At 72.7% G+C, this 200,149-nt stretch carries 174 protein-coding genes and 5 tRNA genes; 71 read left to right on the forward strand and 108 right to left on the reverse strand.

The window, feature by feature from the left end; all coding sequences use genetic code 11:
• Nucleotides 1–81: 81 nt before the first annotated feature.
• The 6 genes from L1785_RS00540 to L1785_RS00565 all read right to left on the reverse strand — a co-directional run bounded on the left by L1785_RS00540 (nucleotide 82) and on the right by L1785_RS00565 (nucleotide 6,791).
• Nucleotides 82–780: a ThuA domain-containing protein gene (locus tag L1785_RS00540; protein ID WP_268914675.1), complete on the reverse strand. Its 699-nt coding sequence runs from the start codon at nucleotides 778–780 to the stop codon at nucleotides 82–84.
• Between the two features lie 71 nt (nucleotides 781–851).
• Nucleotides 852–1,907, reverse strand: coding sequence for an L-glyceraldehyde 3-phosphate reductase (gene mgrA, locus L1785_RS00545; RefSeq protein WP_236087165.1), 1,056 nt, complete (start codon nucleotides 1,905–1,907; stop codon nucleotides 852–854).
• 60 nt (nucleotides 1,908–1,967) lie between these two features.
• Nucleotides 1,968–3,494, reverse strand: a complete 1,527-nt coding sequence (locus L1785_RS00550) for a UxaA family hydrolase (protein WP_236087166.1) — start codon at nucleotides 3,492–3,494, stop codon at nucleotides 1,968–1,970.
• A gap of 1 nt (nucleotide 3,495) precedes the next feature.
• Nucleotides 3,496–4,827, reverse strand: coding sequence for an ABC transporter substrate-binding protein (locus L1785_RS00555; RefSeq protein WP_236087167.1), 1,332 nt, complete (start codon nucleotides 4,825–4,827; stop codon nucleotides 3,496–3,498).
• A 79-nt stretch (nucleotides 4,828–4,906) separates the two neighbouring features.
• Nucleotides 4,907–5,854: a carbohydrate ABC transporter permease gene (locus L1785_RS00560; protein ID WP_236087168.1), complete on the reverse strand. Its 948-nt coding sequence runs from the start codon at nucleotides 5,852–5,854 to the stop codon at nucleotides 4,907–4,909.
• On the reverse strand, nucleotides 5,847–6,791 hold the full coding sequence (locus L1785_RS00565; RefSeq protein WP_236087169.1) for a carbohydrate ABC transporter permease: 945 nt from the start codon (nucleotides 6,789–6,791) through the stop codon (nucleotides 5,847–5,849). Before L1785_RS00565 ends, L1785_RS00560 begins: the two co-directional genes overlap by 8 nt.
• 159 nt (nucleotides 6,792–6,950) lie before the next feature.
• Between L1785_RS00565 and L1785_RS00570 the strand changes: the two genes are divergently transcribed.
• From L1785_RS00570 to L1785_RS00580, 3 genes are read left to right on the forward strand one after another with little or no spacing between them, the layout of a single operon-like run.
• On the forward strand, nucleotides 6,951–9,104 hold the full coding sequence (locus L1785_RS00570; protein ID WP_308113217.1) for a DUF6807 family protein: 2,154 nt from the start codon (nucleotides 6,951–6,953) through the stop codon (nucleotides 9,102–9,104).
• Nucleotides 9,101–10,240 carry a Gfo/Idh/MocA family protein gene (locus L1785_RS00575; RefSeq protein WP_236087170.1) on the forward strand — a complete coding sequence of 380 codons (1,140 nt, stop codon included), beginning with the start codon at nucleotides 9,101–9,103 and terminating at the stop codon, nucleotides 10,238–10,240. The genes L1785_RS00570 and L1785_RS00575 overlap by 4 nt, the downstream gene beginning before the upstream one ends.
• A gap of 48 nt (nucleotides 10,241–10,288) precedes the next feature.
• The gene (locus L1785_RS00580; protein WP_236087171.1) at nucleotides 10,289–11,326 is read left to right on the forward strand and encodes an AEC family transporter; all 1,038 of its coding nucleotides are present in this window, start codon (nucleotides 10,289–10,291) and stop codon (nucleotides 11,324–11,326) included.
• Nucleotide 11,327: 1 nt separating this feature from the next.
• Here the strand turns inward: L1785_RS00580 and L1785_RS00585 are convergent, their stop codons facing one another.
• From L1785_RS00585 to L1785_RS00605, 5 genes are all read right to left on the reverse strand, one after another.
• Complete coding sequence (locus L1785_RS00585; RefSeq protein WP_236087172.1) at nucleotides 11,328–12,683, reverse strand: Gfo/Idh/MocA family protein; 1,356 nt, start codon at nucleotides 12,681–12,683, stop codon at nucleotides 11,328–11,330.
• A 116-nt stretch (nucleotides 12,684–12,799) separates the two neighbouring features.
• Nucleotides 12,800–13,837 carry a 3-oxoacyl-[acyl-carrier-protein] synthase III C-terminal domain-containing protein gene (locus L1785_RS00590; RefSeq protein WP_236087173.1) on the reverse strand — a complete coding sequence of 346 codons (1,038 nt, stop codon included), beginning with the start codon at nucleotides 13,835–13,837 and terminating at the stop codon, nucleotides 12,800–12,802.
• A 9-nt stretch (nucleotides 13,838–13,846) separates the two neighbouring features.
• Nucleotides 13,847–14,458, reverse strand: coding sequence for a SprT-like domain-containing protein (locus L1785_RS00595; RefSeq protein ID WP_236087174.1), 612 nt, complete (start codon nucleotides 14,456–14,458; stop codon nucleotides 13,847–13,849).
• A 191-nt stretch (nucleotides 14,459–14,649) separates the two neighbouring features.
• Nucleotides 14,650–15,096, reverse strand: a complete 447-nt coding sequence (locus L1785_RS00600) for an SRPBCC family protein (RefSeq protein ID WP_236087175.1) — start codon at nucleotides 15,094–15,096, stop codon at nucleotides 14,650–14,652.
• Between the two features lie 104 nt (nucleotides 15,097–15,200).
• Nucleotides 15,201–17,465: an LLM class flavin-dependent oxidoreductase gene (locus tag L1785_RS00605; RefSeq protein WP_236087176.1), complete on the reverse strand. Its 2,265-nt coding sequence runs from the start codon at nucleotides 17,463–17,465 to the stop codon at nucleotides 15,201–15,203.
• A 99-nt stretch (nucleotides 17,466–17,564) separates the two neighbouring features.
• On the opposite strand from L1785_RS00605, the gene L1785_RS00610 reads away from it, so the two are divergent.
• Entirely contained in the window at nucleotides 17,565–18,056 is a 492-nt protein-coding gene (locus L1785_RS00610) for a MarR family winged helix-turn-helix transcriptional regulator (RefSeq protein WP_236087177.1), read from the forward strand.
• A gap of 7 nt (nucleotides 18,057–18,063) precedes the next feature.
• Here the strand turns inward: L1785_RS00610 and L1785_RS00615 are convergent, their stop codons facing one another.
• Nucleotides 18,064–18,819, reverse strand: a complete 756-nt coding sequence (locus L1785_RS00615; protein ID WP_236087178.1) for a FadR/GntR family transcriptional regulator — start codon at nucleotides 18,817–18,819, stop codon at nucleotides 18,064–18,066.
• A gap of 87 nt (nucleotides 18,820–18,906) precedes the next feature.
• Between L1785_RS00615 and L1785_RS00620 the strand changes: the two genes are divergently transcribed.
• The 9 genes from L1785_RS00620 to L1785_RS00660 all read left to right on the forward strand — a co-directional run bounded on the left by L1785_RS00620 (nucleotide 18,907) and on the right by L1785_RS00660 (nucleotide 28,588).
• Complete coding sequence (locus tag L1785_RS00620) at nucleotides 18,907–19,662, forward strand: (Fe-S)-binding protein (protein WP_236087179.1); 756 nt, start codon at nucleotides 18,907–18,909, stop codon at nucleotides 19,660–19,662.
• Complete coding sequence (locus tag L1785_RS00625) at nucleotides 19,659–21,215, forward strand: LutB/LldF family L-lactate oxidation iron-sulfur protein (RefSeq protein ID WP_236087180.1); 1,557 nt, start codon at nucleotides 19,659–19,661, stop codon at nucleotides 21,213–21,215. The genes L1785_RS00620 and L1785_RS00625 overlap by 4 nt, the downstream gene beginning before the upstream one ends.
• On the forward strand, nucleotides 21,212–22,000 hold the full coding sequence (locus L1785_RS00630; protein WP_236087181.1) for a LutC/YkgG family protein: 789 nt from the start codon (nucleotides 21,212–21,214) through the stop codon (nucleotides 21,998–22,000). The genes L1785_RS00625 and L1785_RS00630 overlap by 4 nt, the downstream gene beginning before the upstream one ends.
• A 38-nt stretch (nucleotides 22,001–22,038) precedes the next feature.
• A complete protein-coding gene (locus L1785_RS00635; protein ID WP_236087182.1) occupies nucleotides 22,039–22,698 on the forward strand; it encodes a uridine kinase family protein in 660 nt (219 codons plus the stop codon).
• Nucleotides 22,699–22,793: 95 nt separating this feature from the next.
• The gene (locus L1785_RS00640; protein WP_236087183.1) at nucleotides 22,794–23,975 is read left to right on the forward strand and encodes a glycosyltransferase; all 1,182 of its coding nucleotides are present in this window, start codon (nucleotides 22,794–22,796) and stop codon (nucleotides 23,973–23,975) included.
• A gap of 51 nt (nucleotides 23,976–24,026) precedes the next feature.
• Complete coding sequence (locus tag L1785_RS00645) at nucleotides 24,027–25,196, forward strand: LacI family DNA-binding transcriptional regulator (RefSeq protein ID WP_236087184.1); 1,170 nt, start codon at nucleotides 24,027–24,029, stop codon at nucleotides 25,194–25,196.
• A 103-nt stretch (nucleotides 25,197–25,299) separates the two neighbouring features.
• The gene (locus tag L1785_RS00650) at nucleotides 25,300–26,463 is read left to right on the forward strand and encodes a Gfo/Idh/MocA family protein (protein WP_236087185.1); all 1,164 of its coding nucleotides are present in this window, start codon (nucleotides 25,300–25,302) and stop codon (nucleotides 26,461–26,463) included.
• Complete coding sequence (locus L1785_RS00655) at nucleotides 26,460–27,698, forward strand: dihydrodipicolinate synthase family protein (RefSeq protein ID WP_372461765.1); 1,239 nt, start codon at nucleotides 26,460–26,462, stop codon at nucleotides 27,696–27,698. The genes L1785_RS00650 and L1785_RS00655 overlap by 4 nt, the downstream gene beginning before the upstream one ends.
• Nucleotides 27,695–28,588: a sugar phosphate isomerase/epimerase family protein gene (locus L1785_RS00660; protein ID WP_236087186.1), complete on the forward strand. Its 894-nt coding sequence runs from the start codon at nucleotides 27,695–27,697 to the stop codon at nucleotides 28,586–28,588. The genes L1785_RS00655 and L1785_RS00660 overlap by 4 nt, the downstream gene beginning before the upstream one ends.
• A 137-nt stretch (nucleotides 28,589–28,725) precedes the next feature.
• On the opposite strand, the gene L1785_RS22665 is transcribed toward L1785_RS00660, so the two are convergent.
• The 7 genes from L1785_RS22665 to L1785_RS00710 form a co-directional block, all read right to left on the reverse strand.
• Nucleotides 28,726–31,179, reverse strand: a complete 2,454-nt coding sequence (locus tag L1785_RS22665) for an RICIN domain-containing protein (protein WP_268914666.1) — start codon at nucleotides 31,177–31,179, stop codon at nucleotides 28,726–28,728.
• An 87-nt stretch (nucleotides 31,180–31,266) separates the two neighbouring features.
• Complete coding sequence (locus tag L1785_RS00685) at nucleotides 31,267–31,950, reverse strand: YesL family protein (protein ID WP_236087187.1); 684 nt, start codon at nucleotides 31,948–31,950, stop codon at nucleotides 31,267–31,269.
• Nucleotides 31,947–32,786, reverse strand: a complete 840-nt coding sequence (locus L1785_RS00690; RefSeq protein ID WP_236087188.1) for a carbohydrate ABC transporter permease — start codon at nucleotides 32,784–32,786, stop codon at nucleotides 31,947–31,949. Before L1785_RS00690 ends, L1785_RS00685 begins: the two co-directional genes overlap by 4 nt.
• Nucleotides 32,786–33,751, reverse strand: a complete 966-nt coding sequence (locus L1785_RS00695; protein WP_236087189.1) for a carbohydrate ABC transporter permease — start codon at nucleotides 33,749–33,751, stop codon at nucleotides 32,786–32,788. Before L1785_RS00695 ends, L1785_RS00690 begins: the two co-directional genes overlap by 1 nt.
• Before the next feature lie 223 nt (nucleotides 33,752–33,974).
• Nucleotides 33,975–35,288, reverse strand: a complete 1,314-nt coding sequence (locus tag L1785_RS00700) for an ABC transporter substrate-binding protein (RefSeq protein ID WP_236087190.1) — start codon at nucleotides 35,286–35,288, stop codon at nucleotides 33,975–33,977.
• Between the two features lie 33 nt (nucleotides 35,289–35,321).
• Entirely contained in the window at nucleotides 35,322–37,283 is a 1,962-nt protein-coding gene (locus L1785_RS00705; RefSeq protein ID WP_236087191.1) for a DUF2264 domain-containing protein, read from the reverse strand.
• Nucleotides 37,280–38,290: a hydroxyacid dehydrogenase gene (locus L1785_RS00710; RefSeq protein ID WP_236087192.1), complete on the reverse strand. Its 1,011-nt coding sequence runs from the start codon at nucleotides 38,288–38,290 to the stop codon at nucleotides 37,280–37,282. Before L1785_RS00710 ends, L1785_RS00705 begins: the two co-directional genes overlap by 4 nt.
• 172 nt (nucleotides 38,291–38,462) lie before the next feature.
• On the opposite strand from L1785_RS00710, the gene L1785_RS00715 reads away from it, so the two are divergent.
• Together L1785_RS00715 and L1785_RS00720 are read left to right on the forward strand one after the other, a co-directional pair.
• Nucleotides 38,463–40,331 carry a heparinase II/III family protein gene (locus L1785_RS00715; RefSeq protein WP_236087193.1) on the forward strand — a complete coding sequence of 623 codons (1,869 nt, stop codon included), beginning with the start codon at nucleotides 38,463–38,465 and terminating at the stop codon, nucleotides 40,329–40,331.
• Nucleotides 40,328–41,512 carry a substrate-binding domain-containing protein gene (locus tag L1785_RS00720; protein WP_236087195.1) on the forward strand — a complete coding sequence of 395 codons (1,185 nt, stop codon included), beginning with the start codon at nucleotides 40,328–40,330 and terminating at the stop codon, nucleotides 41,510–41,512. Before L1785_RS00715 ends, L1785_RS00720 begins: the two co-directional genes overlap by 4 nt.
• 16 nt (nucleotides 41,513–41,528) lie before the next feature.
• Here L1785_RS00720 and L1785_RS00725 read toward each other — a convergent pair whose 3' ends face one another.
• From L1785_RS00725 to L1785_RS00770, 10 genes are all read right to left on the reverse strand, one after another.
• Nucleotides 41,529–41,777, reverse strand: coding sequence for an SCO4226 family nickel-binding protein (locus tag L1785_RS00725; RefSeq protein ID WP_236087196.1), 249 nt, complete (start codon nucleotides 41,775–41,777; stop codon nucleotides 41,529–41,531).
• A gap of 16 nt (nucleotides 41,778–41,793) precedes the next feature.
• Entirely contained in the window at nucleotides 41,794–42,081 is a 288-nt protein-coding gene (locus L1785_RS00730; RefSeq protein ID WP_236087197.1) for a cupin domain-containing protein, read from the reverse strand.
• Between the two features lie 218 nt (nucleotides 42,082–42,299).
• The gene (locus tag L1785_RS00735; protein WP_236087198.1) at nucleotides 42,300–43,838 is read right to left on the reverse strand and encodes a rhamnulokinase; all 1,539 of its coding nucleotides are present in this window, start codon (nucleotides 43,836–43,838) and stop codon (nucleotides 42,300–42,302) included.
• On the reverse strand, nucleotides 43,835–45,949 hold the full coding sequence (locus L1785_RS00740) for a bifunctional aldolase/short-chain dehydrogenase (RefSeq protein ID WP_236087199.1): 2,115 nt from the start codon (nucleotides 45,947–45,949) through the stop codon (nucleotides 43,835–43,837). The genes L1785_RS00735 and L1785_RS00740 overlap by 4 nt, the downstream gene beginning before the upstream one ends.
• On the reverse strand, nucleotides 45,946–47,124 hold the full coding sequence (gene rhaI / locus L1785_RS00745; protein WP_236087200.1) for an L-rhamnose isomerase: 1,179 nt from the start codon (nucleotides 47,122–47,124) through the stop codon (nucleotides 45,946–45,948). The genes L1785_RS00740 and rhaI overlap by 4 nt, the downstream gene beginning before the upstream one ends.
• 152 nt (nucleotides 47,125–47,276) lie before the next feature.
• Entirely contained in the window at nucleotides 47,277–48,287 is a 1,011-nt protein-coding gene (gene rhaS / locus L1785_RS00750; RefSeq protein WP_236087201.1) for a rhamnose ABC transporter substrate-binding protein, read from the reverse strand.
• Nucleotides 48,288–48,309: 22 nt separating this feature from the next.
• Entirely contained in the window at nucleotides 48,310–49,341 is a 1,032-nt protein-coding gene (locus L1785_RS00755) for an ABC transporter permease (RefSeq protein WP_236087202.1), read from the reverse strand.
• The gene (locus L1785_RS00760; RefSeq protein WP_236087203.1) at nucleotides 49,338–50,348 is read right to left on the reverse strand and encodes an ABC transporter permease; all 1,011 of its coding nucleotides are present in this window, start codon (nucleotides 50,346–50,348) and stop codon (nucleotides 49,338–49,340) included. The genes L1785_RS00755 and L1785_RS00760 overlap by 4 nt, the downstream gene beginning before the upstream one ends.
• Nucleotides 50,345–51,859 carry a sugar ABC transporter ATP-binding protein gene (locus L1785_RS00765; protein ID WP_236087204.1) on the reverse strand — a complete coding sequence of 505 codons (1,515 nt, stop codon included), beginning with the start codon at nucleotides 51,857–51,859 and terminating at the stop codon, nucleotides 50,345–50,347. Before L1785_RS00765 ends, L1785_RS00760 begins: the two co-directional genes overlap by 4 nt.
• Nucleotides 51,860–51,967: 108 nt before the next feature.
• Nucleotides 51,968–52,339, reverse strand: a complete 372-nt coding sequence (locus L1785_RS00770) for an L-rhamnose mutarotase (protein ID WP_236087205.1) — start codon at nucleotides 52,337–52,339, stop codon at nucleotides 51,968–51,970.
• A gap of 97 nt (nucleotides 52,340–52,436) precedes the next feature.
• Between L1785_RS00770 and L1785_RS00775 the strand changes: the two genes are divergently transcribed.
• Nucleotides 52,437–53,459: a LacI family DNA-binding transcriptional regulator gene (locus L1785_RS00775; protein WP_236087206.1), complete on the forward strand. Its 1,023-nt coding sequence runs from the start codon at nucleotides 52,437–52,439 to the stop codon at nucleotides 53,457–53,459.
• Nucleotides 53,460–53,514: 55 nt separating this feature from the next.
• Nucleotides 53,515–55,584 (forward strand): beta-galactosidase, encoded by a 2,070-nt coding sequence (locus tag L1785_RS00780; RefSeq protein WP_236087207.1) that lies wholly within the window; start codon nucleotides 53,515–53,517, stop codon nucleotides 55,582–55,584.
• Between the two features lie 73 nt (nucleotides 55,585–55,657).
• Here the strand turns inward: L1785_RS00780 and L1785_RS00785 are convergent, their stop codons facing one another.
• The 10 genes from L1785_RS00785 to L1785_RS00830 form a co-directional block, all read right to left on the reverse strand.
• Nucleotides 55,658–56,617: a DUF6807 domain-containing protein gene (locus tag L1785_RS00785; RefSeq protein ID WP_236087208.1), complete on the reverse strand. Its 960-nt coding sequence runs from the start codon at nucleotides 56,615–56,617 to the stop codon at nucleotides 55,658–55,660.
• Nucleotides 56,614–57,726 (reverse strand): Gfo/Idh/MocA family protein, encoded by a 1,113-nt coding sequence (locus tag L1785_RS00790; RefSeq protein ID WP_236087210.1) that lies wholly within the window; start codon nucleotides 57,724–57,726, stop codon nucleotides 56,614–56,616. The genes L1785_RS00785 and L1785_RS00790 overlap by 4 nt, the downstream gene beginning before the upstream one ends.
• A 149-nt stretch (nucleotides 57,727–57,875) precedes the next feature.
• Nucleotides 57,876–60,260, reverse strand: coding sequence for a rhamnogalacturonan lyase (locus L1785_RS00795; protein ID WP_236087212.1), 2,385 nt, complete (start codon nucleotides 60,258–60,260; stop codon nucleotides 57,876–57,878).
• A 43-nt stretch (nucleotides 60,261–60,303) separates the two neighbouring features.
• Nucleotides 60,304–61,029 carry a hypothetical protein gene (locus L1785_RS00800; protein ID WP_236087343.1) on the reverse strand — a complete coding sequence of 242 codons (726 nt, stop codon included), beginning with the start codon at nucleotides 61,027–61,029 and terminating at the stop codon, nucleotides 60,304–60,306.
• Between the two features lie 2 nt (nucleotides 61,030–61,031).
• On the reverse strand, nucleotides 61,032–61,949 hold the full coding sequence (locus L1785_RS00805; protein ID WP_236087213.1) for a carbohydrate ABC transporter permease: 918 nt from the start codon (nucleotides 61,947–61,949) through the stop codon (nucleotides 61,032–61,034).
• Nucleotides 61,946–62,902, reverse strand: coding sequence for a carbohydrate ABC transporter permease (locus tag L1785_RS00810; RefSeq protein ID WP_236087215.1), 957 nt, complete (start codon nucleotides 62,900–62,902; stop codon nucleotides 61,946–61,948). The genes L1785_RS00805 and L1785_RS00810 overlap by 4 nt, the downstream gene beginning before the upstream one ends.
• A gap of 66 nt (nucleotides 62,903–62,968) precedes the next feature.
• Nucleotides 62,969–64,291: an ABC transporter substrate-binding protein gene (locus L1785_RS00815; protein WP_236087216.1), complete on the reverse strand. Its 1,323-nt coding sequence runs from the start codon at nucleotides 64,289–64,291 to the stop codon at nucleotides 62,969–62,971.
• A gap of 243 nt (nucleotides 64,292–64,534) precedes the next feature.
• Nucleotides 64,535–66,889, reverse strand: a complete 2,355-nt coding sequence (locus L1785_RS00820; protein WP_236087217.1) for a rhamnogalacturonan lyase — start codon at nucleotides 66,887–66,889, stop codon at nucleotides 64,535–64,537.
• A gap of 215 nt (nucleotides 66,890–67,104) precedes the next feature.
• Nucleotides 67,105–68,544, reverse strand: a complete 1,440-nt coding sequence (locus L1785_RS00825) for a mannitol dehydrogenase family protein (protein ID WP_236087218.1) — start codon at nucleotides 68,542–68,544, stop codon at nucleotides 67,105–67,107.
• The gene (locus L1785_RS00830) at nucleotides 68,544–69,539 is read right to left on the reverse strand and encodes a LacI family DNA-binding transcriptional regulator (protein WP_236087219.1); all 996 of its coding nucleotides are present in this window, start codon (nucleotides 69,537–69,539) and stop codon (nucleotides 68,544–68,546) included. Before L1785_RS00830 ends, L1785_RS00825 begins: the two co-directional genes overlap by 1 nt.
• A 180-nt stretch (nucleotides 69,540–69,719) precedes the next feature.
• Between L1785_RS00830 and uxaC the strand changes: the two genes are divergently transcribed.
• From uxaC to L1785_RS00855, 5 genes are all read left to right on the forward strand, one after another.
• Nucleotides 69,720–71,156 (forward strand): glucuronate isomerase, encoded by a 1,437-nt coding sequence (uxaC, locus tag L1785_RS00835; RefSeq protein WP_236087220.1) that lies wholly within the window; start codon nucleotides 69,720–69,722, stop codon nucleotides 71,154–71,156.
• Nucleotides 71,157–71,167: 11 nt separating this feature from the next.
• On the forward strand, nucleotides 71,168–72,409 hold the full coding sequence (gene manD / locus L1785_RS00840) for a D-mannonate dehydratase ManD (RefSeq protein ID WP_236087221.1): 1,242 nt from the start codon (nucleotides 71,168–71,170) through the stop codon (nucleotides 72,407–72,409).
• Nucleotides 72,410–72,423: 14 nt separating this feature from the next.
• Nucleotides 72,424–74,436, forward strand: coding sequence for an alpha-glucuronidase (locus tag L1785_RS00845; protein WP_236087222.1), 2,013 nt, complete (start codon nucleotides 72,424–72,426; stop codon nucleotides 74,434–74,436).
• A gap of 99 nt (nucleotides 74,437–74,535) precedes the next feature.
• A complete protein-coding gene (locus tag L1785_RS00850) occupies nucleotides 74,536–74,721 on the forward strand; it encodes a CopG family transcriptional regulator (RefSeq protein ID WP_236087223.1) in 186 nt (61 codons plus the stop codon).
• Nucleotides 74,722–74,728: 7 nt separating this feature from the next.
• A complete protein-coding gene (locus tag L1785_RS00855; RefSeq protein ID WP_236087224.1) occupies nucleotides 74,729–75,136 on the forward strand; it encodes a type II toxin-antitoxin system death-on-curing family toxin in 408 nt (135 codons plus the stop codon).
• Between the two features lie 7 nt (nucleotides 75,137–75,143).
• On the opposite strand, the gene L1785_RS00860 is transcribed toward L1785_RS00855, so the two are convergent.
• The 6 genes from L1785_RS00860 to L1785_RS00885 all read right to left on the reverse strand — a co-directional run bounded on the left by L1785_RS00860 (nucleotide 75,144) and on the right by L1785_RS00885 (nucleotide 83,186).
• Complete coding sequence (locus tag L1785_RS00860; protein WP_236087225.1) at nucleotides 75,144–77,153, reverse strand: beta-galactosidase; 2,010 nt, start codon at nucleotides 77,151–77,153, stop codon at nucleotides 75,144–75,146.
• Nucleotides 77,154–77,181: 28 nt separating this feature from the next.
• Nucleotides 77,182–77,898: a DUF624 domain-containing protein gene (locus L1785_RS00865; RefSeq protein WP_236087226.1), complete on the reverse strand. Its 717-nt coding sequence runs from the start codon at nucleotides 77,896–77,898 to the stop codon at nucleotides 77,182–77,184.
• The gene (locus tag L1785_RS00870; protein WP_236087227.1) at nucleotides 77,895–79,433 is read right to left on the reverse strand and encodes a GH39 family glycosyl hydrolase; all 1,539 of its coding nucleotides are present in this window, start codon (nucleotides 79,431–79,433) and stop codon (nucleotides 77,895–77,897) included. Before L1785_RS00870 ends, L1785_RS00865 begins: the two co-directional genes overlap by 4 nt.
• 111 nt (nucleotides 79,434–79,544) lie before the next feature.
• Nucleotides 79,545–81,212 (reverse strand): ABC transporter substrate-binding protein, encoded by a 1,668-nt coding sequence (locus L1785_RS00875; protein WP_236087228.1) that lies wholly within the window; start codon nucleotides 81,210–81,212, stop codon nucleotides 79,545–79,547.
• Between the two features lie 70 nt (nucleotides 81,213–81,282).
• Nucleotides 81,283–82,212, reverse strand: coding sequence for a carbohydrate ABC transporter permease (locus L1785_RS00880; RefSeq protein ID WP_372461766.1), 930 nt, complete (start codon nucleotides 82,210–82,212; stop codon nucleotides 81,283–81,285).
• A complete protein-coding gene (locus L1785_RS00885) occupies nucleotides 82,206–83,186 on the reverse strand; it encodes an ABC transporter permease (RefSeq protein ID WP_236087229.1) in 981 nt (326 codons plus the stop codon). The genes L1785_RS00880 and L1785_RS00885 overlap by 7 nt, the downstream gene beginning before the upstream one ends.
• 271 nt (nucleotides 83,187–83,457) lie before the next feature.
• On the opposite strand from L1785_RS00885, the gene L1785_RS00890 reads away from it, so the two are divergent.
• A complete protein-coding gene (locus tag L1785_RS00890; protein WP_372461767.1) occupies nucleotides 83,458–84,534 on the forward strand; it encodes a LacI family DNA-binding transcriptional regulator in 1,077 nt (358 codons plus the stop codon).
• Nucleotides 84,535–84,539: 5 nt separating this feature from the next.
• Here L1785_RS00890 and L1785_RS00895 read toward each other — a convergent pair whose 3' ends face one another.
• From L1785_RS00895 to L1785_RS00930, 7 genes are all read right to left on the reverse strand, one after another.
• Nucleotides 84,540–85,544 carry an NAD-dependent epimerase/dehydratase family protein gene (locus tag L1785_RS00895; RefSeq protein ID WP_236087332.1) on the reverse strand — a complete coding sequence of 335 codons (1,005 nt, stop codon included), beginning with the start codon at nucleotides 85,542–85,544 and terminating at the stop codon, nucleotides 84,540–84,542.
• Nucleotides 85,545–85,548: 4 nt separating this feature from the next.
• Nucleotides 85,549–85,902, reverse strand: coding sequence for a hypothetical protein (locus tag L1785_RS00900; RefSeq protein ID WP_236087345.1), 354 nt, complete (start codon nucleotides 85,900–85,902; stop codon nucleotides 85,549–85,551).
• 193 nt (nucleotides 85,903–86,095) lie between these two features.
• Nucleotides 86,096–87,454 (reverse strand): LLM class flavin-dependent oxidoreductase, encoded by a 1,359-nt coding sequence (locus L1785_RS00910; RefSeq protein WP_236087231.1) that lies wholly within the window; start codon nucleotides 87,452–87,454, stop codon nucleotides 86,096–86,098.
• A complete protein-coding gene (locus tag L1785_RS00915; protein ID WP_236087232.1) occupies nucleotides 87,451–88,215 on the reverse strand; it encodes an ABC transporter ATP-binding protein in 765 nt (254 codons plus the stop codon). Before L1785_RS00915 ends, L1785_RS00910 begins: the two co-directional genes overlap by 4 nt.
• Nucleotides 88,191–89,057, reverse strand: a complete 867-nt coding sequence (locus L1785_RS00920) for an ABC transporter permease (RefSeq protein ID WP_372461768.1) — start codon at nucleotides 89,055–89,057, stop codon at nucleotides 88,191–88,193. The genes L1785_RS00915 and L1785_RS00920 overlap by 25 nt, the downstream gene beginning before the upstream one ends.
• Nucleotides 89,054–90,085: an ABC transporter substrate-binding protein gene (locus tag L1785_RS00925; RefSeq protein WP_236087233.1), complete on the reverse strand. Its 1,032-nt coding sequence runs from the start codon at nucleotides 90,083–90,085 to the stop codon at nucleotides 89,054–89,056. Before L1785_RS00925 ends, L1785_RS00920 begins: the two co-directional genes overlap by 4 nt.
• Nucleotides 90,086–90,534: 449 nt before the next feature.
• Nucleotides 90,535–93,093 (reverse strand): ATP-dependent Clp protease ATP-binding subunit, encoded by a 2,559-nt coding sequence (locus tag L1785_RS00930; RefSeq protein ID WP_236087234.1) that lies wholly within the window; start codon nucleotides 93,091–93,093, stop codon nucleotides 90,535–90,537.
• A 292-nt stretch (nucleotides 93,094–93,385) separates the two neighbouring features.
• On the opposite strand from L1785_RS00930, the gene L1785_RS00935 reads away from it, so the two are divergent.
• Genes L1785_RS00935 through L1785_RS00950 form a run of 4 tightly spaced genes read left to right on the forward strand, consistent with a single transcriptional unit; the run spans nucleotide 93,386 to nucleotide 96,339 of the window.
• On the forward strand, nucleotides 93,386–93,985 hold the full coding sequence (locus L1785_RS00935) for a hypothetical protein (protein WP_236087235.1): 600 nt from the start codon (nucleotides 93,386–93,388) through the stop codon (nucleotides 93,983–93,985).
• A 43-nt stretch (nucleotides 93,986–94,028) separates the two neighbouring features.
• Nucleotides 94,029–94,916, forward strand: a complete 888-nt coding sequence (locus L1785_RS00940) for a universal stress protein (protein WP_236087236.1) — start codon at nucleotides 94,029–94,031, stop codon at nucleotides 94,914–94,916.
• Between the two features lie 54 nt (nucleotides 94,917–94,970).
• Nucleotides 94,971–95,729, forward strand: coding sequence for a hypothetical protein (locus L1785_RS00945; protein ID WP_236087237.1), 759 nt, complete (start codon nucleotides 94,971–94,973; stop codon nucleotides 95,727–95,729).
• A gap of 28 nt (nucleotides 95,730–95,757) precedes the next feature.
• Nucleotides 95,758–96,339 carry an alpha/beta hydrolase family protein gene (locus L1785_RS00950; RefSeq protein ID WP_236087238.1) on the forward strand — a complete coding sequence of 194 codons (582 nt, stop codon included), beginning with the start codon at nucleotides 95,758–95,760 and terminating at the stop codon, nucleotides 96,337–96,339.
• A gap of 13 nt (nucleotides 96,340–96,352) precedes the next feature.
• On the opposite strand, the gene def is transcribed toward L1785_RS00950, so the two are convergent.
• Nucleotides 96,353–97,033, reverse strand: coding sequence for a peptide deformylase (gene def, locus L1785_RS00955; RefSeq protein WP_236087239.1), 681 nt, complete (start codon nucleotides 97,031–97,033; stop codon nucleotides 96,353–96,355).
• Nucleotides 97,034–97,235: 202 nt separating this feature from the next.
• On the opposite strand from def, the gene L1785_RS00960 reads away from it, so the two are divergent.
• The 4 genes from L1785_RS00960 to L1785_RS00975 all read left to right on the forward strand — a co-directional run bounded on the left by L1785_RS00960 (nucleotide 97,236) and on the right by L1785_RS00975 (nucleotide 102,010).
• Complete coding sequence (locus L1785_RS00960; protein WP_236087240.1) at nucleotides 97,236–97,385, forward strand: hypothetical protein; 150 nt, start codon at nucleotides 97,236–97,238, stop codon at nucleotides 97,383–97,385.
• On the forward strand, nucleotides 97,382–97,912 hold the full coding sequence (locus L1785_RS00965; RefSeq protein ID WP_236087241.1) for a ribosomal maturation YjgA family protein: 531 nt from the start codon (nucleotides 97,382–97,384) through the stop codon (nucleotides 97,910–97,912). The genes L1785_RS00960 and L1785_RS00965 overlap by 4 nt, the downstream gene beginning before the upstream one ends.
• 194 nt (nucleotides 97,913–98,106) lie before the next feature.
• Nucleotides 98,107–99,501 (forward strand): 3' terminal RNA ribose 2'-O-methyltransferase Hen1, encoded by a 1,395-nt coding sequence (locus tag L1785_RS00970; RefSeq protein ID WP_236087242.1) that lies wholly within the window; start codon nucleotides 98,107–98,109, stop codon nucleotides 99,499–99,501.
• Entirely contained in the window at nucleotides 99,494–102,010 is a 2,517-nt protein-coding gene (locus L1785_RS00975; protein ID WP_308113220.1) for a polynucleotide kinase-phosphatase, read from the forward strand. The genes L1785_RS00970 and L1785_RS00975 overlap by 8 nt, the downstream gene beginning before the upstream one ends.
• A 108-nt stretch (nucleotides 102,011–102,118) precedes the next feature.
• Here the strand turns inward: L1785_RS00975 and L1785_RS00980 are convergent, their stop codons facing one another.
• The 5 genes from L1785_RS00980 to L1785_RS01000 all read right to left on the reverse strand — a co-directional run bounded on the left by L1785_RS00980 (nucleotide 102,119) and on the right by L1785_RS01000 (nucleotide 106,766).
• Nucleotides 102,119–102,505 carry a VOC family protein gene (locus L1785_RS00980; RefSeq protein ID WP_236087243.1) on the reverse strand — a complete coding sequence of 129 codons (387 nt, stop codon included), beginning with the start codon at nucleotides 102,503–102,505 and terminating at the stop codon, nucleotides 102,119–102,121.
• Between the two features lie 143 nt (nucleotides 102,506–102,648).
• Nucleotides 102,649–102,721: transfer RNA gene (locus L1785_RS00985), tRNA-Thr, on the reverse strand.
• Between the two features lie 124 nt (nucleotides 102,722–102,845).
• On the reverse strand, nucleotides 102,846–104,387 hold the full coding sequence (locus L1785_RS00990) for an alpha/beta hydrolase (protein WP_236087244.1): 1,542 nt from the start codon (nucleotides 104,385–104,387) through the stop codon (nucleotides 102,846–102,848).
• 62 nt (nucleotides 104,388–104,449) lie between these two features.
• Nucleotides 104,450–105,028, reverse strand: a complete 579-nt coding sequence (locus L1785_RS00995; RefSeq protein WP_236087245.1) for a hypothetical protein — start codon at nucleotides 105,026–105,028, stop codon at nucleotides 104,450–104,452.
• Between the two features lie 82 nt (nucleotides 105,029–105,110).
• The gene (locus tag L1785_RS01000; protein WP_236087246.1) at nucleotides 105,111–106,766 is read right to left on the reverse strand and encodes an enoyl-CoA hydratase-related protein; all 1,656 of its coding nucleotides are present in this window, start codon (nucleotides 106,764–106,766) and stop codon (nucleotides 105,111–105,113) included.
• A gap of 212 nt (nucleotides 106,767–106,978) precedes the next feature.
• Here L1785_RS01000 and tmk point away from each other — a divergent pair, with 212 nt between their 5' ends.
• The 3 genes from tmk to L1785_RS01015 all read left to right on the forward strand — a co-directional run bounded on the left by tmk (nucleotide 106,979) and on the right by L1785_RS01015 (nucleotide 109,339).
• Nucleotides 106,979–107,695, forward strand: coding sequence for a dTMP kinase (gene tmk, locus L1785_RS01005; protein ID WP_236087247.1), 717 nt, complete (start codon nucleotides 106,979–106,981; stop codon nucleotides 107,693–107,695).
• Nucleotides 107,695–108,831: a DNA polymerase III subunit delta' gene (locus L1785_RS01010; protein ID WP_236087248.1), complete on the forward strand. Its 1,137-nt coding sequence runs from the start codon at nucleotides 107,695–107,697 to the stop codon at nucleotides 108,829–108,831. Before tmk ends, L1785_RS01010 begins: the two co-directional genes overlap by 1 nt.
• Before the next feature lie 85 nt (nucleotides 108,832–108,916).
• On the forward strand, nucleotides 108,917–109,339 hold the full coding sequence (locus L1785_RS01015; protein WP_236087249.1) for a pyridoxamine 5'-phosphate oxidase family protein: 423 nt from the start codon (nucleotides 108,917–108,919) through the stop codon (nucleotides 109,337–109,339).
• 79 nt (nucleotides 109,340–109,418) lie between these two features.
• Here L1785_RS01015 and L1785_RS01020 read toward each other — a convergent pair whose 3' ends face one another.
• Nucleotides 109,419–110,474: a Gfo/Idh/MocA family protein gene (locus tag L1785_RS01020; RefSeq protein WP_236087250.1), complete on the reverse strand. Its 1,056-nt coding sequence runs from the start codon at nucleotides 110,472–110,474 to the stop codon at nucleotides 109,419–109,421.
• A 176-nt stretch (nucleotides 110,475–110,650) separates the two neighbouring features.
• Between L1785_RS01020 and topA the strand changes: the two genes are divergently transcribed.
• Together topA and L1785_RS01030 are read left to right on the forward strand one after the other, a co-directional pair.
• Nucleotides 110,651–113,386, forward strand: a complete 2,736-nt coding sequence (gene topA, locus L1785_RS01025; RefSeq protein ID WP_236087251.1) for a type I DNA topoisomerase — start codon at nucleotides 110,651–110,653, stop codon at nucleotides 113,384–113,386.
• The gene (locus L1785_RS01030; protein ID WP_236087252.1) at nucleotides 113,383–114,408 is read left to right on the forward strand and encodes a Gfo/Idh/MocA family protein; all 1,026 of its coding nucleotides are present in this window, start codon (nucleotides 113,383–113,385) and stop codon (nucleotides 114,406–114,408) included. The genes topA and L1785_RS01030 overlap by 4 nt, the downstream gene beginning before the upstream one ends.
• A 6-nt stretch (nucleotides 114,409–114,414) precedes the next feature.
• Here L1785_RS01030 and L1785_RS01035 read toward each other — a convergent pair whose 3' ends face one another.
• Nucleotides 114,415–115,254 carry a phosphatase PAP2 family protein gene (locus L1785_RS01035; protein ID WP_236087253.1) on the reverse strand — a complete coding sequence of 280 codons (840 nt, stop codon included), beginning with the start codon at nucleotides 115,252–115,254 and terminating at the stop codon, nucleotides 114,415–114,417.
• Between the two features lie 205 nt (nucleotides 115,255–115,459).
• On the opposite strand from L1785_RS01035, the gene L1785_RS01040 reads away from it, so the two are divergent.
• Together L1785_RS01040 and L1785_RS01045 are read left to right on the forward strand one after the other, a co-directional pair.
• Nucleotides 115,460–116,206 carry a response regulator transcription factor gene (locus tag L1785_RS01040; protein WP_236087254.1) on the forward strand — a complete coding sequence of 249 codons (747 nt, stop codon included), beginning with the start codon at nucleotides 115,460–115,462 and terminating at the stop codon, nucleotides 116,204–116,206.
• A complete protein-coding gene (locus L1785_RS01045) occupies nucleotides 116,203–117,786 on the forward strand; it encodes a sensor histidine kinase (protein ID WP_236087255.1) in 1,584 nt (527 codons plus the stop codon). The genes L1785_RS01040 and L1785_RS01045 overlap by 4 nt, the downstream gene beginning before the upstream one ends.
• Nucleotides 117,787–117,841: 55 nt before the next feature.
• On the opposite strand, the gene L1785_RS01050 is transcribed toward L1785_RS01045, so the two are convergent.
• From L1785_RS01050 to L1785_RS01075, 6 genes are all read right to left on the reverse strand, one after another.
• Complete coding sequence (locus L1785_RS01050; protein WP_236087256.1) at nucleotides 117,842–119,299, reverse strand: S1 family peptidase; 1,458 nt, start codon at nucleotides 119,297–119,299, stop codon at nucleotides 117,842–117,844.
• 132 nt (nucleotides 119,300–119,431) lie between these two features.
• Entirely contained in the window at nucleotides 119,432–120,385 is a 954-nt protein-coding gene (locus L1785_RS01055) for a LysR family transcriptional regulator (RefSeq protein ID WP_236087257.1), read from the reverse strand.
• A gap of 112 nt (nucleotides 120,386–120,497) precedes the next feature.
• Complete coding sequence (locus L1785_RS01060) at nucleotides 120,498–122,033, reverse strand: DUF7059 domain-containing protein (protein ID WP_236087335.1); 1,536 nt, start codon at nucleotides 122,031–122,033, stop codon at nucleotides 120,498–120,500.
• Nucleotides 122,034–122,110: 77 nt separating this feature from the next.
• Nucleotides 122,111–123,370, reverse strand: coding sequence for a hypothetical protein (locus tag L1785_RS01065; protein ID WP_236087258.1), 1,260 nt, complete (start codon nucleotides 123,368–123,370; stop codon nucleotides 122,111–122,113).
• Between the two features lie 99 nt (nucleotides 123,371–123,469).
• A complete protein-coding gene (locus tag L1785_RS01070) occupies nucleotides 123,470–123,772 on the reverse strand; it encodes a CD225/dispanin family protein (RefSeq protein WP_236087259.1) in 303 nt (100 codons plus the stop codon).
• Nucleotides 123,773–123,838: 66 nt separating this feature from the next.
• On the reverse strand, nucleotides 123,839–125,269 hold the full coding sequence (locus L1785_RS01075) for a M20/M25/M40 family metallo-hydrolase (protein ID WP_236087260.1): 1,431 nt from the start codon (nucleotides 125,267–125,269) through the stop codon (nucleotides 123,839–123,841).
• Nucleotides 125,270–125,409: 140 nt separating this feature from the next.
• On the opposite strand from L1785_RS01075, the gene L1785_RS01080 reads away from it, so the two are divergent.
• Entirely contained in the window at nucleotides 125,410–126,003 is a 594-nt protein-coding gene (locus L1785_RS01080) for a DinB family protein (protein ID WP_236087261.1), read from the forward strand.
• Nucleotides 126,004–126,015: 12 nt separating this feature from the next.
• Here the strand turns inward: L1785_RS01080 and L1785_RS01085 are convergent, their stop codons facing one another.
• The 4 genes from L1785_RS01085 to L1785_RS01100 form a co-directional block, all read right to left on the reverse strand.
• The gene (locus L1785_RS01085) at nucleotides 126,016–126,435 is read right to left on the reverse strand and encodes a hypothetical protein (protein ID WP_236087262.1); all 420 of its coding nucleotides are present in this window, start codon (nucleotides 126,433–126,435) and stop codon (nucleotides 126,016–126,018) included.
• A gap of 135 nt (nucleotides 126,436–126,570) precedes the next feature.
• Nucleotides 126,571–128,862, reverse strand: a complete 2,292-nt coding sequence (locus L1785_RS01090) for a sodium-translocating pyrophosphatase (protein WP_236087263.1) — start codon at nucleotides 128,860–128,862, stop codon at nucleotides 126,571–126,573.
• Nucleotides 128,863–128,959: 97 nt separating this feature from the next.
• Nucleotides 128,960–129,688: an HAD family hydrolase gene (locus L1785_RS01095; protein ID WP_236087264.1), complete on the reverse strand. Its 729-nt coding sequence runs from the start codon at nucleotides 129,686–129,688 to the stop codon at nucleotides 128,960–128,962.
• A gap of 23 nt (nucleotides 129,689–129,711) precedes the next feature.
• Entirely contained in the window at nucleotides 129,712–131,169 is a 1,458-nt protein-coding gene (locus tag L1785_RS01100) for a helix-turn-helix domain-containing protein (RefSeq protein WP_236087265.1), read from the reverse strand.
• A gap of 334 nt (nucleotides 131,170–131,503) precedes the next feature.
• On the opposite strand from L1785_RS01100, the gene L1785_RS01105 reads away from it, so the two are divergent.
• From L1785_RS01105 to L1785_RS01120, 4 genes are all read left to right on the forward strand, one after another.
• Entirely contained in the window at nucleotides 131,504–131,668 is a 165-nt protein-coding gene (locus tag L1785_RS01105) for a hypothetical protein (RefSeq protein ID WP_236087266.1), read from the forward strand.
• A 26-nt stretch (nucleotides 131,669–131,694) separates the two neighbouring features.
• The gene (locus L1785_RS01110) at nucleotides 131,695–132,030 is read left to right on the forward strand and encodes a recombinase family protein (RefSeq protein WP_236087267.1); all 336 of its coding nucleotides are present in this window, start codon (nucleotides 131,695–131,697) and stop codon (nucleotides 132,028–132,030) included.
• A gap of 230 nt (nucleotides 132,031–132,260) precedes the next feature.
• On the forward strand, nucleotides 132,261–132,857 hold the full coding sequence (locus L1785_RS01115; RefSeq protein ID WP_236087268.1) for a sigma-70 family RNA polymerase sigma factor: 597 nt from the start codon (nucleotides 132,261–132,263) through the stop codon (nucleotides 132,855–132,857).
• Nucleotides 132,854–134,332 (forward strand): hypothetical protein, encoded by a 1,479-nt coding sequence (locus tag L1785_RS01120; protein WP_236087269.1) that lies wholly within the window; start codon nucleotides 132,854–132,856, stop codon nucleotides 134,330–134,332. Before L1785_RS01115 ends, L1785_RS01120 begins: the two co-directional genes overlap by 4 nt.
• Nucleotides 134,333–134,487: 155 nt before the next feature.
• Here L1785_RS01120 and L1785_RS01125 read toward each other — a convergent pair whose 3' ends face one another.
• The 12 genes from L1785_RS01125 to L1785_RS01180 all read right to left on the reverse strand — a co-directional run bounded on the left by L1785_RS01125 (nucleotide 134,488) and on the right by L1785_RS01180 (nucleotide 149,991).
• Nucleotides 134,488–135,858 (reverse strand): M18 family aminopeptidase, encoded by a 1,371-nt coding sequence (locus L1785_RS01125; protein ID WP_372461769.1) that lies wholly within the window; start codon nucleotides 135,856–135,858, stop codon nucleotides 134,488–134,490.
• Between the two features lie 46 nt (nucleotides 135,859–135,904).
• Nucleotides 135,905–136,765, reverse strand: coding sequence for a hypothetical protein (locus tag L1785_RS01130; RefSeq protein WP_236087270.1), 861 nt, complete (start codon nucleotides 136,763–136,765; stop codon nucleotides 135,905–135,907).
• Nucleotides 136,762–137,316, reverse strand: coding sequence for an RNA polymerase sigma factor (locus L1785_RS01135; protein WP_236087271.1), 555 nt, complete (start codon nucleotides 137,314–137,316; stop codon nucleotides 136,762–136,764). The genes L1785_RS01130 and L1785_RS01135 overlap by 4 nt, the downstream gene beginning before the upstream one ends.
• A 123-nt stretch (nucleotides 137,317–137,439) precedes the next feature.
• A complete protein-coding gene (locus L1785_RS01140; RefSeq protein WP_236087272.1) occupies nucleotides 137,440–138,957 on the reverse strand; it encodes a hypothetical protein in 1,518 nt (505 codons plus the stop codon).
• The gene (locus tag L1785_RS01145; RefSeq protein ID WP_236087273.1) at nucleotides 138,954–139,502 is read right to left on the reverse strand and encodes a SigE family RNA polymerase sigma factor; all 549 of its coding nucleotides are present in this window, start codon (nucleotides 139,500–139,502) and stop codon (nucleotides 138,954–138,956) included. Before L1785_RS01145 ends, L1785_RS01140 begins: the two co-directional genes overlap by 4 nt.
• A 341-nt stretch (nucleotides 139,503–139,843) precedes the next feature.
• Nucleotides 139,844–140,944 carry a uroporphyrinogen-III synthase gene (locus L1785_RS01150; protein WP_236087337.1) on the reverse strand — a complete coding sequence of 367 codons (1,101 nt, stop codon included), beginning with the start codon at nucleotides 140,942–140,944 and terminating at the stop codon, nucleotides 139,844–139,846.
• A 49-nt stretch (nucleotides 140,945–140,993) separates the two neighbouring features.
• Complete coding sequence (cobA, locus tag L1785_RS01155; protein ID WP_308113224.1) at nucleotides 140,994–141,749, reverse strand: uroporphyrinogen-III C-methyltransferase; 756 nt, start codon at nucleotides 141,747–141,749, stop codon at nucleotides 140,994–140,996.
• Complete coding sequence (nirD, locus tag L1785_RS01160; protein WP_236087274.1) at nucleotides 141,746–142,144, reverse strand: nitrite reductase small subunit NirD; 399 nt, start codon at nucleotides 142,142–142,144, stop codon at nucleotides 141,746–141,748. The genes cobA and nirD overlap by 4 nt, the downstream gene beginning before the upstream one ends.
• Nucleotides 142,141–144,765 (reverse strand): nitrite reductase large subunit NirB, encoded by a 2,625-nt coding sequence (gene nirB, locus L1785_RS01165; protein WP_236087275.1) that lies wholly within the window; start codon nucleotides 144,763–144,765, stop codon nucleotides 142,141–142,143. Before nirB ends, nirD begins: the two co-directional genes overlap by 4 nt.
• 10 nt (nucleotides 144,766–144,775) lie before the next feature.
• The gene (locus L1785_RS01170; RefSeq protein WP_236087276.1) at nucleotides 144,776–146,473 is read right to left on the reverse strand and encodes an FAD-dependent oxidoreductase; all 1,698 of its coding nucleotides are present in this window, start codon (nucleotides 146,471–146,473) and stop codon (nucleotides 144,776–144,778) included.
• Nucleotides 146,470–148,611, reverse strand: a complete 2,142-nt coding sequence (locus L1785_RS01175) for a molybdopterin oxidoreductase family protein (protein WP_236087277.1) — start codon at nucleotides 148,609–148,611, stop codon at nucleotides 146,470–146,472. Before L1785_RS01175 ends, L1785_RS01170 begins: the two co-directional genes overlap by 4 nt.
• Nucleotides 148,612–148,614: 3 nt before the next feature.
• Complete coding sequence (locus L1785_RS01180) at nucleotides 148,615–149,991, reverse strand: MFS transporter (RefSeq protein WP_236087278.1); 1,377 nt, start codon at nucleotides 149,989–149,991, stop codon at nucleotides 148,615–148,617.
• A gap of 497 nt (nucleotides 149,992–150,488) precedes the next feature.
• On the opposite strand from L1785_RS01180, the gene L1785_RS01185 reads away from it, so the two are divergent.
• The 6 genes from L1785_RS01185 (at nucleotide 150,489) to L1785_RS01210 (ending at nucleotide 156,398) form a co-directional block, all read left to right on the forward strand.
• Nucleotides 150,489–151,766, forward strand: coding sequence for a molybdopterin molybdotransferase MoeA (locus tag L1785_RS01185; protein ID WP_236087279.1), 1,278 nt, complete (start codon nucleotides 150,489–150,491; stop codon nucleotides 151,764–151,766).
• The gene (gene mobA, locus L1785_RS01190; RefSeq protein ID WP_236087280.1) at nucleotides 151,759–152,421 is read left to right on the forward strand and encodes a molybdenum cofactor guanylyltransferase; all 663 of its coding nucleotides are present in this window, start codon (nucleotides 151,759–151,761) and stop codon (nucleotides 152,419–152,421) included. Before L1785_RS01185 ends, mobA begins: the two co-directional genes overlap by 8 nt.
• Nucleotides 152,418–152,687 carry a DUF6457 domain-containing protein gene (locus L1785_RS01195; protein WP_236087281.1) on the forward strand — a complete coding sequence of 90 codons (270 nt, stop codon included), beginning with the start codon at nucleotides 152,418–152,420 and terminating at the stop codon, nucleotides 152,685–152,687. Before mobA ends, L1785_RS01195 begins: the two co-directional genes overlap by 4 nt.
• A 46-nt stretch (nucleotides 152,688–152,733) precedes the next feature.
• Nucleotides 152,734–155,196, forward strand: coding sequence for a DEAD/DEAH box helicase (gene sftH, locus L1785_RS01200; protein ID WP_236087282.1), 2,463 nt, complete (start codon nucleotides 152,734–152,736; stop codon nucleotides 155,194–155,196).
• Nucleotides 155,197–155,274: 78 nt separating this feature from the next.
• A complete protein-coding gene (locus L1785_RS01205; RefSeq protein ID WP_236087283.1) occupies nucleotides 155,275–156,153 on the forward strand; it encodes an alpha/beta hydrolase family protein in 879 nt (292 codons plus the stop codon).
• Between the two features lie 53 nt (nucleotides 156,154–156,206).
• A complete protein-coding gene (locus tag L1785_RS01210) occupies nucleotides 156,207–156,398 on the forward strand; it encodes a hypothetical protein (protein ID WP_236087284.1) in 192 nt (63 codons plus the stop codon).
• A gap of 45 nt (nucleotides 156,399–156,443) precedes the next feature.
• On the opposite strand, the gene L1785_RS01215 is transcribed toward L1785_RS01210, so the two are convergent.
• The 6 genes from L1785_RS01215 to L1785_RS01240 all read right to left on the reverse strand — a co-directional run bounded on the left by L1785_RS01215 (nucleotide 156,444) and on the right by L1785_RS01240 (nucleotide 160,768).
• Nucleotides 156,444–156,854 (reverse strand): Rv3654c family TadE-like protein, encoded by a 411-nt coding sequence (locus L1785_RS01215; protein ID WP_236087285.1) that lies wholly within the window; start codon nucleotides 156,852–156,854, stop codon nucleotides 156,444–156,446.
• Nucleotides 156,851–157,159: a TadE family type IV pilus minor pilin gene (locus L1785_RS01220; RefSeq protein ID WP_236087286.1), complete on the reverse strand. Its 309-nt coding sequence runs from the start codon at nucleotides 157,157–157,159 to the stop codon at nucleotides 156,851–156,853. Before L1785_RS01220 ends, L1785_RS01215 begins: the two co-directional genes overlap by 4 nt.
• Before the next feature lie 29 nt (nucleotides 157,160–157,188).
• Entirely contained in the window at nucleotides 157,189–157,530 is a 342-nt protein-coding gene (locus L1785_RS01225) for a DUF4244 domain-containing protein (protein ID WP_236087287.1), read from the reverse strand.
• Nucleotides 157,531–157,674: 144 nt separating this feature from the next.
• On the reverse strand, nucleotides 157,675–158,808 hold the full coding sequence (locus L1785_RS01230) for a type II secretion system F family protein (RefSeq protein WP_236087288.1): 1,134 nt from the start codon (nucleotides 158,806–158,808) through the stop codon (nucleotides 157,675–157,677).
• On the reverse strand, nucleotides 158,802–159,929 hold the full coding sequence (locus L1785_RS01235) for a TadA family conjugal transfer-associated ATPase (RefSeq protein WP_236087338.1): 1,128 nt from the start codon (nucleotides 159,927–159,929) through the stop codon (nucleotides 158,802–158,804). Before L1785_RS01235 ends, L1785_RS01230 begins: the two co-directional genes overlap by 7 nt.
• Before the next feature lie 68 nt (nucleotides 159,930–159,997).
• Nucleotides 159,998–160,768: a P-loop NTPase gene (locus L1785_RS01240; RefSeq protein WP_236087289.1), complete on the reverse strand. Its 771-nt coding sequence runs from the start codon at nucleotides 160,766–160,768 to the stop codon at nucleotides 159,998–160,000.
• A gap of 236 nt (nucleotides 160,769–161,004) precedes the next feature.
• Here L1785_RS01240 and L1785_RS01245 point away from each other — a divergent pair, with 236 nt between their 5' ends.
• The 4 genes from L1785_RS01245 (at nucleotide 161,005) to L1785_RS01260 (ending at nucleotide 164,736) form a co-directional block, all read left to right on the forward strand.
• Nucleotides 161,005–161,835, forward strand: coding sequence for an HAD family hydrolase (locus L1785_RS01245; protein ID WP_236087290.1), 831 nt, complete (start codon nucleotides 161,005–161,007; stop codon nucleotides 161,833–161,835).
• Nucleotides 161,836–161,997: 162 nt separating this feature from the next.
• On the forward strand, nucleotides 161,998–163,257 hold the full coding sequence (locus L1785_RS01250) for an ATP-binding protein (protein WP_236087291.1): 1,260 nt from the start codon (nucleotides 161,998–162,000) through the stop codon (nucleotides 163,255–163,257).
• Nucleotides 163,258–163,382: 125 nt separating this feature from the next.
• Nucleotides 163,383–163,976, forward strand: coding sequence for a GNAT family N-acetyltransferase (locus L1785_RS01255; protein ID WP_236087292.1), 594 nt, complete (start codon nucleotides 163,383–163,385; stop codon nucleotides 163,974–163,976).
• Nucleotides 163,977–164,019: 43 nt separating this feature from the next.
• Complete coding sequence (locus L1785_RS01260; RefSeq protein WP_236087293.1) at nucleotides 164,020–164,736, forward strand: hypothetical protein; 717 nt, start codon at nucleotides 164,020–164,022, stop codon at nucleotides 164,734–164,736.
• A 368-nt stretch (nucleotides 164,737–165,104) separates the two neighbouring features.
• On the opposite strand, the gene L1785_RS01265 is transcribed toward L1785_RS01260, so the two are convergent.
• Complete coding sequence (locus L1785_RS01265; RefSeq protein WP_236087339.1) at nucleotides 165,105–166,199, reverse strand: NADH:flavin oxidoreductase/NADH oxidase; 1,095 nt, start codon at nucleotides 166,197–166,199, stop codon at nucleotides 165,105–165,107.
• A 209-nt stretch (nucleotides 166,200–166,408) separates the two neighbouring features.
• Between L1785_RS01265 and acs the strand changes: the two genes are divergently transcribed.
• The 4 genes from acs to L1785_RS01285 all read left to right on the forward strand — a co-directional run bounded on the left by acs (nucleotide 166,409) and on the right by L1785_RS01285 (nucleotide 173,034).
• The gene (acs, locus tag L1785_RS01270; RefSeq protein ID WP_236087294.1) at nucleotides 166,409–168,436 is read left to right on the forward strand and encodes an acetate--CoA ligase; all 2,028 of its coding nucleotides are present in this window, start codon (nucleotides 166,409–166,411) and stop codon (nucleotides 168,434–168,436) included.
• Nucleotides 168,437–168,508: 72 nt separating this feature from the next.
• Nucleotides 168,509–169,474 (forward strand): mycothiol synthase, encoded by a 966-nt coding sequence (gene mshD / locus L1785_RS01275; RefSeq protein WP_236087295.1) that lies wholly within the window; start codon nucleotides 168,509–168,511, stop codon nucleotides 169,472–169,474.
• 207 nt (nucleotides 169,475–169,681) lie between these two features.
• On the forward strand, nucleotides 169,682–171,991 hold the full coding sequence (locus L1785_RS01280; protein ID WP_372461771.1) for an RNA degradosome polyphosphate kinase: 2,310 nt from the start codon (nucleotides 169,682–169,684) through the stop codon (nucleotides 171,989–171,991).
• A 14-nt stretch (nucleotides 171,992–172,005) separates the two neighbouring features.
• On the forward strand, nucleotides 172,006–173,034 hold the full coding sequence (locus L1785_RS01285) for an NUDIX hydrolase (protein WP_236087297.1): 1,029 nt from the start codon (nucleotides 172,006–172,008) through the stop codon (nucleotides 173,032–173,034).
• A gap of 4 nt (nucleotides 173,035–173,038) precedes the next feature.
• Here the strand turns inward: L1785_RS01285 and L1785_RS01290 are convergent, their stop codons facing one another.
• The 4 genes from L1785_RS01290 to L1785_RS01305 form a co-directional block, all read right to left on the reverse strand.
• The gene (locus L1785_RS01290; protein ID WP_236087298.1) at nucleotides 173,039–174,043 is read right to left on the reverse strand and encodes an inorganic phosphate transporter; all 1,005 of its coding nucleotides are present in this window, start codon (nucleotides 174,041–174,043) and stop codon (nucleotides 173,039–173,041) included.
• A gap of 6 nt (nucleotides 174,044–174,049) precedes the next feature.
• Entirely contained in the window at nucleotides 174,050–174,670 is a 621-nt protein-coding gene (locus tag L1785_RS01295) for a DUF47 domain-containing protein (protein ID WP_236087299.1), read from the reverse strand.
• 307 nt (nucleotides 174,671–174,977) lie between these two features.
• A complete protein-coding gene (locus L1785_RS01300; RefSeq protein ID WP_268914672.1) occupies nucleotides 174,978–176,606 on the reverse strand; it encodes an MDR family MFS transporter in 1,629 nt (542 codons plus the stop codon).
• Nucleotides 176,603–177,121, reverse strand: a complete 519-nt coding sequence (locus L1785_RS01305; RefSeq protein ID WP_236087300.1) for a MarR family winged helix-turn-helix transcriptional regulator — start codon at nucleotides 177,119–177,121, stop codon at nucleotides 176,603–176,605. Before L1785_RS01305 ends, L1785_RS01300 begins: the two co-directional genes overlap by 4 nt.
• A 216-nt stretch (nucleotides 177,122–177,337) precedes the next feature.
• On the opposite strand from L1785_RS01305, the gene L1785_RS01310 reads away from it, so the two are divergent.
• Complete coding sequence (locus L1785_RS01310; RefSeq protein ID WP_236087342.1) at nucleotides 177,338–177,937, forward strand: hypothetical protein; 600 nt, start codon at nucleotides 177,338–177,340, stop codon at nucleotides 177,935–177,937.
• Nucleotides 177,938–178,039: 102 nt separating this feature from the next.
• On the opposite strand, the gene L1785_RS01315 is transcribed toward L1785_RS01310, so the two are convergent.
• On the reverse strand, nucleotides 178,040–179,254 hold the full coding sequence (locus tag L1785_RS01315; protein WP_236087301.1) for an ROK family transcriptional regulator: 1,215 nt from the start codon (nucleotides 179,252–179,254) through the stop codon (nucleotides 178,040–178,042).
• Nucleotides 179,251–180,258, reverse strand: a complete 1,008-nt coding sequence (locus L1785_RS01320) for an aldo/keto reductase (RefSeq protein WP_236087302.1) — start codon at nucleotides 180,256–180,258, stop codon at nucleotides 179,251–179,253. Before L1785_RS01320 ends, L1785_RS01315 begins: the two co-directional genes overlap by 4 nt.
• 112 nt (nucleotides 180,259–180,370) lie before the next feature.
• Between L1785_RS01320 and L1785_RS01325 the strand changes: the two genes are divergently transcribed.
• Complete coding sequence (locus tag L1785_RS01325; protein WP_236087303.1) at nucleotides 180,371–180,916, forward strand: MarR family winged helix-turn-helix transcriptional regulator; 546 nt, start codon at nucleotides 180,371–180,373, stop codon at nucleotides 180,914–180,916.
• A gap of 22 nt (nucleotides 180,917–180,938) precedes the next feature.
• On the opposite strand, the gene msrB is transcribed toward L1785_RS01325, so the two are convergent.
• Entirely contained in the window at nucleotides 180,939–181,337 is a 399-nt protein-coding gene (gene msrB, locus L1785_RS01330; protein WP_236087304.1) for a peptide-methionine (R)-S-oxide reductase MsrB, read from the reverse strand.
• A gap of 67 nt (nucleotides 181,338–181,404) precedes the next feature.
• Nucleotides 181,405–182,865, reverse strand: coding sequence for a DEAD/DEAH box helicase (locus L1785_RS01335; RefSeq protein ID WP_236087305.1), 1,461 nt, complete (start codon nucleotides 182,863–182,865; stop codon nucleotides 181,405–181,407).
• A 156-nt stretch (nucleotides 182,866–183,021) separates the two neighbouring features.
• Here L1785_RS01335 and L1785_RS01340 point away from each other — a divergent pair, with 156 nt between their 5' ends.
• Nucleotides 183,022–183,777 carry a M50 family metallopeptidase gene (locus L1785_RS01340; protein ID WP_372461770.1) on the forward strand — a complete coding sequence of 252 codons (756 nt, stop codon included), beginning with the start codon at nucleotides 183,022–183,024 and terminating at the stop codon, nucleotides 183,775–183,777.
• A gap of 63 nt (nucleotides 183,778–183,840) precedes the next feature.
• Here the strand turns inward: L1785_RS01340 and L1785_RS01345 are convergent, their stop codons facing one another.
• Complete coding sequence (locus L1785_RS01345; protein WP_236087307.1) at nucleotides 183,841–184,128, reverse strand: iron-sulfur cluster biosynthesis family protein; 288 nt, start codon at nucleotides 184,126–184,128, stop codon at nucleotides 183,841–183,843.
• Nucleotides 184,129–184,464: 336 nt separating this feature from the next.
• Between L1785_RS01345 and L1785_RS01350 the strand changes: the two genes are divergently transcribed.
• Nucleotides 184,465–184,537 (forward strand) — tRNA-Lys (locus L1785_RS01350).
• A 411-nt stretch (nucleotides 184,538–184,948) separates the two neighbouring features.
• On the opposite strand, the gene L1785_RS01355 is transcribed toward L1785_RS01350, so the two are convergent.
• Nucleotides 184,949–185,524 (reverse strand): maleylpyruvate isomerase N-terminal domain-containing protein, encoded by a 576-nt coding sequence (locus L1785_RS01355; protein WP_236087308.1) that lies wholly within the window; start codon nucleotides 185,522–185,524, stop codon nucleotides 184,949–184,951.
• Between the two features lie 577 nt (nucleotides 185,525–186,101).
• Nucleotides 186,102–186,569 carry an SgcJ/EcaC family oxidoreductase gene (locus L1785_RS01360; RefSeq protein WP_236087309.1) on the reverse strand — a complete coding sequence of 156 codons (468 nt, stop codon included), beginning with the start codon at nucleotides 186,567–186,569 and terminating at the stop codon, nucleotides 186,102–186,104.
• 117 nt (nucleotides 186,570–186,686) lie between these two features.
• On the opposite strand from L1785_RS01360, the gene L1785_RS01365 reads away from it, so the two are divergent.
• The gene (locus tag L1785_RS01365) at nucleotides 186,687–187,157 is read left to right on the forward strand and encodes a MarR family winged helix-turn-helix transcriptional regulator (RefSeq protein WP_236087310.1); all 471 of its coding nucleotides are present in this window, start codon (nucleotides 186,687–186,689) and stop codon (nucleotides 187,155–187,157) included.
• Here the strand turns inward: L1785_RS01365 and L1785_RS01370 are convergent.
• The gene (locus tag L1785_RS01370) at nucleotides 187,139–187,621 is read right to left on the reverse strand and encodes a hypothetical protein (protein ID WP_236087311.1); all 483 of its coding nucleotides are present in this window, start codon (nucleotides 187,619–187,621) and stop codon (nucleotides 187,139–187,141) included. The two genes, L1785_RS01365 and L1785_RS01370, sit on opposite strands and share 19 nt — an antisense overlap.
• Before the next feature lie 63 nt (nucleotides 187,622–187,684).
• Here L1785_RS01370 and L1785_RS01375 point away from each other — a divergent pair, with 63 nt between their 5' ends.
• A complete protein-coding gene (locus tag L1785_RS01375; RefSeq protein ID WP_236087312.1) occupies nucleotides 187,685–188,470 on the forward strand; it encodes a glycerophosphodiester phosphodiesterase in 786 nt (261 codons plus the stop codon).
• Nucleotides 188,471–188,638: 168 nt separating this feature from the next.
• The gene (locus L1785_RS01380) at nucleotides 188,639–189,583 is read left to right on the forward strand and encodes a glycerophosphodiester phosphodiesterase (RefSeq protein ID WP_236087313.1); all 945 of its coding nucleotides are present in this window, start codon (nucleotides 188,639–188,641) and stop codon (nucleotides 189,581–189,583) included.
• A gap of 22 nt (nucleotides 189,584–189,605) precedes the next feature.
• On the opposite strand, the gene L1785_RS01385 is transcribed toward L1785_RS01380, so the two are convergent.
• Nucleotides 189,606–191,060 carry a protealysin inhibitor emfourin gene (locus L1785_RS01385; protein ID WP_236087314.1) on the reverse strand — a complete coding sequence of 485 codons (1,455 nt, stop codon included), beginning with the start codon at nucleotides 191,058–191,060 and terminating at the stop codon, nucleotides 189,606–189,608.
• A 79-nt stretch (nucleotides 191,061–191,139) separates the two neighbouring features.
• Nucleotides 191,140–191,790 carry an antibiotic biosynthesis monooxygenase gene (locus L1785_RS01390; RefSeq protein ID WP_236087315.1) on the reverse strand — a complete coding sequence of 217 codons (651 nt, stop codon included), beginning with the start codon at nucleotides 191,788–191,790 and terminating at the stop codon, nucleotides 191,140–191,142.
• Between the two features lie 519 nt (nucleotides 191,791–192,309).
• Between L1785_RS01390 and L1785_RS01395 the strand changes: the two genes are divergently transcribed.
• Nucleotides 192,310–193,674 carry a M15 family metallopeptidase gene (locus tag L1785_RS01395; protein WP_236087316.1) on the forward strand — a complete coding sequence of 455 codons (1,365 nt, stop codon included), beginning with the start codon at nucleotides 192,310–192,312 and terminating at the stop codon, nucleotides 193,672–193,674.
• Nucleotides 193,675–193,694: 20 nt separating this feature from the next.
• Here the strand turns inward: L1785_RS01395 and L1785_RS01400 are convergent, their stop codons facing one another.
• On the reverse strand, nucleotides 193,695–194,057 hold the full coding sequence (locus L1785_RS01400; RefSeq protein ID WP_236087317.1) for a metallopeptidase family protein: 363 nt from the start codon (nucleotides 194,055–194,057) through the stop codon (nucleotides 193,695–193,697).
• 117 nt (nucleotides 194,058–194,174) lie between these two features.
• Here L1785_RS01400 and L1785_RS01405 point away from each other — a divergent pair.
• The 5 genes from L1785_RS01405 (at nucleotide 194,175) to L1785_RS01425 (ending at nucleotide 195,723) form a co-directional block, all read left to right on the forward strand.
• Nucleotides 194,175–194,247 (forward strand) — tRNA-Glu (locus L1785_RS01405).
• Nucleotides 194,248–194,372: 125 nt separating this feature from the next.
• A tRNA-Asp gene (locus L1785_RS01410) sits at nucleotides 194,373–194,446 on the forward strand.
• A 52-nt stretch (nucleotides 194,447–194,498) separates the two neighbouring features.
• A tRNA-Phe gene (locus L1785_RS01415) sits at nucleotides 194,499–194,571 on the forward strand.
• A 322-nt stretch (nucleotides 194,572–194,893) separates the two neighbouring features.
• Complete coding sequence (locus L1785_RS01420) at nucleotides 194,894–195,307, forward strand: phage holin family protein (RefSeq protein WP_236087319.1); 414 nt, start codon at nucleotides 194,894–194,896, stop codon at nucleotides 195,305–195,307.
• On the forward strand, nucleotides 195,304–195,723 hold the full coding sequence (locus tag L1785_RS01425) for a DUF3618 domain-containing protein (RefSeq protein ID WP_236087320.1): 420 nt from the start codon (nucleotides 195,304–195,306) through the stop codon (nucleotides 195,721–195,723). The genes L1785_RS01420 and L1785_RS01425 overlap by 4 nt, the downstream gene beginning before the upstream one ends.
• A 54-nt stretch (nucleotides 195,724–195,777) precedes the next feature.
• On the opposite strand, the gene L1785_RS01430 is transcribed toward L1785_RS01425, so the two are convergent.
• The gene (locus L1785_RS01430) at nucleotides 195,778–195,987 is read right to left on the reverse strand and encodes a BldC family transcriptional regulator (RefSeq protein ID WP_236087321.1); all 210 of its coding nucleotides are present in this window, start codon (nucleotides 195,985–195,987) and stop codon (nucleotides 195,778–195,780) included.
• 602 nt (nucleotides 195,988–196,589) lie between these two features.
• On the opposite strand from L1785_RS01430, the gene L1785_RS01435 reads away from it, so the two are divergent.
• Nucleotides 196,590–196,802 carry a DUF3073 domain-containing protein gene (locus tag L1785_RS01435; RefSeq protein ID WP_236087322.1) on the forward strand — a complete coding sequence of 71 codons (213 nt, stop codon included), beginning with the start codon at nucleotides 196,590–196,592 and terminating at the stop codon, nucleotides 196,800–196,802.
• 144 nt (nucleotides 196,803–196,946) lie between these two features.
• Here the strand turns inward: L1785_RS01435 and purM are convergent, their stop codons facing one another.
• From purM to L1785_RS01450, 3 genes are all read right to left on the reverse strand, one after another.
• On the reverse strand, nucleotides 196,947–198,056 hold the full coding sequence (purM, locus tag L1785_RS01440; RefSeq protein ID WP_236087323.1) for a phosphoribosylformylglycinamidine cyclo-ligase: 1,110 nt from the start codon (nucleotides 198,054–198,056) through the stop codon (nucleotides 196,947–196,949).
• A 40-nt stretch (nucleotides 198,057–198,096) separates the two neighbouring features.
• On the reverse strand, nucleotides 198,097–199,644 hold the full coding sequence (gene purF, locus L1785_RS01445; RefSeq protein ID WP_236087324.1) for an amidophosphoribosyltransferase: 1,548 nt from the start codon (nucleotides 199,642–199,644) through the stop codon (nucleotides 198,097–198,099).
• A gap of 63 nt (nucleotides 199,645–199,707) precedes the next feature.
• Complete coding sequence (locus L1785_RS01450; RefSeq protein WP_236087325.1) at nucleotides 199,708–200,010, reverse strand: histidine kinase; 303 nt, start codon at nucleotides 200,008–200,010, stop codon at nucleotides 199,708–199,710.
• Nucleotides 200,011–200,149 lie beyond the last annotated feature (139 nt).

Here is a 200,149-nt window from a genome sequence, read left to right on the forward strand (position 1 = left end):
TGTGGTCTTGGGGGCCGCGGGCCCCCCCCACCCCGGGCCCCCACCCCGGGGGTGGGGGGCCCCGGGTGGGGGGGTCGACCGTCAGGCGAGCAGCCAGGCCGCGGCCCGGCGCAGGAGCTCCCGGTGGGTCGGGGACTCGAACGATCGCACCCCGTGCCCCAGCGCGCTGTAGACGGTCCGCCCGCCGTGGGCCTCCTGGACCCACAGCACCGGGTGCGCGGCTCCGCCGTCGTCCGCGACCGTGCCCAGGACCTGCGCCGACCCCGCGACGTTCAGGAAGCAGTACCGCTCGTCGAAGGCCTCGACGACCGCCAGGCCGTCCGTGATCGCGTGCCCGGGAGCGAGGCGGAACGTCGCGTCGCCGATCGGCGGGTGCATCGACGTACCCGGGACCCAGCGCCCGCCGAGCACGTCCTCCCAGGCCGGCGCGTCGGCGAACGTGTTCGCCGCCTGGTGCAGCGCGAGCACGGCGCCGCCCGCTCGCGCCCACGCGGCAAGGCGCTCGTGGAAGGCTCGCCACTCGTCGTCGGAGCCGTCGAAACCTGGGTCCGGGCGCCCGGTGCCGGAGTTGACGACGAGGAGGTCCGCGGCGTCGAGGTCGTCGAGCGCGTCGCGCCACGTGGACCGCACCTGGACGACGGCGTCCGGGTCGCCTCCGGCGCCCGGCTCGCCCAGGATCCGGGCCAGCAGGTGTGAGGTCGCGGCGTGGTCGTGCCAGGGATCCTCGTACCGGCCGCGGCCGGCGAGGACGAGGATGCGCTTCGTCGTCACGCGCCACATCCTGCCACCCGGCCCTGCCCCCGTGAGCGCGGGCACAGCCCGCACTCGACGAGGGTGAGGCTCGGCCGGGCTCAGGAGACGGGCTGCGCCAGCGGCTCGATCGCCGCGATCTCGTCCGCGCTGAGCGGCGCGGCCCCCAGGGCTGCGACGTTGTCCTCGAGCTGCTTGACCGACGACGCCCCGATGAGGGCCGAGGTGACGCGCTCGTCGCGGAGCACCCAGGCGAGCGCGAGCTGCGCGAGCGTCTGACCGCGGCCCGACGCGATCTCGTTCAGCGCCCGCGCCCGGTCGAGATAGTCCTCCGTGAGGTTGCCCGACGAGAGGAACGGCGAGTCGGGGCGCGCCGCGCGAGAGCCGACGGGCGCCTCGCCCGAGAGGTAGCGGCCGGTGAGGAGGCCCTGCTGCAGCGGCGAGAAGACGATCGTGCCGACGCCGAGGTCGCCGACGACGTCGAGCAGGGACTCGGACTGCCGGCCGTCGTAGGCGTCGACGTGCTCCGGGTTCTCCACGTGCCGGTTGAACATCGAGTACGACGGCTGGTGGATCAGCAGCGGCACGCCGAGGTCGGCGAGGATGCGCGCCGCGTCACGGGTGCGGGCCGGGGAGTAGTTCGACACGCCGACGTACAGGGCCTTGCCCGCGCGGACGGCCTGCGCGAGCGCACCCATCGTCTCCTCGAGGGGCGTCGAGGGGTCCGGGCGGTGGTGGTAGAAGATGTCGACGTAGTCCAGGCCCATGCGGGTGAGCGACTGGTCCAGGCTCGACAGCAGGTACTTGCGCGAGCCGTGGTCGCCGTACGGGCCGGGCCACATGTCGTAGCCGGCCTTGGTGGAGATGATCAGCTCGTCGCGGTACGGGGCGAGGTCGGCGGCCAGGTGACGGCCGAAGTTCGCCTCCGCGGACCCGTACGACGGGCCGTAGTTGTTCGCGAGGTCGAAGTGCGTCACGCCGAGGTCGAACGCGCGGCGCAGGATCGCGCGCTGCGTGTCGAACGGGTTGGTGTCGCCGAAGTTGTGCCACAGGCCGAGCGACAGCGCCGGCAGGTCCAGGCCGGAGCGACCCGTGCGGCGGTAGGTCATGGAGTCGTACCGGGCGTCGTCGGCCAGGTAGCGCGGTGCGAGAGGCATGGGCCTATCTTGCCCCGCGGCACCCGGACGCCGGTCGCGCGCCCGGATGCCGACCGTGGACTACGTCACCGTCCCCAGCTGCCACGGGACGAACTCCTCGCCGCCGATGTCGAGGTCCTCGCTCGCGGTGAGCTCGCCCGACGCCACCGCGAGGATCCTGTCGAAGATCTCGCGGCCCACCTCCTCAAGGGTCGCCTTCCCTGTGACGATGCGGCCGCAGTCGATGTCGATGTCGTCGCCCATGCGCTCGAACAGCTCGGTGTTCGTGCCGAGCTTGATCGACGGCGTGGGCTTGCACCCGAACACCGACCCGCGTCCCGTGGTGAAGCAGACGACGTTCGCCCCGCCGGCGACGATGCCTGTCACGGACACCGGGTCGTAGCCGGGCGTGTCCATGAACACGAACCCGCGCCGGGTGATCGGCTCGGCGTACTCGTAGACGGCGGCGAGGTCGGCCTGGCCACCCTTGGCGACGGCACCGAGCGACTTCTCCAGGATGGTCGTGAGTCCGCCGGCCTTGTTACCGGGCGACGGGTTGTTGTCGAGCGACCCGCCTCCCGCGGCGGCATACCGCTTCCACCACTCGAGGCGGTCGAGCAGCCGCTCGCCCACCTCCGGGGTGACGGCCCGGCGGGTCAGGAGGTGCTCGGCGCCGAAGACCTCGGGCGTCTCCGCCAGGACGGACGTACCGCCGTAGGAGACGAGGCGGTCCGACGCCCAGCCGAGCGCCGGGTTGGCCGTGATGCCGGAGTACCCGTCGGAGCCGCCGCAGTTGAGCCCGAGGACCAGCTCGGCGACGTCGCAGTCCTCGCGCTGCCAGCGCTCCTCGATCTCGGGCAGCATCTCGCGCACCGCCTCGACCCCGGCTCGCACCGTGGCCCGGATGCCGCCCGTGTCCTGGATCGTCAGCGTCTTCACCACGGTGTCGGGGCCGACGTCGGCGCCGCCCAGGATCGTGTCGAGCTGGATCATCTCGCAGCCCAGCCCGAGCACCAGCAGCCCCGCCACGTTGGGGTGGGCGGCGTACCCCCGCAGGGTCCGCAGCAGCACCTGCCCGCCCTCGCTCGAAGGGACGAGCCCGCACCCGGACTGGTGGGTGAGCGCGACGACGCCGTCGACGTCGTCGTACTGGTCCATGGCGAAGCCGCGGAACTGGTCCGCGATCATCTTGGCCGTGGACGCCGAGCAGTTCACCGACGTCAGGATCGCCACATAGTTGCGCGTGCCGACCTTGCCGCCGGCCCGGCGGTAGCCTCGGAACGTGGGGCGCGGCCCGGGCGGTGGCGTGAGCGGGTGGTGCACGGTGGCGAGCTCGGCCTCCCGCCGCCCCTCCTCGAACCCGAGGTTGTGCGCGTGGACGTGATCGCCGGGCGCGATGTCCCGGGTCGCCACGCCGATCACCTGGCCGTACTTCAGCACGTTCTCCCTCGCGGCCACGGGTAGGAGGGCCACCTTGTGGCCGCGCGGGACGTCGTCGCGCACGACGACGACCCCCGCCCCGGGAGAAGAGACCTCCTCTCCCGGGGCGAGGTCGCGCGTTGCGACGGCGACGTGGTCGCCGTCACGGAGCACGAGGACGTCGCTCATGTCAGCCGATCGCCGCTTCCACCTCGGTCAGGAACTGCTCGGCTGCCTGGTCGGGCGTCAGGCGCTGGAACAGGACCTCGGTGTTGAGGCGCTCCGTGATCTCTGCCACGTCGCCGGAGCCGTTCGGCGGCACCGGGGGCGAGTCCACGACGTCGCCCGCGATCTCGGCCATGAAGTCCGCGACCAGCGTGTTGGGCGCGTCGAGGTCGCCGAGGATGCCCTCCCGGATCTCGGTGTTCGCGGGCAGGCCGCGGTCGGTGAGCATGATCTTGGCCGCCTCGGGGCTGTTCAGGAGGTAGTCGACGAACTTCGCCGACGCCTGCGGGTACTCGGACGTCGCCGACACCGAGTAGAACATGGCCGGCTTCAGGTACATGCCGGTGCGCTCGCCGTCCGACTCGCCCGGGAGCCGCAGGAGCTGGAGCTCACGGCCGGACGCCTTCGTCAGCGCCCCGAGCTGGTTGCTCCACCAGATGCCCATGGCGCCGGTGTTGGTGCCGAGGAGCGAGCCCTCGGGTCCGGCGTCCTGGACCTCCATGGTGCGGGCGGCGTCGGGCTCGCCGCCGCCGGCCTGCAGGTCCAGCGACACCTGGAAGAAGTCGGCCACGGTCTCGGCCGAGACCCCGAGCTCGCCGTCCTCCGTGTAGAGGGACTCACCGCGCTGGCGCGCGATGACGTTGAGGCCGGCCTCGTTGAAGCCGTAGTCCTGCGTGCCGTACACCCCCTCGGGCGCCTTGGCCGAGATCTCGTTCGCGATCTCGACGTAGTCGTCCCAGGTCCAGGTCTCGTCGTCGGGGAGCTCCACGCCCGCCTCGGAGAAGATCTGCGGGTCCACGACGACGGCGTACGCGTTGACGCCGGTCGGGATGCCGAACTGGCCGTCGGCCGTCTGGCCGGCCGCCAGGATCGACTCGTCGATCGTGGACGTGTCGATGTCGAGGCCGGACAGGTCCGCGAGCACGCCGCGCGAGGCGTAGTCGGAGATGTAGCGCTCTTCCTGCGTGATCACGTCGGGCGCGTCGGCCGCCGCGACCGACGTCGCGAGCTTGTCCCAGTAGCCGCCCCAGTCGGTGAAGTCGGGCACCACTGTGATGTCGGGGTTCTCGGCCTCGAACGCGTCGATGATCGCCTGAGTCGCCGTGTGGCGGCTGTCGGAGCCCCACCACGAGAAGCGGATCTCGCAGGGGCACTCCTCGGTCGGGGGCGCCGATGACTCTTCAGTGCCCGGGCCCAGTCCGGAGTCGCCGCCGGCACAGGCTGCCAGGGCGAGGGCCGCGACGGTCACGCCTGCCGCGGCGGCGGCGCGACGTGCGCGGGTGCTTGTCGTTCGCATGATGCTCCTTCAGGTGCGTGACGAAACGTCGTCGTCTGGTCGTGCGGATGAGGTGCTTGTCGTGCGTCGTTGGTGCCGGTTACTTGATCCCCGTCGTCGCGATGCCCTTCACCAGGTACTTCTGTCCGAACAGGAAGACGAGGAAGACCGGGATCAGGGACACGATCGACATGGCGAACAGCGACCCCCACGACGTCTCGCCCGTGCTGTCGCGGAACGCGGCGAGCGCGACCGGGACGGTGTACATGTCGGGACGCGTGAGGAAGATGAGCTGGCTGAAGAAGTCGTTCCACGTCCAGATGAACGTGAAGATCGCGGTGGTTGCGAGCGCCGGCAGCGCCAGCGGCAGCATGATCCGCAGGTAGATGGCGACGTGGCCGCAGCCGTCGAGCCGTGCCGCCTCGTCCAGCTCCTTGGGGATGCCCCGGAAGAACTGGACCATCAGGAAGATGAAGAACGCGTCGGTGGCGAGGAACTTCGGCACGATCAGCGGCAGGAACGTGTTGATCCACTGCAGCTCGGAGAACAGCACGTACTGCGGCACGATCACCACGTGGATCGGCAGCATGATCGACATGAGCATGATGGCGAACCACAGGTTCCGGCCGCGGAACTCCAGCCGGGCGAACGCGTAGGCCGCCATGGAGCACGCCACGAGGTTGCCGATCACGGAGCCGAGGACCACGAGCGCCGAGTTCAGCAGGTACGTGCTGAACGGGTTCACCAGCGCGTTCCAGCCGTCGGTGTAGTTGCTCAGGTCGATCTCGGTCGGGATCAGGCCCGGCTCGCGGAAGATCAGCTCGGACGGCTTGAGCGAGCTCGCCAGCATCCACAGGAGCGGGTAGAGCATGATCAGCCCGAACGCGATGAGCAGGATGTGCCGGAACAGGCCCGTGACGGCGGCCCGGCGTCGGGCCCGGCGCTGTCGCGCCGAGGGTTCGGGGAGGCCCCCCGCGGCCTGGGCGAGCCTCGCGCGGAGGCGGGTGCCGTCGTCGGGCAGCCTGGTGGCTGTGGTGAGCTCAGTCATCGTAGAAGACCCAGTACTTGGAGGCGAGGAAGTTGACGGCGGTCATGCCGCCGATGATGAGGAGCAGGAACCAGGCCATCGCCGACGCGTAACCCATGTCGAGCGAACCGAAGCCCTTGAGGTAGAGGTAGAGGGTGTAGAACATCGTCGAGTCGGCCGGGCCACCGGTGCCGCCGCTGACGACGTACGCCTGCGTGAACGACTGGAAGCTGCCGATGATCTGCAGCACCAGGTTGAAGAAGACGATGGGCGAGAGCAGCGGGATCGTGATCGTGACGAACTTCCGCACCCTGCCCGCACCGTCGATCGAGGCGGCCTCGTAGTACATCTGCGGGATCTGGCGCAGGCCGGCGAGGAAGATCACCATGGGCGAGCCGAACGTCCAGACGTTCAGGACCACCAGGGTGCCGAGCGCGTAGTCGGGGTGCGAGACCCAGCCCTGGCCCTCGATCCCGAAGACGGCCAGGAACTGGTTGAGCAGCCCGTCCGCGCCGAAGACCTGGCGCCAGAGGATCGCGACCGCGACGCTTCCGCCGAGCAGCGACGGCAGGTAGTACACGGACCTGTAGAACGGGAGGGCGCGGAGGCCCTTGTCGAGCACCAGCGCCAGGGCCAGCGACAGTGCCAGCTGGATCGGTACCGACACCAGGACGTAGGTGAACGTGACCTGCAGCGCGTTGAGGAACCGCGGGTCCGCGAACATCCGGGTGTAGTTCTCGGGGCCGATCCACTCGGGCGGCGTCAGCAGGTCGTAGTCGGTGAACGACAGGTACAGCGACGCCACCATGGGGCCGGCGGTGATCAGGATCAGGCCGGCGAACCACGGGGCGAGGAACAGTGCCGCTGCGCGGCCGTCTCCCCGGCTCACGGCGCGTGATCGCCGCCGCTCGCGGCGGGCGGGGACGCCTGCCCGCCTGGGGATGTCGGTGGTGCTCATGTACCGCCCTCTCGGATCGTCGTCGATCCCCGGCTCCCTGTCTTCCACGGTCCCGTCCGCGCGCTGCGCTTCCTTGGGCCGTACCTGACCGAGAAACCGGTTCCTGCGCAGGAACGTATCACACGAGGAACCGGTTTCCTATGGTGTACCGTCGGCAATGTGAAGCCCGGTGCACGGCGCCCAGTCGCCACGATCGCCGACGTTGCGACGGCGGCCGGGGTGTCGCGCGCAACCGTCTCGCGAGTTATGAACGGCCGCAGCACGGTCGACCCCGAGATCTCGGCCCGCGTGCGGGAAGCGGCAGCCGGCCTCAGTTATCGCCCCAGCAACGTGGCGCGCAACCTGGCGCTCGGCCGCACCACCACGGTCGCCGTCGTGGTGCCCGACCTCGGCAACCCCGTGTTCCAGCAGATCCTGCGCGGGGTCGCCTCGGCCGCGGCGGAGGACGGCTACCGCGTGCTGGTCGCCGAGACCGCCGAGGACGAGAGCCAGGAGGCGGCGATCGCGCTCGAGGCGCGGCTGCGCTGCGACGCGCTCGTCCTCGTCTCGCCCCGCATGCCCGACGCCGAGCTCGCCAGGCTCGTGGGCGAGGCCGAGCCGCTCGTCCTCGTCAACCGCGAGATCGGGGCGGTGGCCGAGGGCGCCCCCGTCGCACCCTGCCTCGTGGTCGACTACGCGGACGCGACCTTGCAGGTGGTGTCCCACCTGGTGGGTCTGGGCCATCGCCGGGTCGCGTACCTCGCCGGCCCACGGGCGAGCGCGTCGGACGGGCAGCGCCGCGCCGGGCTCGCCCGGGCGCAGGAGCTGCACCCGGACCTGCGGCTCGAGGTGCTGCCCGCCGGACCCGACATCGCGGCCGGGCACGCGGTCACCCCCGCGGTGCTGGCGGGCCGGTTCACCGCGGCCGTCGCGTACAACGACCTGGTCGCGTTCGGCCTGCTCGCCGGGCTCAACGAGGCGGGCGTGGCCGTCCCGGGCGACATCTCGGTGGCGGGCTTCGACGACATCGACCTGGCCCGCTACGCCACGCCCGCACTGACGACCGCGGCGGTGCCGCAGACGGACCTGGGGCGGCACGCGTGGCGCGAGCTGCACGCCGTGATCACCGAGGGGGCGGAGCCCGCGGTCACCGCCCGCTTCGCCGCGCGCCTCCAGGTCCGGGCGAGCACGGGCCCCCTGCCACGCCGGCCCGAACGCGTGCACCTCGCCGACGACGGCCGCGACGCCGACACGGCGCCCGCGCCCGCGCCTACGCCCACCACCGTGGGCTCGAGAACTTCCGGCACCGGTGCCGGGAGCACCACCGACATCCAGCCCACAGCGACGGGAGGGCCCGTGGACGACAGCGTTGCCGCCACGGCACGAACAGCTCAGGACAGGACAGACCAGGACCAGACCGAGGGGTCGAGAGCCGGCGGCGCCGGTGCGCCCGTCTGGGCGGCCGACGGCGACGCGATGGTGCTGCGCGCCGGACCCGAGGGCGCGCCGCTGGCCCGCCGGGAGCCGGGCGACCGGGTCCCGCGCATCCACTCGCCGCGCCCGTACCTGCACCCCGTGCACACCCTCGCCGGGGTGGCCCTGACCGACGCCGGCCCGGTGGACCACCGCCACCACTACGGCGTGAGCATCGCCCTGCCGGACGTGAACGGCACGAGCCACTGGGGCGGCCGCACGTTCCTGCGCGACGTCGGACCCACCCTGCTCGAGAACCACGGCACCCAGGTCGCGACCGCGCTGCGCGTCGCGCCCGACGACACGGCGACCCTCGTCGAGGACGTCCTGTGGAGCGACGAGCAGGGCACCCCGCAGCTCACCGAGGAGCGCCGCCTCCGGGGCAAGCTCCTGCCGGACGTGCTGCCCGATCTTGCGCCCGACGCCCTGTGGGTCCTGAGCTGGGACAGCACGCTCCACGCCTCCCACGGTGCGCTCGAGATCCGCTCCCCCGCCACCAACGGGCGCCCGGGCGCCGGGTACGGCGGCCTCTTCTGGCGCCTCCCGGCCGCTGACCGGACCCGCGTGCTGAGTGCGGCGGGCGAGGGCGAGTCGGCCGCCCACGGCAGCTCGTCGCCCTGGGTGGCGTTCACGCAGCAGCACGCGGCGGGCCCCGCCACGCTGGTCCTGGCGCAGCCGGGTGTGGTGCTGCCATGGTTCCTGCGATCGGCGGAGTATCCCGGCGCCTGCCCCGCGCTCGCCTGGGACGCGCCGCTCTTCGTCCCGGACGGCGGCAGCGTCCAGATCCGGCTCGTCGCCGCGCTGGTCGACGCCGAGCTGACGCTCGACCAGGCCGCCACCGTGGCCGAGGCCCTGCGATGAGCGGGACCACGCCCGCCCGGGTCGCCGTGGTCGGCATCCACGGACACGGCGCGTCCCACGTGCGGGCCGTCGACGAGCTCGAGGAGCAGGGCACGGCCCGGCTGAGCGCCGTCGTCGACCCGCGGGAACCCGGGCCTGACGGGCCCGACGCGCCCTGGTTCCCCACGCTCGGCGACCTGCTGACCGCGCAGGACGAGGACGCGCGGCCCGACGTCGTCGTGCTCGCCACGCCGATCCACACGCACCTGCCGCTCGCGCGGGCCGCGATGGAGGCCGGCGTCGACGTGCTCCTCGAGAAGCCCACCGCGACGTCGCTCGCCGAGCACGCCGAGCTGATCGCCGTCGCCGAGCGGACGGGCCGGCGCTGCCAGGTGGGGTTCCAGACGTTCGGTTCGCACGCCCTGCCCGCCGCCGCCGATCTCGTCGCACGCGGCGAGATCGGCGAGGTGCTCGGCGTGGGCGCCGTCGGCACGTGGGTGCGGACGGCCGGGTACTGGGCGCGCGCGCCCTGGGCCGGACACCGTCGCCTCGACGGTCGCGCCGTCGTGGACGGCGTGGTGACCAACCCGCTGGCTCACGCCGTCGCGACCGCGCTGCGCATCGGCGGCGCCCGCACCACCGACGACGTCGCCTACGTGGACGTGGACCTCTGGCGCGCCAACCCCATCGAGGCCGACGACACGTCGGCCGTGCGCGTGGTCGGCACGGACGGGACCCGGTACGGGTTCGGGCTCACGCTCTGCGCCTCGGACCGGACGCCCGCGCGCGTGCTCGTGCTCGGCACCGAGGGCGAGCTGGAGCTCGAGTACGAGCACGACGTGCTCCGGCTCCGCACGCCCCGCGTCGTGGCCGAGAAGGCCTACATCCGCACATCCCTGCTCGAGGACCTGCTCGCAGCCCGTCTCGACCCCGAGCGGGAGATCCTGTGCGACGTGCGCGAGACCGGCGCCTTCATGCGCGTCCTCGACGCGGTGCGGACCGCGACCGACCCCTCACCCATCGGGGCGGACCACGTCGAGTGGCTCGGCGAGGGCGACGACCGGCACCCCGTGGTGCGCGACGTGGCCCAGTGGTGCGAACGCGTCGCGCGCGAGCAGCGGACGTTCTCCGAGCTGGGCGCTCCCTGGACGACCTGAGCGCGGACGCCACGGCCGGTGCCGGCACGGCCGTGGCAGGGTGAGCCCGTGACCGCCGTGCTCCTCGCCCTGGGCTCGATGGGGGCCGTCGTCGGTCTCGGCTGGCTCACGCAGGCACGCCGGCTGCTGCCGTCGCAGGCGCGGGAGGTCCTCGCCGCCGTGTCGTTCACGATCGCGGCGCCGTGCCTGCTGTTCGTCACCCTGGCCAGGACGGACCTGGCCACGGTGGTCTCGCGCCCGGCGCTGGTGACCTGGGGTACGACGGCGGCGCTCGCCCTGGTCCTCGCCGCCACCGCCCGCTGGGCTCTCCGGCTGCCGCCGGGTGCGGCGGTCATGACCACCCTCGCCGGGTCGTACGTGAACGCCGGGAACCTCGGCATCCCGCTCGCGGTGTACCTGTTCGGCGACGCCCTCGCGGTGGTCCCGTCGCTGCTGATCCAGCTCCTCGTGCTGGCGCCGCTCGCGTTCGCGGTGCTGGACCGCACGACGGTGGACCGGGCGGCGGTGCCCGGTCGGCGCCGCGGCGGGGCCGCCCTCGCTGCCCTGCGCAACCCCGTCACGCTCGGCACGCTCGCGGGCGTGGTCGCGTCGCTCGCCGGATCCGCGCTCGGTCACCGCATCGCCGAGCCCGTGCTCGCACCGTTCGAGCTGCTCGGCGCGGCCGCGCCGCCGCTCGCGCTGCTGACGTTCGGCATGACGCTCGCACTGCCACGGCCGGGTGACGCGGGCGGCGACCATGCCGGCGCCGGCCGCACCGGCGCGGGTCGCACCGGCGCCGACCACACCGAGGAGGGCGGCGCCGCTGTCGTGCCGCCCGGGCGCGAACGGTGGGCCGTCCTCCTGGCGGTGCTGGCGCGCAACGTGGTGCACCCGCTGGCCGCCTGGGCCGTGGGGCGAGCGGTCGGTCTCGAGGCCTCCGCTCTCGCCGTCGTGGTCACGATGGCCGCCCTGCCGACCGCGCAGAACGTCGTCGTCTACGCGACGCGGTACCGCTGCTTCGAGGGTCCGGTCAGCCGCGCCTGCCTGGCCACGACGGCGGCGTGCGTCCCGGTGCTGCTGGTGATCGGCGCGCTGCTGCCCGCGTGACTCAGGAGAAGGGAACTCCAATGCCCAGGTCGTCGAGCGCGACCGGCTCGCCCGTGGCCAGCGACCGGTTGCCCGCGTAGCCCACCGACGAGGCGCGGACGCCGTCGAGGTAGCCGGCGGCGCGGCCCAGCGGGTCGTCGGCGGGCGTGCCGGTGAACACGTCGCGCAGGAGGAAGGCGTCGCCCCCGCCGTGCCCGCCGATGCCCTTGCCGATGGGCCACTCGCGGGCCCGCTCCCAGTGCCGCTGCACCACGAGCCGCTCGCCGAACGGCCGCGGGTCGCCCGCCCAGGCGTCCGGCGTCGCGCTCGGGTCGATGACGGCGGTGCCCTGCTCGCCGAACGCGACCGACCCGCGCTCCACGACCTCCAGCTCGGCGCGCCCCCGGGTGCCCGTGACGACCACGCGGTAGCCCTCGAACGGCGAGTGCGCCACGAGCGAGTAGGTGAGCACGGCGCCCTTCTCGTACTCGACGACCAGCGCCAGGGTGTCCTCGAGCTCGATGTCCGGGTCGAAGACCGAGCGGTTGCGCCGGTAGCCGTCCACCGCCTGGGCCTCCGGTCCGTAGAGCGCGTTCAGGTACGGGTTCTGGGCGAGGTCGAGCGCCCAGGGATCGATGCCCGCCGCCCGCAGCTCCCGCTCGGTGTCGTTGGGCTCGTACGTGGCGTGCGCGGCGTCGTCGCCGTAGAACCGTCGGCCGCCGGCGGCGAACACGCGGCGCGGCACGAGGCCGGTCCACCAGTTCACCAGGTCGAAGTGGTGGCTCGACTTGTGCACGAGCAGGCCGCCGCTCACGTCCTTCTCGCGGTGCCAGCGGCGGAAGTAGTCGGCGCCGTGCACCGTGTCGAGCGCCCAGTCGAAGTGGACGGCCAGCACGTCGCCGATCTCGCCCCTGCTGATGACCTCGCGCAGGGCAGCGTTCCGCGGTGAGTAGCGGTAGTTGAACGTCATCGCGACGTCCCGGCCGGTCTCCCGCACCGCGTCGACGATCTGGCGCGCCTGCTCCGCGGTCGCCGCGAGCGGCTTCTCCACCACGACGTCGGCGCCGGCGCGCAGGGCGCGGGACACCAGGTCGGCGTGGGTGCGGTCGGGGGACGTGACGATCACGCGGTCGACCCGCTCGTTCTCGATCGCCTTCTCGAGGTCCTCCGGCGCGTACAGCGGGCGGGTGCCGCCGACGGCGGTCGAGACCCGCGCCTCGTGGACCGCCGCCCGCACCGGGTTGGGCTCGACCCACGCGACGATCTCGCCGTCCTCCACGTGTGCGCTGATCAGAGCGTTCACGTACATGCCCGCGCGGTGGCCGGTGCCGAGAATTGCGTAGCGCCGTCGTTCCCTGGGGGTCGCGGGGTCGGTCATGTGCGCGGGTCTCCTTCGTCGTCGTCGACTCGGCTGCTGCGAGGCGGCCGCACCAACGACACTACACACGGGGAGCGCCGCCCGGGAAGCGCTTCCCGCAGGGCGGGAAAACGCTTTCAGCGCTCGGGGGTGAGCACCACCTGGCCGGCCCAGGCGAAGCCGCCGCCGAAGCCGAAGAGCAGCGCCGGGGCGTCCGCCGGGATCTTGCCCGCGTGCCACCACTTCGACAGGCCCAGCGGGATGCTCGCTGCCGAGGTGTTGCCCGACTCCGTGATGTCCGTGACCACGATCCGGTCGTCCATGCCGAGCGCCTTCGCCAGCGGCTCGATGATCCGCAGGTTCGCCTGGTGCGCGACCAGCACCTCGATGTCGTCCATGCCCAGGCCCGAGCGCTCCACGACGGAGCGGGCGCGGCCCGCGGCCCGCGTGATCGCCCACTTGAAGACCGACCGGCCGTCCTGCTGGAACTTCAGGAGCGGCTCCTCGATCCGCACCGCGGGCGTGAGCTCGGGCTCTGTGCCCCACACGGCCTGGCTCACGCGCGGCGTGTCGCTCGCCTGGAGCACGACGGCGCCCGCGCCGTCCGCCGTGAGGATGCACGTGGAGCGGTCGGTCCAGTCGGTGAAGTCGGTGAGCCGCTCCGCACCCACGACCACGGCCGTCCCGGCCGCTCCCGTCCGGATCGCCTGGTCGGCAAGACCCAGGGCGTGCGCGAAGCCCGAGCACGCGACGTTGAGGTCCATCGCGGCAGGTCCGACGACGTCGCGCAGGTCGAGCGGGACCTCCTCCTCCGGCGTGGACCCGCCGGGCTGGAAGCCGGTCCGCAGCGCGTACGCGACCCGTCCGGCCGTGTTCGGGGACCGGTCCCCGTTCGTCGCCGTCGCCACGATCACGAGGTCGACGTCCGACGCCGGTACCGCCGCGTCGTCGAGCGCGTGCTGCGCGGCGGCGGTCGCCAGGTCGGCGACCGTCACGTCGTCGGCCGCGACGTGACGGGTCACGATGCCGGTCCGCGAGCGGATCCACTCGTCGTTCGTCTCGACCAGCTGCGCGATGTCGTCGTTGGTGAGGATCTTCTCCGGCTGGTGGTGTCCCAGGCCGACGATGCGGGACCCGGCGACGCCGGCGGGGAGGGCGAGAAGGGGCGAGGCCATGGCTCCAAACTACGCGACCCCGGGCGCCCCGGCCGCCGTCGGGACGGCCTCTGGTTCCAGGTCCAGCAGGCCCAGGTCGAGGGTCTCCACGACGAGCGTGGGCGCCGCCGCGCGCCGGGCGACGGCGGTGATCTCCCGCAGCTCCGTGTCGTACCGAGCACCCATCGGGACCACCCGCCCGTGGTACGTCCAGGCGATCAGGTGCGTCACGGAGAACCGGCGCGAGCAGCGGCTGCAGGACATCGGGCGGGCCGGGCGCCGGAACCGCGTCGACGTGTGCCCGGCCGGGCACGTCCCCGCCCAGGGGCCGTCGATCGCCGGAGCCTGCGGGTCCACGCAGCGCCGGCCCGAGGAGCCGATCCGCACCGCCGTGGCGCGCCACGTCGCGTCGTGTCCGTGCCGCGGGCCTGCGAGGGCGTGCGCGATCTCGTGCAGGATCGTCTCGCGCACCTCGGCCTGGCCGTACAGCCGGGTCAGCGGGGCGGAGAGACTGATCCGGGAGCGGGCGTGGTCGCACAGGCCCGCGCGGCGCAGTGCGTCGTCGAACGCGAACGACCAGTGTTCCAGCCCGTACCTGTCCATCAGCTGCCGCGCCGTGCGCGATGCCAGCGCAAGATCCATGGGTGCCCCCTCCCGAGTGCGGCCGGCCGGTCGGCCGTCCTGACACCGCCGAACCTACCGACCGTGGCCGACATCCGGAGGAGTTCATCCACAGGGGGTTCGGTCGCACGGCGAAGGCCCGGGACCGTCTGGTCCCGGGCCTTCGCACCCGGGCGGCGTCCTGCACCGCCCGCGGTGCCGCCGGACTTGGCTCACACCTCGCCGCGCCAGGCACCGGTCTCGGTACCGCGCGCCTCGATGAACTCCTTGAACCGCTCCAGGTCGCCGTGGACTCGGCGATCGTCGAGCTGCATCAGGCTGCCCGCCTTCTCGGCGAAGCCCTCCGGCGTCCACTCCATCTGCATCGTGACGCGCGTGTCCGCGTCGGTGATCGGCTGGAAGGAGACGACGCCGACCTGGTCAGGCCCGGACGTGCTCCGCCACGCGACGCGCTCGTCGGGCTGCTGCTCGAAGATCTCCGTGTCGAACTCCCGCTCGACCCCACCGATGCGCGTCTTCCAGTGGACGTGCGTCGGGTCCATCTGATGGACCTCCTCGACACCCTCCATGAAGCGGGGGAACTCCTCGAACTGGGTCCACTGGTTGTAGGCCGTGTGCAGGGGCACGTGCACATCCACCGACTCTGTGACGGTTGCCATGACTCACTCCTTTCTCCTGTTCTTCCACCGTGGCCCGACCCGGACCCGCTCGCGCGTCGGCGGCCGGGCCACGGCGGGGCTCAGGGAGCGGACCTGGCGGGGGCTCAGTCAGCGGGCGGGATCGGGAAGTTCGCCGCGAAGACGTTGCCCGGGTCGTACTCCCGCTTGAGCCGGCGGAGGCGGGCGAGCGTCTCGCCGGGGAACGCGTCGCGCACCCGCTCCGGCCGGGAGTCGGTGTCGAAGGAGAGGTACAGCCCGTCCGTCAGCCGGCCCGGCCCGGCGTCCCAGGCGGCGTTCAGTCGGTCCTGCGACGAGGACAGCGCCGAGATCGCGAAGTTGGCGCTCCGGTGCGCGTACGCCGTGGCGTTCGCCGGAACGTCGTTCGCCGCACCACCGGTGGCCCGGATCTGCGTGAAGTACGACTCGCCGGACAGCGCGAGGTCGGCCACCTCCCGGCTGACCGCGGCGTCGAGGTGCTGCACCAGGCCGGAGCGCCCTGCCGGGTCACCGCCGCCCGCGTGGCGCGCGTCGACGCGTTGCACGACGCCCGAGTACGGCATGACGTAGGCCTGGTGGCCGAGGAGCGGCCCGGCGTCGGCCAAGGGCTCGAGCGCCGCCACCGCGGCCTCCGTGTCGGAGCCCGCGAAGACCGTCATGAGCTGGGCGACAGGCCCCTGCCCGCGCCGCGGCCCGCCGAGGATGAGGAACGACGTGAGCTCGCGCGGCGCCGCCTCCACGGCGTCGCCCCACTTCTCCAGCAGGCCGGTCGTGTCGGACGCGTCGAGCGCCATCTGCGAGTAGACGACGTCCCCGACGTCGCCGGCCTCGAGCTCGAGCGACGTCACGACGGCGAGGTTGCCGCCGGCGCCCCGGAGGCCCCAGAACAGCTCCGGGTTCTCGGTCGCGGACGCGCGCAGGAACCGCCCGTCCGCGGTGACGACGTCGGCCGCCACGACGTGGTCGATCGTGAGGCCCTGGAGCCTGCCGAGCAGGCCGATGCCGGCAGTGGTGGCGAGCCCGCCGACACCGACTCCGCCGTAGTCCCCCGAGGTGATCGCCCAGCCGTACGGTACGAGCGTCTCGGCGACGTGACCCCAGGTCGCGCCGGCGCCGAGCCGCACGCGCCGGGTCGCGACATCGAGCACGTCGATGCCGGAGAACGCGCCCAGGTCGAGCACGATGCCGCCGTCGTTGGTCGAGCGACCTGAGATCCCGTGGCCGGCCGACCGCACGGCCAGCGGCACGTCCTGCCGTTGCGCGTAGGCGAGCGCCTCCGCGACCTCCTCGGGCGACCTCGGGCGCAGGACGAGGCCCGGGGAGCCGGAGCGCAGGTAGTTGTGGCGGACGGCGTCATACCCGCGGTCGCCGGGCTCGACGGCACGCTCCGCGAGCGCCGCCGGCAGCGCGTCGTAGTCGATCCCGGTCCGCCGCAGGCTGATCGACCGGGCACCACGCCGCGCCGAGGCCGGAGCGGTCCCGGCCGTGCCCCGCTCGCGCGCGACGAGCTCGCGCACTGCGGGCGCGACCTCCTCGCCCAGGAGGCGGATCTGGTCGGGGTCGTCGCTGGCAATGATGAAGGTGCCGATGCCGTCCCCGATCGCGAGGGCGGCGAGCTCGTCGACCCACTGCTCGGGCGGGCCCTGCAGGAACCCGCCGCGCGACGGCTGGATCGCGCCGTTGAGGTTGAGCAGGCGCCGTACCTCGCTGGGGTCGCGGCCCGCCTCGAGTGCCGCCTCGTCGATGGTCGCGTTGCCCCGGGCGAGGTCACCATCCTTGAGGTACCCGTACGACGGCAGCCAGCCGTCGGCCTTCGCGCCGATCAGCCGCAGCATCCGCGGCTTGTACGCGCCGAGCCACACGGGGATGTCGTGCGCGGGCTCGGGGCCGCGCTTCGCGCCGGAGACGCGGTGGTGATTGCCTGGGACGCGCAGGACGGAGCGCTCGTTCGCGGCCCAGATGCCGCGCAGGATCTCCAGGCCCTCCGCGAGGGCGTCGACGGCCTCGCCGGGCGTCAGGCGGGTACCGCCCATCGACTCGATCGCGTCCCAGAACCCGCCGGCGCCCAGCCCCATGGCGAACCGGCCGCCGGAGAGCAGGTCGAGGCTCGCCGCCGAGCGGGCGAGCACGGCGGGCTGTCGCAGCGGCAGGTTGAGGACGTTGCCGGAGAGCGTCACGCGCGACGTCGACGCCGCGGCCCAGGTCAGGAGGGTCCACGTGTCGAGGAAGCCCGGCTGGTAGGGGTGGTCCTGGTAGGTGACCAGGTCGAGGCCGGCCTCCTCCGTCACCTGCGCCAGCTTGACCGGCACCTGCGGGTCCGCGTTCTGGGGGGTGATGAACGTGCCGAAGACCAGGTCGTGCCCGTAGTCCATGCGATGCCTGCGATTCTGTCGGAGCGAGATCGTATGTGTGACAGACGATATCAGTCACAACTCATCGGCAACGCATCGCATTCCGGCTACGATGGGGGCATGACCACGTCCACCTCCGCAGCGGCCCCCACCTCCCTCGGCCTGAGCTGGGCCCTCGTCGCGCTGCTGCGCGAGTGGACCGCGCGCCTCGACGCGGCGACGGCAGACATGCCCCAGGGCGCCCGCGGCTACCAGGTGCTCTCGGTCGCGGTGCACGACACGCCCCCCACGCAGGCAGCACTGGCAGCGCGCCTCGGGATCGACCGCACGGTCATGACCTACCTCATCGACAAGTTCGTCGAGTGCGATCTCGTCGAGCGGCAGCAGGACCCGGCGGACCGTCGCGCACGCCGCATCGTCGCGACGGAGCACGGGCGCGAGGTCCTCGCGGAGCTCGACGCGCGCGTCGCCGTCGCCGAGCAGGAGCTCCTCATGGGCCTCGACCCTGCCGACCGGGACCAGCTCCGGACCCTGCTGGAGCGCGCGGCGAGCGGCGTCGCACACGACGCGGACCGGTGCGCCACGGCCGCCCAGGGCCTGGCGGCCCGCTGACTCCCGCTCAGGCGGTCGCGGCCTCGTCCGACGGCGTCTGTGCAAGCCCGGCCTCCGAGTAGAAGCCCTCGATGTGCGCCCGGACGAGGCGCTCCGCCACGGGTGCGTCACCGCGGGACACGGCGTCGAGCACCCCGCGGTGCTCGACGCAGAGGCGGGCGCGGGTGCTCACCCAGTCCGGCAGCCTCTCGGCACCCGCAGCGACGTAGGAGCCCACGGCCGCGCGCAGCCCCAGCATGATCGCCTCCACGAGCTGGTTGCCCGCGAGCCGGGTGAGTGTCACGTGGAAGTCCTGGTCCAGCCGGATGAACTCCCTGGAGTCGAGATCGGGGTCCGACATCCGCGCGAGCAGCGACTCCGCCTCCGTGAGCAGCGCACGGGCGCCGTCGTCGGCGCCGCCTTCCCCCCCGGCGCGGCCGGCCCGCGCCGCCGCCCGCCCCACGGCCCAGGCCTCGAGGACGGTACGTGTCTGCACGACGTCGGAGACCGGGAGCGTGCCGGACGCGAGGTGCAGGCGGACGGCCGCGCCGAGCCCGGCGGCGGGCCGGTCGATCACGGTGGCACCGGCGCTGGGCCCGGACCCGACGGCGGTCTTGACGATGCCCATCGCCTCGAGGATGCGGATGGCCTCGCGCACGGACGGGCGCGAGACGCCCAGCTGCTCGGCGAGGGCGCGCTCGGCGGGCAGCCGCTCGCCGAGGGCCCACTTGCCGGCGGCGAGGTCGGCCTCGATCTGGGCAAGGACGCGCTCGTGAGTACGCACAGGCGGAGTCTACCTGTGGTCGAACCACATGGGCTATGGTGTGCGCGTGTGGTCCGTCCACTGTCGGACGGACGAGAGAGGAGTCGCATGCGGATCGCCCTCGCCGCCACCTGCATCGCGGACGCGCTGTTCCCCCAGGCCCCGCGCGCCACCGTCACCCTGCTGGAGCGCCTCGGCCACGAGGTGGTCTTCCCCGCGGGTCAGGCGTGCTGCGGCCAGATGCACGTCAACACCGGCTACGTCCGCGAGGCGGTGCCGGTGATCCGCAACCACGTGGAGACGTTCGCCCCGGTCCTCGACGGCGAGTGGGACGTCGTCGTCGTCCCGTCGGGAAGCTGCACCGGGTCGATCCGGCACCAGCAGGCCATGGTCCTGGACCGGGCCGGCCTGGGTGCGCAGGCGCGCACGGCCGCCGGCGTCGCCGCGCGCACCTACGAGCTCTCGGAGCTGCTGGTCGACGTGCTCGGCGTCGAGGACGTCGGCGCCTGGTTCCCGCACCGCGTCACCTACCACCCGACCTGCCACTCGCTGCGCATGCTCCGCGTCGGCGACCGGCCGCTGCGCCTGCTGCTCGCCGTCGGAGGCATCGACCTGGTCGAGCTCGGCGCCGCCGAGAGCTGCTGCGGGTTCGGCGGCACGTTCGCGCTGAAGAACGCGCCGACGTCGGCCGCGATGCTGGAGGACAAGGTCACGAACGTCCGCGACACCGGCGCGGAGGTGCTCGTCGCGGGTGACTACTCGTGCCTGATGCACATCGGCGGCGGCCTCTCGCGGGCTTCTACCGGCGTCCGGACGATGCACCTCGCGGAGATCCTCGCCTCGACGCGGGAGGAGGTCCGATGAGCCGCACGTTCCTGGGCATCCCCGTCCACCGCGGCCCGGGCTCCGCCGTCGGGCGGCCCGACGAGCCGTTCGGGCCCGTGCCGCACCCGGTCGAGCCGCTGCGCTGGGGTCCGTCATTCCCCGAAGCCGCCCGCGAGGCCCTGAAGAACACCCGGCTGCGCGGCAACCTTGCGCACGCGACGTCCACGATCCGGGCCAAGCGGGCCCGCGTGGTGGACGAGGTCCCCGACTGGGAGGCGCTGCGGGACGCCGGGTCGGCCGTCAAGACCCGCGTCCTCGCCGAGCTCCCGGAACTCCTGCAGGAGCTGGAACGCAACGTGACCGCCCGCGGCGGCGTCGTGCACTGGGCGCGCGACGGCGCGGAGGCGAACCGGATCGTCGCGGACATCGCGAAGGCGAAGGGCGCGGACGAGGTCGTCAAGGTCAAGTCCATGGCGACGCAGGAGATCGGGCTCAACGAGGCCCTCGCCGAGGAGGGCATCGGGGCGGTCGAGACGGACCTGGCGGAGCTGATCGTGCAGCTCGCCGACGACATGCCGTCCCACATCCTCGTGCCCGCGATCCACCGCAACCGGTCGGAGATCCGCGACATCTTCCTGGCCCGCATGGGCGACGCGCCGCCGGACCTGTCGGACGTGCCGCGCGAGCTCGCCATGGCCGCACGCGCCCACCTGCGGCGAAAGTTCCTCTCGGCGAAGGTGGCCGTCAGCGGGGCGAACTTCGCCGTGGCCTCGACCGGGACCCTCGCCGTGGTCGAGTCGGAGGGCAACGGGCGGATGTGCCTGACGCTCCCCGACACCCTCGTGACCGTCATGGGCATCGAGAAGCTCGTGCCCTCGTTCGAGGACCTGGAGGTGTTCCTGCAGCTCCTCCCGCGATCCTCCACGGGCGAGCGGATGAACCCCTACACGTCCCTGTGGACAGGCGTGACGCCCGGCGACGGGCCGCAGGAGTTCCACCTGATCCTCCTCGACAACGGCCGCACGTCCGTGCTCGCCGACGAGGTGGGTCGGGCCGCGCTGCACTGCATCCGCTGCTCGGCGTGCCTCAATGTCTGCCCCGTGTACGAGCGGGTGGGCGGGCACGCGTACGGGTCCGTGTACCCCGGCCCGATCGGGGCGATCCTGACGCCCCAGCTCACGGCCTCGTCGGGCGGGGTCTCGGGGCACGGCGACCCCAACGCGTCGCTCCCCTACGCGTCCACGCTGTGCGGCGCCTGCTATGACGTCTGCCCGGTCAAGATCGACATCCCGTCGATCCTCGTGGACCTTCGCGCCCGTGAGGTCGACGCGGACCGGTCCCACCCCACCGTGTGGGGCGCGGCCATGAAGTCCGCGTCGTGGGCGATGTCCGACGCCGGCCGGTTCCGTCTCGCGGGCAGCTCCGCCCGGGCGGGGCGCATGCTCGCCCGGGACGAGGTGATCCACCACCTGCCGTTCCCTGGCTCGCTGTGGACGGGCTCGCGGGACCTGCCGGCCCCGCCGAAGCAGACGTTCCACGCGTGGTGGGACGAGCGGGAGCGCGCCGCCGCCCACCCGGAGGAGGACCGATGACCGACGCCCGCACGGAGATCCTGGCGCGGATCCGGGCTGCGCTGGGCGGCGGCGACCAGCGCGTGATCGGCAGTTCGTCGGATGATCGGCAGCCCGGGCTGCCGATCACGCCACAACCTGCCGATCACGTTCGGGAGTACCGGACCGCCGGGGAGCACGCGCCCGGTTCGGCCGAGGTGCTCGAGCTGCTCGTGGACCGGCTCGTCGACTACAGGGCGCACGTGGTCCAGATCCCGGCCGACGGCGTCGCAGCAGCGGTGGCTGCCGCGCTCATCCCGACGGCCACGGGTACCCCCGAGACCGTCCCCGGCGCCGTGAACGGCGCCGTCGAGCCACCTGGGGACGGTCTCGCGCGAGCCCCGCGGGCCGTCGTCGTGCCGCCCGGGCTCGACCCGGCGTGGACCGCCGCGCTGGCCGACGCCGGGGTCGAGGTCCGCACGGACACGCGCGAGGCACCGTTGTCGAACGCCGAGCTGGACTCGGCGGCCGCCGTCGTCACGGCGGCGCGCGTGGCGATCGCGGAGACCGGGACGATCGTGCTCGACGGCGCGCCGGACCAGGGCCGGCGCGCGATCTCGCTGGTGCCGGACGTGCACGTGTGCGTCGTGCGCGCGGACCAGGTGGTGCAGACGGTGCCGGAGGCGGTCCGGCTGCTCGCCCCGGAAGCCGACCGGCCCCAGACGTGGATCTCCGGCCCGAGCGCGACGAGCGACATCGAGCTCGACCGGGTCGAGGGCGTGCACGGGCCACGCACCTTGCACGTGGTGGTAGTGCAAGGTCCGTGACGCACGGCGCGCCGCTCGCTGCGGGACAATGGTGTCCCGTGACCACCCCCTCCGCCGACGAGCCCGCCCTCTTCGACGTCCCGCCGGGCTCCCGGCGCCCGCTCGCCCGGATCGTCCTGCTGACCGGGCCCAGCGGCTCGGGCAAGACGTCGCTGACCCGACGCATCGGTGCGCCCGTGGTGCAGCTCGACGACTTCTACTTCGACCTGGACCACCCTGACCTGCCGCAGCGCTACGGCAGCGTCGACTGGGACAGCCCGGAGACCTGGGACTCCGCCGCGGCGATGGACGCGCTGCGCACCCTGGCACGGACCGGGCGGGCGGAGGTGCCGGTGTACGACATCCCGACGTCCCGGCGGACGGGCACCACGGTGGTGGAGACTCAGGACAGTCCGCTCGTCATCGCGGAAGGCATCTTCGCGGCGGAGCTCGTGCAGGCATGCCGCAGCGAGGGCATCCTCGCCGACGCGATCTGCCTGGTGCAGCGGCGTCCCGTGACGTTCTGGTTCCGGTTCCTGCGCGACGTTGCGGAGTCCCGCAAGCCTCTGGGTACGCTGCTCCGACGTGGTATCGGCCTATACCGTGCCGAACCGAGTCTCCTCGCACACTGGGTTTCCTTGGGCTGCCGCACAATCACTCCGGCCCAGGCGGAGAGAGATCTCGCGATCATCCTCGGAAAAATCTCCGCCAAGTCGTAATCTGCACGTAACCGTCATGCCATGTAATGCACATGAGCAGGCTTCACCCTGTGGGACTGGAGGTGGTGTCAGTGATCCAGCGCAACGGATTGCGTGTGCTTTCCCTGTACGAGGGGTTCTTCAGCGGCGGCGCCCGCGCGCTGCACTCCACGGTCGTCGCCGGCCTGCACCAGGCCGGCCGCCAGCAGCACTCCGTCCTCAGCATCCACCACGAGATGCGGCGTGAGGCCACGCTGCAGCGCATGGTCGACGATCCCCGCTATCGCGCGCTGCGCGCCGCCGGCGTGCGCGTCACGTCGCTCGGGCGCAGCACCGAGGCGGGGCACGACCCCCGCACATTCACCGAGACCGAGCTCGCCGCCGCGTCGCGGCATGCCCTGAGCGCGCACGTCGTCCTGTCGCTCAAGGAGCAGCCGCTCCGGCTCGTCAACACCGACGCCTTCCCGGCCCGGCCCGTGATCGCGTGCCTGCACCGCTCCGACCCGGAGCACCAGGGCCAGGCGCTCGGCGACCTGCTGCGGGCGGCCGACGCCGGCCGCCTCGCCTCGATCGTGTGCTGCGCCGAGTCGACGCGCGACGCCTACCGGGCCGCGGGCGTGCCCGGGCACCTGCTGCGCGTCGTACCGAACGGCATCAACCTGGCCCGGTTCCGCCCTGCGTCCGGTGCCCGCCGGCTCGCGCTGCGCGGCGCCATGGACCTCCCGTCGAACGGCACGGTGGTCACCTACGCCGCCCGCTACGACGCGATGAAGAACCCCGCGCTGCTCGTGCGGGCCGCCCGGCAGTTCCTCGCGCACGAGCCGGCCGGCCACGTCCTGATGTGCGGAGCGGGGATGTCGTCGGCCAACCCGGACCTCGTCGCCGACGTCGCCACGGCGTTCGCCGACCGGCCCGACCTGGTCGCTCGCCTGCACCTCATGGGTGTCCGGCACGACATGGAGCTCGTGTACGCGATCTCCGACGTCGTCGCGCTCACGTCCGCGTTCGGCGAGGCCGCCCCGCTGTGCCTCATCGAGGGCGCCATGTGCGGCGCCGTCCCCGTGACCACGCCCGTGGGCGACAGCGCCTCGATCGTGGAGCGGATCGGCTTCGTCACCGGGTACGACCCGTCCGAGATCGCCGCGACGTGGATCGAGGCCGCCGCGCGACGCGCGGAGCTGGAGGGCGCCCGCACGGCCGCCAGGCCCCGGTTCAGCCACGTCCGCATGATCGCCGGCTACGCGAGCGTGATCGAGCGTGCCTACCGGGACACAGGCATGCGGATGGTCCGGGTCTGATCGCCTGACCGTCCGCGCACGATCGGGCCCGGGTGGCGGCAGGATAGGGCCATGTCCAGCGACGGCCCCATCACCCTGAGCCAGGTCGCGCGGGAGGCAGGCGTCTCACTCGCCACCGCCTCCCGCGCGATCAACGGCAGCGCCACCCGCACCGTCCGCGCCGACCTGCGCGAGCGGGTCCTCGAGGCCGCGCGCCGGCTCGACTACTCGCCGGACCCGAGCGCGCAGGCCATGGCGCGCGGCCGCACGGCGGCGCTCGGCCTCGTCGTGCACGACATCAGCGACCCCTACTTCTCCGCGATCGCCGCGGGCGTGGCGGCCGCGGCGGAGCGCGAGGGCCTCATCGTCACCCTCGCCTCGACGGGCCTGCGGCCGGCGCGCGAGCTCGCCTTCGTCGAGCTCGTGCGCCGCCAGCGCGCCCGGGCGGTCATCCTCGCCGGCGGCCGGCTGCTGCCCGACGACGGCGACCCCGCGCACCCGTCCCCTGCGCACCCCCGTTCGGCAGTTCGTCACGAGGGCGGCACGCAGGAGTACCGATCTCGTGACGACGTGCCGAACGGGGGTACGCACGGGGTTGCCGAGGCCGGAGCGCTCGTGCAGGCCCTGGAGACGTTCCGGCGGTCGGGCGGCGGAGTCGCGGTCGTGGGGCAGGCGGTCGGCGAGCTGCCGGTCGTCGAGATCGCCAACGCGCAGGGCGCGGCCGACCTGGCGCGGGCCCTGCACGGCCTGGGCTACCGGCGGTTCGGCGTGCTGGCAGGCCCGCTCGTGCACCGCACCGCCGTCGACCGGGCGGAAGGGTTCGTGGGGGCGCTGCACGAGCTCGGCTGTGAGGTGGTGCCGGAGGACGTGGTGGCCTGCGCGTTCACGCGCGACGGCGGCTACACGGCGATGGCCGGGCTGCTCGCGCGGACGGAGCCGGCGCTGCCCGAGCTGGTGTTCGCCGTGAACGACGTCATGGCCGTCGGCGCGATGGCGGCCGTGCGCGACGCGGGCCGCCGCGTACCCGACGACGTCGCCGTCGCCGGGTTCGACGACATCCACACCCTGCGTGACGTCACGCCCGCCCTGACGACGGTGCACGTGCCGCTCGAGCGCATCGGCGAGCTCGCGACGCGGCTGGCCCTGGGACTGGACGCCGGGGAGGACGCGGACACCGGCCGGGTGACGGTGCAGGGCGAGGTCGTCCTGCGGGAGTCGACGCCGCCGCTCCCGCCGCGGTAGCACCGGCCGGACGGCGGGACACCGCACACCGTTGACCGCTCCGACCCTCTCGACGTACGCTTGGGAAAGCGCATTCCCGCGCCTCACGACAAGGGAGTCCCGCATGACCGCACGAACCCTGCGCATCGCCATGAACGGCGTCACCGGGCGCATGGGCTACCGCCAGCACCTCGTTCGCTCGATCCTGCCGATCCGCGAGCAGGGCGGTGTCGAGCTGCCTGACGGCACCCGGGTACAGGTCGAGCCGGTCCTCGTGGGCCGTAACGAGGACAAGATCCGGGAGCTCGCGAAGAAGCACGACGTCGAGCACTGGACCACCGACCTCGACGCCGCCATCGCCGACGACAGCGTCGACGTCGTCTTCGACGCCTCGATGACCTCCCTGCGGGCCGAGACGCTGACCAAGGCGATGCGGGCCGGCAAGCACATCTACACGGAGAAGCCCACCGCGGAGACGCTGCAGGAGGCGATCGACCTCGCCCGGCTGCGCGAGGAGACCGGCGTGACGGCCGGCGTCGTGCACGACAAGCTCTACCTGCCGGGTCTCGTGAAGCTGCGCCGCCTCGTCGACGAGGGTTTCTTCGGCCGCATCCTGTCGCTGCGCGGCGAGTTCGGCTACTGGGTGTTCGAGGGCGACACGCAGGCCGCACAGCGCCCCTCGTGGAACTACCGCAAGGAAGACGGCGGCGGCATGACCACGGACATGTTCTGCCACTGGAACTACGTGCTCGAGGGCATCCTCGGCCAGGTCCGCACGGTGACCGCCACGACCGTCACGCACATCCCGACGCGCTGGGACGAGGCGGGCAAGCAGTACGAGGCCACCGCCGACGACGCCGCCTACGGCATCTTCGACATCACCACCCCGGGCGGCGACCCGGTGGTCGCGCAGATCAACTCGTCGTGGGCCGTGCGCGTCTACCGCGACGAGCTCGTGGAGTTCCAGGTGGACGGCACCCACGGTTCTGCGGTGGCCGGCCTGCGCAAGTGCGTGGCGCAGCAGCGCGCTCACACCCCCAAGCCGGTGTGGAACCCGGACCTGCCCGTCACCGAGCCGTTCCGCGAGCAGTGGCTCGAGGTCCCGGCCAACGCCGACCTCGACAACGGCTTCAAGCTGCAGTGGGAGGAGTTCCTGCGCGACGTCGTCGCCGGACGCCCGCACCGCTTCGACCTCCTCTCCGCCGCCCGCGGCGTGCAGCTCGCCGAGCTGGGCCTGCAGTCGTCGGCCGAGGGCCGCCGCCTCGCCGTCCCGGAGATCACGCTGTGAGCGCGGGCCCGCTGCTCGAGGCGAGCGGGGTGTCCGTGACGCTGCCTGCCTTCTCGGCGGAGACGTCGGACATCGAGGTGCGCGCCCTGCGCTCACCCGGCCCGTGGACGACGCCGGAGCGCCCCCTGGTCTCGCGCGTCGCCTTCGCCGCGGCCCACGTCGTGCCGCAGGTCGGCGCCGAGAACGTGCCGGGCGCGCCCGCCGCCGTGGACTGGGACGCGACGCTGGCGTACCGGCACCGCATCTGGTCGTACGGGCTGGGCGTCGCCGACGCGATGGACACCGCGCAGCGCGGCATGGGCCTGGACTGGGCGGCGACTCAGGAGCTGGTGCGCCGGTCCGCGGCGGAGGCGCGCTCCGTCGGGGCGCGCGTCGCGTGCGGGGCGGGCACGGACCAGCTCGACCCCGCGGCCGTCGCGGGCTGGACGCCGGGCGACCCGGCCGCGCTTGCCGCGGTGACCGACGCCTACCGCGAGCAGGTGCGCGTGGTGCAGGACGCGGGTGCTCAGGTCATCGTCATGGCGTCGCGCGCGCTGGCTCGTGTTGCGCGCGGGCCGGAGGACTACGCCCGCGTCTACGACGCGGTGCTGGCCGAGGCCGACCAGCCGGTGATCCTGCACTGGCTCGGGACCATGTTCGACCCTGCCCTGGAGGGGTACTGGGGGTCGGCGTCGGTCGCCGAGGCCACCGAGGTGTTCCTCGACGTCATCAAGGCGCACCAGGCGCGCGTTGACGGCGTGAAGGTGTCGCTGCTCGACGCGTCGCACGAGGTGGGGCTGCGGCGGTCGCTCGCCGCGCTGCCCGGGCCTGCCGTCCGCCTCTACACGGGCGACGACTTCAACTACCCCGAGCTCATCACGGGCGACGACGAGGGTCACTCCGACGCGCTGCTCGGCATCTTCGCCGCGATCTACCCGGCGGCGTCCACGGCCCTGCAGGCGTTCGACGCCGGCGACGACGGGCGGGGGCACGCGATCCTCGCGTCGACCGAGGCGCTGGGTCGGCACATCTTCGAGGCGCCGACGTACTACTACAAGACCGGCATCGCATTCCTGTCGTGGCTCAACGGCTTCCAGCCGGGGTTCCAGCTCGTCGGCGGGCTGCATGCCGGGCGTTCGGTGCGCCACCTCGCCGAGCTGTTCCGGCTCGCCGACGAGTGCGGCCTGCTGCTCGACCCGGAGCTCGCCGCGTCCCGGATCACCGCGTTCCTCCAGGTGAACGGGGTGGTCCGATGAGCGCCGCGAGCCGCGCGTCGCTGAACACCGCGACCGTCAAGCACGCCACGCTCGAGGAGGCCACGCAGGCCGCGGCCGAGGCGGGCTTCGGCGCGGTCGGGCCGTGGCGCGACCGCGTGCAGGAGGTCGGCGCCGCCAAGGCGGCGCGGATCATCGAGGAGGCCGGGCTGCGCGCGTCGTCGCTGTGCCGCGGCGGCTTCCTCACCGCGATCTCCCCTGAGGGGATCGAGGCCGCGCTCGACGACAACCGGCGCGCGATCGAGGAGGCAGCGACCATCGGGGCCCCCGAGCTCATCTTCGTGGTGGGCGGGCTGCCGGCGGCGTCCGCGCCGGGAGCGGGCCCGCGGGCCGACGCCTCCGCCGCGGACCGCGACCTCGTCGCCACGCGGGCACGCGTCGCCGACCGGATCGCCGACCTGGTGCCGTTCGCGCGGGACCACGGCGTGCGGATCGTGCTCGAGGCGCTGCACCCGATCTTCGCCGCGGACCGGGCGGTCGTCTCCACGCTCGGCCAGGCGCTCGACCTGGCCTCGCCGTTCGCCGCGGCCGAGGTGGGGGTCGTGGTGGACACCTACCACGTGTGGTGGGACCCGGAGCTGCGCCCTGCCATCGAGCGGGCGGGCACCGAGGGACGGATCGCGTCGTACCAGGTGTGCGACTGGGTCCTGCCCCTGGCGGCCGAGCCGCTCAACTCACGCGGGCACGTCGGGGACGGCTACATCGACTTCGCGACGATCACCCGCTGGGTGGCCGACGCCGGATACGCCGGGTACGTGGAGACCGAGATCTTCAACGAGGAGATCTGGGCGCCACCGGCGGCCGAGACGGCGGCAACCGTGCTGGACCGGTACCGGACGCACGTGGAGCCGTTCCTCTCGACGCCGAAGTAGAACCTGCCGGAGTGGAACCGGCCGAAGTCTCTCCGCGAGGCTGGATGGGCCTGGCGGGAGGCCGCGAGGAACGAGCGGCCGGATGGTCGCCTCGCGGAAAGACTTCGGCCGGTTCTACTCCGGCACAGACTGAAGCGTCACGGCTGGGCGTAGACCTCCAGCTCGCCCGCCGTCACGTACCCGTTGGCGTACGGAGTGAGCACCACCCGGACGGCGTCCGTGGTGGTCGCGGCGATCGGCACCTCGACCACCGGGTTACCGGAGGACGCGGCCGTCACGGTGACCTCACCGCTCGCCGCCACCCACGTCCCGGACGAGCTCCGGGTCTCGACCCGCACCGTCTGCGCCCAGCTCGTGTTGGCCCCGTCGCGCCAGAAGTGCAGCTTCACGCTCGTCACGGCCCGCGACGCCGGCAGCGTCACGGTGAGCGTCTCGCTGGTGTTCTTCGTCCCCGGCCTCCAGTTCGACCACGCCTTCTCGGCCACCACCCCGTTGCGCAGCGCCGCCGCCGAGTACCCGCTCTCGGTGTAGGTCGCGGTGACGGCCGCCCCGGAGAGGGTCGCCACGTTCGTCGTCGCCCCGAGGTCCACGAGCGTCCACCGCTGGTTGTTGCCGGAGGTGGGCTTGTAGTCGTCGACGGCGGCGCCGTCCGCCGTGCTCGCGCTCACCACGTCCACGAGCGTCGACGTGGCCGCGTTGACCAGCGTGTACGTCCCGTCGCCGGTGGTCGAAGGGATCCACCGCGCGGCCGCGTCGGCGGAACCCGACACCGTCTCCAGCACGAGCGCCCCGCTCCGGATCGCCAGCCGCTTCCCCGAGCCGACGTTCGTCACCGTGTACTGCGACCGGTTCGACCCGGCGGACCCCGGCGTGCCGGAGACCCGGTCGACGGACCACCGCTGCGTGGTGGCCGCGGTGTCGACGGTCCGCAGGACGGCGGAGGACCCGGAGGCCGCCGGGGCCAGCGCCCGCGACGAGCCCACCCCGACGAGCCGGTACTCGTGGGTGTCCTGCAGCGCAGACGCCGCAGCCGCCACCCCGGACACCCCGTCCACCACGAACGTCGTCACCGAGCGGGCCGGCACGGACTGGTCCACCGTGGTGCCGGAGAACGACACCGGCGCCGACTCCACGAGCCGCCCCGCGGACGACGTGCGCACCGCGGTCACGGACGCACCGGACACCGCGCCGAACCGCGACAGGTCGAGCCGCACGGTCTGTGCCGACGAGGACGAGTTCACGTACACGACCTTGAGCTGCGTCCCCGCCGCGTTCACCGCCGCCGTCGTCGACGTGTTGTCGGTCCCGATCAGCCGGTCACCGGGCCGGATGTAGTGCGTGAAGTTCCGGATGGTGTCGAACTTCGAGTTGGTCTTGATCGGGCAGGTCGCGAGCGTCGCGTTCGACGGGCAGGAGAACGGGACGTGGATCGACCCCCAGTTCGAGGTCGCGACGTCGACGTCCTCGATGGGCTGCCAGAGCACCCACGCCGTCGGCTCGAGCTCGCGCAGGTCGCTCGTGATCCGCTCGGCGATGCCGATGCCCGGGTCCATGGTGGTGTAGTCGAGCCCGCTGCCCCAGGTGCCCTCGACCTCGCTCATCCACAGCGGCTTGGCCTCGCCCTTGGCGAGGTCGCGCACCGAGGTGCGCTGGCCGGTGCCGTAGGTGTGGACGTTCATCTGCGCGACGGCGGCCTGGGTCGCCTCGGGGTACGACGTCCAGTTGGTCGTGAACAGAGCCGGGTTCGTCTCGTCCATCGCGGAGATGACGGCGTCCGTCGTCGTCCCGGACTTCGCGAGCTCGGCTGCCAGGGCCGAGATGACCTGCGACTGCAGTGCCGGACCGGCGTGCGCGCCCTCCTGCCGCCCGCCGGTCGGGTTGCCGTCCGAGCCGATCGTCGTCGACCAGTAGCCGGTGTTGGGCTCGTTGAGCGGGTCGATCGTGTCGAACGTGATCCCGTGCGTGTCCTCCAGGCGCTCGGTGACGCGCACGAGGTAGGTGGCGAAGTCGTCGAGGGTGTCGGTGCGGATCTGGTCGGTCGTGCCGCTGGTGCCGCCGGACACGTACCCGGACACGGTCTGGAAGTACGGCGGCGAGTTGGAGAACGCCTCCCAGTGGGTGACGTACGGCTTGATCTCGTCGATCCACCACCGCTGCCGCGGGTCCGCGTCCCAGTTCCAGTGGCTGGCGTTCGCCGGGTCCCACCAGTTCTTGTCGGTGCGGGTGGTGCCGGCGGGTGCCTGCCACCAGCCCGGCACCGCCGCGCCGTTGCGCATGTAGGACGGCACGTCGGGGGCGTTGCCGCCGCCGATGTTGTACCGGGCGATGTTGAGATTCAGCCCGTCGGGCCCGTAGAGCATGGCGGCCAGCTGCTCGCGGATCGCGTCGGGGTAGCCGCCCGTCGCGTTCGCCGACCAGACGAGGCTGGAGCCCCAGCCCTCCCAGACGCCGCCCGCGTAGGTCGGGTCAGGCCGGACGACGATCTCTCCCGCGGCGGTCGCCGTCGGCGCCAGGCTCAGGGCCCCGGCCGGCAGCGCCACCGCGCAGGCCACGGCAGCCGCCGTGGCGGTCCGCCTCACGTTCGTTCTCATGGTGTACTCCTGTGTCGCGTCGTTGCGGAGGAAGTACCGGGTGGGTGGTGCGCACGCGGCCGCCCCCGGCGGCGGCCACGTGAGTCATCAGTGGACGACCGGCCCCAGCGCGAACCGCGCGTTTGCCCAGACCACGTACAGCAGCGGTGCAGCGACGAAGCCTAGGCCCACCGCCGGACGCGTTCCGACGACGCCCGCCAGGAGCCCGAGCACGACGAGCGATCCCACGCTCAGGTACCACCGCCGCACACCCAGGAAGAGGGCGGCCCGCAGGAGGTCGCGCAGTCGTGCCCCGGGCAGCTCGGGAACCGCCGCCAGGGCCAGGACCGCGGTGACCAGGGCTCCGGCCATGAGGGTGACGAGCACGGGGATGGCGACGGCTCCGGCGGTCCTGCCCCAGAAGAACGCCACGTCGACGCCCGTCACGACGACGACGCCGGTCGCGAGCGCACCGATCGCGAGCGAGCGGCGCACGTGCAGCCGCCACGCCTGCACGAAGGTGCGCACCACCGTCGTCGACCCGTCGCGGTACGCGGCGAAGACCGCGAAGGCCGCGGTCAGGGCCGGTGCCACCAGCGGCGCGGTCAGGGCGAGCACCGGCCAGGTCACCGCCAGGTCCGTCGCCACCACCAGGAGCACCGCCGGCAGGCACCCGACCACGAGGAGCAGGTTCGTCATCAGGCCCGTGTAGACCGTGCCGAACACCAGCTCGTACATCTCCTGGCTGATCAGGCTTCGGCGCGTCGGGGCAGCGCCGGCCGCGACGCTCACCCCTTCACGCCCGTCGTCGCGATGCCCTCGACGAAGTACCGCTGGCCGAGCAGGAAGATGATCGCGATGGGCAGGACCGACAGGACCGAGCCCGTCATGATGAGCGCGTACTCGGCGTTGTACTGGCCGATGAAGGACTTCAGGCCGATCTGGATGGTCCAGAGCTCGCGGTCGCGCAGGTAGATGAGCGGCCCGAGGTAGTCGTTCCAGGTGTTGACGAACGTGATGAGCGTCAGCGAGGCGATGGCCGGGACCGACAGCGGCACCATGATGCGCCACCAGATGCCGTACTCCGAGAGGCCGTCGATGCGGGCGGCCTCGCACAGGGAGTCGGGGATCGACTCGTAGTACTGCTTCATCAGGAACACGCCGAAGGCGCCGAACGCCTGGAGCAGGATGATGGCCCAGAAGGTGTTGTTCAGGCCCCAGCCGGAGATCATCTGGAACTGCGGGATGAAGTACGACTGCCACGGCACGGCGATGGTGCCGATGTAGACCAGGAACAGCACGTCGCGGCCCGGGAAGCGCATCTTGGCGAAGCCGTAGGCGGCAAAGCTGCCCGTGAGCACCTGCAGGAACGTGACGGTCACGGCGAGGAACGCGGTGTTCTTGAGCCAGGTCGCCATGTCGGACCTTGCCCAGATGTCGAGGTAGTTCGCCCACCGGACGGGGTCCGGGACCCACTGCACGGGGGCGGTGAAGACCTGGTTGTTCGTCTTGAGCGACGAGATGACCATCCAGGCGAACGGCAGCAGGATGAGGGCGGCGGCCGTGCACAGGACGACGTAGAGGACGACGCGGGCGGCGACCGCCGGGGCGTTGGAACGGGCGGCCATCACGCCTCCTTGCGCTTGTTGTAGAGGAACTGCACGACGGTGACGAGGATGCAGATGAAGAACAGGACGACGGCGGCGGCCGAGGCGTAGCCGAACTGGAACTGCACGAAGCCCTTGTTGTAGATGAACTGGCTCAGCACGAGGGTCGCCTGACCGGGCCCGCCGTCGGTCATGACGAGGATCAGGTCGAACACCTTGAAGCTCGCGATCGTGATCATCACGGTGACGAAGAACATCGTGGGCCGCAGGCAGGGCAGGGTGATGTTCCAGAGCCGCTGCCAGGCGCTGGCGCCGTCGACGCGGGCGGCCTCGTGCAGCTCGGCCGGGACCGTCTGGAGGCCCGCGAGGAACAGCAGCATGTAGTAGCCCATGTCGCGCCACGTGCCGACGATGATGACCGCGGGCATGGCCCAGTCCTTGTCGACCGTCCAGCCGGGCAGCTCGCCGTCGGTGAAGAGGCCGAGGAACTGGTTGATCGGCCCGAACTCCGGGCTGAAGAGCATGTTCCACACGACCGCGATCGCGACGATCGACGTGATGTAGGGGAAGAACGCGACGGTGCGGAAGAAGGCGGCACCACGGATCTTGCGGTTGAGCAGCAGCGCGAGGCTGAGCGACACCACGATGGTCAGCGGGATGTGCGCCGCCGCGTAGTAGAACGTGTTCAGCAGGGCCGTGTGGAAGCTCTTGTCGCTCGCCAGCTTGACGTAGTTCTCGAGGCCGGTGAACGTCGCGGTCCCGAAGATGTTCGAGTTCGTCAGCGAGATGTAGAACAGCGTCAGCACGGGGACGAGGGTGATGACGGCGAAGCCGAGGAAGTTCGGCAGGATGAACGTCCAGCCGATCAGGGCGTTGCGGACCTTCAGCCGGTCTCCCGGGCGGCGGTGCCACGGCTGGGTGGACCGGGGGGCCGCGCCAGGACGACCGAGCGGCCCTGCGGGGTGGTCGACGACGGTGGTCGTCATGGGTGTCTCCTCGTCAGTTCCTTGCGCCGAGGTAGTCGCTCCGTCCGACGGCGTGACTACCTCGGCTGGACTTCCCCGCCGAGGTGGTCGCTCCGTCGGCCGGCGCGACCACCACGGCGGAACCGGGGGTCCGCCGCCCGCGGTCTCCCCCCCCGGCCGCCCCCCCCCCCGCGCGGCGCCCCCGCCGCCCCCCGCCCCCCCCCCCCCCCCCCGCAACGGTGGGTCAGCCGACCTCGTTCGCGACCCGCTCCTCGGCCTCCGCGATCCCGTCGGCCACCGGGACGGAGCCCGACATGATCGCGGTGTGCGTCTCGCCGAGGATGGTCTGGATCGCGGCGGTCTTCTCGCCCACCGGGTTCTCCGGGAGCGTCTCGTGCGTGGTGTACGCGAACTTCGACAGGTCGTCCGTGGGCACGCCCTCGAGGCGGAAGATCGTCTCCGTGACGGTGTCGTCGATCAGGGCCGGCGTGATGCCGATGGCGGCGAGCGCGGCGGCGCCCTCCGGGCCTGCGGCGAACGCGAGGAAGTCCTTGGCCGCGGCGACCTTGGCCTCGTCGATTGCGCTGTTGATGCCCATGGTCGTGGGGTCACCGAACGTGACCGGCGTGTTGTCGACGCCCGCCGTGGAGGACTCGAGCTGCGGGATCGGGGCGATGCCCCACTCGAACGCGTTCGCCTCGCCCGACGCCTGCTGCTTCACGAGCGTTGCGATGTACCACGAGCCCATCGGCAGCATGGCCGACTGCTGCGTCCCGAACTGCGCCTGGTAGGTGAGCTTGTTCGTGGTGACGGTGGCGTACGTGGGCTGGGCCCCGCCGTCCTGCAGGGCGATCGCCTGCTCGTAGAACGGCTCGAGGTAGCTGTAGTCGCCGCTGTCCAGCGAGGCGCCGTCGGACTGCGCCAGGGCGAAGCCCTGGACCACGGACTGCCAGCCGTGCTGGTAGGTCCCCGTCGCAGTGGAGCCGGCCGCCTTGAACGCCGCGCTCAGGGCGACGGCCGCCTTGTCGTAGTCCTCCCACGTCCAGGAGCCGTCCGGCTCGGCCACCCCGGCCTGCGCGAACAGGTCCTTGTTGTAGTAGAGCACCCAGGAGTCCTGGCGATAGGGCACGGCGTAGGTCGCGCCGTCGATCGCCATCGCCTCCAGGCCGCCCGTGGCCGGGTCGAGCTCGGCAGCGACGTCGGAGATGTCGAGCAGCGTGCCGCCGGCCTGGAACGTGATGTAGTTCTTGAGGTTCTTGACGATGAAGACGTCAGGCGCCGTGCCGGCGGCCAGGTCGGCCGTCAGCGCGGTGTCGTAGTCGTTGCCCGCGGGGTACTCCTTGAGCTCGACCGTCACGTCCGGGTTCGCCGCGTGGTACGCGTCGGCGAGGGTCTGGAACTCGGGCACTGCCGCGAGGTCCCAGCCGGCCATGCTGATCGTGACCGGACCTGCCGGCTCCTCGGTGGCGGCGTCGCCGGCGGCTCCGCCGCTGCAGGCCGTCAGGGCCAGGGTGACCGCGGCGGCAGTGCCGACCGCTGTCATGATCTTGCGATTCATTCCTTGCTCTCCTTCGAGTGGATGGGTTGGGCTTCAGTGCCCCGGATCGGGCAGCTTCGCCCGGGTCAAGGTGCCGTCGGGCCAGGTGACGACGGCGACGCCGTCGTCCAGCTCCGCGCCCGGCGGGGTGGGATCTGCGGACGGGCCCCACAGGCCGACCGCCACGGCCGCCCACTCCCCTGCGGGGACGGGCTCGGCCGCCGCGAACGGCACGACCGTGCGCGGGCCGAACGGCGTCGCGTGGGTGTGCTCGCGCGCCCCGGCGGTCAGGCCGCCGAGCAGCGGAACGACCCGCGAACCCAGGCCGCCGGCGCGCACGTCACCCGGCCCGGCGTGGTCGGCGTCGGTCCCGCTCACCGCCCATCCCGTGATCTCCAGCGCGCGGGCGGCGGTGGCGTCGTCGCCGGTCACGAGGCCGGCGACCCGGACGAAGCGGACCTCCCAGGCCCCGCGGACGACCGAGACGGTGGTCACCGAACCCGCCACGCGCGCGGTGCCCGGGCGGCCCGACCCGTGGTCCGGCGCGGCCAGGTCGGCGTCGAGCCAGTGCGCCTCGGCGACCGAGCCGAGCACGGCTGCGGACTCCACCGCGGCGAGGTCCAGCGTCCGGAAGCCCGAGCGGTGCGTCGCGCGGCCCTGCGCGTCGCGCAGCACCACCGACTGGTCGCCGGGGTCGGTCCAGGCGGGTGCGTCCAGCAGCGGCGAGGTCGCCGTCGAGTAGCCGAGCCGCGCGTAGAGCGGCGAGTCCCCCGTCAGGTCGCCCTCGAACGCGTGGTCGGTCCCGTGGTTCACCACGCGGACGATGCCGTCGGCCTGCGTGCCGCTGATCGCCCAGCCGGGCGCCCCGGCCACGGCGCGCACGTCGCCGGCGTCGACGGGGAGGGGTTCGGCGGCCGCGGTCCACACCGGGTGCTGCGCGGGGAGCGCGAGCCCGAGCAGCCCCTTGCTCGCCCAGTAGGGCGATCCCGTGCCGCTGTACCGCTGGACGAGCGGGCGCCACTCGTGGTGCCAGCCCAGGTTGAGCAGGCCGTCGGGGTCCGGCACGCCGTGGTCGACGAAGTGCCCCACCACGCGCGTGGCGGCCTGCCGCAGCAGGCCGGGTGACGCGCTCGGCACCTGGGCGAGCACGCCCGCCCAGAACGGCGCGGCGGCGGCGAAACGGTAGGTGAGGGATCGGCCCTGGAACAGCGGGGCGCCGTCGGACCCGACCAGCAGGACGGCGTCCTGCAGGAACCGGTCCAGGTGCGCCACGTCGCGCGCGTGGCGCGTGCCCGCGCCGAGCGGGGCGTGCGCCTCGGCGGCGCCCTGCATGCGCGCCCAGAGGATCGGGTACAGGTGCAGCGCCCAGCCGGCGTAGTGGTCGTAGGCGCGCTCGTCGCCGTCGGAGAACCACCCGCCGGGGCGCACGAAGCCGTCGTGCACGGCGAGGTCCCGCTCGATGTCCTTGGCCGACCACGGACCGCCCACGGACCGCAGGAACGTCTCCACGACGATCCGGAACCACACCCAGTTGTTGTGCGGGTAGTCCCGGTCGCCCACGACGCTGCTCAGGTACTCGATCGTGCGCTCCTGGACCCCGGCGTCGAGCCGGTCCCAGATCCACGGGCGGGTCAGGTCGAGGATCAGCGCGATCGAGGCGGCCTCCACCTTGGCCTGCCCGTGCTCCTCGGGCCGCACCCAGCGCTCGGGGTGGGCAGGGTCCGTGCCGGCGGCCAGGCCCGCGGCGTACCGCTCGGCCAGGTTGAGCGGGTCGGTGCCGCCCTCGCCGGCGAGCCGGAACCCGGCCGTCAGCAGCGTCCGTGCGTAGCCCTCGAGCCCGTCGACGGCGGTCCCGTACCCGCCCGGCTTGCCGGGCAGGGTGATCAGGCTGCCCGACGGCGACGCGTGGCCGAGCGCGGCGGTGAGCAGCCCGTCCGCGAACGCGGCGAGCTGTGCGCGGTCCATGCCTGTGCGGCCGTACCGGGTCTGGTGCTCCTGGACCCCGCCCGAGCTCATGCGCTGAACTCCAGGGTCTCGCGGGTCACCGGCGCGAGCGCCGGCTCGCCCGTGACGTAACGCTCGAGCTCGTCGAGGGCGGAGGCGGTCATCCGCCGGGTCTCCGACCCGAGCGATCCCGCGACGTGCGGCGTGAGCATGACGTTCGGCAGGTCGTAGAGCACGGAGTCACGGGGCAGGGGCTCGGGGTCGGTCACGTCGAGCATGGCGAACAGCCGGCCGGTGGCGCACTCGCGTTCGAGCGCAGCGGTGTCCACGATCACCCCGCGCGCGGTGTTGATCAGCGTCGCGCCGTCGGGCATGAGGGCGAGCTCGCGCGCGCCGATCATGTGCCGGGTCGACGGGAGGGCGGGGGCGTGCAGGGACGTCACGTGGCTCGCTGCCAGGACCTCGTCGAGGGTGGTGAGGCGCGCGCCCGCGGCCTTGATCTCGTCGCGGTCGCCGAACGGGTCCGCGACCAGGACCTCCGCGGCCTCCAGCGCGGCGAGCCGCTCGACGACGCGGCGGCCAGTGCGCGAGAACCCCACGATCCCGACGGTGCGTCCGCGGTTGGACAGCTCGCCGTGCTCCTGGGCGTAGGACCAGTCCTCGCGCCGCTCGCGGGCCACCTGGGCCAGGAACGGCGCCTTCTTGCCGGCGAGGACGATCGCGGCGAACGTGAACTCGGCGACAGGCAGGGCGTTGTCCTCGACGGCGTTGGTGACGAGCACGCCGCGGTCCCAGAGCTCGTCCGACACGAGACCGCGGACCGATCCGGCGCAGTGCAGCGCGGCCCGCAGCCGGGGCGCGGCGGCCAGGACGGCTCCGGTGATCCGGGGGGCGCCCCACGAGGTCAGGAGCACCTCGGCCTCGGCGAGCCGCGCCCGGGCGGCGTCCGTGTCGAAGCCGGACACGTGCAGCGGCTCACCCACCACGGCGATCGCCCGCAGGCGCTCGAGCTCTTCCGGCCCGAACTGCGTGCGAAACGTCTCCTCGCCCATGACGAGCAGGACCTCCGGTCGCTGCACATCCGCTCCTCTCCGTCGAGTGGCACCGATCACCTACGATCGGACATTTACGATCATCTGCGATCGGCCCTGGTGGAGTAAACCTCAATGAGTTCGCCAAGCGCAACCCCATTCGTACGTTACAGTTCAGCATCGGTCGCGATATGATCAGTTCCAATCAGAGGAGGACTGCATGACCGACGCAGCAGCGACGCTGCCCGTCCCCGACGTGACCGACCGCGCCCTGTGGGACGCACCCCGCGTCGCGTCCGCCCTCGCGCCGGTGCTCGCCCGCGCCGAGCAGGAGCTCGGCACGCCGTGGCCGCAGCCCCTCGCGAGCCAGTTCGCACGGTTCTTCCGCGACGGCGACCGCGCCGAGTACGAGGGGCACGTCGCCGCGCGCCACGAGCGCCTCACCCGCGCCACCCTCGCGGCGCTCCGCACGCAGGAGACCCGCTGGGTCGACGAGGTGGTCGACGGCGTGATCCTCCTGTGCGAGCAGTCCACCTGGTGCTGGGCCGCCCACGACGACACGTTCGCCCGCCACGGCTCCGTCACGCCCACCGTGACCGACCCGTACCTCGACCTCGGCGCCGGGGAGGTCGCCGCCCAGCTCGCCTGGGTCGACCACCTGCTCGGCCCCCTGCTCGACGCCCGCACCCCCGGCGTCCGCGAGCGCGTCCGCATCGAGACGGCCACCCGCGTGCTGCACCCGTTCACGGACCGCCGCGACTGGTGGTGGCTCGGCGTGGACCACCCGATCATGAACTGGAGCCCGTGGATCCAGGGCAACGTCCTCGCCGCGGCGCTCGTGCTCGAGCCGGACCGCGAGCGCCGCGACAGGGTCGTGGGGCTCGTCGCCGAGGGCCTCGACGCCTACTGGGCGTCGCTGCCCGCCGACGGCGGCGTCGACGAGGGTTACCACTACTGGTGGCAGGGCGCCGCCCGCGCCCTCGAGGCGCAGGACCTTCTGCGGTGGGCCACGGGCGCCGGACCGGGACCGGCCTCGCTCGCCGCGATCCGCGCCACCGTCGCGTTCCCGCACGGCATGCACCTCGGGGGCGACTGGTACGTCAACGTCGCCGACGGCCCCGCCCGCGCCGTCGCCGCCTGGCCGTGGAACGTGCTGCACGGGTGGGCCCTCCGCCTCGGCGACACCGCCGCGGCCCAGCACGCGGCCGCGTACCGCGACCGGCCGGAGATCCTCTTCGACGAGCGGTCCAGCCTTCCCCGGGCGGTGCTCCTGCTGGCCGACGCCGGATGGGCCGCCGCCCCGACCGCCTCACCTCCGTTCGTGGAGACGTTCGTGCTGCCGCACACCGAGGTCGCCCTCGCCCGGCAGCGCGCCGGGTCGCCCGACGGCATGGCCGTCGTCCTCAAGGGCGGGCACAACGACGAGAACCACAACCACGTGGACGTGGGTCAGGTGACGGTCACCCTGGACGGGGTGCCCGTCGTCGTCGACGCCGGGAAGCCGACCTACCGCGCGGGCACGTTCGGGCCCGACCGGTACGAGCAGTGGCCGATGCGCGGCGACTGGCACAACGTCCCCCGCGTGCGCGGCGTGGAGCAGCCGCCGGGCCGTGAGCACGCGGCGCGGGGGTTCGGGGCCGCGACGGACGGTCCCCGGTGGACTGCGCACGTCGACCTGGCCGGCGCCTATCCCGTGCCCGGGCTCGAGCGCTGGTGGCGCGAGGTCACGCTGGACCGGTCGGCGGGCGAGGGCTCGGGCGCGGTCACCGTGACCGACACCTGGTCCTTCGGCGCTACGGTGCACCCGGGCGGTCCGGCGTCGGGCACCGTGTGGCACTGGCTGCTCGCCGGCGACGTCGCCCTCGGCGACGGACGCGCGACCGCGCGCCACGGCGGGCGCCCGCTCCTGCTGGAGTGGGACGCTTCGCGCGTGGAGGCGCGGCTCGACGTCCAGGAGCTCGACGACCCGGCCCTGCGCGACGTGTGGGGCCCCCGCCTCACCCGGCTCGGGCTCGCCCTGCGCGACGAGCGGCCGACCGGGACGTTCTGCGTGACCATGAGCCCTACCGAGACCGAGGAGACCCCGTGACCGCCGAGTCGACCCTGCTGCCGAGCGAGCGCCGGGCACGGCTCGTCGCCGAGCTGCGCGCGAACGGGTCGGCCCGCGTGACCGACCTCGCCCGCACGCTCGGCGTCACGCCCGTGACCGTCCGGCGCGACCTGCTGCAGCTCGCCCAGGAGGGCGTCCTGGAGAAGGTGCACGGCGGGGCGCGGCTGCCCGCCACGGACGAGGCCGACACCGGCCCGGCGCGCGCCGGCACGCCCGCGGCGGGGCTGGGAGCGGGGCCCGGGGCGGCCGACGCAGGCCCGGGCGGCGTCGGGCGGGGTCTGCGCACCATCGGCATGGTCGTGCCCTCGCTGGACTACTACTGGCCCGAGGTGATCCGCGGGGCACGCACGACCGCCCCCGGCGCCGGGGTGCGGATCATCCTGCGCGGCTCCTCGTACGAGGCGGGCGAGGTGCGGCGGCAGGTCGCCGCGCTCGTCGGAGGCGCCGGGTCCGGCGTCGACGGGGTGCTCGTCGCTCCGCCGACCGAGGGCGACGAGGGCACCGAGCTCGCCCTGTGGCTGTCGACGCTCGAGGTGCCCGTGGTGCTCATGGAGCGGCGCGCGACCGTCGGCCCGTACCAGGAGCACCTCGAGTCGGTCGTGACGGACCACGCGCTCGGCGCGGGCCTCGCCGTGCGGCACCTCGCCGCCGAGGGGCACCGGCGCATCGGGCTCGTGACGACGCGCTACTCCCCCACCAGCCGGGGCGTGCGGCAGGGCTGGCAGGAGACGGTCGAGACGCTGGGACTGGACCGCGACGTGCCGGACCTCGCGACCGTCAACCACTCCGAGGCCGCGTGGGCGAAGGACGTGGGGCGGATCCTCGACGCCTGCCGGCCAGGGCCGGGCGGCCCCGGGACGAGCGGCGCGACCGCCCTGCTGGTGCACTCCGACCCGGAGGCGATCTCGCTGGCGCAGCGCGCGCAGGAACGCGGCCTGCGGATCCCCCAGGACCTGGCGATCGTCGCGTACGACGACGAGGTCGCCGCCCTGGCCGACCCTCCGATCACGGCGATCCGGCCGCCGAAGTCGACGATCGGCGCCACGGCGGTGGAGCTGCTGGCCCGGCGGATCGAGCAGGGCCGCGACCGCCCGGTGCACCGGGTCCTGCTCAGCCCGCGCCTGATCGTCCGGGCCTCGAGCGTGACACCCCGGCACTAGGCGAGCCGCTCTCCGGCTAGACCTCCACCGGGACCGGGTAGACCTCGGTCGCCGGGTGGCCGGTGCGCTCGTGGATGCGCTTGACCGCCTCGGCGCTGGGCGCCTCCGAGACACACCAGACCATCCCGGACTCCGGGTCACCCCACGCTTTCTGGAAGTCGACCCCCTCGTCGTCCTGGATGTCGAGGTCCGCCTGGTGTGCGGCTTTCAAGCCCTCTGAGGTGATTCCGTGCATCCCGTGGTGAACGTCCATGAACTTGGGCATGGCGAGAACCTCCTGATCAGTGCTGGGCGGTGGCGTACGTGGGAGACGCCCCGAAGTCGACGACGACGCACGGCTCGTCACCGACGGTCCAGGCATCGTGGCCAGGATCGATGTGCACGACGTCGTTGGGTGCGGCCTCGGCCTCTGACCCGTCGTTCATGACGATGTGCATCCGCCCCGAGAGCACGTAGAGGAAGTGGGGGGACTGGCAGCTGTCCCCGCCCACGATGGGACGGACGTGCTCCGACCACCGCCAGCCAGGTTCGAATGTCCCCTTGAGCACCGAGCTGTCGGCGATTCTCACGACCTGCGCCCCGCCCTTGGCCGCGAACGGCCGGACGTCATCAGGCGCGTCGAAACTCTTTGACTCCAGCCCAGCCATCGCGGGCCCCCTCGATCGTCGTTGACCGCTTGATGCCTTCCACGGTACGCCGGTGGTCGTCACCGGCATCCGGAAGATTTCGCGTCCGCGGGAGGGAGGGGAGACCCCTGGTCCGCCGGCCCCGGGCATCGTGCTGAGCCCTAGACCCGGATCCGGACCTGGCCCTTCGGGGCGTAGCGGCGCAGCTCCGTGCTCGCCACGACGACGCGGCGCAGGTCGGCAAGGTCCGTGCCGTCCCCGAGCACCCCGGCGGCCCTGGCCTGGACCAGCACGTTGCCGAGCGCCGTCGCCTCGACGGGTCCGGCGATCACGGGCAACCCGGTCGCCTCCGCGGTGAGCCGGCACAACAGGTCGTTCTGCGCCCCGCCGCCCACGACGTGCACCGCCTCGACCTCGACCCCCGCGAGCGCCGAGGCCTGCGCGATCACGCGCGCGTACGCCGCCGCGAGCGAGTCGAGCACCACCCGCGCGAGCGCGGCCCGGGACCCCGGCGCGGAGCCCCCGGCGCGCACGACGGCGTCGGCCACCCGCCGCGGCATGTCGCCGGGCGCGAGCAGCTCCTGGCCGTCGACGTCGATCAGCACACCCGACCGTGGCTCGGCCCGCGCGGCGTCGAGCAGGGCCGCGAGGTCGACGGACTCACCGTTGGCCTCCCAGTGCCGGACGCACTCGTCGAGCACCCACAGGCCCATGACGTTGCGCAGGTACCGCACCGTCCCGTCGAGCCCGAGCTCGTTGGTGAAGTTCGCCTCGCGCGACGCCTCGATGAGCACCGGCCGGGGCAGCTCGAGCCCGACGAGCGACCACGTCCCCGACGAGATGTACGCGGCGGCCCCCGGCGTCGCGGCCCCGAGCGGCGCCGCCGCCACCGCGGACGCCGTGTCGTGCGACGCGACGGCGTACACGGTCACCGCCCCCAGGCCGGTCGCCTCCTGAACAGCAGCGGCCAGCGGTCCGACGACGGCGCCCGGCTCCACGAGGTCGGCCAGCCTCGCGCGCAGCTCGCCGAGCTCCGGGTACTCCCCCGCGAGCCGTGCGAGCAGGACGTGGGACCAGTCGCGGGTGCGGGCGTCGAGCAGCCCGGTCGTGGAGGCGTTGGTGACCTCCGTGACCGCCCGGCCCGTCAGCCAGTACGACACGAGGTCGGGCACCAGCAGCAGCCGGTCCGCGGCGGCCCAGGCGGCGTCCGCCCGGCCGGCCACGAGCTGGAACTCCGTGGTGAACGGCAGCGTCTGCAGCCCGTTGACGGCGTAGTGCTCCTCCGCCGGGATGCGCTCGTACACGGCCTCTGGCACTCCGGCGAACCGCTCGTCGCGGTAGCACCACGGCGCGGCGAGCAGGCGCCCGTCGCCGTCGAGCAGCCCGTGGTCCACCGCCCAGGAGTCCACCCCGATACCGCGGATCTCCACGCCGAGGCGCTCGGCCTGCCGCGCTGCGCCGCGCAGCGCGGCCGCGATCCCGCGCCACAGCGCGAGCACGTCCCACCGCAGCTCCCAGCCCGACGCGCCGCCCGGGACGGCCACCGGTCCGTTCCCGAACCGGCCGCACTCGACGAGCTCCACGCGGCCGGGTCCGGGGTCGGCCGGACCGTCAGGACCGGGGCGGACCACGCCGAGCATGACGCGACCGCTGGTGGCGCCGAGGTCGATCGCCACGAACCCGGGCGGTGGCACGTTCATCGCAGGAACGCCGCGGCGACGCCCGCGTCCACGGGCACGTGCAGTCCGGTGGTGTGCGAGAAGTCCGACGAGCACAGCGCGAAGACCGCGGCAGCCACGTTCTCCGGCAGGACCTCCCGCTTGAGGAGGGTGCGCTGGGCGTAGAACTCGCCGAGCTTCTCCTCCGGCACGCCGTACACGGCGGCCCGGTTGGCGCCCCAGCCGGACGCGAAGATGCCGGACCCGCGCACCACGCCGTCGGGATTCACACCGTTCACACGGATCCCGTACTGCCCCAGCTCGGCGGCCAGCAGGCGCACCTGGTGCGCCTGGTCGGCCTTGGTGGCGGAGTAGGCGATGTTGTTCGGCCCGGCGAAGACAGAGTTCTTCGAGGAGATGTAGACGATGTCGCCGCCCATCTCCTGGGCGACGAGGATGCGGGCAGCCTCGCGCGACACGAGGAAGGAGCCCTTCGCCATGACGTCGTGCTGCAGGTCCCAGTCGGCCTCGGTGGTCTCGAACAGAGTCTTCGACAGGGACAGGCCGGCGTTGTTGACGACGAGGTCCACGCCGCCGAACGCGAGGACGGCCTCGCGCAGGGCGGCCTGCACGGCGGCCTCGCTCGACACGTCCGCGGCGACGCCGACCGCCACGTCCGCGCTGCCGATCTCGGCGGCGGCGGCCTGCGCCCTGGCGAGGTCGAGGTCGGCGACGACGACGCACGCGCCCTCGGCCGCGAGCCGCGTCGCGATCGCCTTGCCGATGCCGGAGGCGGCGCCGGTCACGAACGCGACCCGCGTGGCGAGCGGCTTCGGCTTCGGCAGGCGCTGCAGCTTCGCCTCCTCGAGCGCCCAGTACTCGATGCGGAACTTCTCCGCCTCGGGGATCGGGGCGTAGGTGGAGATCGTCTCGGCGCCGCGCATCACGTTGATCGCGTTGACGTAGAACTCCCCGGCCACGCGCGCGGTCTGCTTGTCCCTGCCGAACGAGAACATCCCCACGCCCGGCACCAGGACGATCGCCGGGTCGGCGCCGCGCATCGCGGGCGGCTCCTCGCCACGCCCGCGCGCGGCCGCGGCCCCGCGCTCGTAGTACGCGGCGTAGTCGGCGCGGTAGGCCTCGTGGGCCTCGCGGAGCGCGACGACGGTCTCCTCGACCGACGCCGAGGCGGGCACGTCGACGACGAGCGGCTTCACCTTGGTGCGCAGGAAGTGGTCAGGGCAGGAGGTGCCGAGCTCGGCGAGGGCACGGAGCCGCTCGCGGGCGACGAGGTCGAGCACCACCTCGGAGTCGGTGAAGTGCCCGACCTGGGGCGCGTCCACGGAGGCGAGCCCCCGGACGACCGGCGCGAGCGCCGCGGCGCGCGCCCGGCGCTCGGCCTCGGGGAGTGCCTCGTAACCCCGGCGCACGTCACCGAACGGGTGGGCCCCCAGGGAGCGGGCCCGGGCCGCGATGAACTCCTCGGCCTTGCGGATGATCGCCAGCGACCGCTGCTCCACCTCGTCGGACGTGCCGCCCCACGCGGTGATGCCGTGCCCGCCCAGGATGCACCCGATCGCCTGCGGATTCGCCGCCTTGACGGCCGCGATGTCGAGGCCGAGCTGGAAGCCGGGCCGGCGCCACGGCACCCAGACGACCTCGTCGCCGAAGATCTCGGCGGTCAGCGCCTCGCCGTCTGCGGCGGTCGCGAGCGCGATGCCGGCGTCGGGGTGCAGGTGGTCCACGTGCGCAGCGTCCACGAGGCCGTGCATGGCCGTGTCGATGGACGGCGCCGCGCCGCCCCGCCCGTGCAGGCAGTAGTCGAACGCGGCGACCATCTCGTCCTCGCGTTCCTCCCCCGGGTACACGTCCACGAGGGAGCGCAGCCGGTCGAGCCGCAGCACGGCGAGGTTCTGCTCGGTCAGGGTGCCGAGGTCGCCGCCCGACCCCTTGACCCAGAGCAGCTCCACGTCGCGGCCGGTCACGGGATCCACGGCGACGCCCTCGGCCGAGGTGTTGCCGCCCGCGTAATTGGTCACCCGGGGGTCGGAACCCAGCCGGTTCGACCGGCCCACCAGGGCCGCGACGACGTCGTCGGCCGTGCCGCCGGTGCCCCGCGCGCGCTGCGGCGTGGTGCTCGTGCTTGTGCTCATGCTCCCCACCCTGCCTGTGCGCCGCCCACCCGCTCGGCGGCGATCTTGTCCGCATAGCCCGAGGCGGCGTAGGCCGCCATCGGGTCGGCCGCGAGGCCCATCTCCTCGCGCAGCGTCGCGAGCAGCGGCCGCACGTCGGTGTCATAGGCGTCCATCAGGACGCCGTGCGCGCCGAGCACGTCGCCGGCCTGCTGCGCCGCCAGGAGCGCATCGGCGTCGACGAGCAGCGCCTTCGTGGTGGCCTCCTGCACGTTCATCACCGACCGGATCTGGCCGGGGATCTTCGGCTCGATGTTGTGGCACTGGTCGAGCATGAAGCTGACGCCCGACGCCGGGTCGAGCGCCCCCGCCTGCACGATCTCGTGCATGATCCGGAAGAGCTGGAAGGGGTCGGCGGCACCGACCATGAGGTCGTCGTCGGCGTAGAAGCGCGAGTTGAAGTCGAACGCACCGAGCCGGCCCTGGCGCAGGAGCTGCGCCACGATGAACTCGATGTTGGTGCCGGGCGCGTGGTGGCCCGTGTCGAGCACCACGGAGGCGCGGTCGCCGAGCGCGAGGCAGTGCAGCAGCGACGTGCCCCAGTCCGGCACGTCGGTGATGTAGAACGCCGGCTCGAAGAACTTGTACTCGAGCACCATGTGCTGGTCCTCGTCGAGCGCCCCGTAGACCTCGGCGAGCGACTCCGCGAGACGGTCCTGCCGCCCGCGGATCGAGTCCTGGCCCGGGTAGTTGAGGCCGTCGGCGAGCCAGACCTTGAGGTGGCTCGACCCGGTGGCGCGCATGACGTCGATGCACTGCTTGTGGTGGTCGATCGCCTTGCGGCGGACCCTCTTGTCCGGGTGGGTCAGCGAGCCGAGCATGAAGTCGTCGTCCTGGAAGACGTTCGAGTTGATCATGCCGATGCTCACGCCCAGGCCGGCCGCGTGCCGGGCCAGGTCGGAGAAGTCGTCGACGAGGTCCCACGGGATGTGCAGGCTCACCCGCGGGGCGACGCCCGTGTACAGGTTCACCTGGGCCGCGTCGGCGATCTTCTCGTACGGGTCCCGCGGCACGCCCTGCTGGGCGAAGACCTTGAAGCGGGTGCCGGAGTTCCCGAACGCCCACGACGGCAGCTCGATCGTCTGCCGGCGCAGTGCAGCCTTGGCCGCCTCGACCGTCTTCGTTGATGCCGTCATGGGAGTCCTTTCTCTCGGCGCGTCGAGCGCGCCAGCACGCGCACCGGTGAGCGTGGGTTCTGGTTCAGGTTCTGGTGATGAAACGATTCAAGACGAGCGTAGGACGCGGCTCCTGGCCAGTCAAGCAGCCGCGTCCCCGCTCGGACGGGACGTCAGAAGTCGAAGTCGCCGATGTTGCTCGCGTCGAACACGAACGGGTCGCCGAGCAGCACCACGCCGTCCTCGCCGACGGTGAACTCGCCGAGCCGGCCCGCCTCGAACGTCTCGCCGGGCGCACCTGTGATGGTGCCGTCGACGAGCGCGCTCGCCGCGTAGGCGGCGAGATAGCCCAGGTCACCCGGGTTCCACAGCGCGAACGCCGTGACGGTTCCGTCCTCGACGTACTCCCGCATCTGGTTGGGCGTACCGAGGCCCGTCACCGCGACCTTGCCCTTGAACTCCGACGTCGAGACGTAGCGGGCGGCCGCGGCGACACCCACCGTCGTGGGCGAGACGATGCCCTTCAGGTCCGGGTGCGCCTGCAGCAGCGCGGCCGTCTTGTCGAACGAGGCCTGGTCGTCGTCGTCGCCGTACGCGATCTCGACGAGCTCGATGTCGGGGTAGTCGGACGCGAGCTGGGCCTCCATGAGCTCGATCCACGCGTTCTGGTTGGTGGCGTTGGCCGACGCCGACAGGATCGCGATCTCGCCCGACCCTCCGATCTGCTCCGAGATCAGCTCGAGCTGCTTCGAGGCGATGCCCTCCGCGGTCGCCTGGTTGACGAAGATGTCCCGGAACTCCGGGTCGGTGTCGGAGTCGAACGTGACCACCTTGGTCCCCGCGGCGCGGGCCTCGTCCAGCGCGTCGCCGATCGCCCGCGGGTCGTTGGCCGACACGACGAGGGCGGCGACCCCCTGCTGCGCCGACGTGTTGATGAACGGCACCTGCGAGTCGGGGGTGCTCGTCTCCGGGCCGACCTCCTCGAGGGCCAGCCCCAGCTCACCGGCGGCCTCCTCGGCACCGCTCGTCGAGGTCTCGAAATACGGGTTGCCGAGGTTCTTCGGCAACATGGTGACGGTGACGCCGTCGCCACCGCCCGCATCGTCCGCGGCCCCTCCGCAGGCGGTGAGGGCCAGGGCGGCACCAGCGGCGACGAGCACCGCAACACTCCGTGAGAACTTCATCGTCCTTCTCTCCTCTAGCTGGTTACTGGACCGACGGCGAAGCCGCCGGGAGACTCGTCGACGGCGGGCGGGCCGGGCGCCTCGCCCGGATCGCTGCGACCACCCGTGGTGACACCACGGACAGCACCAGGAGCACGCCGATCACGATGTTGATGAGATTGACCGTGACGCCCTCCAGGCGCAGCGCGCTGGAGAGGACACCGATCATGAGCACCCCGGCGACGACGCCGTGCACCGCGCCCCGGCCGCCGAAGATGGAGACGCCGCCCAGCAGGACGGCCGCGATGACCTGCAGCTCCAGGCCCGTCGCGTTGTCGCCCCGGGCGCTGCCGTAACGGAGCGTGTAGTAGACGCCGGCGAGCGCCGACACGAAGCCCGACAGGACGAACAGCACCAGGAGCGTGCGCCGGGTGGCGACCCCGGAGAACCGGGCCGCCTCCTTGGACCGGCCCATGTCGAACACGTTCCGGCCGAAGGCCGTCCCGTGCAGCAGTACGGCGAACACCGCGACGGCGGCGACGAGCAGCACCGTCACCGACGGGAACGGCGTGCCGCCCAGCGTCGCCCGCGCCGCCTGCGTCCAGTTCCGCGGGAAGTCGGTCACCGCGGCGGTCCCGAGCAGGCCGACGGCCAGGCCGCGGAACAACGCCAGCGTGCCGATCGTGACCGCGAGGGACGGCAGCCCGAGATACGCCACGAGCACCCCGTTCACCACCCCGCACAGCGCGCCCGCCACGGCAGCGCCCGCCACGGCAGCGGGCAGCGGCACGCCCGCCTGGTGCAGGAGGCCGAACAGCACGCTGGACAGCCCGACGACCGAGGCCACCGAGAGGTCGATCTCGCCCGTCACCACGATCGCCGTCATGGGGAGCGCCACGAGCAGCACCGGCGTGATGTCCAGGATGAGGTAGGTGATCGTCAGCGGGCCGTCGAAGCCGCGCACGCTCGCGGTGGCGACGGACCACACCACGACGAGAAGGGCAATCGTCGCCGCCTCGCGGGTGAGCAGCGCTCGCCGCCACAGCGGGCTGCCGTGGGCAGGGACCGTGGTCATCGGGCCACCTCCTGGGGGTTACGGACGTCCCGCGCCCGCGCGAGCGCGCGGGCGCGCCGGTCGGCCAGGACGCGGTCGAGCACGATGGCCGTGATGATCAGGACGCCCACGACGGCGCGCTGCCAGAAATCGGGGACGCCGACCACGGGCAAGGCCCGGTTGATCGTGACGAGCAGCACGGCGCCGGTGGCCGCGCCGAGCACGGTCCCGCTCCCGCCGAAGATGGCGACGCCACCCACGACGACGGCTCCCACGACGGTCAGCTCGAGGCCGGTCCCGGCGCCGGAGCTGACCGTGCCGTACCGCGCGGCGAACATGACGCCCGCCAGCCCCGCGAGCGCCCCGCAGGCCACGAAGGCGGTGAGGATCCGACGCCGGACGGGGAGCCCGTACAGCACTGCCGCGTCGGGGTCGGAGCCGATCGCGTAGAGCTGCCGCCCGGCCCGCGAGGTGTGCAGGTAGTGGGCCGCGACCGCGAGCACGAGGACCGCGACGATCGCGAGCACCGGGACGCCCAGGACCTGCCGCACCCCGAGGTCGAGGAAGGCGTGGGGCATGTCGGAGGCGTCGATCCGGTCGCTGCCCGCCCAGGTGAGGACCAGGCCGCGGTAGGCGTACAGGGTGCCGAGCGTGACGACGAGGGCCGGCACCCGGGCGAACGCGACGACGACGCCGTTGACCAGGCCGAGCACCGCCCCCGCGGCGACGGCCGCCGCGACGACGAGCACGACCGGCAGGTCGGGGGCCGCCGCGAACAGCGTGCCCGTGAGGTACGCGCACAGGCCCAGCACCGAGCCCACAGACAGGTCGACGTTCCGGGTGACGACGACGATCGCCTGGCCAACGGCGAGCACGGCCACCAGCGACGGCGTGAGCAGCAGGTCGCGCCACCCTCCGGCGCTCAGGAGGAAGCCCGGCTGCAGCACCGTCGTCCCGGCGACGACCAGGACGAGGACGAGCGCGACCGCCGCCTCGCGCGAGCGCAGCGCGGCGCCGACGGCCCTCACGACGCGGCCCCGACCGTCGCGGCGCGCATCACGCGCTCGGGCGTGGCGTCCGCACGGTCCAGCTCGGCGGTGATGCGCCCCTCGCGCACCACGAGGACGCGGTCGGCCATGCCAAGAACCTCCGGCAGCTCGGACGAGATCATGAGAACGGCGAGGCCTTCGGCGGCCAGCCCGGAGAGCAGCCGGTGCACCTCGGCCTTCGTCGCGACGTCGATGCCGCGCGTCGGCTCGTCGACGATCAGCAGGCGCGGTCCCGTGGCGAGCCACTTGGCGAGCACCACCTTCTGCTGGTTGCCGCCGCTCATCGTCGCGGCGAGCATGTCGAGGGCCGCGGTGCGGACCTCGAGGCGCCCGGTCCACTCGGCCGCCCGGGCGTTCTCCCGGGCGGTGGACAGCAGGCCGAGCCGGCTGATCCGGCGTCGGACCACCGCCGTCATGTTCTGCGCGACGGTGGACTGCGGGACCAGGCCCTGGAGGCGCCGGTCCTCCGGCACGAGCGCCATCCCGGCGTCGACGGCCGCGGCGGGGTCACCGGGGCGCAGGGGCCGGCCGAGCACGCGGACGGTGCCGGCGTCGTAACGGTCGACGCCGAAGACCGCGCGGGCGATCTCGCTGCGCCCCGCCCCGACCAGTCCCGCGAGGCCGACGATCTCGCCGGCCCGGACGTCGAACGAGACGCCGTGGAAGGTTCCGGCCCGTTCCAGGCCGCGCACCTCGAGCACGACGTCGCCCGGGGTCGACGGGACCTTGGGGAAGAGGTCGGTCACCTCGCGGCCGACCATGCGGGTCACCACCTCGTCCACGCTCGTCGCGGCGACCGGGTCGGTGGACACGTGGGCGCCGTCGCGCATGACGGTGATCGTGTCGCACAGGCCGAAGACCTCGTCGAAGCGATGGGAGATGAACACCACGCCACGTCCCTCGTCGCGCAGGCCGCGTGCGACGGCGAACAGGCGCTCGACCTCGACGCCGCTGAGGGCGGCGGTGGGCTCGTCCATGATGAGCAGGCCGGCGTCGAGCGAGATCGCCTTCGCGATCTCCACGAGCTGCTGGTCGGCGATGGACAGGCCGGCCGCCGGGCGGTCGGGGTCGATGTCGACGCCGAGCCTGCCGAAGAGCTCGTGGGCGTGGGCGCGCATGGCGCGGCGGTCGATCCGGCGCAGCCGGTCGAGCGGTTCGGAGCCCAGGAAGAGGTTCTCCATGACCGGCAGGTCGCCGAAGAGCGTGGGCTCCTGGTAGATCACGGCGACGCCGGCCGCCTTGGCCTCGGCGGTCGTCCGGAAGTCGGCCGGGACGCCCCCGAGCTCGAACGTGCCGCCGTCCCGGCGGTGCACGCCCGCGACGACCTTGACGAGCGTGGACTTGCCCGCGCCGTTCTCGCCGACGAGGGCGTGGATCGACCCTGGTTCGACCACGATGGTGCCGGAGCGGAGTGCGACAACCGGCCCGAAGGCCTTGCGCACGCCTTCCAGGCGCAGGACTGGTGTGGACATGGTGCTCCGTGTCGTCATTGGCACAGCGTTGAAACGATAAAACGCGAGGGTAGACCTGCGCGCCGAACGCGTCAATGCCCTGTCACCTATGTCCCACTACCCGCAGCGTTCCGCCGTTCTTGCGGGCTACCGGCGCGTCGGCAGACCCGCCGCCTCGAGCTGGCCCTCTAGGAAGAAGACCTCGTCAAGGATGACAAAACCCTCGTCTGGATTGCCCTCGTCCGCGAAGAATCCGCTCATCGCTGCCTGCCAGCGCGCGTTCACCTCGGTGGCGGCCATGCCGGCCTGGGCCGCGTCGTAGTCGTCGGTCTCCAGGATCCCGACCAGCAGGCCGTCGCCCCGTAGGTACAGGTGGTAGTCGCGCCAGCCCGTGTCGCGGAGCGCCTCGAGCATCTCCGGCCACACGGCGGCGTGTGCTGCGCGATAATCGTTCAAACGGTCCGCGCGCACCTGGGACGTGAAGCAGACACGCCCCTGTCGGGGGGAGGTTCCGGTCATCGTCGACCCTCTCTCGTCGGCACAACACGGCGTCGCCGTGCTGAAACGGTTCATAATGTAACCGTGGCTGGGGTTACCCGGCACGAAGGGAGGACCCATGACCATCCCGACCGCCCGCCGTCGGGCATCGATCGCCGACGTGGCCCGTATCGCCGGCGTCTCCGTGGGCACCGTGTCGAACGTGCTCAACCGGCCCGAGCGGGTCCTGCCCGCCACGCGCGAACGCGTCGAGGTCGCCATCGAGCAGCTCGCCTTCGTCCGGAACGGCTCCGCACGCCAGCTCCGCGCGGGCACCATCACGACCGTCGGCGCCATCGTGCTCGACCTGTCGAACCCGTTCTTCACCGACGTCGTGCGGGGCATCGAGCACCGGCTCGAGCTGGACAGCTACACGGCGATGGTCGCCAGCTCCGACGACGACCCGGCACGCGAGCACCGGTACCTGCGGCTCTTCGAGGAGCACGGCGTGCTGGGAGTCATGGTGGTCCCGGCCACCGACGAGATCTCGCACCTGCTCACGCTCCGGGAGCGCGGCGTGGGCGTGGTCCTCCTGGACCGGCCGTCGCCCGTTCCGGACCTGTCGTCGGTCGCGGTGGACGACGTGCTCGGTGGCGAGCTCGCCGCTCGGCACCTCCTGGAGCAGGGGCACACCCGGATCACGTTCCTCAACGGCCCGCACTACATCCGCCAGTGCGCCGACCGGCACGCCGGCGTGGTGCGCGCCCTGGAGGCGGCCGGGCTCGACCCGGCCGAGGCGCTCGTCGAGGTGACCGTCCCGGAGCTCAACGCCGACGGCGGCGAGGCGGGGATCCGCACCCTCCTCGAACGGGGCGACCGGCCCAGCGCCGTGTTCTGCGTCAACGACCTCACCGCGCTCGGCGCCCTGCGGACGCTGCGCCGCGAGGGCATCTCGGTGCCCGACGACGTGGCGCTCGTCGGGTACGACGACGTCACGTTCGCCGCGGAGCTCGCCACCCCGCTCACGTCGGTGCGCCAGCCCACGCACCAGCTCGGCGAGCGCGCGGCCGACCTGCTGCTGCGGCCACCCGGCTCGCCTGCCGAGCAGGTCGTGTTCGAGCCGGAGCTCGTGGTGCGGGAGTCGTCGACGCGGGCGGCGTGAGCGCCCTTTGAACCGATTCAGCCCCAGGGGTCCGAATCGTGCGAGACTGACGCGCATGCGACGACGCACCACCGACGGCGGCTTCGACGCCGCGCAGGTCCGCCCCTGGAACGACGGCCTCGACGGCCTCGCCTACGGCGGCGACTACAACCCCGAGCAGTGGCCGCTGGACGTGCAGCTCGAGGACATCGAGCTCATGCGCGAGGCAGGCGTCAACCTGCTCAGCGTGGCGATCTTCTCCTGGGCCACCATCGAGCCTCGCGAGGGCGAGCTGGACTGGACCTGGCTCGACGCCACGCTCGACCGGCTCCACGAGGCGGGGATCCGCGTGGCCCTCGCCACCGCGACGGCCTCCCCGCCGCCGTGGCTCACCCGCAAGCACCCCGAGATCCTGCCGCGCCTCGCCGACGGGACGGTGCTGCACCAGGGCGGGCGGCAGTCCTACTCCGTGACGCACCCGGTGCACCGTGACTACGCACTGGCCATGGCCGGGCGCATCGCCGAGCAGTACCGCGACCATCCGGCGCTGGCGCTGTGGCACGTCGACAACGAGATCGGCTGCCACGTGCCGCGCGACTACTCCGACGCCGCCGCTGCGGCGTTCCGGGTCTGGCTCGCCGAGCGTTACGGCACCGTGGAGGCGCTCAACGAGGCGTGGGGCACGGCGTTCTGGTCGCAGCGCTACGGCTCGTTCGACGACGTGCTGCCGCCGCTGGTGGCACCCGCGCACGCCAACCCCACGCAGCAGCTCGACTTCGACAGGTTCTCGTCGGACTCCCTGCTGGACTACTACCGCGACCTGCGCGACACCCTCCGCGCCATCACGCCGCACGTGCCCACCACGACCAACCTCATGGCGTCCACCGGCACCAAGGGCATGGACTACTTCTCATGGGCTCCTGAGCTCGACGTGGTGGCCAACGACCACTACACCGCCTCGGCCGACCGCGAGCGTCACGTGGAGCTGGCGTTCTCCGCCGACCTCACGCGCGGCATCGCGGGCGGTGCGCCGTGGATCCTCATGGAGCACTCCACCGGGGCCGTGAACTGGCAGCCACGCAACCGGGCCAAGGCGCCCGGCGAGCTGCTGCGCAACTCCCTGGCGCACGTGGCGCGCGGCGCGGACGCGGTGATGTTCTTCCAGTGGCGGGCCTCGAAGGCGGGCGCCGAGAAGTACCACTCCGGGATGGTCCCGCACGCCGGCACGGGCACCGACCTCTGGCGTTCCGTCGTCGAGCTCGGGCAGGCCCTGCGCGCCCTGGGCGAGGTGCGGGGGTCTCGCGTCCGGTCGCGCGCCGCCCTGGTGATGGACTACCCCGCCTGGTGGGCCTCGGAGCTGGACTCCCACCCCACGGCGGACGTGCGCTACACGGACCAGCTGCTCGCCTGGTACCGGGAGCTGTGGCGGCTCGGCGTCACGGTGGACGTCGTGCCGCCGACCGGTGCGCTGGACGCGTACGACCTGGTGGTGGTGCCCACGCTGTACGTGGTCACGGACGAGGGGGCCGCCAACGTGGCGGCCGCGGCCGAGCGGGGCGCCACCGTGGTGGTGACCTACTTCTCGGGCATCGTCGACGAGTTCGACCACGTCCGCCTCGGCGGCTACCCCGGCGCGTTCCGCGACCTGCTGGGCGTGCGCACCGAGGAGTTCTTCCCGCTCCTCGAGGACGAGGCGGTGCGGGTCTCCGGGTCGCTCGGCGCCTTCACCGCCGACCTGTGGACGGAGAAGTCGTCGGTGGCACCCGGGGTGGAGGTCCTCGCGGCGTACGACGACGGACCCCTGCCCGCCCGGCCTGCGCTCACCCGGCGGGCCGTGCCCGGCGGCGGATCCGCCTGGTACGTGGCGACCCGGCTCGAGGCGGAGGGGGTCGCGGCCGTGGCCCGGGCGGCGGCGGCAGAGGCCGGCGTGCTGCCCGGCGCGCCGGCCACCGAGGTGGACGGGCTCGAGCTCGTGCGTCGCTGGTCCGACGACGGCACGCGCTCCTGGCTGTTCGCGATCAACCACACCGACGCCGAGGTAGGGCTGGCCGAGGCCGGTACGGAGCTGCTCACGGGCGCGGAGGTGGAGAAGCTGACGGTCCCGCCGGGCGGAGTCCGCGTGCTGCGCCAGGACCTGCCGAGATAGTCGCTCTGTCGGACGGAGCGACTATCTCGGCGAACCAAACGCGCCGAGATTGTCGCCCCGTCGGACGGCCTGACTACCTCGCAGACCGGGACCCGAGCGCCGCCGCCGCGAGCGCCGCCAGCTTCTCGCCGCGGGCCACGTCCGACTCGCCGTCCGCGACCACGACGGCGTACTCGAACGTCAGCGTCTCGCCCGGCCCGAACGGCACCTCCTCGCTGAACGCCGGCGCCGGGCACAGCACCGCGAACGGCACGGACCGCACGAACCACTGCGGTACGCCGCCGGGGTTCGCACCGCCGTCGACGATGAGCACCGTCGAGGTCCCGGACCCGGCGGCGTAACCGTCGTGCCGTCCGACGAACCCCATCCAGGCGAACCTCTCGCCGCGCGCCACCTCGGCGTCACCGGCGAACCCGGGCGCGATCACCGTCCCCTCGGTGAACGACCGCGGCCCGCGCCAGAACAGCCCGCCGTAGCCGGCGTTCTCCCGCCCGCTGGTGGTGGGGCTGCCGAGATCGAGCGGCCCGTCGGTCACGTTCGTCAGCTCGGACCGCCAGGTGAGCACCCAGGCGTCGTCATCCACCACCGTGACCGCCACCGTCCGCTCCTCCCTGACGACCACGTCGCCCGGCTTGTCGTCAACCGGGGGCGTCCGCCAGGCAAGCTGCTCGATGAAGCCGTTGAAACCGGGCATCCAGTTCACGAGCGTGGTGAACGCCTCGTGGTCCATCGACCCGTCGTTCCCCAGGTCCTGGTACCCGACGTCCCGCACGTAGGTCGGCCCGCCCCAGAAGTTCCACGGACCCACGTTCGGCAGCGACAGGGCGAGCCCCTTGTGCCAGATGTGGTCCCAGGGCCGGAAGTTCGTGACGAGGTCGCCGGCGAGGGTCCGCATCGGGTGCAGGTAGGGCCGCGGGCTCTCGTACTGCGCGTCCGTCGGCAGGTAGGCGTACGTGAAGAGCTCGCCCGACCCGTCCGGGGCGTCGATGAGCCGGAAGGTCAGGCGGGCTCCGTCGTCGGACACCTGGATCATGCGAAGACCTCCTTGACCGGGGCCCAGGCCGGGCCCGTGCCCCGCATGGACGTGTAGAACGGGTCGCCCGGACCGATCTCGCCGGCCTTCACGGGCGCGCCCGTGAAGGCCGAGCGGTAGATCGCGGCGGCGAGCTCGAGGGTGCCGCGCGCGTCGGCGACGGTGATGGGCGGGGCCTCGCCGGCGGCGAACGCCCGGTAGGTGGGCAGCAGCTGTGCGAGGTGCCCGGACGGCAGCGCCGCCGGGTCCGCGCTCCACAGAGCGGCCGCGTCCTCGTGCCCGGGGGCGGGCGTGAAGGTCCAGTCGTCGTCCGTGTAGCCGTAGAGGTGGGACACCTCGATCGTGGCGGCTTCGGTGTCGAAGCGCAGGTCGGAGGTCTCGCGCGGAGAGAGCAGGGAGTTGGTCACGGACGCCATCGCGCCGGACTCGAACCGGACCAGCGCCATGGAGACGTCCTCCGTGTCGACCTCGCGGGCGAGGCGGCCGGCCATCGCGGTCACCTCGGACCATGGGCCGAGCATGGCCAGCAGCAGGTCGAACTGGTGAATTCCGTGGCCCATCGTCGGGCCGCCGCCCTCCGTCTCCCAGCGCCCGCGCCACGGCACCTCGAAGTACGCCGGTGCCCGGAACCACAGCGTGTCGCACGTGGCGACGTACGCGCGGCCCAGCTCGCCGGAGTCGAGGAGGCGACGAAGCTGCCGCGCCCCGTGGCCGAACCGGTGCTGCACGATCTGCGTGAACCGTGCCCCGCCCGGCGCCTGCGCCTCGGCGGCTGCGATCGCGTCGATCTCAGCCAGCGACAGCACCGCCGGCTTCTCCACCACCACGTGCACGCCCGCGCGCAGCGCCGCCACGGCGGCCGGTGCATGGACCGACGGCGGAGTGCACACGTGGACCGCGTCCACCTCGCCGGCCTCCAGCAGCGCCTCCAGCGACGTGCCGTGGTGGGGGACGCCGTACTGGTCGGCGAAGGCCTGCGCCCGCCCCGCGTCGATGTCGACCACGTGCGTCACCTGCGCCTGCGGCGCGTCGTCGCGCCCCGCAAGCCCGGCGATCGCTTCCGCGTGCGCGCCGGCGATGCCACCGGCGCCCAGGATCGTCACCCTCATACCTGCTCCGTCCTCGTCGACGTCGTACCGTCCGGCCCGGGGGCCGGTCGAATCGTTTCTTCCCCTGACCTTACCCGCCGTGCCGAGGTGATGGAAAGCCCTTTCCCGCGCCTTCCCGCCCGCTGCCGACGCGCCAACCGTCAGTCCCGTCAGCCCCGGCAGCCCTCCGCCGCGCACCCGTTTCCGGAAAGGCCCCGGTCCGCGCACGGGTGCGGGTAGCGGCCCGCCGGGACCGGCACCTGACGGAAGTCGGTGTCGGATGCCAGGTAGAACCCGGGGTACGACGGCTGGTTGTACGTCGTCTGCTGCCGCGCCACCTCGACCCGGTACTGCGGGTCGTGGAGCAGGGTGAACATCTTGATGTCGGTCACCTCGGTGGACAGGTGGATGCGGATCGCCGAGCTGTCCGCGGTCCGGACGAGGACCTCCTCGCGCCAGTCGCCAAGGACGTCGGCGACGAGCGACGGGTTGCCCTTGGTGTAGTTGTTCGTCAGCGTCCCGCCGAGGGTCCGCAGGACCCCACGCGACCGGTCCACGATCCTCGGGGTCACGTCGATCGCCCCGTCGACGATCTGGGTCGTGCCGTCGGCGGCCCAGCGGACGGACTGGTTGGTGCCCATCGTCGCCGGCGACAGGAGCGCACCGGTGGCGCTGAGCGTCCCGGAACCCTCGGTCCCGTTCGGCATGGACGCCCACACCTCGATGCCGGGAACCGCCGGGTCCACGTCGCCGATCATGGCGCGGCCCGTGTCGCGGCCCGAGTACGACCCGAAGAGCACCTCGCCGGTCGCGGCATCGCGCATCGCCGAGCCGAAGGGCGCCCACACGCCGCCCTCGTGCGCCGTCCAGATCTCGAGCCCGGGACGCGCCGGGTCGATGTCCGTCACGTGCATGGCGTCGCCGTGGCCGAGCCGCGCAACGGTCCCGGGGGCGGCGCTCTGCGGCGGCATCTCGGCGAACGACGAGTACAGCAGCGACCCGTCATCGTCCAGCGTCGCGGAGCCGTAGACGATCTCCTGCTTCCCGTCGCCGTCCGCGTCGGCCGCCGACAGCGAGTGGTCGCCCTGCGTGGTCAGCGTCCCCCACTCGGGCGACGTGCCGTCGCGCCCGTGCGGGCCGTCGTCGAACGGGTTGGTCATGGGCACCCAGCCGCTGTCCGCGAACCACCGCCGGGACAGGTGCTCGCCGTCCCAGTCGTAGGCAGCCACGGTCGACCGCGTGTAGTAGCCACGCGCGAACACGGCCGACGGGCGCGACCCGTCCAGGTACGCCACGCCCGACAGGAACCGGTCCACGCGGTTGCCCGGCTCGATGCGGGCCATCGCGTAGTCGCCCCACATCAGGCCGTCGTCGGTGCGTCCGGGCTCGTACCGGACGGTCTCGAGCTCGGCACCCGTGGCCCCCTCGAACACCGTGAGGTACTCCGGCCCGTCGAGCACGAACCCGTTGAAGTTCCGCAGCTGGTTGCGCGTGGAGCGCGCCGGCGCGTAGACGTCGACGAAGTGGTCCACCGCCTCGGTGGCCGAGGCCGCCGACAGCGGGTACGTCCACCGTGGCTCGATGCCCCACGCCTCCTCGAGCGTGGCGGGCCACCGCCCGGCCATGACCTCCGGGTGGGTGGTCCAGCCCTGGAAGACGCCGGCGAGCCGCTGCGCGTACTGCGCGGCCGACAGCCGGTGGTCGTCGGTGTTCGAGTACCCCGCGGCAACGTCGTCGGGCAGCATCGTGACGAAGTCCTCGGACGCCACCGACCCGTCCTGGGCGAACCGCACCGTCTTCGTTCCTGGCGCCGTCTTGAGCATGATCTCGGCGCGACCGTCGCCGTCGAAGTCGTAGACGAGGAACTGCGTGTAGTGGGCGCCGGCCCGGATGTTGGGGCCGAGGTCGAACCGGTAGAGCAGCGTGCCGTCCGCCTCGTACGCGTCGAGGTAGACCGTGCCGGTGTACCCCACCTGCGACACGTCCTTCGAGTTGGACGGGTCCCACTTGACCACGTACTCGAGGGCGCCGTCGCCGTCGAGGTCTCCCACGCTCAGGTCGTTGGCGCTGTACGTGTACGCCTCGCCCACCGGCGTGACCCCGTCCGCCGGCTTCTGCAGCGGCAGCTCGGTGTACCCGGTGGCCCAGGGAGTCACGGAGGCCGCGCGTCCGACGGCGTGGTCGCGGCCCACGGGCTTCACGGTGTAGGTGTCGCTGCCGTCGCCGGCCGCGTCGAGGTAGTTGGTCGAGCCGGTGACCGTGGCGACCTTCTCGTCACCCCGGTACACGTGGAACGTGGTGCCGGTGACGCCGTCGGCGGTCGCGCCGCTGACCTCGGCGGCCAGGAGCCGCCAGCTCAGGAACACCCCCTCCGGCGTCGTCGCGGCCACGAGACCGCGGTCGAGCCGCTCGAGCTGGACGGTTGCGGCGCCGTCGCCGCTGCCCGACGACGTCGCGGCCGGTCCGGCCACGGCACTCGCCGACGTGAGCCCCAGGCAGGCGGCCGCCGCTGTCGCGACGAGCACCGGCCGGAGGCGGGGTTGCGGGGAAAACATCGTCGTACTCCCTTCGCGGGTACTTCCGCCGGGGCGCAGCGCGCTACCCGGCGGCTGGGCGCTCGCGCGGGCGGGCTTCGACGCCCACCACCGCGAGACAGATCAGGCCGCCCGCGATCACCGCGAGCGGCAGCAGCATCCAGACGAGGGTCGCTGCCAGTCCCAGGGCGACTCCAAGGAGCAGCGACCCGGTGAGGTCGTCCGTCGCCGTCCGGGCCGCCGCACGGGCCGCCGCACGGGCTGTCCGGGCCGCCCGGGAGAGGTGGGGGGGGGGGGGGGGCCCACCCCCCCCCCCCCCCCCCCGCCCCCCCCCCCCCCCCCCCCCCCCCCCCCCCCCCCCCCCCCCCCCCCCCTCCCCCGGTCGACCCTCGTAGGTCGTCTCACCCTCCGCGTCGCTCCACGACCCGGCCACCCGCAGCACGACGACGGCGGCGGCCACCACCGCGAGCCACGTCACCACACGGACCGAGCCGGCTCCCGGGAGTGCGCCGGTCTCCGTCAAGGCCGTGTTCACGACGCCGACCACCACGCCAACCGGGAGCAGCAGGCCCAGGACCCACAGCGCCCGCACCGCCGCCCACCAGTCGCCGGCGAAGCGGGCGACGCCCGTCCCGCCACCCGCCACGTGGCGGCGCAGGTGCGCCACGCCCGCCGCGACCGACGGGACCGCCGTGATCACGCCCAGGCTGCCGACGGCCACGAGCAGGCCGACGAGCAGCGTCTCGCCGAAGAGCTCGAAGCCGCGGCCGGGCCGCAGGGATCGCGCCACGCTCAGCCCTTCAGGCCCTGGGTCGCGACGCCGTCGATGATGTAGCGCTGGAAGATCACGAAGAAGATCAGCACGGGGAGCAGCGCGAGGACCGCCATGGCCATCTGGGCGCCGTAGTCCGAGACGGACGTCTGGTCCACGTACTGGCGCAGCGCGATCGGCAGGGTGTACAGCTCCGGCCGGCCCAGGTAGAGCAGCGGGCCGAGGAAGTCGTTCCACGTCCAGATGAACGTGAAGATCGAGCTCGTCACGAGGGCCGGCCGCATGAGCGGCAGGATGACCGACGTGAAGGTCCGCACGTGCCCGCAGCCGTCGATGCGCGCCGCCTCGTCGAGCTCGCGGGGGATGCCGCGGATGAACTGGACCATGAGGAACACGAAGAAGGCGTCGGCGGCGAGGAACTTGCCGGCCAGGAGCGGCACGTAGGTGTTCACCAGGCCGAGCTGGTTGAACAGGATGTACTGCGGGATGATCACGACGTGGAACGGCAGCAGGAGCGTGCCGATCATGATCGCGAACAGGGCCCCGCGCCCGGGGAACCGGACCCGGGCGAACGCGTAGGCGGACACGGACGCGGACAGCACCACGCCGAGCACCGACAGCACCGCGAGCAGCACCGAGTTCCAGAAGAACGACATGAACGGCACCCCGCCGATCCCGCTGAACGCCTTGACGAAGTTGTCGATCGTCCAGGCGTCGGGCAGCAGCGACGTGTTGCCGACGATGTCGTGCGACGGCTTGAACGCGGACATGAGCATCCAGGCGGCCGGGTAGAGGATCACCACGGACGCTGCGACCGCCGCGACGTGGAAGACCAGCTCCTTGACGCGCCGGCGGGTCGCGGCCGCGCTGCGGCGGCGGTCCGCCTCGCCGTCGGCCGGCGGACGGCTGGTGGCGACCGACTCGGTGACTGTGGTCATCGTTCGTCTCCCGTGTAGTGCACCCAGGTCCGCGACGTGCGGAACAGCACCGCCGTGATGATGCCGACCACGGCGACGAGCACCCAGGCCATGGCCGAGGCGTAGCCCATGCGGAAGTCCTGGAAACCGCGGATGTAGAGGTACAGCGTGTAGAACAGCGTCGAGCCCGCGGGCCCGCCGGAGCCGCCCGAGATGATGAAGGCCGAGCTGAACACCTGGAAGGCGTGGATGGTCTCCATCAGCAGGTTGAAGAACAGCACCGGCGACAGCATCGGCATCGTGATGTTCCAGAACCGGCGGACCGGACCGGCGCCGTCGACCTCGGCGGCCTCGTAGAGCTCGGCCGGGATCTGCTTGAGGCCGGCGAGGAAGATGACCGTCGGGGCGCCGAAGCCCCACACGGCCAGCAGGATCATCATCGGCATGGTCATGTCGGGGTTACCGACCCAGCCGCCGGCGGGGAAGCCGACGAGCTGCTGGATCTGGTCGACGATGCCGTCGTCGATGAACATCGCCTTCCACACGATCGCGATCGACACGCTCGCGCCGATGAGCGACGGCATGTAGAAGATCGACCGGTAGACGCCCTGGCCCCGGAAGCGCAGGTTCAGCAGCAGCGCGGCGCCGAGCGCAGCCGCGAGCTTGACCGGCGTGCCGAGGAAGACGTAGACCGCGGTGACCTGCGCGGACTGGAGGAACCGCGGGTCCTCGAAGAGGCGCTGGAAGTTCTCCAGGCCCACGAACTGCGGGTCGCGGAACAGGTTGTAGTCGGTGAACGCGAGGTACAGCGAGGCGAGCATGGGGAACGCGGTCAGGGCCGCGAACCCGATGAGCCAGGGCGAGACGAACGCGTAGCCGGCGCGGACGTCCCCGGCGCGATAGCGCTTGACGTCCCGGGTGGGGACGAACGAGGTGGGCGGGGCGCCGTCGGGCACCGCACGGGTGACAGTCATAGGGACCTCCGGGGCTGGCGGCCCCGCGCGAGCGCGGGGCCGCCGGATCACGTCAGGACGGCTGGGTCACGGCTGCGGGATGTTGTCCGTCGCGAAGGTGAACCACTGCTCCGCGAACTCGGCCTCGGTCACGTTCTCGTAGGCGAGCTCCTCGGCGAGGCGCTTGTACTCGGCCTCGATCGCGCCGAACCCCTCGACAGGCAGGGGAGCGGATTCGGTGACCAGGTCGGCCACGGACTCCTCGTACGCGATGACCTCCTCGTCGATGGAGCCGGCCTCGACGTTCATCGCGTCACGCTGGGCCGCCGTGGCGGGCACACCCTTCGAGGTGCCGAAGATCTCGCCCACCGCAGGCTCGTTGATGAGGAAGTCGATGAGCGCCGCGGCAGCCGCGGGCTCCTCGGTGCTCGCCGAGGCCGACAGCAGCATCGAGGGCTTCCAGAACTGCTTGGAGCCGTCGTCGCCCGCCGGGATCGGGAGCATCTCGATGTTCTCGGTGCCCGAGTCGGCGACGTAGCCCGCGAGGAAGTTGTCCCAGGTGATCTCGGAGGCCGACTCGTTCACGGTGAAGCCGCCGAGCGGGGCGATCTGGAGCGCCTTCTCCACCGGGAAGTACTGCTTGTCGGCCCGGGCGTCCGTGCCGCGCTCGAGCCAGGCGACCATGTCGTCCTCGGTGAACCCGAGCTGGCCGTCCTCCGTGAAGGGCGTCTTGCCCTGCTGGATCAGGTTCTGCAGGAAGAACCAGAAGGTGCCGGTGTAGTCGCCGGAGCCGTAGAGGACGGGGTCCTTGCCTGCGCCGGCGGTCGAGACCTCCTCGATGAAGTCGTCGTACTCGTCCCAGGTGTAACCCTCGGCGGGCGCCTCGACGCCGAGGCTGTCGAGCAGGTCGCCGTTGTAGAACAGGGCGAGCGTGTTCGTGCTGGTCGGCACGCCGTACTGCGCCCCCTCGATCGCGCCCGACGCGAGCAGCGACTCGTCCAGGCCCGACACGTCGAGGTTCACGCCCTCCTGGCCGGACAGGTCGAGGAGCTGGCCGTTGTTCGCGTACTGGCGCAGGTACGACAGGTCCATCTGGATGACGTCCGGCAGCGACTGCCCGGCGGCCTCGGTGTTGCGGGCCGTCCAGTAGTCGTCCCAGGCCTGGAACTTGGTCTGGACCGTGATGTTCGGGTACTTCTCCTCGAACAGGCCCACCGCCTCCTCGTACCGGGCGGCGCGATCGTCGTTCCCCCACCACGCCATCGTGAGCGTGATGTCCCGGTCGGTCGGCACGGGCTCGGGCTCGGACCCGCCGCCGCCCGTCGTCCCACCGCCCGAGCATGCGGCCAGGGTCAGCGCGGCCACCGCTGCCGCACCCGCTCCGCCGATCGTCCTGCGCGCGATCCTCATGTGAGCCTCCTTGCTCGACCGGCGTCCACCTCGACGCCTGCTGCGGTTCCTCGCGTCGCCGGCACGGCTGCTAGCGACTGAAACGATAAAACACGCAAAAGGACGCGCTGTCCAGCCTCGCGGGAAAGCGGATTCCATAACGATCTCGTCTACGCCGTCCGTGGGCCCGCCCCCAGCCCGGCCCTGTCTCGGCAACGCCCGGTCCGCCCGGGCATCGCCGAGACAGCGCCTCGGTGGAACGAGCTAGTCCGCCGGCGCCTCAACGATGCGCAAGGAAGGCGGCGGAGGCGTCGCCATGCCGTCACCGAGGAAGAAGCTCGGGTGCGGCGGCTGGTTGTAGGCGACGTTCTGCCAGGCCACCGCGACGCGGTACTGGGAGTCGTGCATGAGGGTGCGCAGCCGGTACGACGTGACGTCCGTCGTGGTGAAGACGCGCAGCGCGGTCGAGGAGTCCGTGCGGAAGACGAGCTCCTCGCGCCAGTCGCCGAACAGGTCGGCCTGCAGGCCGGGCGTGCCCTTGGTGGTGTTGTTGGACAGGGTGCCGGTGAACGACCGCAGTGTGGACGTGCTCGACGACGAGTAGTTCCACTTGCCCACCCAGGGCACGCCGGTGCTGGTGGACGAGCTGTACGCGTGGTCGGTGATCTCGCGCACGAGGTCACCGTCCCACCAGGTCACGAAGTTCGCCGCCGGGATGCTCGTCGTGATCTGCGCACCGGTCGCCTGGTTGACGCCCTTCCCGCCCGCGCCGGTGTTCCACCCTTCCGCGCCGGCGTACCGCGGGTCGATGTCGCCCACGGTGCCACGCCCCGTGTCGGCCGTCGCGCTCGTCGACCAGAGCACGGCGCCCGTGCGCGCGTCGCGGAACGTCGAGCCCCGGTTGCCGCTGGCCGACATGCTCTCGTGCACCGCGAACACCTCGAGCCCAGCCCGGTTGGGGTTGAGGTCGCCCACGTGCAGGGCGTCGCCGTGGCCCAGGCCCGTCGTGTAGAGCGGCGCCCCGGTGTCGTCGATCGTCATGGAGCCGAAGACGATCTCGTCGCGGGTGTCGCCGTCGACGTCGGCCACGCTGAGCTGGTGGTTGCCCTGGCCCGCGTACTGGCTGCCCGAGACGTTGGAGTCGAAGACCCAGCGCTGCGTGAGGTCCTGACCGTTGAAGTCGAACGCCGCGACGACGGTCCGCGTGTAGTAGCCGCGGGAGAAGATCGCGCTCGGGTGCTGCCCGTCCAGGTACGCGACGCCGGCGAGGAACCGGTCGACGCGGTTGCCGTACGAGTCGCCCCAGCTGCTCACCGTGCCCCGGGCCGGGACGTAGTTGATCGTGTCCACCGCGGCGCCCGTGCGGCCGTCGAAGACCGTGAGGAACTCCGGGCCGGACAGGACGTAGCCGGAGCTGTTCCGGTAGTCGGCGGACGCGCTGCCGATGACCTGGCCGGTGCCCGACACCGTGCCGTCCGCGGTCTTGACCAGGAGCTCGGCGTACCCGTCGGAGTTCAGGTCGAAGACGACCATCTGCGTGTAGTGCGCCCCCGACCGGATGTTGCGGCCCAGGTCGATGCGCCACATCCGGGTCCCGCTCAGCTCGTAGGCATCGATGATCGTGTTGCCGGTGTAGCCGGACTGGCTGTTGTCCTTGGCGTTGGAGGGCTGCCACTTCACGAGGTACTCGTACTGGCCGTCGCCGTCGAGGTCACCCACGCTCAGGTCGTTGGCGTGGTACGTGTAGGCGACCCCGTCCGGCGTCGTGCCGCCGGCCGGCTTCTGCAGCGGGATGTCGCGCGAGCTCGTGGCCCACGGGGTGAAGGCCGCGGTCGCCCAGCTCTCGACCCCGTTCACCACCTGGGCGATCCGGTACGACGACGAGGCGCTGCCGCCCGTGTCGAGGTAGTTCGTGCTGCCCGTGACCGTGGCTACCGACGTGGAGCCGCGATAGACCTTGAACGAGACGCCCGACGGGTCGGTGCCGAGCATCCGCCAGCCCACGTACACGCCGCCGCCGACGGGGACCGCGACCGGGGAACGGTCCAGGTCCTCGGCGTCGCGGCCGGCACCGTCACGCGTGATCTCCACCGCGTTGAGGATGTTGTTGGCGCCGCCCACCAGGACGTCCACGCGCCCGTCGGCGATGGTCAGGTCCTCGTAGGTGGTGGTGCTGACGTTCCCGTCGCGCGCGGTGACCCGGCGGGACGCCTGCGACTCCACCGTGAACGTCGAGTCCGCCACGCCGGTCTCCGCGACGGTGAGCGTCACGTCGTAGGTGCCGTTTGGCACGTTCACCCGGAGGTACCAGTCCTCGCCGTAGCCGATCCAGTCCCGCCCGACGCCGAGGGGCGTGCCGCGGTCGCGCGTGATCTGGCCCGTGCTCGTGATGCCGTAGCCCGTGCTGCTCGAGTACACCGTTGACAGGTTCACGCCGGTCCAGCCCGGCTCGACCGGGTCGGCCGCGCCGCCCAGGTCGAAGCGATAGATGCCGGTGGCGTCGCCGGGCACCGCTGACGCGGTGGTGGCCGTGGTCGCCGTCAGGGCGACGGCCCCGAGAGGTGCCGCCAGGGCTGCGGCGGCCACGAGCGCGGCCGTCCTCGTACGTCGGTTCTGCATCGCACAGCTCCTCGTCGTCGTCGACAGAGATATGAAACGTTTCATCGCCCAGGCGGGGGGGCAAGCGTTTTCCGTGGTGCGGACCGAGGCTGGCAGTGCGTATCGATACGGGTCAAGAGCGAGTACGGCAGGTGAAGCGATTCGGGTCGGCGCGTGGGCGGCGACACGCAGCGGCGGGCGGCGGTGCGCGCGGCACCGCGCCCGCCGACCGCGAGTCAGCCCAGGACCGTCTCCCCGATCGCGTCCGCGGCGCCGTCCGCCAGCAGCCCCGGCAGCCGCAGCAGCCGCTGCACGACGACGGACCGGTCACCTCCCGGCACCGCGAGGACGGTCTCCCGGAGCTCGGCCGCGCGCGGGTCGTCGACGACCTCACCGGCGAGGACGCGCTGCCGCACGAACTCCGCCCACGCCGCCAGGGCGGCCGCGACCCCACGAGGCACGCGCCCGGCCGCGAGCGCGTCGCCCAGCACGCCGCCCCAGCGGAACGGGATCTTCTGCGTGCCGTCCATCGCGACCTGCAGCGTCGTGTGCCCCGTGTGCGGGTTGGCGAACCGGCGCAGGATCTCCTCGCCGTACTCGCGCAGGTCGGTGCCGTCGGGCGCGGTCAGCGTCGGCAGGGCGTCCTCGAACAGGTACTCGCGCGCCTGGGCGGCGATGGCCGGGTCCGCCATCGCCTCGGCGATCGTCGCGTGCCCCGCGAGCGCACCCGCGTAGGCGACGAGGGAGTGCGTCCCGTTGAGCAGCCGGAGCTTGGCCTGCTCGTACGGCGCGACGTCGCTCGTGAACGTCGCCCCCGCCAGCTCCCAGGCAGGCCGGGGCCCGGCGAACCGGTCCTCGATCACCCACTGCGTGAAGGGCTCGCCCACCACGAGCCCCTCGTCGCGCACGCCGAGCGCGCGCTCGACGGCGTCGCGCTGCGCCGGCGTGGTCGCCGGGACGATCCGGTCCACCATCGAGCACGGGAACGTCACGGCCTCGTCGAGGTAGGCGCGCAGGGCGTCGCCCGCCGCGCCGGGCAGCGCGGCGTCGACGGCCTCGCGCACGAGGCGCTCCAGCACGTGCCCGTTGTCGACCAGGTTGTCGCAGCTCAGCACGGTGATGCCGCCCGACGCCACCCGCCGGCGGGCCGCCAGCCCACGCACGAGCAGCCCGATCGCCGAGCGCGCCGGCACCACGGCGCCGGCGGCCCCGGCCGCCTCCTCGGCGGCGAGCACGTCGAGGTCCGCGCGGACCCGTTCGACGTCGAGCCCGCCGTCGGGCCGCCGGGCGTAGCCCTTCTCGGTGATGGTCAGCGTGACGACGCGCGTCGTCCGCGCCGCGAGCGCCGCGAGCACACGCCCGGACTCGTCCGCCGGGTAGGCGACGTCGACGACGGCGCCGACCAGGTCGAGCGAGGTGCCGTCGCGCCCGGCGGTCAGCACCGAGTACACCCCGCCCTGCGGCCGGAGCTGGTCGCGCACGCCGGCCGACCGCTGCGTCACGCCCAGGATCCCCCAGCGGAGGTCCCCGCTGCGGGCCATGGCGCGATCGGTGTAGACGGCCTGGTGGGCGCGGTGGAACGCCCCGATGCCGAGGTGGACCACCCCCACCTCGACGGGGTCGACGGGCGCGGCGACGCCCTCGGGGACGGTGGACCGGTGCAGGCGGTCAGTCATCACGGCTTCCTTGTCGTGGACGGGACACCGGTCGAGCCGCGGATCACGAGCTCGACCGGGAGAGGTGTGGCGTCGGGCTCCGCGTCCGACCCGCGCAGGCGTGCGAGCAGGAGGTCGACGGCGCGGCGCCCGAGCCCGCCGAGCGGGGAGTGCACCGTGGTGAGGGCGGGTGAGACGAGGGTGGCGACCGCGACGTCGTCGCACCCCACCACGGACAGGTCCTGCGGCACGCGGACGCCGCGGGCGCGCAGGCGGTCGAGGATGCCGAGGGCCATGAGGTCGTTGAACGCGAACACGGCGGTGGCGCCACTGGCGACGGCGTGGTCCGCGGCGGCAAAGCCGCCCGCGAAGTGGGGCCGGAAGCTGCCGAGGTCGACGAGCTCGACGTCGCCGAGCCGCTCGGCTGCGGCGCGCAGGCCCGCGAGGCGCCGGTTGCCGGACCACGAGCTCGCCGGGCCTGCGGCGAAGGCCACGCGCCGGTGCCCGAGGGCGCGCAGGTGACCGAGGACCTGGTTGACGCCGTCCTCGTCGTCGAGCGTGATCGACGGCAGGCCCGCGAGCTCGCGGTTGGCGAGGACCGCGGTGGTGCCGTCGAGCGCGGCGCGCAGCACGGCGTCGTCGGACCGCGGGGAGGCGAGGACGAGACCGTCGACCCGGGCGGCGAGGCCCGCGATCAGCTCCGGCTCGGCCGACGCGTCCTCGTCGGAGTCGGCCACGAAGACCGCGTAGCCCTCGGCGCGGGCGCGCGCCTGGACGCCCTTCGTGACGGAGGCGAAGTACGGGTTCTCGAGGTCGGGGACGATGAGCCCGACCGCGTGGGTGCGGCCGAGCCGCAGCCCGCGCGCGACCGGGTTGGGCCGGTAGCCCAGCCTCTCGGCGGCCTCGACCACCCGGCGCCGCGTCGCGTCCGACACCTGGTCCGGGGCCACGAGCGCACGCGACACGGTGGACACCGACACGCCGGCCGCCTTCGCAACGTCGCGCGCGTTCGCCACAGCCGCTCCCTCGTCGTCCCCGCCGTCCGCCCTGTACCGCCGGACGGGTGCTGCTAGTCTGCAAACGATTGCACTCCTCGTCAAGACTGAGGCTTGCGCGAGGCCGTGAGCAAGAGGCAGCATGGCCGCAATCGTTACCGGCCGGTGACGAGCCCAGCCTGCTTCAAGGAGGAAGCGGACGTGCCCGACGACACCGCCTGGACCCTGCACCCCGACCGGGCCCTGCCCGCCGACCCCACGCTGCGGCCGATCGCCCACGAGATCTTCGCGGCCGCGCGCGACCTGCCGATCGTGTCGATGCACGGCCACATCGATGTCGCAGCGCTCGCCGCCGATTCCCCGTTCCCGGACCCGGCCCAGCTCCTCGTCGTCCCGGACCACTACCTGACGCGGATGCTCGTGTCGCAGGGCGCGACGCTCCCGGAGCTCGGGGTCGGTCCGGACTCCCCGGACAAGGAGACGGACCCGCGGGCGATCTGGCGCAGGTTCTGCGCCGGCTGGAAGCACTTCCGCGGCACGCCCACGCGGTACTGGCTCGAGCACGAGCTCGTGGAGATCTTCGGCGTCACGCGCCGGCCGTCCGCCGAGACCGCCGACCTGATCTACGACGAGGTCGCGGAGCGCCTCGCCGACCCCGCCTTCCGCCCGCGCGCCCTCCTCGACCGGTTCGGCATCGAGGTCATCGCCACGACCGACCCGGCATGGAGCGACCTGTCGGCGCACGCCAAGCTCGCGATCGAGGTCACCGGCCCCGGCGGCGCGCCGCGCGTGCTCCCGACGTTCCGCCCCGACCCGCTCCTGCACCTGGACCGGCCCCGTTGGCGCGAGGACGTCTCGCGGCTCGCCGCGGCGTCGGGCCTCGACGTGACCGACTACGCGACGTACCTCGAGGCGCTCCGCGAGCGCCGCGCGGCCTTCCGGGCCGCGGGCGCCCTCGCCACGGACCACGGCCACCTCCTCGCCGACACCACCCCGCTGCCCGACGACGTTGCACGCGCCCTGGTCGGCAAGGCTCTGGCCGGCGAGGCGGTCACCGCGGCGGAGGCCACAGCGTTCAGCGCGCACATGCTGTTCCAGATGGCGGCCATGTCCGCGCAGGACGGGCTCGTGATGCAGCTCCACCCGGGCGTGCTGCGCGACCACGACGGGGCGGTGGCGGAGCGGTTCGGGCCGGACAAGGGCTACGACATCCCCGTCGTCACCGAGTACGCCCAGGCTCTGCGGCCTGTGCTGGAGGCCTTCGGCCACCACGAGGTCTTCCGGATGATCGCGTTCACGGTGGACGAGGACGCGTTCAGCCGCGAGCTGGCCCCGCTCGCCGGGGTGTACCCGGCGCTGCGGCTCGGGGCCCCATGGTGGTTCCTCGACGCGCCCGACGCCATGCGCCGCTTCCGCGAGGCCGTCACGGAGACTGCCGGGTTCTCCAACATGTCGGGCTTCGTCGACGACACGCGCGCGTTCTGCTCGATCCCGGCCCGCCACGACCTGGCCCGCCGGGTCGACGCCGGATACCTCGCCCGGCTCGTCGCCGAGCACCGGCTCGACCTCGACGAGGCCGTCGAGACCGCCGCCGACCTGGCCTACCACCTGCCGAAGGCCGCGTACGCGAGCCGCTGAGGAGCACCACCATGAGGATCGAGTCCGCCGAGGTCATCGTCACGAGCCCCGGCCGCAACTTCGTCACGCTGAAGCTCACGACGTCGGACGGCATCACCGGCCTCGGCGACGCGACCGTCAACGGCCGCGAGCTCGCCGTCGCGAGCTACCTGACCGAGCATGTGGTCCCGCTGCTCCTCGGGCGCGACGCCGCGAACATCGAGGACACGTGGCAGTACCTGTACCGGGGCGCGTACTGGCGCCGCGGCCCGGTCACGATGGCGGCGATCGCGGCAGTCGACGTGGCGTTGTGGGACATCAAGGCGAAGGCCGCCGGGATGCCGCTCTACCAGCTCCTCGGCGGGGCCTCGCGGCGCGGGGCGCTCGCCTACGGCCACGCGTCCGGCTCCACCGTGGAGGCCCTGTTCGACTCGATCCGGAACCACCTCGACCTGGGCTTCCGCGCGATCCGCGTGCAGACCGGGGTGCCAGGCCTCGGCCAGGTGTACGGCGTCGCGACGGACCAGCGGCCGGGCGAGCGCTACGACTACGAGCCCGCCAGGCGGAGCGTCGCGGACGGCCGCTCCCTGCCGGTCGAGGAGACGTGGGACACCGCGGCCTACCTGCGGCACATCCCCACGGTGTTCGAGGCGGTCCGGAACGAGTTCGGGCCCGACCTGCCGCTCCTGCACGACGGCCATCACCGCATGACCCCGATCGAGGCCGCGCGCCTCGCCAAGGACCTCGAGCCGTACCGCCTGTTCTGGCTGGAGGACGCCACGCCGGGCGAGGACCAGACCGCGCTGCGCCTGATCCGCCGGCACTCGACGACGCCGCTCGCGATCGGCGAGGTCTTCAACACGGCGTTCGACTACCAGACGCTGATCACCGAGCGCCTCATCGACTACGTGCGCTCCGCCGTCCCGCACACCGGCGGCATCACGCACCTCAAGCGGCTCGTCGAGTTCGCCGGGCTGTACGGCGTCCGGACCGGATTCCACGGCCCGACGGACGTCTCGCCCGTCGGCATGGCGGCCGCGCTGCACCTGGACATCGCGGTGCACAACTTCGGGATCCAGGAGTACATGCAGCACAGCGCCACCACGCTGGAGGTGTTCCGGACGTCGTACACGTTCGCCGACGGCCTCCTGCACCCGGGCGACAACCCCGGGCTGGGGGTGGACCTCGACGAGGAGGCTGCGGCACGCTTCGAGTACATCCCCGCGTACCTTCCCGTGAACCGCAGGCTCGACGGGACGGTCCACGACTGGTGAAGGAGACCAACCCTGTGCCTTCTCCCCGGACGACCGCCGTCCATCCTGCGTGGCTGCCGCCCGGCGCCTTCGCGGCGCTCGGCGGCCGGCGGGTCGTCGTCGCCGGCGACGGCGCGCTCACCAGCACCGTGGCGGCCGAGGTCGCCGCTGCCACGGCCGCTCACGGCGGCTCGTGGGCCCGCCTGGAGGTCGGTGCGGGCACCGCGGACGCGGACCTGGTCCTGACCCTGGCGGAGGACGATCCCTCGAACGACGCCGACGAGGGGTTCCGGTTCATGCGCGACGGGGGCTCCGCCGTCGTGCAGGCGCCGACCGAGCGCGGGCTGCTGTACGGGTTCTTCCACGTGGTGCGCCTCGGTGAGGACGCCTTCGCGGGCCCCGACACGGACGAGACCCACGCGCCGGCCGCCGAGCTGCGCATGATCGACCACTGGGACAACGTCGACGTCCACCCGACGATGGGGCAGGTCGAGCGCGGCTACTCCGGCGGCTCCCTGTTCTACGCCAGCGGGCGGGTGCGCGACGACCTGTCCCGCCTCGACGCCTACGCGCGGCTGCTCGCCGCCGCCGGGATCAACCGCATCGCGATCAACAACGTCAACGTGCACGCGCGCGAGGCGCGCCTGCTCACCGAGGACCTGGCCGGCGTCGCACGCATCGCCGCCGCGTTCCGGCCGTGGGGCATCCGCGTGCACCTGTCCGTGTCGTTCGCGTCGCCGACCCTGCTGGGCGGCCTGAGCAGCAACGACCCGCTCGACCCCGAGGTCGCCCACTGGTGGGTGCGGGCCGCGGCCCGGGTGTGGGACCTCGTCCCCGACTTCGGCGGTCTCGTCGTCAAGGCCGACTCGGAGGGCCAGCCCGGCCCCTTCGCCTACGGCCGCACGCACGCCGACGGCGCCAACATGCTCGCGCGCGCCGTCGCGCCCTACGGCGGGCTGGTCCACTGGCGGGCGTTCGTCTACGACCACCGGCAGGACTGGAGGGACCGGTCCACCGATCGGGCCCGCGCCGCCTACGACCACTTCGCGCCGCTCGACGGGACCTTCGACGAGAACGTCGTCCTCCAGGTCAAGTACGGGCCGCTCGACTTCCAGGCGCGCGAACCCGTCTCCCCCGTGCTCGCCGCGATGCCGGCGACGCGCCTCGCGCTCGAGCTGCAGGTCACGCAGGAGTACACGGGCCAGCAGCAGCACGCCGTGTACCTCGGCCCGCAGTGGAGCGCGATCCTGCGCTTCCGGCTCGCGGGCGGGCCGGAAGCGGGCGACGACGGGACCGTCGCCGGGCTCGTGGCGGGCTCCGGCGGCTTCGCGGCCGTGTCGAACGCCGGCACCGACGAGCTCTGGACCGGCCACCCGTTCGCGCAGGCGAACCTGTACGCGTACGGGCGGCTCGCCTGGGACCCCTTGCTGGACCCGTCCGCGATCCTCGACGAGTGGGTGGCACTGACGTTCCCCGACGCGCCCGTCGAGCTCGGCGAGGCGCTGCACGCGGTCCTCGACACGTCGTGGGAGACGTACGAGATGTACACGGCTCCGCTCGGCGTCGGGTTCATGGTGCGGCCAGGGCACCACTACGGGCCGGACGTCGACGGCTATGAGTACACGCCGTGGGGCACGTACCACTTCGCCGACCGCGACGGAATCGGCGTCGACCGGACGCAGGCGACCGGGACCGGGTACACCGGGCAGTACCCCGCGCCGTGGTCGGACGTCTACGAGTCGCTCGGGACCTGCCCCGACGAGCTCCTGCTGTTCTTCCACCACGTGCCCTACTCGCACGTGCTGCGCTCCGGGAAGACGGTCATCCAGCACGTGTACGACACGCACTCCGAGGGCGTCGAGCGGGTCGAGGCCATGATCGCCGCGTGGGAGCCGGTCGCCGGCCTCGTGGACCCGGCCGTGGCGGAGCGCGTGGCGGAGCGGCTCGCGGAGCAGCTCCGCTCCGCGATCGAGTGGCGCGACCAGGTCAGGACGTACTTCTTCCGCAAGTCGGGGGTCCCGGACGAGAAGGGCCGGCGGATCTTCTGACGCGGTATCACCGCGATACCGCTCCGGTGATACCTTGATGGTGCACGTCCAGTCGGGCTCCGGTTGGGGAGCCGTTCTAGAGGAGACACCATCGTGGCCATGACACTCCGCCTGACCGAAGAAGAGGACCTCGCCCTCGCCGCGACCGCCGAGCGACTCGGCATCTCGAAGCAGGAGGCCGCACGCCAGGCGATCCGGATGTTCACCGACGAGCGCGCTCGCTTCGAGGACATCGTCACCCGCGCGGTCGACCGCTTCGGTCCCGTACTGGACAAGCTGAAGTAGCGCGCCCATGACGACGCGCTACCTCACCCCGGCCGAGCTGCTCTGGATCGCGGACCAGTTCCTCGACCGGGCCGTCGAGGTCCGCGACGCCGGGCTGCTCGACTCAGCGGTCTCACGCCCCGCCGCCTCCATGATGGGCGTCGAGGCCTATCCGACGCTCGATCTCAAGGCGGCCGCGCTCCTCGACTCCGTCGTGAACAACCACGCGCTGATCGACGGCAACAAACGGCTCGGCCTCATCGCCGTCGCCACGTTCTACGAGCTCAACGACCACTACTTCGACCCGCCGCAGGCCGCTGTGTACGACCTGGTCATGGCCGTCGCCGACGGCTCCGAGCGCGACGTGGCGAAGATCGCGGCCGTTCTGGGGACGTGGCGGACGCCGCAGGAGACGGACGACAACCGCGTGATCTGACGGCTGATCACCGATCCTCGTGGATCAGCAGGACCCCGGTCTGCTCGAGGCGGAGCGTGTCGCCCTGCTCGACCCGACGGCCGGTGAGCAGCTCGGTCCCCGACGCGTGCGCGAGGACCTCCACCGGGCCCGGCGCGTGGTTGAGCAGGAACGAGTACCGCTCACCGTCGCGGACCCGGACGGCGTGCTCGACGTCGTGCAGGTCCGCGTACGGCCCGACGAGCCCGTGCCGGCCGAGCACCTGACGCACCACCGCCCCGACCCCTGCGGCGTCGAGCCCGGTCCCGACGTACCAGGCCTCGCCGCCGTCCGGGCCGTGCGGCCGGTTCCGGGTCACGGCGGGGGTGCCCGCGTAGAAGTCGGCGCCGTAGGTGCCCACCACCTCGGCGCCCTGCGGTACGAGCAGCTCGAAGACGAGCGACGCCTCCGAGACCAGGCCGCCTGGCAGGGTGACCGGGTTGACGACCCCCGGCTCCGCGGAGTCGGTCTCCTCGACGCGGACGCCGAGCACGGGCCCGAGCGGCCCGGGGACATCCATGAGGAAGGCGTTGTCGTCCTCGTCGACGCGACCCGACCAGAAGGTGGTGAGGAGCGAGCCGCCGCGTGCGACCACCTCCTCGAGCCGATCGGCGACGTCCCCCTTGAGCAGGTGGAGCAGCGGGGCCACGACGACGTCGTACCCGTCGAGCGACGCCGTCACCGGCACCACGTCCACGCCCGCCCCGGCCTGCCACAGTGCCGAGTAGTAGGCGAGCACCACCGCCGGGTACTTCACGTGCCGGTTGAGGCCGTCCATCATCTCGGCGGCCCACCACGAGTCCCAGTCGAACAGCAGCGCGACGCGCGCCGGGGTGCGCGCCCCGAGCACGGCCGGCCCCAGGGCGGCCAGCTCGGACCCGAGGGTTGCGACCTCGCGGAACGACCGCGTGTCGGTCCGGCCGGCGTGGTCGAGCACGGCGCCGTGGTACTTCTCGCACGCGCCCTTCGACTGCCGCAGCTGGAAGTACAGGACGGCGTCCGCACCGTGCGCGACCGCCTGCCAGGACCACAGGCGCAGCACCCCGGGGCGCTTGACGGGGTTGACGTCGCGCGAGGCGGTGATTGTGGGCGTCTGCTCCATGACCCAGAACGGCGCGCCGTCCTTGAGGCCGCGCATCAGGTCGTGCGCGAGCGCCATGCGCGCGTGCTCGCGCGGCCCTGGCGGGTAGTTGTCCCACGACGCGAGGTCGAGGTCCGCGGCCCACCGGTGGTAGTCGATCGGCCGGTACATGCCCATGAAGTTCGTCGTCACGGGGACGTCGGACACGCGGCGGATCGCCGCCTTCTCGTCGCGGAAGGCCTCGCGCATCGCCTCCGACATGAACCGCAGGTAGTCGAGCGTGATGCCCTGGAACGCGGTGTGGTCGGGCCCGCGCCAGTGCTCGCTGAGCGCGTTCGGCGGCACGACCTGCTCCCAGTCGGAGAACAGGTGCGACCAGAAGGTCGCGTTCCACGCCTCGTTGAGCCGCTCGATCGTCCCGTACCGCTCGCGCAGCCAGACGCGGAACGCGGCAGCGCACAGGTCGCAGTAGCACGCGCCGCCGTACTCGTTGCCGACGTGCCAGGCGACAAGCCGGGGGGTCCCGGCGTAGCGCTCGGCGATGCGCCCGGCCAGCTCGGCGGAGAGCTTCCGGAACACGGGCGAGCTGGGGCACGCGTTGTGCCGCTGGCCGTAGACGTGCCGCCGGCCCTCGAAGTCTGTCCGGTTCACCTCGGGGTACTCGTGGGCCAGCCAGGGTGGCAGCGCACCGGTCGCCGTCGCCAGGACGATGCTCGCCCCGGCCTCGACGGCACGCTCCACGATCGCGTCGAGCCGCGAGAAGTCGTACGTGTCCTGGTCGGGCTGGAGGTGGGACCACGCGAAGACGCCGAGCGTGACCGTGTCGATCGACGCGAGCCCGAGCGCCGCGTAGTCCTCCTCCCACACCTCGCGGGGCCACTGCTCGGGGTTGTAGTCGCCGCCGTAGAGGATCTTCATGGGACGTTCCTGTCTCGCTCGTGGATGGTCAGTCGGTGGGCTCGGTCGTGAAACGGGCGCGGACGTCGTCGAGCATCCGCCGGTCGTTGCGATACCAGCACCACACCCACAGGCCCCCGAGGATCCCGAGAACGGCGTCGGTCGCGAACCACGCGATCCCGGCGGCCGCGACGACCAACGACATCGTCCCGAGCGAGACCAGGGGGAAGCGGCCCAGGTAATGGAGGGCGAGCCGGGCGACGTCGCGCGTGCGGAAGGCGAAGAACGACACGATCGCGATCGCGTGCAGCGCCCACACGAGCACGAGGACGGCGATCACGACGAGCACGAGGGCGTACGCCGAGCCGACGCCGGCGGCGCCCGCATTCGCCAGCACGTACCCGACGATCCCGAGCACCACGAGCGCCGGCACCCACAACCGCAGCACGTCGGCCCAGTTGAGCCGGTAGCCGCGCCAGAACGACCGGGCGGGCGTGAGATCCGTGGCGTGCTCGCGCGCTCGCGTCGCGTGGAGCGCCGCGGACAGCGCGGGGCCAAGGGGGAACATCGCGAGCGCGACGACCGGGATGTTGCCCCAGGAGCGGTCGAGCAGCAGGAGAAGCAGGAGCGTGGGGGACGACGTGAGCGCGAGGAGCGCCGTCACGACGACGTACCAGTAGACGAGCGCGGTCGCCCGGCCGAGCGGCCCGTGCCCGAAGTCGCCCGGGACGTGGGCCGACGGCGTGGGCGGGGTCACGTCGGTCATCCCCGGTCGCCGCGTCCCAGGATCCGGGCGTCGTCGAGCCACCCGGGCGTCTCGTCCCGCACGGGGTCGATCTCCAGCAGGGTGACCTCGTGCCGGCCGAGCGTGACCACCAGGTCCACCCGCCCGCCGGTCACCGGCAGCGCGGTGTGCGACCGGACGGGCTCGGCAGCCTCGTACAGCATCTCGAGCTGTCGCACGCCGGGGGACGCCGGACGACCCAGGTGCTGCCATGCCGCGAACGCGTTGCCCTCGGTCTCGTTGACGACGCTGCGATGCACCGACGCCGTGAGCGGGGCGTTCCCCGAGCCGGACGCGACGGGAACGCTGAGGCGCAGCTCGTGGCGCTCGGGTTCGTGCGGATCCTCCGAGCCGCCGACGGGCTGCCAGGCCAGGACGGCGACGCGTCCCGTCGCGGCGTCGCGGGTGACGAGGTGGTCGGCGCCGCGGGCGAGCACGTCCGCGGCCATGCGGGCCATGAACGAGTACAGGTGGTACGTCGGCTTCTTGACCTGACGGTGCGTGAGCATGCCGAAACCGCCGTGGAAGAACGCCGTGGGGATGTTCTCCTCCTCGAAGACATCGCAGAACGTCCAGTAGGAGAAGGAGTCGGCATGGTCGCCCCCGCCGGCGAGGACCGGGGCGAGGTAGGCGGCGTTGTACGCCGTGTCGTGCACCGGGTTGTCCGGCCGGTAGGACGTGTTGAACTCGGTGACGTGCAGCGGCAGGTCTTCGAACGGCGTGCCGGCCAGGATCCGCCGCGGCGCCGCGAACTGGTCCAGGAGGCTCTGCGGGCGGCGCAACGCCTGGTAGGTGCCGAACGGCACGTGCTGGGCCGGGCCGCTGGTGTACGCGTGCACGGACAGGAAGTCGACCGGCACGTCCCGCTGGGTGACGAAGTCGGCGAAGGGCTCCCACCAGGCGTCGGCCCCCGGGGAGATCGCGGGGCCGCCGACCTGCAGCGAGGCGTCGACGTCCTTGACGGCCCGGGCCGAGCACTCGTAGAGGCGGAAGTACTCCTTCTGATCCGCGCCCTGCCAGAAGTCCACGAGGTTGGGCTCGTTCCACACCTCGATCGGCCAGGTCCGGACCTCGTCGAGGCCGTACCGGTCGACGAGGTGACGGATCACGGCCTCCACCAGCGCGGCCCACTCGCGGTGGTCGCGCGGCGGGGTGATGTTGCCCTTCCACCAGAAGACGGTCTCGTCGCCCGAGGCGAGACCGGACGGCATGAACCCCAGCTCGAGGAACGGCTTGATCCCGAGCCCGAGATAGGCGTCGACCACCTGGTCGACGTAGGTGAAGGCGTACCTCGTGCCCCGGTGCCCGGCCGCGTCGTACGGACGGTGGACGCCGACGTCGTCCGAGAGCAGACCGTGACCCCGGATGTGCCGGAAGCCGATGTCACGCTGCACGAGCGCCAGCGAGTCCTGGTAGTCCTGGCGCAGCGCGAGGTTGAATCGCCCCGTGCCGACGCAGGTGCGCCACGCGTCCGACAGAGTGGAGACGGGTTCGGACGGGACGGTGATGCGGGTCACTGATCGCGCTCCAGGTCTTGTTCCGGGTCTGGCTCAGGGTTCTTCGGACGGGACGGAGGGGCGGGTGCCGCCGCCGGGCCGCGTGGGCACCGGGACGGCGGCACCCGGCGGTCAGCTGTTCTTGCGCTCGAAGGCGCTGTTGTACGTATCGATGAGCTGCGACGAGCCGAGGCCCTCGATCTCCTGCACGTACGCGTCCCAGTCGTCCAGCGGACGCTGACCGGTCACGAACGCCGCCGTGGCGGCCATGACGGCATCCTTGAGCTGCGTGTCGAGGAGCGACGCCTGCTCGAGCTCCATCTCGTTCAGGCTCGCCGACGGTGCCGGCGTGAGGATCTCCTTCTTCCCGAGCACCGCCTCGGTCCACTCCTTGGTCTCGTCCGACATGACCGACTGCAGCAGCTCCTTCGACGAGCCGTTCGCGAGCAGGAACACACCGTTGCTGTACCCGAAGTCGGCGTTGAGCTTCTTCGGTGCGCCGGGGTTCAGCGCGTTCCAGCCGATGTCCGACTGGAGGGTGCGAACGCCGTCGGCGCCCGCCGTGAAGGTCTCGCCGTCGACGCCCCACTGCGCGAACTCGAGGCCTTCGTCGGAGTAGTACAGCCAGTCGACGAACTGCAGCATGGCCTTGAAGTGCGGGGCCCCGGCCGCGTCGGCGGAGAGCATGATGCCCGACGAGAGCCGGCCCGAGGGCAGCCAGTCCCCGGCCGGACCCCCGGGGAGCACGATCATGCGGAGCGGGACGTCACCCAGGCCGGCGTCGGCGAACTTCGTCCGGTACTCGTTGATCACCTGCGTGTTGCCGGAGATGGCCGCCGAGGCGCCGGAGATGAACTTCTGCACCGCCTGGTCGTCGCTCTGGGTGATCTCCGGGTCCAGGGCGCCGGAGGCGACCATGGCCTGCGCCTGCGTCACCAGCTCCTTGTACCCGTCGGTGGTGCCCGTGAACTCGAACTCCTCCGCGTCGGCGTCGTACCAGGTGTTCGCGTAGCCCCAGCCGCCGCTCGTGCCGTAGTTCGGGGCCATGTACTGCAGCATCGCCCCGAGCGGGGTCTTGTCCGACCATCGGTCGGAGAACGCGTACGAGAGCTCGGGGTTCGCGGCCTTGACCTTCTCGAGGTCCTCGGCAAATTCCTCCCACGTCTCCGGGTCCTCGGTGATGCCGGCCTTCTGGAAGAGGTCGTCGCGGACGACGACCGAGTACTGCACGTCCGGGACCTCGCGCAGACCCGGCAGGATGTAGTACTTTCCGTCCGCCTGACGCAGGTTGTCGAGCTCCTGCTCCAGGCCCCACTGCTCGATCTTGTCCTGGTAGTTCGGCAGGTACTGGAGATAGTCCGACACCGGGAGGATCGCGCCACCCGACACGAACTGCGTCTCCTGGCCGGGGTAGGTGACCGGGATGAGCTCGGACGCGTCGCCGGCTCCGACGAGCAGGGACTTCTTGGCGTCCCAGTCCGCCAAGGGCACGTCGGTGCGGGTGAAGGTGACGTTCCGGTCGTCCTCGAGATGCTGGAAGACCGACCAGTCGTCCTTGACGGGGTAGTTCGGGTGGTCGCGGTACATGAGCGAGAAGTCGACGGGCTCGGTCGCCTTGAACGACGTCCCGACTCCGAAGTCCGCCATCGCGCCGACCGAGTGCTCCTCGTCGATGGTGACGCCGGTCGAGGCGCCCTCGACCTCCTCGCCGCCCGCGCCACTGCTGCAGGCGGTCAGGGTCAGGGTCAGGGAGGCCGCCGCCAGGGTGGTGGCCGCCCGCATCCGGGTGGTGTTCTTCATCCTTCTCCTTCAGTGACGAGCTTCGTCGCTCTCGACGTCGCTGAGATGTGACAGGGAAAACGGGCGGGGTTCACCCCTTGACGGACCCGAGCATGACGCCGGACACGAAGTACTTCTGGAGGAACGGGTAGAGGCACACGATCGGCAGGACGGTGAGCAGCATCGTCACCGACTGGATGTTCGCGCCGATCTGGATCGTGTCTGCCCCGGCCTCCGCCCCGGGGCCCGAGGCGGCGGCGATGAGGTTGCGCAGGTACACCGTCACCGGGAAGAGCTCCTTCTCGTCCAGGTACAGGAAGGAGTTGAACCAGGAGTTCCAGATGCCCACGGCGTAGAACAGGGTCATCGTCGCGAGCACCGCCTTCGACAGCGGGAGCACGATCCGGAAGAAGATCCCGTAGGTCGACATCCCGTCGATCGCCGCGGCCTCCTCCAGCTCCTGCGGGAAGTTCTCGAAGAAGGACTTCATCACCAGCAGGTTGAACACGGAGATGGCGCTGGGGACGACGACGGCCCAGATCGTGTTGCGCATGCCGAGCACGTTGGCGACGAGGATGTAGTTCGGGATCAGTCCGCCCCCGAAGAACATCGTGAAGACCGCGATGCCGGTGAAGAACGTGCGGCCCTTGAGGTTGCGGCGGCTGATCGCGTAGGCGTAGGTCGTCGTCAGCGCCATCGCGATCGCGGTGCCGACCAGGGTGTACACGACCGTGTTCCTGTAGTTGATCCAGAACATCGGGTCGCCGAGGACCACCTGGAACGTCTCGACGTTGAAGCCGCGTGGGACGAGGTTCACCTCTCCGGCGGCGATGTAGCCCTCGGACGAGAACGCCTTGGCGAAGAGGTTGATGAACGGGTAGAGCGTCACGACGCACACGCCGAGGAGAACGATTGCGTTGACGACCCGGAAGACCCGGTACCCCGTGGTGTCCTTGATCGTGCTGGCCTGGGGCCGGACGGCGGAGATGTCCGGCGTCGTGGAGAAGGTGTCGGTCACCACAGCGAGGCTCCTACCAGGCGGCGCGACGCGAAGTTCGCGGAGAGGACGAGGGCGAGCCCGATGACGGCCTCGAACAGGCCGATCGCGGTCCCGTAGGAGAACTGCGCGGACTGGATGCCGACGCGGTACAGGTACGTCGAGATGACGTCGGCCGTCGAGTAGATGAGCGGGTTCTGCAGCAGGAGGACCTTCTCGAAGCCCACGGCCATGAACGACCCGATGTTGAGGATGAGGAGGACCATCATGGTGGGCCGGATGCCGGGCAACGTGATGTGCCACGTCTGCTGCCAGCGGTTGGCCCCGTCGATCCTCGACGCCTCGTAGAGCTGGTCGTCGATCGTGGTCAGCGCGGCGAGGTAGAGGATCGTGCCCCACCCGACGGTCTGCCAGACCTCCGAGGACACGTAGATCGTGCGGAACCACTCGGGTTGCTGCATCAACGCGACCGGGGTCCCGCCGAAGAGGTCGACGACCTGGTTCACCGTGCCCGTGATCGAGGTGAGCTGCAGGACGATCCCGGCGACGATGACGATCGACATGAAGTGCGGCAGGTAGGAGAGCGTCTGGACGATGCGCTTGAACCGGCGCGAGCGCAGCTCGTTGAGCATGAGCGCGAGAACGATGGGCAGCGGGAAGCAGATCAGCAGGGTCAGCAGGCCGAGGATCACGGTGTTGGCGAACACCGTCCAGAACTGCTGGTTCTGGATGAACATCTGGAAGTAGTACAGGCCGACCCACTCGTCACCGAAGATGTTGCCGCCCGGGCGGAACCGGCGGAACGCGATGACGTTCCCGAGCATCGGGAGGTAGCGGAAGATCAGCAGGAAGAGCACGGGCAGCACGAGGAACGTGTAGAGCCGCCAGTCCCGGCGCAACGCGCGAGCCCAGGTGTCCTTGTTGCGCAGCACCACGGGCCGCGCCTCCGCGGCCTGCGCCGTCGTCCCGCCCGGCGGGGCGGCAGTCCTCAGTGCCATCGATCGATGTCCTTCCGCCACGACGCCGTGCCGGCGGCCCCGCGACTGCGCGGGACCCCCCACGCCATCGTGGAAGTTCCGAAACTATCGGTCGTTAGACCGATACCTGATGCTTCGGACATTAGGGTTAGAGGCGAAGTTACGTCAAGCAACTACCAGCGCTGGCGGGTTACAAAACGATATCGAAGGCCGTTTCACCTGCCTGGGTCCCCGATCCCGCCGAACAGGACCCGTCCGCGGGTGTACGGTCATCACGAAACTTACGGAAGGCATGGAGATGACCGAGGTGAGCACCGCTCCCGGCACCGAGCCTGCGGAGGCGGCGTCAGGCACCACTCGTGGCGGGGTCACGATCAAGGAGATCGCGCAGGAGCTGGGCGTGTCTGTGCCGACGGTGTCCAAGGTCCTCAACGGGCGCGGCGACGTCGCCCCGAGCACGCGGGAGCGCGTCGAGGAGGCGCTCGAGCGGCACCACTACCGGCGGCGCCGCTCCGGCGTGGTGCCTGCCGGGACCGGCCTCATCGACCTGGTCTTCCACCGCCTCGGCTCCGCCTGGTCCATGGAGATCATCCGCGGCGTCGAGGACACCGCCGCCCAGTCGCGCACCAGCGTCATCCTCTCGGGGCTCAGCGGCGAGCACCGGCCGCCGCAGACGTGGCTCGACGCCACGATCGCGAGGCCGCCGCTCGGCGTGCTGCTCGTCGCGGCCAACCTCACGCCCGCGCAGCACCAGCTCCTCGACCGGCGCTCCATCCCGTACGTCGTCATCGACACCGACGGCGAGCCCCCGGCCGACGTCCCCTCCGTCGGGTCGGACAACTGGAACGGCGGGCTCGTCGCCACCCGGCACCTGCTCTCGCTCGGCCACCGCCGGGTCGCCGCGATCACGGGGCCCTCCGACATGCTGTGCAGCCGGGCGCGCGTCGACGGCTTCCGCTCGGCGCACGAGGAGGCGGGCGTGACGTTCGAGCCGGGCCTCGTGCGAACGGGCAACTTCTACGTCGAGGCGGGCTACGAGCACGGCCTCGACCTGCTCTCCCGCCCCGACCGGCCCACCGCGATCTTCGCGGGCTCCGACATGCAGGCGCTCGGCGTGCTCCGCGCCGCGCGCGAGCTGGGGCTGCGCGTGCCCGACGACCTGTCCGTCGTCGGCTACGACGACCTGCCGCTCGCGTCCTGGGTGGGTCCCGCCCTGACGACCGTGCGGCAGCCGCTCGCGGAGATGGGCGCCGCCGCCACACGCATCCTCTTCGACCTCATCGCCGGGCGGGCGCCGCAGGTACGGCGCCTGTCGCTCGCGACGGAGCTGGTCGTGCGGGAGTCGACAGCGCCGCCGCCGCGTCACTGACCCGGTCAGACGCTCCGGGCGTGCTCCACCAGCCGGTCGAACGCCGCGTCCAGCGCCTCGTCCACGACCTGCGCCCCTGGGTGCGCGTCGAACCACGCGACCTGCTCGGCCGCGCCCTGGTCGTAGGTGATCGTGGGGCCGTGCTCGGGCACGAGCGACCGGATCTTGGAGAGGTCGAACACCATGGAGTGGGCCTTGTCGCCCAGGAGGCCGGAGCCGACGTCGGGCAACGCCCGCGCGATCGTCTCGGAGGCGACGTGCACCAGCTCGGGCTCCACGCCCGCCGCGTGCCCCAGCCAGGTGTAGATCTGGTCCCACGTGGGCGCGTGGGTGCCGGTGATGTGGAAGGTGTCGCCGACGGCGAGCGGGTTGCCGAGCAGCCCCACGAAGCCGACCGCGAAGTCCTCCGTGTGCGTCAGCGTCCACAGGGACGTGCCGTCGCCGTGGACGACGACGGGCTTGCCGGCACGCATCCGCGCGACGTCCGTCCACCCGCCCGTCGTCGGCACGAGCGTGCGGTCGTAGGTGTGCGAGGGCCGCACGATGGTCGCCGGGAAGCCGTTCTCGCGCAGCTCGCGGACGAGCAGGTCCTCGCACGCGATCTTGTCGCGCGAGTACTGCCAGAACGGGTTTCGCAGCGGCGTCGACTCGGTGACGGGGAGGCGCGACGGCGGCGTCTGGTAGGCCGACGCCGACGAGATGAACACGTACTGGCCCGTACGGCCCGCGAACTGCGCGACGTCGCGCGCCACGTGGTCGGGCGTGAAGGCGCGGAACTGCGCCACCACGTCGAACTCACGGGCGCCCACCGCCGCAGCCACCGCCTGCCCGTCACCTGCGTCCGCGACGAGGGTCTCGACCTCCTCGGGGAGCGGGCGCGTCGTCGACGTCCCGCGGTTGAGGACGGTCACCCGGTGCCCGAGCCGCACCGCCCTCGCGACGCTCGCGGAGCTGATGACGCCGCTGCCGCCGATGAACAGGATGCTCTTCGGGTTCTTCGTCGAGACCATGGGGTCATCGTGCCATCGACCGGGTGGGCCGCAGCAGCGGGAGGAGCTGCTCGCCCTGCCGGCGGATCTCCGGGAGGTACGGAGTGTCCGAGAGCACGAAGTGCGTGATCCCGAGGTCCTCGTACTTGGCCAGCGCCCTTGCCACCTCCTCGGCGGTCCCCACCAGCCAGGTCGTCCCGGCGCCGCCCCCGCCGGCTCGCCCCGGGGCGGTGTACAGGATGTCGTCGAGGACGTCGCCCCGGGCGGCCAGGTCGAGCAGGCGCTGCTGGCCGACGGCGGCCCGCCACCGGCGGTCGTCCGGGCCCGCCGCCCGCCGCCCTGCGCCATCCGGGCGACCCGCGCCTCGGCGTCGGCCCATGCCTGCTCGGTGGCCTGCTCGGTGGAGCGGTACGGGTGGGGCGGCGCCACGACGTTGATCCCGGCGTCGAGCGCCGCTTGGATGATCGCGACCGACTCGTCGTGGTCCGGGTTGCCCCAGGCGCCGACGTTCATCGCGCCGAGCGTGAGTGGGGAGACCTGGACGCCGGTGCGTCCGAGCGGGCGGTAGGCGGTCATACGTGGGCTCCCAGGGCGGCGAGGGTGTGGAGGTTGGCGGGGCGCGCGAGCCCGTAGTGCTCGCGCAGGGTCGTGCCCTCGTACTCGGTGCGGAACAGGCCCCGCTCGCGCAGGATCGGGAGGACCTGGTCGACGAACTGCTCCAGCCCCGACGGCAGCACCGCGGGCATGATGTTGAACCCGTCGGCGGCCTCGGCGTCGTACCACTGCTGCAGCGCGTCGGCGACCTGCTCGGGCGTGCCGGCGAACGTCCGGTGGCCGCGGCCGCCGCCGAGCCGGCCGATGAGCTGGCGCACGGTGAGCCCCTCGCGCCGGGCGAGCGACACGATGAGCGTGTACCGGCTCTTGGCGCCCTCGATCTCGTCCTCGCTCGGCAGGTCGGCCGGCAGCTCGCGGTCGAGCGGCAGGTCCTCGGGCGCCAGCCGCAGGGTCTTCGCGAGCTGCGCGCGGGCGTACTCGGGGACGATGAGCTCGTCGAGCTCGCGCTCCTTGGCGAGGGCCTCCTCCTCGGTGGCCCCGATCACCGGGACGATCCCGGGCAGGATCCTCACGGTCTCCGGGTCACGCCCCACGGCCGCGGCCCGCGCCTTGAGGTCGGCGTAGAACGCCTGGGCGTCGCCGAGCGTCTGGTGCGCGGTGAACACGGCCTCGGCGTACCGCGCGGCGAGGTCCTTGCCGTCGTCGGACGAGCCGGCCTGCACGACGAGCGGGCGCGCCTGCGGCGAGCGGGGCGTGGTGAGCGCCCCGTGCACCGAGAAGTGCTTCCCGGCGTGCTCCGGACGGTGGATCTTCGTCGCGTCCGCCCAGACCCCGGCGGCCTTGTCTGCGAGGATCGCATCGTCCTCCCACGAGTCCCAGAGCTTGAAGGCGACCTCGAGGAACTCGGCCGCCCGCTCGTAGCGCGCGGCGTGCGCAGGCTGCTCGTCGAGCCCGAAGTTCCGCGCGATGTCCGGCCCGGCCGTGGTCACGACGTTCCAGCCGGCCCGCCCGCCGGACACGTGGTCGATCGACGCGAAGCGCCGGGCGAGGTTGTACGGCGAGTTGTAGGTGGTCGACGCCGTCGCGATGAGGCCGATCCGCTCCGTCACGCCGGCGATCGCCGTGAGCACGATCAGCGGGTCGAGCGACCCGGCTGGCCGGCGCCCGACGTCGGACTGCAGGCCGGGACCGTCGGCGAAGAAGATCGAGTCGAGCTTGCCCGACTCGGCGATCTGCGCGAGGCGCTGCAGGTAGGCGATGTTCGTCGAGACGGCGTCCGGGGCGCTCTCCGGGAGGCGCCACGACGCCTCGTGGTGACCGGTGCTCATGAGGAACGCGTTGAGGTTGAGCCGCCCGGGGCGGTGGTCGGTGGTCATGCGGTGGTGTCCTTCCGGTCGACGCCGAGCGCGTCCAGCAGCTCGGAGCGGATGCGGGCGAAGCTGGGATCGGAGCCGTCACGCGGCTCGGCGAGGTCGATGCGGCGCTCGAGCGCGATGCGCCCGGCATCGAGGACGACGACCCGGTCGGCGAGGACGATCGCCTCGTCGACGTCGTGGGTCACCATGAGCACGGTCGGCCCGTGCCGGGTCAGCAGGTCGCGCAGGAGCGCGTGCATGCGGGTACGGGTCAGGGCGTCGAGCGCGCCGAACGGCTCGTCCGCGAGCAGCAGCCGGGGCGAGCGCACGAGCGAGCGGGCGAGCGACACGCGCTGCTGCTCGCCGCCCGACAGCTCGTTCGGCCACGCGCGCTCCCGCCCGGCCAGCCCCACCTCGACCAGCGCCGCCCGCCCGGCGGCGCGGGCGTCGGCCTGCGGCCCGTCGAGCCCGAGCACGACGTTGTCGAGCACGCGCGCCCAGGGCAGCAGCCGCGAGTCCTGGAAGACCACGGACACCTGGTCGGGCACGACCACCTCGCCGGACCCGTCGACGTCGTGGTCGAGCCCCGCGAGGGCCCGCAGCAGGGTGCTCTTGCCCGAGCCGGAGCGCCCGAGGATCGCGACGAACTCGCCGGGGGCCAGCCCGAGGTCGAGGTGGTCGAGGACGGTCCGCTCGCCGTAGGCACGGACCAGGTCGCGGACGACGACGGCACCGCGGGCCGGTGCGTCCGTCGCCGTCAGCCCTCCAGCGTGCGCCGCCATGCGAGCGTCCTCCTCTGCAGCAGGCGGACGGCGAGGTCCGCTGAGTAGCCGAGGACGCCGTAGACGACCAGCCCGACGAGGATGATCTCCGTCTGCCCGTAGGTGCGCGCGAGCTCCATCATGTAGCCGATGCCGGCGGTCGCGTTGACCTGCTCGACGACGACGAGCGCGAGCATCGACCCGGTGACGGCGAAGCGGAGCCCGAGGAGGAACCCGGGCAGGGCCCCGGGCAGGACGACCCTGGCGACGAACTGCCACCGCGAGAGCCGGACGGTCTCGGCGAGCTCGACGTACCGGCTGTCGATCGCGCGCAGCCCGTTGTGCGTGTGCAGGTAGACGGGCACGAAGACACCCAGCGCGATCGTGATCACCTTCATCTCCTCACCGATCCCGAACCACAGGATGAGCAGCGGCAGGAGGGCCAGGCTGGGGATGGCGCGCTTGACCTGGATCGGCCCGTCGAGGACCGCGTCGCCGACCCGGCTGAGCCCCGCGACGAGTGCCAGGACGACGCCGGCGGCGGTCCCCGTCACGAGACCGAGCGCCGCGCGCGTGAGGGACACGGTCAGGTGCTCGCCGAGCCGGCCGTCCGCGACGAGCTCGGCCCCCGTCGTGACGACGGTCCAGGGCGCGCTGAGCACGCGTGGGTCGATGAACCCGATCGCCGAGCCGGCGGTCCACAGGACGAGCAGCAGCGTGACGCCCACGGCGGCGGCGAACGGCACCGGCCGGCCGAGTCCCAGCCGTACCCCGGACGGGCGCGCGTCAGGCAGGGCAACGGTGGCAGCGGCTCGCGGGGTGGTCGCGAAGACCCCCGCCCGCTGCGCGACGAGGGCGCTCACCTGCCGCTCCCGGCAGCCTCGGCCTGCGCCGCCTCGCCTGCGACGGGGCCGAAGCGCTCGTCGAACAGGTCGGCCGCGTCGAGGACCGGCTGGTCGAGCTCGGCGGCGAGCAGGTCGACCGTGTCCTGCGTGCGGGCGATCGTCTCGCTCAGGTCGGAGGGGACGTCCGGCACCGCCGCGTGGTCGATGAGGTACTGGGCGTCCTGGTCGCTCAGTCCCTGGTCCTCGACGTAGTACTTCTCCTTCCAGATGTCGGGGTGCTCGGCGACCCAGATCTTCGCCGCGGCCCAGGCGGCGACGTACTCGCGCAGAGCTGCGGCCTTCGCCGGGTCCTCGACGACCTCGGTCGGCGAGTACAGGTGGCTCGCGTCGTCGCGCAGGTGGTGCTTGACGGACGTGGCGCCGTCGGCGCCGTAGCTCGAGAGGTACCGGTAGAGCTGGGTGCCGCCGAGCGGGGCGATGTCCACCTCACCCGCCGCCAGCGCGGTCACGTAGACGTCGCCCGTGGCCGGCAGCTCGACCAGCTCGACGTCGTCCTTCGTCAGGCCGGCCGCCTGCAGCGCCCGCAGGACGATCGCGCCCTGGGCCTGGCCAGGGCTGAACGCGATGCGGTGCCCGCGGAGGTCCTCCAGGTCGTCGAGCTCGACGCCTGGTGCCCCGGCGAACTCGTAGATGGGGGCGTCCTGCCAGTTCTCGCGGAACACGGATGCGACGATCTGCACGTCGAGCCCGGTCCACGTCGCGTGGATCGCAGGGATCTCGGCGACGGATCCCACGTCCAGCGAGCCGGCCCGGAACGCCTCGGTCGTGGCAGGACCGCCCGAGATGTTGGCCCACTCGACCTCGAACGAGAAGTCGCTGTCGATGTCGTCGCCCGCGAGCTCGAACGCCTTCTGCGTCGTCGGGTCACCGACGATGAGCGTCGTTCCGGCGGGGACCTCGGTCGGGAGCGCGTCGGCGGCGGTGAGCGCGTCACCGTCGGTGCCGGCTTCGGCGCTGCCGCCGCAGCCGGCCGCCAGGAGGGCCACGGCGGCTACCGCGACCCCAGCGCGGAGTAGATCGGTATAAACGGGGGCAAAACGCCTGGTCTTGAGCATGGGTCGTCCCATCGTCGGAGAATCGGGGTGCGGCAGACCGGCGCGGCGGGGCCGCGACGGCAAGCACTGCGGGAGGTTCTGCGGGGGGTCCGGTCGCGCTACGGCGTCAGCGGCAACAGGGCCGGCACGGACAGCCGCACAGGCACCACGGACGGGACGCGCGCGGCGGCGCGGCGACCTCGGACCGGGACGGTCGGTGCGTGAACGGCGACATGCCGCGCAACGTACGTCGCAGATCGAGACCCGGCGACCGTTTCCCGGAAGTTCTCACGCTCTGAGACAGACACAGCCGGTCCGGTGGGACGACGAAGGGGTCACCTTCCGGATGGAAGGTGACCCCTTGGTCGTCGGGCACCCAGGTAGGCGGGTACCGCGTGCGGCTACTCCGCGCCGGCGGCGAGCTCGCCCGTCGGCGGGACGTCGCGAGGCGCGAGGCCCGCGCCCGCGGGAACAGCCTGCGGCTCGGCCGGCGTGCGGGCGCCCCGCGGCTTGGGAACCCCGCGGAAGCTGAACTCCCCGAGGATGCCCTCGCCGTCGCCGTCCACCACGATGAGCTGGCCCGGCTTCAGGTCGCCGAACAGGATCTTCTCGCTCAGCACGTCCTCGATCTCGCGCTGGATCGCACGCTTGAGGGGGCGCGCACCGAGGACCGGGTCGTAACCCTTCTCGGCGAGCAGGCCCTTCGCGGCGGGCGTGAGCTCGATGCCCATGTCCTTGTCGCGCAGGCGCTTGTCCAGCTTGGCGATCTCGAGGTCGACGATCTGCACGATCTCGTCCTGCGACAGCTGCGGGAACACGATCGTGTCGTCGACGCGGTTGAGGAACTCAGGCCGGAAGTGCTGCTTGAGCTCGTCGTTGACCTTCGCCTTCATGCGCTCGTACGACGTCACCAGGTCGCCGCCGGCGTTGAAGCCGGTCTGGAGGCCCTTGGCGATGTCCCGCGTGCCGAGGTTCGTGGTCATGATGATCACGGTGTTCTTGAAGTCGACCACCCGGCCCTGCGAGTCGGTGAGCCGGCCGTCCTCGAGGACCTGCAGCAGCGAGTTGAAGATGTCCGCGTGGGCCTTCTCCACCTCGTCGAACAGGACCACGGAGAACGGCTTGCGCCGCACCTTCTCCGTGAGCTGGCCGCCCTCGTCGTAGCCGACGTACCCGGGAGGCGATCCGAACAGCCGCGAGACCGTGTGCTTCTCCGAGAACTCCGACATGTCGAGCTGGATCAGCGCGTCCTCGTCACCGAAGAGGAACTCGGCGAGCGCCTTGGCCAGCTCGGTCTTGCCGACGCCCGTCGGCCCGGCGAAGATGAACGACCCGCCGGGGCGCTTGGGGTCCTTGAGGCCCGCCCGCGTGCGGCGGATGGCCTGCGACAGCGCCTTGATCGCGGTCTCCTGACCGACGACGCGCTTGTGCAGCTCCTCCTCCATGTGGAGCAGGCGCGCGGACTCCTCCTCGGTGAGCTTGATGACCGGGATGCCCGTGGACATCGCCAGCACCTCGGCGATCAGCTCCTCGTCCACCTCCGCGACGGAGTCGAGGTCGCCCGACTTCCAGGCCTTCTCCTTGTCGGCCCGGAGCTGGGTGAGCTGCTTCTCCTTGTCGCGCAGGCCAGCGGCCTTCTCGAAGTCCTGCTCGTCGATCGCGGACTCCTTCTCGCGGCGCGCCTCGGCGATCTTCTCGTCGAGCACCTTGAGCTCCGGCGGCGCCGTCATGCGACGGATCCGCAGGCGGGCGCCGGCCTCGTCGATCAGGTCGATCGCCTTGTCGGGGAGGAACCGGTCGTTGATGTACCGGTCCGCGAGCGTCGCCGCAGAGACCAGCGCGGAGTCCGTGATGGACACGCGGTGGTGCGCCTCGTAGCGGTCGCGCAGGCCCTTGAGGATCTCGATGGCATGCTCGAGCGACGGCTCGGCCACCTGGATCGGCTGGAAGCGGCGCTCCAGGGCCGGGTCCTTCTCGACGTACTTGCGGTACTCGTCGAGGGTGGTCGCACCGATTGTCTGCAGCTCGCCGCGGGCCAGCATCGGCTTGAGGATCGACGCCGCGTCGATCGCGCCCTCGGCTGCGCCCGCCCCGACGAGGGTGTGGATCTCGTCGATGAACAGGATGATGTCGCCGCGGGTGCGGATCTCCTTGAGGACCTTCTTCAGGCGCTCCTCGAAGTCACCGCGGTAGCGGGAGCCGGCCACCAGGGCGCCCAGGTCCAGCGTGTAGAGCTGCTTGTCCTTGAGCGTCTCCGGGACGTCCCCGCGCACGATGTCCTGCGCGAGGCCCTCCACGACGGCCGTCTTGCCGACGCCGGGCTCGCCGATCAGCACCGGGTTGTTCTTGGTGCGGCGGGACAGCACCTGCATGACCCGCTCGATCTCCTGCGTGCGCCCGATGACGGGGTCGAGCTTGCCCTCGCGCGCGGCCTGGGTGAGGTTCCGGCCGAACTGGTCGAGCACGGCCGAACCTGCCGGCTGGCCCTCCTGCGGGCCGCCCGTCGCGACGGGCTCCTTGCCCTGGTAGCCGGAGAGGAGCTGGATGACCTGCTGGCGCACCTTGTTCAGGTCCGCGCCCATCTTGGTGAGCACCTGCGCCGCGACGCCCTCGCCCTCGCGGATGAGGCCGAGGAGGATGTGCTCGGTGCCGATGTAGTTGTGGCCGAGCTGCAGCGCCTCGCGGAGCGACAGCTCCAGCACCTTCTTCGCGCGCGGGGTGAACGGGATGTGGCCGCTGGGAGCCTGCTGACCCTCACCAATGATCTCGGTGACCTGGGTACGCACGCCGTCCAGCGAGATGCCGAGCGACTCCAGGGCCTTGGCGGCCACGCCCTCACCCTCGTGGATGAGGCCGAGGAGGATGTGCTCGGTCCCGATGTAGTTGTGGTTGAGCATCCGCGCCTCTTCTTGGGCGAGGACGACGACCCGACGGGCTCGATCCGTAAATCTCTCGAACATGTGCTGCTCCCTCACGAGCGGCGTTACCTTGTACCGGCGTACCAGGCCTGACCGCATCGACTCTATGCGCTCCCAACGCGCCGATGGGCCGACTCATGCCTTTGTTCGCCAGGGGCGTGACGATCCCCGCCAGGACCGCCCCGAGGCGGGCGTGCCGGGCCCGGCACGCCGGGTCGGACGACCCCGGACGGACGGACCGCGCGCCGGTCGTTGACCCCGGGCGCTGCACAAGGCAGGCTCAATGCCGAGGACCGCACGAGCGCCCGCCCCACGAGCCCCCGGGAGGTCACAGATGCCGGAGGAGTCGCCCGAGTCCTGGGAGCAGATCGTCGCGCGCTTCGCCCGGTTCTCCGGCGTGGTGGGCGAGGTGCACGACCCGCTGACCTGGGGCCTCGACCTCGAGGAAGAGACCGTCACCGGCGTCGCCGACGGCCAGGACCCGACCGAGGAGCGCTTCCTGCGCGCCTACCGCACCTTCTCCGGCGAGTCGGTGGAGGTCGAGACGCTGCGCATCCCGGCGGAGGCCGAGCAGGTGGAGGACATCGTGCGCGCGGCGTGCAGCGGAGCGCTCGCCGCGCCCCTCCACGCCGACGTCGACTCGGAGACGCCCGAGCCGACGGACTTCGCGGAGGCCTACCAGGACTACCGCACGGCGATGCGGGCGATCGTCGCCGAGGTGGACGAGGTGCCGTGCGAGACGAGCGCCTTCCGGGTGGACGGCATGGAGCGTGAGTCCCTGCGGGTCACCGTGCGCGGCATCACGGCGGTCTACGCGCCGACGTCGGACCGCGCCCTGGTCGTCACGGGTCCGGGGGACCTGGTCGACCGGGTCGACATCGTCACGCGCCCGATCCGGAACCTGCTGCACGGCGACGACGGGCCGCGGTTCTGACCCACCTCGCAGTGCCTACGATGCGGAAGGCTGGTGGACGCGCATGACAGGAGTCGTCGTCGGTGTGAACGGCTCGGCGGAGTCCGAGCAGGCCCTCGACTGGGCCCTCGCCGAGGCCGCGTCCCGAGAGGTGTCCCTCACCGCGGTGATGGCGTGGCAGCCCGGGAACCGGGCGCCGGAGCCCGCGCAGTATGCCCAGCTCGTGGAGCGCAAGCGCGAGGAGGCGCTGACCATCCTCGACCTGGCGCTGCGGCGCACCGGCATCAGCGTGCCCGCGCAGGCGCGGCTCGCCGAGGGGCCCGCGGCGGACGCGCTGCTCGCGGCGCAGGACGACGCCGACCTGCTGGTCCTCGGCCGGCGCGGCGTCGGCCGGATGGGCCGCCTCGTGCTGGGTTCCGTGTCGTCCACGGTGGTGGAGCACGCGACGCGCCCCGTCACGGTGGTGCGCAGAGCGGAGAAGACCGTGCCCGACGCCGGCGGGTCGCCCACCGAGACCGGCCCGCCGCGCGTCCTGGTCGGTGTGGACACCTCGCCCCCGAGCATCGCGGCCCTGCACCACGGCGCGGAGGCGGCGGCCCGGATCGGCGGCGTCCTCGACGTGGTGTTCGCGTGGCAGATCACGACCCTCGCGCCGCTGCCGGGCAGCTGGGGCTGGGCGCCGCCGATCGAGGACTACGAGAAGTTCGCAGCCGGCGCGCTCGACGCGTGCGTGGCGCAGGCGGCCCTGCCGCTGCCTGACGAGCGTGTGGTGCGCAGGGTTCTGCACGGCAACGCCGCGGAGACGCTCCTCAACGCCGCGGCCGGCGCGGAGCGCATCGTCGTCGGCAACCGGGGGCTCGGCGGGTTCGACCGCCTGCTCCTCGGCTCGGTCAGCCGGCAGGTGCTCGACTACGCGGCGAGCCCCGTCACGGTCGTGCGCGCGGAGGGGTGAACTCCGCCCCGGAGCAAGACAGGGGCTGGGAGGGCGGCGGTAGGATCACGCCCCGTGAAGACCCCCGCCGCGCCGCTCCTCCGAGCCGTTCTGGTCGGCGTGCTGATCGTCGCCGCGGGGACCGTCACGGCACAGCCGGCGGCTGCCGGCCGGCTGATCGAGGTCACCGCCGAGGGCGTGACCTTCGACTCGGACGCCGAGAACGCGACGGTCGAGTACTGGATCACGGACCCCAAGGGCAACGGGCTCGGCTACTACAGCCGCTCGCTCAGCCGCCACGACACCGACGGCGGCTACGCGGCGTTCACCGAGGCGGCGTCGGCGTACCCGGGGGCCTACTGCGTGGCTGCCGTGAGGGTCGAGCGGGCCGGCGACTGGGCGGCCTGGAGCAACGGCATCAAGGGCTACAAGTGCGCCCAGAGCGCGCCCAGCCCCACGCCCACCACCGAGAGCCCTAGCCCCACGCCGCCGCCGTCCGCCGCGGCGCCGCCCCCCGCACCGACCAGTCCCCCGCCCGCGGCACCCACCACTCAGCCCGCGAATACGTCGCCCACGCCCACGCCGAGCCCCTCGCCGTCGCCGACCCCGACGCCCTCCCCCGAGGTGTCGCTGAGCCCGCTGCCCCCGGTCCCCGAGCCGGAAGCCCAGGACCCGCTGGTGGCCGGGCGGGCCGAGGCCGACGGGGGCGGCCCGCTGGTCGACGACATCGGCGGCTCCGGTCCCACAGGCCTGGGCTGGCTCGCGGCGCTCGCCGGCGGCCTGCTCGCCGCGGCCGGTGGCGGCCTGGTCCTGCTGAACCGTCGCCCCCGCTGATCCCGGGCTCCTGACGCAGACTGGCCCCATGACACGGACGACCGGCCCGGCCGGGCTGCTCCTCACGCCGGGTGCCGGGGCGGACCGCGACCATCACACCCTTGTGACCGTCGAGGAGACGCTCGCCGCGGCGAGGCCGCCGCTACCCGTCCGCCGTGTCGACTTCCCCTACCGGATCGCCGGACGCCGGATGCCGGACCGGCCACCCGTCGCCGTCGCGCACCTTGTCGAGGAGGCGAAGGCGTGGGCGGCCGAGCTCGGCGTCCCCACCGGGAGCCTGCTCCTCGGCGGGCGCTCGTTCGGCGGGCGGATGTGCTCCATGGCGGTCGCCGAGGGCATGCCCGCGGCCGGGCTGGTGCTGCTCAGCTACCCGCTTCACCCGCCGGGCAAGCCGGAGAAGCTCCGCGTGGAGCACTTCGGCGGCCTGGACGTCCCGGTGCTCTTCGTGTCCGGCACCACGGACCCGTTCGCGACCCCTGACGAGCTCGCAGAGCACGTCGCCGCGATCCCCGGTCCGGTCACGGTCGTCCACCTGCCCGGCGCGCACGACCTGCGCGGGCGTGACGCCGACGTCGCCCGGGCCGTGGCGGACTGGGTCGCCGGGCTCTGAACGTCGCCGGTCGCTACTTGCCGGGCGGCTGCTCCGGGTACTCCGCGGGCGTCTTCTCGAGCTCGATCGCGATCTCGTGCCGCCCCGCGAGGATGTTCGCGCGGTTCTCGTCCCGCTGACGCAACGCGTCAGCCTGGAGCTCGGGGGTGAGGTGGTCCCAGTAGAGGGTGCCGTCGAGGTGCTGCGTCTCGTGGATGAAGCACCGCGCCAGGTACCCCGTGGCCGCGAGCTGCACGGGCGCCCCGTACTGGTCGACGCCGCGCACCGTCGCACCGCCCGGCCGCTCGAGCGGCTCGTACGCCCCCGGGACCGACAGGCAGCCCTCGTCCTCGGTCTCCGGCTCGGCCTCGAGGTCCATCTCCAGCTCGGGGTTCACGATCGCGCCGACGTGCCGGTCGCCCTGCTCGTCAGTGAGGTCGTAGACGAATACTCGCAGGTCGGAGCCCACCTGGGTGGCCGCGAGGCCGACGCCCTCGGCGACCTCCATCGTGGTGAACATGTCGTCGATCAGGCGCGCGAGCTGCGGCGTGGAGAACTCCGTGACCTTGCGCGTGGGCGAGTGCAGCACCGGCTCGCCGATCTCCGTGATGCGCAGCGGGTGCCCGCGCAGCACCTCCGGGGCGATCGCGGGATAGTCCTCGACTGGCTCGCCGAGCAGATAGGTGACGGGCTTGCGCCGGCCGAAGTTCCACATGGAACACGAGGTTAGCCGCCCGGCGCAGGCCGTGGCCCGGCGGCGGCCCCGCGTGCGGCTCGCCGCGGCCCGGCGGATGCTCGACGCGTGCCGACCGGACCACAGCACAGGCCCGGGGCGCAGGAGTGGGTGCCGCCCGGGGCCGACGTCGCGGGCCTCGCCGAGGCTGCCCACGCCTGCCGCGGCTGCGAGCTGTGGGCAGGTGCTGCCTGGCACGCCGGCCTCGGTCCTGCTCACCACGCACCCGTCCGCGCTGCTGCGCGTCCGCGGCCGCCCGGAGTGGGGCGACGCCCTCGCTGCGTTCGTCACGGATCTGCGCACCGCCGCGGATGCGGCAGGATTCACGGCGTGACTGAGCAGGAAGAGACGACGCGGGACGAGACGACGCGGGACGAGACGACGCGGGACGAGACGACGCGGGACGAGACGACGCGGGACGAGACCCCCGTGTTGTCGGCGAGCCGCACCCGGCTGATCCCGGCCGGGGCAGCCGCGGTCACGCTGGCCGCGGGACTGGGCGCGCGCGCCGCGCTCGACGGAGACGTCGCGAAGTACGCCGGGGACGCGTTGTACACGGTGCTGGTCTTCTGGCTCGTGCTGCTGGTCTCGCCGCGGACGCGCCCTGTGCGAGCCGCTGTCCTCGCATTCGGCGTGAGCGCCACGATCGAGCTGTTCCAGCTCACGGGCGTCCCAGCAGACCTGGCGCAGCAGAGCGCGCTCGCCCGCCTTGTCTTCGGCACGACGTTCAACGCGCCCGACCTGTTCTGGTACCTGGTCGGGGCAGTGGTCGTCGGGGTGCTGTGGTGGGGCGTGAGGCGCCGCCTGGATGTCAGCGTGCCGCCCGTCACCGGCCGCGACCTGGGGGCGAGCCACGTGTAGCTCGGTCGTCCGCCCTGGTGGCCGACGTCGGTCGGGCCGTCCGGGCCGGGTTCGCCCGGGCCGGGTTCGCCCGGGCCGGGGGTGTGTCGTGCGCGCTGCGGGAACAGATCGACGGACCGGTCGGACGCCGACCGGACCGTCGTCCGGGGATAAACCCGGTGCCCCGCCCCACCGCGAAGTGCAGAATGGCCTCCGTGCTCCTGACCCTGACGACGACGCATCAGCCGGCCACCGACCTCGGTTACCTGCTGTACAAGCACCCGGACAGGGTTCAGGAGTTCAAGCAGTCCTTCGGCACCGCGACGGTGTTCTACCCGGAGGCCACTGACGAGCGGTGCACCGCCGCCCTGCTGCTCGAGATCGATCCCGTCCGGCTGGCACGGTCGGCTGGTCGCACGCCGGACTTCAGCCTCTCGCAGTACGTCAACGACCGTTCGTACGCTGCGTCGTCACTGCTCGGGGTCGCTCTTGCGGATGTGTTCAGCACGGCCCGCAGCGGACGTTGCGACACGCGCCAGGAGGTGGCCGACTCGGCCATCCCGCTCGAGATCGTGATTCCCGTCCTGCCCTGCCGAGGCGGTCCGAAGACGGCGCACCGGATCTTCGAACCGCTCGGCTGGCAGGTAAGCGCGACGCCCGTCGCGCTCGACGAGCACTTCCCGGAGTGGGGCGCCTCGAGGTACGTCAGGCTCACCCTGACGGGCACGGTGCGACTCGCGGACGCACTCAACCAGCTGCACGTCCTGCTGCCCGTGATGGACGAGTCGAAGCACTACTGGCAGGGAACCGACGAGGTCGACAAGCTGCTGCGCTCCGGCGAAGGATGGCTGGCCAGTCACCCGGAGCGAGAGCTGATCGCCCGCCGGTACCTCGGGCGCAGGTCCGCACTGACACGCACCGCGCTCACCAGGCTCGCCGAGCTGGGGGACGACTCGGAGGACGCACTCGAACCGGCTGAGGAAGAGGAGATCGCGCAGCCTGCCGAGCGCCGCGAGTCGCTCAACGCGCAGCGCCACGAGGCCGTGCTCTCGACCCTTGTCGACCTCCGGGCGAAGTCCGTGATCGACCTGGGATGCGGGCCTGGGCAGTTTCTCCACAGGTTGGTACACGAGCCGTCGTTCACGCGGGTCGCCGGTGTCGACGTGTCCTCTCGCTCCCTGGAGATCGCTGCCCGGCGGCTCCGGCTCGACCAGCTCGGCGAGCGTCAGGCCTCCCGCGTCCACCTCTTCCAGGGTGCCCTCACCTATGAGGACGCCCGGCTGAGCGGGTTCGACGCGGCGGTGCTGATGGAGGTCGTGGAGCACATCGATCCACCGCGCCTCGCGGCTCTCGAACGCGTCGTCTTCGGAGCAGCCAGGCCTGGTGCGGTGCTCGTGACCACTCCGAACGTCGAGTACAACGCAAACTACGAAGGGCTCACCGGTATGCGCCACCCGGACCATCGCTTCGAGTGGAGCCGGCAGGAGTTCGAGTCGTGGGCGGGCCGGGTCGCGGCCGTGCACGGATACACGGCGCAGTTCAGGGGTATCGGCGACGTCGACCCCGAGCGTGGCACCCCGACGCAGATGGCGGTGTTCCTCCGTGACTGAGACGACTGCGCGCCCGCAGATCAGCGTGCCCACGATGGGACTCGTGCTGCTCGTCGGAGTATCCGGCAGCGGCAAGTCGACCTTCGGCCGACGGCACTTCAAGCCGACCGAGGTCATCTCGAGCGACTTCTGCCGTGCGCTCGTCGCCGACGACGAGACGGACCAGGCCGCGACCCCCGACGCCTTCGACGTCCTCAACTACATCGTCGGCACCCGGCTGCGGCGCGGGCTTCTCACCGTCGTCGACGCGACGAACGTCCAGGGGGCCGCTCGTGCGTCCCTGATCAAGCTGGCCAAGGAGCACGACGTTCTCGTCGACGCGATCGTGCTCGACGTCCCCGAGTCTGTCGCCGTCGAGCGCAACCGGCTGCGTCCGGAACGCGACTTCGGCCCGCAGGTCGTCACCCGGCAGCAGCGAGACCTCCGCCGGAGCCTCGGCCGGATGAGGAAGGAGGGGTTCCGTCGTGTCCATGTCCTGCGTGGAGTGGAGGAGATCGAGAACGTCTCGCTGAGCAGGGAACGGCCCTGGAACGACCGCAGGGACCTGCACGGACCGTTCGACATCATCGGTGACGTGCACGGATGCGCCTCAGAGCTGCGCACGCTGCTGGGCACGCTCGGCTGGTCGATCACGTACGACGCCGCAGGGCACGCCGTCGACGCCAGCCACCCCGAAGGTCGCACCGCCGTGTTCGTGGGCGACCTCGTCGACCGCGGGCCCGACACACCGGGAGTGCTGCGGCTCGTCATGGGGATGGTCGCGTCGGGCGCGGCGCTGTGCGTCTCGGGCAACCACGAAGCCAAGCTCGTTCGCGCGATGAAGGGCGCCAAGGTTCAGGTCAAGCACGGTCTCGCCGAGTCGCTGGAGCAGCTCGCCAGTGAGCCGGAAGACTTCCGCACGTCCGCCCGGGCGTTCATGGACGGCCTGATCAGTCACTTCGTGCTCGACGACGGTCGCCTCGTCGTCGCCCACGCCGGCCTCAAGGAGGCGTACCACGGCCGTTCCTCCGGTCGCGTTCGCTCGTTCGCGCTCTACGGCGACACGACCGGTGAGACCGACGACTACGGCCTGCCCGTCCGCTACCCCTGGGCGCGCGAGTACCGGGGCGAGGCGACCGTCGTGTACGGCCACACGCCGGTCCTCGAACCCGAGTGGATCAACAACACCATCTGCCTGGACACCGGTGTGGTGTTCGGCGGGCACCTGACCGCGCTGCGATACCCGACGCGCGAGATCGTCGCGGTCCCCGCCGAACGCGAGTGGTACGCGCCCGCCCGCCCGCTCGCCGGCGCCGTCGACCGGGAGCCGACCGCGTTCTCCATCGACGACGTGATCGGGACCCGGTGGCTGACGACAGCGACGGCCGGCAAGGTCAAGATCCCGGAGGAGAACGCTGCCGCGGCGCTGGAGGTGATGAGCCGCTTCGCCGTCGACCCGCGCTGGCTGATCTATCTGCCGCCGACGATGGCGCCCGCTCAGACGTCGAAGCGCCCGGGCTTCCTCGAGCACCCCGAGCAGGCCTTCGCCGAGTACGCCGCCGCCGGCGTGACCGAGGTCGTGTGCGAGGAGAAGCACATGGGCTCACGAGCGATCGCCGTCATCGCGCGCGACGAGATCGCTGCCGAGAAGCGGTTCGGCGCCGCGGACGGCACAACGGGCGTGGTGTACACACGGACCGGGCGTTCGTTCTTCCCGGACGGCGGCGCGCTCGTCGACCGGGTGCGTTCGGCAGTCGCGCCCCTGTTCGAGGAGCTGGACACCGACTGGCTCGCGCTCGACTGCGAGCTGCTGCCCTGGTCGGCCAAGGCCATGTCCTTGATCCGGGACCAGTACGCGTCGGTCGGAGCCGCCGCGAGGGAAGCCTTGCCGGCAGTCGCGGCCCTGATCGACGCCGCAGCGGCGCGCGGGCTCGACGTCACTGCGCTCGGTGACCGCGTGATGCGACGAACGGCGAACGCCGAGGCCTACCGCCAGGCGTACGCGGCGTACGTGCGTCCGACGGAGGGGCTCAGCGGCGTCACGCTCGCGCCCTTCCAGATCCTCGCTGCCGAGGGCCGTTCGCTCGCGGTGACCGAGTCGCACCGCTGGCACCTGGAGACGATCGGCCGGCTGACGGATCCGCTGATTACTCACACCAGGCACCGGTTCGTGGACCTGTCGTCCGAGGAGCAGAAGGCAGACGCCATCCAGTGGTGGCTCGACCTGACCGGATCGGGTGGCGAGGGAATGGTCGTCAAGCCCTTGGCCGCCGCGGGCCGCTCCCAGCCTGGGCTCAAGGTCCGCGGGCGCGAGTACCTGCGGATCATCTACGGGCCCGACTACACCGACGCGCTCGACGTCTTGCGTGACCGTGCGCTCGGCCGGAAGCGGAACCTCGCGCGCCGTGAGCACGGTCTTGGCCTTGAGGCGCTGACGCGTTTCGTCGCGGGCGAGCCGCTGTGGAGCGTCCACCAGATGGCGTTCGCCGTTCTCGCCCTCGAGTCGGAGCCCGTCGACCCTCGGCTGTAGGCATGACCTGCGCCTCGGCTCGTGCTGCGCGGGACACCCGGACATGACGATGGCAGGGTGTGCCCGCAGCGTGATCGCAGCAGACCGCCACGTGGTCGGGGAGCGGTCCTACGCCGCGAACACGCAGAACTCGTTGCCCTCCGGGTCTGCCAGCACCACCCAGCTCTCGTGCCGGCCGACCTCGCTGGCGCCGGCCCTGATCAGGCGCGCCACCTCTGCCTCCCGATCGGTGGCGCGCAGGTCGAGATGCAGGCGGTTCTTCACCGTCTTGGGCTCAGGAACTCGGTTGAAGAACAGTCGGGGGACACCGCCATCGGGTGCTTCTACCAGCACGGAAGGGTCGTCCTCCGGGTCGTCGACGCCCATGGTGCGCAGGCGCGCCAACTCTTCGTCGTCGTAGGGCGCGACGTCGTAGCCGTCCAGGGCCGTTGCCCAGAACCGCGCCAGGGAGGCGGGGTGGCGGCAGTCGAACACCACGTCCTTGAGAGTCGCCATGCCGGCAACGCTAGTCCGCTGCCGGAGCGGAGCCACTTCCTGGGCACGGGTGCCGATTGAGCGGGTTCCCGACACCTCTGGCTGACAGCGAAAACCCCGTCCCGCCAGGTCAAACGACCTGGTGGGACGGGGCTTTGGCACCGAGCCGCCTGTGGGAATCGAACCCACGACCTTCTCATTACGAGTGAGACGCTCTGCCGACTGAGCTAAGGCGGCGCGCTCGCCGACGCCACTGCGGCGTACCGCGTGGTTCAGCGAGCGCCCCAACTGTACCCAACACCCGGGCCAGACTCCAAAGCGAAACCGATGTGACGTCGTCGGCCCCACCTGGGAGGACGTCTCAGCAGGTCAAGCCGTCCTGCGGGACGGTGCCGTGGACCAGGTAGTCCTCGACGGCCCGTGAGATGCAGTTGTTGGACCGGCCGTACGCCGTGTGCCCCTCGCCCTGGTAGGTGACGAGCACGCCGGACTCGAGCGTCGAGGCAAGGGCCTGCGCCCACTTGTACGGCGTGGCGGGGTCGTTGGTGGTGCCGATGACGACGATCGGGTCCGCGCCGGCCGCCGTGATGTCGAACTCCTGCTCGGCGGGCGGGAACGGCCAGTCGGTGCACTCGATGCCGGAGTAGCCGAACGACTTGCCGAGGGTCGGCGCGGCGGCCTCGATCTCGGCGGCGAGCGCCTTCATCTTCTCGGGGTCGTCCTCGGCGCGGCCGTCGGCACAGTTGACGGCGCGGAACGCCTCCTCGCTGTTGGAGCGGAAGGTGCCGTCGCTGTTGCGCTCGTTGTAGACGTCCGCGAGGTACAGCAGGGTGTCGCCCGCACCCTCGTAGAAGACCTCCTCGAGGGCCTGCGTGAGGACTCCCCAGCTCGCCTCGTCGTACATCGTGACAGCCACACCGTAGAAGGCGAGCTTCTGGGTCACGTCACGGTCGCCGGAGGTCGGGATGGGGTTGTCGGCCGCGTCCTCCACCATGGCGCGGATCTGCTTCAGGCCCGTCTCGACGTCGCCGCCGAGGGGGCAGTCGGCGCCGGCCTGGCAGTCCTGGACGTAGGCGCGCAGCGCGTTCTCGAAGCCGACGGCCTGCTCGGCGGCCACCTGGTCCGACGTCAGGTTGGGGTCCAGGGCGCCGTCGAGCACGAGGCGGCCGACCCGGTCGGGGAACAGGCCGGCGTACGTGTAGCCGAGCTGCGTGCCGTAGGAGTAGCCGAGGTAGTTGAGCTTGTCGTCGCCGAGCGCGGCCCGGAGCATGTCCATGTCGCGGGCGGCGCTCTGCGTGTCGACGTTCCCGAGCAGCGCCCCCGTGTTCTGCGCGCAGGCCGCGCCCCACTCCCGGATCGACTGGGCGCGCTCGGCGAGCCCCTCGTCGGTGTAGGGGTAGTCCTTCGAGAGGAACTCGTCCTTGTCCTCGTCGGCGAAGCACGTCACCGGTGACGACTGCCCGACGCCCCGCGGGTCGAAGCCCACGATGTCGAACGAGTTCCGCAGCGCCTGCCCGAAGCTGCCGCTCTCCACCAGCGAGATGCCCGACCCGCCCGGCCCGCCCGGGTTGATGAGCAGCGAGCCGACCTTCTGCCCGGAGGCGGGCGCCTTCTTCAGCGCCAGCTCGATGCTGCCCGCCGCAGCGTCGTGCCAGGACAGCGGCGCGCTCGCCGTCGTGCACTGGAATCCGCCGCCGCAGTCCACCCACTCGAGGGCCTGCGAGTACCAGGACTCGAACCCCGCGGGCGCGCCGTCGGCCCCCGCGACCGGCGCCTCGGGCGATACGCCCGCCCCGAGCGTGGTCTGAACCTTGGGGGGCGCGGCGCAGGCTGCGAGGAGGAGCACGGTGACGAGCAGGCAGGCGACGGCGGCCGCGGGCTTACGGCGAGCGGGGCGGATCACCCGGACAACCTACCGGTACTCACAGGGCAAGTCCTGACGCTCGCCCAACCAACACGTCACTCTCACTCGATGCCTGCCCACGCGACCTCACCGGGCTGCCCGTCCGCCGTCCTGGGCGGCACCTCGACCGTCCCGTGCTCCCCGAGCACGACGGTCATGGGGACCGTCTCGTCCGTCCCCGCGGGCACGGCGACCACGGTGGTGGTGGGCGCCCAGTCCATGGTGCACATCTCGGCGGCCGGCGGCAGCAGCGTCACGGTCACGCCCGCGTCGCCTGCCGTCGCCTCGGCCTCCGCGATGGACGGGCAGGAGCTCGACCCGTACGTCACGACGTAGACCAGCCCGGCCTCCGGCGACCAGGCGGCGCCGGCCGACGAGTCCATGGCCCCGGGCACGCCTTCCGGCAGGCCACGCCCTGACTGGCCGGGCTCCAGCGTGATGTCGGTGGCGAGCGGCAGCCCGCCCGACGACGTCTCGCTCGGCTCGGGCGTCGCGCTCTCGCCCGACGTGGGCTCCGCCGACGCGGACGCGCCTCCTGGCGAGTCGACCTCCTGTGCGCACGCCGTGAGCAGCAGGAGCGCCGCCGCGGCGCCGAGGCCGAGGAAGAGCCCGGGGACACCGGAGCCGGAACGTCGATTCATGGCGCGATCCTTTCACCCGTCACTGACATGTCACCCCCACCATGTCGCGACGGGTCCCGACCTTGCATCCGGTGCGCGGGCGTTACGCGAACCGGAGCCGGGCCGGCGTCTCCGCTGGGCGCGTCTTGCGCAGGAACGCCTTGCGCCGGGCCGCGAAACCGTTCCGGTCGTCGAAGAAGTCTCTGGCCATCTCGGCGAGCTCGATCGTCTGGTAGTAGGACAGCGGCTTGGAGCGGGCCCGCCGCTCGGCCTTCTGCGCGAGCATCCACCCGAGCGTGGCGGGCTCGGCGTACCCCCGGGCGGCGGCGGCGAGCCACTCCTGGAAGGCCCCCCACTCGCGCGGGCCGACCGCGGAGATCATGCCGATGCGGGCAGCCTCCGCGACGGACAGCGGCAGCTTGCGGCTCAGGAGCCGCTCGGCGCGCTGTGCGCCGACGCGCCCGGCGACGCTCCAGGTGTGCAGCTCCGACCCGAAGATCCCCATGTCGTAGTAGGGGTTGAGGACGACGCCGTCGCGCGCGAGCGTCACGTCCGCGCACAGCCCGGCCATCACGCCGCCCGCCCCGGCGTTCGCGGTGAACGCGGCGACGGTGAGCTGTTCGGCGGACGCGATCGCGAGGCACAGCTCGTCGATCGCGCAGATGTTCTCCCACGCCTCCGCGGCCGGGTCGGGAGCCGCGTCGATCACGCCGAGGTGGATCCCGTTGGAGAAGGCGTGCTCGGTGCCGTTGAGGACGAGCACGCGCGTGTCCTCGATGAGGGCCTTCTCGACGGCGGTCGTGAGGCGGCGGCACTGCTCGGTGTGCATGGCGCCGTTGTAGGAGCGGATCGTCAGGTGGCCGACGTCGCCGTCGCGCACGTACACGGTCTCGGCGAAGGCGTCCGGCGCGCGGCGGAACGGGGCGTCCCCGCCGAGCACGGTCGCGGCGGGGAGCTTGACGCCGCGACGGATGCCGAGCTCGGCCGCGTAGCCGACCCAGAGCGTGCCCCGGCCGGTCGCGATCGCGACGGCGTCGAGGTTGCGGCCCACCACCGTGCCGGGCGGAGCGCCGAAGTCGTCGTCGGTGGCGACGGCGTCGAAGAGGCACAGCTCACGGTCCCCGACGGTGGCCGGTGCGCCGGGGGCGCCGTCGGCGGCGGCGACGCGCCGCGCGAGATCCTCGGCGGGCTCGGACCACTCGAGGCGGAAGCGCTCGCGGCGCAGCATGGGCAGCTCGGACGCGCTCGCGACGCTCCGCGGGTGGTCCTCGGCGGGCACGGGGCCCAGACCGTCGGCGACCTTGCGGACGACCTCCTGCACGCAGGTCAGTGCGGCGTCGGCGACGAGGCTGTTGTAGAGGGCGCCCTTGGCGAGGGTCGCGCCCGGCATGTCGAAGGTCGCGGTGGCCCAGACCGGGCCTGCGTCCATCTGCTCGACGGCGGACAGCGCGGTGACCCCCCAGCGGTCCCGGCGCTCGAGGATCGCGTGGTCGAGCGACGACGGCCCGCGGTCGCCCACCGGCCCCGGGTGCAGCACGACCGTCGGCCACCGGTCGTGCACGGCAGGTGGCACGCGGTCCTTGAGGAAGGGGCACAGGACCAGGTCCGGGTCGGCCGCCTCGACGGCCGCGGTGAGCGCCTCCGGCGTCTCGAAGACCGGAGCGAGCTCGACTCCGACGTCGTGACCCTGCTCTCGCAGAGAGCACCAGACTCGCTGGGTGAGGCCGTTGAAGCTTGAGACCAAAAGCAGGATCTTCATCGCTCGCGGCTCCTTCTGGGGGGTGCTGCGGGGCTGGGGAGATCGGTGCTGAACCATGCGAGCGTAACTAGGGCAGGCAATGACGACAATCCGGGCTGCGCTGTCAAATCGGTTAGACCGCCATACTTCACCCGGTGGGGCGCTTCGCCCGGCGGGGGCCCCGGGCCGGCTGCCCAGGTCGCGTGTCACACCCCGCCATTAGGGTTGGCGACGTGAGCGCACCCGGTTACTTCATCTCGTTCGAGGGCGGCGACGGCGTCGGCAAGTCGACGCAGTCGCGGCTGCTCGGCGACTGGCTCGCGGAGCTGACCGGGCGCGAGGTCGTGCTCACGCGCGAGCCGGGCGGGACGAGCCTCGGCGCGGAGCTGCGTGCCGCCGTGCTGCACGGCGAGGACATGGACTCCCGCACGGAGGCCCTCCTGTACGCGGCGGATCGCGCGCACCACGTGGCGTCGCTCGTCAAGCCGGCTCTCGAGCGCGGCGCGATCGTCATCACGGACCGCTACCTCGACTCGTCCGTGGCGTACCAGGCGGGTGGCCGGGCGCTCGACGCGAAAGCCGTGGAGCGCCTGTCGCTGTGGGCGGTGGACGGCCTGCTCCCCCGGGTGACGGTCCTGCTGGACCTCGACCCGGTCGTGGCGGAGGCCCGCCGCGGCACGCGCGACGACTCGCCGGACCGCCTCGAGCGCGCGGGCGACGAGTTCCACCGGCGCACGCGCGAGGCCTTCCTGGCCCGCGCGGCGGCCGACCCGGCGCGATGGGTCGTGCTCGACGCCGACGCGCCGGTGGAGGACATCCAGGCTCAGATCCGGGTGGACGTCGCCGCCCGGCTCGGTCTGACGCCCGTCGTCGACGAGGCGGTGGACCTGAGCCTTGCAACCCGCGAGGGTCCAGGCGAACCACGGCCTGGCGAAGCAGAGGGGGCGTAGTGACCGTCTGGGACGACGTGGTGGGGCAGGAGCAGGCCGTCGCCCTGCTGCGCCGCGCCGTCGCGGACCCGGCTGCGATGACCCACGCCTGGCTCCTGACGGGGCCGCCCGGCTCGGGCCGGTCGGTCGCGGCGCGGGCGTTTGCCGCCGCGCTGCAGTGCCCCGACGGCGGCTGCGGCACGTGCCACGCGTGCACCACCACGATGGCCGGGACGCACCCCGACGTCCGGCTCGTCGCGACGGAGAAGGTCGTCATCGCGATCGACGAGGTGCGCGACCTCATCATGACCGCGGCGCGCACGCCGTCCCAGGGCCGGTGGCGCGTCATCGTCGTCGAGGACGCCGACCGGATGGCCGAGCGGACGACGAACGTGCTGCTCAAGGCGATCGAGGAGCCCCCGCCGCACACGGTGTGGGTGCTCTGCGCGCCGAGCGTCCTGGACGTGCTGCCCACGATCCGGTCGCGATGCCGGGGCGTCGTGCTGCGCGTGCCTCCACCCGAGGCGGTCGCGGACCTGCTCGTCCGCCGCGACGGCGCGGACCCGACCGTGGCGCTCACCGCCGCGCGGGCCGCGCAGAGCCACGTCGGCCTGGCGCGCCGCCTGGCCCGGGACGCCGGAGCGCGCGAGCGCCGCACGGCCGTGCTCAGCATCGCCCGCCGGGTCCGCGGCGTGGGCGACGCCGTGCTCGCCGCGGGCGAGCTCGTCGAGGTCGCGAAGGCGGAGGCCAAGGCCGCGACGGAGGAGCGGGACGCCGCCGAGCGGGCGGAGCTGCTGCGCACGCTCGGGGTCGCCGACGGCGAGACGCTGCCGCCCCGCCTGCGCTCCCAGCTCAGGCAGCTCGAGGACGACCAGAAGCGCCGGGCGACGCGGCACCAGCGGGACGTGCTGGACCGGGCCATGGTGGACCTGCTGTCGCTGTACCGGGACGTGCTGGTGGTCCAGCTCGGCGCGGAGGTCGAGCTCGTGAACACGGAGCTCGCGCAGACGGTGCGCTCCCTGGCCGCCGACTCCACGCCCGAGCAGACGATCCGCCGGATGGACGCGATCGGCATGGCGCGCACCCGCCTCGAGGGCAACGTCGCGCCGCTCCTCGCGCTCGAGGCGATGGCGATCGCGCTCCGGCCGCAGGGCTGAGCTGCTGCCAGGTGTGACGCGACAGACGCCGCGGCGCGCCGGTGACTGCCGCGCGGCTGATCGGCGCGGGCAGCACGATGGACGCATGGAGCCCACGAACGAAGTCAAGACCGACCGCAACCTCACCGACGACGAGTGCTGGCAGCTCCTCGGGTCCCAGGAGGTCGGCCGCCTCGCGACGGCCGCCGCCGGCGAGCCCGAGATCTTTCCGGTGAACTTCGCGGTCCGCGAGCGAGCGCTCTACATCAACACGACGCCGGGCAGCAAGCTCGTCGAGATCGCGGTGAACCACAAGGTCGCCTTCGAGATCGACCAGTGGGGACCCGACGTCGCGTACAGCGTCGTCCTGAAGGGCACCGCGGAGATCCTCGAGACGGAGGCGGATCGCGCCGAGGCGATCGCGACCGGCCTGGTGTCGTTCACGACGACCGACAAGGAGGAGTGGGTCCGCATCACGCCGACAGAGGTCACGGGCCGCCGGCTGAAGCGGCAGCGCAGCGCAGGGTGAGGGCCGAGGAACGAGGCACTCGCCCGGAGCGGAGCGCACGCCTCAGGCGGAAGATGTCATCGCATCAGACGCGCCTGACCTACTCCCCGGGGTACACCACCCCGACCTGCCGGCGGATCTCGTCGAGGAGACGCATGACCTCGAGCGTCGCCGCCCAGGTGATGCGCGGGCTCTCGCTCTCGCCTGCCGCGACACGGCGCGCGACCTCCGCGGCCTCGTACTGCTTGCCCTCGCCGCGGAAGCCCTCGTAGTCCCAGGTGGTGCCGTCGAGGCAGGTGACGCGGAAGCCGGTGGGGGCGAAGAAGCCTCCGTCGATCTCGATGCGGCCCTTGGTTCCGGTGATCACCGCGGTCTGGGGGCCGAGCGCCCGCGACGACGTGTGCAGGAGGGCCTGCGCCCCGCCGTCGTAGGAGAAGACGATCGAGACCTGGTCGTCCACGCCCGTCGCCGCGAGCGTGCCCACCGCAGTGACGCTGTCCGGGACGCCGAGCAGGTCGTGAGCGAACGCGACCGGGTACACGCCGAGGTCCAGCAGGGCGCCGCCCGCGAGCTCGGGCGCGAACAGGCGGTGCGCCGGGTCGAACGGGAAGTGCACGTCGAAGTCGGCGGACACGGTGACGACCTCACCGATCTCGCCTCGTGCGATCACGCCGCGCACCGCGGCCACGTGCGGCAGGAACCGGGTCCACATCGCCTCCATGCAGAAGACGCCGGCCTCCTTCGCGGCGGCCAGGACGTCCTCCGCCTCGCCGGTGCTGCGCGTGAACGCCTTCTCGACGAGCACGTGCTTGCCCGCCCCGATCGCGAGGAGCGCGTGCTCGCGGTGGTGCGAGTGCGGCGTGGCGACGTAGACGACGTCCACGTCCGGGTCCGCCACCAGCGCCTCGTAGGAGCCGTGGGCGCGCGCGCCCGGCGCGTGCACGTCGGCGAAACCCTGCGCCTTCACGACGTCCCGCGAGCCGACGGCGACCACCGTCGCGCGCGTGCCCTCGCGCACGCCGTCGGCGAACGACCCCGCGATGTTCCCGGCGCCGAGGATGCCCCACCGGACCGGCGGCGCGTCCCGCGGATCGGGCGCGAGGCCCGGAATGTCGTCGTGCGAGAGGCCGGGCGCGAACGAGCGGGGGTCCGTCATGGTCCCGAGGCTACGCCCGCCCCAGGGTGCGCTGCCCCGCCGTCCAGGTAGCTGCCAGGCGTCCACAAGTCGGGCCGGATAGGGTGCGGCCTGACATCCGTGGCGTACCGTGAACTACCCCGGCGCCGCACGATGGCACCTCCTCACACTCTCGCAGGACCAGGAAGCAGGAACGGATGCCCCAGTCACGCAAGCTCGTGATCGTCGAGTCGCCCACGAAGGCTCGCAAGATCCAGAGCTACCTCGGCGACGACTTCGAGGTCGAAGCCAGCGTGGGTCACATCCGCGACCTCCCGCAGCCGTCGGAGCTGCCCGCGGACATGAAGAAGGGCCCCTACGGCAAGTTCGCCGTCGACGTCGACAACGGCTTCGAGCCGTACTACGAGGTCTACGCCGACAAGAAGAAGAAGGTCAGCGAGCTCAAGCGCGCGCTGAAGAACGCCGACGAGCTCTACCTCGCCACCGACGAGGACCGTGAGGGCGAGGCCATCGCCTGGCACCTCATCCAGGAGCTCAAGCCCAAGGTGCCGGTCAAGCGCATGGTCTTCCACGAGATCACGCGAGAGGCGATCCTGCGTGCCCTGGAGAACACGCGCGAGCTGGACACCCACCTGGTCGACGCCCAGGAGACGCGCCGCATCCTGGACCGCCTCTACGGCTACGAGGTGTCCCCCGTCCTGTGGCGCAAGGTCCGCCAGGGCCTGTCCGCCGGCCGCGTGCAGTCGGTCGCGACGCGCCTGGTCGTGGAGCGCGAGCGGGAGCGCATGGCGTTCGTACCCGCTGCCTACTGGGACGTGGCAGGCACGTTCGCGGTGTCCGGTGCCGGTGAGCCCGCCTTCGCCGCCCGCCTCACCGCCCTCGCGGGAGACCGGGTGGCGACGGGCCGCGACTTCGACGACCGCGGCCGCCTCAAGGTCCGCACCGGCGCGGTGCAGCTCACCGAGGAGACGGCCCGGTCCGTGGTGGCGGGCCTCGACGGCGCCTCCTTCACGGTGCGCGGCCTGGAGACCAAGCCCTACACCCGCCGCCCGGCCGCACCGTTCACCACCTCGACGCTCCAGCAGGAGGCGGGCCGCAAGCTGCGGATGTCGTCCCGGCAGACCATGCGCACCGCGCAGGGCCTGTACGAGAACGGCTACATCACCTACATGCGTACGGACAGCCCGTCGCTGTCCGTCGAGGCCACGGACGCCGCCCGCCGTCAGGCCGCCGAGCTGTACGGGCCCGAGTACGTGCCGGGCGCGCCCCGGCTGTACGCATCGAAGGCGAAGGGCGCCCAGGAGGCGCACGAGGCCATCCGCCCCGCGGGTGACTCCTTCAGGACGCCGGCCCAGGTGGCACGCGAGCTGAGCGGCGACCAGTTCCGCCTCTACGAGCTCATCTGGAAGCGGACCGTCGCGTCGCAGATGGCCGACGCGAAGGGCTCCACCGCCACCGTGCGCCTCGGCGCGACCGTGCTGTCCGGCGAGCACACCGGCACCGAGGCCGGGTTCTCCGCCTCCGGCACCGTCATCACCTTCCGCGGCTTCCTGGCTGCGTACGAGGAGGGGACGGACGAGACCGAGGGAGGCGACGGGAAGGCCGGCGACGCCCGCCTGCCGCGCATGGCCGAGGGCGACCCGCTGTCGGCGTCGGACCTGACCGCGGACGGCCACACGACCAACCCGCCCGCCCGCTACACCGAGGCGTCGCTGGTCAAGGCGCTGGAGGAGCGCGGCATCGGCCGCCCCTCCACCTACGCCGCCACCATCTCCACGATCCAGGACCGCGGGTACGTCCTGACCCGCGGGCAGGCGCTCGTGCCCACGTGGCTCGCGTTCGCGGTCGTGCGGCTGCTCGAGGAGCACTTCGACTGGCTGGTCGACTACGACTTCACGGCCGAGATGGAGGCCGACCTCGACGAGATCGCCACCGGTCAGCGCGAGCGCGTCGCCTGGTTGTCGCGCTTCTACTTCGGCGACGGCACGGGCCGCGAGGAGGGCGAGGGCCTGCGGGACCTCGTCGCGAACCTCGGCGACATCGACGCCGCCGACATCAACTCCGTCTCCATCGCCGAGGGCATCCGCGTGCGTGTCGGCCGCTACGGCCCCTACGTCGAGGACCTGTCCGCTCCCGTCGAGGAGGGGCAGAACCCGCCCCGCGCGTCCATCCCGGACGACGTCGCGCCTGACGAGCTGACCGTCGAGAAGGCCCGCGAGCTGCTCGCCGCCGGGGCCGACGACGGCCGCGTCCTCGGCCACGACCCCGATTCCGGCCACGCGATCATCGCGAAGGCCGGCCGGTACGGACCGTACGTGACCGAGGTCCTGCCCGAGCCGGAGCTCGACCCGGGGCTGTCCGCCGCGGCCAGGAAGCGGGCGCTCGCCGCCCTGCCGAAGCCGCGCACGGGCTCGCTGCTCAAGGACCAGACGCTGGAGTCGATCACCCTCGACGACGCGCTGCGCCTGCTCTCGCTGCCGCGCGTCGTGGGCGTCGACCCGGAGTCGGGCGCCGAGATCACCGCGCAGAACGGGCGCTACGGGCCGTACCTGAAGAAGGGCACCGACTCGCGCACGCTGCCGTCCGAGGAGGCGATGTTCACCATCACCCTCGAGGAGGCGCTCGCGATCTACGCGCAGCCCAAGCAGCGGGGGCGGGCCGCCGCCGCGCCGCCGCTGCGCGAGCTCGGGACGGACCCCGTCAGCGGCAAGCCCGTGGTCGTCAAGGACGGCCGCTTCGGGCCCTACGTGACCGACGGCGAGACGAACCGCACGCTCCCGCGCGACGTCACCCCGGAGTCGATCACGCCCGAGCGCGCCGTCGAGCTGCTCGCCGAGAAGCGTGCGGCCGGCCCGGCGAAGCGCCGGACGACGACGCGCACGACGACAACGAAGAAGGCCCCGGCCAAGAAGAAGGCGACGGCGAGCAAGTGACCGTTTCGGTCGACGTCACCGGCGCCGTCGCCGACCCGCTGGACGCGCCCCCGCTCCGGTGGGGCATCCTGGGGCCGGGCCGGATCGCCGAGTCGTTCACGAACGCGGTGCAGGCGGCCACGCGCGGGTCCGTGGTGGCCGTGGGCTCGCGGTCCGCGGCGCGGGCGGGGGACTTCGCCCGCGCGCACGCCCCGGACGCGCGGGTGCACGCCTCCTACGAGGCCCTCGTCGCCGACCCGGACGTGGACGCGGTGTACGTCGCGTCGCCGCACTCGCACCACCACGACCACGCCCTGCTCGGCATCGCCGCGGGCAAGCACCTGCTGGTGGAGAAGGCGTTCACGCGCAACGCGGCCGAGGCGCGGGCGGTCCTGGACGCGGCGCGCTCCGCAGGGGTGTTCGTCATGGAGGCGATGAAGACCCGGCACCTGCCGCACGTCGCGGCGCTGCGCTCGATCCTCGCCTCCGGCGAGATCGGGGACGTCGTCTCGGTTCGCGGCTCCTACGAGGTGGCCTTCCCGTTCGACGCCGCCTCGCGCATCTTCGACCCCGCCCTCGCGGGCGGCGGCCTCCTCGACATCGGGGTCTACCCCCTCGCCTTCGCGCTCGACCTGCTCGGGGTGCCTGACGACGTCCTCGCCGCCGGGGTGCTCACCCCCGCGGGGGTCGACGCACAGGCGACCGTGGTGCTGCGGTACCGGGCCGCCATCGCGACGTGCACCTCGTCCATCGTGGCGTCTGCGCCGGTCGCGATGGTGATCGCCGGGACGCGCGGCTGGGTGGACCTGCCCCACCACTACTCGTCGCCGGCGACCTTCACCGTGCACCGCGCGGACGGGGCCTCGACCGAGTACGACGGCCGCGTGCCCGACGGCAAGCAGTACGAGGCCGCCGAGGTGGCCCGCTGCGTGAGCGCCGGCCTGACCGAGAGCCCCCGCATGTCATGGCAGCACACGCTCGACCTGATGGCGGTGCTGGACCGCGCGCGAGCGGGCGTGGGGGTCCGCTACCCGGGCGAGTGAGACCCGCTACGGGCGCGACGTCGCCTGGCGGATCAGGAGCAGGGCACCGAAGCCCAGGGCTGAGGACGCGAGGACGGCGAACACACCGCCGCCGTAGGCAGTGAGGTCGCCACCGGTCGGCAGGCCCCAGGAGTAGCCGGCGAGGCCGCCCAGGGCGAGCGTGGTGATCACGCCGAACCCGGCCGCGGCGAGCAGCAGGAGCACGCCGACGGCGGTCGAACCGGGCGTGGCGAGCCGATCCCCCTGCCGGCGGGGCGAGTCCAGACCCGTCATGGGGGTGAACGCGCAGACGAGGGCGCCCCAGGCGAGCACCACGAGCACGCCGGCCACCACGTCGGAGGGCCTGTGCCACCGCCCCACCAGGGTGGACACGCCGATCACCGCCGTGTACCCCGCCCCGCCCAGCGCCACGGCGGGCCGCCAGGCGCGCGGCACCACGAGCAGCAGCGCCGCCACGACCGAGGCCGCGGCGGTCGTGTGGCCGGAGGGCAACGTGTTGTCGGCGAAGTGCCAGCCGCCCAGGAAGGCGGGCCGGTCGAGGACCTGGTGCTTCACCACCTGTGTGGTGACGTTCGCGCCCGCGACCAGCACCGCGACCTGGATCGCCAGCGCCCAGCGCCGCCGCAGGACGGCGACGAGGACGGCCGCCAGGATCCCGCCCGCGACGAAGGAGGTCGAGATGACGTCGAGCAGGGGCTCCGCGAGCACCCACAGATGCCGGTAGGCCACGCGCGCGCCCTCGAAGGCGAGGTCCTCCGCAAGCTGGCCGCGGCGGGTCGCGACGAACACCCGCCACAGCGCCCACACGCCCCATGCGGAGGCCACGGCCACCGCGAGCGCCGTCATGCGCGGACCGTAGCGCAGGGCCGAGTCGATGGCCGGGGCGGGTCCGGGGCGGGGAGGGTGGTGCTCACGCGGGGCTGGCGTCACGCGACACACGGTAACCGGGACCGCTGACAGCATCCGGGGAACCACGGACGGCCCCGAGAGACACAGCAAGGCCACAGGTTCACGCCAGGTGGACCACAGAGCGGGCGCGCACACTGTCTGCATGTCCTCGACCGCACCCGTGCAGCATGCACGTCTCACCCATCCCGACGGGTCGCCGCTGCGTGTCCTCGTGGTCGACGACGAACCGAACATCGCCGAGCTCATCGCCGCGACCCTGCGCTACGAGGGGTGGGACGTCCGGACGGCCGGGGATGCACGCACCGCCGAGCGCCAGGTCCGCGAGGACGCTCCCGACCTCATGGTCCTCGACGTCATGCTGCCCGACCAGGACGGCGTGACGCTGCTGCACCGCCTGCGCGAGAAGGGTCACGACCTGCCCGTCCTGTTCCTCACCGCCCGGGACGCGGTGGAGGACCGGATCGCGGGCCTCACGGCGGGCGGCGACGACTACGTGACGAAGCCGTTCAGCCTGGAGGAGGTCGTGGCCCGGCTGCGGGGTCTGCTGCGCCGCGCGGGCGCCACTGCCGAGCGCCCGGACGCCACGATCACCGTGGGCGACCTCGTCCTCGACGAGGACTCCCGCGAGGTGACGCGAGCCGGCGAGGAGGTCCGCCTCACGGCGACGGAGTTCGAGCTCCTGCGCTTCCTCATGCGCAACGCCCGCCGCGTCGTGTCGAAGGCGCAGATCCTGGACCGCGTGTGGAGCTACGACTTCGGCGGCCGGGCGAACGTCGTCGAGCTGTACGTGTCGTACCTGCGGCGCAAGGTCGACAAGGGTCACGAGCCGATGATCCACACCCTGCGCGGCGTGGGGTACGTCCTCAAGCCTGCGCCCGGCGCCGAATGACCCCGGTCTCCCTGCGGCGACGTCTCGTCGCGGTCGTGCTGGTCGTGCTCCTCGCGTCGACGGCCGCGCTCGCCACGGCGTCCGCCCTGGCACTGCGCGCCCAGCTCCTCGGCCGGCTCGACAACCAGCTCACGCAGGCCGCGTCCCGCGTCGCCGACCCGCCGAGCCTCCAGCCGTCGTTGCGCGGCGGGGAGGTGCGCCCCTCCCCGCCGCCCGACGACGGCACCGGGGACGGCGCGCAGGACGAGACGCTGCGCCTCGTCGTCCCGTGGCTCGGCCAGGACGTGGGCACCATCGTCGTGGTGTACGACGACGGAGCGGTCGCCCGGGCGGGGTACCTCGACCAGGACGGTGGTTTCCAGGACCTGACGACCGCACAGGTCGAGGCCCTGGAGTCCGTGCCCTCCGACGACGCGCCGCACGACGTCGTCGTCCCGGGCCTCGGCACCTACCGCGCGATCGCGACGACGACCCGGGACGGCGAGCCGAGCGTGCTCGCGGTCAGCACGACCAGCGTGGCGCAGACCGTCGGCCGGTACGTGGCCGTCGAGGTGGCGATCGGCGTCGGCGGCCTGCTCGTCGCCGGGGTCGCGGGCACCTGGTTCGTGCGCCGGTCGCTGCGCCCCCTCGACACCGTCGCGGCGGCCGCCGGCCGGGTCTCCGAGCTCGAGCTGTCCGAGGGCGCCGTCGCCGCCATCCCGCGCGTCCCCGAGGCGTACACGGACGAGCGGACCGAGGTGGGCCAGGTGGGCGCCGCCCTGAACCGGCTCCTCGACAACGTGGAGCAGTCGCTCACGGCTCGGCACGAGTCCGAGACGCAGGTGCGCCGCTTCGTCGCCGACGCCTCCCACGAGCTGCGCACCCCGCTCGCGTCCGTCCGCGGCTACGCGGAGCTGGTCCGTCGCTCCCCCGACCTCGCCGGCGGCCGGGTCCCCGCCGACACCCTGCGCGCCCTCGACCGCATCGAGGCCGAGGCAGGCAGGATGAGCGCGCTCGTCGAGGACCTCCTGCTGCTGGCCCGCCTGGACGCCGGCCGGCCGCTCGAGAGCGCGCCCGTCGACCTCGTGGCGCTCGCCGCCGACGCCGTCGCCGACGCGCACGCCGCCGGGCCGACGCACCGCTGGGAGCTCGACCTGCCCGGTGGCACCGACGAGGGCGCCGAAGACGGCTCGGACGAGGGCTCCGACGACGAGCCGCCCGAGCTGTGGGTGACCGGCGACGAGGCGCGCCTGCGGCAGGTCCTCGCGAACCTGCTGGGCAACGCCCGGGTGCACACCCCGCCGGGGACGCGCGTCGTGCTCTCGCTCGCCCCGGACGGCGGGGACGCGGTCGTCGCGGTGTCCGACCAGGGGCCCGGCATCCCCGCCGCGCTCCGGCCGGAGCTGTTCCGGCGGTTCAGCCGCGGCGACGACGCCCGCACCCGCACCGGCGGGTCCACCGGCCTGGGCCTCTCGATCGTGCAGGGGATCGTCACCGCGCACGGGGGCACCGTGACCGTGACGAGCCGTACGGAGGGCGAGGCGACGCCGTCGGGCACCGGGACGTGCGTGGAGGTCCGCCTGCCGGGGGCGGCCTCGTAACAGTGTTGCGGGGCCGCACCCTCGGGAGAGGGTGCGGCCCCGCGAGATCAGACGGTCACGGGAGGGTGTACCCGCCCGTGTACGAACCGGACCCCGAGTAGGAGTCCACGAGCCAGCGGTACGTGCCGGCCGTACCCGAGTAGGTCACGGTCTCGTCGGGCGCGGAGGTGATGCCCTGGGCGACGGTGGACCACGTGCCGCTCGAGAGCTTCTGCAGGTACAGGTCGAAGTCGACGCCGCTCGGGCCGTCGAGGCAGCCGCGGATCGTGCCGGACGCAGCCGAGACGCCGCTGCTGCTCGGCTTGTAGGTGAAACCGCCGCTGCTCAGCGAGCCGCTGAACGACGAGGCGTAGCCCGTGCAGGTCGTGCCGCCACCGCCGCCGCCACCCGTGATCAGCGAGACGCCGGCCGCGCTGAGGGCCTCGTTCACCGGCTGGAAGTACGTGGTGCCGCCGGAGGAGCAGTTGCCCGAGCCGCCGGACGTCATGCCCTGGGCCTGGGTGCCAGCGAGGAGCGAGCCGCCGGAGTCGCCGGGCTCGGCGCAGACGTTCGTGCGGATGAGGCCCGAGACGGTGCCCTCCGAGTACGTCACCGACGAGTTGAGCGCCTGGATGGTGCCGCAGTGCCAGCCGGTGGTGGAGCCGGAGCGGCAGACCGTCGCGCCCACGGCCGCGGCGGTCGAGCCCGCGACGCTCACGGTGCCGCCGCTGTAGTTGTTGACCGAGCCGACCGGGGTGTCGTCCGAGCCGGTGTTCACGTACGCGTAGTCGTTGCCCGGGAACGAGGACACCTGGAAGGTGCCGGTGGGGCTGGTCGTGGTGTTACCGACGTCGCCGCAGTGGCCCGCGGTGACGAAGCCGCCGGTGGCCGAGAAGCCGACCGAGCAGCGCGACCCGCCGATGTAGTACGCGTTGCCGCCGATCACGTTGATGAGGGTGCGCGGCTGCACGCCCGTCTGGGTGTACGTGACCGCGTCGGCCGGGATCCCGGCGTTGCGGACGGCGGCCGCGACGTAGCCCTTGGATCCCCTCGCGACGTCGATCACGATCGAGTTCGACTCGACGTCGACGTAGTACTGGGGCGCCTTGCGCCCGTCGAGCGCGCTGTCGAGCGCGCCCTTCCAGGCGTCGAGCTCGGCCAGCGAGTTCTCGGCAAGGATCGGGGTGGCACCGGCGGCCTCGACCGCAGCCGCCTGGGCGGCGTCCGAGACGCCGACATACAGGGCCTGCTCGGTGGTGTCGACCCACGCACCGGCGTACGCGTCGCCGAGGGTCTTCGCGAGGTCATGCTGCTTGTCGGACGCCGCGGCCTGGAACGTCAGGACCTCGACCGCGCTCTCGGCGCTGAGGCCGAGGTCGCGCTCCATGGCGCTGAGCATGCCGGGGGCGTAGTCGTCTGCGCCGGGGACCTTGGGTGCGGCCGAGGCGCTACCGGCGACAGCGGTGACGGTGCCGGCCAAGAGCGTCAGCGAGGCGGTGGCCAATGCGAGCGCCCGGATGGGTGTACGTCTCATCTCCAGCAATCTCCTTTGTCGGGACGCCGGGCCCTGGCCCGGTGCGGTAACGCTAGAGGCCAGCACAGGTCACGCACAGATAACGGTCAAGTCATACCACGATGCGATGAGCAGCGCTCCGGCCCGCACCGATCACGCCAAGGCTCCGTACTCGGTCAGCCATCGCCCGTAGTGGGGGCTCCGGCGCACCGAGTCTCGGTGCGCCCGGTACGCCGCGTCCTCCATCGTCTCCTGGCCCGCCCTGTCACCGGACTCCCGGCGCCAGCCGACGAAGTGGGTCCGGCGCAGCGGGGAGCCTTCGAGGGCCACCGCGCGCACGCCCGGCGGGTCCGGCTGCCCGGGCTCCACGAGCGCCACCGCGCGGCCTGCCCGCACCTGGTCCACGGCCGCGGTCCACTCCGCCTCGCCGAGCCCGTGCGGCGCGAAGCCCGCACGGACGCACGCCGTGACGAAGCACTCCTCGAGGCAGCCCTGGGCGGGGACGTAGAGCCAGCGCTCCTCCGCGAGGTCCGAGAGGGAGACCTCGTCCTTGCCCGCGAGCGCGTGCCGCTCGTCGAGGAGCACGAACATCGGGTCCGTGCACACCCGCGTCCAGAGCACCTCGCCGCCCTGCGGAGGCGTGAAGGCGGAGCACAGTCCCACGAGCGCCACGTCGAGAGTGCCGTTCGCGAGCCGGCTCGCCAGGTCGTCGACCGACGCCGGGGACGAGGTCGTGATGCGTACGCCCGGCACCGAGCCGTGCAGGTGGTTGACGAAGAGGCCGCCCAGCCCGGTCCCGACGGTCCCCACGCGCAGCACGCCCGCATGACCCGTCACGGCGTTGACGAGCCGTCGGGCGTCGTCGGCCAGGGCGGACATGGCAGGCAGGAGCACGCGAGCGTGCCTCAGGACGAGCTCCCCGAGCTCGGTCGGTCGGGCGCCGCTGCGGTCCCGGACGAAGACCGAGCCCCCGAGGGCGCGGTCGATCCGGTTGAGCTGCGCCGTGAGAGCAGGCTGGGCGATGCCCAACGTGGCCGCGGCCTTCGTCACGCTTCCGGACTCCGCGACGGCCACGACCATCCGTAGGTGCCGAAGGTCGAGTTCCACAGGTCGGAAAGTAATGGTCACGAGCCCCCCTGTCTTGGGGTGAAACGTGCTAACTTCGAGATCATTCAGTTCCGTTACATCCCGGAAACACCTGGTTCGGGATGTTACGCAGTCATGTCCTAAAGACTAGGAAACCGTCGCTCACCAGGCCTCGGACCGCCGGCAGCAGCTCGGCGGCAAGATCGTCGGCGGACACCTCGAAGAACGCTGCGACGGCCCCGACGAGCTGCCCGACCGTCAGCTCGCCGTCGCACGCGCCGACCAGCGCGGCCAGCCCCGTCGACGCGTGCACCGCGCGTCCCAGCCCGTCGCCCTGACGCAGGATGACCACGTCCGGGTGCGCCGCACCCGGCGTGAGGTAGCGCTCCTCTGTGACGTCCGGAGCGGTGACGAGGTGTGCGCCGGCGAGCGCGGCGTCGTCGTGCCCGGCGAGCAGGTCGTGGGCAGCGAGCGCCGCCGCGAGGTGCGCCCCGAGGGGCTGGCGGACCGAGCCCGTGTGCTCCTCCAGACGCCGCAGCGACAGGGTCCCCGACACCGGCCTGCGCAGGGTGACGACCCCGAACCCGACCGCCTCCACGTCGCGCGAGGCGAAGTCGTCCAGCCACGCCCCGTAGGCGGCCGCCCACGCAGCCGGCTCGCGCTCCGCCGTCGTGCCGCCGTCGCGGATCCACGTCTCCGCGTACTCGGCCGGGTCCAGCACCTCGCGCTGGATCACCCAGCCGTCCAGGCCCGCCGCGTCGAGCCAGGCCCCCACCCGGTCCTCCCACGGCTCGCCCCGGCGGTGCTCCCAGTTCCCCAGGAGCTGAGCCACCCCGCCTGGCGCCAGGACGGCGCCCACGCCCGTGATCAGGTCCCGCACCAGGTCGTCGCCCGACCTGCCGCCGTCCCGGTACTCGTAGTCGCCCAGGGCGTCCGCCACGGCCCGGCCCGCCGCGCCCGCGCGCGGGGTGATGACGAACGGCGGGTTCGACACGACCAGGTCGAACGCCTCGCCCGCCACAGGCTCCAGCATCGAACCGTGGCGCAGGTCGAGGTGCTCGCCCTCCGGCAGGTTGAGGGCCGCGTTGAACCGCGCGTAGGCCAGGGCGCGGCGCGAGATGTCGGTTCCGACGACCGCGCGGGCGTGCCGCGACGCGTGCAGGGCCTGGATGCCGCAGCCCGTGCCCAGGTCCAGCACGCGGCCCGTCGGGGTGCGCATCGTGACCTGGGCCAGCGTGAGCGACGCCCCGCCGGCGCCGAGCACGTGGTCCGGGGACAGCCGGCCGCCGGTCGCCAGCTCACCGAGGTCGGAGGCGAGCCACCAGCGCACCTCGCCCGCGGCGTCCGTCGCGCCGTACGGGCGCAGGTCGGCGATCGGGCGCGCCTCGTCGTCGTCGCCCTCGCCGGAGGTCTCGACCAGGCCGAGCCGCTCGGCGCCGGCCGCTCCCGTGCCGGGCAGGGCCCGGTCCAGCGCCGCGCGCGGCACGGCGTCGCCCAGGAGGAACAGGGAGGTGAGCGTGGCCCGGGGGTCGCGCCCGCCCGACGCCGCCAGCGCGAGTCTCGCGGGGACCGCCTGCTCGCGGTGCAGCGCCGCCGACGCGACGGCGCCGAGCAGGTCCTCCACCCCGTCCACGTGGTAGCCGGACCCCGCAAGGTCCGCCCGCAGCATGGCCAGCACCGGGCCCGGTGCGGTGGCAGGGGTACGGACGGTCGCGGGGGCTTCAGGGCTCACGGCCCCATCCTCCCTCAGCCGGTGCAGCCGGACTCGAGGTAGGTGCTGATCCGCTTGGAGGCCGCGATCATCTCCTGCTGGTCCAGCGACGGCCCGACGCTGTTCAGCGCCGCGACGACCCCCTCGGAGTCCGCCGGGTCGATCCCCTCGACCGCGCCCGCGGCGGCGGTCACGAAGCCGACCACGGTGCCCCAGTCCTCGGCCACCGCCGCCGGCGGGTTCACGCCGTCCAGGGCGTTGCGCGACTGGATGAAGCCGTTGCGCAGGGTCGCCGGGTCCTCGCCGTTCATCGACGCCTGCGCGTTGTTGGACTGTGCCCACGAGAGCTGGGCGGTCGCGCAGGCCTGCGGCGACGCCGCCGGCAGCTCCTCCGCGCCGCCTGCCTGGTCCAGGACCCACCCGGCTCCGAGCCCTCCGCCGAGCGCGACGAGCGCCGCGAGGACCAGCACGAGCGGCTTGTCCAGGAGCCGCGGGACGCCGAGGCGCCGCGTGAGCGCCTTGAGCCCGCGCGGGCGGCCGGCCGGAGCCGTACCCCGGCCCTTCCTGCCGCCCTTGCCGGGGGCGATCGAGGGCGGCTTGTCGCCCGCCTTCACCTCGCCCGGCCGGACGCGACGGCGTTTCGGCGGGATCGCCGCGGGCGACCCGTCGTCGACGCCGGCTTCCTCGCCGGGCGGGACGTCGGGCAGGGCGTCGCCCTCGAACGGGCCCGCCTCGTCGATCGTCGCCGGATCGGCGACCGCGGTCCGCCCCGGCCGACCCTTGCGACCGCCCTTGCGCTTCGGGGCCTTCGCCTTCTTGCCCCCGGCCCGGCTGGGGGCAGGGCTCCCGGTCTCCGCGGGGTCGGCCGACGTCGTGCCAGAGCCGGCGAAGCCGCCGAACGGTGTCGGCTCGTCCGACGTCGTGCCGGATCCGACGAAGCCGAACGGCGACCGCTCGTCCGACGTCGTGCCGAATGGTGAGGAGCTTGCCGCGGAGCGCCGGGCGCGGGCCGCGATCTCGGGCGAGATGCCGACCCCCAGGGTCCGCGTGTCGACCCACTCGTCGCCGCCGGCGGCGCCGAAGGGCGACGCGGCGCCCGTCGGCCCGAACGGGGTCGCGCCGTCGTCGGCGTCCGCGCCGCCCCAGGGGGACGGCGGCGCCTCGGCGGGCGCCTCCTGCGCCGCCTGCGCGGCGAGGCTCTCCGCCCACGCGAGCGCGCTGCTCACGGGCGGTGCGCCGGCTCGCGAACCGGATCGCCCACCCTTCGAGCCCTTGCGCCGTGACGTGCCACTCATGATCGCGAAGGGTACCGGCCGAACGCCGCCGAGCAGGAGTCGCGACCGGCAGAGGGGACAGAGATCACCTTGTGCGCACCGTCACGCGAGGCGTGAGACCTACCCCGAGACGCCGAGAGACCGCGCCGTCAGCAGGAGCATCACTGCGGCGACGAGCAGCCCGGCCACGATCGCGGCCAGGGACCAGCCCCGCGCCCGCGCGGACGCGACGCGGGCCCCGGCGAGCTTCCCGGCGTTCCACAGCGGGCCGACCCGTGCCGCGGACACCAGGGCCACGAGGCCGAGCGGCCAGAACAGGACCGTCGCGACCACCGCGAGCGCGAGGTGCGTGCGCGGCGGGGTCACCTCCGCCGGGACGGCGATGTACCCGGGCGGCAGGTCGACGGGGACGGGCTGGCTCATCGGGTCCTCCCAAGGACGTGGTGGGAGAACCTAGACCCGCGCCCGACCCGGTGTCGAACCCCCTGGTCAGGAGGGCAGGATCCGCAGCAGCGTGCGGTAGAACACGACCCCGCGGCCCAGCGCGTCGACCGTCAGGTGCTCGCCCGCGCCGTGGATCGACCAGCGCTGCTCACGCGTCATCGCGAACGGCGAGAACCGGTACACGTGGGGCCAGACGGCGTGGAACCGCCGCGCGTCGGACGAACCGAGCATGACGTAGGGCGTGACGACGGCCTCCGGGTACGCCTCCCCGACGGCTGCGCGCAGCAGGGCGAACTGCTCGCCGTCCGTAGGGGCCACGGGCGACGGGTCGTCGCTCGCGATCGCCGTCACCGAGACGGCCGGGTCCCGGACCACGCGGCGCAGCCGCGACACGACGGCGTCCACGGAGGACCCGGGTGCGATCCGGACGTTGAGGCGGGCGCGCGCCGACGCGGCGACCACGTTCGCGCCCGGGCTGCCCTGGAGCTGGGTCACGGCCACGGTGGTGCGGACCATCGCGCTGGTCTCCGGGTCCGACGCACCGAGCAGCCGCGCCAGGAGCGCCCGCAGCGGCGCCGTGAGGCGCCCGACGACGTCCGGCCGCCCGGGCGCACCGCCTGCCGAGGGCCGCAGCGCACCCAGGCGGAGGAGCAGCCGCAGCACCGAGCCGATCGGTCCCACGGCGTGCGGGGCGAGGGTGGCGAGCATCTCGACCGTCGGTGCGGGCAGGGACGTGGGGAACGGGTGCCGGTCCACGCGCACGACCGCCCGCGCGAGACGTGCGGTCGCCCCGCCACGCGCCGGGGTCGAGGCGTGCCCACCGAGCGCCGTGGTGACCAGCTCGATGTCGGCGATGCCCTTCTCCGCCACGCCCACGACGGCAATCGGCGCGTCGACCCCGGGGAACGCGCCGGTGGCGACGGCCCCGCCCTCGTCGAGCACGAGCCACGGCGTGATGCCGTGCTGCCGCAGCCCGTCGACGGCGACCTGCGCGCACGTGCCCCCGACCTCCTCGTCCGCCCCGAACGACAGCCACACGTCCTGCGGGGGTGTGAAGCCCTCGGCGAGGAGCGTCTCGACGGCGTCGAGGACGGCGACGAGCGAGCCCTTGTCGTCGAGCGTGCCGCGGCCGTGCACGGCCCCGTCGCGGATCTCGCCCGAGAACGGGTCGCCCGCCCAGTCCTCGGCGACCACGGGCACCACGTCCTGGTGCGCCATGAGGACCACCGGGCGCGTCTCCGAGGCGCCCCGCCACCGGTACAGCAGGCCGTGCCCGCCGACGGTCTCCCGCTCGAGGACGGAGTGGACGCGCGGGTAGACGGCGCGCAGGGCGTCGGCGAACCGCCGGAACGCGGCGTGGTCCACCTCGCGTTCGTCGCGCGAGGAGACGGTCGGGATCCGCACGAGGGCCGACAGCCGCTCCGCGGCCACGGCCCCGAGGGTCTCGTGCTTGTATTCGGTCGGCAGCGCGGTCATGCGTCCTCCTTCTCCGGCACGGTGTCCGGCACGGTTCGAGGCACGGTGTCCTCCCTGACGCTTGGGCCGCATCGTAGGCCCTCCGCGCCCACCTCCCTGCCCGCCTTGACCTGTCGTCCCGGGCACGGTTGCCTGGCGGCATGAGCGCCGACCCCGAGTCCCCTGTCCGCTGGACCAAGGCGACCGTGTTCCCCGACCTGTGGGTCGACGCCGCGCAGGACCCGCGCGAGCGCTACGCCGACCCGGTCGGCGAGAAGCAGACGCTCCGGTACTACCTCCAGCACTACCGCCTCACGCTCGCGATGAAGTGCGACGGGCTCGACCCCGAGCAGCTCGCACGGAGGTCGGTGCCGCCGTCGACCCTGTCGCTGCTGGGGCTGGTGCGGCACCTCGCGAAGGTCGAGCACAGCTGGTTCCGGCGGGTCCTGCAGGAGCAGCCGGAGCTGCCGCGCCTCTACTGGTCGGCCGACGTGCCGGACCTCGACTTCGACGGCGCCGTCGCGGACCCGGCGGTGTTCGCCGACGCGTGGGCCACGTGGGAGGCCGAGGCGCAGGCCGCGGACGCGTGGCTCGACGCCTTCCCGGAGGAGGACCTCGGCCGTGCCGTCCCGAACGGGTCGGCCGGCACCGTGCCGGTACGCGACGTGCTGGTGCACCTGGTCGAGGAGTACGCCCGCCACCTGGGCCACGCGGACCTGCTCCGGGAGTGCATCGACGGCCGCACGGGCCAGTAGCCCGGGCCAGGGTCAGGCGCGGGGCCCGGTCGTCCGGGCCAGGTGGACGCCGCCGAGCACCAGCACCACGGCGCCCAGGTTCCACCACGGGAGCGCCATCGCGGGGCTGTCCCCGAGGAAGCTCCAGAACGCCTCCACGATCGCCCACGACGCGACCGCCCAGAAGATCACCGTCACCAGCCGCGGGGGCGTGCGCCACACCGCCCAGACCAGGGCGACCACAGGCAGGACCAGATGCATCGACCCGAACGTCAGCCAGTCGCGCAGCACGTCCAGCGCCACGCCGGCCGTGAACACCGACCAGGCGAGCACGAGGTGACCTGAGCGGGCCGCCCGGGCCGCGGCGGCGCTGCGTACCCGGCGGTCGGCCCCGACAGCGATGCGCCCCGGCACGATCGGCTCGGCCCGCAACGCCATGACTGACTGTCCCATCGGTCACCCCCGGTCGGCGGGCCCGCGCCCGCTCCCCCAGGGTCCCCCATTCAGGACCGTTCCGCCCGCCCACGAACACGAGACAGTCGGTCCACGAAGGTCGTGGACCGACTGTCTCGGTGGGACGGTTGCCGGTCAGACCACGACCGGCGTCTTCTCCTCCGTGGCCGCCTGCTCGGCGTCCACACGGGCCGCCCGCAGGCGGGACAGGATGACCGCGCCGAACGCGATCGACGCCGCGACCAGTGCGATCCCGATGCGGAGCGCGTGGTTGACGTCGGCCGGGACGGTCAACATCACGACGGCCGGCGCGATGAGCAGCGACACGAGGTTCATGACCTTGATGAGCGGGTTGATCGCCGGTCCGGCGGTGTCCTTGAACGGGTCGCCGACGGTGTCGCCGATGACGGTCGCGGCGTGGGCATCGGAGCCCTTGCCACCGTACTTGCCGTCCTCGACGATCTTCTTCGCGTTGTCCCAGGAGCCGCCCGAGTTCGCGAGGAAGATCGCCATGAGCACGCCCGCGCCGATGGCACCGGCGAGGAACCCGGCGAGCGGGCCGACGCCGAGCCCGAAGCCCACCGCGATCGGCGCGAACGCCGCGAGGAGACCAGGAGTGGTGAGCTCCCGCAGCGAGTCCTTGGTGCAGATGTCGACGACCTTGCCGTACTCGGGGCGCTCGTCGAACGTCATGATGCCGGGGTGCTCGCGGAACTGGCGGCGCACCTCGAACACGATCGCACCGGCGGCCCGCGTCACGGCGTCGATCGCGAGGCCGGAGAACAGGAACACGGTGGCTGCGCCGAGGATCAGACCGACGAGGGTGACCGGCGAGATGATCTCGTAGCTCATCATCGAGGTCACGAGGCCGCCGCCTTGCTCGGCGACGTCTGCCAACGCCTGCGACACGGCATCGGCGTACGAGCCGAAGAGAGCCGTCGCGGCGAGGACGGCCGTCGCGATGGCGATGCCCTTCGTGACGGCCTTCGTCGTGTTCCCCACGGCGTCGAGGTCGGTGAGGATCTTTGCCCCCGCCTCGTCGACGTCGCCGGACATCTCCGCGATGCCCTGCGCGTTGTCGCTCACCGGGCCGAACGTGTCCATCGCGACGATGACGCCGACGGTGGTCAGCAGGCCGCAGCCGGCGAGCGCGACGAGGAACAGGGCCAGGGCGATGTTGCCGCCGGCCAGCAGGAACACGCCGCAGATCGCCGCCGCGATGATGCCGGCCGTGTACACGGCCGACTCGAAGCCCACCCCGATGCCGGAGAGCACCACGGTCGCGGCGCCGGTGCGGGAGGTCGCGGCGACGTGCAGCGTCGGCTTGGACGTGGTGCCCGTGAAGTAGCCGGTGACCCACAGGATGATGCCGGCGAGGACGACGCCCACGAGCACGGCGAGGGACGCGACGACGCGCGGGTCGGCGGTCACGCCGCTGAGGTCCGCGGTGCCGCCGAGGCCCTCGAACGAGGACGGCAGGTAGACGAACGCCGCGAGAGCGGCGATGACGACGCCGGCCAGGGCCGAGATGTAGAAGCCGCGGTTGATCGCGGTGAGGCCGCTCTCCTCCCCGCGCACGCGGGTGATGAAGACGCCGAGGAGCGCCACGAACGCGCCGACCGCGGTGACGATCAGCGGGAACACCAGACCCTGCTCGCCCATCGCGGCCTTGCCCAGGATGAGGGCGGCCACGAGGGTCACGGCGTAGGACTCGAAGAGGTCGGCCGCCATGCCCGCGCAGTCGCCGACGTTGTCGCCCACGTTGTCCGCGATGGTGGCGGCGTTGCGCGGGTCGTCCTCGGGGATGCCCTGCTCGACCTTGCCGACGAGGTCGGCGCCGACGTCGGCCGCCTTGGTGAAGATGCCGCCGCCGACGCGCATGAACATGGCGAGCAGCGCGGCGCCGAAGCCGAAGCCCTCGAGCACGGCCGGGGCTTCCATCCCGTAGATCACCACGACGAGGGCCGCGCCGAGCAGGCCGAGACCGACCACGGACATGCCCACCACGCCGCCCGTGCGGAACGCGATGCGCGCGCCCTCCGCGCGGCCGTTCGGCCGGGTCGCGGCCGCTGCGACGCGCACGTTCGCCCGCACGGCGAGCCACATGCCCAGGTAGCCGATCGCCGCCGAGAAGGAGGCACCCACCAGGAAGGCCACGGACCGGCCGAGCCGCACGCCGCCGTCCCCGGGCAGCAGGAAGAGCAGCGCGAACACGACGACGGCGAACAGGGCCAGGGTGCGGAACTGCCGGTTCAGGTAGGCCGACGCACCCTCCTGGACGGCCCGGGCGATGTCCTGCATCTTCGCCGTGCCCTCCGGCGCGGCGAGGACCTGTCTGCGCAGGACGAGCGCGCAACCGAGCGCCGCTAGCCCGATGACCGCGATCACCGCGACCACGGTGATGCTGGTAGTGCCGAGAGCAAGCATCCGTCCTCCTCGACGATCTTTCCCCCGGGGCTTGACCCGGCTCGGGAACGAAAGGGCCCGCCGGCAACGTCGACGGCGGGATTGCCCCAGAGTCTACTCACATGTGACGAGAGTCACGAACGGTTCGCCGGGTGAGTGTGCGGACCGCCGCGAGCAGCCGCTCCGGGTCGGTCAGGTCGGGCAGGACGACGTCGGCGCCCGCCTCGGCCAGCGCCTCGGCGGACGTGGTGCCGGCTGCCACGGCGACGACCCGCGCGCCGCCCTCCAGCCCGGTGCGGACGTCCTCCAGCGAGTCGCCCACGATGACCGTGCTCGACCTGTCGAACCCGGTGCCGTGCTTCGCCGCGGCGCGGGCCTGCGCCACGCCCACGAGCGCCGGCCGGTACGCGTCGTCCGAGGAGTATCCGCCGAGCGTCGTGTCGACGTACCGGTCCAGCCCGAAGACGGCCAGCTTGACGAGGGCGTTCGCCCGGAGGTTGCCCGTCACGACCGTGGGTACGAGGTCCGGCTGCGCGGCGACGGCGGCCAGCGAGTCGACCGCACCGGGCATGAGGACGCCGTCGCGCCGCACGTCCTCCTCGTGCGCCGCGAACCGACGCGGCACGATGTCGAGCATCCGCGGCAGGAGGACGTCGGCCTCCTCGGGCATCACCCCGTTGTCGAGGAGCATCCCGCGGATCGCGAGCGGCATCGTGACGCCGGTGCCGCGGGCCGGCAGGCGCTCCGCCTGCCGTCCCACGACCTCCTCGAACGCTTCCCGGTACGCCTGCCGGTCCACCTCGCCGACGTACAGCAAGGTGCGGTCGATGTCCCAGAGAACGAGCACCTTGCGCCCCCCGCCCGGTTCCCTCACGAGGCCGCGACTGCCGCGATCCGCTCGGTGAGGGTGCGCACCCCGCCATGCCCGTACCCGCTGCCCCGCCGCGGTGCCGGGCGGAGCACGCCCGCAAGGTCGCGCAGGTGGTCGCGCAGGCGTGCGGACTGGACCGTCTCCGCCAGGTCGGCCGCCTTGTGCCCCTGCTCGCACGCCGCGTCGAGGTCGCCCGCCTTCGCGTACGCCTGCGCGGCGCGGCTCAGCAGGAGTCCTCGTGTGCGCTGGTCGCCCGGGTTGAGCGTCCGGACGGCCAGGTCGAAGCTCGCGACCGCCCGGGCCGGGTCGCCGAGGTCGAGCTGGGCCGTCGCCGTCTGCCCGTGGATCTCGCCCTCGTTCATCCAGTAGAGCCAGTGCGGCTCGTCCTGGCCGCGGCCGCGCGAGCACAGCTCGCCGGCCTCCTCCAGCGCGCGGATCGCGGCCGTCTGCTCGCCCAGCCGCGCGTGGCCGCGCGACTGCCGGGTGAGCAGCATCGCCTCCAGGGCGGGGGCGTCCAGGCCCTTGACCTTCGCCCGGCCGGCCTGCGCGGCCACGACGGCGTCGCGCGGGTGGCCGGTCGAGTAGCCGTGGATCGCCAGGTAGCTCAGCGCGCCCGCACCGAGCCGCTCGTCGCCGGACTGACGCGCCGCCCGCAGTCCCGCGAGCATGTACTCCTGGGCGGCCTCGTGGCGTCCGGCGTCGAACGCGAACCAGCCGGTCTGCGTGGCCGTGTCGGCCGCGATCGCGGCCAGCCGGCGGCCGATCTCCTCGTCGTAGGTGCTCATCCGCAGGACCTGGTTCACCAGCGACAGGTGCGCCCGCGCGAGGTCCGCGACGGCGCCGCTGCCGGAGCCCGCGTCCATGACCCGGAGCTCGTCGATCGTGCCCTGCAGGTGGTCGCAGAGCCCGGCCGAGATGCGGGCCCCCGTCGCGGCGCGGCGCAGCGGCTCGGCCTCCTCCGCGCCCCAGTGGTGCACGAACGCCGTCAGCGCGACCCCGTTCACACCGCCGCCCACCGGGGAGCCGGCACCGGCGCCCACGTCGATGGCCTTGGACAGCGCCGCGAGCATCCGGTCCGCGGTCCACGGCAGCTCCGGATCGAGGTCACCGTTCTGCTCGGCGGCGCCCGTCACCCGGGCGATCTGCACCGAGCCGGACGGCGTACGCTCGAGGCGCGCTCCGCCGTCGGGGAGCGGGAGCCGGACCAGGTCCGCCGGTGTGCCCAGGCCGGTGAGGAACTGGACCACGCGCGCGATGTCGGTGAGGCGGCGTTCGCCGCACTCCAGCATCGACAGGTACGACTGGGAGAGGCCTGTCAGGGCCGCCACGTCCTCCTGGCGCAACGGCACAAGCTGGCGGATCAGCCGGCTGACCTGACCGAAGTCCCAGCCGGCGAGCGCGGCGCGCACCCCCCGGTCCTGCCACACGTGCGGCGGGACGGTCGGCAGCTCGACCACCGGCACCCGCGCTGTGCGACGGCAGGCCGCGCACTGGTCGTCGGAGTTGTAGCGGCTCAGAACGCAGCCGCACCTGGCACAGGTCCGTACAGTCCCACGCGACACGAGGCCCCCTCTTGTGTCCAGCAATTCGCGATAGATCTTGGCCGAGCGGAAATCACCCTTGTGATATCACCGGCACCGAGTGCGCGCATTCCCAGCGAGGCCACATCTTGTGGACACGACATCGTCAGAGCCGCAGTGTTCCACCAACTGGGCCTCTGGCGCTCTCCGAACGGAAGTTCGCAATTCCAGCATGTCGATGAACCACGTCGATCTACAGAGGGGCACTGGGATGGACAGTGACAATTCGCTCGAGACCTCGTTGGCGGCATTGCGCCTGACGGCCACCGCCGTCCTCGACCGGCACGCCGTCGACCGGCACGAGTGCGTGGTCTGTGGCACGCTGTGGCCCTGTGAGCAGGCTCTGCTCGCCGAGCGCAACCTCGCAGTCCTATGACCACCGACGGTTCGTCGGAGGCCGAGTTGAAGCCTCTGATGTACGGCTATCTGCGCGCCACCGTCGCGCCCGGCGACGAGGAGGCCGAGCGTCTCGAACGCCGGCTCCATGAGCTGGCCGAGCAAGAGGGCTTCTGCTTCGCCGCCACGTTCCGCGAGAACCGGCCGGGGGAGCGCGGCGCCCTCAGCGAGCTCACGGCCGAGCTGCGGCGCGCCGAGGCCCGGCACGTCGTCGTACCGTCGCTCGAGCACATCTCGCGTCACCCCCGTGTGCGCGACGAGCTGCTCGAACAGCTCCGGGAGGAGGTCGGCGCCCACGTCTGGACCGCCGACCGCACCGTCTCCCCCGTCTGCCGCCTCTGATGCGGCACCACTGACCGCCGGGCCCGGGGTCGTGCACCCACCCCGGCCGCTGAGCTCCGGGCCCGGCTCCAGCCCTCCTCGCCAAGTTCTCCCCCGCCCGCCTCAACGTTCTCGACGCGCCGTTCGTCGGGGCGGCTGACGAGGGATGATCCCTCGCAGAGCGAGGAGGGCGCGATGCCGAACAAGGTGTCACCGCAGGTGACCAGCGGTCGGACCGGCGGGCCGGTCAGATGACCGCCGCGTGGGAGCACGACGTCACCACCCTGGTCTCCGAGCGGGGCCGAGCACTGGTGGGTTACGCCTACGTCCTGTGCGGTGATCTCCGTGAGGCCGAGGACCTGGTGCAGGAAGCAGTCGTCCGCATCTTCTCCCGGCTGCGCAAGCCACCAGCGATCCCCGCGCCGACTATGGCGGGTGTCGAGATCCAGGTCGTTCCGGCCCAGGACCGGCCCCTCACGTACACCGAGGCGTACGTCCGGCGCACGGTGCTCAATCTCTACCTGGACGACTATCGGCGCCGCCGCAAGTGGTTCGAGCTCAAGCCCCTCGTCGCGTCGGCGGACAGCGAACGGTCCCCGGAATCCGGCGCGGCCGTCCGGGCCGACGTCGCCCACGCGCTGACCCGCCTGTCCCGGCGCCAGCGGGTGTGCATCACCCTGCGCTACTTCGACGACCTCACGGTCCCGCAGATCGCCGAGGTCCTGGGCGCCGCACCCGGCACCGTCAAGCGCCACCTCCATGACGCGCTCGAACAGCTCCGGGGCGTGCTCGACCCCGGACAGTCTGGCGCCTACGCGCGCATCTTCCCCGAGGGAGGCCCTCGATGATGAACGAACGCCCCGAAGACACCTGGTCCGACCCTGCGGGCGTCGACCTCCTTGCCGAGACCCTCCGCGGCATGTCCCGGGCCCCGCGCCCCGGATCGCCGACGGGACCGGAGGCCCTGCTGCCGATGATCCACCGGCGCATCCGGACGCGACGCGCGGCGAAGAAAGCCGCGCTGGGAACGGGCAGCCTCATGGTCGCGACCCTCGTGGCGGTCGCGGTGGTCAGCACGCCCTGGGACCGGCCGGACCCGCTCCCCGGCGTCTCACCCACCGCTGTGCCCAGCCCGTCCGCCCCGAGCACCACCCCCACGCCGAGCCCGACGCCCACGCCCTCGTCCTCGACGGCGCCTTCGGGCAACGCGATGACGGACGCGGTCTTCCTCGACGGTCTCAACCCGGGGGAATGGGGCTCGAACTTCGACGTCACCTGCGGTATGCCCATCGACGACCTCGTCGCGCAGTCGTCCTCGGCCGGCATCCGGATGGAGGTCACCGGGCCCGCAGGGCAGTACGACGACGCGGTGGAGGTCCCGGTCCGGATCACCGAGACGGCCGGCCGGTCCGGGGAGTACTCGAGCGGCTACCCACTGCTCGTGTGGGTGCAGGACGGCCGCGTCGTGGACCTCGGTTTCGGCTGGCACGAGGGCGGAGCGTGGTTTTACGGACCCGACGGCGACGGCAGGAATGGCTTGCGTGACAGCGATGGCGACGGTAACACCGACGGTCCGCACATCACCACCCTTGGCGCGGGAGAGGCCGTCGAGGTTGTCGCGTCGGCGGGCTTCGAGACGTCGTGCGGCGACTACACGATCGTCGGGACCGGCAACGCGTTCGAACATGCACTGACACCTCGGGTCGGCGGAACGTACGAGGTCCGCGCAGTCACCTGGTTCCAGCGCAACGACGAGCCGGCGGCCCAGCTGGTCCTCAGCGACCCGCTCTCCGTGACGGTGCCGGACCAGGCCGCCGATCCGGCGCCCTTCGCGCCCGGTCACAACCCGGAATTCCTCCCGCTCGCCGATGCGGGGATCGTGTGCGGCTCCCCCGCGGCCGACCTGCCCTCGAGCAAACCGGACCTCGAGCTCACGATCACGGGCGATCCATTCCTCGAGCGCCCCTTCCTCAGGGTCCCGGTCGAGCTCGCCGGGATCGAAGGCGGATCGGGCCAGTGGTCGGACCCGACCATCGTGTGGCTGCAGGACGGCGTTGTCGTCGACGTGGGGTCGGGGTCGCCCGCGCAGCCGGGCTCATCGGAGCCCGCGACGCTCGAACCGGGCGACCGCGTGGAGACCACGGCGACGGGCAGCGTGGTCACCACCTGCGCGCCGACGACCATCTACCCCTTCTACCGCACCTACCGGCCGGCAGGCACCTACCAGATGGTCGCGGTGCTGCCGCTGCGCGGCGCGGACGAGGGGCGGTTCGTGGTGAGCGAGCCCGTCACTGTCACGATCGGCGAGCACGGCCAGCCGTGACACCCCGGGAGGGGGGGGGGGGGGGGGCCCCCCCGCCCCCCCCCCCGCCCCCCCCGGGGGGGGGGGCGGCGCCCCCCCCCGCGCCCCCCCCCCCCGCCGCCCCGGCCCCCCCCCCCCCCCCCCGCGCCCCCCCCCCCCCCCCCCCCCCTCCCCGCTCAGCCCTCGAGGACGGCGCGCATCGCCCGCGACAGGTACCAGGGGTCCACCACAGCGGTGAGCTCGCGCGCCGAGTGCATCGACAGGATCGCCGCACCCACGTCGACCGTGCGGACGCCGAGCCGCGTCGCGGTGATCGGGCCGATCGTCGACCCGCAGGGGATCGCGTTGTTCGACACGAACTCCTGGCTCGGCACGCCCGCACGCTCGCACGCCGTGTTCCAGCGCGCCGCCCCGTGCGCGTCCGTCGCGTAGCGCTGGTTGGCGTTGATCTTGAGGATCGGTCCCCCGCCGGCGACCGGACGGTTCGCGGGGTCGTGGCGCTCGGGGTAGTTCGGGTGGACCGCGTGCCCGACGTCGGACGACACGTGGAAGGACGCCGCCAGCGCGCGGCGCCGCTCCTCCGGACCCGCGCCGAGCCCTGCCTGCACCCGCGCGAGGACGTCCTCAAGGAACGGCCCGGCCGCTCCCGACCGGGACGCGCTGCCGATCTCCTCGTGGTCGAAGGCCGCCAGCATCGCGACGGCGCCCGACACCGGTCGCTCGCCCTCGTCCGCGTCCTCGCCCTCCGCGTGCGCCAGCAGGGCGGTCAGGCCCGCGTGCACCGACAGCAGGTTGTCGAGGCGGCCGGAGGCGAACAGGGCCTGGCCGGCGCCGAAGGTGCGGCCGGGCTGGGTGTCGGCGAGGACGACGTCGTACCCCGCGACGTCTGCCGGGTCGAGACCCGCCTCCGCCGCCAGCGCGCCGAGGACGTCGGCGTCCTCCGGGGAGCCGAGGCCCCACACCGGCTGGGTATGGCGCTGCTTGTCGAGGGCCAGGCCGTCGTTGACGTTGCGGTCCAGGTGGACCGCGAGCTGCGGGATGCGCAGCAGGGGTCCGGTGCGGACAAGGTGCTCCGAACCGTCCCGCGCGACGAGGCGGCCGGCAAGCTCGAGCTCTCGGTCGAGCCACGAGTTGAGCAGCGGACCGCCGTACACCTCGACGCCCACCTGCCACCAGCCGGCGCTGCCCGTGGTCGGCCGGGGCTTGAGCTTGAAGCCCGTCGAGTCGGTGTGGGCACCGAGGATCGTGAAGGCGGTCGTGGGGCCGGCGTCGGACGGGACGGCGAACACGATCACCGATCCGTCGCGGACCACCACATAGCGGCCGCCCGGCTCGATGCGCCACTCGTCCGTCTCGGTCAGGCAGGCGAAGCCGGCCGCCCCCGCACGCCGAGCCACCTCCACGGCCGCGTGGTACGACGACGGCGCCGCCGCCACGAAGGCGGCCAGGTCCGCGACGTGGGACCGGGCCCCCTGCGGGACGGTGTCGGTCGGTCTGCCGGACGGATGTGGCGCGGGGGCGAGCACGTCAGAGGTCACGAGGGCCATTATCCGTCCGACTCCTCCGGTTCGAGCGTGACCCGACGAGCCGGCCTCAGTCGCCGGCCACGAAGTACTGCCAGGTCCCGTCCTCGGCGATGCCGACGCGGTAGCCGTGGTACTCACCTGACCCGCGCATGGTGTCGGCCAGCTCCTGCGTGAGGATCCCGGCGTCCACGACCTCCCGCCAGGCCTCGTCGGAGCCGAGGTTCGCCGCGAGCTGCAGCCGCGGCCACACGTACAGCCCCGATGCCTCGTCGTACGCGCCCTCGGTGCGGGCGAGCAGCCGGGCAAGCGTCCCGTACGCCTGGTCCTCGTCCTCCGGCAACGCGAACACCTCGTCCGGCGTCTGGTCCCCGAAGGACAGGTTCGTCGCGCTCTCCGTCGCCGCCGTGTACAAGAGCTGCTCGTCGCATCGCGTGGCGGCGTCGAGCAGGAGCTCCGCTGTCCGGCGCGCGCCCTCCGGCAGTCCCGAGAAGTCCGCGGCCTCACCGGCCAGGGAAGCGCCCGAGCAGTCGCCCGCCGGCACCTCCGGCGCGGGCGACGCCGGGTCCGAGGCCGACTCCGTCGGGCTCGAGGTCGTCGTCGGGGCCGGGGTCGTCGGGGCGGACGGCGCCGGCTCCACGACCGTCACCGACGGTGACCCGCCGGGCACGACCGGCTCCGTCCTGAGCAGGCCTCCGAGCTGAGCAGCGCCGACGGCGAGCACGCCGACCATCGCCAGGGATGCGGCACCGAGTCCACCGACCTTGGCCGCCCGACGGCGCCGGGCGCGGTCCCGCACCCTGGCGAACGCGGAGGCGTACAGGTGGTCGTCGGGCAGACCGGCGTCCACCCTCTCGGCCGCGTCGTGCATCGCCCGGGACAGGACGTCGTCCCGGCCCGGCTCGGTCCACTGGTCGCGTGACCGGTTCATGGTGCGGTCCTCCCTTCGGACTGGAGCGACTTCTGCAGGGACGTCGTCGCCTCGGACAGGTACCGCTTGACCGTGCCCTCGGCGATGCCGAGGGTGTCGGCGATCTGCGGCACCGTGAGGTCCTCGTAGTAGCGGAGCACCGCACAGGCCCGCAGCCGCGGGCCGAGTCGGCCCAGCGCCGCCGTGACGTCCGTCCGGGCCGAGGCGACGCCCTCCGGGGAGGGCGAGGGACCGGCGTCGGGCAAGAGGTGGCGGATGCCCGCGAACCGCTGCCGCCTGCGGTAACCGTCCAGGTAGAGCGTGAGGATCGCGCGCCGTACGTAGGCCTCCGCGCTGGTCACGCCCGCCGCCTCGAGGTCGTGGACCACCGCACCGGCGGCCGTGCCGGGGGTTCTGCCGGGGCCGCGCAGGCGCGAGAAGACCTTGACGAGGGCGTCCTGCACCAGGTCCTCGGCCAGCGCGCGGTCGCCGCAGAGCATGAAGGCGTACCGGACCAGGGCGCGGCCGCGGGTGACCATCAGCTCACCGAGCTCGTCCTGCCAGGTCGCCATGTTGCACCTCCCCGAACTCCCTTACCCAGCATGACGCTCGGGCCGCGCGGATCGTTGTACCGCCCGACGACGTACGGGGCGCCTCCCGTACGGAAGGCGCCCCGCGTCGTGGCTCACCGCTTCTCACCGTTGGGTGATCGAGCCGTCCTCGTTGACCGTCACACGGACCGGGTCGCTGAACACGAGGCGCCGGGCCTCGATGTCCTTGCCGCTGTCGTCGTACTCGTGGCTCCGGGACTCCGGGTCGATCTCGGTCACGGCCCGCACGGTGTAGCTGCCCGCCGGGACCGGGTCGTAAGGAGGCTCGGCGAAGGCTTCCGGCACTGTCGTCCAGCCCCGGCACGGCATCGAGCTGTCCGCCACCGCCAGGCCCTCGGTCGTGCCCGCAGCAAGGTGCGGCCAGATCCGCGGTTCGCTCCAGTCCTCCTCGGCCAGCCGGCCGTACCCGGCCAGCCGGCCGTCGGGCCGGATGAGCAGCAGCGCGGGCTCACCCCACGGAACGGTCGAGGCTCCCGCCGACGGCACGAGCCGGACCGGTGCGCTCCACTCGTCGGACGACCCCGTGACCGTGCCGGTGATCTCCAGCGTGTAATCGGGGTCGGCCTCGACGAACGACGACTGGTGGGCCAGGCAGACGACGTCGGATCCGGAGATCCCGTACCCTGCGACCCAACGCTCTTCCAAGGGCGGCACCTCGGGGTCGGTCCAGCCCGAACCACCTTCGGGGAACGGTGCGCCAGAACCGCTCTCGAGGGTGACCTCGACCGGATCGCTCACGAGCAGGCCGTAGCTGCCGTCGTTGTCGAAGTCGTACACCGACACGGCCCGCACCTCGAAGGTCCCGCCGGGTCGTTCGTTCCCATACCGCTCGGTCGGGACGTCGTCATCCACGATCGTCTCCGGTCTGCACTGGGAGGCGTTGCCCGCGCGCGCCTCGCCGGTCCAGACCTCGTCCTCGGCCAGGGCCGACGCCACCTCGCCCTCGTACTCGTTCCAGTCGCCTCCGACGTCGACGACGACGCCGTCCTGGATCCACACGAGCGTCGGGTACGCCACCTCCCAGGGGATGTCGGTCCCCGGATCGACGGCGATCCGCACGGGCAGCGACCAGCCGCCCCGCTCCGTGTCAGGACGCAGGTCACCGGTACGCTCGAGGTGCAGGACGCTCGAACCCGAGACGAGGTCGTCGACGGACGCGCCACACGCGACGTTCTCGACGCCCGGGGTGATCCGCCACGCCTCCGGGCGCCAACCGGCCCTGTACGGGATGGAGGCGACGGACCGGGACGTCGAGGTCGACGGGGACGCCGAGGTCGGCGTCGAGGGCGCCGAGGTCGGGGAGGGCGACGGTGTCGAGACCGTCTCCGCCGGCAGGGGCTCCCGGTCCAGGTCGGGCAGGGCCCAGCTGAGGCCGCCGGCCACGGCGACCAGGCAGGCGGCGACGCCCACCGCCGTGCCCGTGCTCTTCACGACCCTGCGTCGGCGGACCCGCCGACGCAGGACCGGCAGGTTCCGCTCCGGCGCGGACGGGGCGTCGGGCGGCGTGGCCGAGCCAACGAGGGCGCCGAAGGTCTCGGCGAGGATGTCGCCGTGCGGTGCGCCCACCTCGCCGAGGTCGTCGGACTCGTCGTACTGGTTCATCGCAGTTCTCCTTCCGGCTCGAGGACGCCCCGCAGCGCGCCGAGCGCGTCCGAGAGGTATCGCTTGACGGTGCCCTGGGCACAGCCCATCGCGTCGGCGATCTGCGGCACCGTCAGATCGTCGTAGTAGCGCAGCAGCACGCAGGCACGCTGCCGGGGGGACAGGCGCCCCAGCGCCGCCGTGATGTCGGCCCGCGCCGTCACCCCGGTCGCCGGTCCTCCCACCCACTCCTGGGTTGCCAGGACCGGTTCGTGCTTGTCCCACGTCCGGCGCTTCCGATACCCGTCCACGTACAGGTTGAGCACCGTGCGACGCACGTACGCCCGCGCGCCGCCCTCCTGCGACGGCCCCTCGTCCAACGGATGCACCGCCGACGGTGCGGCTGACGCCGGCCGACGGAACCGGGAGTACACCCGGAACAGCGCTTCCTGCACCAGGTCCTCCGCCTCGCCGACGTCGCCGCACAGCGCGTACGCATAGCCCACCAGCGCTCTGCCGTGCATCTGCACCAACGAGGTCATCTCGTCGTCCCATCGCGCGCTCACGACGCTCCACCGGTCCTCATGGACCGCCACCCTCTCCGCCGGTCACCCGGCCTGTCCCACGGCGGACGCTCCCGCGCGCCGATCCGTTCGGCGGGCAGCATCTCACTCCGCGACTCGACCCGTTTCCTGCCCACTGATCGCTTCCACGAAGTTCGTCCAGGAATGGTTGGGTCTCTGACCCAGACCGGCCGGCTGACCCTCCTGACGGCGGACCCGGGAGGCACGCGCCAGACCGCCCCTGGGCCGCTCAACAACACTGTTGAGCGGCCCAGGGGCGGTCTGGCGCGTTTGCCGCGGGTCAGGTCAGCGGCGGGTGATGTTGCGAGAGCTGTACCCGCGCTCTACGCCGCCGGGGCCAGCTCGATGCGGTAGCCGCGCTTGACCACCGTCTTGACCAGGTCGGGACGCTTCGTGGCCTCGCGGAGGCGCGCGATCGCGACCTCGGCGGCGTGCGGGTCGGTCGATTCGCCCGGGAGCACGTCGAGGACCCGGTCGCGGGGCACGACGTCCCCGCCCGCGGACGCCAGGAGCCGCAGCACCTCCACGCCCGTGGGCGACAGCGGCAGGACCTTCCCGTCCAGGACGGCCACGCGGGCGCGGATCACGAGCGACCCGGCGACGGTCGCGAGCGCCACGGACTCGATGTGCTCGTAGTGCCCCACCAGGGCCCGGACGAGGGCGCCGAGACGCCCGCGCTCCGGCTGCAGCGGCACGATTCCTCGGTCCTCCAGCGGCTTGGCGGTCACGGGACCGACGGCCGCGGCGACCATGGCGCCGGACGTGAACCGCTTCACGACCGCGGCCCCGAGCCCCTCGGCCTCCACGGCCTGCATCCACGCCTCGGAGCCCGGCGCGGAGGTGAACACGACGGCGTCGATCTCACCTGCCGCCGCTGCCCACACGCTCGCGCGGACGGCCTCCGGGTCGGGCGCGGGCCCCCACCGGTACACGATGAGGCTCGCGACCTCGGCCCCGGCCTTGACGAACACCTCGTCGAGGCCGTCGGAGCCCGCACCGTGGTGCTGGATCGCGATGCGCAGGCCGGAGACCCCCTCGCTGAGCAGCACCTCCGCGACCTCCGCGGACGTCTCGGACTCGGCCACCCAGTCGGCGTGCAGCCCCGCTGCCTGGATCGCGCCGCGCGCCTTGGGGCCGCGCGCCACGAGGCGGGTGGCGGACAGCATCCGGATCAGGGGCTCTTCGAGGCCGTGGGCGTCCGCGGCCTCGATCCACGCGCGGAAGCCGATGCCGGTGGTGACGACCACGACGTCCGGCGGCGCGTCCAGGATCGCGCGCGTGGCGGCGATCAGGGTCGCGTCGTCGACGTGCGGGATCATGCTCAGCGCAGGGGCGTGCCGCACGGTCGCCCCCCGGCGCTCGAGCGCGGCCGCCAGCTCGGAGGACCGTCGCTCCGCCGTCACGAGGACGGTGCAACCCGCCATGACCTGGCCCAGGGCAGGGCGAGCCGAGCCCTGGGGGCCCGGGTCGGGTTCAGCCACGGGCACCTGCCATGTGTCCGTCACGAGCACCCTCCAGCACGCCGTCTGCCGCCACGCCACCGATCACGATGACGGCTGGGGCTGTCACACCCGTCTCGGCGGCGACTCGCGCCACCTCGTCGAGGCGGGCGCGCGTGACGCGCTGGGCGGGCGTGGAGCCGTTCTCCACGATCGCGACAGGGGTGGCAGCGTCGGCGCCGGCGGCCAGCGCCTGTTCCGCGATGGTGCCGAGCATCGACACCCCCATCAGGATCACAAGCGTAGCCGTCCCGTCCCGTACGGCGACGAGACCTGCCGAATCGAGACCGCCGTGCCCGCTCGTCACGTGGAACGCGGCCGTGATCCCTCGGTGGGTGACGGGGATGCCGGCGAGCTCGGGCACGCTCACGGCGGAGGTGACACCCGGCACGACCTCGACCGGTACTCCGGCGGACCGGCACGCGACGACCTCCTCTCCGCCGCGGCCGAAGACGAACGGGTCGCCGCCCTTGAGCCGCACGACGTTGCGCCCCGCCCGAGCCTGGGCGACGAGGATCGCGTTGATCTCGTCCTGCGGCACCGGGTGGTGCCCGGCCGTCTTGCCGACGTCGATCACCTCGACGTGCGCCGGCAGGTCGTCGAGCGCGCTCACCGGGCCGAGCCGGTCCGCGACCACGACGTCCGCCGCCTGCAGCGCCCGCCAGGCGCGCAGGGTCAGCAGGTCGGGGTCGCCCGGCCCGCCGCCGACGAGGGTCACCTTCCCCGTCATTGCACCGCCACGTGCACGACGCCGTCGCGCACCTCCACGGGGTACTTCACCAGTCGCGGCTCCCGCCCGGGGCGCGGGCTGTACCCGGCGGTGTCCAGGCACTCGCCGGTGACCAGGGAGTACACCTGCTTGTACACGGGCGCGGCGACGGTCGGGACACCGGCCCGGGTGCCGACGATGCCCCGCGACATCACGTTGGCCCCCGAGAAGGGGTCGAGCTGCTGGGTGGCGACCACGACGTCGTCGGGCAGCCGGAACAGGGCCACCTGCGTGTCCCCGAGGAGCGCGGCCGAGCCGCGCTCGGGGAACAGGTCGCTCAGGAGGCAGACCCGCTCCCAGCTGAGATCGTCGGTCTGGGGGGCCGCCGCGGCGGGCTGCTCTTGCGTGACGCTCATGCGCGCACCTCCAGCTTCGGGCCCGCGATGATCACGCCGGACGCCCGCTCCTCGTCGGTGGCCGGGCGGCGCTGGCCGCGCTCGGGCACGTAGGCGAGGGTGGGGTCCGCCGTGCGCGGGGCGTTGACGAACGACGAGAACCGGCGCAGCTTCTCCGGGTCGTCGAGGACGGCGCGCCACTCGTCCTCGTAGTTGGCGACGTGCCGGGCCATCGCCTCGTCGAGGTCGGCGGCGATCCCCAGGGAGTCCTCGAGGATGACCTTGCGGACGCCCTCGAGACCGCCCTCGACGTCCTGGATCCAGGTCGCCGTGCGCTGCAGCCGGTCGGCCGTACGCACGTAGTACATGAGGAACCGGTCGATGGTGCGCACCAGCTCCTCGTCGGTGAGGTCCTCGGCGAGGAGCTGCGCGTGACGGGGGGTGAAGCCGCCGTTGCCGCCCACGTAGACGTTCCAGCCCTTCTCCGTGGCGATGACGCCCACGTCCTTGCCGCGCGCCTCGGCGCACTCGCGGGCACAGCCGGACACGCCGAGCTTGAGCTTGTGGGGCGAGCGCAGGCCGCGGTACCGCAGCTCGAGGTCGACCGCCATGCCGACGGAGTCCTGGACGCCGTAGCGGCACCACGTGGAACCGACGCACGACTTCACGGTGCGCAGCGACTTGCCGTAGGCGTGGCCGGACTCGAAGCCGGCGTCGACCAGGCGGCGCCAGATGTCGGGGAGCTGCTCCACGCGGGCGCCGAACATGTCGATGCGCTGGCCGCCCGTGATCTTCGTGTAGAGGCCGAAGTCCCGGGCCACCTCGCCGACCACGATGAGGCCCTCGGGCGTCACCTCGCCACCGGGCATGCGCGGCACCACCGAGTACGTGCCGTCCTTCTGGAGGTTGGCCAGCATGTGGTCGTTGGTGTCCTGCAGGGTGGCCTGCTCGCCGGCCAGGATGTGCCCGTTGCCGAGCGACGCGAGGATCGACGCCACGACCGGCTTGCAGATGTCGCACCCGCGGCCCGGGCCGTCGGCGCCCTCGGGCACGCGCCCGAAACGGCCGATGATCTCGGTGAACGTGTGCAGGTCGGCGACCCGGACGGCGTCGAAGAGCTGGGCCCGGGTGAGCTCGAAGTGCTCGCACAGAGCGTTGCTCACCGTGATGCCGGCCCGCTGGAGCTCGGTGTTGGTGATCTTCTTGACGAGCGGGAGGCACGAGCCGCACGTGGTGCCGGCGCGCGTGCAGGCCTTGACGCCCGCGACGTCGGTGCACTCGTGCTCCGTGACGGCGGCGCGGATCGTGCCCGCCGACACGTTGTTGCACGAGCAGACGTTCGCGTCGTCGGGGAGCTCGAGGGCCGGCGCGCCGCCCCCGCCCTCCGGGAGCAGGAAGGCGCCCGGGTCGCCGGGCAGCTGGCTGCCGAGCATGGGGCGCAGCGAGGCGTACGGCGCGGCGTCGCCCACGAACACGCCGCCGAGAAGGGTGCGCGCGTCGTCGGACAGGACGAGCTTCTTGTAGACACCGGCCGCGGGGTCCGCCCACACGACCTCCATGGCGTCCTCGGTGCGGCCGTGCGCGTCGCCGAACGACGCCACGTCCACCCCGGACAGCTTGAGCTTGGTGGCGGTGTCGGCGCCCGGGAACGTGGCCTCGCCGCCGAGCAGGCGGTCCACGACCACCTCGGCCATGGCGTAGCCGGGCGCGACCAGGCCGATGCAGCGGCCCTCGATGCACGCGACCTCGCCGATGGCGTGGACGTGCTCGTCCGAGGTGCGGCAGGCCAGGTCGACGACGGCGCCGCCGCGCTCGCCGATCTCCAGGCCGGCGGTCCGGGCGAGCTCGTCGCGGGGGCGCACACCGGTGGCGACCACGACCACGTCGACGTCGAGCCGCCCGCCGTCACCGAACTCCAGGTGACCCACGTGACCGGTCCGCTTGTGCGGCTTCATGGCCGACGTCGCGGTCTGCGGCCGCACGCCGATGCCCTTGTCGTTGATGAGGCGCTTGAGCGCGTGACCGCCGCCGAGGTCGATCTGCACGCCCATGAGGTGGGTGCCGAACTCGATGACGGTCGCCTCGGCACCGAGCGCCTTGAGCGCGCCTGCCGCCTCGAGCCCGAGCAGGCCGCCGCCGATGACGGCGCCGCGCACCGGCTTGACGAACCCGCCCGCCGTCGTGCCGGCCTCCCGCTTCTGCTCGACCCAGCCGCGCAGCGCCGCGACGTCGTCGATGGTGCGGTAGACGAACACGCCGGGCAGGTCGTTGCCCGGGATGGGCGGCATCGCCGCGTTCGAGCCCGTGGCGAGCACGAGCTCGTCGTACGGGTGCACGCGGCCGAGACGGTCCGTGACCGTCCGCGCCTCGCGGTCGATCGCGGTGACCGCGCAGTCGCGGTGCAGCGTGACCGCCGGGTCGTCCCAGAGCGCGGGGTCGCCGAGGGTCAGCTCCTCGGGGTCGCGCACCTCGAAGTACTTGGTGAGGGCCACGCGGTCGTATGGCTTGCGCGGCTCCTCCGCGAAGACGTCCACCTGCCACGTGCCCGCCGTGTCGCGGGCACGCAACGCCTCGACGAAGCGCTGGGCGACCATGCCGCCACCCACGACCACCAGCCGACGGGACTCTCCTGAGCTGTCCATGATCCCGACCTTACGAAGCGGCAATTTCGGCACGGTGCGTGGGAAGTTGCGGGGTCGCAACATCTCTCTCACCAGCAACGGAAGTGGTTCGTGAGATCCACTCGACCAAGCCGCAGACGGCGTCCTTGCAGCCGCCGCAGCCGGTCGTGGCGCGCGTCTCGCGGGCGACGCCCTCGAGCGTCGTGGCCCCGCACGCCGTGATGTCGCCCTTGGTGACGCCGTTGCAGCGGCACACGACGGCGTCGTCCGGCATGTGCTCCGGGGACGACGCCGGTGCCGCCGCCGGAGCGACGGGCGTCAGCAGCAGGAAGGCCGGGTCCACGGGGACGGGCGAGCGCCGCGTGTAGGCAGCGGTCAGGTCGGCTCCGACGCGGGCGTCGCCCACGCAGGTGGCGCCGACCAGGACGCCGTCGGCCACGACGACCTCGACGAACCGGCCCGCGCCCGGGTCGCTGAGCCGGACCGCACGCTCGCCCGGCCGCGGTGTGCGGCCGTCGCCGCACACCCCCATGCTCACCACGCTCAGCTTCCCGGCCTTGAGCTTGACCACGTCGGTCCCGCGCGTCTCGACGCCGTGGTCGGTCGCCGCACGCGTGGCGAGGGGCGTGCCGAGCCGCACGGCCATGCTCGGCCGGTTGCCCCGCTGCGGCAGGCGCAGGTGCTCGATCTGCCGCGGCGCCACCGCCGGCCGCGGCTCGGCGAGCGCCGACTCGCGGATCCCGCGCTCGGCCACCGCGACCAGGTGCTCGGCGAGGCGCCGCGCCTGGTCCCAGCCCTCGGCGACGAGCCCGCGGGAGCCCTCGGGCGGCTGGGCGCAGTCGCCGACGGCGAAGACCCGCGGGTCGTCGGGGCTCGCGAGGTCGTGCCCGACGACGACCCCCCGCGCCACCGTGAGCCCCGCCTCCGCGGCGAGCTCGGTCTCCGGCACGGTGCCACAGGCCAGGACGACGAGCCCGGAGGCGACGACCTCGCCGGGCACGTCGACGGCCCCGTCGAGCCGGACGCCCACGGCGCGCCCGCCGGCGACGAGCACCTCGGACGGCCGCACGCCGGTGCGCACCGCGATGCCCTCGGCCTCGAGCCCGGTCCGCAGCACGGCTCCCGCCTCGCCGTCGAGCTGGCGCTCCATCGGGGACCCGGCACCGTGCACGAGCGTCACGCGCAGGCCGCGGCCCGCGAGGCCGTGCGCCGCCTCGACGCCGAGCACGCCACCACCCACCACGACGGCACGCGGCGTGTTGACGGTGGCCGCGACGATCTCGCGCGCGTCGTCCAGCGTGCGCAGGGCGTGCACGCCCGCGGGCAGCGTGGACGACGTGGGGACGGCGTCTCCCAGCCGCCCGCGCAGGCCCGGGATGTCGGGCACGCGCGCCTCGGAGCCGGTCGCGAGGACGAGGTGGTCGTAGGGGTGGTGGGAGCCGTCGCCGGCGACGACGACGCGGGCGTCGCGGTCGACCCGCCGGGCGACGACGCCCCGCAGGACGCGGGCGCGCGCGTCCGGCAGGGGCATGCCGATCGCCGCCACGTCGGTGCGGCCGGCCACCACGTCGGAGAGCAGCACGCGGTTGTACGGCTCGTAGGGCTCGGCCCCGAGCACCGTGATGTCCAGGGCGTTGTCGGGGTCGCGTCGCAGCAGCTCGTCGACGAGGCGGGAGCCGACCATGCCGTTGCCGACGACGACGATCTTCACAGGAACACGGAGGTTCATCGCGCTGCCTCCAGCGGGACGGGGGTGACGTCCACGGCGCACACCTTGAACTCCGGCATGCCGGAGATCGGGTCGGTGGCGTCGGTGGTGACCCGGTTGACCGAGCCGGAGCCGCTCCAGTGGAACGGCATGAAGACGGTGTCGGGGCGGATGGCGTCGGTCCAGCGGGCCGTCGCCTCGACCCAGCCCCGGGCAGAGGTGAGGCGGACGCGTGCGCCGTCGGTCACGCCGAGGCGGAAACCGAGGACCGGGTGCAGCTCCACGTACGGCTCGGGGACGAGCCGCTCGAGGTCGGCGACACGGTGCGTCTGCGCGCCCGACTGGTAGTGCTGGAGCACGCGTCCGGTGACGAGGTGCACGGGGGCGCCGGGGCGGACGTCGTCCGACGGCCCGGCGTGGTCCACCGCGACCATGCGGGCGCGCCCGTCGGGCGTGGCGAACCGCTCGAGGAAGAGCCGCGGCGTGCCGGCCGGGTTGCCCGCCGGGACAGGCCAGAACAGGCCCGGGCCGGACTCGGCCTCGTCGGCGTCGAGGCGCGCGTGCGACAGCCCGGAGTAGTCGGCGGGGCCGCCGGCGGAAGCGCGGGCGAGCTCCTCGAACACCACGGCCGGGTCCGTCGGGAACGCCACCGCGGAGCCGAGGCGGCGGGCGAGCTCGGCGAGGATCCAGAGCTCCGAGCGCGCCTCGCCCGGCGCCTCCAGCGCCTTGCGGCGCCGGATCACGCGGCCCTCGAGGGACGTCATCGTGCCCTCCTCCTCCGCCCACTGGGTCACGGGCAGCACCACGTCGGCGAGGAGCGCCGTCTCCGACGGCACGAAGTCGCACACCACCAGCAGGTCCAGCGACTGCAGCCGCTCCACCACCGACGTCGCGTTGGGCGCGCTCACCACGAGGTTGGAGCCGTGCACGAGGAGCGCGCGCGGCCCGTCGTCGCCTTCGGAGCGGCGGCCCAGCGAGCGCAGCAGCTCGACCGCGGGCTTGCCCGGGCCGGGCAGCGAGTCCGGGTCCACGCCCCAGACCGCGGCGACGTGCGCGCGGGCCGCCGGGTCGTCGATCTTCCGGTAGCCGGGGAGCTGGTCGGCCTTCTGGCCGTGCTCGCGGCCGCCCTGTCCGTTGCCCTGGCCCGTGATCGCGCCGTACCCGCTGCCGACCCGTCCCGGCAGCCCGAGGGCGAGCGCGAGGTTGATCGCGGCCGTCACCGTCGCGGTGCCCTGCGTGGACTGCTCCACGCCGCGCCCCGTGAGGACGTACACCCCGCGGCCGCCGCGCGACGGCGAGGCGGACGCCAGGAGCCGGGCCACGCGGCGCAGGTCGTCGGCGGGCACGCCCGACACGCCCTCGCACCGCTCCGGCCACCAGGCGGCGGCCGAGCGCGCGACATCCTCGAAGCCGGTCGTGCGGGCGCCGAGGTACGGCAGGTCGGCGAGGCCTTCGGCGAGGATCACGTGCAGGAGCCCGAGGAGCACGACGAGGTCGGTGCCGGGGACGGGCGCGAGGTGGATGCCCGCGCCGTCGTCGGCGAGGCGGGCCGTGACCGAGCGGCGCGGGTCGACGACGACGAGGCCGCCGCGCTCGCGCGAGCCCGCGAGGTGCTGCACGGCAGGCGGCATGGTCTCGGCCAGGTTGGAACCGAGCAGGAGGACGGCGCCTGCCCCGCCCAGGTCCTCGAGCGGGAACGGCAGGCCGCGGTCCACGCCGAAGGCGCGGTTCATGCCGGCGGCGGCCGAGGCCATGCAGAACCGGCCGTTGTAGTCGATGTTGGGGGTCCGCAGCACCGTCCGCGCGAACTTCCCCAGGGCGTACGCCTTCTCGTTCGTCAGGCCGCCGCCCCCGAACACCGCGACCGACTGGGGCCCGTGCTCGGCCGCGAGCGCCGCGAGCCGCCCGGCCACCAGGTCCAGCGCCTCGTCCCAGGACGCGGGCTCCAGCTCACCGGACGCGCCTCGCACCAGCGGGGTGGTGAGGCGGTCGGGCGCGCCGAGGACCGACGCCGCGGTCCAGCCCTTCTGGCACAGCCCGCCCCGGTTGGTGGGGAACTCCCGGGGCGAGACGACCGCGGCGGGCCCCGCCGCCCCCGAAGGGACGGCGAGGCTCATGCCGCACTGGAGCGCGCAGTAGGGACAGTGCGTGTCGGCCATCGGTCAGACCCGGGCAGCGTGCATCGCGCCGCGCCCGTAGACGAACCACGTGACGGCGGCCATGACCACGTACGCCCCGATGAACACGTACAGCGCCGGCACGAGCGACCCGTACGCCGTGGTGGACATCGCGAACCCGCGCGGGATCAGGAAGCCTCCGAACGCACCCACCGCACCGGCGATGCCGATGCAGCCGGCGGCGGCCTTCAGCGTGCCGCCCGAGACCCGGAAGACCGCCGGGATCATGCGGTAGACGGACCCGTTGCCGATGCCGGTCGCGACGAACAGCAGCAGGAAGGAGCCGAAGAACAGGGGGAAGCTGTGGGAGCCGAGCGCGTAGATCGCGCCGAGGGTGCCGATCGTCATCACGGCGAAGGCGCTGATGGTGACACGGACGCCGCCGATCTTGTCGGAGAGGATGCCGCCGAGCGGCCGCGACACGGAGCCCACGAGGGCACCCATGAAGGCGATCGAGAGGGTCATCTCCGGGAACTGGCCCTTGAGCAGCGTCGGGAACGCGCCGGAGAACCCGATGAACGAGCCGAAGGTGCCGATGTAGATGAAGGAGATGATCCACGTGTGGCGGTCACGGACCGCGACGGCGAAGGACCGGGGGTCAGCCTTCGCAGTGCTCAGGTTGTCCATGTAGCGCCACGCCAGGATCGCGGCGAGCAGCACGAACGGGATGAAGATCAGGCCGGCACGCTCGAGCGAGACGCCCGCGGCGGTGACGATGACCAGCGGGACCACGAGCTGCACGGCCGCGGTTCCGAGGTTGCCGCCCGCGGCGTTCCAGCCGAGCGCCGCGCCCTTCTCCTTCTCCGGGTAGAAGAACGAGATGTTGGCCATCGACGAGGCGAAGTTGCCGCCGCCGAGGCCGGCGAGCGCCGCGACGCCGAGCATCACCGGGAAGGGGGTCTGCGGGTTCTGCACCACGACGGCGAGCGCGCTGACCGGCAGCAGGAGCAGCAGCGCCGAGACGATCGTCCAGTTGCGGCCGCCGAAGACGGGCACCGCGAACGTGTAGGGGATGCGGAGCGTGGCACCGACGAGGCTCGGGACCGCGATGAGCCAGAACATCTGGTCGACGGTGAGCGTGAAGCCGGCGGCCGGCAGCTGGGGCACGACGATCGACCAGAGGGCCCACGCCGCGAAGCCGAGGAACTCCGCGAAGATCGAGGCGATCAGGTTGCGGCGGGCGATCTTCTTGCCGCCGTCGTGCCAGAGGGTCTCATCCTCGGGGTCCCAGTGCTCGATCCAGCGGCCGGTGCGGTGCCGGTGCGCGGTGGTGGTCGCAGTCGCAGTGGGGGTGGCGACAGCCTGAGCCTCGACGGGGCTCGAGGCGTTCGTGGGCTCGTCTTGCGTGGTCCGAGCGGACATGGGGGCGTCCTCCCTGGGCGTAGGCCCGACTGACGCCGGGCTGGCCTGGCCCCCGGCGGGCGCCGGGTTCCTGGGCCGGCCCAACGTCGGACCGGTGAGGTGAACGCTAAGTATTCGGTGTTTCCAGGCCCGTCATGGCGCAGTTAATCGACCGTAAGGAAGAACGCACAGGCCTCGGGGCCCCGCTGTGAGGGCGATCAGCGGATGCGCTCTGCGCGCCCCAGGCCGGACTCCGAGACATGACGTGCGAGGACGCGCCCCCGGCCGGGCCGGCGCCCGCGACGCGGGCGGGTGCGGAGCCGGCCCCGCGCCGCGTGCGATCGTGACGCGTGTCACACCGGCGACAGGACCTCGACCCGGTGGAGTCTCACGGGTGCGATCCTGGCCGAGGGGTCTCTCGACGTCAAGAGACTTGACGTCGAGCCCTCACAGGGTGGATTCGACTCCTGTGAGGACCGCGCAACGCCAACCGAACATCCCGCGCCTAGCGTGGTTCCATGGCCCCCGCGCTGCGCAGCATCACCGAGCACGTCGAGCGCGTGCTCGCGCTGGTCGCACCGCTGCCGGCAGTGGCCGCCGGGCTCGCAGAACTGGTGGACGGCCCTCCGCCCGTGCTCGCCGAGGACGCCGTCGCGGCCGACGCCGTACCCCCCTTCGACAACTCCGCGATGGACGGCTACGCCGTCCGCCTGGCCGACCTCCCGCTGTCCGGCGAACCCGTCACCCTGCGCGTCACCGGCGAGATCCCGGCGGCCGCCGGCTCCGGGGCGCGGCTGGGGCCCGGCGAAGCCGTGCGGATCATGACCGGGGCGCCCCTGCCGCCCGGCGCGGACGCCGTCGTCCCGGTGGAGCGGACGTCGACGGGGCGCTTCGTCGCGGGCGCGTCCGCGGACGAGACCACGGTGACGCTCGCGCGCCAGGCCCGGCTGCACGTACGCCGGCGGGGCGAGGACGTCGAACCCGGGACGGTGCTCGGCCACGCCGGGGCCGAGGCGACGGCGACGGTCGTGGCGGCCCTGGCGGCGTCGGGCCTCGCCGCGGTGCGGGTGCACCGGCGGCCCCGCGTGGCCGTGATCGCGACGGGGTCCGAGCTGGTCCCCGCCGGGATGCCCCGCAGGCCCGGGCAGATCACCGACTCGAACTCGCTCATGCTCGCCGCCGCAGCCCGGGCCACCGGCTCGGACGTGCTGCGCCTCGGCCCCGTGCCGGACTCTGCCGACGCCCTGCGCGCCACCCTCGACCAGGCGGCGGGCGCGGGGGCGGACCTGATCGTGACCGCCGGCGGCGTCTCGGCCGGCGCCGCGGACGTGGTGCGCGAGGTCCTCGCTCTCGGTCAGGACGCCGCCGTGAGCGACGTGGACGTCGCCGGGGTCGGGATGCAGCCCGGCCGTCCCCAGGCGCTCGCCCGCCTGCGCGGCGTGCCGTGGATCGCGGTGCCGGGCAACCCGGTGAGCGCGTACGTGTCGTTCGCGCTGTTCGTGCGGCCCGCGATCGCGCGGCTGCGCGGGCTCGCCGTGCCGGGGCTCGCGTTCGAGCACCGGCGGACCGCCTCGGGGTGGACCAGCCCGCCGGGGCGCGAGCAGGTGCTGCCGGTCCGGGTGCTGCCCACGGGCGAGGTCGAGCCGGTGCTCGTGGCGTCCGGCGGCGGCGGCGGCGGTCACCTCGTGTCCACGCTGGCCGGCTCCGACGGCCTGGCGGTCGTGGCGGCGGACGTCGAGAAGGTCGGGCCCGGGGACGTGGTCCGGGTCCTGCTGCACGGGGCACCCCGTGGATGACTTGGCGTTCGACGCCGTGATCCTCGCCGGGGGTCGCGCCTCCCGGCTCGGCGGCACGCCCAAGCCCGGCCTCCGCACCGACGGCGGCTCGCTCCTCGACCGCGCGCTCGGAGCGGCGGAGGGCGCGCGGCGGGTGGCCGTCGTCGGACCGGAGGACCTGCGGCCCGGCCTCGCGGACCGGGTCGTGACGACCCGCGAGGACCCGCCGTTCGGCGGGCCGGTCGCCGGCCTGGCCGCGGGCCTCGCCGCGCTGCCCGACGCCGGCGCCGCCCCCTGGGTGCTGGTCCTCGCCGTCGACGTGCCCCGGGCGGCCGCGGCCGTGCCGCTGCTCCTCCGCGCCGTCGCGCAGGAGCCGCAGGCACCGCCCGGCGCCCACCTGACGAGCGCCGGGCGGGCGCAATGGCTCGTCGGCCTCTACCGTCGGGGCGTGCTGGTGGAGCGGCTGAACGCGCTCCGCGCGGAGACGGGCGGCGTGCACGGCGCGTCGGTCCGGGGGCTCGTCGGGGGGCTGGCGTTCCTGGAGGTCCCCGACCCGGGTGGCCTCGCCGACGACGTCGACACCTGGGCCGACGCCGCCCGGCTCGGGGTCGCGGCACCCGACGCCGCACCGGGCGCCGCTTCGGACACTGCATCGGACACCGTGGAGGACGCATGAGCGACGTACAGCGCTGGACCGAGGCACTCGAGGCCGAGCTCGGCCTCGCCCCGGGCACGGTGGACGTGCAGGCGGTGCTCGACCTGGCCCGCGACGCCGCGCACGCCGTCGCCCGGCCTGCGGCCCCGGTGACGACCTATGCGGTCGGCTACGTGGAGGGCCTGGCGGCGGGGCGCGCGGCGGCGGGGCACGACGCGGGAACAGCGGCGACGTCGTACAGCCCGGCGGATCTGGCCCGTCGCCTGGCGGACCGCTGGGAGCCCTGACCGGCCCGAAGACCGGCGTCCCGGCGGGCGGTGGGACACTTTCGAGGTGTCCGTCGACGTCACCCACCCGCTCCTCGACGTCCTGCTGGCCGGCGGGACGCGCGAGGACCGCCTCACCCATGTCCGGGTGCTGCCTGCGCGCGAGGCCGCGTTGGCTGACTGGCCGGTCTGGGCCGACGCCGCGATCGTGGCGGGATACCGCAAGCTCGGCGTCGACCGGCCGTGGGTGCACCAGGTCGAGGCAGCCGAGGCGGCCTGGGCGCGACGGCATGTGGCGCTGGCGACGTCGACCGGCTCGGGCAAGTCGCTGGCGTTCTGGCTACCGGCGCTGACGTCGGTCCGGGCGGACGTCGCGGCGGCGACGGTCGACCCTGGGCGGATCGAGACCTCGGCCCGGCGCGGCACCGTGATCTACCTGTCGCCGACGAAGGCGCTCGCGGCGGACCAGCTCCACTCCCTCCAGGGCCTCCTGGACGCGGCGGGCACGCGCGACCTGCGCGTCGCCACCTGCGACGGCGACACACCGCGCGAGGAGCGCACCTGGGTGCAGGAGCACGCCGACGTCGTGCTCACCAACCCCGACTTCCTGCACTTCTCGCTCCTGCCGAACCATCGCCGGTGGGCCCGGCTGCTCCGGGGGCTGCGGTACGTCGTCGTGGACGAGGGGCATGCGTACCGCGGGGTCTTCGGCGCGCACGTGTCGCTCGTGCTGCGCCGGCTGGCGCGCCTCGCGGCGCACTACGGGCCGGGCGCGCCGACGTTCGTGGTCGCGTCGGCCACGACGGCGGAGCCGGCGGTCAGCGCGGCACGGCTCGTCGGCGCGCTGCCCGACGACGTCGTGGCCGTCACCCGGGACACGTCGCCCTCGGGGCGGCGGACGTTCGCGCTCTGGCAGCCGCCCGAGGTGGCGGGCTGGCGGCGGGCCGAGCCCGAGGAGGAGGTGCAGGCGCAGCCGGGCGACGCACCCCTCGTCGCGACCGAGAAGGGCGGCGCCGCCCACCCGCGCCGCTCCGCGACCGCCGAGGTCGCCGACCTGCTTGCCGACCTGGCGGCCCACGGCGCGCGGACCCTCGCGTTCACGCGCAGCCGCCGCGGTGCCGAGTCGGTCGCCACGCAGACGCGGGACCACCTTCGGCGCGCTGCGCCCGCCCTCGCCGGCCGCGTCGCCGCCTACCGCGGCGGGTACCTGCCTGAGGAGCGGCGCGAGCTGGAGCGCGCCCTGCGCACCGGCGAGCTGCTCGGCCTGGCGACGACGAACGCGCTCGAGCTCGGCGTCGACATCTCGGGCCTCGACGCGGTGCTCATGGCGGGCTGGCCCGGTACGCGCATGTCGCTGTGGCAGCAGGCCGGCCGCGCGGGCCGGGCGGGAGCCGACGGTCTCGTCGCCTTCGTCGCGCGCGAGGACCCGCTCGACACCTACCTGGTGCAGCACCCGGAGGCCGTGTTCGAGGCGCCGCTCGAGGCGACGGTCTTCGACCCCGCGAACCCGTACGTGCTGGCCCCGCACCTGTGCGCGGCGGCGCAGGAGGTGCCGCTCCGGTCCGAGGACCTCGGGGCGTTCGGCGAGCCCGCCGTGGTGCGCGACATCCTCGAGGTGCTCGTCGCGCGGGGCGCGCTCCGCCGCCGCTCGACCGGCTGGTACTGGACCCACGCGCAGCCGGCGTCGGGCCTCACGGACCTGCGCGGTGCCGGCGGCTCACCGGTGCGCGTGGTCGAGGCTGTGACGGGGCGGCTGCTCGGCACCGTCGACGCGGGCTCCGCCGACGGGCAGGTGCACGACGGGGCCGTGTACGTGCACCAGGGCGTCACCTATGTGGTGGACCGGCTCGACCTCGAAGACCACGTGGCGCTCGTCGTGCGGCGCGACGTGGACCACGGGACCTGGTCGCGGGAGGTCATGGAGATCGCGATCTCGCCCGACGAGGAGGGCTCGTCCCGGCCCGTGGTCGAGCGGGACTGGGGCCCGGTCGCGTGGGGGCTCGGCCCCGTCGAGGTGACGTCGCAGGTGGTGAGCTTCCAGCGTCGTCGGCTCCCGGACATGCAGGTGCTCGGCACCGAGGCCCTCGACCTGCCGTCGCACACACTCAGGACGACGGCGGTGTGGTGGACCGTCCCCGACTTCGTGCTGCGGGCCGCGGGCGTGACCGCCGAGGAGACGCCCGGCGCGCTGCACGCGGCCGAGCACGCGTCGATCGGCCTGCTCCCGCTCCTGGCCACCTGCGACCGCTGGGACCTGGGCGGCGTGTCCACCGAGCTGCACGCCGACACGGGGCAGGCGACCGTGTTCGTGTACGACGGGTACCCGGGCGGGGCGGGGTTCGCGGAGCGTGGCTTCGAGCTGGGGGCGACCTGGCTCCGGGCGACACGGGAGGCGATCGCGGCGTGCTCCTGCGCCGAGGGCTGCCCGGCGTGCGTACAGTCCCCCAAGTGCGGCAGCTACAACTCGCCGCTCGACAAGGCCGCCGCCGTGCGGCTGCTTGACGCCGTCCTGGCGCACGCTCCCGAGTGACACGACTCACCCATCCACAAGGTGAAGAGTTATGCACCTTTATTCCATCTTAGGTGCATGTTTGCCTAGGCTGATGGCATGAGCGTCGAACTGGCATCGCCGCAGGTCACTGTCCACAACGACGAATCCCGACGATCCTTCTCCGACTCCTCCGCACCACGCCCCGTCCGCGTGACCCTCTGGGATCGGGACTCGTTCGACCGGACCGCGCCCACCGTCGTCGTCTCACACGGGGCCGGCGGCTCCGTCGCCGCCATGGACTGGCTCGTCGATCCCCTTGTCGCTGCCGGCTTTCGGGTCGCGGCGGTGGACCATCACGGGGCGAGCACCGCCGTGGGCTACGAGCCCGAAGGCTTCATCTTTCCCTGGGAGAGGGCACGTGACCTGCGGGTCGCCCTCGACCTCCTGGAGGGCAACGGCCCGCTCGGCGCCGTCGGCGCGGCCGGGTTCTCGGCCGGCGCCTACGCGGCTGCCGCCCTGGCGGGCGCGCGCCTGGACCGCCGGATCATCGGCGGCATCTTCACCGGCCGCATCCCGTTCGCCAAGATCCCCGAGTACCCCGGGGTCCTCGAGATCGTCCAGAACAAGTACACCTTCGCCGAGCTCATCGCCTTCGCAGCCGACTCAGCCTCCGACATGACGGACTCCCGCGTCTCCTCGGTGTTCCAGGTCGCACCGCTCGGCTCGATCGTGGACAAGTCCAGCCTCGCGACGATCAACCTGCCGGTCGAGACCTGGTGGGGCGGCGCCGACCGGGTCACGCCGCTGGCCACCGACGTGCGGCCGTATCTCGACCTGGTGCCGGGCATCACCGGGCACCAGATCGGGCCGCGAGTGCGCCACCAAGACTTCTTCCCCGTCCGTAACGCCGACCGCGACGCCCGGGCGCGGATGGGCGAGGCAGCCGTGTCCTTCTTCCGTCGCACCCTCGTCGAGGGGGAGGTCAGCGAGCGGTAGGGCCGCGGTCAACGCTTCCCCGAAGGGTCCCTGACCTGCGAAAATGCCAGTCCATGAGTGACATCACGACTCGTCGGGTGCCGCCAGGACCCATCCTGGACGCCTTCCGCGAGCACCGCTGGCTCCCCGCGTGGTGGACCGACGTGCCGCGGATGGCGCTCGAGGCAGCCCTCGAGCTCGCCGACCTCGACCCGCGCCGGCTGCACCTCGCCGACGACGGGTCGATCGACGTGCGCAACGCCTGAGCGCACGGGCGGCCCGGGCGACACAGGCAGCAGAGGCGGCCCGGATCATGGCACCTGGCGGGGGCCCGCCCGGGCCGCCGCGCGGGCCTCGCCCAGGACGCCCGCCCACGGGCCCGGCGTCTGTAGGCCGGCAGCCCGCGCGGCGACCACCCGCACGGTGCCGCCACCGCCGGGCTCGCACGAGACGAGGCGGGAACCGCTCCTCCGCACCACCTCCTGCGCCGTGACGCAGGCGTCGAAGCCGTCGCGCAGCGCTGTGGCCCCGGCGAGCGCCCCGAGATCGGCAGCCGCCTGGGCAGCGCCGCGCGCCGCCTGCGCCGCCCCGAGCACGGCCAGCCCCAGCCCGAGCAGCAGCGCGACTGCCACGACCCCGAGCACGAGCACCGTCCCGGCGCCGCGCTCGCCGAGGCGGGCGCCGCGCTCGCCCGACCGGCAGGCAGCGACCCGGCTCGTCACGGCTCTGCCCAAGCGACCGCCGAGCCGGACGCCCGCAACGGGATTCCCGCGCCCGCGACAGGCCGGGTGACCGTCACGCGCACCCACTCGCCGTCACGGCTGACGGTGAGCCGAGCCTCCGCACCGCCCACGCGCGTGACCGCCGCGGCCACCACCGCGTCCGGCTCACCGATCGCCACCGCCCGGGCCCCCACCCGGGCCGCGTCCTGGGCGCGCATCTGCGCCGTGGACGCGGCCGCGAGCGTGAGCACCGCAGCGAGGACGAGCACCACCGCGGGCAGCCCGACCGCCAGCTCGACGGTCACGGCACCCCGTTCGCTCCTCCCGCGCACGGTCATCCCACCGAGAGCGCCGTGCGGATGATGCCGGCCAGCATCGCCTGCACCTCGCCGCTCCTGAGCAGCGCGATGAGCAGTCCCGCGAAGCCCGCCGCGGCGACGGTCGCGAGGGCGTACTCGGCGGTCGCCAGACCGGCCTCCGGGTCGAGCCGGCGGACAGGGGCCGCGGCGCTCCGGGCGAGACCTGCTGCCTCGCCCGGCACCTCGCGCGGCACCCTGCGGGACGCCGCGCGCCTGACGTCCCGCAGGATCCCGTGCAGCATGTCGCGGGGCGCCGGGCGGCGCAGGGGTCCGGCCGGGCCGCGCTCCGGCTCAGGGCAGGTGATGGTCGTCGTCATGTCTCCTCCTTGGTTCGGCCCACGTTCCGTGGGCTCGTCATACGGCCCGGCGTGCGCCGAGCCTGTCCTTCCGCAGCTCGCGGTCGCGGGCCACGTCCCGGTCGGTCGGCCGGGTGCCTTGCGGCGCCGGAGCCGGACCGTGCGTCAGCCGGCGAGCAGGCCGACGCCGAGTGCCAGCAGCACCGGCACGATCCCGACCAGCACGAACGCCGGCAGGTAGCAGGCGCCGAGCGGCAGCACGAGCCGCACGGCGAGCCGTGCGGCCGCGGTCCGGGTGGCCGCCCGGCCCTCCTGCCGCGCGCCCTCCCCGGCGGCCCGGAGGGCCCCGCCGGGCGCCGCGCCGTCGACCCACGCACCACGCAGCGCCTGACGCACCGGGTCGAGCCGCGCCGGCGCGCCCTGCCACGCGGTGTCCCACCGGGCGCCGAGCACAAGCGCGTCGGCCGCGCGCGCCAGAACGGTCCCGTCGGCCCCGCCGACCGCGGCACCGGTCGCCTGCAACGCCCGGGGCAGGCCGGACCCGGCACGGGTCGCGGCCGCCAGCAGCTCCAGCAGCACCTGGACGTCGAGACCGTCCTCCCGGTCACGCCCGGCGGCGAGCGCGACGAGCCGGCGCGTCCACAGGTGCCCGGCAGCCAGGAACGCTCCCCCGAGCACGACGGACGCCGTGCCGATGCCGCCGTCGGTCGCCGTACTCAGCGGGTCGGCCCCGAGGGCCCAGCCGAGCAGCGCGCCGACCGCCGGCAGCCAGGTCAGCACCCGCACGGTCGACCGCGGACCGGCGAGCGCGGCCGCCCGCTCCCCGCGGGCCTCCTGCTCGTTCGCAAGGGCACCGGCGACGGACTCGAGCACGTCGCCGAGAGGCGCCCCGACGTCGAGCGCCAGCCGGGTCGCCGCCACGACGGCTCGCGCGTGGGCGGGGCCGAGCACCCGGGCCAGGGCACCGGCGTCGGGCACGCCTGTCGGTGCGACAGGAACCCCCACCGCCCGGGCCCAGGCCGCGCCCGGCGGCGCACCGGCCCTGAGCAGCGCGACGACCTGGAGGACGACGACCCGCACGGGCTCGCCGGAGGCCCGTCGTGCCGGCCCGCCGGCCCTGGCGGTCGGCCGGAGCTGCAGCCGCGGAGGCGCCACAGGCCCGGCCGGCACAATCGACCGGGTCTCCTCGGCCGCGCGTCGCAGCCGCCGCCCGCCACGAGCGAGGACGAGCCACGCCGCCCCTGCGACCAGCACCCCGACCCCGGCCGGCCCCAGGTCTGCGGGCAGGTCCCTCACCATGGCCCGAACCTCCTCGCCAGCTCATCCCAGGTGGCGCCGTCCACGCCGAACGGCCCCCGTCCGTCCCACCGTGCGGCGGTCCGCACCTCGAGCTCGCCCTGCGCGTCCCGGCCGACGAGACCGACCTCGGCAAGGAACCGCGTCCCTTGTTCCCGGCGCAGGTGCAGCACCACGTCGAGCCCGCCGGCGGCCTGTGCGGCGACGGCTTCGCGCGGCATCCCGGCGAGCGCGGCCAGGGCCTCGAGCCGCGCGGGCACGACCCCGACCGCGTTGGCGTGCAAGGTCGCGAGCCCGCCGTCGTGCCCGGTGTTCATCGCCATGAGCACCTCCCGGACCTCCGCACCCCGGCACTCGCCGAGCACGATCCGGTCCGGCCTCATGCGCAGCGCGTTGCGGACCAGCTCGGCAAGGTCGACTGCGCCGGCACCCTCGACGTTCGCCCGGCGGGTGGTGAGCGGGACGACGTGGGGGTGGGTGGGCACGAGCTCGCGCGACTCCTCGACGGTGATCACCCGCTCGTCGGGCGGGACGAGGGAGAGGAGCGCCGCGAGCAGCGTCGTCTTGCCGGTTCCGGTCCCGCCCGAGACGAGCACGTTCGCGCGGCGCACGACGAGGGCTTGCACCAGGCCGGTCCACTCGGGCGGCAGCGCCCTGCGCTCGACGAGCTCGTCGAGCGTGAAGGCCCTCAGCCGAAGGGTGCGGAGGGACAGGAGGGCACCCGACTCCGCGAGCGGTTCGAGAACCGCGTGCAGGCGTGTCCCGTCCGGCAGCCTGGCGTCGACCGTGGGAACCGCGTCGTCGAGCCGCCGGCCGCCGAGGGCGGCGAGCCGCACCGCGAGCCCGCGCACGTCCGCGGGCGTGCCCAGGTCCAGCCCGGCGCGCTCGAGACCTCCACCCCGGTCGACCCAGACATCATCTGGGCCGTTGACCAGCACATCCGTCACCGTGGGGTCGTCGAGAAGCGGCTGCAGCGGCCCCGCCCCGACGAGCTCGGCGCATGCGGCGCGCGAGAGGTCGTGCAGCGCTGAGCTGCCGAGCAGCCGGCCGCTGTCCCGGACCGCGGCGCGCACGGCGGCGTCCGGTCCGCCAGGGACCTCACCACCGGCCACACCGGCCAGCATCCGGGCGCGGATGCTGTCGAGGAGCTCGCCGTCGACACGAACCAGCGGCTCGGCAAAGGCTCCGCGGCTCACAGCACTCCCGCCAGCTCGAGCGCGAACCGGCCGAGCACGCTACGCCGACCCATGGGCGGGCCGTCCCCGCGCTCCACGGCGGAGGCGAGCCAGCCGTCTCGCCCGAGGACCGCGGCGACCGGGAGTCCGAGCACCGCGCTCAGGTCGTCCGGGTCGACCCGACCCGGCGCCGGCCCGCGCACGACGACCCGCACGTCCGCAGCCCCCGCGGCGAGCAGGGCGTCGCGCGCGGCGGCGGCGCCCACAGCAGCAGGAAGCCGGAGCGGCACGACGAGCAGCATCACGTCCGAGCCTGCGACCAGGGCGCGCACGGCCCGCCCGTCGCCGCTGCCGTCCGACGTCTGCGTCGCCGCTCCCCAGGCACCGGGCCGGGGGAGGTCGAGCACCACGGTCTCGCCGCACCGGACCAGACCCGTGCACACGTCGAGCACGACGTCGCCCTCAGGCGGCCCAGGCTCCCGCGTGCCGCTGAGCACCGGCACCACGCCCCAGCGCGGCAGTGCGGCGACGAGGCTCACACCGTCGACCTCGCCGCGCGCCGCCACGAGGTCCGGCCACCGCGCTCCCGCCGCGTCCTCCGTGCCGAGCATCATCTCGATGCCGGGCGCCTGCGCGTCGAGGTCCACGAGCGTGGTCCGTTCGCCCGCCCTGCGCAGCCCGTGCGCCACCGCCGCGGCGACCACGGACGCCCCCGCGCCCCCGCAGGCACCGACGACGCCGATGACCCGGCCCTCGGTCTCCAGGGCGGTGCCCCTCGCCTCGACCATGCGTCCTCCCGGTCTCTTCCCGGGTCGTCCGCCCGGGTCCTGCGACCAGGCTGGACGAGACGGCGCACCCCGCGCGGGCAGCGACGTCGGACCTGTGTACAGGGAGCGTCCGTACGGAAATGTGGTCGGGGACGACGGCGCACGGCGCCGTCGCGACGGGCTGCCGACCAGCAGGACGAACCCGCCCGCGGGGAGGGTCCGTCGTCGTGTCACCGAGCGCCGCTAGGCTCGACCCCGTGACCGAGGCGCAGCACCGCACGAGCCGGCCGGCGGGGTCCCCGGCAGGGAAGGTCGCGGCTTTCTTCGACCTCGACAAGACCATCATCGCGACGAGCTCGACGGCGGCGTTCTCCCGCCCGTTCTACGCCGGCGGTCTCATCACCCGGGGCGACGTGCTGCGCAGCGCCTACGCGCACTTCGTGTTCATGCTCGGCAGCGCCGACGCCGACCAGACGGAGCGCATGCGGGCACACCTGAGCGCGCTCGTCACCGGCTGGGACGTGGAGAAGGTGCAGCAGATCGTCGCGGAGACGGTCCACGAGCTCGTCGACCCGTACGTGTACGCGGAGGCGGTGGAGCTGATCGCCGAGCACCACGGGCTGGGCCACGAGGTCGTGGTGGTCTCCGCGTCGGGCGCCGAGCTCGTCGAGCCCATCGCCGCGGTCCTGGGTGCCGACCACGCCATCTCGACCCGCATGGCCGTGGCTGACGGCAGGTACACGGGCGGGATCGACTACTACGCGTACGGCGAGAACAAGGCGGCCGCGATTCGAGACCTGGCCCTGCGCGAGGGCTACGACCTCGCGGCGAGCTATGCGTACTCGGACTCGATCACGGACTCACCGATGCTCGGCACCGTGGGCCACTCGTACGTCGTGAACCCGGACCGTAATCTGCGACGGCTGGCTGCGGAGAAGGGCTGGAGCACGCTGACCTTCAGCCGGCCTGTGGCGCTGCGGCCGACGATCAAGCCGGTCCCCGTCATCGCCGTCGTCGGGACGGTCGCACTGGCGGTCGCCGCCTGGCTGGTGTGGCGCGGCATCCGACGGCGGTCGCGTCGCGCCTGATCGACGCGCCTGATCGACGCGAACCGGCGTCGGCTCGCCCCAGGAAATGCCCGCGAACGTACCTGAGAAACACCGCGAACCTACGTCTGTAGCACCGCGAACCTACGAACGGATAACCGCAAACCTACGAGCGGAAATGCCACAATGCATTATGCTCATTCCGTGGAAGGCCTCATCGCACGTCACGGACTCGCCTGGGCGGGCGAGCTTCTCAGGACTTTTCCGGCCCTCGTCATAGAGGGAGCACGGCAGGTCGGCAAGAGCACGTTCGCGCACATGCTGGTCGACGGCACGCCTGCGCTCGAGGTGACCCTCGACGACGACGAGACGCTGGCCGCAGCCCTCGCAGACCCCAGGCAGTTCGTGGAGCAAGCGCCCGATCGGACTCTTGTGATCGACGAGGTCCAGCGTGCTCCCGAACTCATCCTGCCCGTCAAGGCCGCGATCGACCGGGATCGCCGACCGGGACGGTTCGTACTCACCGGCTCTGCCGATCTGCTCCGGCTCGAGCGCACCCCTGACAGCCTCGCCGGACGGGCTCACACCGTCCGCCTGCGCAGTCTCAGCCAAGGGGAGATCTCGGGAAGGGTGGAGCGTTTCGTCGACTCCTTCGTCAACCAGTTCATCGACGGAGACGGGCGCGCACAGGACTTCAACACCACCTGGGACCGCGAGCGCTATGCACAAGCGCTTGCGGCGGGCGGCTACCCCGAGACGCTCACCGTCTCCGACCGAGCACGAGGTTCCTGGATCGACAGCTATCTGGCGCGCATCGTCCAGCGCGACGCACGGGATGTGCGCGAGGTCGACCCGGTGCGGCTCCTGTCCGTTCTGCGGCTTGTGGCCGCGAATCAATCGGGCGAGCTCGTCAAGAACCGCGTCGCACAGCAGGCCCACATCCCGGCGACGTCGATCACCACCTATCTGGACCTCCTCGAGACTCTCTACCTGGTCGAGACCCTGCCCCCATGGACACCCAACCTGACGCACCGTGAGGTCGGTCGCCACAAGGTCTCGGTCACGGACTCCGCACTCGCGATGCGGCTTGGACCTATTTCAAAGACTCAGTTGGTCCGGCCGACCGGGGGCGAGCACCTGGGTCCACTGCTCGAAGGGCTGGTGATCTCCGAGCTTCGGAAGCAGGCGCTGTGGAGTGACACGGAGTACGACCTGTTCCACTTCCGAGACCGGGACGGCCTGGAAGTTGACGCGATCGTCCAGATGCACGATGGTCGCGTCCTTGGCATCGAGATCACGTCGAACGGCGCCTACAAGAGCGACTATTTCGCCGGTCTGAGCAAGCTGGCCGCACGGGCCGGCAACAGGTTTGCGGGCGGAATCGTGCTGGGGACATCTGCCACGGGATACCAGTACTCCAGCAATCTGTGGGGGCTGCCGATCTCCGCGCTGTGGGAGCTCTGACAACACCCCACGAAATCCACTGGCTCCCAGCGCCGTGCCGTGCCAGATTCCGCACGTGTCGTCGAACTGAGCAGCCCCGACGTGGCGCCGCCGCGTCTTGCACCCTTCGACGATCGGAACTGCCCATGGCCTTCTTCGTGCGCCCCTACACCCCCACCGACGAGGTCGGCTGGTTGCGCTGCCGTATCCTGTCCTTCCTCGGAACGCAGTACTTCGACGACGTCAAGACCCGCCGCACCACGTTCGACCTGCCGGCCGTCCTGCTCGTCGCGGAGGCAGTCGCGGAGGCACCCGTCGCCGACGGCGAACTACCCCTCACGGGCTCGATCGCAGGCATTCTCGACATCGAGGTCGACGGCAGCCACGCGACGATCGACACGATCGCCGTCCACCCCGACCACGCGCGGCGCGGCATCGCATCGGCCCTCCTGTCCGCCGCGCTGCCGCGCATCCAGGGGCTCGGCGCGACCGAGCTCGACGCCTGGACCCGGGAGGACACAGCGGCGAACGCGTGGTACCGGCGATCGGGCTTCACGGAGCGCTTCCGGTACCTGCACGTCTACAAGGGCTGGGAGGACGCTGCCGACGGCTTCGCCGTGCCCGACGGCGTCGGCCCGCTGGTGACCGCGTTCCTGCACGCGCCGGTCGAGCGGGAGGCTGAGATGCGCGCCCGCTTCGCCCGGGTGCACACGTGCCGCCAGTACGTGCGCCCCCTTTGAGGGCCGCCCCAGCACCGGGCCATACCCCTCTACGCTGCTCGCCGTGACGACGTCGTTCGACAAGCTTGTGGCGCAACCGGTCCTGGAGACGGCCCTGCGCCTGACGGACCGCATCGGCGCGCGGTTCCCGGAGCGCGGCCTGCACAGCGTCGCCCGGGAGCTCGCCGCCCTGACGGCGGAGGTCGCGGCGACGGCGCGGCGCCAGCGGCGTCGGCTGCGGCTGGTCCGCGACATCTCGCGCGTGCTCGTGACGGCGATCGTCACTCTGGCCGCCGTCGCGCTGGCCTTCGCGGCGCACGCGGCATTCACGGACCGGCCCGACGGGCTGGACTGGGTGCCGCTGGTGGAGAGCACGGTCAACGACGCGGTGTTCGTGGCGATCGCGGTGGCGGTTCTCTACTCGGCGCCGGAGCGGCTCCAGCGGAGCAGCGTGCTGGAGCTGCTGCACCGGCTGCGGTCCCTGGCGCACATCATCGACATGCATCAGCTCACGAAAGACCCGGAGCGGCTGCGCGGGTCATTTCACCGCACGGAGGCGAGCCCGGTGATGGATCTCTCGCCGGACGAGCTCGAGTACTACCTCGAGTACTGTTCAGAACTTCTCAGTCTTGTGGGCAAGACGGCGGCGCTGTGCGCCGAGGAGTCCCGCGACTCGGTCGTCCTCGACACTGTCTCCACCATAGAAACGCTAACTGTTGGAATGTCACGGAAGATCTGGCAGAAGATTTTCGTGCTGAACGCAGAACGCGACAGGAATTGACATCACGGGCATAATTGTGAAGATTTCCGGACAGCCGTTGCGCATGCATTGAGGACACGCTGTGATGGACACCACAGCACCACAATGGACGGTGGGCACCCACGCGTTGGAGGTCCGCACCCAGGACACGTCGGCTTGGCTTCGGCCAGCCTGGCGAACACGAAGCGCCTGATCACCACCGTCCCGCTGGCGAGAGCGGCATCCGGCATGAGGCAAACTCCCGGGTGCCGTACTCGTAAGAGAGATCTCGCCACCGTGGTGGTCGGGCCCCGAGCCCGCCTGGTTCGCGACAAGGAGCGCGACGGGCCCGACCACGCGGCGAATCGATACACCCGGCATTCCGGGCGCACACGCGAGAACGCGGAAGACTACCGCCAGGCCGCCCGTTCGTACTGCGGCTGCCATGAAGGCCCGTCGGCCGGCGCATGAGAGGTCCCGACGGCGACGCCCAGCTCCCGCGCCGCGCGCAGCGGCCAGTGCGGGTCACGCAGCGCCTCCCGCGCGATCATGACGGCGTCGGCCGAGCCCTCCACGAGCACCTGCTCGGCCTGCTGCGGCGACGTGATCAGCCCCACGGCGCTCACCGGCAGCCCCGCCTCCTGGCGCACCCGTCGTGCGAGCGGGACCTGATAGCCCGGGCCGAGAGGGATCGACGCCGGCGCCACCCCGCCGGACGACACGTCCACGAGGTCCACGCCGTACGCCACCAGCGACTTCGCGACGGCCGCCACCTCGTCGACGGTCAGCCCGCCCTCTTGCCAGTCCGTCGCGGAGACGCGCACGAACAGCGGCAGGTCCTCCGGCCAGACGGCGCGGACGGCCTCCGCGGTCTCGACCAGCAGCCGGGCTCGGTTCTCGAGGGACCCGCCGTACTCGTCGGTCCGCTCGTTCGCGAGCGGCGACAGGAACTGGTGGAGCAGGTAGCCGTGCGCGGCATGCAGCTCCACCACGTCGAAGCCGGCGGCGTGCGCCCGCCGGGCGGCGCCGGCGAACAGCCCGGGGATCGCGGCCACGTCCTCACGCGACAGCGCGACCGGCGCGGCGAGCCCCGGGTGAGCCGAAGCCGACGGGCCCGAGGTGACCCACCCGCCGTCGGGCACCGGGACGCTGCCCTGGTCCGGCGACCACGGGCGGTACACCGACGCCTTGCGGCCCGCGTGCTGGAGCTGGACGCCGATGCGTGCGCCGCGGGCGTGGACGAAGTCCACGACGCGCCGCCACGCGGTCGTCTGCTCCTCGTTCCACAGGCCCGTGTCCTGGGGCGAGATCCGGCCCTCGGGAGCCACCGCGGTCGCCTCGGTGAGCACGAGGCCGAAGCCGCCCGCGGCCCGGGCGCCGAGGTGGACCAGGTGCCAGTCGTCCGGCACGCCGTCCACGGCGGAGTACTGGCACATCGGCGCGAGCCACACGCGGTTGGGGATCGTCAGCCCGCGGAGGGTCATCGGTTCGAAGAGCCGGGTCACGTCCGTCCGCAACGCCAGGGGACGCCCCGCTTGTTCCGCGGCAGCACCGCGTCGCGTCATGCGGGCTTCGCCGGCGCGCAAAGAGGCGGTACCGTCTCAATCTGTGACGGAGGCCTGTGACCGCTGTCACGAGGAGTACGCTCCACCAAGGCAGGACTCCTAGCAAACCCTGCCTCGACAATTCGCGAAGACGCGCACCGGAGGTCGCCGTGACAGACACCCAGCCGACGCACACGTCGGGCAGCCCGAGCCTCGAGAACCTCCTGCACGAGACACGCAGCTTCCCGCCGAGCGCCGAGTTCGCGGCGCAGGCGAACGCGCAGCCTGCGCTGTACGACGACGCGAAGGCCGACCGCCTGGAGTTCTGGGCGGAGCAGGCGCGCGACCTCGTCAGCTGGCACACGCCGTTCACGGAGACGCTCGACTGGAGCGGCGCCCCCGTCGCCCGGTGGTTCGCCGACGGGCGGCTCAACGCCGCCTACAACGCCGTGGACCGCCACGTCGAAGCCGGCCTCGGCGACCGCGTGGCCCTGCACTTCGAGGGCGAGCCGGGCGACACCCGCACCGTCACGTACGCCGACCTGCAGCGCGAGGTCTCGCGCGCCGCGAACGCGCTCGCCGCGCTCGGCGTCACCGCGGGCGACCGCGTCGTCATCTACCTGCCGATGCTCGTCGAGTCCGTCGTCGCGATGCTGGCCTGCGCGCGCATCGGGGCCCCGCACTCGGTCGTGTTCGGCGGCTTCTCGGCCGACGCGCTGCGCAGCCGCATCGCCGACGCCCAGGCCTCGCTCGTCATCACGGCCGACGGCGGCTACCGCCGCGGCGCCGCGTCCGCGCTGAAGCCCGCCGTCGACGAGGCCCTCGCGCCGCGCGAGGGGGAGCCCGAGACGACGGTGCGCCATGTGCTGGTCGTCCAGCGCACCGACCAGGAGGTCGCCTGGACCGAGGGCCGCGACCTGTGGTGGCACGAGGCGCTCGAGTCCGCGGACACGTTCCACGAGCCCGTCTGGGTCGAGGCCGAGCACCCGCTGTTCATCCTCTACACGTCGGGGACCACGGGGAAGCCCAAGGGCATCCTGCACACCACGGGTGGCTACCTGACGCAGGCCGCGTACACCCACAAGAACGTGTTCGACCTCAAGCCCGAGACCGACGTCTACTGGTGCACCGCGGACATCGGCTGGGTCACCGGCCACTCCTACGTCGTCTACGGGCCGCTCCTCAACGGCGCCACGCAGGTCATCTACGAGGGCACGCCCGACACGCCGCACCGCGGCCGCTGGTGGGAGCTGGTCCAGAAGTACAACGTGTCCATCCTGTACACGGCCCCGACGGCGATCCGCACCTGCATGAAGTGGGGCGAGGACATCCCGGCCCGGTTCGACCTGTCGTCCCTGCGCGTCCTGGGCAGCGTCGGCGAGCCCATCAACCCCGAGGCGTGGATGTGGTACCGCCGCGTCATCGGTGGCGACGAGGCGCCCATCGTGGACACGTGGTGGCAGACCGAGACCGGGGCGATCATGATCAGCCCGCTCCCCGGCGTCACCGCGACCAAGCCCGGCTCGGCCCAGGTGCCGCTGCCCGGCATCGTGGCAGAGGTCGTGGACGACGAGGCGCACGCCGTGCCGAACGGCGGCGGCGGGTACCTCGTGCTGTCCGAGCCGTGGCCGTCGATGCTCCGCGGCATCTGGGGCGACCTCGAGCGCTACCGGGACACCTACTGGGCCCGCTTCGAGGGTCTGTACTTCGCCGGCGACGGGGCGAAGAAGGACGAGGACGGCGACATCTGGCTCCTCGGCCGCGTCGACGACGTCATGAACGTCTCGGGTCACCGCCTGTCGACCACGGAGATCGAGTCCGCGCTGGTGTCGCACGACATCGTGGCCGAGGCGGCCGTCGTCGGCGCGTCGGACGAGACCACCGGCCAGGCCGTCGTCGCGTTCGTCATCCTGCGCGGTGAGCACGCCCACCGCGCGTCCGACGCCGAGAGCGCAGCCCAGGTGCAGGAGGAGCTCCGAGCCCACGTCGCCAAGGAGATCGGGCCGATCGCGAAGCCGCGCAAGATCCTCGTGGTGGCCGAGCTGCCCAAGACGCGGTCGGGCAAGATCATGCGCCGCCTCCTGCGCGACGTCGCCGAGAACCGCGCGGTCGGCGACGCCACGACGCTCGCCGACTCCTCGGTGATGGAACTCATCGCCGCGGGCCTGGCGGCGCCGTCGGCCTCCTCGGAGGACTGAGCCCATGATGCCGAGGTGGTCGCCCCGTCCGACGGAGCGGCCACCTCGGCAGGGTTGGGGGAGGATGGGGCCGTGCACTTCGCGCCCCCCATCGAGATCGGTCCCCTGGACGACGACGCCCGTCGTGCCGTGCGCGCCCTCGCGGACACGGCCGCCGAGCACGACGGCGTCGCCGCCCTGTCGGAACAGCCGCTGCTGAACCTGGCTGCGGACGAGGAGTGGCTGACGCACGTCGTCGCCCGCGACCCGTACGGGAAGACGATCGGATACGTGCAGGTCGACCGGTCCGGGGACACGGCGAGCGCCGAGCTCGTCGTCCACCCGGAGCACCGCCGCCGCGGCACCGGCCGCATGCTGCTGCGCACGGCGGAGCGCGACGCGACCCTGCCCGCCCGCTCGGGAGAGCCGGGCCAGCACGGCAAGCAGCTCCGGGTCTGGGCGCACGGCGACCTGCCCGAGGCGCGCGCCTTCGCGGAGAAGTCGGGCTACCGGCCCGTGCGGGAGCTTCTCCTCCTCGCGCGGCCGCTCGGCACGACGACGGCCACCCCGCCCGCGATGCCGGAAGGCCTGGCCGTCCGCACGTTCGTCCCGGGCGCGGACGACGAGGCGTGGGTGCGGGTCAACGCACGGGCGTTCGCGACCCATCCGGAGCAGGGTCGTCTCACGCGGGCAGACCTCGAGGCGCGCAAGGCAGAGCCGTGGTTCGACCCGGAGGGCTTCTTCCTGGTCGTGCCCGACGCCGGAACCACGGCCCAGCCAAGCACCGCCGACCCCGTCGCCTTCCTGTGGACGAAGGTGGAGCCCGGGCAGCCGGACGGCGCGCGCGACGGCGAGATCTACGCGGTCGGTGTGGACCCCACCGCACAGGGCCGCGGCCTCGGCGGCGCACTCACGGCGACGGGCCTGGCGCACCTCGCGCGGATCGGAGCGACCCGTGCTGTGCTCTACGTCGAGGGCGACAACGCACCTGCCCTCGCCACGTACGCGCGGGCAGGGTTCGAGCGTGCGGGGACGCACGTGCAGTACGCCCGCACCTGACCGAATCCGTGGGAAATCGTCACCCTGCGTTCATCGATCAGTGACACCATGAGCAGCATGACGGACGCAACAGACGGCACCCCGAAGATGCGCGACGCGCGCGGGCGGTTCGTGCGGTCGGCCGCCCGTGGCACCGCTGCGGCGCGGTCCGTGATCGCGAGTGCTCTCGTGCCTGCGACCGGCCCTGGAGGAATCACCAACAGGGTGATGCGCGAGACCGAGGAGGCGACCGCCGTCGTGCAGGAACAGCCCAACACCGCACCCCGCGAGCTGGAACCGAGCCTGGCCGCGCACATCGCGGAGCACATCGCGGAGGAGGAGCCGAGCGGCTACGCGACCATCCCGGTCGAGCACGAGCCGCTCCCGGCGGACCGCTTCGGCGACCGCGAGCTGAGCTGGCTCGCGTTCAACGAGCGCGTGCTGCAGCTCGCGGAGGACCAGCAGATCCCGTTGCTGGAGCGCGTGCGGTTCCTGGCGATCTTCGCATCGAACCTGGACGAGTTCTTCATGGTGCGCGTCGCCGGGCTGAAGCGGCGCATCGCCACGGGCATCGCCGTGACGAGCGCCTCCGGGCTGTCGCCGCGCGAGGTTCTGCGCGGCACCTCCGAGCGCGCGCACGAGCTGATGACGCGCCACGCGATGGTGTTCCAGGAGCACGTGCAGCCCGAGCTGGCCGCCGAGGGCATCACGCTGGTGCACTGGGACGAGCTCGAGCAGCGCGAGCAGGAGCGCCTGCACAAGTTCTTCCGCAAGCAGATCTTCCCGGTGCTGACACCGCTCGCCGTCGACCCTGCGCACCCGTTCCCGTACATCTCGGGGCTGTCGCTCAACCTGGCCGTCGTGGTCGCGAACCCCGCCACGGGCAAGGAGCACTTCGCCCGCGTGAAGGTGCCGCCGCTGCTGCCCCGGTTCATCGCCGTGGACGCATCGGGCAAGCCCCGGCGCCCCGGCACACGCAAGGCAGACCCGCAGCGCGGGCCGCTGTCGTTCGTGCCGCTCGAGGAGATCATCGGGCAGCACCTCGACGATCTGTTCCCCGGCATGGAGGTTGTGGAGCACCACGCGTTCCGCGTGACCCGCAACGAGGACGTGGAGGTCGAGGAGGACGACGCCGAGAACCTCCTCCAGGCGATGGAGAAGGAGCTGCTGCGACGCCGCTTCGGCCCGCCGGTGCGACTGGAGATCGCGGAGGGGATCAGCGCGCGCATCCGCGAGCTGATCGTGCGCGAGCTCGGCGTCCGGGACGAGGAGGTCTACACGCTCCCCTCCCTGCTGGACCTCACGGGCCTCAACCTGATCGCGGACCTCGACCTCGCCGCGTTGCACTTCCCGCCGTTCCTGGCCACCACCCACCGGCAGCTGGCCGAGGTGGAGAGCGCCACGGCCACGGACGTCTTCGCGGCCATCCGGCGGCGCGACATCCTCCTGCACCACCCGTACGACTCGTTCTCGACGTCCGTGCAGACCTTCCTGCAGCAGGCCGCGGCCGACCCCGCCGTGCTCGCGATCAAGCAGACGCTCTACCGCACGTCCGGCGACTCCCCGATCGTGGATGCGCTCATCGACGCGGCCGAGGCCGGCAAGCAGGTCCTGGCTCTCGTGGAGATCAAGGCGCGGTTCGACGAGCAGGCGAACATCTCCTGGGCCCGCAAGCTGGAGCAGGCGGGCGTGCACGTCGTGTACGGGATCGTGGGTCTCAAGACGCACTGCAAGCTGTCGCTCGTGGTGCGCCAGGAGCCGGATGGCTCGCTCCTGCGCTACTGCCACGTGGGCACGGGCAACTACAACCCGAAGACTGCCCGCCTCTACACCGACCACGGACTGCTGACGTGCGACCCCGACGTGGGCCAGGACCTGACGCGGCTGTTCAACCAGCTCTCGGGATACGCACCGCAGTCACGGTTCCACCGCCTGCTCGTCGCGCCCCGCTCGGTCCGCATGGGCCTCGTGGAGCGCATCGACCGCGAGGCGGCGGCCGCCCGCGCCGGGCACGAGGCCTGGGTCAAGATCAAGGTCAACTCAGCCGTGGACGAGACGATCACCGATGCGCTGTACCGCGCATCGGAGGCCGGCGTGCAGGTCGACCTCCTGGTCCGCGGCATCTGCTCCCTGCGCCCCGGCGTGCCCGGGCTCAGCGAGAACATCCGGGTGCGCTCCATCCTCGGCCGCTTCCTCGAGCACTCGCGGATCTTCGCGTTCGCCAACGCGGTCGGCCCCGCCATCGGCGAGGGTCCGGAGGGCGGGCCCGAGGTGCTCATCGGCTCGGCCGACCTCATGCACCGCAACCTGGACCGTCGCGTCGAGGCCCTCGTCCGGATCTCCGACCCCGGCCAGATCGCGGAGCTCATCGAGCTCATCGACACGTCCATGTCGGATACGACGGCGTCGTGGCACCTGCGGCCCGACGGACACTGGGACCGTCACGCCACCGGGCCGGAAGGGGAGCCTCTGCACGACATGCAGGCCCTCCTGATCGAGCGCCAGCGCAGGCGGCGGCGGCTCGAGCCGGTCCGGTGAACGGGCCGGGCCCGATGACCGGCTTCCGCCCGGCCCTGGAACGCCTGGACCCTGCGGGAGGCACGCGTCAGGCCCACGCCCCCCTGGTCGAGACCGCGGGCGCGGTCGTCTGGCGCGTGCGCGGCGGGTCCCTGCAGGTGCAGCTCGTCCACCGGCCCCGCTACGACGACTGGTCCTGGCCGAAGGGCAAGGTCGAGGAGGGCGAGGCGTTCCAGGTCACGGCGATCCGGGAGGTCGCCGAGGAGACAGGGAAGCCGATCGTGCTCGGGATGCCGTTGCCCGGCCGGCAGTACCTCACGCCGGAGGGCCGCGTGAAGCGCGTCCACTACTGGGCGGCGCGGCGGGCCCGGCGAGGCCACGACAGTGCGGCGCTCACCGCCCGGGACCCCGTGGCCCCGGTGCTGAAGGCCGAGGTGGACGCCTCCGAGTGGCTCGACGCCGACGACGCGGCGAAGCGGCTCACCTGGGCCTCGGACCGCGCACCGCTCGACGCGCTCAAGGAAGCCTACGAGGCAGGCCGCCTGCCCACGCGGGCGCTTGTCATCGCGCGCCACGGCAAGGCTGTGCCCCGCACGGCGTGGCACGGCTCGGAGCGCGACCGGCCGCTCACCCCCATCGGCCACGCGCACGCCGCGGCGCTGGTGCCGGTGCTCGCCTCGTACGGGATCGAGACGGCGATCAGCTCCCGCTGGGAACGGTGCGCCACCACCATCGACCCTTACGTGCGTGCTGCGGGCCTGCGACCGTCGTTCAGCGAGTACCTGACCGAGGCGCAGCACGAGCGCTCGCCCTCGCGCGTCGCCGCGACGATCCGGTACCTGCTCGAGGACTCCGCGGGCGCGACCCTGCTCTGCACGCACCGGCCCGTCCTGCCGACGGTTCTGGACGTGCTCGGGCAGCACGCGGCGCGCGCCGTCGCGGACTCGCTGCCCACGCAGGATCCGTTCCTCGAGCCCGGCCAGGCCCTCGTGGGGCACGTCACGACCACGTCGAAGGGACCGCGGGTGGTGGCGGCGGAGCTCATCGCCCCACCGCTCGACTGAGCGCTCAGGCCAGGATCGGCGAGAGCACCCAGGTCGTCACGGCCGCCACGAGGGCCGCAGCCGGGATGGTCGACACCCATGCCAGGACGATGTTCTTCGCGACGCCCCAGCGGACCGCCGACAGGCGCCGCGTGGCCCCGACGCCCATGATCGCCGAGGTGATCGTGTGGGTCGTGGACACGGGGGCGTGCAGCGCGAACGCGTTGACGTACAGCACCAGCGCGGACACGGACTCGGCGACGAACCCGCGCGCCGGGTCGAGCTCGATGATGCGCCGGCCGAGGGTGCGCATGATGCGCCACCCGCCGGAGTAGGTGCCGGCGGAGATGGCGGCGGCCGCGGAGAGCTTGACCCACAGCGGGATCCCCGCATCGGGGTCCGCCCAGCCGGCCGTGAGGAGCGCCAGGTAGATGACGCCCATCGTCTTCTGGGCGTCCTGCAGGCCGTGGCCGAGCGCCATCGCCGCGGCCGAGGCCGTCTGCGCGATGCGGAACCGGCGGAACGTCTTGGCGGGCGCGGCGCTCCGGAACAGCCACAGCACGGCGAGCATGACCAGGAACGCGAAGCCGAAGCCGACCACCGGCGAGATGATCATCGGCAGCACGACCTTGTCGACGATCGCGGACCAGAAGACCGTCATGCCGCCTGCCAGGCCGGCCCCTACGAGGCCACCGATGAGCGCGTGCGTCGACGACGACGGCAGGCCGAACCACCACGTGATGAGGTTCCACACGATGGCACCGACCAGCGCGCACACGACCACGACGAGCGCGGCGTGCGAGCCGGTGTCGTCGAGGTCGACGATCTGCTTCGCGATCGTCTCGGCGACCTCCGTCCCGAGGAGGGCGCCGACGAAGTTCATGACCGCCGCCATGAGCAGCGCGACGCGGGGCGTCAGCGCCCGCGTCGACACCGAGGTCGCGATCGCGTTGGCGGCGTCGTGGAAACCGTTGGTGTAGTCGAACCCGAGTGCGAGCGCGACGACGAAGACGACGAGTGCTGCCTCCACGTCGGTTCAGGACTCCTTGAGCGCGATGGTCTCGACCATGTTGGCCACACGCTCGAAGCTGTCCGCCGCATCCTCGAGGACCTCGACGATCTCCTTGAGCTTCATGAGCTCGATCGGGTCGGTGACCTCGTCGAAGAGCTGCGCGATGAGCTTGCGGTGCAGCTTGTCCGCCTGGTTCTCGAGACGGTTGACCTCGACCCAGTAGTCGGCGAGGTGCTCCATGGAGCGCAGCCGCGGCATCGCCTCGGCGGTGAGCTCGGCGGCCCGGTGCAGCACCTGGACCTGCTCGGAGACCCGGTCGGGGAGCTGGCCGACCTTGTACAGGACGATGAGGTCCGCGGCCTCCTCCATGGAGTCCATGCAGTCGTCCAGCGCGGACGCGAGGCCGTAGATGTCGTCGCGGTCGAACGGCGTCACGAACGTCTGGTTGAGCCGGCGCATGATCGAGTGCGTGGCGTCGTCGGCCGCATGCTCGGCGTCCCGCAGCTGGAGCGCGAGCTTCTCGCGGCCTTCCTTGTCCGCCCCGAGCAGCTCTGCGAGGAGGGACGCGCCGGTCACGAGATGCTGGGCCAGCGCGGCAAGAAGGTCGAAGTACGTGGTGTCGCGCGGAGTCAGGCGCAGGCGCACGAGGGTCTCCCAGGTAAAGGGCAGATGAACAAACTTAAGAGTAGGGGGCCGTGGACGACCTTCACCAACTCGCAGTCCGTGCTTGGGCCCTCCGTGACAAACGGCACAGCCCCGTCGGCAGCGCGTCATCGCGTACCAGAGGAATGGTGCGACACCGGACCGGGAGCGCCTCTCGGCGCGGGGCCGCTCGAAGCGGCTTGAGGTGGAGCCCGGGGCTACCGCAGTCCGGCGTCGCCAGCCCATCTTAACGGTTCAGGCTGGGCTGCCAAGGGTCAGGACGAACGATTCAGGGTGACGTGGGTCGTCGTCACACGACATCGGCCTCGGTCTCCTTGTCGAGCATCTGCTCGATGCCGGACTTGCGGCCCAGCGGGACTTCCTTGATGAACAGCGTCGCGACCAGCGCGATCACGGCCATCGGGACCGCGAGGAGGAAGATCTCGGCGATCCCGTCGGCGTACGCGTCCTCGACGACGGTCCGGACGACCGCGGGGAGCATCGCCAGGTCAGGGACCGCGGCGCTCGTGCCGCCCATGGCGTCGGCGGGGACGCCCAACGCGGCGAGGCCCGTGGCCAGGTCGTCCTTGACGCGGTTCGCCAGGACGGCGCCCAGGACGGACACGCCGATGGTGCCGCCGAGGGAGCGGAAGAACGCGACGGTCGAGGTGCCGGCGCCCATCTCGTGCACGTCGAGCGTGTTCTGCACGGCCAGCACGAGGTTCTGCATGAGCGCGCCGACGGAGAGGCCGAGGCCGAACAGGTAGGCGCCCATCAGGACGAAGCTCGTGTGCGCGTCCAGGGTGGACAGCCCGAGCAGGGCGAGGATGAGGACGACGCCGCCGCCGACCATGATCGCCTTGTACCGGCCGGTCCTCGAGATGATCCGGCCGAGCACGACGCCCGCGAGCATGGTGCCGACCACCATCGGGATGGTGAGCAGCCCGGACTCGGTGGGTGTCCTGCCGCGCGAGAGCTGCAGGTACTGGCTGAGGAACACCGCGGTGCCGAACATCGCGACGCCGACGGCCATGGAGGCCACGACCGAGAACACGAACGTGCGGTTCCTGAACAGGTGCAGCGGGATGATCGGCTCGGCCACGACGCGCTCCACCAGCACGGCCCCGACCAGCGCCAGCACGGCGCCGCCGACCATGGCAGCCGTCTGCCACGACACCCACGCGAACTCGTTGCCCGCGAAGGTCACCCACAGGAGCAGCAGCGCGACGCCGACGGAGATCAGGCTGGCGCCCCAGTAGTCGATCTTCGCGACGCGGCGCGGCCGCGCAGGCAGGTGCAGCGTCCGTTGCAGCACGATGATCGCCGCGACCGCGAACGGGACGCCCACGAAGAAGGTCCAGCGCCAGCCGACGCCGTCCGTGAGGACGCCGCCGAGCAGCGGTCCGCCCACCTGGGAGACGGCCATGACCCCGCCCATGAGGCCCATGTACCGGCCGCGGTCACGCGGCGAGATGATGTCCGCCATCAGGACGGTCGCGAGAGCCGTGAGGCCGCCGGCGCCGATGCCTTGCATCGCGCGGAACGCGATGAGGGTCTCGATGTTCTGGGAGAAGCCCGCCGCGGCGGCGGACACGACCGTGATCACCAGCGCGACCTGGATGAGGGTCTTGCGGTTGGTCAGGTCGGCGAACTTGCCCCACAGCGGGGTCGAGATGGTCGTGGTCAGCAGCGCGGCCGTGACGACCCACGTGTAGGAGTTCTGCGTGCCGCCGAGGTCGGTGACGATCCGGGGCAACGACGTGGAGGTGATGGTCGTGGCCAGGATGGCCACGAACATGCCGAGCATGATGCCCGAGAGCGCCTCGAGCACCTCGCGGTGCGTCATGGGCGGGTTGGGCGTGCTGCCCGACGCCGGACCGGTCGCCTCGGCGCGGGGCGTCGCCGACCTGTCGTCGGCGATTGCGGTGGAGCTGGTCATCGATGCGTTTCCTTGGGGTCGAGCGGTGATTCCGGGGTCTGGCCCGCAGGGGTGGCGGCCGAGATCGTGTCGGCGATCCGGCGCAGGGCGCGGGTGGCGTCGGCGAAGTCGTCGGGGGACCAGGCCTCGAAGATGTGATGGACGAGCGCGATGAGGTGCCTGCCGGCGTCCTCGGCGAGGGCGTGGCCGGAGTCGGTGAGCGCGAGGGTGCGGACGCGACGGTCGGTCTCGTCGACCCTGCGGACGACGTGTCCGGCGTCGACGAGCGCGCTGACCTGGCGGCTCACGACCGACAGGTCCACGCGGAGCCGTGCCGCGACCTCGGAGAGCGGCATAGGGCCGCCCTTGTGCAGGACTCGGGCGATGCCGACGCCGGCGCGGGGCCGGTCGAGCGACTGGGCGACGCGGGAGGCGGCTTCGCGCTGGGCGCGGCTGAGCTGCTCGAGCGCCGCGACGAGGTCCTCGGCGGTCGCCTGGGAGGTGCCCGGCGGGTGATCGGGTGTCGTGGTGGACATGCAGACTCCTTGTTTGCCGCAAGCAACCATACGCTTAATGGTTGCCCGGTACAACCTTCTGTGACCCATCAGACACGCCCGGGGAGGCGGTTCGCCGTCGTCGAAGTCGTCGGAAGGTTGCGCTACGCGCGAAAGCGCAGGTACTCGTCCTGCGCAACGATGTCGGGGAGACTGGGACGCGTGACCGACGCCCGCCGCCCCCCGCGCCGCCCGGCGATGCTCGACCCGCGCGACGCGGACGCCCTCCCGGGGGACCTCGATCCCGCGCTGCGGGGAGAGGTCGCGCACGCCACGGCGCGCGCCCTCGTGGACCGGGCACGCTCGTCGGAGGACCCTGAGGTCGTCGAGCGGCTCGTCCGCCTCGTCGAGACCGAAGGGCTCGACACGGTCGCCGCTCTCTGGGCCGACGCCGCCCCGGCCACGCTCCCCGGCGCCCTCTGGCGGCTCTACGTCCTGCGCGAGTGGGTGCGGCGCGACGCGCAGACGGTCATGCTGCGGTACCGGCTCGGCGTCGACGCCGCCCCCGTCCAGGAGGCCGTGGCGGGCGTGCCGAACCCGCCGGAGCCCGGGGACCTGCGGGCCCTGGCCGACGTCGTCCTCTCGGGCGTCTTCACGGGTGACCTCGCCGTCGCGCTCGAGCGCGCGGGCGCGTTCTGCCGGATCCTGTCGACCGGCGCCGCGTTCGACGCCGACGCGCGCGAGCCCGCGGACCCCACCGCCGCCACGCGCCTGACCCGCGGCGCGTCGTCCCTGCTGCGCACCGGCGAGGAGCTGGAGCAGGCGGCCGCCCTGTGGCGGCAGGGCCAGCTGGAGTAGTCCGCTCCAGCTCAGGCGAAGTAGTTGTTCGCCTGAGCCTGCGGCTCCGCTCCGGGCGGGTCCTTGCTTCGCTGCGGCCCCACCCTCCGCTGCACCTCCGGCTCAGGCGAAGGCGGTGGTCGCCGCGCCCACTGCCGCGGAGTACAGCCCGAGCCCGCTCAGCTCCACGGTCACAGGCCCGGTCTCCCGTCGGGACGAGCGCCGCTCGACCTCGGCCCGCACGCTGTCCGCGTACAGCGGGCCGGCCTCGGCGAAGCCCGGCCCGGCCAGCACGATGCGGTCCAGGTCCAGCACGTTGACGATCGACAGCAGGGCCGTCCCGACGTACCGCGCGGAGGCTTCGACGGCCTCGCGGCAGGCCTCCCGCGTCGCGTCGCGGCCGGCGGCCACCCCGTCGTGGTCCGCCGCGGCCCGGCACACCGTGGCGAACTCCCGGTGCTGCGCAGCGCGCGAGCCCGTGAGCCCCAGCTCCCCGCCCGCCGTCGAGGCCATCACCCGGGCCACGACCGCCGCCGGTCCGGCGAGCGCTTCGAGGCACCCCTGCGAGCCGCACCAGCACGGCGCGCCCCCGGCGTCGAGCACCATGTGGCCCACATCGCCTGCGGTGCGCGACGCACCACGGTGCACGTCGCCCCGCAGCCGCAGGCCGAGGCCGAACCCCTCCGACAGGTAGACGCAGGCGAAGCTCGCGCTCGCCGGGACCTTCCCCACCCAGAACTCGCCCAGGGCGGCGCTGACATGGTCGTGCTCGACCCGGACCGGCAGGCCCAGGGCCTCGCCGAGGACGGCCTCGAGCCCGAGCCGCTCCCACTCCGTCGCGAGACGCGAGGACCCGTCCGATCCGGGAGGGCCGGGATCGAGGCGGCCGGGCACGGCGACGCCGACGCCGGCCACCTCGCGCACGCACAGCTCCTGGCCGTCGAGAAGCTCACGCACACCTTGCGCCGCACGCCGCACGACCGTGACCGGCGGGTCCTGCCCGATCCCGGGCGCCTCGACGTTCGCGACGACCTCGCCGCGCAGGTTGACGAGCACGTAGGTCAGGCGGGCGTGGTCGACGGACACGCCGACGGCGTAGCGCCCGCCCGTGCTGAGCTCGAGCAGCGTCCGCCGCTTGCCGCCCGTTCGGTCGCCCTGCCCGGTCTCCACGAGGAGCCCGCGGTCGAGCAGCCGCTTGACGACGCGCGAGATCGAGGCGCCGGTGAGCCCGGACTGCTCGGCCAGCTCGACGCGGCTGATCACGCCGCCCGAGCGGACGAGGTCCAGGACCGCACCCTCCGTCTCCGCCGCAGACCGCGTCCGGAGGGGCCGGGTCATGCGCCCTGCTCGCCGACCCCGGAGCCGGGCGTGAACGGCGCGTCGAGCCAGTTCTCCTCGCCGGGCAGGAGCGCGGCGAGCTCGGGCCAGAGCGCCTCGGGCACGTCGGCACGCGCCGCGCTCACGGTCTGCGCCACCCGCTCGGGCCGGGAGATCCCGACGATCGTGGACGACACGCGCGGGTCCCGCAGCGAGAACTGCAGCGCCGCCGTGGCGAGGTCGGTCCCGTGCGCGGAGCACACCTCGCGCATCCGGCGGACGGCGTCGAGCACCGGGCCGGGCGCGTCGCGGTAGCCGTACGTGCCGGCCACGGTCTCGGGCGGCGACTGGGCGAGGATGCCGCCGCCGTACACGGCGGCGTTGAGCACGCCCATGCCCCGCGCGGCAGCGGTGGCGACGAGGTCCCTGGCCGAGCGGTCCACCAGCGTCCAGCGGTTGTGCACGAGCAGGACGTCGAAGACCCCGAGGTCGAGATACCGGGCGATCTCCTGCACGCGGCCACCGGCCAGGCCGATCGCGCCGACCTCTCCGGACTCGCGCAGCGCGACCAGCGCATCCACGGCGCCGCCCGGCGCGGAGAGGTCTTCGAACGAGTGGAACTCGGGGTCGTGCAGGTGGACGAGGGGCAGGACGTCGAGACCGAGCCGCTCCCGGCTCTCCGCGACGGACGCACGGACCCGGTCGCCCGAGTAGTCCCTCCCCTGCGGGTCCACCTTGGTCGCGACGACGACGTCGTCCGGCAGCGCGCCGTGCTCGTCGCGGTACGCGGCGAGCGCCGCGCCGATCCGGCGCTCGGACTCGCCTTCGGAGTACCCGTTCGACGTGTCGATGAAGCGGATGTCGCTGTCGAGCACCGCCCGCACGGTCGCGACGGCGCGTTCGGCCGGCGTGTCATAGCCGAAGATGCCGGGCATCGAGCCGAGCGGCCCGCCTCCCGCGCACACCGCGGACACGGTCAGCCCCGTCGCTCCCAGGGGTCGCATCCAGCCGGTCGTCTCGCTCATCGCTTCACCTCTCGGTCGTCCGGGGTCCTCGGCGTCAGATCCTACGCAGAGTAAGTAAGTTGCAACCCCCGGCTCTGGGATTGAAACGCCTCAGCACGCAACAATGGGTCGCATGCTAGAAGCCGACAAGATCAGCGTCGACGACGCGGCACCGGTGCCGGTCGCCGCGCCCTCCTTGGACGACGCGCTGGCGGCATCAGAGCCGTACGTCGCCCTGGAGCGCGAGGTGCGGATGATCATCCGGCGCGCGCAGTCGTCGGCCACGCTCACCGCCCGGCGCGTGCACCCTGACCTCGAGGCGAGCGCCTATCCCCTGCTGGCCTACATCGCCCAGCACCCCGGCACCCGCGGCTCCGACCTCGCGGTGGCGTTCGGCGTCGGCCGGGCCACGGTCTCGCGCCAGCTCAGCCGCCTCGTCGCCCTCGGCCTGGTCCAGCGCGACGTGGACCCCGAGGACAGCCGCGGCCAGCGCATCACCCTGACCGACGACGGCGCACAGCGCTTCGAGCGGGCCCGTGCCGCCCGCATCACGATGTTCCGCGGCGCGCTCGCCGACTGGGACCCGGACGACGTCTCCCAGCTCGCCACGCTGCTGCACCGCTACCTGGCCGACCTCACGGCCTGGCAGACCGTTCACGCCGGCCGCCCACCGGGGTGAGCGACCGGCGTCGGCTACCCCGTCACGCCTCTTCGAAGGTGAGGCTGACGGAGTTCATGCAGAACCGGTCCCCCGTCGGGGTCTGGGGGGCGTCGTCGAAGACGTGCCCCAGGTGGGAGCCGCAGCGGGCGCACCGCACCTCGGTGCGGACCATGCCGTGCGTGCGGTCCTCGATCAGCTCCACGCGGTCACCCGCGAGCGGGCTGTAGAAGGACGGCCAACCGCAGTGCGAGTCGAACTTCGTCTCGGAGCGGAAGAGCTCGTTCCCGCAGGCGCGACACCGGTACACCCCGACCCGGCTCTCGTCCAGGAGCTCGCCGGTCCAGGCCCGCTCCGTCGCAGCCTGCCGCAGCACGGCGAACTCCGCAGGGTCCAGCTCGGTACGCCACTGCTCGTCGGTCTTGCTCACCTCGTAGGTCATCTCTGACACCTCCGCTGGTGGCAACCTCCCCGCTCACGCCGGTGTTCCCGGCGCGAGCGGGCACCGGTCACGCGCCGGTCGGACGGCTCCCGCCACGGCCGCGGCCGCCGCGACGACGGCGGCTGCCACCGGCGTTCGCCGTCGTGCCGGCCTCCGTGGGCCGCGAACCGCCGGACGACGCCGGACGGCCCGCCTGGCCGCTCGTCGAGGTCCAGACGCGCCCGGCCTGCGGCGACTGCTCGCGCGAGCCGCGGCTCTGGCCCCGGCCGGCGCCGGAACCCGCGGCCGAGCGACCACCCGAGCCCGCGGGCTTGCGCGACTGCTGCTGCTGCGGCGCCGGCGGCGTGTACGCCACGAGCGGCGCGACCTCGCCCACCAGGGCGGAGACCGTCGCGTCGCCCGGCGTGACGCGCTGCGGCTGGGCCGTGATGCGGGCCTTGCGGGTGAGGTCGCGCACGTCGGCACGCTCCTCGGGCAGCATGACGGTCACGACGTCGCCGCCCGAACCGGCGCGGGCCGTGCGGCCGGACCGGTGCAGGTACGCCTTGTGCTCCGCCGGCGGGTCGACGTGGACCACGAGCTCGACATCGTCCACGTGGATGCCGCGCGCCGCGATGTCGGTCGCGACCAGCACCTTGACGGTGCCGGTCGAGAAGGCCTCGAGGTTGCGCTCGCGCGCGCCCTGGCCGAGGTTGCCGTGCAGGTCGACCGCGGGGACGCCCGAGGCAGTGAGCTGCTTGGCGAGCTTCTTCGCCTGGTGCTTGGTGCGCGTGAACAGGACGCGCCGGCCCGTACCCTGCGCGAGCTGGTGCACGACGTGCTTCTTCGCGTCGGCGTCGGCGACAGCGAGGATGTGGTGCGTCATCTGCGGCGGCGGCGCGGCCGCGTCGTCGACCGAGTGGGTCACCGGCTCGTGCAGGTAGCGCTTGACGAGCACGTCCACGCCGTTGTCGAGCGTGGCGGAGAACAGCAGGCGCTGCGCTCGGGCCGGGGTGCGGTCCAGGATGCGCTTGACGCCGGGCAGGAAGCCGAGGTCCGCCATGTGGTCGGCCTCGTCCAGCACGGTGATCTCGACCTCGTCGAGCCTCAGGTGCCGCTGGTTCAGCAGGTCCTCGAGCCGGCCCGGGCAGGCGATGACGATGTCCACGCCCGCCTGGAGCGCCGAGACCTGGCGCGACTGCGCGACGCCGCCGAAGATCGTCGTGGTCCGCAGGCCGAGCGTCTCGGCGAGCGGCGCCAGCGCGGCGTCGATCTGGTTCGCGAGCTCACGCGTCGGGCACAGGACCAGCGCCCGGGGGACGCCGGGGCGGCGCGCACCACGGCGGGCGCCGGCGGCAAGGCGCGTCACCATGGGCAGGGAGAAGGCGAGCGTCTTGCCGGAGCCGGTGCGGCCGCGGCCGAGCACGTCACGGCCGGCGAGCGAGTCCGGCAGGGACGCGGTCTGGATGGGGAAGGGGGTGGTGATGCCGCGGTCCGTGAGCGCGCTCACGATGGGCGCGGGCAGGCCGAGGTCGGCGAAGGTCGTCACAGGTAAGAGGCCTCTCGGGGCTCGTAGCGGCGCCCTCGTGGCGCCAAGTCGTGGTCCGCCGCGCACAATCCGGGGATCTTCACGACGCCGGGGCGCGCGGTCCGCGCAGCCCTCGAACAGCAAGTGTCTCACGTCTGGCAACACGTGTGTGGTTCGATGGCCCGCATGAATTCAACGAGCTCCCCGTTCGGAGCCGTGGGCGACGTGCTGGGGCAGATCTGGACCAACGCGACCACGCCCGTGGACCCGCCGGCGCAGACGGTGGTGCTGACGATGTGCGCCGTGGCGTTCCTCATCGTGGCCGTCCGCCCGGTGTGGGTGATCACGCGGCACGTCATCACGATCGCGCACGAGGGCGCGCACGGCTTCGCAGCGCTGATCACGGGCCGCAAGCTGGAGGGCATCCGGCTGCACTCCGACACCTCCGGCCTCACTGTCTCCCGCGGCGCGCCCCGCGGTTTCGGGATGGTGCTGACCGCGTTCGCGGGGTACGTGGGGCCAGGCCTGGTCGGCCTCGGCGCGGCCTGGCTGCTCCGCCAGGGCTACGCGGTGGGGCTGCTGTGGCTGCTCGTCGCGCTCCTCGGCCTCCTGCTGCTGCAGATCCGCAACTGGTTCGGCCTGTGGTCGGTGCTCGTGAGCGGGGCGCTGCTCGTCTTCGTCTCTTGGACGCTCGAGCCCCCGGTGCAGAGCGCCGTCGCATACGCGGTGACATGGTTCCTGCTGCTGGGGGCGGTGCGACCGGTGCTCGAGCTCCAGGTCCAGCGCGCCCGGGGCCGGGCCCGCACCTCCGACGCCGACCAGCTCGCCCGCCTCACCGGGGTCCCCGGCCTCCTGTGGGTCGGCGTGTTCCTGGCGGTGACCGTGGGCTCGCTCGTGGTCGGCGGCGCCTGGATCCTCGGCGTAGCGCTGTAGCTCTTGCGTGAGCAGTCGGAGGCTCCCCGGGCACGCGCCCGGGGAGCCTCCGACTGCTTCGCCTCAGGCCTGCTGCGGCGTGAGCACGAAGCCCGGGCCCTGAGCGGCCGGGTCGGCGTCGAGCGTGAGGGCGTCGAGCGCCGGGGCGGCGTCGGCCTCGACGAAGACGTGCGTGGCGCCCGAGTCGTCGACCACCTGGTCGTCCGGCTGCGGCGCGGGAACGAGCGCGAGCTCGAAGTTGCCCGGCTGGCCGGTGGCCTGCGCGATGCGCAGCCCGCCCTCGGCGGGCACGCCGGCCTGCTGGACAAGGTCCTCGACTGCCGAACGGGCGTTGTCGGTCACGGTGAGCACGGCGTGCTCCTCTCGTAGGTTTCCTGGACCAGTCCACCGAACCAAGCCCGGCCGCTTGTCGCAAGCATGAGACGCAATCTGCCCGGATCCTCCCGGATGGTGGGACTCGGCGCGACAGACCGTCGGAGCCTCGCATAAGGTGCCCCGCGGCCGGGCCATCCGGGCGCCGATCCGGTGCCGACCCGGATGTCCGACCCCGGTTGCCGCGCACCGACCACGACATCCTGGCCCGACCGGACCCCCGGAAGGGCCCCGATGTCGTGGTCGCGCTGCCAGAACGAAGCGCGCATCCCGCGTAGGCTGGGGTGTCGTCGCCCGGGGCATCTCTCGGGCGCGGGGCCTCTAGCTCAATCGGCAGAGCTGCGGACTTTTAATCCGTAGGTTCCGGGTTCGATCCCCGGGGGGCCCACCTTCACAACGCCGTGACCAGCACGGTTGTTCGCGCCGGTGGCGTCCCGCCCGAACAACCGGCGCGCCGTGTGCGACGTGGTGTGCGACATCAAGCCGCATCCCCGGCGACCGGCGAGGCCGCGAACAGCCCATCGAGCGGGCTCACGGCGCCACCGACAACGCGACGGCCCGTGTACACGTCCTGCGTCATCGACGGCCGAGCGTGCCCGAGTTACCGCCAGGCAGCGATCGGGGCCAGGGTGCCAATCCTGCCAGGAGTCTTTCTCAGCCAACCGATCGCCTCAGGGTGTGGGCGGGTGATCTGCGCGTTCTCATCGAACGAATGGGTGCCCCATGAGTCATGGGTGGTTCCGGAGCGGCCCTCTCCCGCTTCGGCGACCGCCTCTCGTCGAAGGTGCGCGACGCGATGTCAATCGATCGCAGCCTTCAGGATCCACGACGTGACACGGGGGCGGTCTTCGAGATCCACTCGCCCGGTAGACCACAGGAGCACCTGGACCGGGTCACCTTGCGGAGCGTCGGGGAACAGTCGGGCCAGCACCGCGGCGCAAAGCGATTCAGGTGGAAGCCAGCTAATCCCGAGACCCTGCGTGATGTCATACGTATGCACCAGGATCTCGTTGACTCCCAGCGCTGCAAAGCCGCCTGGGTCAGTCGCCCCCCAGTGCCATGCGCGAGCGTCGGGTCCGGCCACGGCCAGCGCGCTGCTCAGAAGCCTTCCCGAGGCGATGACCACCTCGAGCACGTCACGCGGCGGCGCGTCGGCGCGGATGACGAGATCGAACGGCAGGTAGGCACTCCCCGGCTTCGCCGCTACCTGTCCCGCATAGGCGAGAAGGTCATGTGCGACATGGGCCGCTGTCGTCCAGCAGTTCCACTCCAGCGACCCAGCCGGGCTCTGCCAGTCTCGCGCCTCGTACGGCGTGAGTACTTGGACCATCTCGGCCACGGCCTGTTCGACGTCTCGGCTGTTCATCGAGCGCATGCGAAGGAGCCTTCCAGGTTCGTCCTCGTCTGCGAAAACCATATTCCGTAGGTCGAGCTGCTGCGGGGTCTCAGGTGCGACGACGTACCGCTTCGGTGAGGCCCCGACGCTGTTCCTTCGCAATCTCTTCGAGGTACCCGGGAACTCCGCCTCGCCTCCCAGGCCGCTGCCGCAGATCCCGAGTCGTGAGGAGTTTCCTTTACTGGCTCAAGGCGCGGCTTCGCCACGCGTCCGGCCCGCCCGGGCAGGGCCCCGCGATGGGGCCCCGCGGCTCCGGCGCAAGCGCCTCTGCCGCACCCCAGCGCACCCCGCCCAGCGAGCCGGACACGAGAACGACGAAGACGGTTCGGGAGGGCGATACCCCTTCGGTGAACGCATGACGAATGAACGCCAGGTGCGGAAGCGCCAGTGACCGACCCGCAGCCACGCGCAGGCGGTATTCGCCTGGTCAGGACCTCGGCCGACTCGCACGAGTGATGGTCGGACGATCGCACGAGTGATAGTCCAGTGATCGCAAGGCGTGACAGCGGGAGCGAGTACACCGAGGCCGTGGGTGATCACGACGAGTTCCCCCAGGTCAGCCCTCGGCGGGCCTGGTGGCGGGCTGGACCCTGAACGAGACAGCCTCCATCAGCGGCCGGTGCTGGGTCTTCTGGACGGCGCCGATGCCCCAGCCGCCGTCGGCTCCGCGGACAACGACGTACGTGGCGAGCTTCCCGAGCCGGCGCGGTGCCTTCTTGGCGACGTCGCCTCGGGTGACGACGACGGCGGTGTCGGCGCCGTAACGGCGGATGTCGAGGATCTCGAGGTGCAGCCGGGTACCGCTGAGGAAGCTGCCGAACAGGGCCTGGTGGGCGCGGCCGATCTCGGCGCCTCCCTGGTAGACGGTGCCGACGAAAGTGACGTCGCTGGCGTCGGCGGTGAAGCACGCGCCGTAGGCAGTGCCGTCGCCGCGGTTCCACGCCTCCTGGCTGCGGGCGAGCAGGTCGCGGATGGCCAGGTCGTCGTCCTGGGTCGTCTGGGTGAGGCTCGTGATGCCGGTCATCTCGATGGGTCCCTTCTCATGTCTCGGATTCAGACCGGGTCTGGTACCTTCTCACAGGAAGTTACTTCTACAAGGAAGTCTCTTCTCCGAGGAAGAGACTATGGGGAGGGCGAGTCCGTGTCAACACCGCCGTCGGACGCGAGCCGGGCCTACCGCCGCTACCTCAGCGCCGTCCTGCTGCACGGCCACGCCAGCGCCAGGGCCTGCGACCTCGGCGCGACCGATCTCTACGCGCTCAACATCCTGGAGCTGGGGGGGCCGATGACGCCGGGCGAGCTCGGCTCGCGCGCCGGGCTGACCACCGGGCCGACCACCCGGCTCGTCGACCGACTCCAGGCGGCTGGGTACGTCCGCCGGGCGCCAGACCCGAGCGACCGACGCAAGGTGATCGTCGAGCCGATCGGCAAGCCGGCGCAGCTCGACGAGGTCATGGCACCCGCCCGGCAGAGGATCGGCGAGATCCTCGCCGGATACTCGGGCGAGCAGCTCGATGTGCTCCTCGACTACTTCAGCCGCGCCACGCAGGCATACCAGGACGCCGTCGAGCACCTGCCCGACCGCGACTCACGTCAGCAGAGCGCCTCGTAGGCGCGCAGGCCCTCGGTCGCCGCACCGATGTCGAGCTGGAGGTCGCCGCCGTCCATCGCGTCGAGCTTTTCCTGGACCTGGACGAACGGCACGCGGATCTGCGCGATCGGGTCGCGGAACTCCTCCGGCACGCGGTCCTGGAGCCGGCCCAGGTCGATAGCCAGCGCGTGCATCCGGTCGGCCATCGTGGGGTCCAGGCCGTCCTGGCTGACGTCGAGCAACGCGGCGGCGACGCGGTCGGCGAGGTGCTCGTCGTCGTAGACGTACATCGCGGCGCACGCCTCGTTGGCGTTCAGGGGTCCGTCGTCGCTCTGCGGCTCCGTCACGGTGACCGACGGCGTCCCGCTCGCCTCCGCGTCCGGCTCCCCGTCCGAGCCGCAGGCCGAGAGCAGCAGGGCCAGCGTGAGTCCGGTGACGGCGACGGCGGCCGTGCGGGCGGCGACGCGACGGGAGCGCAGGATCATGCGGACATGAAACCATCCATGGCCGGGGATCCCTGAATCGGGCCCGCGTGCGAGGCTGTGGCCGTGACGACCCTGCTTCCTCCCGGTCCCGTCGGCGGGACACGGCCCGTGGTGGTCGCGCACCGCGGCAACTCCTCGGTGGCCCCGCAGAACACCCTCGTCGCGCTCGAGGCGGCGTGGCGGGCCGGCGCCGACGCGGTCGAGATCGACATCCAGCTCAGTGCCGACGGCGAGATCGTGGTCATCCACGACGACACAGTCGACGCGACGACCTCCGGCACCGGCCGCGTGGCCGACCTGTCGCTGGCCGGCCTGCGAGAGCTGGACGCGGGCTCCTGGTTCTCCCGCCACTACGCGGGACAGCAGGTGCCGACGCTCGGCGAGGTGCTCGGCTTCCTCGAGTCCCGTCCCGGCACCGACCTTCTCCTGGAGCTCAAGGACGAGTGGTCGGCCGCAGACGCCGCACGGGTGACCGGCGCGATCGACGCGGCGCGCCTCGGCGACCGGGTCGTCGTGCAGAGCTTCCACCCGTCGACCGTCGCCGCCCTGCGGGACGTCGCGCCGCACCTGCCGCGCGGCCTCCTCGTGTGGGAGGGGCACCCGGGGGCGGTCGCGCTCGTCGACGAGCTGGGTGTCGCGTGCTGCAACCCGTCGGTCGGCCTCGCGCGCTCCACCGGACTGGTCGCGGACCTTCACGCCCAGGGCCTGCGGGTCATGGTGTGGACCGCCGACGAGCCGGAGGAGTGGGCGGCCCTCGAGGCCCTCGGGGTGGATGCGATCATCACGGACCGCCCGGACCGCCTGTCGGGCTGGCTGGCCGGAAGGCCGGCGGCGCATCCCGCCACGTAGACCCCCCGCCCCGGCGACGGGGCGGTTGCGGTCACGTGGACGCGCGGTCGCGCCCGGGACGACGGCGTGAAATCCTCCCGAACTCTGGGGGAACTTGGGTGCGAACCGTGGGAACGGCCCCTGCCGAGACCTACCGTGAGGTCGACCGCCGCACCCCGGGAGCTCGCCATGGCCGCCTCAGCCGCACTCGTCGCCCCATCACCCGTACACCCCGGCGATCCTGGCTCGCGGCCACGCCGACGTCGCCCGGCTCCGTTCAGCTGGCTCGCGCTCGTCGCGAGCCACCGGACGCACGCCCGGGCCGGCCGGCACCCGACCGGCCCGGTGCCGGTCACGGCGCCCCGACCGGCGACCCGGCTCCTCGCGCCTACCGCGACCCCAGCCGTCGTCGCGCACCGCGGCAACTCGTCCGTCGCGCCGCAGAACACGCTCGCCGCGCTCGAGTCCGCGTGCCGCGCGGGAGCCGACGCCGTGGAGATCGACCTGCAGCTCACGGCCGACGGGGTCGCCGTCGTGCTGCACGACGCCACCGTCGACGCCACGACCGACGGCTCCGGCCGCGTCGCAGCCCTGACCGCCGACCGTCTGCGCAACCTCGACGCCGGAGCCTGGTTCGCCCCGGCCTTCGAGGGGCAGCGCGTGCCGACGTTCACAGAGGTGCTCGGACTTCTCGCCCGGCATCCGGGCACCGACCTGCTCCTCGAGCTCAAGGACGCCTGGTCGCCCGACGACGTCCGGGCCGTCGCCGACGCGATCGACGCCGCCGGGTTCTCGGACCGGGTCGTGGTGCAGAGCTTCTGGCCCGACACGGTCGCGGCCGCCCGGGACGTCGCTCCCCACCTGCCGCGCGGGCTCCTCGTCGCGTTCGAGCCGTCCGACCTGCGGGCGGTCTGCGCCGGTCTGGGCGTCGTCGCGTGCAACCCCTCGGCGCGGATGGTGGCCGGCGACCCGACGCTCGTCGCCCGCCTGCAGAACGCCGGTCTGCGCGTCATGGTGTGGACGGAGAACGACCCCGCAGCGTGGGCGGTCCTGTCGGGCGCGACGGGCCGGCCGGCGGTGGACGCGATCATCACGGACCGGCCGGACCGCCTCCTCGGCTGGCTCGCGAGGTAGTCGCCCCGTCCGGCCGATCCGCCTACCGCTCGAGCGCCAGCTCTGCCAGCCGCTGCAGCTCCGGCGTGACGTTCTGCTCCGGCACGACGGCCTCGGTCCCTCCCGCGACGAACGTGTACATGAAGGCGTCAGGGTGCGCGGGCTCCCCGCCGAGTTGCTGAGCCACCGTAGTGAAGTCGATCCGGTGGACGAGGACCCGGATCTCGGGCGTGCGCGGGTCGCCGTCGTCGTCGAGGTCGATCACGGCCTCGAGCGTCAGGCCGGTGAACCCGCCGCTGCGCCGGACCACGACCGTCGAGGTTCCCGCGCCGCCGGCCGGCTCGCCTTCAGCGGCCTCGTCGGCCCCGCCCGAAGCGACGTCGCCGCCCGGGCCGACCAGTACGGCGTCGGGCAGCACGACACCCACCGTGGCCCACGCGGTCCGAACGGCCTCGGCGTGCTCGCCCGCAGACTCGACGGTGGCGGCGGCGAAGCCCTCGAAGTCCGCGTCGGAGGGGACGCTGAGCAGCGCGTCGTACCAGATGCGGCCGGCGCCCTCGGCGGAAGACCCGCCGATCGCCGTCGCGGCGAGGTGGAACGCCCGGTTCGGGATGCCGGAGTTGATGTGGACGCCACCGTTGTCGTCGGAGGTGACGACGTAGTCGTCCATGTGGCCGGGCTGCGGGTCGCGGCCGAGGGCGGGGTCGTCGTAGGCGGTGCCGGGCTCGGCCATGGAGCGCAGGGCGCGACCGTCGATGCCGGGCCGGAACAGACCCTCGCCGATCAGCCAGTCACCCTCCTGCGCGGTCTGGCCGAGGACGCGCTGCTTGAGGCACGCACCAAGAACGTCCGACACGGACTCGTTCAGCGCGCCCGCCTGTCCGCGGTAGACGAGTCCGGCGGTGTGCTCGGTGACGGCGTGCGCGAGCTCGTGGGCCAGGACGTCGACGGGCTTGGTGAAGCGCTCGAAGACGCGCCCGTCGCCGTCGCCGAACACGAGCTGGGCGCCGTCCCAGAACGCGTTGTCGTACTTGTTCCCGTAGTGCACCGTCGCCAGGACGCGGGCACCTGCGTCGTCGAACGAGTCGCGCCCGAACGCCTCGGCGAGCATCTGGAGCGTCGCCCGGACGCCGGTCCAGGCCTCGTCGACGGCGACGTCGCCCGACTCCGCCTCCTGTGTCTCGTCCCGCACGGCCTCGCCAGGCAGCCGCGTGCTGCTCGCGGCCGTGTGCACGGTCCACACCTGCTGCCCCACGCCGGTCACCTCGCCTCCCGGTGCCGTCTCGCCGTAGCGCGGTTCCTCACCGTCCGGGGCGAGCGCCTGCAGCCCGACCTGGTCCGTGGGGCGCCGCTCGCGGGAGGCGCGGATGCGGGCGTCGAGCTCGAGCGTGCGGCGGCAGTCGTCGGCGGCCTGCGGTTCGGCGAGCACCCCCTCGCGGGCGGCCTCGGCGATGTGCTGGAGCAGGTAGGGCGGCACGATGCCGTGCGGTCGGCTCATATCCCTTATGTACCACCCGTCCTGTCCGTCCGCGTTGCGACCCGCGGGGCTCTCGCCGCCTCGACCTACCCCGGCGTGGCTACCCCGGCGTGGCCGCGTGCAGCCAGCGGTGAAGCCGGCGGGTGACCCACGGCAGGACCCAGTAGGCCATCACGGGCGTGAGGACGAGCGTCGAGGCGAGGACGCGTAGGACGACCGGCCAGCCGTCCCAGCCCGGCACGAGCAGGCCCACCAGGGCGGTGAACGCAAGATTCACGGGGAAGAAGCCGAGCCAGATGCTCGTCGCCTGCTTCCACCGCGGCGGCACGACGCCGGAGCCCGCCTCTCCCGCGCCGGGCTCGTCGATGCGGGTCGGCGCGTCGAACCAGCCCTCGATGCCGGTCCTGCGCTCGGTGCGGCGCTCCTCGACGAGGCCCTCGCCCCCGACGAGCCACTCCTGGCGCTGCTCGGAGCCCTCCCAGGCCTCGAGCCGCTCGGCGTCGGCGAAGCGGTACAGCATGTACCAGTCACGAGAACCTTCGGCGGCGCGGATCCATCCCGAGCCGAGGAAGCCGGGCCACCGGTTGGCGAGGCGGACTCCTGCCTGGACCCAGGCGGTGACCTCGGGGACCCGGTCGGGGCTCACGACACGGTGGATCGAGACGGTGACGGGCTCGTGGGCGCGGGCCGGTGGATGGTCGGCTGCGCCGCGAGCGATCTCCGGCGGGTGGCCGGTCTGTTCTGTCGACATCCGAGAAGTGAACGACGGCGCGCCTCGGTGGCGGCGCCCCAGCACCTCTGCGGACACTCTCGTCTCAGGATGCAGACCTGATCTCCGGTCGTGGAAACGCTTCTACCGATCTGGAAAGCGCTTCTACTGGACGGTCGTTCAACTCGCGGGTGTCCGTCCCTTCTTCACCGCGGGGTCACGAGTGCTTCACGGGGTCCGTGAGGAATCCTGCCGGAATCCGTTGTGGTCAGACCGAAAACGTCGCTCACGATGGATCAGTTGCCGCCGTGGGAGCGGACCCACGTCCCCGGGTTCCACGCCGGTGGCACGCGTGCCATGGCCCCCGGAAGACGGGCGCGAAGCCGTGGCCTGACAGCACCGGACCACCCGGGACCGTCCGTTCGAGGGGTACCCCCCTCGCGGTCCCGCTCGCCCACGGGCACATGGTCCGGTGCATGAACGGAACGACCACGTGACCCAGACCGTCTTCCCCGGCCTTGCCGACGGTGTCCCTGCCCCCGAGCGTACGGAGGCCCCTTGATGGGGCGCCACTCCGGGACCCGGCGCGAGATTCGCGCCGCCTCCCGGCAGCACGCCGGCCCCACCAAGCACGCCCACCCCCTGACCCGCCGTTCGTCCCTGGCCGTCGCGGCCGCGCTCGCCACCATGGCGCTGACGACGACGGCCGCCGCCGGCCTCGGCTCCGGATCTTCGACCTCGACGAAGTCTGCCGCTGCCATGGCCACCCCCTCGGCCACCCCTTCGCCTGCCACCGCCACGGCGGTCGAGGTGAGCACCGAGGTCGCCACCGCCGTGCAGGCCGCCGACGAGGCGCTCTCGGATGCGCAGTACGCCGCAGATGCGCCGGTGGACGCCGCCGCCCACGAGCAGATCGCACAGGCCACGTCCGTGCTGCGCGACCTCGTCGCCGACGCGACCACCGAGCCGGTGCTCGTGCGCACCTCCGCCGCCTCGCGCGGCACCGAGCGCACGCCGGCTCCTGCGGACGCCGCCGCATCCGCCGAGCCTGCGTCGACGGACGCCGCCGCATCCGCCGAGCCTGCCTCGACGGACGCCGCCGCATCCGCCGAGCCTGCCTCGACGGCCGCGGCCGTGGCAGCCGAGGCCGTCTTCAGCAATGTTGTCGCGACCAGCGCCGCGGTATCAGCCGTCGACCTGGGGACGCCCCTCCTCGACGCCGACCCCGTCGTCGAGGCGCTGACCGTCGCCGACCCGGCCGCTGAGGCACCCGTCGAGGTTGCCGGGGCGGCCGCGGCCGCACTCGTGGAGACCGGTGCGGCGTCGGGCAGCGGGGAGGTCGCCGAGGCCGCCGTCGCGATCCAGGATGCGACCGCCGCGCTCCGCGCGCTGCTCGACACGACGAAGCTCGCGGCGGTGTCCGTGACGCCTGCGCCGCCCACCCCCGAGGAGATCGCCGCCCAGCAGGCCGCCGCGGCCGCGGCCGAGGCGGCGCGGCTCGCCGAGCTGGCCTCCAGCACCGCGGGATACGGGAACGGCAAGATCCCCAGCAACCTCCTGTGCAACCTCTCGTTCGCACCCGGCGAGCAGCTGCGCTGCGACGCGGCCGCCCAGCTCGAGCGGCTGAACGTGGCGTTCGCGGCCCGGTTCGGACGGAACCTGACGGTGAGCGACTCGTACCGGTCGTACGCGGAGCAAGTCGCTACCAAGGCGCTCAGGGGCTACCTGGCGGCCACGCCGGGCACGTCCAACCACGGGTGGGGCCTCGCGGTCGACCTGTCGGACGGGCTGCAGAGCTACGGCACCGCCGAGTACGAGTGGATGCGGGCGAACGCGCCCGCGTTCGGCTGGGACAACCCCGACTGGGCGCGTCCCGGCGGGTCGAAGAGCGAACCCTGGCACTGGGAGTACGGCACCCTGGCCTGAGGCACTTCGCTCGGGGGCCGTCAGGCCCAGCCGAGCTCGTGGAGGCGGTCGTCGTCGATGCCGAAGTGGTGCGCGATCTCGTGCACGACGGTGACGGCGACCTCCTCCACGACTTCCTCGCGCGTCTCGCAGATCGCGAGCGTGGGGTTGCGGAAGATCGTGATGCGGTCCGGCAGCGAGCCCGCCGCCCACGCCAGGTCGCGCTCCGTGAGCGGCACCCCCTCGTAGAGTCCGAGAAGGTCGGGATCGTCGGCCGGGGCGTCGTCCTCGACGAGCACCACCACGTTGTCCATCTGCGCGGCCAGGTCCTCGGGTATGAGGTCGAGGCCGTCGCCGACGGCCTCCTCGAACTCCTCGCGCGTCATCTCCACCACGGGGACCATCCTGCCCCCTCCGGCGGCACTACCCCCGGCGGAGGACCTGCGCTCCGGCCCGACCGCCCAAGGCGGGAAAAGCGAGCCGAGCGCCCGGCAGATCCCTGTAGACTGGCGCGCGTCTTAGCCCCCATCGTCTAGCGGCCTAGGACCCCGCCCTTTCACGGCGGTAGCACGGGTTCGAATCCCGTTGGGGGTACGGCTCTCCGCCGTGACCGCGAGGTGCTCGTCCGCCCTGATCAGGAGCCGATTTCGGTTCCGGCCGGAGGTGGGTTAGGATTCTCACGGCTCACAGCGAGCCCCACGGTCGCGGGTAGCGACCATGGCCCTGTAGCGCAGTTGGTTAGCGCGCCGCCCTGTCACGGCGGAGGTCGCGGGTTCAAGTCCCGTCAGGGTCGCGCGATATGCGCCCGGTCACATCGGAAACGGTGTCCCGGGCGTTCGCGTCACGGCTCTGTAGCTCAGTTGGTAGAGCGTTCGACTGAAAATCGAAAGGTCACCGGATCGACGCCGGTCGGAGCCACAGTGAAACCCCCGAGAACTTGGTTCTCGGGGGTTTTCTTTTGCCCGCCGGCTCCGCCACCATCTCGCCCGCGTCGTGCGTTACGACGAGTGTGTCGCACGGCACAACGATCACACACACGCTGAGCCACGCTGCGAAGTTTTCTCCAGCATTTCCCTTGGTCACGCATGGAGATGTTCACGATAGTTCATCCACAGGCACGAACCGCAGGAATTGCCGCGTGCGGCCAGGACGGGTTGAGTGGGACATCGGGACTGCTCGGGAGGTTGCGGGCGCGCGTCCCGAGGTCAGCACGGGCCACGCACGGGCACAGGAGGAGCACATGACCGAACAGGTGAGGGACGCACTGCACGACGATCGCCCGGCGTCGCTGGGCAAGCTCGTCGAGCACCTGACGGAGCAGACCAGCCGGCTGGTGCGGGCCGAGGTCGCGCTGGCCAAGGCCGAGCTGGCGGAGAAGGCGGCGCGCTCGGGCATGGGAGCCGGGCTCCTGGCGGGCGCCCTGGTCTTCCTCACGTACGCGCTCGGCGTCCTCATCCTGGCCGCCGTGCTCGGCCTGGGCGTCGTGTGGCCGCTGTGGCTCTCCGCGCTCACGATCGGCCTGTTCCTGGTCCTCCTGGCCGTCGTCCTGGTCCTCGTGGGCGTACGGCAGCTCAAGAGGGCGGGCAGGCCCCCCGAGACCGTCCAGCGGGTCAAGGACGACATCACGACGATCAAGGAAGGGATGCGCCGATGACCGCGCAGACGCCCGGTGCCGGGGCCCAGGACGGCCCGGAGGGCTCTTCCGCCAGCCATGGCACCCACGGGGGCCCGAACGGTTCCAGCAAGACTCTCCCGCCGCGCACCCCGGTCGACCGAAAGCAGCTCGAGGCGGACGTCGTGCGCACGCGCACGGAGCTCGCGGCGACGATCGACGAGCTGACGACGCGGTTGAGCCCGCGTTACCAGGCGTCCCACCTGGTCCGCAGCACGAAGCAGGCTGCGGAGGACGCGGGGTCGATGGTCGCGGGGATCTTCACGCGACAGAAGAACCCGGCGCCTGACGAGCGCCGGGTTCGCAATGTGAAGATCCTCGTGGGGGCGACCCTCGGACTTGTCGCCCTCGGAGCGGCGGCCGTGGCGGCCGCGGCTCTCCGGCGCGCGCGGGGCTGAGCTGGGGACAGCACCCGGCGCGCCGTCGTCTCCTACCTGCCAGCGATCCGCCGGCTACTTATCGGTGTCGTCGGCACTCTCGGCCGCTGCACCGAGCAGCGCCCGAACCTCGGACTCCTTGTACCGGCGGTGCCCACCGAGTGTGCGGATCGACGAAAGCTTTCCCGCCTTTGCCCAACGCGTTACCGTTTTGGGATCAACACGGAACAAGCTCGCTACCTCGGCAGGCGTGAGCAGGACCTCGGATTCTCCGTGGATGGACATCCCTGCACCTCCTCCGGAACGGGTACCGGCTTGACAGTGTCAAGCGTTGACGGCTCCCGCTCTCTCACCATTGTTAGCAGCAAACAGGATTTAGGCGACTTGGGGACACGGATGAATTCGCCACCTATGAACCCCTCGCCACGCTCACCAGGATTGGGAGTGTCTGGGACACCTCGTCACGAGACCATCCTCACACTGATAGTCGTCCGGCAACACCCCGTTCTCCTCCTGTTTCCACCAGTTTCACCGTACCCCCGTGCGCTGTGCAGTGGCTGCAAGGGCCTGTTGGGATGCCTGTGCACCGCCCGCGGAGCCGCGGGACGGCCTCCGCGGCCCGCTCGGACGGCGCTCGAGGCTGCTTCGGCAAGGTCATACACCGGTCACGTCGGAGTCATCCTTCCGCTAGCATGTTCAGCGCGCCGGACAGCCACTCCGGTGTGGCGCGCGCCGAACATCCACCGCGGACCGGACGAATACGACCGGCGGACTGGAGGGAATGGCGTGCGAGCATGTACCGTTGGAACCTGAACAGACGAAACACACTTCGGGGCCGCACGTCTGAGCACGTGGCCGCCCCGCTCCTACGTGAGGGGGTCGGAGCCATGGGCCGCGGCCGTCAGAAGGCAAAGCAGACCAAGGTTGCTCGGGCGCTGAAGTACTACAGCCCCGAGACCAACTACCACGCCCTCGAGCGGGAGCTCAGCGGGGACACCCCCCGCACGGACGTGGCGACGGAGTCGCGGTTCACGGGCTCCGAGGACGACGAGTACGACAACCGCTACACCGAGTGGTCCGAAGTCGACGACGATCGCTGACCGTCCGTCCGACCAACCCGCCGGCGTCTGCCCGCCCGAGTCCTCGGGTGAGGGGGAAGAGCCCAGCGGAGAACCACAGTCCCGCGGACAAGCGAGTGGCCGCCCTGCACCTGCAGGGCGGCCACTCGCGCGTGCGGTCCGGGATCAGCCCCGGTAGTCGCCCACCAGGCGCACCGCGCCGCCCGAGACGCCCTTGGTGCCCGCCACGAGGTCATCCCCGGCCGTACCGGCGTCGAGCACGCCGACGGTGCCGAGGACCCATGCGGGCACGCCCAGAGCCGCGAGGCGGGCCAGTGCGGCGTCGGCCCCGTCGGAGCCCACGACGGCCACCATGCCGACGCCCAGGTTGAGCGTGTTCTCGAGGTCGCGGCGGGGGACGCCGCCCAGCTCGCGCACGATCCGGAAGACCGGCGGCACGTCCCACGTGGAACGGTCGACAGTGGCCACGAGCCCGGCAGGCAGCACGCGCGCCAGGTTGGCGGCGAGCCCGCCACCGGTGACGTGCGTGAAGGCGTGGACCTGCGCGGCGTCGTCGGCCGCCAGGGCCAGGACGTCCGAGGCGTAGACACGCGTGGGCTCGAGCAGCTCCTCGCCGAGCGTCCGGCCGAACTCGTCCACGTGCCGCGACAGGTCCCACCCGGCGTGCTTCACGACCGCCCGGACCAGCGAGTACCCGTTGGAGTGCAGGCCTGACGACGCCATCGCCACGAGCACGTCGCCGTCGCGCACCCGGTCGGGGCCGAGCACGGCGTCGGCCTCGACGATGCCGGTGGCGGCGCCTGCGACGTCGTACTCGTCGGGGGCGAGCAGGCCGGGGTGCTCGGCCGTCTCGCCACCCACCAGGGCCGTCCCGGCCACCTCGCAGGCCTGTGCGATGCCGCGCACGATGTCCGCGATCCGCTCGGGCACCACGCGGCCGGTGGCGATGTAGTCCGTCATGAACAGCGGCTTGGCGCCCACGACGACGATGTCGTCCACGACCATGCCGACCAGGTCGAACCCGATGGTGTGGTGGATGTCGAGCGCCTGCGCGATCGCCACCTTGGTGCCCACGCCGTCCGTCGACGTGGCGAGGAGAGGCGCCCGGTACGAGGCGAAGGCCGAGAGGTCATACAGGCCTGCGAAGCCGCCCACCCCGCCGAGCACCGCCGGCCCGTGCGTTCGCCGCACGGCGTCCTTCATGAGCTCGACGGCCTTGTCGCCCGCCTCGGTGTCGACGCCGGCGGCGGCGTAGGTCAGGCCTTCGGAAGTCACAGCCGGTCTCCAGGGTGGTGCGAAGTTCAGGGGTGCGAGGTCAGGGGTGCTGGAGGGCGGACCCGGCGCCCGCGCTCACGGCGATCCGGCTGAGGCCGTCCTCCGGCGAGCCGAGCGGCAGCTCGGCCTGCTCGAGCAGGTGCTTGCCGAGCTGATCGTCCGGCGGCAGCTCGATCGGGTACTGGCCCGTGAAGCACGCGGCACAGAGCTGCGACGCGGGCTGCTCGGTGGCGGCGATCATGCCGTCGGTCGAGATGTAGCCGAGCGAGTCGGCGCCGAGCGACTGCGCGATCTCGTCCACGGACAGGCCGTTCGCGATGAGCTCGGCGCGCGACGCGAAGTCGATGCCGTAGAAGCACGGCCACTTCACGGGGGGCGACGAGATCCGCACGTGCACCTCGGCGGCGCCCGCCTCGCGGAGCATCCGGATGAGGGCGCGCTGGGTGTTGCCGCGCACGATCGAGTCGTCGACGACGACGAGGCGCTTGCCGCGGATGACCTCGCGCAGGGGGTTCAGCTTGAGCCGGATGCCGAGCTGGCGCAGCGTGTCCGACGGCTGGATGAACGTGCGGCCCACGTACGCGTTCTTCGTCAGGCCCTGGCCGAACGGGATCCCCGACTCGGCCGCGTACCCGACGGCGGCCGGCGTGCCGGACTCCGGCACCGGGATGACCAGGTCCGCGTCGACGGCGTGCTCACGAGCGAGCTGGCGGCCCATCTCCACGCGCGCCGCGTGGACGGACCGGCCGTTGATCGCCGTGTCGGGGCGGGCGAGGTAGACGTACTCGAAGACGCAGCCGGCCCGATCGACCGGCGCGAAGCGCGTGGACCGCAGACCGTCCGCGTCGATGGCGATGAGCTCGCCCGGCTCGACCTCCCGCACGAACGACGCGCCGACGATGTCGAGGGCCGGCGTCTCGGACGCGACCACCCAGCCGCGCTCGAGGCGGCCCAGGACGAGCGGTCGCACACCCTGCGGGTCACGGGCGGCGTACAGGGTCCGCTCGTCCATGAAGACGAGGGAGAAGGCGCCGCGCAGGCGAGGGAGCACCTCGAGCGCGGTGGTCTCGAGGGTGCGGTCGGCGTCGCCCGCGAAGAGCGCGGTGATGAGCGCCGTGTCCGTCGTGTTGCCGCGGGCGAGCTCACCGCGGCGCTGCGCGCCGTAGCGCTCGGCGACGAGGTTGACCAGCTCGGCGGAGTTCGTCAGGTTGCCGTTGTGGCCGAGCGCGACCGTGCCGGTCGCGGTGGCGCCGAGCGTCGGCTGGGCGTTCTCCCAGGTGACGCCGCCCGTCGTCGAATAGCGACAGTGTCCGACGGCGATGTGGCCGGTCAGCGCGTTGAGGGCGGTCTCGTCGAAGACCTGGGAGACAAGACCCATGTCCTTGTAGACGAGGATCTGCTCACCGTTGCTGGTGGCGATGCCCGCGGACTCCTGGCCGCGGTGCTGCAGGGCGTACAGGCCGAAGTACGCGAGCTTCGCGACCTCCTCGCCCGGGGCCCACACTCCGAAGACGCCGCAGGCGTCCTGGGGACCCTTCTCGCCAGGCATGAGGTCGTGGTTCAGGCGGCCGTCTCCGCGGGGGGGCATACCACGAGTATCCCACGCCTGCAGGGCACCACCGGGACGGGTCCACGGCAGGTGACCGACGCCTCAGCGCCGGCGCAGGCTCCAGCGGTCGGCGACGACGGCGGCGAACCCGGCGAGCAGCGTCGTCACCGTCGTCACGAAGACCGTGAGGACCGTGGCGTACACGCCCGGCTTGAGGATGCCCTGCGCCTCTCGGGTGCCGACCAGGTACAGCGAGAGCGCCACCCCTGCGACGATCCCCACCAGGGCACCCGTCCAGAAGAACGCCTTGTAGCGCGGCGCCCGGCGCACCGTCGCGGGGTCGACGACGCGGCTCACCTCGACCTCGTCGGTCGTGCCGTCGTGCGGTGCCTGCGTCTCGCTCACCCGTCCAGCCTAGCGGCCTCAGGTGACGTCGAAGTAGTGGGGGGGGGGGGGGGGGGGGGGGGGGGGGGGGGGGGGGGGGGGGGGGGGGGGGGGGGGGGGGGGGGGGGGGGGGGGGGGGGCGGGCGCGCCCCGGCAGAAA

The organism is Antribacter soli (assembly GCF_021568775.1).
Taxonomy (GTDB): domain Bacteria; phylum Actinomycetota; class Actinomycetes; order Actinomycetales; family Cellulomonadaceae; genus Antribacter; species Antribacter soli.

Bases quoted from the DNA above. Each gene is read 5' to 3' on its own strand.
- L1785_RS00540 (WP_268914675.1), bottom strand. From the start codon at position 780: ATGTGGCGCGTGACGACGAAGCGCATCCTCGTCCTCGCCGGCCGCGGC.
- mgrA (WP_236087165.1), bottom strand. From the start codon at position 1,907: ATGCCTCTCGCACCGCGCTACCTGGCCGACGACGCCCGGTACGACTCC.
- L1785_RS00550 (WP_236087166.1), bottom strand. From the start codon at position 3,494: ATGAGCGACGTCCTCGTGCTCCGTGACGGCGACCACGTCGCCGTCGCA.
- L1785_RS00555 (WP_236087167.1), bottom strand. From the start codon at position 4,827: ATGCGAACGACAAGCACCCGCGCACGTCGCGCCGCCGCCGCGGCAGGC.
- L1785_RS00560 (WP_236087168.1), bottom strand. From the start codon at position 5,854: ATGACTGAGCTCACCACAGCCACCAGGCTGCCCGACGACGGCACCCGC.
- L1785_RS00565 (WP_236087169.1), bottom strand. From the start codon at position 6,791: ATGAGCACCACCGACATCCCCAGGCGGGCAGGCGTCCCCGCCCGCCGC.
- L1785_RS00575 (WP_236087170.1), top strand. From the start codon at position 9,101: ATGAGCGGGACCACGCCCGCCCGGGTCGCCGTGGTCGGCATCCACGGA.
- L1785_RS00585 (WP_236087172.1), bottom strand. From the start codon at position 12,683: ATGACCGACCCCGCGACCCCCAGGGAACGACGGCGCTACGCAATTCTC.
- L1785_RS00590 (WP_236087173.1), bottom strand. From the start codon at position 13,837: ATGGCCTCGCCCCTTCTCGCCCTCCCCGCCGGCGTCGCCGGGTCCCGC.
- L1785_RS00595 (WP_236087174.1), bottom strand. From the start codon at position 14,458: ATGGATCTTGCGCTGGCATCGCGCACGGCGCGGCAGCTGATGGACAGG.
- L1785_RS00600 (WP_236087175.1), bottom strand. From the start codon at position 15,096: ATGGCAACCGTCACAGAGTCGGTGGATGTGCACGTGCCCCTGCACACG.
- L1785_RS00605 (WP_236087176.1), bottom strand. From the start codon at position 17,465: ATGGACTACGGGCACGACCTGGTCTTCGGCACGTTCATCACCCCCCAG.
- L1785_RS00610 (WP_236087177.1), top strand. From the start codon at position 17,565: ATGACCACGTCCACCTCCGCAGCGGCCCCCACCTCCCTCGGCCTGAGC.
- L1785_RS00620 (WP_236087179.1), top strand. From the start codon at position 18,907: ATGCGGATCGCCCTCGCCGCCACCTGCATCGCGGACGCGCTGTTCCCC.
- L1785_RS00625 (WP_236087180.1), top strand. From the start codon at position 19,659: ATGAGCCGCACGTTCCTGGGCATCCCCGTCCACCGCGGCCCGGGCTCC.
- L1785_RS00630 (WP_236087181.1), top strand. From the start codon at position 21,212: ATGACCGACGCCCGCACGGAGATCCTGGCGCGGATCCGGGCTGCGCTG.
- L1785_RS00645 (WP_236087184.1), top strand. From the start codon at position 24,027: ATGTCCAGCGACGGCCCCATCACCCTGAGCCAGGTCGCGCGGGAGGCA.
- L1785_RS00650 (WP_236087185.1), top strand. From the start codon at position 25,300: ATGACCGCACGAACCCTGCGCATCGCCATGAACGGCGTCACCGGGCGC.
- L1785_RS00660 (WP_236087186.1), top strand. From the start codon at position 27,695: ATGAGCGCCGCGAGCCGCGCGTCGCTGAACACCGCGACCGTCAAGCAC.
- L1785_RS22665 (WP_268914666.1), bottom strand. From the start codon at position 31,179: ATGAGAACGAACGTGAGGCGGACCGCCACGGCGGCTGCCGTGGCCTGC.
- L1785_RS00690 (WP_236087188.1), bottom strand. From the start codon at position 32,786: ATGGCCGCCCGTTCCAACGCCCCGGCGGTCGCCGCCCGCGTCGTCCTC.
- L1785_RS00695 (WP_236087189.1), bottom strand. From the start codon at position 33,751: ATGACGACCACCGTCGTCGACCACCCCGCAGGGCCGCTCGGTCGTCCT.
- L1785_RS00700 (WP_236087190.1), bottom strand. From the start codon at position 35,288: ATGAATCGCAAGATCATGACAGCGGTCGGCACTGCCGCCGCGGTCACC.
- L1785_RS00705 (WP_236087191.1), bottom strand. From the start codon at position 37,283: ATGAGCTCGGGCGGGGTCCAGGAGCACCAGACCCGGTACGGCCGCACA.
- L1785_RS00715 (WP_236087193.1), top strand. From the start codon at position 38,463: ATGACCGACGCAGCAGCGACGCTGCCCGTCCCCGACGTGACCGACCGC.
- L1785_RS00725 (WP_236087196.1), bottom strand. From the start codon at position 41,777: ATGCCCAAGTTCATGGACGTTCACCACGGGATGCACGGAATCACCTCA.
- L1785_RS00735 (WP_236087198.1), bottom strand. From the start codon at position 43,838: ATGAACGTGCCACCGCCCGGGTTCGTGGCGATCGACCTCGGCGCCACC.
- L1785_RS00740 (WP_236087199.1), bottom strand. From the start codon at position 45,949: ATGAGCACAAGCACGAGCACCACGCCGCAGCGCGCGCGGGGCACCGGC.
- rhaI (WP_236087200.1), bottom strand. From the start codon at position 47,124: ATGACGGCATCAACGAAGACGGTCGAGGCGGCCAAGGCTGCACTGCGC.
- rhaS (WP_236087201.1), bottom strand. From the start codon at position 48,287: ATGAAGTTCTCACGGAGTGTTGCGGTGCTCGTCGCCGCTGGTGCCGCC.
- L1785_RS00755 (WP_236087202.1), bottom strand. From the start codon at position 49,341: ATGACCACGGTCCCTGCCCACGGCAGCCCGCTGTGGCGGCGAGCGCTG.
- L1785_RS00765 (WP_236087204.1), bottom strand. From the start codon at position 51,859: ATGACGACACGGAGCACCATGTCCACACCAGTCCTGCGCCTGGAAGGC.
- L1785_RS00770 (WP_236087205.1), bottom strand. From the start codon at position 52,339: ATGACCGGAACCTCCCCCCGACAGGGGCGTGTCTGCTTCACGTCCCAG.
- L1785_RS00775 (WP_236087206.1), top strand. From the start codon at position 52,437: ATGACCATCCCGACCGCCCGCCGTCGGGCATCGATCGCCGACGTGGCC.
- L1785_RS00780 (WP_236087207.1), top strand. From the start codon at position 53,515: ATGCGACGACGCACCACCGACGGCGGCTTCGACGCCGCGCAGGTCCGC.
- L1785_RS00785 (WP_236087208.1), bottom strand. From the start codon at position 56,617: ATGATCCAGGTGTCCGACGACGGAGCCCGCCTGACCTTCCGGCTCATC.
- L1785_RS00790 (WP_236087210.1), bottom strand. From the start codon at position 57,726: ATGAGGGTGACGATCCTGGGCGCCGGTGGCATCGCCGGCGCGCACGCG.
- L1785_RS00795 (WP_236087212.1), bottom strand. From the start codon at position 60,260: ATGTTTTCCCCGCAACCCCGCCTCCGGCCGGTGCTCGTCGCGACAGCG.
- L1785_RS00805 (WP_236087213.1), bottom strand. From the start codon at position 61,949: ATGACCACAGTCACCGAGTCGGTCGCCACCAGCCGTCCGCCGGCCGAC.
- L1785_RS00810 (WP_236087215.1), bottom strand. From the start codon at position 62,902: ATGACTGTCACCCGTGCGGTGCCCGACGGCGCCCCGCCCACCTCGTTC.
- L1785_RS00815 (WP_236087216.1), bottom strand. From the start codon at position 64,291: ATGAGGATCGCGCGCAGGACGATCGGCGGAGCGGGTGCGGCAGCGGTG.
- L1785_RS00820 (WP_236087217.1), bottom strand. From the start codon at position 66,889: ATGCAGAACCGACGTACGAGGACGGCCGCGCTCGTGGCCGCCGCAGCC.
- L1785_RS00825 (WP_236087218.1), bottom strand. From the start codon at position 68,544: ATGACTGACCGCCTGCACCGGTCCACCGTCCCCGAGGGCGTCGCCGCG.
- manD (WP_236087221.1), top strand. From the start codon at position 71,168: ATGAGGATCGAGTCCGCCGAGGTCATCGTCACGAGCCCCGGCCGCAAC.
- L1785_RS00850 (WP_236087223.1), top strand. From the start codon at position 74,536: ATGACACTCCGCCTGACCGAAGAAGAGGACCTCGCCCTCGCCGCGACC.
- L1785_RS00855 (WP_236087224.1), top strand. From the start codon at position 74,729: ATGACGACGCGCTACCTCACCCCGGCCGAGCTGCTCTGGATCGCGGAC.
- L1785_RS00860 (WP_236087225.1), bottom strand. From the start codon at position 77,153: ATGAAGATCCTCTACGGCGGCGACTACAACCCCGAGCAGTGGCCCCGC.
- L1785_RS00865 (WP_236087226.1), bottom strand. From the start codon at position 77,898: ATGACCGACGTGACCCCGCCCACGCCGTCGGCCCACGTCCCGGGCGAC.
- L1785_RS00875 (WP_236087228.1), bottom strand. From the start codon at position 81,212: ATGAAGAACACCACCCGGATGCGGGCGGCCACCACCCTGGCGGCGGCC.
- L1785_RS00885 (WP_236087229.1), bottom strand. From the start codon at position 83,186: ATGGCACTGAGGACTGCCGCCCCGCCGGGCGGGACGACGGCGCAGGCC.
- L1785_RS00890 (WP_372461767.1), top strand. From the start codon at position 83,458: ATGGAGATGACCGAGGTGAGCACCGCTCCCGGCACCGAGCCTGCGGAG.
- L1785_RS00895 (WP_236087332.1), bottom strand. From the start codon at position 85,544: ATGGTCTCGACGAAGAACCCGAAGAGCATCCTGTTCATCGGCGGCAGC.
- L1785_RS00900 (WP_236087345.1), bottom strand. From the start codon at position 85,902: ATGGGCCGACGCCGAGGCGCGGGTCGCCCGGATGGCGCAGGGCGGCGG.
- L1785_RS00910 (WP_236087231.1), bottom strand. From the start codon at position 87,454: ATGACCACCGACCACCGCCCCGGGCGGCTCAACCTCAACGCGTTCCTC.
- L1785_RS00915 (WP_236087232.1), bottom strand. From the start codon at position 88,215: ATGGCGGCGCACGCTGGAGGGCTGACGGCGACGGACGCACCGGCCCGC.
- L1785_RS00930 (WP_236087234.1), bottom strand. From the start codon at position 93,093: ATGTTCGAGAGATTTACGGATCGAGCCCGTCGGGTCGTCGTCCTCGCC.
- L1785_RS00935 (WP_236087235.1), top strand. From the start codon at position 93,386: ATGCCGGAGGAGTCGCCCGAGTCCTGGGAGCAGATCGTCGCGCGCTTC.
- L1785_RS00940 (WP_236087236.1), top strand. From the start codon at position 94,029: ATGACAGGAGTCGTCGTCGGTGTGAACGGCTCGGCGGAGTCCGAGCAG.
- L1785_RS00950 (WP_236087238.1), top strand. From the start codon at position 95,758: ATGACACGGACGACCGGCCCGGCCGGGCTGCTCCTCACGCCGGGTGCC.
- def (WP_236087239.1), bottom strand. From the start codon at position 97,033: ATGTGGAACTTCGGCCGGCGCAAGCCCGTCACCTATCTGCTCGGCGAG.
- L1785_RS00980 (WP_236087243.1), bottom strand. From the start codon at position 102,505: ATGGCGACTCTCAAGGACGTGGTGTTCGACTGCCGCCACCCCGCCTCC.
- L1785_RS00995 (WP_236087245.1), bottom strand. From the start codon at position 105,028: ATGAATCGACGTTCCGGCTCCGGTGTCCCCGGGCTCTTCCTCGGCCTC.
- L1785_RS01000 (WP_236087246.1), bottom strand. From the start codon at position 106,766: ATGAAGATCCTGCTTTTGGTCTCAAGCTTCAACGGCCTCACCCAGCGA.
- L1785_RS01015 (WP_236087249.1), top strand. From the start codon at position 108,917: ATGGAGCCCACGAACGAAGTCAAGACCGACCGCAACCTCACCGACGAC.
- L1785_RS01020 (WP_236087250.1), bottom strand. From the start codon at position 110,474: ATGACGGACCCCCGCTCGTTCGCGCCCGGCCTCTCGCACGACGACATT.
- topA (WP_236087251.1), top strand. From the start codon at position 110,651: ATGCCCCAGTCACGCAAGCTCGTGATCGTCGAGTCGCCCACGAAGGCT.
- L1785_RS01035 (WP_236087253.1), bottom strand. From the start codon at position 115,254: ATGACGGCGCTCGCGGTGGCCGTGGCCTCCGCATGGGGCGTGTGGGCG.
- L1785_RS01040 (WP_236087254.1), top strand. From the start codon at position 115,460: ATGTCCTCGACCGCACCCGTGCAGCATGCACGTCTCACCCATCCCGAC.
- L1785_RS01045 (WP_236087255.1), top strand. From the start codon at position 116,203: ATGACCCCGGTCTCCCTGCGGCGACGTCTCGTCGCGGTCGTGCTGGTC.
- L1785_RS01050 (WP_236087256.1), bottom strand. From the start codon at position 119,299: ATGAGACGTACACCCATCCGGGCGCTCGCATTGGCCACCGCCTCGCTG.
- L1785_RS01060 (WP_236087335.1), bottom strand. From the start codon at position 122,033: ATGCTGCGGGCGGACCTTGCGGGGTCCGGCTACCACGTGGACGGGGTG.
- L1785_RS01065 (WP_236087258.1), bottom strand. From the start codon at position 123,370: ATGAGTGGCACGTCACGGCGCAAGGGCTCGAAGGGTGGGCGATCCGGT.
- L1785_RS01070 (WP_236087259.1), bottom strand. From the start codon at position 123,772: ATGAGCCAGCCCGTCCCCGTCGACCTGCCGCCCGGGTACATCGCCGTC.
- L1785_RS01075 (WP_236087260.1), bottom strand. From the start codon at position 125,269: ATGACCGCGCTGCCGACCGAATACAAGCACGAGACCCTCGGGGCCGTG.
- L1785_RS01080 (WP_236087261.1), top strand. From the start codon at position 125,410: ATGAGCGCCGACCCCGAGTCCCCTGTCCGCTGGACCAAGGCGACCGTG.
- L1785_RS01085 (WP_236087262.1), bottom strand. From the start codon at position 126,435: ATGGGACAGTCAGTCATGGCGTTGCGGGCCGAGCCGATCGTGCCGGGG.
- L1785_RS01090 (WP_236087263.1), bottom strand. From the start codon at position 128,862: ATGCTTGCTCTCGGCACTACCAGCATCACCGTGGTCGCGGTGATCGCG.
- L1785_RS01105 (WP_236087266.1), top strand. From the start codon at position 131,504: ATGGACAGTGACAATTCGCTCGAGACCTCGTTGGCGGCATTGCGCCTG.
- L1785_RS01115 (WP_236087268.1), top strand. From the start codon at position 132,261: ATGACCGCCGCGTGGGAGCACGACGTCACCACCCTGGTCTCCGAGCGG.
- L1785_RS01120 (WP_236087269.1), top strand. From the start codon at position 132,854: ATGATGAACGAACGCCCCGAAGACACCTGGTCCGACCCTGCGGGCGTC.
- L1785_RS01125 (WP_372461769.1), bottom strand. From the start codon at position 135,858: ATGGCCCTCGTGACCTCTGACGTGCTCGCCCCCGCGCCACATCCGTCC.
- L1785_RS01130 (WP_236087270.1), bottom strand. From the start codon at position 136,765: ATGAACCGGTCACGCGACCAGTGGACCGAGCCGGGCCGGGACGACGTC.
- L1785_RS01135 (WP_236087271.1), bottom strand. From the start codon at position 137,316: ATGGCGACCTGGCAGGACGAGCTCGGTGAGCTGATGGTCACCCGCGGC.
- L1785_RS01140 (WP_236087272.1), bottom strand. From the start codon at position 138,957: ATGAACCAGTACGACGAGTCCGACGACCTCGGCGAGGTGGGCGCACCG.
- L1785_RS01150 (WP_236087337.1), bottom strand. From the start codon at position 140,944: ATGGCGGGTTGCACCGTCCTCGTGACGGCGGAGCGACGGTCCTCCGAG.
- cobA (WP_308113224.1), bottom strand. From the start codon at position 141,749: ATGACGGGGAAGGTGACCCTCGTCGGCGGCGGGCCGGGCGACCCCGAC.
- nirD (WP_236087274.1), bottom strand. From the start codon at position 142,144: ATGAGCGTCACGCAAGAGCAGCCCGCCGCGGCGGCCCCCCAGACCGAC.
- nirB (WP_236087275.1), bottom strand. From the start codon at position 144,765: ATGGACAGCTCAGGAGAGTCCCGTCGGCTGGTGGTCGTGGGTGGCGGC.
- L1785_RS01170 (WP_236087276.1), bottom strand. From the start codon at position 146,473: ATGAACCTCCGTGTTCCTGTGAAGATCGTCGTCGTCGGCAACGGCATG.
- L1785_RS01175 (WP_236087277.1), bottom strand. From the start codon at position 148,611: ATGGCCGACACGCACTGTCCCTACTGCGCGCTCCAGTGCGGCATGAGC.
- L1785_RS01180 (WP_236087278.1), bottom strand. From the start codon at position 149,991: ATGTCCGCTCGGACCACGCAAGACGAGCCCACGAACGCCTCGAGCCCC.
- L1785_RS01185 (WP_236087279.1), top strand. From the start codon at position 150,489: ATGGCCCCCGCGCTGCGCAGCATCACCGAGCACGTCGAGCGCGTGCTC.
- L1785_RS01195 (WP_236087281.1), top strand. From the start codon at position 152,418: ATGAGCGACGTACAGCGCTGGACCGAGGCACTCGAGGCCGAGCTCGGC.
- L1785_RS01205 (WP_236087283.1), top strand. From the start codon at position 155,275: ATGAGCGTCGAACTGGCATCGCCGCAGGTCACTGTCCACAACGACGAA.
- L1785_RS01210 (WP_236087284.1), top strand. From the start codon at position 156,207: ATGAGTGACATCACGACTCGTCGGGTGCCGCCAGGACCCATCCTGGAC.
- L1785_RS01225 (WP_236087287.1), bottom strand. From the start codon at position 157,530: ATGACGACGACCATCACCTGCCCTGAGCCGGAGCGCGGCCCGGCCGGA.
- L1785_RS01230 (WP_236087288.1), bottom strand. From the start codon at position 158,808: ATGGTGAGGGACCTGCCCGCAGACCTGGGGCCGGCCGGGGTCGGGGTG.
- L1785_RS01235 (WP_236087338.1), bottom strand. From the start codon at position 159,929: ATGCTGGCCGGTGTGGCCGGTGGTGAGGTCCCTGGCGGACCGGACGCC.
- L1785_RS01240 (WP_236087289.1), bottom strand. From the start codon at position 160,768: ATGGTCGAGGCGAGGGGCACCGCCCTGGAGACCGAGGGCCGGGTCATC.
- L1785_RS01255 (WP_236087292.1), top strand. From the start codon at position 163,383: ATGGCCTTCTTCGTGCGCCCCTACACCCCCACCGACGAGGTCGGCTGG.
- L1785_RS01280 (WP_372461771.1), top strand. From the start codon at position 169,682: ATGCGCGAGACCGAGGAGGCGACCGCCGTCGTGCAGGAACAGCCCAAC.
- L1785_RS01285 (WP_236087297.1), top strand. From the start codon at position 172,006: ATGACCGGCTTCCGCCCGGCCCTGGAACGCCTGGACCCTGCGGGAGGC.
- L1785_RS01300 (WP_268914672.1), bottom strand. From the start codon at position 176,606: ATGACCAGCTCCACCGCAATCGCCGACGACAGGTCGGCGACGCCCCGC.
- L1785_RS01305 (WP_236087300.1), bottom strand. From the start codon at position 177,121: ATGTCCACCACGACACCCGATCACCCGCCGGGCACCTCCCAGGCGACC.
- L1785_RS01310 (WP_236087342.1), top strand. From the start codon at position 177,338: ATGCTCGACCCGCGCGACGCGGACGCCCTCCCGGGGGACCTCGATCCC.
- L1785_RS01315 (WP_236087301.1), bottom strand. From the start codon at position 179,254: ATGACCCGGCCCCTCCGGACGCGGTCTGCGGCGGAGACGGAGGGTGCG.
- L1785_RS01320 (WP_236087302.1), bottom strand. From the start codon at position 180,258: ATGAGCGAGACGACCGGCTGGATGCGACCCCTGGGAGCGACGGGGCTG.
- L1785_RS01325 (WP_236087303.1), top strand. From the start codon at position 180,371: ATGCTAGAAGCCGACAAGATCAGCGTCGACGACGCGGCACCGGTGCCG.
- msrB (WP_236087304.1), bottom strand. From the start codon at position 181,337: ATGACCTACGAGGTGAGCAAGACCGACGAGCAGTGGCGTACCGAGCTG.
- L1785_RS01340 (WP_372461770.1), top strand. From the start codon at position 183,022: ATGGCCCGCATGAATTCAACGAGCTCCCCGTTCGGAGCCGTGGGCGAC.
- L1785_RS01355 (WP_236087308.1), bottom strand. From the start codon at position 185,524: ATGCGCTCGATGAACAGCCGAGACGTCGAACAGGCCGTGGCCGAGATG.
- L1785_RS01360 (WP_236087309.1), bottom strand. From the start codon at position 186,569: ATGACCGGCATCACGAGCCTCACCCAGACGACCCAGGACGACGACCTG.
- L1785_RS01370 (WP_236087311.1), bottom strand. From the start codon at position 187,621: ATGATCCTGCGCTCCCGTCGCGTCGCCGCCCGCACGGCCGCCGTCGCC.
- L1785_RS01380 (WP_236087313.1), top strand. From the start codon at position 188,639: ATGGCCGCCTCAGCCGCACTCGTCGCCCCATCACCCGTACACCCCGGC.
- L1785_RS01385 (WP_236087314.1), bottom strand. From the start codon at position 191,060: ATGAGCCGACCGCACGGCATCGTGCCGCCCTACCTGCTCCAGCACATC.
- L1785_RS01390 (WP_236087315.1), bottom strand. From the start codon at position 191,790: ATGTCGACAGAACAGACCGGCCACCCGCCGGAGATCGCTCGCGGCGCA.
- L1785_RS01395 (WP_236087316.1), top strand. From the start codon at position 192,310: ATGGGGCGCCACTCCGGGACCCGGCGCGAGATTCGCGCCGCCTCCCGG.
- L1785_RS01400 (WP_236087317.1), bottom strand. From the start codon at position 194,057: ATGGTCCCCGTGGTGGAGATGACGCGCGAGGAGTTCGAGGAGGCCGTC.
- L1785_RS01420 (WP_236087319.1), top strand. From the start codon at position 194,894: ATGACCGAACAGGTGAGGGACGCACTGCACGACGATCGCCCGGCGTCG.
- L1785_RS01425 (WP_236087320.1), top strand. From the start codon at position 195,304: ATGACCGCGCAGACGCCCGGTGCCGGGGCCCAGGACGGCCCGGAGGGC.
- L1785_RS01430 (WP_236087321.1), bottom strand. From the start codon at position 195,987: ATGTCCATCCACGGAGAATCCGAGGTCCTGCTCACGCCTGCCGAGGTA.
- L1785_RS01435 (WP_236087322.1), top strand. From the start codon at position 196,590: ATGGGCCGCGGCCGTCAGAAGGCAAAGCAGACCAAGGTTGCTCGGGCG.
- purF (WP_236087324.1), bottom strand. From the start codon at position 199,644: ATGCCCCCCCGCGGAGACGGCCGCCTGAACCACGACCTCATGCCTGGC.